Source organism: Curtobacterium sp. VKM Ac-1395, assembly GCF_015350975.1.
Lineage (GTDB): Bacteria > Actinomycetota > Actinomycetes > Actinomycetales > Microbacteriaceae > Curtobacterium.
The window spans coordinates 172,504-397,929 of record NZ_JADKRX010000005.1; the positions used below are offsets into that span (position 1 = coordinate 172,504).

Below are 225,426 nucleotides of genomic sequence, written 5' to 3' on the forward strand. Positions count from 1 at the left end.
GAAGAGTTCATCGCGGTGGCCGAAGCCCACAGCCTCGCGATCCAAACCGTCCAGGCGGGCTCGTACGACCTCGCTACCCCCGCTGGGCGCATGGTGGCTCGCATGCTCGGAGCCGCAGCCCAGCACGAGGTGGACCACAGCCGGGAGCGGGTGCAGCGAGCGAAGGAGCAGGCAGCCGCGAGCGGGAAGTACCGCGGCGGCATCCGCCCGTTCGGCTTCGAGAAGGACGGCGTGACGATCCGCGAGTCCGAGGCCAAGGTGATCCGCGACGCGACGAAGGCCGCGCTCGCAGGACGCACCCTCGCAGCCCTGACGCGCGAGCTCAACGAGCGCGGTGTCCAGACTTCTGGACGCTCCGAGACGTGGAAGTACGGCGCCCTGCGGGACATGCTGATCCGGCCTCGAAACGCCGGCTTGCTCGCACGGGGCCTCCCCGGGAAAAAGGGGCAATCCTACGAGTTCGAGGTGCTCGGACCGGCGTCTTGGCCTGCGATCGTGTCGGAGGACGAGTGGCGCGCCCTCGTGTCGCTCGTCACGGACCCCTCGCGCCGCCTGACGCCCTCCAACGAGACGAAGTGGCTCGGGTCAGGCATCTACCGTTGCGGAGTCCCCATCGTTGACGAGAACGGCCAGGCGCACCCCTGCGGTGGCACACTCCGAGCAACCCCTCACGGTGGCACCTACGCCCGCCAGTACGAGCGGCGCTACCTCTATAGGTGCACGGAGTCCGCGCACCTCACGATCGGCCAGAAGCAGACGGACGAGTACGTGCGAGGCGTGGTCGCTGAGCTTGTACGAGACCCCCGAATCGTCGCAGCGATGAGCCCTGGGACGCCTGACCTCGCGGCGGACCGCGAGCAGCGCAGTGCGCTCTCTGCCCGCCTGGAAGCGTTCGAGACGGACTATGCGCTTGGGAACGTCACCGGTCCGCAACTCGCGAAGGCGACCGCGACGGTCGAGGCGGAACTGGCGAAGGTGGACGCGAGGCTCGCCAAGGGCCTCAGCCGGTCGGCATCATCGTCGGTACTGCGTGCCCCTGATCCCGGACAGGCGTTCCTCGACGCGCCGATCGACGTGCAACGAGCCGTTCTCGCGTCCGTCCTCCGAGTCGAGGTCCTGCCAGCTCTGTCCCGCGGCTCGAAGTGGAGTGCAAAGCGGCTCCGATTCACGCACAGAGGCTAGACCCCAACTTGGGGGCAGCCGCCGCGGCGCGGTGCAGCGCGAAGCGAACCTAGGATGACTCACATGTCCGCACCCGTCTCACGGTGCTCGGAGCGCTCTCCCATCGAGTACGTGTGGGCAGCAGGACCGGGCTCGAAGTCTCACATCGAAGCTGCCGTTGACGCTCTGATGAACACTCTCCGCGGCGACGGACGCCAGTGGGGGCCCTACAACGAACCGCTCGCGCGTACCGAGTTCCGTCGACGCCTCGAAGCCGCCGAACGAGGAGAACTCGAGCCCGTCGACGAAGTGGACGACTTGAAGACCGGCACGGCCGGGTGGCTGTATGAGATCCGGTGGTCCGGCATCTCCGTGCGGTACTTGGACGAGGAGGGCAAGCCCGCGTACTACGACGCAGAAGTGCGAGCGATCCACGGAGAACCTCCTCGCCTCCCGATGCACGTCATCGGCGTCCACGTCCACGAGAAGGTCTGGTGGAACGACGATCCGGCTCGCACAGAAGCGGCGCAGAACGCAGAAATACAACTGGCCGTCGGCAAGTTCTGGGGTCTAGAGCCCTCGAACTGGGGCCTCGTCTAAGTTCACACACACACGAACGGATATAGAGTCCAGTCTATGAACGACAGCGACAGCGCTATCGAAGCTCGTGCGGAAGCTCTCGTCGAGGATCATGAGCGACTGCTGCGCGACCTGGTGAAGCATCGTAAGGGCCACGACCTCTCGCAAGAAGTTGTCGCCGAGCGGATGGGCGTCACTCAGCCGACGGTTGCAGCCTTCGAGCGGTATGACGCGAACCCGACCCTCGCAACGCTTCGGCGGTACGCGCTGGCGGTGGGTGTCCGCCTTCATACCGACGTCGATGACGATTGTGTGGTCCACGCGTCCAACTCCACGCGCGGAGTCGAGATCGTGAACGTCTCGTTCTCGCCCAAGCCGAAGTTCCTCTACTGGGTGACGGCGGGCCGTGAGGACCGACACGACGAGTGGGACATGCCCTCGTACGACCTGGCCGAGATTGCTGTGACGAGCAAGCTGCACAGCCGATGAGCACGCAAGACTTCTTCGTCGACAACCTGGACGTCGTTCGGTTCCGGGCATCCCAGGGCGATCAGACCGAAGAACACATCAAGTGGCGGGTCGGCTACGCGCCGGCATCCGAAGAGGGTGTGAACGGCCAGCACATCCGCGTCGTCATCGCCACGCTCCACGTCGGGGGCAACGGCGGCTGGGCCGAGATCGACGCGGGCGCGTTCCTGGTCAGCGACGACGAGGGACCCGACGACGACAATCTCGAAGCAGCTGTCCGGCAGTCGATTGCAGTCGAGGCAGTCTATGACTTCGCGCGCAGCCACCTCCGGGGCTTGCTAGCGACGATCGGCGTCTTCGTCGACATCCCCGTTGCCAGCCCAGATCCGGACATGTTCGTCCTCGTCCCTCACGATGACGTCGAGGAGCCCGACGACGAGGAAGATCCGCGCGCCACGCAGGAAAGCGAGTAGACCGCAGGGGCGAAATCCGTCGATTTGTGGCGCTGTGCGCCCCGCTGCCACGTCGAGAGCGTGAGTCTGTCTCCCCTGTCAGGCGGCGGGGCGTTCAGCGCCGCAAAACGGCGGATTTCGACACGTGAGCCGCAGGCCCAAACTGTTAGAATGTTGGTAGTGGGAAGCTCGAAGGCTCCCCGCTCACTTGCTCGGGCAGGCACCGTCTGACCCGCGGAAGAACGCAGGCGATCCAGCGCCTAGACCGTGTAAGACCACGCCGACAGGCCTGATGGTGACGGAACAGCGTTGGGGTACATCGACCGGACGGGCCGTTACGAAGAACCGCGGAACGCGGCGAGCAGTAGGTGCAACCTCCATCGAGGAGTTGCCCCATGTCCGATCAGGACACGAAGCAGCGCGCCAAGCGCTACAAGACCTATCCCTCCGCTGCCGACTACTTCCAGTGCGGTCCGCGCGCCGTCGAACGCTGGGTCCGAGAAGGTTGGGTCGCCGGGTACCGCGACACGACCGGAACCATTTTCGTCGACCTCGACGAGATCGAAGCCGCCTTCGCCGCCGGGAAGATGCGCGACCCGCGCAAGCGCTACGGCTCGAAGGCCCGCATCGTCCCGCTGCCGAGAATCCCCGAGCCTGCCGCTGAGGACGCCAAGTGACCGGCATCGCCGCGGCTCTCGACGCGCGCGACCGGCAGGACGCCGCTCGCGCTCACGCGCGCTCGCTCCCGCCGCTCACCGACGCGCAGGTCGCGCGCGTCGCCGCACTGCTCACGCTCGGCCGCACTCCGGAGCCGAAGCGATGAGCGACAGCCAGCAGCCGATCAAGAACCCGAACAGCCCTTCCCGGCACGGTTCCCCGAAGGACTGCGACGAGTGCGGACGCCGGTTCCGCCCCTGGGTCAAGGGCGGCCGGTTCTGCTCCGTGCAGTGCCGCTCCGCGTCCTGGTCACGACGCTTGCAGTCCGTCCGAGAACCGCGCCCCACGCCGATCGTGAGCCCTGAGCAGGCGAAGGCATTCCAGGACGAAGCTCGGGCGGCGCTCGACAACCTCAGGAAGCGACTGAACGGATGAACCGCGAGACCTACGAGCAGTACGCGACCTTCGAGTACCGGGGCAGGACAGCTACCCGCGTGCGCTACCTGCTGATCGAGCACGAGGGCATAGTGCACGATCCAGATGCGAGGCCTGACCGGACCGGCTGGGCTTACGAGTGGTCACAGCTCACCCCGGAGGCCGCGGACGAACGCCGCAAGATCCTCGCTGAGGGCACCTTCTGGCGCGACGCTGACCAACTGAGCCCGGCTCAGACGAACTACGAGCGCGCCAGTATCCTTCGCACGTACGAAGGCCTGCCCAGCGCCTTCGCGAGCCGTCCCAGCGGCGCCGTGCGGCCCTACATCCCGGGGCTCTGGCACCACCACTCCGTGCCGATGCTCGGTGGACCGCCGAAGGTCGGGAAGTCGCTGCTCGTCTGCGACCTCACCGCTTCCCTCGTGATCGCCGGCCGGAGGTTCCTCGACCACTTCGAGCCCGTGAACGTGACACCGGAAGAGCGGGCGCGCCCGATCGTGCTCGTGAACGCCGAGAACCCCGAGGCGGACATGCACGAGGCTCTGCTCGCGACCGGCCTCGAGTACGACGCCGAGGGCGACCCGTACCCGTTCTACCTCGACCCGGACGACGACGGGACGGGGTCGATGTTGTTCGTCGTGCACCTCGAAGCCGCAGGAGGTGCCGACACGTTCGACCTCACGAAGCGGGACGTCTACGACCGCTGGGAGTTCGAGCTGCTGGGGCTTGCACGAGTGGCGGGGCCTCCCCTGACGCTGATCGTGGATGGGGTGACGGCCATCCTCAACAGCGACACCACACGGTACGGCCGGTGGTACTCGGAGTTCCGCAGGCTGCTGAAGTCGGTGGACGTGCCGAACGGACTCCCGACGGGCCACACAGGGATGAAGAACGGCTACCTGATGAACGGCGTCGAGTCCATGGCCGGGCAGGACGGGCTGTGGACGTACGACGCGAACGAGCCCTACGTGAACCCCCGGGCGCTGCGCCGATTCCGGACGGTGCCACGGCTCCACGCGCCCGCAATCGGTCCCACGCCGGTCGTCGTGGGCGAGGACGGGCGGCTCCGGCTCGACCCCTCGGGAGTCGCGAGAGACCGGGCTCAGGAGGCTCAGCCGTCGCCTGACGACAAGCGCCGCTACCTGCGCGACCAGATCGCCGCACTGACAGCCGCGCGGCAGGACACATACACGCGGGCGGTGTGCGGGACTGGCGAGGCCTACACCGAGCACGCGGCGATCCTCAGGCGGATGGAGCAGGACGGGGAGGTGCGGAAGGATCGCAAAGGGCAGGGGTTCGTCTGGTCCCTGGTCGCCCCAGAATCCGCCTGAGTTCGGAGCAGCCGAGTTGCGGGTGTTCGGGTTCCTAGGGAGTGGAGTTCGGAGAACTCCCCTAGGAAACCCGAAACCCGAAACCCGCTACGGCTCAGCGTCCGGAGCCGCCGAACGCGGGGCCGAATCGGTCGAAGTGCTGGTTGACGGCCGCTCGGTGCGCGTCGGGATCGGTGACGCGCTGAACAGCGGTCCACGACCTCGTGGCGAGGGCGGTTCGGGACGGCTGGTACGAGAACGTCTGGGTCCGTGCCGTCATCGTCTGGGTGGTCTTCTGCTGCTCGCTCATGGATGCTCCTTCGTCGGAAAGTCGACGCCCGGTCAGGGAGCCCGACCCGAGCACTGTGGTCGTTCCCACTGCACAGCGCTTGCGGCCGCGTACCGCATGGAGTCGGGCACCCAGATCGAGCGTCGCCAATCGCTGCCTACTATAGGTCGAAACCGTGCCTACAACAGTAGTACGGTGTGGGCAGGGCGCTGAGCAGTTCAGCGCTGACGTACGCGGATGGCGCGCTTCGGCGCTTCGGTAGGGCCTCGCCTGAGATCGAAGGCCGATCCATGCCCCCTACCAAGACCGACGCGACTCGCGACCCGCTGGACATCGAGAACGAGCTCCGGACCCGACGCAGCCTGGCGCTCACACGACAGCGGGTCGAGAACGCCCTGTCCATCGCGTGCCCTCAATGCGCCGCACAGCCGAGCGTCTACTGCTTCCTCGAAGCACGTGGGTTCTGCCGATACCGCTTCGAGAAGGGCCTCAGCATCTCGATCCCGGCTCCCGGCCCGCGCGGGCTGCCGAGCCCGGCGCTCACGCTGCCTGAGTCGAAGACCGCCCCGGATCGACGCCACCCCAACCGCCACCCCGTCAGGGCTGCCCGATGAGCCCCGCACAGCCGCGCTTCGTGCGGGTGACGCACGCCGACGCGGTCCACTCGCAGCAGGCCCAGCAGGATGACGAGCAGGGTCGCGACGCCGAGACCAGGCGACTTCTGGGCGAACGTGCCCGCGAGCAGAAGTTGGCGGAAATTCAGCCTCTCGCTTCAGCTGAGAAGCGCTGGCAGGGTCGGATCCGGGTGGACCGGGATGGCGTCGTTCGACAGGAGTTCTCCTGCAACTGCGGCAAACACTCGCACGGCCACGGCACGCCGGATCACGCCGACCCGTTCGCCGCGATCACCGAACCGACTCGGTTCGAGGCGGAGCCGCCAGCGTGGGCCAAGCGGTTCAACGCCCGCGCCGAAGCCACACTGCAAGAGCAGGCAGCGGCTCTCGCAGCCCGCGTTCGCGCAACGCAGCCCCAGACCCCTCCCGCCGCCGCGGTCAGTCAAGTCACGAGTCTCCGCGCAGGCGGCGGGAGGCCCAAGAACACCGATCGGAAGCGTCGATGATGCCCGCACTGACCCCCACGCAGTGGGCGCACTTCCTGTCAAACGGAACGGTCACCGACGAGAGCGGCGAGGCGGGTCTCCCCTGCCGGGACTGCGGCATGCTCGTGAGCCCGCCGGACGGCCCTGTCGAAGTGCTGACGGCGACCGAGCGCGAGCGCGCCTTCCCGGTCAGCGGCGGCGCTCCGTACGTCCGCGTCGAGACGATCCAGCCCTTCGAGGTGCAGGTGACCCAGTGCGCGCGGTGCCGGACGCGGAACGCAGCAGCGGCAGACCTCGTCGATGATTACCCGTCGCTGGCTCGGTCACTCGGAGACCGCTGGTACGCGACCCTGGCCTTCGAGGCGATGTTGCTCGTGCCGGAGGTCGCCGGGATGGACTGGCGCTCGGTGGTGAAGGGTGGGCAGAAGAGCGTCCGGACCGCGATGCGTCACTTCCGCCCGCTCGGCGGCACGGCGCGGTGGTCCTCCGCGATCACGCCCACCATCCGGCACGACGCCCACAAGCCGACCGGCGCTCGCTGGCGGCACGTGTCGAACGACGTCATCGAGTCCTTCCGCAAGGCCTACGGCGAGATGCTCGCGGACCTCACGGACGGCCCTCGTCTCGTGGGACCACCCGAGGGAACCGAGTTCCGCACCGCGATGCGCGGATGCCTCCTGTGCGGCGTCGGAGCGGTGTCCGCGATGCGGAACCAGGTCGAGTACGTCTGGGGGCCGCTGCGGGCCGCTGACTCCGGTTTGCTTGGAGGTAGGCGCCGGCCGGACGACCTGTACGGATACCTCTGCCCGCGATGCTCGCACGCCGTCGCCTCGATCGGGCCAGGAATCGGGCCGACCGGGATGGAGAAGGCGCTGTTCGCGTTCCTCGAGGTGCAGCCGCCCGTCCTGCCTGCTGGTCACACACCGAAGTTTGGTCAGACGACGGTGCAGTTGGAGAACCTGCGGGCGTGGTGCACCCTTCCGACAGGCACCGGGCCGAACGTGACACCCTGGGCACACGTGCCCGACCTCGGGACCCTGGCCAGGGGCCTGCGGGAGGCCTCGGCGATCCGCTGACCCAGTTGCACCGCGGGAATTCGAGAAAAAGTGAAACTCCCAGGTCAGAAATCTGTCAAAAAGTTGGTTTCGACTCGTCGACGTGCCGGCCGCCGAGCGCGACGAGCCGGGTCGCGAGTTCCCGGGTCCGGGTCTCGTCGACCCGGAGCCCGGCGTCCACGAGTCCCGTGCCACGGTCGACCCACACCGACACGCCGCCCTGGACGAGGACGTCGGTCACGGTGTCGTCGAGCACGAACGGCGCGAGCTCCTCGAACTCCAGCGTGTCGGTCCCGCTGCGGACCCGGACGGGCGGGGTCGACCCAGGCAGGAACGGCGGGGCGTCGGCGCGGTGGCGGTGCATGCGGGCACGCTAGGCGGTCCCGATGCGGCCATGCCGGACCATGCAGGGCTCTGTGGAGGCCCTGTGGCTCTCCTGGCAACGAGACGTTTTGTACCCCGTTCAGTGCCGACGTACCCCGCTCGGCCTCGGGGCGGAGTCATGCTCCCTGCGGGCCCGAGAACCCGGGCACGCCCGCTTCCCGACGGAGTCGTTCCACCGATGTACCACCGGTCGGTCAGTGGTGGTGTATGCGTCGACATGTACCGGTCTGTCCACCGTTCCGCGTCACCGCGCGGATCGACCCGGACTCCTGGGCCGTGGCAGCCCCCGGAAGGCGTCGATCGCGTCCGGGAAAAAGAAGAGGCGGCACCGGTTGGGGGGAACAGGTGCCGCCAGGACACCGGAGGATTGGGGGGAATCCGATCCGATGCCGCCGGAAACGAGTCCGGCAAGCACCACTGTACCCCACGTCGGGGCATCCGGGGCAACCCATGTCGCGCATCCGGCGCGTGTCCGCCGAGGGCGTACGACGGACACGCGCACGAACCGCCCACACCGGCCGGACGGACACGAACGCGAACCGCCCACACCGGCCTGATCGACACGCGCACGAACCGCCCACGTCAACCAGCGCGGACCCCCGGCGCCACCCCCACCTCGCCCTGCAGAACCGCCCATTGCACGACGCACCTCCCCCTCCGGCCGAGCGGTAGTCTCCGTGTGCACACCGGACGCACCGACGCGAAAGGACATCGATGTCCACTCCGACCCAGGTCGACCCCCGAGGCGACGACGCACGCGACGCACGCGACGCACCCCATGCGGGCGACGACGCACGGCACGACGACTCGCCCACGTTCCCCCCGACACCGGAGTTCGTCGCCGACGCCGTCGCGCACGAGGACCTGCACACCGCTGCCGGCACGGACCGCGAGCAGTTCTGGGCGGACCAGTCGCGGGAGCTCCTCGAGTGGCGCACGCCGTTCACGCGGACGCTCGACTGGTCGGGCGCACCGTTCGCGACGTGGTTCGACGACGGCACCCTCAACGTCGCGGAGAACTGCCTGGACCGCCACGTCCGCGCGGGCAACGGCGACCGGGTCGCGATCCACTTCGAGGGCGCCCGCGGTGACACCCGCCGGATCACGTACGCCGAGCTGACCGCCGACGTGCAGCGCGCGGCGAACATGCTCACGGACCTCGGCGTCGGCCAGGGCGACCGTGTGGTCGTCTACCTCCCGCTCATCCCGGAGGCCGTCGTCACCATGCTCGCCGTCGCCCGCATCGGCGCCGTGCACTCGGTGGTCTTCGGCGGGTTCAGCGCGGAGAGCCTCCGCGCCCGTATCGAGGACGCCGGCGCGAAGCTCGTGGTCACGGCGGACGGCGGCTGGCGGCGCGGGGCCGTCGCGGCCCTCAAGCCCGCGGTGGACGAGGCGCTGCAGGGCGAGGGCACGGACAGCGTCGAGCACGTCCTGGTCGTCCGGCGCGGCGAGAACGCCATCGACTGGCACGACGACCGCGACCGGTGGTGGCACGACGAGCTGGCGGCGGCGGACGACCACCACGAACCGAAGGCCTTCCCGGCCGAGAACCCCCTCTTCATCCTGTACACCTCGGGCACGACCGGGAAGCCGAAGGGCATCGTGCACACCTCGGGCGGGTACCTCACCCAGGCCGCCTACACGCAGAAGAACGTCTTCGACATGCACCCGGAGAAGGACGTCTACTGGTGCACCGCCGACATCGGCTGGATCACCGGACACACGTACGTCGTCTACGGGCCCCTCGCCAACGGCGTGACCCAGGTCCTCTACGAGGGCACCCCGGACGAGCCGAAGCCCGGCCGCTGGTGGGACCTCGTCGACCGGTACGGCGTCACCGTCCTCTACACGGCCCCGACCGCGGTCCGCGCCGCGATGAAGGCCGGCCGACAGGTCCCCGACGCACACGACCTGTCGTCGCTGCGCCTGCTCGGCAGCGTCGGCGAACCGATCAACCCCGAGGCCTGGCACTGGTACCGGCAGGTCATCGGCCACGACCGCACCCCGATCGTCGACACCTGGTGGCAGACCGAGACCGGCGCGATCATGATCTCCGCGCTCCCCGGCGTCACGAAGCTCAAGCCGGGCGCAGCGCAGACGCCGCTGCCGGGCATCGTCGCCGAGATCGTGGACGAGGACGGCAACCGCGCCGACCCGGGCGAGAGCGGCTACCTCACCATCACCGAACCGTGGCCGTCGATGGCGCGCGGCATCTGGAGCGACCCGGACCGCTTCGTCGAGACGTACTGGGACCGCTTCCCCGGCCGCTACTTCGCCGGCGACGGCGCCCGGCTCGACGGCCAGGGCGACATCTGGGTGCAGGGCCGCGTCGACGACGTGATGAACGTGTCGGGCCACCGCCTCTCCACCGCGGAGATCGAGTCGGCACTCGTCGGCCATGAGGGCGTCGCCGAGGCGGCCGTCGTCGGGGCAGCCGACGAGACGACCGGCCAGGCCATCGTCGCGTTCGTGATCCTGACGACCGAGGCAGCGGAGGGCGCCGACCGCGAGGCCGTCGCCGCCGAGCTGCGTGCCTGGGTCGGGACCCGGATCGGCGCGATCGCCAAGCCCCGCCAGGTCGTGGTCGTGCCGGAGCTCCCGAAGACGCGGTCCGGCAAGATCATGCGCCGGCTGCTCCGCGACGCGGCCGAGGGCCGCCGCATCGGCGACACGACCACGTTGGCCGACCCGACGATCATGGCGACCATCGCTGATCTGATGTAGACCGCGGAACGCGAGCAGGGCCTCCAGTCAGTCCAGACGGGAGGCCCTGCTCGCGTTCGGTCCGCGGCTGACGGTCCGTCAGTCGGCCAGCTCGACGACCAGCTCGACCTCGACGGGCGCGTCGAGCGGGAGCACGGCGACGCCGACGGCACTGCGCGCGTGGACGCCTGCCTCCCCGAAGACGTCACCGATGAGGGTGGAGGCACCGTTCGCGACCCCGGGCTGGCCCGTGAAGGACGGGTGCGACGCCACGAAGACCGTGACCTTCACGACCCGGGCGACCCGGTCGAGCGACCCGGCGACCGAGGCGACGGCCGCGAGCCCGTTGAGCGCGGCCTGGCGGGCCTGCGCCGTGGCGGTCGCGGCGTCGACGTCCGAGCCGACCTTGCCGGTGACGGGCAGCGAGCCGTCGACGAACGGCAGCTGGCCCGCCGTCTGGACGTACCGGCCGGTGACGACCGCTGGGACGTAGGCGGCGACGGGCGCGGCGACCGCGGGGATCGTCAGCCCGAGCTCCGCGAGGCGGTCGGAGACGCTCACGCCTGGGCCTTCGGACGCTTCAGGTAGGCGACGAGCCCGCCCTCGGGACCGGTGACGATCTGGACCAGTTCCCAGCCCTCGTCCCCGTAGTTGTTGAGGATGGCGGTGGTGTTGTGGATCATCAAGGGCGTGGTGAAGTACTCCCATCGAGTCATGCGGTTCCTTGCCAGCCTTTCAGTCGTGGGTGTCGTTTAGGCTGCATCCTATGTCTGCCCAGAAGACGTCTGCATCGCGGACCAAGCCCGTCTCTGCAGTCGGCGCCTTCATCGGTTTCACCGGCTTCAGCGTGCTCGCCGGCCTCCTGGTCACCATCGGGGTCACCCCGGCGATCGCGGTCGCCGGTGTCACGACGACCTCGACGATCGGTGTGTTCGAGTCACTGCCCGAGTACATCGAGCTCGGTGACCTGCCGCAGCGCAACGAGGTCCTCGCCTACCAGGGCGGACAGCCCGTGCACCTGGCGACGGTCTACGACCAGAACCGCCAGGAGCTCAAGTTCGACCAGATCAGCGACCAGCTGAAGAACGCCGCGATCGACGGCGAGGACAAGCGCTTCTACGACCACGGTGGCGTCGACATGACCTCGCTCGTGCGTGCCGGTGTCGGGTCGCTCGCCGGCGGACTGGGTGAGTCCGGCGGTGGTTCCACGCTGACGATGCAGCTCGTCCGCAACATCAAGATGCAGCAGGCCCTCGAGCTCCCCACGCAAGAGGAACGCGACAAGGCCTACAACGAAGCCGTCAAGCAGACGATCTCCCGCAAGCTCGAGGAGATGAAGCTGGCGATCGGCCTCGCCAAGCGGTACTCGCACCAGCAGATCCTCACCGGGTACCTCAACATCGCCTACTTCGGCGACCAGACCTACGGCGTGCAGGCCGCGGCGCAGCACTACTACAACAAGAGCGCGACCGACCTCACCCCGGCAGAGGCAGCCTCGATCCTGGCGATCGTGCAGTCCCCGAACAGCCGCAACCTGTCCGACCCGAAGTTCTACGACGCCAACGTGGCTCGTCGCGACGTCATCCTCAAGAGCATGTACGCGCAGAAGCACCTCACGCGTGAGCAGCTCGACGAGGCCCTCGCGTCCAAGCCGGCGGACTACGTGCACCTCACGGCGCCGAACCAGGGCTGCAAGGCCGCTGCCGGCAACGGCTCGCAGTTCTTCTGCGACTACGCCGTGCAGGTCGTGCGTGAGATGTCGCAGCTCGGCTCGACGCAGAAGCAGCGGGACGCCGCCTGGCGCAACGGTGGCTACACGATCCAGACGACGCTGAGCCTCGACCTGAACTCGGCCCAGAAGGACCTGATCAACGCCTACGCGCCGAACACCGAGGCCCGCTTCAACTTCGGTGGCACGATCGACTCCGTCGAGGCCGACACCGGACGCATCGTGACCATGGTGCAGAACAAGAACTACAACCAGCTCATCAGCTGCGGCAAGCAGGGCGCCGACCCGAACGCCTGCGCCCCGGCGACGGACACCGGCATCAACTTCAACGTCGACTCCCAGTACGGCGGCGGTGAGGGCTTCCAGACCGGATCGACCTTCAAGGCCTTCACGCTCCTGAACTGGCTGCAGAACGGCCACGGCCTGAACGAGACCGTGAGCGGGACCCCCCGCGGGTTCACGTCGTACCGGGTCTGTGGTTCCACGTCCGGGATCTCGCCGATCTACCAGCCGAAGAACGACTCGGCCGGTGAAGGCGGCAACATGACCGTCGAGAGCGCCACCTACCGGTCCGTCAACGTCGCGTTCGTCAACATGGCGCAGAAGCTCGACTACTGCGACATCCGGAAGACCGCGGAGAGCCTCGGCGTGCACCTCGCGAAGCCGCGCACGCCCCTCGCGGGCTACGGCGACGACATGTCCAAGCCCACGACGAACGAGATCGAGCTGAACCCGTCGGCCGTCCTCGGGACGAACTACATCGCCCCGCTGACGATGGCCGCCGCGTACGCCGGCATCGCCAACAACGGCACGTTCTGCCGCCCGATCGCGATCGACAACATCACCAACGCCGACGGCAAGTCCCTCGGCGGGCAGCCGAAGGACTGCACGCAGGCCATCGACCCGACCGTCGCCAAGACCGCGATCTACGCGATGAAGAAGACGATGACCATCGGCACCGCCGGCGGCGCCCGCACCCCGGACGGCTTCGACGAGTTCGGCAAGACCGGCACGACGGACGACGCCGACCAGATCTGGCTCGTCGGGTCCAGCACGAAGATCGCCACGGCGACCTGGCTCGGCAACATCGAGGGCCGCGCTGACGGCACCAAGCAGAGCCTCCGTCGCGTCGCAGGTCCCCAGGGGCTGTACTCGCTGTCGCGCACCTCGCTGTGGCGTCAGGCCCAGAGCATCGTGAACTCGCAGTACCCGGGTGGCCAGTTCGAAGCCCCGACGCCCTCGGCCATCCGTGGCAACAGCATCACGCTGCCGAACGTCGTCGGCCAGAGCGGTGACCAGGCTCGCGCGACGCTCGCCGGTGCCGGCTTCACCTACGTGGACGGCGGCACGCAGCCGGGTGGCGGCGCTCCTGGTTCCGTCCTCTCGACCTCGCCCGGCGCTGGTTCGGCCCTCTCGAAGGGCTCGAGCGTGACGGTCTACACGTCCGACGGCTCGCAGGCCACGGTCCCCGACGTCGGCGGCAAGTCGGTCGGCGGCGCTCGCTCGACGCTCTCGAATGCCGGCTTCGGCAACGTCGGGGTGTCCGAGCAGTTCGCGAAGGGCGACGGCAAGAACGAGTGCCGCGTCGCGAGCTCGGACCCGGGCCCCGGCACCAACGCGTCGAAGGACACGGGCATCACCCTGCAGCTCTTCGGCAACAAGGACGGCAAGCCCGGGAAGGGCTGCAAGTGACGGCTGGCCGCGCCGGCCTGGGGGTCCTCGCGGCCGGCGCCGTCGTCGGTGCGGGCTCCGCGGCCTGGGGCGCGCTCGTCGAGCGTCGGCGGTTCGGCATCCGGTGGGAGACCGTCCCGGTCCTGCCGCCGGGTGCTCGTGACGTGGTCGTCCTGCACCTCTCGGACATCCACATGGCCCCGTGGCAGGCGGACAAGCAGCAGTGGCTGCGCGACCTCAGCCTGGTCGAGCCCGACTTCATCGTGAACACCGGCGACAACCTCGGACACGAGACCGCCAACACCGCGGTGGAGTATGCGCTCGAGCCCTTCCGCGGCGTGCCCGGGGCGTTCGTCTACGGGTCGAACGACTTCTACGGCCCCTCCCCGCGCAACCCGCTGAAGTACTTCGGTGGCCCGAGTGCGATGCACGCCAAGGCCCGCGCGGTCGACCTCGACATCGAGCGGCAGACGGCGTTCTTCGAGTCGCTCGGCTGGCTCGACCTCAACGACAAGGCGCGAGCGATCGAGGTCCGCGGCTCGCGCTTCGAGCTCTTCGGCACCTCCGACGCCCACCGCGACTGGGACCGCCTCGACGTCCTCCCGACGAACGTCGACGAGATGCGCGGCGAGGTCCCGTGGTCCGAGGACGAGGACGGCCCCGCGCCGGTCTCCATCGGCGTCACGCACGCGCCCTACCGCCGGGTCCTCGACGCCTTCGTCACGCAGGGTGCTGACGTCGTCTTCGCCGGGCACACCCACGGTGGACAGGTCGCGGTCCCCGGCGTCGGTGCGCTCGTCACGAACAGCGACCTCCCCCGCCGGTACGCCAGCGGTCTGCACCAGTGGCAGAACCGGACGCACTGGGCATGGCTGAACGTGTCCGCCGGCCTCGGGACGTCGATCTACGCACCCGTGCGCTTCGCCGTCCGCCCCGAGGCCGTCGTGGTCACCCTGACTGCCCGGACCGCCTGACCACGACGCGCCCGAGCGGTCGCCGCGTGGTCGTGAGCACGTCGATCATCCGCTAGACTTCATGGGTCGCTCCGCGGAGCGGCCAACACACCTCGGGGTGTGGCGCAGCTTGGTAGCGCGCCTCGTTCGGGACGAGGAGGTCGCAGGTTCAAATCCTGTCACCCCGACACGAGAAGGCCCGGGTCCATCAGGACCCGGGCCTTCGTGGTTCCGCACCCGGCACCGGCCGTGGCGACGGCCACGTAACTCGGTCTGCTCAGCGGAGCCGAGCCTCCCGGCCGACGAACGAGGGAGCAGGAACCGTCGAGTCGGTCCACCGGACCCGACGGTTCCTGCTCCCTCGACGTGCGCGGCGCGAGTGCCGCGCGTCCCCTACGCGACCGCGACCGAGCGCCGGACCAGGCGGCCGGCTGCGTGCAGCGACGCCACGACGTCGAGCGCCTGGTGCCGGTACCGCGCCTGGGCGGCACCCGGTGCCACGATGACGCCGTTCGCCCCGGTGGACTCCACCAGCGCGTTGATCTTGTCGGCGACCTGGTCAGCCGTGCCGTACGCCTGACGCTCGGTGCGGGCAGCGATGAACCGGCGCTCGAGGTCACTGAACTGGTAGGCGCGGGCCTCGTCCATCGAGACGGGCTCGGGCTTGATGCCCTGGCGCATCCGGATGAACGAGATCATGCCGGGGGCGGACTGCTCGTCGACGACGGCGGGGTCCTCGTCCGTGACGACCTGCACGCCGATGAGCGCGTTCGGCTCCGAGCGGAAGCGCGACGGCCGGAACGAGTCCCGGTAGAGCGCGAGCGCGGCCTCGGTGTTGTCGGAGGCGAAGTGGTGGGCGAACGCGAACGAGATGCCCAGCGCACCGGCGACCTGGGCGCTGTACCCGGAGGACCCGAGCAGCCAGAACTCCGGCACGTCGCCGTAGCCGGGCACCGCGCGGATGCGGGACAGGGGGTTCTCGGCGTCCATGCCGGTGAAGAAGCCGATGAGGTCGGCGAGGCGCTCGGGGAAGTCGTCCACGTCGAGCCGGTCCGTGCGGCGGAGCGCCATCGCGGTCGCGCCGTCCGTGCCCGGGGCACGCCCGAGGCCGAGGTCGACGCGGTCGCCGTAGAGCGCCCGGAGCGTGCCGAACTGCTCCGCGACGACGAGCGGCGCGTGGTTCGGCAGCATCACACCACCGGAGCCGATGCGGATCGTCTTCGTGGCGGCGCCCACGGCGCTCAGGAGGACGGCGGGGGCCGAGGAGGTGATCCCGGGCATGCCGTGGTGTTCGGCGACCCAGAAGCGCTCGTAGCCGAGGCCCTCGGCATGCACGGCCATGTCGATGGACCCCTGCAGGGCCTGGGTGTTGGACTGGCCGTACTCGCGGGTCGCCAGGTCGAGGACGGACAGGTGCAGGGAAGCGTCGCTCATGCAGGGTGGAACGCGCGCTGCGGCGCCGACATTCCGCGGCGGGCGCGCACGACGACGGACGGGAGGCCCGGCACCGGTCCGGCACCGAGCCTCCCGTCCGGGACGTGGAGTCGTGGCGCGACCGGTCAGCCGAGGTCGCCGTCGAGGCGACCGCCCGACTCCGTGAGGTAGCAGTTGGCGCAGAGGGACTCGTACTCGACGTCGACGCCGTCGATGGCGACCTGCGAGCCGTCGAACACGAAGGCGCCGTCGACCTTGCGGGCGTTGAAGACCGCCTTGCGGCCGCAGCGGCAGATGGTCTTGAGCTCCTCGAGCGAGTGCGCGAGCTCCAGCAGGCGTCGGCTGCCCGGGAAGGCCTCGGTGCGGAAGTCCGTGCGGATGCCGTAGGCGATCACGGGGACGTCGTCGAGCACCGCGATGCGCAGCAGGTCGTCGACCTGGTGCGGCGTGAGGAACTGGGCCTCGTCGACGAGCACGCAGCTCACCGGGCGGACCATGCCGTCGAGCTCGGCGGAGGCGGGATCGACGGCTCCGGCCGCGGCCACGGCGGTGCGGACGTCGTCCTCGGCGGCGAACACGACGTCGACCTGCCGCGTGACCCCGAGCCGGGAGACGATCTCACGGTCGCCCTTCGTGTCGACGCCGGGCTTGGCCAGGAGCACCCGCTGGCCGCGTTCCTCGTAGTTGTACGCAGCCTGCAGCAGGCCCGTGCTCTTGCCGCTGTTCATGGCCCCGTAGCGGAAGTAGAGCTTGGCCACTAGGAGAGGAAGCCGTCCTCCGCCGCACGACGGATCAGGTCGGACTTCTTCGACGCCGGACGACCGACCTTGGCGTACTTCTCGCGCACGCGGCGCAGGTAGGTCTTGGCGGTCTCGTACTGCACGTTCATCTGCGCGGCGACCTCGTTCGTGGAGTACCCGGACACGTAGAGCCGCAGGGCTTCTTCTTCGCCGTGGCTGAGCTTGGGTCGCTGGTGCGCCGTCGCACCGGTCGGCAGCGGACGCCACTCGCGCTGCGGCGGGGTCTCGCGGGCGACGCCCATGACGTCACGGGCGACGTCCATGACCTCGCGCATCGGCAGCGACTTCGACAGGAACGCCGAGGCGCCGGCGGCGAGGGCTCGGTCGCGGGACTCGCGGGTGTCGAGGCTCGAGAGCACGACGACCTTCGCGCCGGCGGCACGGCAGGTGCGCACGCGGGCTTCGATCGAGACGGGTTCCTTGAGCTGGAAGTCGAGGAACACCAGGTCGGTCGGGAAGCTGTCGCTGTGGACCATCTCGAGCCAGGTGTGCGCGGTGAGGGCCAGGTCGAAGTCGAAGGCGTTCACGGCGATCCAGCTGGAGAGGCTGTCGAGCAGGACCTCGTGGTCGTCGAGGATGGCCAGTCGTACACGGCGCGATCCGGGGTTCGGCAGGGCTGGCATGCCCTCCGAGAGCCTGTTCGGGTCAGTGCTGGTCATAGGAGAACCTTAATGCGAGGGCGGACGGACGGACGGCGACGTCGAGGTCCGGGAACGTCACGCGGAGGACGGCGAGGTAGGGGTCGAAGGCACGGTGGATGCCGACGTCGGAGTCGGCCACCACGGCCTCGAACGTGACGTCGACACGGTCGTCGGGTCGGCGCGCGACCGTGGCGTGGAAGCCGGCCGGATCGACGGTGGAGGCTCGGAGCACGGCACGCAGGAACGTCCGGACGACGGTGCGCTGGTCGGCGTCGAGCGCGGCGATGAGCCCGTCGGGGTCGTTGATCGTGGCCGCTGCCCCGCCCTCGGCGCGGACCGCCTGCTGCAGCCAGGTGCGGTCGGCGTCGGCGACCATCACGCGGCGGATGCCGTCGGCGATCGAGCGCGCTCGGGCCCGGTCGGCGTCGGTGATCGTCTCGCGGGTGCGGAGCTCGGCGAAGAACGGCGCGACGTCCTCGGCGAGGATCGAGGAGCGGTCCTGCTGGACGCTCTCCGCGATGCCGTCGCGCTCGGCACGCTCGACGGAGTACGACCCCGCGCGGATCTGCACGCGTTCGGCGAGGCCTGCGAACGTCCACGCGAAGACCACGGCGGCGACGGTCAGCACGAGGGTCGGGGCGGCGGCCAGGAACGCCGACACCGCGACGGGCACCGCGTGCGGGAAGACGGTCGCCGCGACACCCCAGGTCACGGCGTCGACGGCGGCGAGCACCACGCCGCCCACGACGAGGTCGAGCCACGGCCGGTACGGCGCGACCATCACGATCCCGGTGGCGGTCAGCAGGGACATGAAGTCGTTCAGCGCGTTGCGGTCGGGGCCCCACTGCGCGGCGACGCTCGCGACGACGGCGGTGCCGAGCAGCGCGACGTGTGCGACGAAGGCCCAGCGCGGGAACGGCGCGCGGAAGGGACTGGACGCGACGATCACGACGGCGGTGGACGCCGCGACCAGGAGCACCGCGACGGCGCTGAGGGTGGGACTGCCGAGGACGTCACGGTCGAAGACCGACACGACGATCGCCCAGAGCACCCCCACGGCACCGAGGACGACGGCGAGTGGCCGCGACCCCATCGCGCCGAGCGGGTCGTACTGCTGCGCGGTCCTGGTGCCCCTCACGCGGACTCCTGCAGGCCGTCGGTGTCGCCGTGGCCGATGACCCGCACGGGACTCGGGGCAGTGGCGTACGGCACGGACATCATCACGCTCGTGCCGCTGCCGGGCGACGTCCACACCTGGACGTCACCGCCGACACGACCGATGCGCTCGCGCACGGAGTTGCGCAGGCCCATCCGGTCGGCGCCGGTCTGCTGCTCGTCGAAGCCGCGGCCGTCGTCGACGACCATCACGGTGCAGGCGGCGCCGTCGTCGAACACGCTCACCTCAGCGGAGTCGGTGCCGGCGTGCTTCCGGACGTTCGCCAGGCAGGCACCGACCGCCCGGACGAGCGCGGTCAGGGACGGGGACTCGAGTCGGGCGAGCGCGGCGGGGTCCCCCGTGACCAGGACGTGCAGCCCCTCGGCCCGGTGTTCCTCGACCACGTGTTCGAAGGCGTCGACCGCGGCGCTGTCACCGGTGTCGTGCTGCTCGCTCGCCAACCAGGCCCTGCCGGTGAGCATCGCGAAGTCGGCGTCCACCGTCCGGGCCAGCTGCTCGTCCATCGGGCCGTCGGGCGCGAGGGCGATCGCCCCCAGGTGGTTCAGGACGGTGTCGTGCAGGATCGCGGAGGCCTCGGACTCGACGCCGGCGCGGTACGCGGACACGCGCTCCTCGCGCGCGGAACGCAGGAGCTCGGGCTGGACGCGCTGCGACCGGGCGGTGCTGCGTCCGCCGACCAGGACGATGCCGGCGACGAACGCCAGCGTCATCCACGCGAGCACGAGCGGGTGTCCGGGCCCGCCGGTCTGCGCGCTGGCGATGCCCGTCGCGATCCGCCCGACGGCGAACCCGCCGACGGACCACAGGACCACACGACCGGGGACCGCACCGGCGCCGCCGACCAACACGAGCGGCACGACCACGAGCGAGAGCAGGTACGACGTCACCCACGGCACCGCGATGTCCCGCTGCACGACGACCGAGAACCACCAGACGCAGACCCCGCCGACGAGCAGGAAGGCGATCGCGGAGCGCCACGTGCCGAACTGCACGTGGACGCCGATCATCCCGAGCATCGGCAGCAGGGCGACCAGTGCTCCCACCACCCGCACGTCGGTGTCGGTCAGGACGAAGAGCAGGAGCGTCACCGCGGCGGCCAGCAGCGACCCGACCGCGGCGGCGTGGAAGGCCCGCACGGTCGACCACGCGTTCACTCGCGGAGCGAGATGCGTGGGGATGCCGAGCACGGTGCGTCTCCTTCCGGGAGCCAGGGAGCGCCGCCCACGATCCAACCACCATCGACGCGGTCGTGTACCCCGGATCGGGTACCGGATGACGACTGCTTCGATGATAGCGGCAGGGGTCTGACGTTCGATGTCCCCCGAAGGTGTGCTGGACTGCGCTCCGGACCGGCGTCAGAACAGCGTCGGCACGCCGTTCGAGATCCCGGTGCGGCGGCGGTCCCACCCGGGGTCGGCACGCTTCAGCGGTGAGACGCCGGCCTCCCGGTCGCTGCCGGGGCCCTCGACGCCGAGCGCGACCGGTCGGACGTCCGTCGGGCCGTCGGAGAACCCCATGGAGCCCGTCGCCGGGTCCACCCGGCCGAGTCCGACGCCGTGTGCCCGCATGATCGGGGGGATGCGCTCGGCGAGCCACCGGCGGTAGTCCTTCGGCGCGTACGTGTTGTCGAGGTACATCGCGCGGTAGCGGGGCACGAGGTCCGGGTGCGTGCGCGCCAGCCACTCCATGTACCAGGGCTTGACGCCTGGCTTCAGGTGCAGGGCCGAGTACATCAGGCTCGTGGCACCGGCCGCCGCCGCGCGACCGATCGCGTCGTCGAGGTGGGCGATGGTGTCCGTGACGTACGGCAGCACGGGCATCAGGAACACCGAGCACGGCAGGCCGGCGTCGACCACTGCACGGACCGTCGCGAGGCGCGCCGAGGTCGTCGGGGTGCCCGGCTCGACGGACTGCTGCAGGTCGTCGTCGTACACGGCGATGGACATCGCCACGTCGACCGGCACGGTGCGCGCGGCCTCGACCAGGAGCGGGATGTCCCGACGGAGCAGCGTGCCCTTCGTCAGGATGCTGAACGGGGTGCCGGACTCGGCCAGGGCCTCGATGATGCCGGGCATCAAGCGGTACCGGCCCTCGGCCCGCTGGTAGGGGTCGGTGTTGGTGCCGAGCGCGACCGGGTGGCGGTCCCAGCTCGGCTTCGCCAGTTCACGACGCAGGACCTCGGCGACGTTGGTCTTCACGACGATCTGCTGGTCGAAGTCGGCGCCGGCGTCGAACTCCAGGTACGTGTGCGTGGGCCGGGCGAAGCAGTACACGCAGGCGTGGCTGCAGCCGCGGTAGGGGTTGATCGTCATCCCCCAGGTGTCCCCCTGCACCCCGTTGACCCGGTTCAGTGCGGACTTCGCCAGGACCTCGTGGAAGGTGACCCCCGCGAACTCCGGCGTCGTGACGCTCCGCACGAACCCGCTGTTCGACTCGAGCCCCGGCAGGGCGTCACTGAGCGACGCGTCGATCGCCTGCCCGTTCCATCGCATGGCGCCATTCGAACACACGTTCGAACGCGGCGCAACCCGAGGCGGGTCAGCGCAACCCGGAGCGGGTCAGGGCACGCCGGGACCCGTCAGTGGTGCAGGCCGAGCACCGCGGCCGTGCGGCCGAGGGTCTCGTCGGCGAGTGCCGCGTCCGCGCCGAGGTCCTTGCCGTACGTCGGGACCATCACGCGGACCGCGTCTTCCCAGCGGTCCCAGCGGTCGGGGAAGCACTTCCGCAGCAGTCCGAGCATGATCGGCACCGCGGTCGATGCCCCGGGCGACGCACCGAGCAGCCCGGCGATGGAGCCGTCCGCTGCCGTGATGACCTCGGTCCCGAACTGCAGGACGCCGCCCTTGTCCTTGTCCGGCTTGATGACCTGCACGCGCTGCCCGGCGATGATCTTGTGCCAGTGCTCCGGTTCGGCGCTCGGCATGAAGTCGCGCAGGGCGTCGAACTTCGTCGACTTCGACGCGAGCAGCTGTCCGATCAGGTAGCGCAGCAGGTCGAAGTTCGAGAACGCGACGCTGAGCATCGGGCGCAGGTTGTGCGGACGGATCGACCGGAACAGGTCGAGCACCGATCCCTGCTTGAGGAACTTGGGGCTGAAGCCGGCGTACGGGCCGAACATCAGCGAGGCCTTGCCGTCGACGATGCGGGTGTCGAGGTGCGGCACGGACATCGGCGGGGCGCCGACGCTGGCCTTGCCGTAGACCTTCGCCGCGTGCTTCTGGACGACCTCGGGGTCGTCGGTGCGGAGGAACTCCCCCGACACCGGGAACCCGCCGTAGCCGCGGATCTCCGGGATGCCGGACTTCTGCAGCAGCTGCAGTGCCCCACCGCCGGCGCCGACGAAGACGAACTTCGCCGCGATCTTCTGCGGGGACCGGCCGACCTCGTTCACGACGTCGAGCGCCCAGCCGTCGAACTCCTTGCCGCGGCTGATGTTCCGCACGCGGTGGCTCGGCTCGAACTCGACGCCGTCGACCTCGAGCTGGTCGAAGAGCTGCCGAGTGAGCGACCCGAAGTCGACGTCCGACCCGGCGGCCGAGTAGGTCGCAGCGATCGGCTGGTCCTTCTTGCGGCCGGGGATGAGCGCCGGGGCCCACTTGCGGATCTGCTCGGCGTCGTCGCTGAACTCGAGCCCGGCGAACAGGGGGTGGTCCTTCATGGCCTCGTACCGAGCGCGCATGTAGGCGACGTTGTCCGCACCCCAGACGAAGGAGATGTGCGGCGTCGGGTTGATGAAGTTGGACGGGTCCGGCAGCGTGCCGGTCTCGACGAGGAACGACCAGAACTGCCGCGAGACCTGGAACTGCTCGTTGACGTTGACGGCCTTCGTGATCTCCACGCGGCCGTCGGGCAGCTCCGGCGTGTAGTTCAGCTCACAGAGTGCGGAGTGCCCCGTGCCCGCGTTGTTCCACGGGTTCGAGCTCTCCTGCGCGACGCTGCCGAGGCGCTCGTACACCCGGATCTTCCACGACGGCTCCAGCCGGTGGATGAGGGCGCCCAACGTGGCGCTCATGATGCCGCCCCCGATGAGGACGACGTCGATCGGGTCCACCTGCTTCACTGCCACCAGACGATCCTAGCGTCGGGTGCTGACAGCGCGGCGGGTGACCGAGACGGTTCCGCGATGACGGACGGGAGGCCCGGTGCCAGCTGGCCCCGGGCCGCCCGTCCGTCAGGGGGGTGCGTCCGTCAGGCGGCGACCGCGCGTCGCGCGACCACGACCTCGGCGATCTGCACGGCGTTCAGCGCCGCGCCCTTCCGCAGGTTGTCGTTGCTGACGAACAGGACCAGGCCGTGGCCCTCCGGAGCGGACTGGTCGGCGCGGATGCGCCCGACGAACGTCGGGTCCTGCCCGGCGGCCTGCAGCGGGGTCGGCACGTCGGACAGCTCGACGCCCGGCGCCGCGGCGAGGAGCTCGGTGGCGCGCTCCGGCGACAGCGACCGGGCGAACTCGGCGTGCACGGAGATCGAGTGGCCGGTGAAGACCGGGACGCGGACGCAGGTGCCGGCGACGAGCAGGTCGGGGAGCTCGAGGATCTTCCGGCTCTCGTTGCGGAGCTTCTTCTCCTCGTCGGTCTCGCCGAGGCCGTCGTCGACGATGCTGCCGGCGAGCGGGATGACGTCGAAGGCGATCGGACGGACGTACTTGACCGGTTCGGGGAAGCGCACGGCGCTGCCGTCCTGGGTGAGCGCCGCGGTGTCCTGGTCGAGTGCGGCACGGGCCTGGCCGAGCAGCTCCTCGACGCCGGCGAGCCCGCTGCCGGAGACCGCCTGGTAGGTGGTGGCGACCAGGCGCTGCAGCCCGGCCTCGGTGTCGAGGACCTTGAGCACAGGCATGATCGCCATCGTCGTGCAGTTCGGGTTCGCGACGATGCCCTTGCCCGCGGCGTCGATGGCGTGCGGGTTGACCTCGCTGACGACGAGCGGCACGTCGGGGTCCATGCGCCAGGCGCTCGAGTTGTCGATCACCAGGGCGCCGGCGGCGGCGAACCGCGGCGCGAGCGCACGGGACGCGGTGGCGCCGGCCGAGAACAGTGCGATGTCGATGCCCGACGGGTCGGCGGTCTCGCTGTCCTCGACCACGATGTCCTGCCCGCGGAAGGACAGGGTCGTGCCGGCGGACCGGGCACTCGCGAAGAAGCGGACGGTGGTGGCCGGGAAGTCGCGCTCCTCGAGCAGGCGACGCATCACGGCGCCGACCTGGCCGGTGGCGCCGACGACGGCGACGGTGAGTTCTCGGGTCATGGGTGGCTCCTGGTGGTGCGGGTCAGCGGCCGGTGCCGGCGTAGACGACGGCCTCGCTGTCGGCGTCGAGGCCGAAGGCCTCGTGCACGACGCGCATGGCCTCGTTCAGGGTGTCGGCGCGGGTGACGACCGAGATGCGGATCTCCGACGTGGAGATCATCTCGATGTTGATCGACGCCTGGTGCAGCGCGCGGAAGAGTTCCGCGGACACGCCGGCGTTCGTGCGCATGCCAGCACCGACCAGGGCGAGCTTGCCGATCTGGTCGTCGTACTGGATGCTCTCGAAGCCGATGTCCGCCTTCGCGACGCCGAGCGCGGTCAGGACGTTCTGGCCCTGGTCCTTCGGCAGCGTGAAGGAGATGTCGGTGCGACCGGTCGAGGCCGCCGACACGTTCTGCACGATCATGTCGATGTTCGCGCCGGCACGGGCCACGATCGTGAAGATCTCCGCTGCCTTGCCGGGTTGGTCGGGCACGCCGACGACGGTGATCTTGCCCTCGGAGAGGTCTCCGGCGATGCCGGTGATGATCGGTTCTTCCACGGTTTCCCCCTTCGCAGGGTTGTAGACGATGGTGCCCTCGGCGTTGGAGAACGACGAACGGACGTGGAGGGTGACGCCGTGCCGCCTGGCGTACTCGACGGCTCGGATGTAGAGGACCTTGGCGCCGGACGCCGCGAGCTCGAGCATCTCCTCGCTCGTGATGCGGTCGATCTTGCGCGCCTTGGGCACGATGCGGGGGTCGGCGGAGAAGATGCCGTCGACGTCGGTGTAGATCTCGCAGATGTCGGCGTCGAGGGCGGCCGCGAGGGCGACGGCGGTCGTGTCCGATCCGCCACGGCCGAGCGTGGTGATCTCGCCCGTCGTGCGGTTGAAGCCCTGGAACCCGGCGACGATCGCCACGTGGCCGGCGTCGAGGGCCTCGCGCACGCGCTTCGGGGTGACGTCGACGATGCGGGCCTTGCCGTGCTGGGCGTCGGTGAGCATGCCCGCCTGGCTGCCGGTGTAGGACGAGGCCTCGACGCCCTGGCTCTTGATCGCCATCGCGAGCAGCGCCATCGAGATGCGCTCCCCCGCGGTCAGGAGCATGTCGAGCTCGCGGCCGGCCGGGATCGGCGTGACCTGGTGCGCGAGGTCGACGAGCTCGTCGGTGGTGTCGCCCATCGCCGAGACCGCCACGACGACGTCGTTGCCGGCCTTCTTCGTCTCGACGATCCGCTTCGCCACGCGCTTGATGCTCTCCGCGTCCGCGACGGAGGATCCACCGAACTTCTGCACGATCAAGGCCACGGGCGGCTACTCCTGGGACGAGGTGGTCCGCGACGGGCGCGGCTGACGACAATCGTAGACGGTGTTTCGGGGATGTTGCGTGCGAGCGGGTGTCTGCGCAACGATCGTGCGTGGCGGACACTGGCGGATCAGCCGCCGACGACGCGCCGGCCCTCGAACGCACGGCCGAGGGTGACCTCGTCCGCGTACTCCAGGTCGCCGCCGACGGGCAGGCCGGACGCCAGGCGGGTCGTCCTGATGCCCATCGGCACGAGGAGTCGGCTGAGGTAGGTCGCGGTGGCCTCTCCCTCGAGGTTGGGGTCGGTCGCGATGATGACCTCGTCCACGGTGCCGTCGGCCAGTCGCGTCATGAGCTGCTGGATCCGGAGGTCGTCCGGGCCGACGCCGTCGATCGGGCTGATCGCCCCGCCGAGCACGTGGTAGAGCCCGCGGAACTCGCGGGTGCGCTCGATCGCGGCGACGTCCTTCGCTTCCTCGACCACGCAGATGGTCTGGGGCTGGCGGCGGGGGTCGCGGCAGATGCTGCAGCGCACCGACTCGGTCACGTTGCCGCAGACCTCACAGAACCGGACCCGTTCCTTGACGTCGGCGAGCAGCTCGGCGAGCCGGGCGGGGTCGAACGACTCGTTCTGCAGGATGTGGAAGGCGATCCGCTGCGCCGACTTCGGGCCGATGCCGGGGAGACGACCGAACTCGTCGATGAGGTCCTGGACGATGCCGTCGTACATCAGTTGCCTTCGCTCAGGGTGGTCTCCTCGATGAACTGCGCGCCGAGGATCTCACGCACCACGGCCTCGCCGTAGCGTCCGGGGACGGGTGCTCGACGCGGCTGCTGGGCCGGAGCCTGCCGTGCCGGCGCCTGCTGCGTCGGGGCCTGCTGCGCGGGAGCCGATGCCGGCTGCGCGGGTGCCGATCGCGTGGGTGCCTGCTGCGTGGGTGCCGGTCCCGCTGTGCGCCCGCCGAAGCCGGGGTCGGGGAACGGGGCGCCGTCGTCGTAGGGGCCGTCGTCAATCGGGTAGTCGTCGACGGGGACGTCCGCCCCGGGCGCTGCGCCAGGGGAACCCGCCGAGGCCCGCTGTCCGCCGCGGGTGCCGGACGCGGACGAGCCGGACGTGGACGAGGTGGACGCGGTCGAGCCAGCCGCGGGCACCGCGTCCGCGGAGCTGGCGCGGGTCGGTGCCGCGGCGTCCGGAGCGGTGGTGGTCGTCGGGGCGACGGTGTCCGACGGCCCGGTCGACCCGAAGGGCGCTCCCCAGGCAGGCTCCACGCCCTCGGGCACGGCGCCGGTGCTCGGGTCGGTGGACGGGATCGTCGCGACCGCCCACTCGGTCACGGGGTCGTTCGACACCGGCGCCTGCTCGACGGCCGGGGTGGACTCGACCTGCGGCGGCGCGGAGGGCCGGGGCTCGGCCTGCTGCTCGCGGACGGCCTGCTGCTGCGCAGGCTGCTCGGGCGCGCTGCGCGGTGCCTCCTGCTGAGGCGGGGTCGCCGGTGCGGTGGTCGCCGGTGCGGACGGCGCCTGCTGGGCGGATGCCGGTCGCTCCGGTGTCTGTTCGACCGGAGCCTGCTCGACCGGGGCCCGCTGAGCCGAGGTCGTCGGTGCCGGCGCAGGAGCGGACGCTGCTGCGGGTGTCGGTGCCGGTGCCGCCTGGGCCGGCGCGGAACGCTGCGCTGCCGCGACGGGCTGGTCACGCGGGGGCTCGGCCGGACGCTGCTGTCCGGGGCCGCCGGCGCCGCCGGGTCCGCGTGCGACGAACTTCACCCGGAACCCGAGCACGTCGAGGATCGCCGCGCGGACGAGTTCGCTGACACTGGTGGCGGGGTCGGCCATCTCCTTGAACGAGGCGACGTCCTGCTGGCTCGGGAACGTCAGCGTCAGGACGTCGTCGCGCAGTGCGGTCACCTGTGCCGTGACGACGACGGTCCAGGCGGAGCGCTTGGCGTGCTGCACGTGGTCGAGGACCTGCGTCCAGGCGTCCCGCATCTGCTGGAGCCCGACCGGCGCGATCGGACGCACCGCCGGCTCGGAGCCGATGACGGTGCCCTGACCGGTTGACGACGACGAGGCGTGCTCGCTCGGCGCGGAACCGGCGGAGCCCGTGCGGCCGGTGGACTCGGCGGTCGGAGACGCGTCGGTGCCCGGTGTCGACGACGAGCCCGACGGCGCCGACGACCCAGATGACCCAGATGACCCAGACGACCCAGACGACTCAGACGACCCCGACGAGTCCGCGCTGCCCGGAGCAACAGCGGCCCACGAGGCGGCCGCGTCCTGCGCTGCCGATGCAGCTGCGGGAGCCGCGTCCGCAGCGTCACCAGTCGACGACGCAGCGGACGACACAGCAGACGACGGCGCACCTGACGAGGGACCGGCGGCGGACGAGGACCCGGACGGCACCCCGATCGTGTCGGGCGCGCTGCTGGTCGTCGTCGACACGGGCTCGGACTGCCGGACCGGCTGCATCGCGGACGAGGCCGGCACCGACGAGGCCGGCACGGACGAGGCCGGCACCGACGACCCCGCACCACGGACCGGCGCGGCAGCGGGCGGAGCGGACTCGAGCACCGCGGGACCACCGCTGTGGCCACCCGCGTCGCCGACCCCGACCCGGCGTTCGAGCCGCTCGACCCGCGCGAGCGCCCCGCGCTGGGAGTCGTCGGCTTCCGGCACGAGCAACCGCGCGACCATCAGCTCGAGGTGCAGCCGCGGGGACGTCGCCCCGGTCATGTCGGTGAGTGCCCGGTTCGCGATGTCCGCGCCACGGGACAGCCCGGTCGCGCCGAACACGCCGGCCTGCCGGGACATGGTGTCGAGCTCCTCGGGTGAGACCCCGCGCAGGACCGCCCCGGCGCTCTCGTTCGTCGCGGCGACGACGATGAGGTCACGGAGGCGCTCGAGCAGGTCCTCGACGAAGCGGCGGGGGTCCTGCCCGGTCTGGACGACCCGGTCGACGGCGGCGAACGCCGAGCCCGGGTCGGCGACGGCGAGCGCGTCGACGACGTCGTCGAGGAGCGCGCTGTCGGTGTACCCGAGCAGGGCCACGGCACGCTCGTAGCGGAGCGCTCCGTCCTCGCTGCCGGCGATGAGCTGGTCGAGCAGGGAGAGGGTGTCGCGGACGGACCCACCGCCGGCCCGGACGACGAGGGGCAGCACCCCGGGTGCCACGGTCACGGACTCCTGCGTGCAGAGCTGCTCGACGTACTCGAGCATCGCCGCGGGCGGGACGAGCCGGAACGGGTAGTGGTGGGTGCGCGACCGGATCGTCCCGATGACCTTCTCGGGTTCGGTGGTGGCGAAGATGAACTTGACGTGCTCCGGCGGTTCCTCGACCAGCTTGAGGAGCGCGTTGAAGCCCTGCGGCGTGACCATGTGGGCCTCGTCGAGGATGAAGATCTTGTAGCGGTCGCGCGCGGGGGCGAACACGGCGCGGTCGCGGAGGTCGCGGGCGTCGTCGACCCCGTTGTGGCTGGCGGCGTCGATCTCGATGACGTCGAGCGAGCCGCTGCCGCCGCGCGCCAGCTCGACGCAGCTCGGGCAGACACCGCAAGGGGTGTCGGTGGGGCCTTCGGCGCAGTTCAGGCAGCGCGCCAGGATGCGCGCCGACGTCGTCTTGCCGCAGCCGCGCGGTCCGCTGAACAGGTACGCGTGGTTGACGCGGTTGGTGCGGAGCGCCGTGCGGAGCGGGTCGGTGACCTGCGACTGCCCGATGAGCTCGGCGAAGTTCTCAGGCCGGTAACGGCGATACAGGGCGGTGACCACGCGACAAGGGTAGCCGGGACGGCCGACACCCGGAGGCCGCTCTCCACAGGCTGCCCAGGGCCCTGGAGCCGCCACCGGCGGAGGGTGACGGGACCCGGGAACGGCAGCGCGCCTCCCGGCCGTCATGACGACGGACGGGAGGCGCGCTGGAGGACGAGCGGTCAGCTCCGGCGGCGGCGGACACCGCGTGCCAGGCGCGACAGCCCGAGCAGCAGGAACCCGAGGACCACCAGGCCGCCGGCGGCCGCGGCGAGCGGGGCGACGTCCGCGCCGGTGAAGGCGAGGTCACCGCCTCGCGTGCCCTGGCCGGTGGTGCCGCCAGCGGTGCCGCCACCCACCCCGGAGCCCGGCAGACCGGTGCCTCCGGTGCCACCCGTGCCGGGGAACCCGGGCGTACCCGGCTGACCGGGCGTTCCCGGCTGACCCGGCGTGCCCGGCTGGCCGGGCGTTCCCGGCTGACCCGGCTCGGTCGGCTGGCCCCCGACCGCGGCGTCGACCATGACGGTCCGCACCTGCGGGGCAGACGTGACGCCACGGATCGTCTGCGTCGCGTTCAGCCGGTGCGTCCCCACGGGCAGCCGGAGCACGACCGACCAGGAGCCGTCCGCGTCGGCGGTCGTCGTGACCGGGGTCCCGTCGCCCGCCCAGACCGTGACGGTCGCGCCGGGCTCGGCGGTCCCGGTGACGGTCCAGTCGACCCAGCCCTCATCACCGGCGGTCTGGTGCTGTCCCGGCATCGGCGAGGTGACCGCGATCGGGTCCACCGCCTGGACCACGATCGTCACCGTCGGCGCCTGCGCGTCGACCCCGTTGACGGTCTGCGTCGCCCGGATGGTCCAGTCCCCCTCGGGGACCCGGTCGAAGGACACGCTCCAGTCGCCGTCGTCGTCCGCGGTGGTGGTGCGCACCTGACCGTCGGACAGCGTGACGGTGACCATGACGCCGGGCGTCGCGTGGCCGGTGACCCGGAACGACCCGGTGTCCTCCGGCCCGGTGGCCGCGATGAGCTGCCCGCTGGTGGGCGAGGTGATCACCACGTCGCCGGGCTGGGCCATCACGACCCGGACGTCGACGGTCACGGGGTCGGACGTGCGACCTCCGACCGTCTCCGTCACGGAGACCGTGTGGGTGCCGGGCGACACGTCGTCCAGGGTGACCGTCCACGAGCCGTCGGCGCCGGCGACGGTGGTGACCGTCCGTCCGTCGAGCTCGACCGTGACGCTCGCCTCGGGCTCGGCCGTGCCGCTCACCGGGACCGTCGCGGTGTCACCCGTGACCGGGAACACCTGGCCGTCGGTGGGGTTCGACACGGTCACCGGCGTCGCGGCGACCACGGAGAACCCGACCTCGGGGGCAGCGCTGTCCCGACCGTCGACGGTCTGCGTCGCGGCGATCGTGTGGGCTCCGGTCCCGATGCCCGGCACCGTGACGCGCCAGGCGCCGTCGGTGTCGGCCGTGGTCGTGACCGCCGTGCCGCCGTCGACCGTCACGGACACCGCGGCGCGTGCCGCTGCCGTGCCCGTCACGACCACGTCGGTCGGGCCGCCGAGCACGCGGTACACGGTGCCCGCTGCCGGCGAGGTCACGACGATGCTCTCCGCGTCGGCGACCACGACGGTGAAGCCGCGGCCGACCGGGTCGGAGGTCGTGCCGTTGACGACCTGCGTCACCGACAGCTGGTGCGCTCCGGCGTCGAGGCCCTCGAGGGTGGTCGTCCAGCGGCCGTCGGTCCCGACGGGCACTGCGACGGGGTCGCCCCCGTCGGCGACGACCATGACCGTGGCGCCGGGCTGCCCGGTGCCGTTGACGACCACGTCCGTCCCGGTGGTGCCGGCGGGGACGGTGATCGTCGAACCGGCCGCGGGGGCGTTGATCGCCAGGGTGGTGGCACCGGCGACGGTGAACCGCGAGGTGACCGGGCTCGACGTCGACCTGTCGACGGTCTGGGTGGCGCGCACGGTGTGGCGCCCCGTCCCGACCCGGGCGAAGTCGACCGACCACGTGCCGGCGTCCGTCGCGGTGGCGCTCCGCTCGGTGCCGTCGTCCAGACGGACCCGGACCGTGGCTCCGACAGCGGCAGCACCGCTCGCGGTGACCGTCGTGGTGGAGTCGTCCTGAGCGACGCGGATCGTCGACTGGTCCGCGGGGACCGCGATCGTGAGCGGGTCGGCGACGACGACGTGGACCGGCACCGTGACCGGAGCGGACCGTGTGTCGCCGATGCGCTGCGTCACCGACACCACCGGGTCCCCGGCTCCGACGTCCGTGACGTCGACGGTCCAGCGGCCGTCGCGGTCGACGGTCGTGGACTCGCTCCGGCCGCCACCGAGGTCCACGACGACGTTCGCGCCGGGCTCCGCGGTCCCGCTGACGCGGATCGTGGTGGTGGCGCCGGCGTCACCGACACGGAACTCCGCGTCGGCGGTCGGTGCGGTGACCCGGACGGGTGCACCGGCGACGACCTCGAAGGTCGAGGCGACGGGTGCCGTCGAGGTGGACCCGCCGACCGTCTGCGTGACGCTGACGTCGTGGTCGCCGACGCCGAGACGCGGGACCTCGACCGTCCAGGTGCCGTCCGTGCCCGCGGTGACCTGCACCGGGTCGCGGTCGTCCACCGTCACGGTCACGGTGGCGCCCGGCTGGGCGTCACCGGCGACGACGACCGTCGTGGTCTGGTCGCCGTCGGCGACCGTGACCGGCTCGTCGGCGTCGGGCTGGCGGATCGTCAGGTCGGCCGCGGCCACGACGTCCACGGGGCGTTCGACCGCCGCGCTCGTCGTGCCGTTCACCGACTGGGTCACCGAGGCGGTGTACGAGCCGGTCGGCACGTCCTGCACGGTCCTGTCCCACGAGCCGTCGCCCCGCACGGTGGCGGTCGCGGAGCCCCCGGCACCGAGGTCGACGGTCACGGTGGCGCCGGGCTGGCCGGCCCCCGCGAAGTCGACGTCGGTGGTGGCGTCGTCGTCGGCGACCGTGACGCGGGTCGCACCAGCCGGGTCGGTGACGGTCAGCCGCGCACCGGCGACCACGGAGACCGCGACGGGTCCCGCTGCCGAGGTCTGGCCGGCGAACCGCTCGGTCGCGGTGACCCGCAGGTCCCCGACGGGCCGGTCCTGGAACGTCCACGTCCAGGCACCGTCGTCGTCCGCGGTGACGGTGTGCGTGGACCCGTCGGAGAGGCGGACCGTGACGGATGCGCCCGGCTGCGCCGAGCCTCCCGTCCGCACGTCAGCCGTGCCGTTCGCGTCCGCGACGACGAGGCGGGTGCCGTCCTCCGGCGTCGTGATGGTGACGTCGTCGGCTGCCTGCACCGAGACCGTGCGGTCCGGACTGGAGGCCGTGGTGCCGGCCACCGTCTGGGTCGCGGTGACGGGCTGGTCGCCCACCGGCACGCCGGTGAAGGTGACCGTCCAGTCGCCGTCGGCGTCCGCGGTGGTGCGCAGCTCGTCGTCGCCGAGCCGCACCGTGACGGGGGCGCCGGCCGCGGCGGTGCCCGAGACGGTGACGTCGCGCGTGCCGTCGTCGCCGATGACGTACAGGACGTCGTCGGCTGCCGGGCTCGTGACCGTCACCGGGTCGGCGGCCGTGATCGTGACGGTGCGGGCGACGGCGGCCGAGGTGGCGCCGCCGAGGGCCTGCGTGACCGACACCCGGTGGTCACCGACGGCGAGGTCCGGGAACGTGACCGCCCACGTGCCGTCGTCGCCGACGGTCACGGTCTGGCGCGGGGCTCCCGGGGTGGTCGCCGTGACGGACGCGCCGGGCTGGGCGGTGCCGGAGACGGTGACGTCGGTGGTGACGTCCTCGCCCGCGACGGTGGTGGTGTCGTCGGCACCGGGCGTGGTGATCCGGACCGGGGCCGCCGTGACGACCTGGAACGTGATCGGCAGCGCGCTGATGTCGACGCCGTTGACCGTCTGGGTGGCGTTCACGGTGTACGTACCGGTGGGCGCGAGGTCCCGCGCGGTCACCGCCCAGTCGCCCGTGTCGGGGTCGGCCGTCGTCGTGAGACGGCTGCCGCCCACGGCGACCACGACGTCCGCACCGGGCTCCGCGGTGCCGGTGATCCGGACGGCCGTGGTGGCGTCCTCGTCGACCACCACGAACCGGAGGCCGGTCGGCGGGGTGTCGATCGTGATCGCCCGGCCGGGCACGACGGTGAAGTCGCGGCTGACGACGGGACCGTCCGTCGCGTTCACCGTCTGCGTCGCGGTGACGGTGTGTGCACCGATCGGGAGCGCGGTGCCACCGGTCGTCGGGGCCGTCCAGCGGCCGTCGGGGCCGGCGGTGACCACGATCGGGTCGCCGTCGTCGAAGCGCACCGTGACGGTGGCGCCGGACTCGGCCGAACCGCTCGCGATCACGGCGGCCGTGCGGTCGCCGCCCGCGGGGACGGCCTGCTGTGCCGTCGGGGTGTCGATCTCGAGCGCGGCGCCGGTCTCGACGGAGAAGTCGCGGTCGATCGCGGTGCTCGTGGCGCCGTCCACGGTCTGCGTGACCGAGGCGGTGTGATCGCCCGTGCGGACCGCCGGCAGCGTCACGCGCCAGGTGCCACCGTCGGTGGCCGTGGTGGTGACGGGGTCACGGTCGTCGAGGACGACGCTGATCGCCGCCCCGGGCTCGGCGGTGCCGGTGACCGGGACGTCGATGCGCGAGGAGTCCTGTGCGACCGTGGTCGTCGCTCCCTGGGTCGGGGCGGTCACGGCGAGCGGCGCGGCGGTGCGGACCGTCACGACCTGCTCGAGGACCGGCGAGGTCGTGCCGTTGACCGTCTGCGTCGCCGCGATGGTGTGCCGGCCGACGGGGACGTCGCGGACGGTGACCGTCCAGTCGCCGTCGTCGTCCGCCGTGGTCGTCGCCGTCAGGTCGCCGCCGAGGTCGACCGTGACGTCGGCACCCGCCTCCGCCGTGCCGGTGACCGGCAGGTCGGTGCGCTGGCCGAGCACGGTGACGACGTCGCCGTCGGCCGGGTCGGTGATGGCCAGCGGGTCGCCTGCCGTGACCGCGAAGGTCGAGGTGACCGGGCGGGACGTGGAGTCGCCGACCGTCTGCGTGGCCGTGACGGTCCGGGGACCGACGGGGACGCCGCGGAAGGTGGTGGTCCAGGCGCCGTCCTCGTCGGCGGTGACCGTGGCGACGAACGCGCCGCCGATCGTGACGTCGACGCGGGCCTCGGGCACTGCAGTGCCGCGGACCGTGACCGGCGTGGTCGACGACGCGTCGGCGACCACGATCGTGCTGTCGTCCGCCGGTGCCGTGATCGTCAGCGCCGGAGCAGCGGTCACCGTGAACGCGCGGGTGACCGCGGCGCTCGTGGAGGTGCCGACCGTCTGGGTGACCCGTGCGGTGTGGTCGCCGACGGGCACCCGCTGGAGCGTGGTCGACCAGGAGCCGTCGGCGTCCACGGTGGTGGTGGCCGTGCGACCGTCACCTGCGTCGACGGCGATCGTCGCACTGGGCTGACCGGCGCCCGAGACGCGGACGTCGCGCGTGGCTGCGGCGTCGGCGGCCGGGAACTCCTGCCCGGCGGTCGGGGTGGTGACGGTCAGCGCCGCTGCCTGGACCACGCGGAACGTCCGCGTGACCGGGGCGGACGTCATGTCCCCCACGGTCTGCGTGACGCTCGCCGTGTGGGTGCCGGCGGGGACGCCGGGAACGGTGACGGACCACGCGCCCGTGCCGTCGGCGGTGCCGGTGGCGGTGCGGCCGTCACCGAGGTCGACGGCGATCGTGGCGTTCGGCGTCGCCGAGCCCGTCAGGGTGACCGGGGCCGAGGCACCGGCGACGGTGAAGGTCTGCCCGGCGGTCGGCGTGGTGATGGTCAGTGCCCGCTGGGCGACGACCTCGAAGGTCTGGGTCGCGGTGCCGGCCGCGGTGCCACCGACGGTCTGGGTGGCCGTGGCCGTGTGGGTGCCCGTCGGGACCATCCCGACTGCGGTCGTCCAGGTGCCGTCCGCGGCGACCGTGGCCGTGGCGGTGCGGCCGTCGCCGAGGTCGACCGCGACCGCGGCGCCCGGGTCGCCGGTGCCGCTGACCGTGATCGACCGGGTGGCGGTCGCCGTCGGCACGCTGAAGGACTGGTCGGCCGTCGGGGCGGTGATCGTCACCGGTGCGATCGCTGCCGCCCGCACGGTGGAGGTGGCCAGGTCGACGGTCGCCACGTCTGCGCCGGGCAGGATCGACAGGCGGAGGGCGTGGACGCTGCGGGTGCCGGCGTCGGTCCCCCGGCGGTCACGGAACCCGGTCGTGGTGTCCTGCGCGTTCACGGTCAGGTCGATCACCTGGCGCAGCAGCAGCACGACGGGCGAGAGCAGGCGCGACACCGCGGTGGTCGTCGCGGTCAGCGTGGTCCCGAGTGCGGTGAGGGCGTCCCCGGTGAGGAGCGGCCCGGCGACGGCGCGGACGCCCGGGATGAGCGTGGTGGTCACGACCGGCGTGACGACGGGGACCAGCGCGGAGCCGAGGAGCCCGAGGCCGGAGGCGGTCACCACCGGGGTGCCGGTGGTCGTGCCGAGGACCTGCCCGAGCGTGGAGGTCACGTTGACGACGAGGGGTGCGACCGGCAGTCCGAGCAGCGTCGCGTTCGCCGTGACGCGGATCGAGATCGCCGTGGAGTTGATCGTGTTGACCACGGCGGTCTGCAGCGCCGTCGGCAGCTGGCGGCCGAGGATGTCCGCGATCGCCGTGTTGATCGACGTCACCGCCTGCTGCGTCAGCACCGGCGTGTTCGCGGGCTGGCCGTTCAGCGCGGTGAGCTGGTCGAGGTCGACCGTGACCGCGCCCGTCGACGGGGTGAGGGTGACCGCCCCGGAGGTGAGCGGCTGCGCGAGGACCTGCGTCAGCGTGTCGTCGAGGTTCAGGTCGACCGTCGCCCGCACGGTCGTCCCGTTGAGGGAGATGACCCCGAGGGACGACAGCGCCCCGGTGAGCCCGGTCGTCAGCTGCCCGGTGAGGCCGGAGAGCGCGCCGTTCGCCCCGAGGGTCGAGTTCACGCCGGAGGAGAACGTGCGGAGGTCGCTGCGGAGCGACGTGGTCAGCCCGGCGACCGCCGGGCTCTGCAGGCTGAGCTGCGCGTCCGCGATCCGGTAGTCGCTCGTGGTGGTGACCGTCGAGCCACGCGCGGCGGAGATCGTCGAGGCCAGTGCCCCGACGGTGAGCCGGCCGTCGGCGAGCACCGATGCGTCCGCCCCGACGCGGGAGAGCAGCGGGTTCAGGTTGACGGTCGCGCTCGACCCGTTCGTGCCGGAGCCGACGCCGATCGCCCCGTTGCCGGTGATGACCCCCGAGGACGCCGTGGCACCGGTGGCCGACGTCGTGGCGTACTGCCCAGCGGCCCCGAGCCGGAGGATCCCGTTCGGCCCGAGCAGGTCGATGTCGTTCCCGAGGTCGACGTTCAGCGCGTTCAGGGCCGTGACGTCGAGCGGCTGGCTCGTGGTGCCGCCACCGCTCGTCGCGCCCCGTGCCGAGTAGGCGCCCGCGAGCTGCGCCAGGGTGTCGACGTCGACGATGCCCGATCCCCCGAGCAGGACGCCTTCGCCCTCGGTGCGGTCCGTCTGGGCCGCCGCCGCTGGCTGGATCGCCACGGTCGCGGCGATGAGCGCGGTGACCGTGGCCACGACGCCGCTGCGGAGCAGCAGTCGTCGGTCGTCGGCGGAGGGCCGTCCTGTCCTGTCGCCGGTCCCGTGCGTTCGGGTACCACGAAGCGACACGTGCTTGCGCATGTGTGTTCCTCATCCTGACGGGCACGCCCGCCACCTGATCCTCGGATTCCCGCCGGTGGTGAGCCGGAGGGGCTGATCCTCCCGATGGTTCGTCGGGAGTGGTCGGAACCCTGGTTGGTGGTTCCTGGGATGATCTTCACACACGATCGGGACGTTGTCCCGCCCGGACATGAAAAAGACTCCTCACGCACCCGCCAGAGCCAGGTTGCCCTTGCTGCGTTTCCGCCCTGGGGGAGTTGGCCTGGATGGCGTCACGTGAGGAGCCGCCGAGAAGTCTACCGGATCACAGGGAGCAGGATTGACGCCATGAAGATCGCCATCGCCGGAGGACACGGCCAGATCGCCCTCCTCCTCGCCCGACAGCTCACCGACGCCGGACACCAGGCGCTCAGCATCGTCCGCAACCCCGCGCACGTCGCCGACGTGGAACAGGCCGGTGCGCGGGCGATCGTCGCCGACCTCGAGCAGCTGGACGACGACGACCTGGCGCTGCGCCTGCGCGGGGTCGACGCGGTGGTCTTCGCCGCAGGAGCGGGACCGGGCAGCGGGGCCGAGCGGAAGCTCTCCGTCGACCGCGACGGTGCCGTGCTGCTGGCCGACGCCGCCGTGCGGTCGGGCATCGAGCGCTACGTGATGATCTCCGCGATGGGCGCCGACACGTACGACGCCACCCGGGCCGTGGTGCCCGCGCAGGACGAGGACGCCGTGTTCCAGGTCTACCTGCGCGCCAAGGCCGAGGCCGACGCGAACCTCCGGGCGCGCCGCCTGCGCTGGACGATCGTGCGCCCCGGCGGGCTGCTCGACACCCCGCCGCAGGGCACCGTCACCGTGGGCCGCACCGTGCCCCGGGGGTCGATCCCCCGCGCCGACGTCGCCGCGGTCGTGGTGCACGCGCTGCTCGACGACACTGCGGTGGGCGTGCAGTTCGAGGTCACGAGTGGCAACACGCCGATCCCGGCGGCGCTCGCGGCGCTGGGCTGACGCGGGCGGCGCTCCCCCGCGAGACGCCGACGCCCCCGGTGCGCGACGTCGGCGCGAAGAGGGTGAGACGACAGCGCGACTACAGCGCGACGGCCGCCGACTGCCGGGCGATCTCGAGCTCCTCGTTCGTCGGGATGACCAGGACGGCGACCCGCGAGGAGTCCGTCGAGATGAGGCGGGCGTCCTTCGCGTGCAGCTCGTTCCGGTCGTTGTCGATCTCGATGCCGAGGTGCTCCAGCCCGGCGAGCACCCGACGACGCAGCAGCGCGTTGTTCTCCCCGACGCCCGCGGTGAAGACGACGGCGTCGAGCCCGCCGAGCTGCGCGGTGTACGCCCCCACGTAGCGGCGGATGCGGTGCCGGTAGACGGCGAGCGCTGCCTCGGCGGTCTCGTCGCCGTCGATCGCCGCGGCCTGCACGTCGCGCATGTCGCCGTTGCCGGTCAGACCGAGCAGCCCGGACTGCTTGTTCAGCATCGTGTCGAGGTCGTCGAACGACATCCCGGCCTCACGGTGCAGGTGGATCAGCACGGCCGGGTCGAGGTCCCCGGACCGGGTGCCCATGACGAGGCCCTCGAGCGGCGTCAGCCCCATCGAGGTCTCGATCGACCGGCCGCCGTCGATCGCCGCGGCCGACGCGCCGTTGCCGAGGTGCAGCACGATCGTCTTCAGCTCCGACAGCGGGCGGGCCAGGAAGACGGCCGCCTGCTCGGAGACGTACTTGTGGCTCGTGCCGTGCATGCCGTAGCGGCGGATCTGGTACTGCTCGGCGAGGTCGGCCGGGATCGCGTACGTGTACGCGTGCGGCGGCATCGTCTGGTGGAACGCGGTGTCGAACACGGCGACGTGCGGCACGTCGGAGAACACCTGCTTCGCGGCGCGGATGCCCTCGAGGTTCGCGGGGTTGTGCAGCGGCGCCAGGCTCGACAGGGCCTCGATCTGCTGCTCGACCTCGTCCGTGACGATGGTGGCGGCGTCGAAGGCCGTGCCACCGTGCACGACGCGGTGCCCCACGACCGACGGCGGGTGCTCGTCGAACGACGGCCCCACCTTCGCGAACGCGTCGATCATCGCCTGGAACCCGGCGGCGTGGTCGGGGACCGACGCCGAGTCGTTCGACGAGGACTCCCCCGTCAGCGCGTTCGTGTGCTTCCACGCACCCGTCGACTCGCCGATGCGCTCCACGAGTCCGGATGCGAGCTCGCGCTCGCCGTCGAGTTCGATGAGCTGGTACTTGAACGAACTCGATCCGGAGTTCACGACGAGGGCGGCGGTCACGATGGCTCGCTTTCTGTGCATGGCCCGGGGGCCGGTCTGGAGGCTCGGGTGGCGTCCGGCGCTCAGCGAGCGCCGGGTGCGGTGTCGGTGGGCACAGCGGGGTCGGTGGGCACGGCGGTGTCGGTGGGTGCGGCGGGGTCGACCGGCGTGCTGCCGTCCGTCCGCGCGGTGCCGGCCTGGATCGCCGTGATCGCGACGGTGTTCACGATGTCGCTGACGAGCGCCCCGCGGGACAGGTCGTTGATCGGCTTGCGGAGCCCCTGCAGCACCGGACCGATCGCGACCGCACCGGCGGACCGCTGCACTGCCTTGTAGGTGTTGTTGCCCGTGTTGAGGTCCGGGAAGATGAAGACCGTCGCGTGGCCGGCGACCGGCGAGTCCGGCATCTTCGTGCTCGCGACCGTCGGGTCGGCGGCGGCGTCGTACTGGATCGGCCCCTCCACGAGCAGGTCCGGTCGGCGCTCCCGCACGAAGGCGGTGCCGGCGCGGACCTTGTCGACGTCGGCTCCGGAGCCGCTGTCCCCGGTCGAGTAGCTCAGCATCGCCACGCGGGGTTCGATGCCGAACTGGGTGGCGGTCTCGGCGGAGGAGATCGCGATGTCCGCCAGCTGCTCGCTCGTCGGGTCGGGGATGACCGCGCAGTCGCCGTAGACGAGCACCCGGTCGGCGAGCGCCATCAGGAACACGCTCGACACGATGGACGTGTCCGGACGGGTCTTGATGATCTCGAAGGACGGCCGGATGGTGTGCGCCGTCGTGTGCTTCGCGCCGGACACCATGCCGTCGGCGAGCCCGAGCTGGACCATCATCGTGCCGAAGTACGAGACGTCTGTGACGGTGTCGCGGGCGAGCTCGATGCTCATGCCCTTGTGTGCGCGGAGCGTGGTGTACTCCTCCGCGAAGCGCTCGCGGAGCTCGGGGTCGAAGGGCGACACGAGCTGCGCTGCCTCGAGGTCGAGACCGAGCTCCGTCGCCCGCGCCCGGATCGCCGCCGGGTCGCCGAGGATCGTGAGCGTGCAGACCTGCCGCTGCAGCAGGGTCGAGGCCGCGCGCAGGATCCGGTCGTCGTCGCCCTCGGGCAGCACGATCCGCGTGCCGTACTCGCGCGCCCGGTCGAGCAGCCCGTGCTCGAACATCAGCGGCGTGACGACGCCCGACGGCGTGACCTGGAGGCGGGCGAGGAGCGCGTCGGCCTGCACGTGGCGCTCGAACAGCGACAGCGCCAGGTCGGCCTTCCGCGGGGAGTCGGCCGCCAGACGCCCACGGGTCTGCGTGATGCGCAGTGCCGTGTCGTACGTGCCGAGGTCGCTGCTCGCGATCGGCAGCGAGCTCGACAGGCCCTCGAGCAGCCGGGTGATCTGCGGCGCGGTCTCGAACCCGCCGTTGAGGATCACGCCGGCGAGGCTCGGGAACGTGTCCGACTGGTTCGCGAGGAGCGTGGCGATGAGGACGTCGTTGCGGTCCCCCGGCACCACGACGATGCCGCCCTCGATCAGCCGCGGGAGCACGTTCTCCATGCTCATGCCCGCGACGACCGTGCCGAGGGCTTCGCGGTCGAGCAGGGCGTCGTCGCCGCGGACCAGCGTGGCCTCCGTCGCGGCGAGCAGCGCGCGCACGGTCGGCGCGACGAGGACCGAGTCCTCGGGGATCGCCCACACGAGGGTGTCGGGGTGGTGGTCCTGCACGGCTGCGGAGACACCGTCGCAGATCGCGGCCAGCGCCTCCGGGTCGGCACGGTTGACCACGATGCCCAGCAGCTGCGCGTGCGCCGCGCGGAGTTCGCTCGTCGTGACGTCCGCGACCTGGCCCATGTCGGCAGGCGTCCTCGCAGCGCGTCCGGCCGAGTCCCGCCCACCGAGGACGAGGAGCACGGGGGCACCGAGGTTGGCCGCGACCTTGGCGTTGAAGGACAGCTCGGTGGGGCTGCCGACGTCGGTGTAGTCGGAGCCGAGGACCACGACGGCGTCGCACTGGCGCTCGACCTGGGCGAAGCGGCCGACGATCGTGGCGAGTGCCGCGTCGGGGTCGGCGTGGACGTCGTCGTACGTGACACCGACGGCGTCGTCGTAGGACTGCCCGGCGGCGGTGTGCTGGAGCAGGAGCTCGAGCACGTAGTCGGGTTCCTCCACCGAACGGGCGACGGGCCGGAACACGCCGACGCGTCCGACCGTGCGGGCGAGGGTCTCGAGGACACCGAGCGCCACCGTGCTCTTGCCCGTGTGTCCTTCTGCTGACGTGATGTAGATGCGGGTCGACACCGCTCCAGGCTAGCCGTGCCGCTGCCGTGCCCTCTGGGAACGGATCGACCTGTGGACGGCGGTGGTCGTCCACACCCCAGAAGACCTGTACCATGGGGTGTCGTCATCGCGAGACGGCACCAGGAGAATTCGCCTAGTGGCCTATGGCGCACGCTTGGAAAGCGTGTTGGGTGCAAGCCCTCGGGGGTTCGAATCCCCCATTCTCCGCCACGAAGAACCGCACGACCGAGAGCGCACGAGTCCACCAGGGCCCGTGCGCTCTCGGTCGTTCCGGAGCAGGTCCGGCGCTGATCCGGCGCTGATCCGGCGCTGATCCGCGACGATGACGTGTCACGGTCCCCCACCCGGTGGACCACGATGAACCCCGGTTCCCTGGTGCTCCCCCAGAAGGGTGGACAGACCTGTCGCAGCGGCCGCCCCCTCCCCTATGCTGCCGGTACGACGCACCCGAGGGACGGTTGCATCGTGCACACGCAGACGGCAGGGGCGCCGTCCCGGAGCGCTCCCGACGGCGCGCCTCGGGTGCACCCGAGGGGACGAGGAGACGGCCGTGGGGGAGACGACGGCGACGACGGCGGGTCCGGAACCGGTGACGTTCGACGTCCTGGTCCGTCCCCGGGTCGCACTCGTGCGGTCCACCGCGCTCAGCATCGTGTTCTCGGCCGTGCCGCTCGCGGTCGCCCTCGTCTGGGTCTCGTTCCCGCTGCGGCTCTGGGCGCTGGTCGCCACCGTGGTCGTGCTGCTGGCCGTCGCCGCCGGCGTCGTCTTCGTCCGGCTGCGGTCCGCGTTCGTCGGGATCAGCCACGACGGCGTCATGGTCCGCGGCGTGCTGTCGGCGAAGCGGTCCGTCGGTCGGTCCTGCGTCGAGCGGGTCGTCCTCGCCACCACCTTCGGCAGCTCGGTCGACCGGACCACCCGGGTCCTCGTGGCGTACGGCCCCGACGACCGGCACCTCTTCCGGATGCGCTCGGACGTGTGGGGTGACGCTGGGCTCGACCGGGTCGTCGACGCCCTCGGGGTGCAAGTCACGGAGCTGACGCGCCCGTTGCCCGCGCGGGACTTCGCCCGGCGCTACCTGCCGACGCGCTCAGCCGACCGCCGGAAGCCCTGCTGACCACAGCGGGCACGCGGCAGCCCTGCTGACCACGGCCGTCGACCCGACGCGGTGACCCTGCCGACAGCTCAGCGTCGGCGGCGCAGGGTCGAGAAGATGCCCTGCACGACCTCCTTGGCGATCGCCTGGCCCAGTCCCCCACCGAGCAGGTCGGACAACGAGTCGCCGGCCCTCCGGGACGACGAGGTCCGCGACCGCGACGTCGTGCGACCACGTCGCTGCGCGGCCGTCCGCTCGGCCCGTTCGAACTCGCGCTGCGTGCGCTCGTACTCCCGCTGCGCGGCGGTCTGTTCCCGGGCCTCCCGCTTCGCCTGCGCGGCGGCCTCCTTCGCCTCCGCGGCGGCGACCCGGGCGGCTTCCCTGGCCGCGTCGGCCTCGGCTGCTGCTGCCTGCTCCGCAGCGTCAGCGGCGGCCGACTGTGCCGCCGCCGCCTCCATCCGGCGCGCGAGGACCTCGCGCGCGGAGTCGGGGTCGACCGGGGTGCCGTACGTCGTGAGGAGCGGGGAGGCGGCGACCCGGGCCTCCATCTCGTCTGCCGGCATCGGCTCCATGGACCCCTGCGGTGCGCGCAGTCGGGTCCACGCCACCGGGGTCGGAGCACCCCGCTCGTCCATCACGGTGACGATCGCCTCACCGGTGGCCAGGGACGTCAGCACCTCGCCGAGGTCGTACTCGCTCGTGGGGTAGGTCGAGACCGTGGCGCGCAGGGCCTTGGCGTCGTCCGGGGTGTGCGCGCGGAGCTGGTGCTGCACGCGGGAGCCGAGCTGCGCCAGGACGTCGTTCGGCACGTCCTTCGGGGTCTGCGTGACGAAGACGATGCCGACGCCCTTCGACCGGATGAGCCGCACGGTCCGGACGATCTGTTCGAGGAAGTCCTTCGACGCGCCGGTGAACAGCAGGTGCGCCTCGTCGAAGAAGAACACGAGCTTGGGCTTGTCCTGGTCACCGACCTCCGGCAGCTCGTTGTACAGGTCCGCGAGCAGCCACATCAGGAAGGTCGAGAAGACCTCGGGCTGGTCCTGCACCCCCGGCACCTCGAGCAGGCTCACGATGCCGCGACCGTCCGCCGCCGTCCGGAGGAACACCTGCGTGTCGATCTCCGGTGCACCGAAGAACCGGTCGGCACCGCGGTCGGCGAACGTGACGAGCTCCCGCAGGATGACACCGGCCGTCTGCTTCGACAGTCCCCCGAGGTCCGCGAGTTCGGGCTTGCCGTCGTCGCTCACCAGGAAGGTCAGGACGCTCCGCAGGTCGGCGAGGTCGACGAGTGCCAGCCCGGCCTGTTCGGCGTAGTGGAAGACGAGCCCGAGCGAGGACTCCTGCGTGTCGTTCAGGCCGAGGACCTTCGCCAGCAGCAGCGGCCCGAACCCGGACACGGTCGCTCGGATCGGCACGCCGGTCCCCAGGCCGCCGAGCGAGTAGAACTCCGCCTGGCTGGCGGCCGGTGTCCAGTCCTGCCCGATGCCCGACGTCCGTGCCAGGAGCTTGTCGGAGCCCTGCCCGGCGACCGCGAGCCCGGACAGGTCGCCCTTCACGTCCGCGGCGAACACGGGGACGCCGTTCGCGGCGATCTGCTCGGCGAGGAGCTGCAGCGTGCGGGTCTTCCCGGTGCCCGTTGCGCCGGCGACCAGGCCGTGCCGGTTCAGCATGCCGAGCGGGATGCGGACCTGGACATCGGGCAGGGCGTCACCGTTGACCAGGGCGCCGAGTTCCAGCGCCGTCCCGGTGACCGCGTAGCCGTCCCGGATGGCCGCGACCGCGTCCGCTCCGAGCGGCCCGACGGGAGGCTCGGTGTCGGCCGTCGGCACTGCCTGCGGACCCGGTGTGGTTGCGTCAGGCGCCGTGGGGACCGCCTGGGCCAGTGCCGCGGCGAGTTCCTCGGCGCGAGCAGCTGCTTCGTCCGCGAGGCGTCGTGCCTGGTCCGCCGCTGCCCGCGCTGCCTCGGCCGCTGCCCGTGCCTGGTCCACCGCGTCGCTCATGCGCTCAGCCTAGGGACGCCGCCGACCCCGCGGTACGACCTGTGGAGAAGTCGCCCGACCGACCTCAGTGCGACAGCGCCGGCACCGTCCGCGGTCGCACGACGAACCACAGCAGCAGGATCGCGACCGCCGCTGTCGAGGCCATGACGCCCGCCATGGGTGCAGCATGGGTGATCCCGAGCCACCCGACGATCGGCGAGATGAGCCCGGCCACGCCGAAGTTCAGCGCACCGAGGACCGATGCGGCGGTCCCGGCCTCTTTCCCGTGGGAGGCGAGCCCGATGACCTGCACGAGCGGGAACGAGAACCCGCACGCGGCGATGAAGAACCAGAGCGGGACGAGGACCCCGACGAGCCCGGCGCCGAGCAGGTCGAGCACGATGATCGCCGTCGACGCCAGGAACAGCGTGGCCGTCGAGCACGCCAGGATCCACTGCGGACCGACCCGCTGTGCGAGCCGCGCGGAGATCTGCACGCCGAGGACGACCCCGACCGAGTTCACCGCGAAGAGCAGCCCGTACTGCTGGGCGTTGAGGCCGTACACGCCCTGGAACAGGAACGGCGAGGCACTGAGGTACGAGAACAACCCGCTGAAGACCATCGCCCCGATGAGCGCGACGCCGACGAAGATGCGGTCCGAGAAGAGCGCACGGTAGCGCTGCCCCATGGTCGAGTGGCCCGCCTCCTGACGACGGGCCGGCGGCAGCGTCTCGACGATGAGCAGGATCGACGCGATGACGACCGCCAGGCCGTAGCACGCGAGGAAGACGAAGATCCCGCGCCAGCTCGTGAACCGCAGCATCTGCGACCCGATGAGCGGAGCCAGGATCGGTGCGAGCCCGTTCACCATCGCCAGGCGCGACAGCATCCGGACCAGGGGCTTCCCACCGAACAGGTCGCGCACGGTGGCCATCGCGACGACACCACCGGCAGCGGCGCCCATGCCCTGCAGCACGCGGAACAGCCCGAGCACCTCGATGTTCGGCGCCGTCGCCGCCCCGATCGACGCCGCGATGTGCACCGTCGTGGCGATGATCAGCGGCAGTCGGCGGCCGACCTTGTCGCTCCAGGGCCCGACGAGCAGCTGCCCCGCCGCGAACCCGAGCGTGGTGGCGGTGAGGGTGAGCTGCACGGCGCCGTCGGTCACCCCGAACTGCTGCTTCAGCGCCGGGAACGCCGGCAGGTACAGGTCGATCGTGAACGGACCGAGCGCGGTGAGGGCGCCGAGGACGAACACGTAGACGAGACGTTGGGCGCGGGAGAGCGAGTCCCCCGGGTGCAGGATGACTCTCAGCGAGCCGGTGGTGGCGGGCGCGGTCACGACAGGTCCTTCGGCGATGAGGGGTGGTTGCGAGTGGTGATCGCGGCCACGCTCGAATCGATTCGGCCGCGGTACCATCCTACGCACCGAGGCCCGACCGCGACACCGTCACCCGACCTGCGGTAGCGTCGGCATGCTCGGGAGCCCGGGCGACCAGCACGGAAGAGGGGGTGGGCGTCATGGTGGACGCTCGGATCCTGCACACCACGGCTGCCCTGCGTGAAGCGATCCTGCGACTCGCGGCGAGCCGGCCGGTGTCCGAGATCACGGTGGCGGACGTCACCCGCGCGGCCGGGATCAACCGGGCCACGTTCTACTCGCACGCCGTCTCCCCCGGGTCGCTGCTCGCCGACGTGCTCACCCCCGAGCTCGACGACATCCGTGACGAGGACGCGACCGCCCGCCGCACCGCCGCGGAACAGGGCGCGGACGCCGAGGAGCTGGCGGCCATCACCCGCCGTGGCATCAACGCGGTCGTCGAGCACGTCGTCACGCACCGGGACATCTACACCCGGGCCCTGCCGGACCCGAACGACGGCTCGCTGCACCGGCTGCTCGTCGAGCACTTCACCGTCTCGAGCGTCCGGCACATCGAGGCGCTGGACGCCGCCGCGCGTCCGGAGATCCTCGACGACGTCGCCGCCGGCTTCGTGGCGCAGGGCTTCGTCGGTGCGATCGAGGCCTGGCTCGCCGGCCCCCGACGCTCCCGTCGGGCCCTCGTCGACACGATCACGCGGTCCTTCCCCGCGTGGTGGAGCTGACACCCCCGTCTCGGACGCCCGCTCCGACCACGCACGGTGCACGGTCACTCGCCCCGTGCGAGGTCGACCACCCCGTGCGACCCGCCAGGCCCGCACCGGGTGGCCGACCTCGCACCAGCGCGCACCAGCACCCACGCACCACGTGACGGACGGGAGGCTCGGTGCCAGCTGGCATTTGGGCCCACGCCGGCCGGTTCCGGACCGACGCGCCAGCGGCGGGCCGGTCGTGACCGGTGGGGAGCCTCCCGTCCGTCACGACCCGGCCCTGCGCCTACCGGCGCGCCACCGCCGACAGCCCACGGAACGAGACCGCCCCGAGACCGGTGACGTCGTCGTAGCCCGTCGCCGTGGTCAGCGACGTGTCGTGGTCGAGCGTCACGAGGAAGTCGTGCCCCGAGGTCGCGCTGGTGTACGCGAGCGCGATCGGCGACGCCGGCGGCGTGACGTCCGAGAACGACGCCGGGACGGCGCGGTACGTCGCGTACAGCGTCGGGTTCGCGAACCCGAGCCGGGTGTTCGTCGACTGCTGCACCAGCGCGGACAGCGCCGCCGTGATCGGCGAGGCGAGGGAGGTGCCGCCGTACGTCTCGTTCTCGAACGCTCCGGTGGTCAGCTTCGCGTCGTCGGTGATCGGACGGATCCCGATCGAGAAGCCGGTGTACGGGTCCGCGAGCGCCGCCAGGTCGGGCGACACGCGCTTGCCGTTCGCGAGCCCGGCCGGCACGACGCCGCGCTGGTACGCGGGCTGGTCGAAGAGCGTGCTCCGCCCGCCGCCGGCTCCGCCACCGACGATGCCACCGGGGAGCGGCGTCGTGTAGACGTTGCCGCGCGGGCTGGTGACGATCTGGTCGAGCAGGTCGCCCCACCCGGTCTCGTACGTCTTGTGGCCGTCCTTCGCCACGCCGAGGCTCGTGCCACCGACCGCGGTCACCCAGGGGCTCGACGCGGGGAAGTCGGGCTGGGCGCTGCCGAGCGAGGCGGACTCGTCGCCGTTGTCACCGCTGGAGAAGTACAGTCCGATGCCCTCGCCGGCGGCCTGGATGTGCAGGTTCTCCTGGCCGCGGATGCTCGCGAGCGGCAGGTTCTCGCCGACGTCGCCGTAGCTGTTGCTCACGAGGTCCGCGAGCCCCTGGTCGAGGATCCGGGACATCGCGACGTCGAGGCCACCACCGCAGTTCGTGCCGCCGACGTAGAGGATCTTCGCCGACGGGGCGACCGCGTGCACCGACTGGACGTCGAGGGTCTCCTCGCCCTGCCACCCGCTCGGCTGCTGGCACAGCGCCTGGTCGGTGAACTGCGACTGCGCGGGGATGCGCTGCTCGAAGGTCGCACTCGTCAGCGCGGGCTCCCCGTGCTGGGCGGAGTAGCTGTCCGTGTCGTGGATGATCGACGGCGAGGCGTACGCGTCGATGACCGCGACGGTCTGCCCCTGGCCCGAGACGCCCTGCTTGCCGAGTGCGTCGACGCCGTACGCCGACCGGATCTGGTTCGGCACGTAGCCGCAGGCGAAGGTCGGGACGCTGGTGCGGCCGTACGCGGCGGGCACGGTCGCGGTGTGCTGGCCGTCGTAGGCCGAGCACGTCGCGTTGATGCCGGTCGGTGCAGCCGCCTGCTGCCGCAGGTTCCGGGTCGGCGTGGAGGACGCCGGCGTCTCGCCCTGCTGCACGAGCTCCGGGTGGGTGAGCAGCCGACCCTGGTCGACGCTGACGCCGCTGACGAGTCCCGCGACGGACGCGGGCAGGCTCGGCGCGGTCGACGGGGCGACGAGGGTCTGCTGCGCGTGGCGGTAGGCGTGCAGGGTCGTGCCGAGGACCGAGTCCACGACCGAGGCCGACCCGCGGAACACGACGAACTCGTGGCTGGCGGGGACGCCGGTGATCGACAGCCCCTGGGCCCGCAGGAACCCGGTGACCTGGTCGACGTCGCTCTTCGTCGGGGCGTACGCCGCGATCCACGCCTTGGGACTGAGCGGCTTCCGGTAGCGGCTGGTCCCCGGGGTCGAGACCGCGGTCGCCAGGGCCTCGGCGCCCGCCTGGTCCTTCAGGGGCAGGTACACCTCGCCCTCGACGTCGGTCGACGCCGCGACGGTGCCGGTGTCGTCGGCCGCGGTGGCCCACGTGGGAACGGAGTCGGGCAGCACGTGGCGGGTCGCGGCGTCGGCGGGACCGGCGGCGAACAGCACGGCGCCGATGGTGCAGGCAGCGGTGGCGAGGGCGAACGCGGTGGTCCGGGGCCTCGTGGACAGGATGGTCGAGCGGGGAGTCGGTGGGCGTCGGTGCACGTCGGGGTCCTCTCGGGGGAGCCCGCCGCGGGAGGGCCGTCCGCGCGTGCGACCGGTCGTTCCCAGCGGCTTCGTGGGCTGCGGTGAGCTGACTGTAGTGAGCATGTGGAACCAGTTGACAGTCAGTGGTTCCACCGACGGACGACGTCACCCGGACGGGGGTCGGAAGCTGTCGCCCTGCTCAGCGTGGACTCCCGGCGTTCCGCGGCACGGCGGCGTGCCAGCTGGGTCCGCGCCGAGAACACGGGGCCCGGGCTTGCGCCGGTCGGCGCGACCAGACGACGGACGGGAGGCTCCCCAGCAGCGGGTGGGGAGCCTCCCGCCCGGTGCGTCCCGGCCACGCGACCCCGCGATGTGACGGGGTCGGCGTCAGTCGGTCGGTGGTTTCGTCCCGCGCTGCAGCGCCTCGATGACGGCGACGGCGCGTCCGACGAGCGCAGCGTCGGAGTCTCGGCCCTGGACGCGGTAGTCGGAGGAGATGCCGTCGCCCCCGGTGCCGGTGGCCGGCAGCGGGTCGCCGAGCGCGACGACGACGACACCGGCGTCGTGCGCCGTCTGCACCTCGTCGGTCAGCGCGTCCGGGTCGGCGGCCTCCACCAGGAGGGCCTTCGCGCCGTCCCGCACGAGTTCGCGGATGGCCGAGGCCTGCGACGACGCCGGGTCGGTGGCGCTGGCGACCCGGACGTCCGGACGGAAGCCCGCGGCCGTGAGGTCCTCGCGGAACCGGTCGGGCAGCGCCACGCCGCCGGAACTCGCCCCGGGCGTCGCGTCGGCGACCAGCAGGACCACGCCGACGACCGCGTGCTGGTCGAAACCGCCGTCGGAGCTCGTCAGGTCCGTGCTCTTCACCGGGGTCGGCGCCATCGAAGTCGTCCCCGTGCACCCGGCGAGCACGGCGACGGCGCTCAGCGCGATGGCGGCGGCCAGGATGCGGCGCACGGTTCCTCCTCGTCGTGGGTCCCCCACGCTACCCGGTCCCCGGTCCCCGGTCCCCGGTCCCCGTTACCGTCGGCGCTACCCGGTCACCGAGGACGGCGCCGGGACCGGACCGAGGCGCCGGACCGCGGCCAGCCCGACCAGGGTGATCACGATCATCGCCGCGAAGACCAGGGCGAAGGCGACGGGGTGGTCCCGACCGCCGGCAGAGGTGAAGAGCAGCCCGGCGACGGCGAGCCCCACCACGCTGCCGGCGGCGTCCGCGATCGTCAGGGCCGAGCTGGCGAAGCCGTCGTCGCCCTCGGTGGAGAACCGCAGCGTCAGCATCGAGGTCCTCGGGTAGGCGAAGCCCATCCCCGCACCGCCGACGAACCACCCCGCCACCAGCACCCACACGGGCAGGTCCCACGCGGCCACGGCGAGGGCGGCCACCAGGCTGACCAGCACGAGCGTCAACCCGATGCCGAACACGCGGGCGGCAGGCAGGCGCTGCTCCCCCAGCCGGCCGTTCAGCCAGCTCGCGCTCGCCCAGCTCAGCGCGGAGACGGTCAGCGCGAGCCCGGCGTCCGAGGCCGACAGGCCGTGCTGGGCCTGGAGCAGGAAGGGGACGTAGGCCTCGCTGCCGAAGAACCCGGCCGCGAGCACCCCGCGGAGCAGCACCACCGACGGCAGCCCCGGACCCGCGGTCAGCGTGCGGCGCGGCAGGAGCGGACGGAGGGCGAACCACGCGCCCACGATCCCGACGACGACCGCCAGCACGCGGAACACGACGGGCAGGTCCGGGGCGACGTTGAGCAGCAGCACCGCCACGGCAGCGGCGACGGACCACCCGATGCGGGCGCGCTGCCACGGCGGCCGGAGCTCGGGCGCCGGCGGGCGGAGGTGCCGGAGCGTGGGCACGAGCACGGCGAACGCGACGACCGCGATCGCGAGGGCACCGGCGAAGACCCAGTGCCAGCTCGCGAGCTCGGTGACGTACCCGGCGATGGCAGGGCCCACGAGCGCCGGGACCACCCACGCGGCGGCGAACCCGGCGAACACCGGGCCGTGCAGGTCCTCCGGGAAGACGCGGGCGACGAGCACGTAGAGGACGACGTCGATCGCACCGGCGCCGAAGCCCTCGACCAGGCGCCCGGCGAGGAACACGGGCATCGTCGGCGCGAGCATGACGACGGCCGTGCCGATGGCGAAGAGCATCGCCGACACCCACGCCACGACCCGGCCGCCCGCGCGGTCGGTCCAGTTGCCGGCGAGCACCATCCCCGGGACACCGGCGGCGAGCGGGGCGGCGAAGCTCAGCGAGTAGAGGGTCTCCCCGTGCAGATCGCGGCTGATCACGGGCATGATCGTCGTCATCGCCAGGTTCTGGAACGCGGCCACGCCGACGATGGCGACCATGCCGATCGTCGACAGCGCGTACCGCCGGCTGAACAGCGTGGTGCGCGTCGCCGTCGTCGCGCGTCCGTCGGTGGTCACCGGACCATCGTAGGAGTGGCCGGGGACACGGCCGCGCCAGCGGGCTCGGCTGGCGGGCTCCGCTGGCGGACTCGGTCAGCGGGCTCAGCCAGCGGGCGGGCTCGGCCAGCGGGGTCGGCCAGCGGGCTCGGCTGGCGGGCTCCGCTGGCGGACTCGGCCAGCGGGCTCGGCGGGCGGGCTCGGCTAGCGGGCGAGCGCTTGCTGCACGTCGGCGACCAGGTCGCCCGCGTCCTCGATGCCGACCGACAGGCGCACGACGTTCTCCGGCACGGCCAGCTCGGTGCCCTTCACCGACGCGTGGGTCATCTCGCTTGGGTAGCCGATGAGCGACTCGACGCCGCCGAGCGACTCCGCGAGCGCGAACAGCTCGGTCGACTCCGCGAAGCGCTTCGCCGCCTCGGGTCCCCCGGCGAGCGCCACGGACAACATCCCGCCGAACCCGCGCATCTGGCGGGACGCGACGTCGTGCCCGGGGTGGTCGGCGAGTCCCGGGTAGAAGACGCGCTCGACGGCCGGGTGCTGGACGAGGGCCTCGGCGACGGCCTGCGCGTTCTGCGAGTGGCGCTCCATCCGGACGGCCAGGGTCTTGATGCCGCGGATCGTCAGCCAGGCGTCGAACGGCGACGAGATCGCCCCGGCACCGAACTGCAGGAACTGCACCTTGTCCGCCAGCTCCTGGTCCTTGAGCACGATCGCCCCGCCGACGACGTCCGAGTGCCCGCCGAGGTACTTCGTGGTCGAGTACGCCACCACGTCGGCGCCGAGCGACAACGGCTGCTGCAGGTACGGCGACGCGAACGTGTTGTCGACGACGACGAGGGCTCCGGCTGCGTGCCCGACCTCGGCGAGCGCTGCGATGTCGGCGATCTTCATGAGCGGGTTCGTCGGCGTCTCGACCCACAGCACGGTCTTCTCGGGCGCGCCCTCGAGCGCACCGCGGACCAGGTCGAGGTCGCTCATGTCGACGACGACGAGCTCGACGCCCCACGGCACGTGCAGGCGGCTCACCAGGCGGTGGGTGCCGCCGTAGACGTCGTTCCCCATCACCACGCGGGCGCCGGGGGCGAGCGTGGCGCGGAGCAGGGCGTCCTCCCCGGCCAGGCCGGAGGCGAACGAGTACGCCGCCACGCCGCCGTCGAGGTCGGCGAGCAGGGTCTGCAGCGAGTCACGGGTCGGGTTCGCGGACCGCGAGTACTCGTACCCGTTCCGCATCTGCCCGATGCCGTCCTGCACGTAGGTGGAGGTCAGGTGCAGGGGCGGGATGACGGCGCCGGTGGTGGCGTCGGGGTCCTGGCCGGCGTGGACGGCGCGGGTGCTGAACTCGGTCATGGTGCTGTTCTCCAGGTCAGGAGCGGACGGGAGGCTCGGATCGCGTCGGGCGCGCACGGATCGGTGGGTGCGCTGCCGCGTGGTGCGCACCGCGAGGGTGGGTGCGCGGCCCCGCTCACTCCGAGAGGTAGGTGAGCAGGTCGTGTCGCGTCAGGACGGTGACGGGCTTGCCGTCCTCGACCACGAGCAACGCGTCCACGGTCTCGAGGGCACGGCGAGCCGACGACACCGACTCACCGACACCGATGAGCGGCAGGGGGTCGCCGACGGACTCGGCCAGACGGTCGGCCATCTTCGCCGCACCGGTGAAGACGTGCTCGAGCAGGTCCTTCTCGGCGACGGCGCCGATGACCTCGCCGATCACGACGGGCGGCTCGGCGCTGAGGACGGGCATCTGCGAGACGCCGTACTTCGACATGATGTCGACGACCTCGCGGACGGTGTCCCCCGGGTGCGCGTGGACGAGGTCCGGCAGGCGGCCGTCCTTGCCGGCGATGAGCGACCCGACCGTGCGGGCGTCGTCGGTCTCGGCGAAGCCGTACGAGCGCATCCAGCGGTCGTTGAAGATCTTGCCGAGGTAGCCGCGGCCACCGTCGGGCAGCAGCACGACCACGACGTCGTCCTCGGTCAGGTCACGGGCGGCCCGCAACGCGGCGACGACGGCCATGCCGCTGGAGCCGCCGACGAGCAGCCCTTCCTCGCGGGCCAGTCGACGGGTCATCGCGAACGACTCGGCGTCCGACACGGCGATGATCTCGTCCGCGATGTCGGGGTCGTACGCGCTCGGCCAGAAGTCCTCGCCGACGCCCTCGACGAGGTAGGGGCGACCGGTGCCACCCGAGTAGACGGAGCCCTCGGGGTCGGCGCCGATGATGCGCACGCGCCCGTCGGAGGCCTCCTTCAGGTACTTGCCGGTGCCGGAGATCGTGCCGCCGGTTCCGACGCCCGCCACGAAGTGGGTCAGCTGCGCCTCGGTGTCACGCCAGATCTCCGGACCCGTGGTCTCGTAGTGGCTGCGCGGGCCGTTCGGGTTCGCGTACTGGTTCGGCTTGTAGGCGCCGGGGATCTCCTGCACGAGCCGGTCGGACACCGAGTAGTACGACTCGGGGTGCTCGGGCGGGACCGCGGTCGGCGTGACGACGATCTCGGCGCCGTAGGCCGTGAGCACGTTCCGCTTGTCCTCGCCGACCTTGTCGGGCAGGACGAACACGCAGCGGTACCCGCGCTGCTGGGCGACGAGCGCCAGGCCGACGCCGGTGTTGCCCGAGGTCGGTTCGACGATCGTGCCGCCCGGGCGCAGGTCACCGGCGGCCTCGGCCGCGTCGATGATCCGCGTCGCGATGCGGTCCTTCGCGGACCCGCCGGGGTTGAAGTACTCCACCTTGACCAGGACCGTCGCTCGGACGCCCTCGGTGACCCGGTTCAGCTTGACGAGAGGGGTGTCGCCGACCAGGTCGACGACGGAGTTCGCGTAACGCACGCGTTGATCCTAGGCGGCGCACCTCCGCGCCACCCAGGCATGCGACGCCAGATGTCGGCCGGCCGTCGGGGCGGTCTGGATCGTCCGTGGCGGGGCCGCAGCGGGCCTCCCGTCATCCCCCGCTCGGCGACTCAGACCAGGTCGGCCGGCGCGTTCTGCTGCTGGTGCAGCAGCGCGTACGTCCCGCCGAGGGCGAGCAGTTCGTCGTGCGTGCCCTGCTCGACGATCTGCCCGTGGTCGAGCACGAAGACGACGTCGGCGTCACGGACGGTCGACAGGCGGTGCGCGATCGAGATCGTGGTGCGGCCGCGTGCGGCGTTGTCGAGCGCCGTCTGCACCACGCGTTCCGAGATCGAGTCGAGCGCGCTGGTGGCCTCGTCGAGGACCAGGACCGGCGGGTCCTTCAGCAGCACCCGTGCGATCGCGATGCGCTGCTTCTCGCCGCCGGACAGGCGGTAGCCGCGCTCCCCCACGACGGTGTCGTAGCCGTCCGGGAACGAGGCGATGGTCTCGTGGATGTTCGCCGCCCGTGCTGCGTGCTCGAGTTCCTCGGCCGTGGCCTCGGGCTTGGCGTAGCGGAGGTTGTCGCCGATCGTCGCGTGGAACAGGTAGGTCTCCTGGCTCACGATGCCGATGTGGCGCATGAGGTCCTCGTGCTCCAGGTCACGGACGTCGGACCCGGCGAACCGGACCGACCCCGTCGTGGCCTCGTACAACCGCGGCACCAGGTAGGACACGGTCGTCTTGCCCGCGCCCGACGGGCCGACGAACGCGGCGAACTGGCCGGGCTGGAGCTCGAAGGAGACGCCGCGCAGCGTCGGCTTGTCGGCCTCGCCGTCCGGGTAGGTGAACGTGACGTCGTCGAACGCGACGTGACCGACCCGCTGCTCGTCGACCTTGTGCGCCGTCGGTGCGTCGGTGATGGCGGGCTTCAGGTCGAGGTACTCGAAGATGCGGGCGAACAGCGCTCCCGACGTCTGCAGGTCCAGCACGACGCGGAGCAGCCCGACCGTCGGGAACAGCAGGCGCGACTGCACCGTCGTGAACGCCACGATCGTGCCGGCGGTGATCGGGACGCCGCCGAGGATCAGGTACGCCGCGACCAGGTAGATGATCGCCGGGATGATCGACAGGAAGATCTGGACGATCGCGAAGAACCACTGCCCGGACATCTGCTGGCGGACCTGCAGCGAGATCTGGTTGCGGTTCTCGTCGCCGTACCGGTGGGTCTCGCTGCGCTGCTGGTTGAAGCTCTTCGCGAGCAGGATGCCCGACACGCTCAGGGCCTCCTGCGTGATCGCGGTCATGTCCGACAGCGACTCCTGGGTCTGCCCGGCGATCTTCGCGCGGACCTGGCCCACGCGGCGCTGCGCGATGACGAGCAGCGGCAGCAGGACGACCGCGACGATGGTCATCTGCCAGCTGAGGAGCAGCATCGCGACCACCGCGGCGATCACCGTCACGGTGTTGCCGAGCACGGAGGAGATGGTGTTGTTCAGCACGCTGGCGACACCGCCGACGTCGTTCTGCAGCCGCGACTGGATCACGCCCGTCTTCGTCCGCGTGAAGAACGCGAGCTCCATCCGCTGCAGGTGCGCGAACAGCCGCATCCGCAGGGACCCCATGACCTTGTTGCCGACCGTCGCCGTCAGGTACGTCTGCCACACGCCGACGCCGGCGTTGGCGATCCAGAGGAGCACCATCGCCGTCACGAGCCAGGCGAGCACCGGCACGTCCGGGGTGCCCGACTTCGGGAACAGTCCCTCGTCGAAGGCCCGCTGGGTCAGCAGGGGCGGGATCACGGACAGGGCTGCGCCGAGCAGGACGAGCGCCACGGTGAACCCGATCGACCGGCGGTGCGGGCCGAAGAGCCCGGCGATGCGACCGAGGAGGTTCGGGATCCGCGGTGCCGCCGCGTTGGCGGCCCGCTGCGCGTCGAAGTCGCCGCTGGAGATCCGCCCGCCGCCGTGTCCACCACCACCGCGCATGCTCATGCGAGCTCCTTCCACCCGGCGCGACCGGACGGTGCGCACTCCCGAGTCAATGTAACCCCGCGGTCGGACATGGACGTGCCACCTGCGAGGTCCTGTGGAATTGACCCCCATCCGGGGCCGTGCGAGCATGACCCGTCCCGTTCCCTGCTCCACGAGGTCCCATGTCGTCCGCGCAGTCCCGCCCCGCCACGTCCCTCCGTCACCAACTGGCCCGGCGCAAGCCGATCGACCAGTTGCAGGCCGAGGCAGCAGCCGGGGTCGACGGCCAGCCGCTCCGCCGGACGCTCGGCGTGTGGCACCTGACGATGATCAGCGTCGGCGCCACGCTCGGCACCGGGATCCTCGTCGTGCTCGGCACCGCGGTCCCCCTCGCCGGGCCCGCCGTCTGGATCTCGTTCGTCGTGGCGGGCATCGCGGCGCTGCTCTCCGCCCTGTCGTACGCCGAGATGGCCGGCGCCGTCCCGACGTCCGGGTCGAGCTACTCCTACACGTACGCGACGATGGGCGAGGGCATCGCCTGGGTCTGCGGCTGGTGTCTCGTGCTCGAGTACGCCGTGTCCGTCGCCGCGGTCGCCGTGGGTGCGAGCGAGTACGTCGACGAGACCCTGAAGGTGTTCGGCACCCATCTTCCCGTGGCCCTGTCGGCCCCTCCTGGCGACGGCGGCGTGGTCAACCTGCCGGCGGCCGTGCTCGTCATGCTGGCGACGGCGGTGCTGCTGCCGGGGGCCCGCGAGAGCGCCTGGGTCAACACGCTGATGGTCATCGTGAAGATCGCCCTGCTGGTGTTCTTCGTCGTCGTGGCCTTCACCGCGTTCCGCGCACAGAACTTCGCGCCGCTCGCACCGATGGGCGCTGCCGGGGTCACCGCCGCCGCCTCGCGCCTGTTCTTCTCCTACATCGGGTTCGACGCGGCCTCGACCGCCGGAGAGGAGGCGAAGGACCCCCGCCGCGACCTCCCCCGCGCCATCATCGGGTCGATCGCCCTCATCACGACGCTGTACATCCTGGTGGCCATCGCGGCGATCGGCGCTCGGTCGTGGACGTCGTTCTCCTCCACTGAGGCCTCCCTCGTCCGCATCGTCGTCGACGTCACCGGACAGCCGGTCGTGGCACTCGTGTTCTCCGTCGGCGCGGTCATCGCCATCGCCAGTGTCGTGCTGACGGTCCTGTACGGCCAGACACGCATCCTGCTGACCATGGCGCGCGACGGCCTGGTGCCGAAGGCCTTCGGACGGGTGTCGAAGCGCACGGGCACCCCCGTCGTGAATACCCTGATCGTGGGCCTCGTGGTGACGGTCGTCGCGGCGCTGGTCCCCCTCGGGGAGCTCGCCGACGCGACGAGCATCGGCACCCTGGTGGCCTTCGCACTCGTGAACGTCTCCGTGATCATCCTCCGCCGGTCGCAGCCCGACCTCGAGCGCTCGTACCGGGTCCCGCTCTTCCCGGTCGTCCCGGTCCTCGGCACCCTGAGCTGCGCCCTGCTCGCGGTGTTCCTCGGCGCGGGCACCTGGATCGCGTTCGGCATCTGGATGGTCGCCGGCGCGGTGCTCTACGCGCTCTACGGTCGCCGCCACAGCACCCTCCGCTGACCCGCGACGCCCCGCCCCGCACTGCCGGGACGGCGCTGGTCACGGCACCAGCCCGAACTGCCGGAACAGCGCGCGGAGCCGGTCCGGATCGACGAGGTGCCACCACCGCACACGGATGAACCCGTTGACCTGCGGACGGATGCGGTCCTCCCGGATCTTCTCCTGCCACAGGACGTCCGCGGGTGCCCGCCCGCCTGTCATCGTCGGGTCGGTGTACTTCTGACGGCCGTCGAACTCCACGACGAACCCGACCGACGGCAGCCAGAAGTCGACCCGGTCGACCGAGCCGTCCTGACGCGGGAACTCCTGCTGCGCGACGACGTCGACGAACCCGAGTTCGGCCAGTCGTGCAGCGCAGAACGACTCCCCGACCGACTCGTGGCGGACGTCACTCGTGCGGAGTACCCGTTCGAGGTGGACGCGCCCCCGAGACCCGTGCTGCTCCACGAGTGGCTCGACCTCCGCGGGGCGCAGTCCCTTCCGGTACGCATCGTCGAGCAGCACCACTGCGCGCGAGAACGTCGCATCGAGCACAGCGCCGACTGCGGTCGCTGCGGCGCTGACGAGTTCGACGCCGGCGAAGGTGTCGGCCCCGGGTCGCTCTGCGTCGAACGGCGGCGATGACCGCACGGTCACACGGGAGATCTCGCTCCGGGCCCTGCCGGCCTGGGTGACCTGCACACGGTCGGGCCATCGGCCGATGTGCGCCCAGCCCCGGACCGCCGCCGCGGAGAGGTGTGAGATCGCGGCGTCACGAGGGAGACGCGGAGCAAGCGCCCGGATCAGGACGAGGTGCCGCGACCGAGCATCGAGCCCGTCCCAGTCGTCCGGTCGGAGGTAGACGCCCGGCACCAGCCGCTGCAGGGTCCCCGCCCGCGCCATCCGCTGGAAGCGGCGGGCAGTGGTGCGGCCCGTCGACGCACGCCAGAGACGTGGTTCGTGTGCGCTCTCGATCTCCATGCAACGAGCTTCGCTGCCGGCCCGGACACGGTGACGACGCCCGAGCGATCCGTGGAGAACTCCGGCCACCCGGTCGTCTGTGGAGGAACGGCTCCGCGACGGATGCGACACGACCTCCGGCGGAGCGACGCGCAACGGGCCGGAGGATGTCGCCCGATGCCCTCGCATGAGATGCAGGCGCATCGGGCGACATCGGGCTGCCGATTGCGCCGCGCGAACGCACCCACGATGTCGCTTTCGCCGGACAACCCCGAGCACGCCGACCAGCCGCGTCAGCCACCCTGCAGCGCCGCCGCGGCCCGCTGCCCGCCGCCGCGCCGCCGCCGGCCGGCCAACGCGCGCGGACCCCGCACACGACGAAGGCCGCCACCCCGAGGGGCAGCGGCCTTCGTGACCAGAAGGTCGGACTCAGACGAGCTCGACGGTGGCGCCGGCTGCCTCGAGGGAAGCCTTGGCCTTGTCGGCCGTCTCCTTGTTCGCGCCCTCGATCACCTTGGCGTCGGGGGTCTCGACGAGGGCCTTGGCCTCGCCCAGGCCGAGCGACGTGAGGCTGCGGACCTCCTTGATGACCTGGATCTTCTTGTCACCGGCCGACTTGAGCACGACGTCGAACTCGGTCTTCTCCTCGACCTCCTCGGCGGGGGCAGCAGCGCCACCGACCGCGGCAGCGGCGACGGGGGCAGCAGCGGTGACCTCGAAGACCTCTTCGAACTTCTTCACGAAGTCCGAGAGCTCGATGAGCGTGAGCTCCTTGAAGGCCTCGATGAGCTCGTCCTGCGAAAGCTTCGCCATGATTTTCTCCTACTACTAGCTAGTGCGTGTGGTTGATGAACGCGTGCCTGGTCAGGCCGCGGACTCCTGCTTCTCGCGGAGGGCGTCCACCGTGCGGACGGCCTGCGAGAGGGGTGCCTGGAACAGGTACGCAGCACCGAACAGCGAGGCCTTGAGTGCGCCGGCGAGCTTGCCGAGCAGCACTTCACGGGACTCGAGGTCGGCGAGCTTGTCCACCTCGGTCGCGGTGAGCGGGTTACCGTCGAAGTAACCGCCCTTCACCACGAGCTCGGGGTTCGCCTTGGCGAATGCACGCAGCGACTTCGCGACGGCGACGGTGTCACCGTGGACGAAGGCGAGAGCGGACGGACCGGCGAGTTCGTCGTCGAACGACGAGATGCCGGCGTTGTTCGCCGCGATCTTGGTCAGCGTGTTCTTCACCACGGCGTACGTGGCGTGCTCACGGATCGAGTTGCGGAGCTCCTTGAGCTGCGCGACCGTGAGACCGCGGTACTCGGTGAGCAGAACGGCGTTCGAGCTACGGAAGGACTCCGTGAGCTCGGCGACCGCAGCTTCCTTGTTCGCCATGGTTCTCCTTGGGGGTCTTGCCGGCAGCCCCAGGTCCCACTGCAACGAACACAGCACATGAAAAAAGCTCCGGCGCAGAGGCTCGGAGCTGCTCCCCCGCAAGCGGATGGAGTGGTTCGGAACACCTGCGCGGGCTGCCTCATGATGGAGGACCTTCGACTGCTGTGCGAGCACAGCAGCAAACCGGCGGTCTTTGGCTTCGAGAACTGTAGCAGATGCGGTGGACGCCACCAACCCCCGGACGGGAGGCTCGGTGCCGGCCCGCCACGAGCCTCCCGTCCGGTGAGTGCGGACCGTCCCGTCACGCGCGGTCCGGCACGCCGGACCACGCGTCCGCAGACGCAGGAGCGGCCGCAGCACCAGCAGCACCTGCACCCGCCCGCGCGGGCAGGTGCACCGTGAAGACCGTGTCGCCCGGACGGCTCTCGACCCCGACCCTGCCGCCGTGTGCCTGCACGACCGCGTCGACGATCGCCAGCCCGAGGCCCGTCGACCCCGCGGTCCGCGACCGCGAGCTGTCGGCGCGGGCGAACCGCTCGAACAGCTTCGGCAGGAACGCCGGGTCGATCCCCTGCCCGGTGTCCCGCACGGTCAGGTCGACACCGTCGCGGACCGTCTCGATGCCCACCGTGATGCGGGTGCCGTCGGGGGTGTGGGTCCTGGCGTTCGTGACGAGGTTGACGATGACCTGGTGCAGCCGGGCGGCGTCGCCCAGCACGACGACCGGGGTGGGCGGGACGTCGACCTCGATGACGTGCTCGGGCGAGGCCGCGTGGGCGTCGTTGACGGCGTCGAGCACCAGCCCGGTCAGGTCGACGTCGTCGAGCTGGACCTCGCGGCCCTCGTCGAGCCGGGCCAGGAGCAGCAGGTCCTCGACCATCGAGGTCATCCGCAGCGACTCCGACTCGATCCGGCTCATCGCGTAGACGACGTCCGGCGGCAGGTCACCGCCCATCCGGCGCGTGAGCTCGGCGTAGCCGCGGACCGAGGCCAGCGGCGTGCGGAGCTCGTGCGAGGCGTCCGCGACGAACTGCCGCACCTTCTGCTCGGAGCGTTCCCGGGCCTGCATCGCCCCGCCGATGTGACCGAGCATCCGGTTGAACGCGGTGCCCACCCGACCGACCTCGGTGCGCGGGTCGGTGTCCGGCACGCGGATGCCGTCGAGGGCGTCGCTGCGGTCGAGGGGCATGCCGGCGACCGTCGTGGCGGTCTCGGCGACGCGTTCGAGCGGTCGGAGGGAGCGTCGGACGGCGAGCGCCGCGGCGGCCGAGGCGACGACGAGCGCGAGCAGCATCACGACGAGCACGACGCCGAACAGCTTCCAGACGCTCTCGTACACGGGCGCCATGGGCAGGCCGACGACGAGCACGGCCGGACCGACCGGCGCGGCGGTCACCCGGTAGCGGCCGAGGTCCCCGCCGAGGTCCACGGTCCTCGGCTGCCCGTCGACGCGCACGCCGCCGAGCGGTTCGACGGCCGACGCAGCCAGGCTGTCGAGGTGGCCGTCGTCCTCGAGCACGCTGCCGATGACGGCGTTGCCGTTGAGGAAGTAGGCGGTGAGGGTGCCGGCGGCCTGCCCGGACGGGCGGCCGATGTCGAGCCCCGGCCCGCCGGACCCCTGCCCCTCGATCGACTTCTGGGCGCGGCTCGTGGCGTACTGCAGCTGTTGGTCGATCGCGGAGCGCTGGATCGAGAACAGCGCGACGATGCTGCCGGCGCCGATGACCGCGCTGACGGCGACGACGAGGGCGACGATGCTCAGGACGAGCCGGCGGCGCAGGGTCACGGGATCAGACGACGGGCTTGATGACGTACCCGACACCGCGCACGGTGTGGATCATCGGCTGCTCGCCGGCGTCGATCTTCTTGCGGAGGTAGGAGATGTAGATCTCGACGACGCTGGACTTGCCGCCGAAGTCGTACGACCACACGCGGTCGAGGATCTGCGCCTTCGACAGCACACGCCGGGGGTTGCGCATCAGGAAGCGCAGGAGCTCGAACTCGGTGGCGGTCAGCTCGATGGGCCGGCCGGCGCGGGACACCTCGTACGACTCCTCGTCGAGCACCAGGTCGCCGACGACGATGCGGGAGTCGCCGGCCTCGGAGATCGAGATCTGCGAGCGGCGGATGAGCCCGCGGAGGCGCGCGACGACCTCCTCGAGGGAGAACGGCTTCGTGACGTAGTCGTCCCCGCCGGCGGTGAGGCCGGTGACGCGGTCCTCGACGCTGTCCTTCGCGGTGAGGAACAGCACCGGGGTGTCGTCGTTGTTCTGGCGGAGCCGGCTGAGGACCTGCAGCCCGTCGAGGTCCGGCATCATCACGTCGAGCACCATGGCGTCCGGCTTGAACTCCCGCGCCTTCGTCAGGGCGTCCTGTCCGCCGTTCGCGCTCGTGACGTCCCAGCCCTCGTACCGCAGCGCCATGGAGAGCAGGTCGGTGAGGCTGGCTTCGTCGTCGACGACGAGGATGCGCAACGGCGAACCGTCGGCACGCGTGAGGCGTGGGGCTGCGGAGGGCTGGGAGATGGTCACGTCTTCGAGTATCGAGACGAGTCTATGAGTCGTCTGTGGAGCAGCCCACGGCGGTCTGTGGATGATCTGTCACGCACCATGTCCACATCCGTACGGTGGGGAACATGATCCGTTCTGCTGCCTGGCCCGTCGACGCAGCTGCCGTCGACGTCGCCGCGCTGACGGCGACCGCACTGACGGCGACAGCCGGGAGGCCCGGCTCGGCTCCGGCGGACCGGCTCACCGTCGCGCAGTCCGTCGCCGCCACCACCCCACCGCTCACCGCGGGCACGGCCGCCCGGTCCTTCGTCACCCTCGCCGCGGTCGCCGCGGTGGACGTCGGGCTGGCCCGGACGGTCGAGCCGCACCTGGACGCGCTCTCGATCCTGGCGCAGGCGGACGCCGAGGTCCCGGCGGGCTCGACCTGGGGCGTCTTCGCCGCGGAGGGTCCCGGGCTGCGGCTCGAGGCCTCCGGCGACGGTGCCGACGGGGTCGTGCTCGACGGCACGAAGCCCTGGTGCTCGCTCGCGTCCCAGCTCTCGCACGCCCTGGTGACCGCGCACCGCGGGGACGACCGGCAGCTGTTCGCCGTCGACCTGCGGCAGGACGGCGTCACCACGCACGACGATGCCTGGGTCGCGCGCGGCATGCCGGACGTGCCGAGCGGGCCGGTGGACTTCGACGGGGTCGTGGCCGTCCCGGTCGGCGACCCCGGCTGGTACCTGACCCGTCCCGGGTTCGCGTGGGGCGGCATCGGCGTCGCCGCGTGCTGGTGGGGCGGAGCCGTCGGGCTCGCCCGCGTCCTCCGCGACCACGCCGCGGCACGTCCGGACGCCGAGCTGCTCCGGGTCGCGCTCGGTGCCGTGGTCGCCGACCTCGCGGACGCCGAGGACGCCCTCGCCGACGCCGCCGCCCGCATCGACACCGACCAGGACTCCGACTGGCCCCTCGTCGCGCAGACCGTCCGCTCGCGGGTCCGCCGGGCCGTCGACGCCGTCCGCACCCGGGTGGTCTCCACGATCGGCCCCGGCCCGCTGACGTCCGAGGCCGCCGTGGCCGCGCGGGTCGCCGACCTCGAGCTCTACGTGCTGCAGGACCACGGCGACCGCGACCTCGCCCGCATCGGCCGGATGGTCCTCGAGCGTGGCGGTGTGGCGTGGTGAGCTTCGACCACCGGGAGCCGGGGACCGACCCCGAGGCCTGGACGACGTTGCTCGACACGCTCTCCCCCGACGCGGTCGACCTCGACGGCTACCAGGCCGTCGTCGTCGTCGCGCCGCACCCCGACGACGAGACGCTCGGCGCCGGTGGCCTCATCGCCGCGGCGGCGGACGCGGGCCTGCCCGTGCACGTCGTGCTCGTGACGCTCGGCGAGGGATCGCACCCCGACTCCCCCACGACCACCCCCGCCGAGCTCGCGGCCGTGCGTGCCACCGAGTTCCGGGACGCCCTCGAGCTGCTCCACCCCGAGGTCACCGCCGGGTCCCTCGGGGTGCCGGACGTCGGCCTCCGCGAGCAGCCGGACACGCTGCGGGACGCCCTGGTCGCCCGGCTCGACGCCACCCCCGGCCGCTCGCTCCTCGTGGCGCCCTGGCGCGGGGACGGACACCGCGACCACCGTGTCGCCGGCGAGGTGGCCGAGGCCGTCAGCGCCGAGCGGCCCGACGTCGACCTGCTGTCCTACCCGATCTGGGCCTGGCACTGGGACGACGCTGCCGAACCCGCCGCGCCGTGGCTCACCGCCCGCGCGCTCGCGCTGACCGACGACGTCCTCGACCGGAAGCGTGCCGCGCTCGCGGCCTACCGGTCGCAGGTGCTGCCGCTCTCCCCCGCGCCCGGCGACGAGCCCGTCGTCGACGACCGGCACGCCGCCCACCACCTCCGCCACACCGAGTGGTTCTTCGGCGGGCAACGCTCACGCTCCCGGGAGTCCTTCGACGCCCACTACGCCAGGAAGCCCGAGGGGTGGGACTTCGACGGCTCCTGGTACGAGCGTCGGAAGCGTGCCGTCACCCTGGCGGCGCTGCCCCGCGAGCGGTACCGGTCGGCGCTCGAGATCGGTTGCGCGACCGGTGTGCTGACCGCCGCACTGACCGACCGCGCCGACGACGTCCTCGGCACCGACATCGCCGCCGCACCGCTCGAGCGAGCCCGCTCCCGTGCGCCGCACGCCCGGTTCCTGCAGGCCGCGCTGCCGGACGACTGGCCCGAGGGCACCTGGGACCTCGTCGTGATGTCCGAGGTCGGCTACTACCTCTCCCCCGACGACCTCGACCGGACGATCGACCACGTCATCGCGTCACTCGCCGACGACGGCGTGCTCGTCGCCTGCCACTGGCGCCACCCCGACGACGAGGCCGTCTCGAGCGGGGACGTCGTCGACGCCCGCCTCACCGAGCGCTGGCCCCGGCCCGCGATCGTCCGGCACGTCGAGGACGACTTCGTGCTGAGCGTCCTGCCCGGCCCCGGCGTGGTCTCGGTCGCCCGGGACGAAGGACTCGTCCGGTGACGGACGCAGGGGCGGACGCACGGACCGGAGCAGGAACGGGGACGGGGTCGGGGACGCCCGGGGTCATGCACCGCATCGACGTCGTCGTGCCCGCACACGACGAGGAGGACCGGATCGGCGCCTGCCTCGACGCCCTCGACGCCGCCGTGGTCCGGCTGGCGGTGGAGCGCCCGGACGTCCGGGTCGGCATCACCGTGGTGCTCGACGGCTGCACCGACGACTCGGCGGTGATCGTCCGCGACCACGGCATCGACCACATCGAGACCGCGCACGTCGGGGTCGGACGTGCCCGCTCGCTCGGCGTCGCGCACGCGATCCGCGCCGCCGGCACCCCCGACCCGGTCCGGCAGTGGCTCGCCCACACCGACGCGGACTCGCGCGTCGACGAGTGGTGGCTCGTCCAGCAGGCCGACGCGCTCGTCGCCGGGTGGCATGTGCTGATCGGCGCCGTGGTGCCCGACCCGCGCGACCTCGACCCCGACGTCCTCGAGCGCTGGACGATCGCGCACCCGCCCGGAGCGGCACTCGGCCACGTGCACGGCGCGAACCTCGGGGTGCTCGCCGCGGCGTACACGGCCCTCGGCGGGTTCGACCCCGTCCCCGAGCACGAGGACGTCCGCCTGGTCGAGCGCGCCCACGCGCTGGGGCTGCGGGTCGAGGCGACGACCGACCTCCCGGTCGTCACGAGCGGCCGCTTCGCGGGGCGCACCCCGGGCGGCTACGCGGAGCACCTCCGGCAGACCTACGCCCCATAGGCGGTTCACCGGAAGGGCATGGGGCAGCCACTGGACGGCTGCCTAGCGTCTCCTCGGTCGGCCCCGCCGCGCATCCGGTGCGTGGACGGTGACCTGGTTGCCGGCCCCCACCGAGGAGAACCATGTTCCTGACCTACCTCAGGCGCGAACTCACGAACCGCAGGAAGCAGACGGTCATCATCGCGATCGGCATGGCGCTCGCCATCGCCCTCGTGGTGATCGTCTCCTCGATCTCCAGCGGCGTGAAGACCGCGCAGTCGAGCGTCCTGCAGTCCGTGTACGGCGTCGGCACGGACATCACCGTGACCAAGACCGAGACCCCGTCGTCGACGAGCGGCGGGCGCCCGTCCTTCGACTTCGGCGACCAGGGCTCGTCGGGCTCCTCCGGCAGCACGGACCTGTCCCAGTCCCGCCTCGCCGTGACCCGCGGCACGTCCACCCTGTCCGCCGCGAACCTCGCCGCGGTGACGGCGACCGACGGGGTCGAGGCCGCCACCGGCGTGCTGACCCTCGAGAACAGCACGTTCTCCGGCTCGGTCAAGCAGGGCAGCGACAGCAGCAGCAGCAGCAGCAGCGACGGTGCCGCCACCCGGCAGGCCCCGAGCGGTGACGCCGGGACGGGTGGCGGTGGCTTCGGTGGCGGCTCGTTCAGCGTCGACTCCTTCACGGTGACCGGCATCCCGGTGTCCGGCGACACCGTCGGTCCGCTGACGAGCACCGAGGTCACGACGGGCCGTGCGTTCCGGACGAGCGACGCCGGCAAGGACGTCGTCGTGCTCGACGCCGCCTACGCCAAGAGCGAGTCGAAGGCCGTCGGGGACACGCTCGAGATCGGCGGGACGAAGTTCACCGTCATCGGGATCGTCACCTCGACCGGATCGGCGAGCACCACCGGCTCGAACACCTACGTGCCCCTCGACACGGCCCAGGCGCTCGCGGACCTCGACGGCAAGGTGACGTCCGTGTACGTCGCCGCGACCTCGTCGTCCGAGGTCGCAGCGGTGAAGACCGCCCTGCAGACGAAGCTCTCGAGTGCCACCGTGTCCACCGAGGCCGACCTCGCCTCGAGCGTGTCCGGGTCGCTCGCCACGGCATCGAGCCTCGTCGCGAACCTCGGCCGGTGGCTGTCGCTCCTCGTCCTCGCCGCGGCGTTCCTCATCGCGATCCTCTTCACGATCTCCGGCGTCACCCGGCGCACCCGGGAGTTCGGCACCCTCAAGGCCATCGGCTGGTCGAACGGCCGCATCACCCGGCAGGTCGCCGGCGAGTCCCTCGTGCAGGGCCTCATCGGCGGCGTGATCGGCGCCGCGGCGGGGCTCATCGGCATCCTCGTCGTCAACGTCATCGCCCCGACGGTCTCCGCGACCGCCGCGTCCACCACCACACGCGGCCCCGGCTCCGGCGGCATGCCCGGCGCCGCCGCGACGGCCGCGGCAGGGAGCGGCACGACCGGCGGTGCCCCAGCAGGCGGGTTCGGCGGCGGCGCGAGCACCGCGGCGACCACGGACGTCGTCCTGCACGCCCCCGTCACCGTCGAGGTGTTCCTCCTCGCGATCGGCCTGGCGGTCCTCGGCGGACTGGTCGCCGGTGCGCTCGGCGGGTGGCGTGCCTCCCGGCTGCGCCCCGCCGAGGCGCTGCGGAGCGTCGCCTGATGCGCGCGAGCACCCCGACCACCGACCCGACCGATCCGAACGCCTCGACCGAAGCCACCGACACGACCCGAGGAGCCACCGTGACCACCACCGCGACCGCAGCCGACACGGACGACCGGGGCACGGCCTCCCGGCCCGTCTACCGCCTGACCGCCGTGAGCAAGAAGTACCAGCAGGGGAAACGGACCGTCACCGCGCTGTCGGACGTCGACCTGGTGATCCCCGCGGGACAGCTCGTGGCGATCCAGGGGCCGACCGGCGGCGGGAAGTCGACGCTGCTGCAGGTGCTCGGTGCGCTCGACCGGCCGAGCGCGGGATCGGTGGAGCTCGCCGGTCGTGACGTGGCGACGCTCGGGGACCGGGCGCTGACCGACCTGCGGGCCACCGAGATCGGCTTCGTCTTCCAGGGCTTCAACCTGATCCCGACGCTGACGGCGCTCGAGAACGTCGAGACGGCGTTCGCGGGTTCGCTGGCGAAGCAGTCCCGGCAGGAGGTACGCCGCCGCGCGACCGAGGCCCTGCGTGAGGTCGGCCTCGGCGAACGGCTGGACCACCTGCCCGCGGAGCTCTCCGGCGGGCAGCAGCAGCGCGTCGCGATCGCCCGCGCGCTCGTGAAGGACCCGCGGGTGCTCCTGGCGGACGAGCCGACCGGCGCCCTGGACGAGGGCACCCGCGACGAGATCATGGCGATCATCGAGCGGCAGTGGCGCGATCGCGGCCTGACCGTGGTGATCGTCACCCACGACTCGTGGGTCGCGGGGCGCGCCGAGCGCCGGCTGCTCCTGCAGCAGGGACAGGTGCGCGAGCTGACGACACGTCCCTGACGCGCGGGCGGTGCGCCCGTCACCGCCTGGAGGCCCGGTGCCGGTCTCGTGGACCGGCACCGGGCCTCCAGGCGGTCGCGTCCAGGCGCTCGGGCGGGACGATCAGCCGGCGACGGGGTAGTCGCAGTACGCGAACCACGTCGAGTCCGGGGCCCACGGCGGGACGTTGACCGTCCCCTGGCCGCCGTCGAGTGCGACGAGCGTCTCGGGCAGGACCGCGATCCGCGCTCCGCGCACCAGGCTGCCCGGCAGCAACCGGAGCTCCACGCGGTGGTCGGCCGGGTGGCCCTGCACGCCGGGCTCGTACGACAGGTAGAGCAGGTGCGCGCCGTCCGGCGACACGTGCGGGAACCAGTTCACGCGGTCGTCGGCCGTGATCTGCACGGGGTCGCTCGAACCTGCGCGCAGGGACACCAACTGCGCGGTTCCGGGGGTGAAGCGCTCCGAGTTGTACACGAGCACGTCGCCCGCGAACGAGCAGCCGTCCGTCGGGTGCTCGTCCCGCGTCACGAAGGTGGTCGCGCCCGAGGTCGGTTCGACGAGCGCGACGTCGGTCGTCCAGACGCCGTCCTCGGACAGGTCGCCGACGATGGCCGCGAGCGAGGACCCGTCCGGCGCGATGCCGTGCAGGTAGTACTTGCGGGCGACGGGCAGCGCCTGCGCGACGTCGGTGATCTGCTCGGTGGGTCCGCCGGCGGGCAGCGGCACGCGGTACAGCTCGCCGTTCCTGGCACTCACCACCACCGAGGCACCGGACGGGTCGAGCACGTGGTCGTTGTTGATCTCGTCGACGCCGTGCATCGGGACGGGCACGAGCGCGGTCTCGTCGAGCACGGTGTCGTCCCCGGGTGCCGGCAGCGGCAGCAGCCACAGGTCGCCGTTGCCGTTCAGCACGAGGGTGTGCTCGTCGAGCACGTTCGGGGCCTCGACGAGCACGGTGTCGGACGCGAACACGAGCCGCGCGGCCCTGGTGGCGACGTCGTACACGTGCACGCGGCTGGTCTGTCCGGGCAGCAGCTGCCGCCCCCTGGTGTCGCTCATGGGTCCATCCTCCTGGTTCGAGCGGGTCGCTGGTCCTTCTCCGCGAAACACCGGTGTCCAGGCACCGAACCGCGGAAAGTCGCGGCGCGGCACCTGGACACCGGTGTCTGGCGAGGTTTGGTCGGCCCTACTTCACCGCACCCGCGGTCAGGCCGGCGACGAACTGGCGCTGGACCACGAGGAAGGCGATGACGACGGGGATGCTCACCACGAGGCTCGCCGCCATGATCTGGTTCCAGTAGACGTTGGTCTGCGTCGAGTACTGCTGCAGACCGACCGCGAGCGTCTGCCCGTTGCCGTTCGTCATGACCGAGGCGAAGAGGACCTCACCCCACGCCGTCATGAACGAGTAGATGCCGACCGCCACCAGACCCGGGCGGGCCGACGGCAGGATGATCCGGAACAGTGCGCCCATCGGGCCCGAGCCGTCGACCATCGCGGCCTCGTCGAGCTCACGCGGGATCGTCTCGAAGTAGCCCGCGAGCATCCAGATCGAGAACGGCAGCGTGAAGGTCAGGTACGTGATGATCAGGCCGAGCCAGCTGCCGACGAGCTGGATGCCCAGCGTCTGGCCGAGGTTCGTGAAGATCAGGAACAGCGGGAGCAGGAACAGCACGCCGGGGAACATCTGCGTGGAGAGCACCGTCGTGGTGAAGGCGCTCTTGCCCTTGAAGTTCCAGCGCGACACGGCGTACGCGGCGAACGTGGCGATGATCAGCGAGAACACCGTCGCGACCGTGCAGACGACGAGCGAGTTGATGAAGTACTGCCCCAGCGGGACGGTCGACCACATGTCGATGAACGGCTGGAACGTGATCCGCGTGGGAATCCACGTGAAGTCGTTCTGCACGTCACCGAGCGGCTTGATGGCCGTGGTGATCATCACGTAGAGCGGGACGACCGTGAAGATCGTCAGGAGCGTCAGGACGACGACCTTGAAGGACTTGGCGCCGACTGTTTCACGCACGGACGGACCTCCGGTTGGTCACGGCGAGGTAGATGCCGGTCACGATGAGCAGGAATATGAGGAGCAGCACGCTCATCGCAGCGCCGGAGCCGAAGTTCCAGGTGATGAACGACGCGTTGTAGATGTGGAAGCTCAGCAGGTCGGCCGCCGGCGGCTGCGCGGTGGAACCGAAGAGCACGAACGGCGTGTTGAAGTCGTTGAACGTCCAGAGGAACATCACGAGCACGAGCGTCACGTTGACCGGGCGGACCATCGGCAGCGTGATCGAGCGCCACTGGCGGAAGGGCTTGGCGCCGTCGACCGATGCGGCCTCGTACACGTCGGCCGGCACGGACTGCAGGCCGGCCATCAGCATGAGGAACGCGAAGGGCCAGGTCTTCCAGATCGCCACGACGACCACGGCCACGAAGGCGTTGTTGCCGATGAGCCAGAACGGCGCCTGGGCGAACAGGTGCAGCTGGTCGACGAGCAGGTGGTTCAGCGCACCGGAGTCACGCTGGAACATGAACTTCCACGTGATGACGCCGGCGTACATGGGCAGCGCGTACGGCACCAGGAACAAGGTGCGGAACAGGCCGCGACCACGGAACTCCTTCTGCAGGGCGACCGCGGCCGCCATGCCGAAGCCCCACGAGAGCCCGACGACGAGCACGGTGAACGCGCAGGTGATCAGGAACGAGTTGAGGAGCCCACGGCCGATCGCCTGGTTGAAGTCGATCGCGACGGAGTAGTTGTGCAGCCCGGCGAAGGGCGCGGCACCCCAGTTCGCGATGAAGTACTTGGTGAGCTGCACGAAGCTGATCCAGATGCCGACGAGCATCGGCACGATGTGGATGAGCAGCTCGAAGAGGATGGCAGGACCGACGAGGGCGTACGGCAGCCACTGCAGGCGGCGCTTCCCCCTGGGCGGAGGACCCGACAGGGTCGGGGCCTTCGTGTGCGTCAGGTCGATGGCCTCGGAGTCAGGCAGGACCGTCGTGGACATGGGCAGGGCCTTTCGGCGTCAGGAGTTCGAGTCTGGTGATGCGGGGTGGAGGCCCGGGGCGGTCCTGCGGACGCGCCCCGGGCCTCCGGGCTGGGTGTGGATCAGCCGTTCGCCTGGGACACCTGGTCCTGGGCGGTCTGCAGTGCGGACTTGATGTCGCTGGCCGAGACGGTGCCGCCGGTCGCGATCTTGGCGAACATGTCGTTCATCGCCTTGCCGACCGTGGACTCGAACTGGTCCTCGGCGGGCACCAGCGGGAGCGGCTTCGCCTTGTTGTTGTAGATGTCGAGGAACGTCTTCGTCTGCTCGTCGGTGACCGAGTCGGCCGCGGCAGCGAGCACCGGGAGGGCCGAGTACGGCTTGTCGAGCGTGGTCTGCGTGTTCGCGCTCGTCATGTACTTGACGAACTTGAGCGCGCCGTCCTCGTTCTTCGTGTTCTTGAAGATCGAGAGGTTGATGCCGGCCGGGAAGCTGGCGATCTCCTTGCCGTCCGCCGGGGCGGGCAGCGCGACGACGCCGTACTCGTCCGACTTCATCCCGAGGGACTCGATCGTGTTGTTCGCGTTGTTCTGGTTCAGGATGAACGCGGCCTTCTTGTTCGCGAAGTCCGTGACCGACTGGGTCGCGTTGTCGTACTGGGCGTTCGACGGGTTCGCGACCTTGGCGTCCTGCATCAGGTCGAGGTAGCGCTTGATGCCGTCGACGTTGGCCTTCGAGGTGAAGGTCGGCTTGCCGCTCTTGTCGAACCACTCGCCGCCGTTCTGCGCCGAGTTGATGAACGCGAAGTGCGCGTTCTCGGTGTACGAACCACCCGCGAGGCTGAAGCCGTACTTGCCACCCGTGGTGAGCTTCTTGGCGTCGGTGACCAGGTCCTCCCACGTGGTGGGCGGGGTGATGCCGGCGTCCTGCAGCATCTGCTTGTTGTAGTACAGGCCGTAGGCGAGGCCGTACAGCGGGACGCTGGTGACGGTCTTGCCGGGGGCGCCACCGGTGGAGAGCGCGACCTTGCCGAACTTGTCGGACCCGCCGATCGCCTTCATCTCCGAGGCACCGAACTCCTTGAAGGCGCCGGTGGCCTGGAGCGAGGTCGCCCACGTGTTGCCGATGTTGACGACGTCCGGGCCCTGGCCCGAGGTGACGGCCGTCTGGATCTTCGTCTGCAGGTCGTTCCAGCCGATGACCTGGAGGTCGACCTTGATCCCGGTCTCCTTGGTGAACTTCTTGAGGACGGGGGTCAGCACCTCCTTGTCGTTCTGCAGGGAGGTGCCCTGGTTCGACGCCCAGTAGGTGAGCGTCTTGGAGTCGCCCGAGGAACCGGACCCTCCGGCGGAGCAGGCTGCGAGGCCGGTCACGGTGAGTGCCGCGGCCGCGGTGATGGCCAGTGCGCGGATGGCAGTGCGCATGACTCTCTACTTTCTCGTCGTTGAGATGGTGCAAGGGGGTGGTGCTGTGCTCCGGGAGGAGCGGTTCGGGTGCTGCTGTGTTCGGTGGTGCGGTGGTGCGGTGTTCGGTGCTGCGGTGTTCTGCGGGTCAGACCAGGGTCTGTTCCGCGGGGTCCCAGCCTTCGGTGAGGGTCTGGGACGGCGACACGGTGCTCGTCACGAGCACCGCCTCGCCACGTTCTGCTGCCTCGGCGATGGAGACCATCACGTCGAGGACGTGGAAGGCGAGCGCACCGGGGACCCGGTTCTCCTCGCCAGCACGGAGGGAGCGGGCCAGGTCGACCACACCGGTCCCCCGCGAGTAGGTGGACCCGACGGCCGGGATGGTCTCCGGCTCCTCGGAACCGAGCACGTACAGCTCGGTGTCGCCGTCGAAGTCGTTCGGGTCGGGGAAGACGACCGTGCCGGTCTCGCCCGCGATCTCGACGAAGCCGGTCCGGCCCCGGTCGGACTCGAACGAGAAGACGCTCTGCGCGCTCCCGCCGTCCTCGAACTCGATGAGCGCGGAGTGGTTCGTCGGGACGTCCACCGGGAACTCCGTGCCGGCCTTCGGGCCGGAGCCGATCGTGCGCGTGGCACGGGACTTCGACGCGGTGGCCGTGACCTTCTTCACCGGGCCGAAGGCCTGGACGAGCGTGGTGATGTAGTACGGGCCGATGTCGAACAGCGGGCCGGCGCCGTACGCGAAGAGGAACTCGGGGCTCGGGTGCCACGACTCCGGGCCGGGGCTCTGGAAGAGCGTCAGGCCGTTCAGCGGGGTGCCGATGCGGCCCTCGCGGATCGTCCGGAGTGCGGTCTGCAGGCCGGCACCGAGGAAGGTGTCCGGGGCGACGGAGACGGTCACACCCGCTGCGGCTGCTGCGTCACGGAGCTGCGCGGCGCTGTCGCGGTCGAGGGCGTAGGGCTTCTCGCCCCACACGTGCTTGCCGGCGGCGACGGCCTCGAGGGCGACCTCGACGTGGGCGGCCGGGATGGTCAGGTTGACGACGATCTCGATGTCGTCGTCCGCCAGGAGCTCGGCGACGGTACCCGAGGCGGGGACGCCCCACTTCTCGGCCTGGGCAGCAGCGCGCTCGAGGTCGATGTCGGCGATGAAGCGGACCTGCACGTCGGGGAAGACCGTGAGGTTGCCGAGGTACTGGTCCGAGATGACCCCGGCGCCGATGACGCCGACGCCGACGGGGCCGGTCTTCCGGGTGGTCGCGGCGGTGGTGGCCGACGTCGTGTCGGTCGTGGTGTCGGTCATGCGTGTGCTCCCTGCAGGAATGCGTACGAGTCGGTGACGGCCTGGAACACATCACCCTCGTGGTCGTCGAGCTCGATCACGTGCTGGGCGTCCGGTGCCGCGGCGATGATGTCGGCGATCGGCATGATGCCGTTGCCCACGGCGACCTGCTTCGTGTCGTCGTGCGAGCCGTCGCCGTCCTTGACGTGCAGGAACTGGACCTTGTCGCCGTACTTGCCGATGATCGCCACCGGGTCGTCACCGCCGACCGTGACCCAGTAGGTGTCGAGTTCGAGCACGACGTCGTCGGAGAGTGCGTCGGCGAACACCTCGTAGGCGCTGACGCCGTCGATGCGGTTCGAGAACTCGAACGCGTGGTTGTGGTAGCCGAGGGTCAGGCCGTGGTCGGCGGCGCGGGGCGCGAGGGCGCTCAGTTCGCGGGCGATCGCCTCGACGTCCTCGCGGGTGGTCCAGCGGGCCTCGTCGATGTGCGGGTCGATGAGCGTGCCCGTGCCGACCGTGGAGGTGGCGTGGAAGATCTGCTCGAGGTCCTGCTCGCCGGCGTCCAGCAGCCGGGCGTGACCGCTCGGTGCGACGAGGCCGGCGTTCCGCAGGGCGGTCGCGTACTCGTCGGCGCGGTCGACGTAGCCGAAGAGCTCCACGTTCGTGAAGCCGATGCCGGCGATGCGCTGCAGCGTGCCGGGCAGATCGGCCGAGAGCGCGTCACGGACCGTGTAGAGCTGGACCGAAAGCGGTTGGGTCACCGGTGTTCTCCTCGTCGAGTTGGTGCGGGTCGTCACTGACCGAGCGTCACACTACGAGTACTTCTGTCGGTCGTCAAGCAGAAGTCCGCAGACGTTCGACGCACTTCGTTGCGTGGCGCATTCGAAGTGTGTTTCACTCGCACCATGGTCGACTTGGCACGGACGGCAGCGTCGCCTCCGGTCGGGACGAGCGAGCTCTTCCAGATCCTCCGCGACGGTGTGCCGCGGACCCGGTCGGAACTCGCCGCCCTGACGGGAGCAGCACGCTCGACCATCGGCGTGCGCCTGGACGCCCTCATCGACGTCGGGCTGGTCGGCGCGGTCGAGACGGCCGCGTCCACCGGCGGACGTCCACCCGCCCAGGTCGCACTGCGGCCCACGTCCCGCCTGGTCATCGCCGCCGACCTCGGTGCCTCGCACGGCCGCGTCGCCGTGACGGACCTCGTCGCGCAGCCGCTCGCCACCCGCGAGGCCCAGATCGACATCGCCGCCGGCCCCGTCCCCACGCTCTCGTGGCTCGTGCAGGCCATCGACGACCTCCTCGACGAGGTCGGGCGCACCCGCGACGACGTGATCGCGATCGGCATCGGCGTTCCCGGTCCCGTCGAGTTCTCCACCGGACGCCCCGCGAACCCGCCGATCATGCCCGGGTGGGACGGCTTCGACGTCCCCGCGTGGCTCCGGCAGCACATCCAGGCCCACGTCCTGCTCGACAACGACGTCAACATCGCCGCACTCGGCGAACGGGAACACGGCTGGTCGGGCGTCGACCACCTGCTCTTCGTCAAGGTCGCGACGGGCATCGGGTCCGGCATCGTGTCCGAGGGCCGGCTCCAGCGCGGCGCTCAGGGCACCGCGGGTGACATCGGTCACGTGCGGGTGTCCAGCGCCGGCAGCGTCCCCTGCCACTGCGGCAACACCGGGTGCCTCGAGGCCGTCGCCTCCGGCCCGGCGATCGCACGCGCCCTCCGGGCCAAGGGACACGACGTGTACACGAGCGCGGACGTCATCGACCTGGTCACCCGGTCGGACCTCGACGCGATCGGCGCCGTCCGCCAGGCAGGCCGGGACATCGGCGAGGTCCTCGCCACGTGCGTGTCGTTGATGAACCCGTCGGTGATCGTCCTCGGTGGTTCGATCACGCAGGCCGGGGAGCACCTGCTCGCCGGCGTCCGGGAGGTCGTCTACTCCCGCTCGATGCCCCTCGCCACCGAGCACCTCGTCATCGCCCAGTCCCGCGCCGGCGGCATCGCCGCACTGCAGGGAGCAGCCGCCCTCGCCATCGGGTACGCCCTCTCCCCCGCCGGCGTCGACGAGCTCGTGACCTACGCCGAGGGCCGGGAGCTCGTGTCCTGACCGCGCGCCGGTTCCGGCACGTCGGTGCGCGGGTGGAGAATCATCAGGTGACGATCGTGCAGCCCACCCTGTGGGACAGTCTGGAGGCCCTGGCCGGCTCCGACGCGTCCCCGGCGGACGCGCACACCCCGCCGATCCGACGGGACAGCTTCACAGCGCTGCGCGGGCACACCGAGCGGATCGTCGCGCACTCCTCGGACCGCGTCGCCTGGCTGCGCGCCCGGGCCATGGGCATCACCGCCACGGACGTCGCCCGGCTGGCGTCGCTCCGCGCGGTGGAGGCCGTCGTCACCGACAAGCGGTACGGCTCACGGTTCTCTGGCAACGTCTACACCGAGCACGGCAAGGACCGCGAGCCCGTCCTCGCCGCCTGGGTCGCCGCCACCCACGGGATCCTGCCGTCGGCGCACCTGTTCCACGCCGCGGCCAACCGAGCGCACCTCGCCACCCCGGACGGCGTCGGGCACGACCGCGACGGCCGACTCCTGCTCGCCGAGATCAAGACCACGTCGAACGGCTGGAAGCGCATCCCCCGCCACTACCTCCGTCAGGTGTGGTGGCAGCAGTACGTCCTCGGCGCCGAGCGCACCCTGTTCGTCTGGGAGAAGCACGACGACTTCGTGCCCGTCGCCGACGAGCCCGAGTGCCGGTGGATCGACCGCGACGACGACCAGATCCGTGGGCTCGTCGGACTCGCGGACATGGTCCTCGACCGGCTCAGGGACGCCCGCTAGACCCGGATCAGGCGGAGTCGACTCATCCCGACCACCAGGATCCCCATCAACCCGATGAACACCGCGACGCCGAGGCAGTACAGCGCGACGACGCCGTACCCCTGCGCCGGGTCGAGGAACGGGTACGGCACCCACCCGTCGGTCGCACCACGGATCAGGACCACCACGAGCCAGACGGCCGGGTAGATCAGGAACAGCCAGACGTGCCGCAGCAGCAGGCGCGCCCGGTCCGAGAACAGCAGCCAGTCGAGGACGGCGTACACGGGGAGGACCCGGTGCAGGACGTCGTTCGACCACTGCACCGTGAACGACTGGTCGAGCGACGCGTGCACGAGCAGGGTGTTGTAGACGATGCCGGTCGTCGCGATGTAGACCGTCGACGCACCGCGGAACACCGATGCACCGAGCCCCTCGCGCTGCCGTTTCGCCGCCGACACCAGCGTGACGGCCAGCGCCACCGCGATGAACACGTTCGACTGGATCGTGAAGTACCCGAAGAAGTTGAACGGGTTGAAGGTCGGACTCGCGATGCTCCGCAGGAACTGCGCGACGATCGCGGCGACGACCAGGACCACGGCGACGAGCCGGAGGGTGTTGACGAACGTGCGCACGCTGCCACGTTAGTGGGCAGGACGCACGAACGCCCCGGACCGATGTCGGTCCGGGGCGTTCGTGGTGATCAGATCAGGACGATCAGATGCTGTTGACGTCGAGCGGGATGCCCGGCCCGAAGGTCGTCGAGACGGCGCCCTTCATGACGTAGCGGCCCTTCGAGGCGCTCGGCTTGAGGCGGTTGATCTCCTCGAGCGCGGTCGAGATGTTCTCGTCGAGCTGCTCCGGGGTGAACGAGGCCTTGCCGACGACGAAGTGCACGTTGGAGTGCTTGTCGACGCGGAACTCGATCTTGCCGCCCTTGATGTCGTTCACGGCCTGCGCGACGTTCGGGGTCACGGTGCCGGTCTTCGGGTTCGGCATGAGGCCACGCGGGCCCAGCACCTTGCCCAGACGACCGACCTTGCCCATGAGCTCGGGGGTCGAGACGGCGGAGTCGAACGAGGTGTAGCCCTCGGCGACCTTCGCGATGAGCTCGTCGCCACCGACCTCGTCGGCGCCGGCGGCGATCGCGGCCTCGGCCGCGGCGCCCGTCGCGAAGACGATGACGCGGGCGGTCTTGCCGGTGCCGTGGGGCAGGATGACGGTGCCGCGCACCATCTGGTCCGCCTTGCGGGGGTCGACGCCGAGCTTCAGCGCGACCTCGACCGTGGAGTCGGTCTTCGCAGAGCCGGTCTCCTTGGCCAGTGCGACGGCCTCGGTCGGGGTGTAGAACTTGTCGGCCTGGATCTTCGCGGCCGCGGCCTGGTAGGCCTTTGACTTCTTCGCCATGGTGGTCTCCTTGCGAGATACGTGGTTGGCGAGCCGGCGAGGCTCTCCCACGGAAGGGTGTCTGGGGTGTGTGCCTGAGGCGGTGAGGCCTAGGCCTCGACCGTGATGCCCATCGAGCGTGCGGTGCCGGCGATGATCTTCGCGGCCTGCTCGATGTCGTTGGCGTTCAGGTCGGCCTGCTTGGTCTCGGCGATCTGACGGACCTGGTCCATCGAGATCTTCGCGACCTTGACCGTGTGCGGGGTCGCGGACCCCTTCTGCACACCCGCAGCCTTCTTGATGAGCTCGGCGGCCGGCGGGGTCTTGAGGATGAACGTGAACGAACGGTCCTCGTAGACGGTGATCTCCACCGGGACGACGTTGCCGCGCTGCGACTCGGTCGCGGCGTTGTACGCCTTGCAGAACTCCATGATGTTCACGCCGTGCTGACCGAGCGCGGGACCGATCGGGGGTGCCGGGTTGGCGGCGCCCGCGTTGATCTGCAGCTTGATCAGGCCCGTGACCTTCTTCTTCGGTGCCATGTTCGCTTTCCTCCTGGGATCGAACGCACGGGGAATCCGTGCACTCTCCCGCGTGACCGGCGGATCCGGCTCGCGGTGACGAGCCTGCAGCGCGTGACGCCGCAGACCCAAACTCGATGAGTCTAGTGGATGTGTGACCGCTAGAGCTTGGTGACCTGGTCGAAGCTGAGCTCGACCGGGGTCTCGCGCTCGAACAGCGAGACGAGGACGGTGAGCTTGCCGCTCTCCGGCTTGATCTCGGAGATCGACCCGGGGAGACCCGCGAACGAGCCCTCCTTGATGGTGATCGTCTCGCCGACCTCGAAGTCGACCTCGGCGGCCGGCTGGGCCTGCGTGAGGCCGGAGCCCTTGCCGCCCTTCGACGGTGCGGTCTCGGCGACCTGCACCAGGGACTTCAGCATGCCGAAGGCCTCGTCGAAGCGGAGCGGGGTGGGGTTGTGCGCGTTGCCGACGAAGCCGGTGACACCCGGGGTGTGCCGGACGACGGACCACGAGTCCTCGTTGAGGTCGAGGCGGACGAGCACGTAGCCGGGGATCCGGACGCGCGTGACGAGCTTGCGCTGACCGTTCTTGATCTCGACGACGTCCTCCATCGGGACCTCGACCTGGTAGATGTAGTCCTCCATCGACATCGAGACCATGCGGTTCTCGATGTTCGACTTCACGCGGCGCTCGAAGCCCGCGTAGGAGTGGATGACGTACCACTTGCCCGGCTTCATCCGCAGCTCGGCCTTGAAGGCCTCGTACGGGTCGACCTCGGCGGGCTCGTCGTCCTCGGCGTCGACGTCGTCCTCGGCCACGATGGTGACCTCGGTGTCGGGGGCCAGGTCGACCTCGGACTCCGGGGCGATCGCACCGAGGGTGTCCGCGGACTCCTCGGCGGCGATGGTCTCGTTCGCCTCTGCGGCAGTCTCGTCCTCGAGCTCGGACTCTTCCTCGTCCTCGACGGCCTCGACGGCGGCCTCGGCCTCGTCGGGGGTGTCGATCTCGAGCGCGTCGTCCACGACGGCGTCGGCTTCGGGGTCGCGGGACTCGGCGAGGGCGGTCAGCGTCTCGTCGATGCCGTCGACGTCACCATCGTCCGGCTCGGCGCTGAGACCGAGCGACTCGTCGTCCTCGTCCTCGATGCCGATCGCGCGCTCCTCGGCGGACTCGGCCGAGCGGCCTTCGCCCGTCTCGACGTTGCCTTCCTGGTTCTCCTCCACCTCGGAGGACTGCTCTGCAGCGGTCGCGAGGTCGATGTCGTCGCGGGAGTAGTCAGACACTGTCGGTTCTTTCCGTTCGGTGGTTCGGATCGGGTTGCGGTCGGCCCGTTGTCCGTGCGGACGAGGTCCGTCGGCACGGTCTTCGATCTGCGCCGACGACGACCGCTGGCGGCCTGCCGGTGGGTCGGGACGGACGTCCGAGCGGGTCAGGCCGTGGGGCCGTTGCCGAAGACGTACCCGACGCCGAGGCCGAACACGAAGTCGAGGATCGACACGAGGACCATCATCACGACGACGAACACCAGCACGACGCCGGTGTAGCTGAAGAGCTCCTTGCGGGTCGGCGTCACGACCTTGCGGAGCTCGCCGATGACCTGGCGGATGAACAGCGCGATGGCAGCGAACGGCCCGCGGCGCGTGGCCCGGTCCTGCTTCGCCTGGGCGACGACGTCGTCCGCCGTCGTGTCCATGTCTTTGCTGGCCAACTCGTCACCTTTCCAGATGTGCAGGGCGGACAGGACTCGAACCTGCAACCTGCGGTTTTGGAGACCGCTGCTCTACCAATTGAGCCACCGCCCTTCAGGAGACTGTTCGTCTCCCGAGTGGACACGTCCGCCATCAGTCAGGCCGTGACCACCGCAGATGAGTGTACGGGAGTGCGTCACGCGGTGTCCACTTGGGCGGTGCTCCGGCGTGCCGCGCCGATAGGCTGGGCCGGTGAGCACCGCAGCCCCCGGCCCCGAGTCCACCGCCCACCAGCGACCGCGCATCGCCTCGCGCATCGCCGCGATCGCCGAGTCCGCGACGCTGAAGGTCGACGCCAAGGCGAAGGCGCTGAAGGCCGCCGGTCGCCCGGTGATCTCCTTCGCTGCCGGCGAGCCGGACTTCGCGACGCCGGACCACGTCGTCGACGCCGCGGTGGCCGCGGCGAAGGACCCGAAGAACCACCGCTACACCCCGGCGACGGGCCTCCCCGAGCTGAAGCAGGCCGTCGCCGACAAGACGGCGCGCAGCTCCGGCATCGCGGTCGACCCGTCTCGGGTCATCATCACGAACGGCGGCAAGCAGGCCGTCTACCAGGCCTTCGCCACGATCGTGGACGACGGCGACGAGGTCCTGCTCCCCGCGCCGTACTGGACGACCTACCCCGAGGCGATCCGGCTGGCCGGCGGCGAACCCGTCGAGGTCTTCGCCGGCAGCGACCAGGGCTACCTCGTCACGGTCGAGCAGCTGGAGGCAGCGCGCACGCTGAAGACCAAGGCGCTGCTGTTCTGCTCCCCGTCGAACCCGACCGGCGCCGTGTACTCCGCCGAGCAGACCCGCGCCATCGGCGAGTGGGCGCTCGAGCACGGCATCTGGGTGATCAGCGACGAGATCTACCAGGACCTCGTCTACGACGGCATCACCTTCACCGGCATCCTCGAGGCCGTGCCTGCCCTCGCCGACACCACGATCCTGGTGAACGGCGTCGCCAAGACCTACGCCATGACCGGCTGGCGCGTCGGGTGGTTCATCGGCCCGGCCGACGCCGTCAAGGCCGCGTCGAACCTGCAGTCGCACCTGTCGTCGAACGTGTCGAACGTCTCCCAGCGAGCGGCCATCGCGGCGCTCACCGGACCGCAGGAGCCCGTCGTGGCGATGCGCGAGGCCTTCGACCGCCGCCGGAAGGCCATCGTCGACGGGCTCAACGCGATCCCCGGCTTCGTCACGCCGACACCGGAGGGCGCCTTCTACGTCTACCCCGACGTCACGGCACTGCTCGGCCGCGAGTGGGCCGGCAGCACCCCGACCACCACGCTCGAGCTCGCCGACCTGGTCCTCGAGCACGCCGAGGTCGCGGTCGTCCCCGGCGAGGCCTTCGGCCCCTCCGGGTACCTGCGCCTGTCGTACGCCCTGGGCGACGAGGACATCGCCGAGGGCGTCGCCCGCCTGGCAGCGTTCTTCAGCTGACACGGCGGGGCCGCCAGGAGGCCCGGCGTGGGTCAGGCGAGCAGGTCGCCGACCACGACGGGCTCCGGCGCGAGCGTCACACCGAAGCGGTTGAGGACGCTCACCTGGACGTAGCGGGCGAGCTCGGCGACCTGGGCGGCGGACGCACCGCCGCGGTTGGTCAGCGCGAGCGTGTGCTTCGTCGAGATGCCTGCGCGGGAACCGGCGATGCCGTACCCGCGGTGCACCCCGGCGTGCTCGATGAGCCACGCGGCGCTGAGCTTGACCTCGTCGCCCGCCGGCCACCGCGGCGCGTCGTCCGGCAGGGTCTCGGCGAAGCCCGCTGACACGATCGGATTCGTGAAGAACGACCCCGCACTCCGGGTGTCCGGGTCGGCGGCGTCGAGGACCATGCCCTTCGACGCACGGAGCGCGAGCACGGTCGACCGCACCACGGCGGGGTCGACACGCGCACCGAGCTCGACCCCGAGGGACCCGGCCAGCTGGGCGTAGCGCACCGGGACACCGCCGTCGGTGTCGGTGCCGAGGGCGAACTCCACGGTGAGCACCACACCGCGGCGGCCGTGCTTGAGGGTGCTCGTGCGGTAGCCGAGCTCCAGCTCGGCGGCGTCGAGCCACGCGCGCTCCCCCGTGGCCGCATCGAGGAACTCGACGCGGGTGAGCACGTCGGAGAGCTCGACCCCGTACGCCCCGATGTTCTGCACGGGGGACGCTCCGACGGTGCCCGGGATGCCGCTCAGGGCCTCCATCCCGGTGAAGCCGAGCTCGACGGTCGACGCGACGAACGCGTCCCACGGTTCGCCGGCGGCGACGCGGACGGTGACGCCGTCGGCGGTGCGCTCGTGCTCGACGCCGCGCGTGCGGACGAGGACGACGGTGCCGTCGAAGCCGCTGTCGGCGACCAGGAGGTTGCTGCCGCCACCGACCACGAGCCAGTCGTCGTCGTCCCAGGCGTCCCGCGTGTGCGCGACGAGTTCGTCGGTGGTGTGCGCGACCAGCAGGCGCCCGGCGTCGCCGCCGACGCCGAGGGTGGTGAGGTCGGCGAGCGTCGTCGCTGGCACGGTCAGTGGAACGCCACCGTGACCTGCGCCTTGCCGAGCACGGTCTGCCCGGCGGCGGTCACGGTGAGGTCGATGCGGGCGGGACGGCCCTGGTCGTCGACGGTGCCGACCTTGGCGACGACGCCGACCGTGGCGCCCTGCTCGGGGTCGACGACGACGGGACGGGTGAAACGGACGCCGTACGAGGCGATCCACCCGCGGTCGCCGAGCCACTCGGACACCGGCTGGACGGCGAGGCCCATCGTGAGCATGCCGTGCGCGAGCACCCCGGGGAGCCCCACGGAGGCGGCGACGTCATCGCGGTAGTGGATCGGGTTGAAGTCACCCGAGGCCCCTGCGTAGCGCACCAGGGCGTCGCGGGTGAGGTGGACGTCGCGTTCGGCGACGACGGTGCCGACCTCGGCGGTGGTGGTGTCGGTGGTCATGCGTCGTCTCCTCGGACGACGAGGGTCGACGTCGCCGTGACGACGTGCTCCCCCGTGGCGTCGGTCATGGTGCTCTCCGCCGTGACCATCGCGTTGCCGCCGAGGGTCTTGACGCTCGTGACGGTCAGTGTGGCGGTGAGTTCGTCGCCGGCGACGATCGGTCGGGCGTACGTGAACTTCTGCTCGCCGTGGACCACGCGGGAGAAGTCGATGCCGGCGTCCGGCTCGGCCAGGAGCTGCGCGAGGGTGGCTTCCTGCACGACCACCGCGAAGGTGGCCGGCGCGACGACGTCGTCGTGGCCGGCGGCTCGGGCGGCGGCGGTCTCGTGGTGGATCGGGTTCGTGGCGAACGTGGCGCGGGCGAACTCGCGCACCTTCTCTCGACCGACCAGGTACGGCGGGGCCGGCGGGAACGTCCTGCCGACGAGCTCGGGGTTCACTGACACGACCGGCAGTCTACCGACGCCCCCGGACAGTGCTGGAGTCCATGAGCATGCATCGGTTACCCTGGGCGCGGTGACGTCGGGGGACGTCGCCAGGCCCGGCGCCGACCGGGTCGTCACGACTCTCGGGGGGAACCATGGAGGACACGATCGAGTTCGCCGTCCACACCGGCGATCGACGCACCGCGATGGAGGCCGCCGGCTCCGCGCTCCGCACCGCCGGACACCGGGTCGAGGCCCTGCCCGGCTCCATCACCGCCACGTCCGGCAACCGCGTGCTGACGACGCTGCTCGGGGCGATGGTCCACCCGTCGCGGGAGTACCGCCGCTACGAGGTCGTCGTCTCCACGACCGGCTGCCGGTCGTTCCTGACACTCCGGCACGCCGGACACGGCACCGCCGTCGCGGGCGGGTCGATCGGCGCGACGCGGCGACGGGCGCGCTGGCAGCAGGTGACGTCCTCGGTCGAGGGCGCCCTGCGGTCGGCGGGCGTGCTCGTCGGGCGGGTCGACCGGGCGCAGTAGCGCGGACGGGGCACCGCTGGTCGCGACGCCGGACAGGAGGCTCGACGACGGTCCGGCACCGGGCCTCCTGCCCGTCCGCGGCGCGAGCTGGCACCGCACCACGAACGCGGGCTCGCGCCGCGACGTCGGTGGCGCGAACCGACTTCGGTGGTGCCCGCCACGTCACGCTCGAGGCGGGCGGCGCGACGACGGGAACGACGCGGCCCCCGGAGACGACGAAAGCCCGGCGCGGACGCCGGGCTTGCGGTAGCGAGGGCGGGACTTGAACCCGCGACCCCACGATTATGAGTCGTGTGCTCTAACCAACTGAGCTACCCCGCCAGAGATCCGGCGCTGTGTTCACGCCGGGTCGGAGCCCCGAGTCAGGATTGAACTGACGACCCCTTCCTTACCATGGAAGTGCTCTACCACTGAGCTATCGGGGCGTGTACCGCGAGCGGCACCACACGAGGATAGCAGAACCCGGACGGTGGTCTGGAACCCACCGTGACGCCCGGGCGTGCCGTCCGCGGAGGTCAGTTCGCGTTGGCCCGGAGCCACACCAGCGGGTCCACCGGGACGCCGTCGAGGTGCACCTCGAGGTGCAGGTGCGGGCCGGTCGAGTTGCCGGTGCTGCCGACGAGACCGAGGACGTCCCCGACCTCCACCTGCTGGCCCTGCATGACCTGGAACGAGTTGTCCTGCATGTGGCCGTACACGCTGGTGAACTGCTTGCCGTCGACCTCGTGCTCGACCCAGACGTCGTTGCCGAAGCCACCGTCGTGGGCCTGCACCTTGACGACCGTGCCGGCGGCGATCACGTGGATCGGCGTGCCGGCGCCCGGGGCGAAGTCGACGCCCTGGTGGTTCGTCGAGCAGAAGGAGCAGCCCGCGACCTGACGTCCGCCGAACCCGGAGGTGATCGGGACGCCGGTGGGGAACGGCCACTGGATCGTGCCGGTCGGGTCGTTCGTGAAGGACGACGAGTCCGTGACCTTCGGCTGCGCGGCGGCGGCCGTCACCGTGTAGGCGTCGCGGTCGATCGACCCCGTGGTGGTGTCGCCGGAACGGAAGGACTGCGGGTCGCCGGCGGCTGCGGCGCGGGCGATCGGCGAACCGGGCTCCGCGGTGTACAGCGCCTGCGCGGGCAGCGAGGTCGAGACGACCAGACCGGCGGCGAAGAGCAGGGCCCCGACGGCGGTGACGCGCGAGGCGTTCCGGCGGAAGGCCGCTCCCCCGCGCTGGGTGGTCGCGGCGGCCGGGCGCTGGACGGCTCCGAGGTGGCGCGTCGCGCGGTCGACGCGGACGGTCGCGGCCTGCTTGGCGACGGGCGCCGGCTGCTTCGCGACGGGCGCGGGCTTCGGGGCGGCCGACGGGGTGCGACGGCGGGTGCTGGCACGCTTCGTGGTCGGTGCGACGACGGGCGAGCTCGGCGCCGGGGGCGTGACCGGGCCGAAGGCGGACTCAGGCAGGACCGGGGACGCGGGAGCCGGCGGCGTGACCGGCATCGCTGCGGCAGCGCCTGCGTCGACGGGTGAGACCGGAGCCGTGCCCATCGGTGCGGCGGCGACCGGCGCGGGCAGCACGTGGGAGTCCGATGCCGACATGCGCTGGACGCCCTGCTTCACGGCAGCGCGTTCCGCTTCGATGCGGGCTCGGCGGGTGAGGTGCACGACCGAGGTCGGTTGCGGGGACTGCGCCGTTGCGTCGGTGGTGGTTCGTCCGGAGACGACGGGCGAGAGCGGAGTCTGGGGCATACGTGCGGTGATGATCCTGATCGGGGCAGATGCGCTCATTGGTAACGAGCAGATAACGGGACTCGACGACGCTACCAGGGGTAACGGCGTCCCGCCAGTCGTGGGCATGCCCACAGTCGAGCCCAGAGCGAGGGGCAGCGCAGGACCAGTCCGAGGGGCATGCCGCCGCTCAGTCGGTCAGGACCTCGGCTTCCGCGCGCCGGACCAGGGCCTCGAGCTGCTCGGCGATCGCGGGTGCGGCGAACAGGAAGGACCGGGTGCCGCCGGCCTCCCACGTGCGGGAGACGGCCCCGGCGCACACCGCGACGATCGACCCGGCGGCCATGTCCCACGGGTTGATGCCCCGCTCGTAGTAGGCGTCGACCGTGCCGGCCCCGACGGCGCAGCAGTCGAGCGCGGCAGAGCCGCCGCGGCGGATGTCCCGCACGTCCCCGAGGAGTCCGGCGAGCACGGCGACCTGCTCCTTGCGGCGGTCGACGGTGTAGCCGAACCCGGTGGCCACGAGGGTCTCGGCGAGGGAGCCCGGCTCGGACACGCGCAGGCGGGTGCCGTTCAGCGTCGCAGGCTCCCCCGCGACGGCGCGGAAGACGTCACCCGTCGCGGGTGCGATGACGACGCCGGCGACGGGTTCCCAGCGGGCGGGGTCGGCTTCGCCGCGGACGACACCGATGCTGACGGCGTAGGCGGGGCTGCCGTAGAGGTAGTTGACGGTGCCGTCGATCGGGTCGACGACCCAGGTGAGGCCGGTGCTGCCGGTGCTCGCGCCGGTCTCCTCGCCGAAGAAGGCGTCGTCGGGGCGGGCGGCGGCGATGCGGGCGCGGATGAGGTCCTCGACCTCCTGGTCCGCGGCGGTGACGACGTCGGCGATGCTCGACTTCCGGTCGGCGACCTCGACGCCGTCGGCTCGGCGTCGGGCCGCGAGGGCCGCGGCTTCGGTGGCGATGGACTCGGCCAGGTCGGCGAGGTCGGTCGGGGTCGGCGCAGCACTCATGCGCTGATCCTCCCAGCACGGGCGGGTGGCGGTCCCAGGCGTGGGAGGTGGGATCGCGCGTTGTGCGTCGGTCCTCCCGGCCTCCGACGCGCGGTTCGGCTTCCCCTCGCGGGCGTGAGGGGAAGGAACGTGCGCGTCCGCACGCGGTGCGGGGTCCACGACTGACGGACTGGAGGCTCAGTGCCAGCTGGCACCGAGCCTCCAGTCCGGCACTCCCACGTCTCGCGCGCGGCAACGAGAAGGGGCCCGTGAGGAACAGGGCGAACCAGAGAGGTCGCCGTCCGGAACGAGGCGAAACGAGGAAGGGCCCCGTTGAGAACGGGGCCAACGAGAAAGGGCCCCGTGAGAAACGGGGCCCTGCTCTGGTTGCTCGGCCACTCGCAGAGCGTTCTTCAGCGAATGGACACGTGGCGAGTGAGGGATTCGAACCCCCGAAGGCTACGCCGGCTGATTTACAGTCAGATCCCTTTGGCCGCTTGGGTAACTCGCCATGTGCGCACCCAGCCCGTGTGATCACCAACCGGAGGCGCCAGAACAGCATACCGGATGGCTGAACGTGGTCGTGACCAACCGAGGTCGGCGTCGCCGGATAGGGTGGTCGGCATGGCAGACAGCTCCTTCGACGTGGTCAGCAAGGTCGACAAGATGGAGGCGGACAACGCCCTCAACCAGGCCGCCAAGGAGATCGAGCAGCGCTACGACTTCAAGGGTGTCGGCGCCTCGATCGCGTTCAGCGGTGAGGACGTCCTCATCAAGGCGAACACCGCCGAGCGTGCGACGGCCGTCCTCGACGTGTTCGAGTCCAAGGCGATCAAGCGCGGCATCAGCCTGAAGAGCATCGACGCCGGTGACCCGTACGCCTCGGGCAAGGAGTTCCGCATCGAGGTGAAGTTCAAGAACGGCATCGAGCAGGACGTCGCGAAGAAGATCGGCGCGTTCCTGCGGGCGCAGGCTCCGAAGACCGTGAAGAGCCAGATCCAGGGCGACGAGCTCCGGGTCTCCTCGAAGAGCCGCGACGACCTGCAGAACACCATCCAGCTGCTCAAGGGCGAAGAGTTCGACGTCCCGCTCCAGTTCATCAACTTCCGCTGACGCGCCCGCCCGCGCCGACCCGCTGACGACACGACGCCCCCGTGGAGCACTGGCTCACCGTCGCCCTCACCGTCCTGCTCGTCCTGCTGGACCTGGCGATCCGTGTGTTCGCGATCATCTACGTCCCGATCAACCGCAAGCCGCAGACGGCGACCGGGTGGTTGCTGGCGATCTTCCTCATCCCCTACATCGGGTTCATCGTCTTCCTCGTCATCGGGTCGACGAAGCTGCCGAAGGCACGGCGTGAGAAGCAGACCGAGATCAACGCGTACATCCTCGAGCAGACCGAGGGCATCGAGCGGGTACGCCGTGATCACCCGTGGCCGCCGTGGTTCGAGAGCATCACGGAGCTGAACCGGAAGCTCGGCGCGATGCCGCTGGTGGGTGGCAACTCCGCGGAGCTCTACCCCGACTCCGAGGACGCGATCCTCGAGATGGCACGCGCGATCGACGGCTCGCGACGCTTCGTGCACGTCGAGTTCTACATCGCGACGCTCGACGACACCACCCGTCCGTTCTTCGACGCCCTGGCTCGCGCCCAGGCACGTGGTGTCCGGGTCCGCTTCCTCATGGACCACTGGGCGAGCCGCGGGTACCCGGCGTTCAAGGACACCCTCGCGTTCCTCGACGACGCCGGCATCGAGTGGCACCTGATGCTCCCGCTGCAGCCGCTGCAGGGCAAGTTCCAGCGCCCGGACCTGCGGAACCACCGGAAGATCATGGTGATCGACGGCTCGATCGCGTTCACCGGGTCGCAGAACCTCATCGACAAGTCGTACGACCTCAAGGGCAACATCGCGCGGGGTCTGGCGTACAAGGACCTGTTCGCGCGCTTCGAGGGGCCGGTCGTCGCGGGGATCAACGCCCTGTTCGTCACCGACTGGTACAGCGAGACCGACGAGCTGCTGCTCCGCGAGAGCGACCCGGTCCACCGGGCCGACCGTGGCGACGCCCTCGACTGTCAGGTGGTCCCGTCGGGGCCGGGCTTCGACGGCGAGAACAACCTGCGTCTGTTCAACGCGCTGCTGTACTCGGCGCAGAAGCGGGTGTCGATCACCTCGCCCTACTTCGTTCCCGATGACTCGATGCTCTACGCCATCACGACGACGGCACAGCGCGGGGTCGAGGTCGAGCTCTTCGTGGGTGAGATCGGCGACCACGCCATGACGTGGCACGCGCAGCGGTCGTACTACGAGGGGCTCCTCCGCGCGGGCGTGAAGATCTGGCTGTACAAGGCCCCGACGGTCCTGCACGCCAAGCACTTCACGATCGACGACGACGTCGCGGTGATCGGGTCGAGCAACATGGACATGCGCTCGTTCAGCCTGAACCTGGAGATCTCGGTGCTCGTTCGCGGCGAGCGGTTCGTCGACGCCCTGCGCGGCGTGCAGGACGCCTACCGGGCGCAGAGCTCGGAGCTCGACCTGGACGAGTGGCTCGGTCGGACGCGTCGTTCCCAGGTGCTCGACAACGTCGCGCGGCTCACCGCCGCCCTGCAGTAGCCACCTGCCAGGAGGCTCCCCCGCCGCCCACAGGTCGGGTGCGGTTCGCCCCGTGCTGGGCTGCCTGCCGCGAGCGGGGTCAGCGCGGGACGGTGCTCGCGATGTGGGCGATCAGGCGTTCGAGCGGCCCCCGCCCGAGGAACCGCTGCCACAGCATCGCGAACAGCGCGGCACCGACGGCGAAGCCCCACCAGGTGGCGAGCCCGTCGGGCAGGCCGGGCACCGCGGCGATCACGACGAGGTGCAGCGCGTAGATCGAGAGCGGCATCGACCCGATCGCGACGAACGGGAAGGCGATGCGCTGGACGATCCGCGCGCGCCCGTCGACGAGGAGCGAGCTCAGCCCGATGACCGCGAGCGCCACACCGATCGTGCCCACGACGTCGACGATCGAGGACGAGTGGTCGCGCGGCGAGAGGAACACCTGCGCCGCGGCCTGCCCGGCGGTCGAGCCCTGGGGCACGTACGGCACCCCCGGGAACGCGTTCCCGTCGGCCGGGATCGGTGCGACCAGGGCACCGACGACGTAGGCGGTGGTGGCGACCACGACGCCGGACGCGAGGAGCGCGACCTGGGTGCTGCGAGCCTCCAGACCGCTCCGGGCGACACCGAGACCGACCAGGACGTACGTCAGGAAGGTGACCACGGGGTAGACCAGGCCGAGCTGCTGCTCGAAGGAGCTGGTGCCGGCGAACAGGGGCACGATCGCGATCGCGAACGGCGCCGACAGCAGCGCGCACGCCCCCGCCGCGGAGAAGACGGCCCACCGGGGCCAGCGGAGCGCGGGCAGGACGAGCAGGAAGAGCACGCCGTAGGTGGGCAGGATGACGTACACCGGCGTGCCGAGCAGCATCAGCGCCACCCCGATCATGACGATCAGGACCGCGCGGATCGCGAGCCGTGCCCGGACACGGGTGATCTCCGGCGGGCCGGGTGGGGTGGTGCGCCCGCTGACCAGGCCGACCGAGACGCCCGCGAGAACGGCGAACAGCGACGACGACCGGCCGTTCACGACCGCGGACCACGACGACGGGTCGACCCAGTCGAGGTGGTCGGTGATGCCGCCGACGTGCGCGGCCATCATCCCGAGCAGCGCGACCGCGCGGGCCACGTCGACCCCGGACAGGCGAGCGCCCCGCACCCGGGCGACGGGGGCGGGGCGCACGGACGTCATGCGTCAGACCTGGTCGGTGCTCGGCGCGCCGGTGCTCGGCGCGTCGACGCGACCGAGCGACGCGTCGACCATCTCCTCGCGCGGGACGACCTTGACCCGGGCGCGGCCGTGGGGCGCGCCGAGGGCGATCTCGTGCTCGTCCAGGCGGTGCCAGCCGTCGAGGTCGGTGTACTCGACCCCACGCTCGCGGAGCAGTGCCGGCACGGCCTCGTCGGAGGGGTCCTCCGGTGACCACCACTGGGCCTGGTCGTTGACGATGTGCTGGACGGTCTCCATCGCGTCGGACTTGGTGTGGCCGATCAGGCCGACCGGTCCGCGCTTGATCCACCCCGTGGCGTAGACGCCCGGCATCTGCTGGTTGTCGTCGTCGAGGACCTGGCCCTCGTGGTTCGGGATGACGCCGCGACGCTCGTCGAACGGCAGCCCGGGCAGCGGCGACCCGAAGTACCCGACGGCGCGGTAGGCGGCCTGGATCGGGATCTCGCGGACCTCGCCGGTGCCCTCGACGCCGCCCTGCCCGTTCGGCCGCGTGCGCTCGTACCGGATCGCCGCGACGCGGCCCTGGTCGTCGCCGACGAACTCGAGCGGCTTCGCGTAGAAGTGCAGGTGCAGACGACGGCTGGCCGTGCCGGGCTCGCGCTTCCGCCACTGCTGCAGGACACGGTCGATGACCATGACCTGCTTGTTCGTCTGGATCGCCGTGAGCGACGCCTCGTCGTGGTCGAAGTCCTCGTCGTACACGACGACGTCGACGTCGGGGACCTCGCCGAGCTCGCGGAGTTCGAGCGGGGTGAACTTCACCTGCGCCGGGCCACGACGGCCGAAGACGTGGACGTCGGTGACCGGCGAGGCCTTGAGCCCCTGGTAGACGTTGTCCGGCACCTCGGTCGGCAGCAGGTCGTCGGCGTGCTTCGCGAGGATGCGGGAGACGTCGAGTGCCACGTTGCCGTTGCCGATGACCGCGACGCTCTCGGCGGTGAGCGGCCACGTGCGCGGCACGTCGGGGTGCCCGTCGAACCAGCTGACGAACTCCGCGGCGCCGTAGGAGCCCTCGAGTTCGACGCCCGGCACGTCGAGGTCGGCGTCCTTCACCGCACCGGTCGAGAAGACGACCGCGTTGTAGTGCTTCTTGAGGTCGTCGAGGGTGATGTCCTTGCCGTACTCGACGTTGCCGAAGATGCGGATGTGCCCGCTGTCGAGCACGTCGCGGAGCGCGTTGATGATGCCCTTGATGCGGGGGTGGTCCGGGGCGACGCCGTAGCGGACCAGACCGTACGGCGCCGGGAGCTGCTCGAAGAGGTCGATCGACACGTCGTACGCGTGTGCTTCCCGCAGGAGGATGTCCGCGGCGTAGATGCCGGCGGGACCGGCGCCGACGATGGCGAGGCGGAGGGTGGGCACGTGGGTCTCCAGTTCGTTCGAGCGGTGTGCTCCGGGGACGGACGGCGGCGCCGTCGTCCGTGTGGCGGTGGTGCCGACGTCAGCGGCTGCGGTCCACCACGGACTCCGCGAAGCGGGTGAGGGCGCGCTTGACCACGCCGTCGGGCAGGGGTTCGAGGGCGACGACGGCCTCGCCGGCCCACTGCGCCGCGAGCGCGCGGGTCGCCGCGGTGGCCTCGTGGTCCCGCAGGGCGGCGACGGCGGAGAGGTACGCGTCGGTGGTGACGGCGTCGTCGGGAGCGCCGGTGACGTCCCGCTCGATGCGCTCCACCAGTGCTGCTGCGCCGGGTTCGGTCGCCGCACGCCGACGCAGCTGGAGCAGCGGCAGGGTGTCGACGCCCGCGCGCAGGTCGTTGCCGGCGATCTTGCCGGTCTTGTCCTTCGCCGGGGCGAGGTCGATGACGTCGTCGACGAGCTGGAAGGCGACGCCGACCTTCTCGCCGAAGGTGCCGACGGCGTCGAGGTACGCGCGGTCGGCCCCGGAGAAGAGCACCCCGGCGCGGGCCGCGGTCGCGATGAGGGAGCCGGTCTTGTCGCTGAGCACCTGGATGTAGTGCTCGACGGGGTCGTCATCGGGCTGCGGGCCCGTCGTCTCGTGCAGCTGCCCCATGCAGAGGCGCTGGAAGGTCTCGGCCTGCATCCGGATGCCCTCGGGCCCGAGGTCGGCGGTGATGAGGCTGGCGCGCGCGAAGAGCAGGTCCCCGGTGAGGATCGCGACGTTGTTGCCGTACGTCACGTGCGCGGCGGGGACCCCCCGGCGCACGGGCGCTTCGTCCATGACGTCGTCGTGGTAGAGCGACGCCAGGTGCGTCGTCTCGACGCTCACCGCGGCCTTGACCACGTGGTCGGTCACGCCGTTGCCGAGCTGCGCGATGAGCAGGGTCAGGGTCGGGCGGATCCGCTTGCCGCCCGCGGAGAGCAGGTACCGGCTCGTCGTGTCGGCCAGGGTGTCGGCGGAGCGCATGGCGTCCTCGAGCCCCTGCTCGACGAGCTCGAGTCCGTCGTCCACGGCGCTGATGAACCGGCGCTCAGCGGGGCTGGCGAACAACCGCTCGCCGATGCCGAGCGACGCTCGGAGACTCGGTGCGCGGCGTGCGACCGGGACGCTCGGGTTCAAGTGGTGCTCCGTGTTCGGGGGAAGTCCGTGTGCGGGGGGAAGGACCGGTCAGCTGTCGGTCGACTCGGCACCGGGCCGGTCAGCGGACTGCTCGACCGTCGGCTGCTCGCCGGTGGCGTGGTGGTCGCGACGCGCCTTGGCCCGGCGTGCTGCGGACTCACGGACGGTGCCGGCCACGGGCTTGCGGCCGCGGTGCAGCGCGACGATGCCCGCGGTCAGGTTGCGGTGGGCGACCATCGTGAAGCCGACGCCACGCAGCCACTGGCTGAGCACCTGCTGCTCGGGCCAGGCCTCGATCGACTCGGCCAGGTAGCGGTAGGCGGCGGGGTTGCTGCTCGAGACGCGGGCGATCCCCGGGAGGACGCGCTTGAGGTACGAGAAGTACCCGAACCGCAGGGCGGCGAGCGGGGGCGTGGAGAACTCGCAGATGACGACGCGGCCACCGGGCTTGAGCACCCGGAGCATCTCGCCGAGGGCCTGCATCGGGTCGTTCACGTTGCGCAGCCCGAAGGAGATCGTGACGGCGTCGAAGGTGTCGTCCTCGAAGGGCAGGTGCTCGGCGTCGCCCTCGACGAAGGTGATCTCGGGGTGACGCTGCCGGCCGACGGCGATCATGCCCGCGGAGAGGTCGAGTGCGGTGACCTCGGCACCCTTCTTGGCGAGCACCGCGGCGCTCGTCCCGGTGCCCGCGGCGATGTCGAGGACGCGCTCGCCCGGCTGGGGGTCGACGGCGCGTACGGTCGCGACCCGCCACAGCGGGGCGTTGCCGGCGGAGAGGATGTCGTTCGTCAGGTCGTACTTCTCCGCGACGTCGTCGAACATGGCCGCCACCTCGTCCGGCCGCTTCTGCATGTCCGCTCTGCTCACGGTCCAATCCTAGAGGGCCGTGCCGTGCGTTCCCGGGACGTGCGGCGAGTCGGTCCAGGGCCTGCCCGGCGCGTACGATCAGAGCGTGTCCCGATCCGCCACGGCGGCCCCGCCGCTCACGGTCTCGACCCGGATCCTCGACGACCCGGGCGCCGTGCTCCGCCACACGCTCCCCGACCAGCCGCTGGCGTTCGTGCGCAACGGCGACGGCATCGTCGGCATCGGCGAGGCCGTCCGGTACGAGTTCTCCGGTCCCGACCGGATGCGCGACGCCGCACGCGTGTGGCGCTCCATCGTCGCGACCGCGCAGGTGGACGACCCCGTGCAGCTCCGCGGCTCCGGACTCGTCGCGTTCGGCTCGTTCGCGTTCGCTGACGACTCCGCGGCCACGAGCGTGCTCATCGTCCCGCGGGTCGTCGTCGGTCGCCGCCGCGGGAAGGCCTGGCTGACCGCGGTCGACACCACCCTCGACCCGGAGCCCCTCGCCTTCACCCGGACGTCCGTCCCCGTCCCCCAGGTCGGCGGGCACCTCTCCGTCGCGCTCGGTCCCGGCCGCATCGACGAGGACGCGTACGCCGCCTCGGTCGCCGAGGCCGTCCGCCGCATCACCGCCGGCGACGCCCGCAAGGTCGTCCTGGCCCGTGACCTCGTCGGGACGCTGCCAGCCGGGGCCGATTGCCGCGCACTCCTGCTCGACCTCGCCGCGACCTACCCGCAGTGCGTGACGTTCGCCGTCGACGGGCTCGTCGGGGCGACCCCGGAGACGCTCGCCCGCACCGACGGCACCCGGCTCACCGCACGGGTGCTCGCCGGCAGCGCGGCACGGGGCAGCGACCCGGTGTCCGACCGGGCGGCGGCCGAGGCCCTGGCCGGGAGCGCGAAGGACGTCCAGGAACACACCTTCGCCATCGCGAGCCTCGTCGACGCGCTGCGCCCCCTCGCCACCGACCTCCGCGTCGACCCCGAGCCGTTCCGCCTGCAGCTGCCGAACCTCTGGCACCTGGCGAGCGACGTCCAGGCGACGCTGCCGGTGGGCACCACCTCGCTCGACGTCGCGGACGCCCTGCACCCGACCGCTGCCGTCGCCGGGACCCCCACGGACGTCGCGGTCCGCCTCGTCGCCGAGCTGGAGGGCGGTGACCGCGGGCGCTACGCCGGCCCGGTCGGCTGGTTCGGCGCGTCCGGGGACGGCGAGTGGATGCTCGCGCTCCGCAGTGCCCAGATCGACGAGGACGGCACCGTCACCGCGTGGGCGGGAGCCGGCATCGTCGCCGGGTCCGACCCGGCACGCGAGGTCGCCGAGACGGCACTGAAGTTCCGCCCCATCCGCGACGCGCTCGCGTAGCGGCGGGGCGCGCCAGCCGCCTCGCACCGTGCCCGGTTCCCCGGCTGGTGCGAGCTCGGTCACCCCGTGCGGGCCGCCAGGCGCGCACGGAGTGGGCACCCTCGCACCACGCGCGGACTCGCGGACCACCGGACGGGAGGCTCGGTTCCGGACCGGCACCGAGCCTCCCGTCCGCAGGGGTGCCCGCCGCCTCGCACCGTGCCCGGTCCCCCGCGCTGCTCAGTCGGCCAGCGGCACCTCGATGACCACGCGCTCGGCGGGGTCGGTCAGGACGCGCTCCAGGTCGCCCCAGGTAGCGGCCCGGCGGTACTCCCACCCGAGCCCGGTCACGACGCGCTCGACGTCGACGTGCTGCGGCGTGGTCATCATGCGGGCCATGTCCTCGGGCGGGGTCGTCTCGGCGACCTCGAGCCCGCGGAAGATCGCCCCGCCGTCGTCGTTGCCGACGATGACCTGGACGCGGTGGGTGGGCTCGTGCGTGCCGGTGACGAAGGCACCGACGTCGTGCAGCAGGGTCAGGTCACCGAGCAGGACGCGGGTGGTGCCGACCGCCGCCGAGGTCCGCTCGAGCGCCGCGGCGATGCCGAGCGCGGTCGAGACGGTGCCGTCGATGCCGGCGAGCCCACGGTTCGCGTGCACGCGGATCTTCTTGCCCAGCACGTGGGCGTCGGCGACCCGGATGATCTGCGATGCGCCGAGCACGAGCCGGTCGTGCGGCCAGGTGACGCCCCACACCGCCTCGGCGAGCATGGCGCGGTCGACGGGCCGACGGCGCAGCGCGACCTCGTCCTTGAGGAACCGGTTGCGCTCGGCGCGGTCCTCGGACCGCTTGGCGCCGAGGTCGGGGCCGGCGTCGCCGTCGCCGAGCGCGCTGCGGCTGGCGGCGACCCAGCGGCCGACCCACGCGCGGTGCGACGGCGCGGTCCGGCCGGTCACGCGGACGTCGGCGACCAGCCGGGAGGCCCGGCTCGGGTCGAATGGGTCGGCTCCCGCCCCGCGGACCGTCACCACCTCGACGTCGGCGCGCTGCAGGAGCGCAGGGACCTCTCTCGAGAGCGTCGGGTGACCGAGCACGACGGCGCGGCGGACGCGACCGCCGAACTCCGGGTCGCGGAGGAGCTCGCGGTAGGCGACGACGAGGTTCCGCCCGAAACGCGCCCCGCTCGACACCTCGGCCAGCAGCGGCGCACCGAGCTCCCACGCGATCCGTTCGGCGTCCTCGCCGGCGTCGTGCCCGGCGATCACCACGGTGGCGGGGTCGTCGTCCGGCGTGAGCTCCGCGACGGGCAGCCCGGTGTGGACACGGCGGCGGGCGAAGTCGAGGTCGATCGCGTCGTCGGGCACGCCCTCGACGTCGGTCAGCGTCGCGGAGAGCGGCTCGCGGAAGGCGACGTCGAGCTGCGCCGGACCCGGCTGTCCGGTGTGTCCGGCGGCGGCGGCGACGGTCTGGCGGACGAGTTCACGGAGAGTCTGCCGCGTGGAGGCGTCGACGCCGTGCGCGGTGGGGGCCTCGACCTCGCGGACGAAGGCGACCGCCGACGCGAAGATCCCCGGCTGCACGGTGGTCTGGTTGCTCCCGATGCCGCGGAGCTCCCCGGGGCGGTCGGCGGACAGGACGATCATCGGCACGCCGGAGTGGTGGGCCTCGAGGACGGCGGGGTGCAGGTTCGCGACCGCGGTGCCCGAGGTCGTCACGATCGCCGCGGGCCGTCCGCTCTCGACGGCGAGCCCGAGCGCGAAGAACCCGGCCGTCCGCTCGTCGAGCCGCACGTGCACGGTGATGCCGCCGGCGCGCTCGAGGGCGACCGCGGCGAGGGCGAGCGCCTGCGACCGGGAACCGGGGCTGACCACGACGTCGGTGACCCCGGCGGATGCGAACTCCTGCAGCATCGCCAGGGCGAAGTCCGAGGCCGGACTGCCCGACGCCGAGCCCGCTGTGGGCCCGGGTCCGTCAGCGATCGGTGCGGCCGTCGTCGTCGGTGTCGTGGAACTGGTCTTCGAGATCTCGGAGGGTGACGTCGTCCTGGTCCTTGTCCGTGCGGGGCCGCTCGGGAGCCTGCTCGCCGAGGAAGTCCGGGTCGTCTTCGGGACCACGGTACCGGGACACACGCTCGGGGGCGGCGGGCGCACGACCGAGCAGGAACCAGAGGACCGCGCCGAGGACCGGCAGGATGACGATCAGCACGATCCAGAGTCCGCGTCCCAGCGACCGGATCCGCGGCCGTGGCATGGTCGCGCAGTCGATGACCGCGTAGACCGTGAACGCCACGGCGGCGACGACGACGACGAGCCAGAGACGGACCATGCGGGGAGTCTAGGTCGGGATTCTGTGACCCGACTCATGGTCACGCGTCCGTAGACTCGACGCGTGAAAGTGTGGCTCGTGTACACCCTCGCCCGGCTCGGCATCTTCGCGGCGGCGCTCGTCGTCCTGTTCGTGGTGGGGCTGCCCTGGTACTGGGCGACCATCGGCGCGGCCCTCATCGGGCTGCTCGTGTCCTACATCGCGCTGCCCCGGCTCCGCGACCGGGTGACCACGAGCCTGGCCACCCGGCGGGTGCGACCGGACCACGACGCGGACTCGGACTTCGAGGACGACTTCGTCGACGCCGAGGACTCCGACGCCCCCACCGTGCGGCCCGTGTCGGACGCCGAACGCCACGCGGAGCGCCGGGAGCACCCGACGGCCGACTGAGCGCCGGGACCGGCTGCTCCGTCGCTGCGCTGGCTGCGGTCGCTACGGCTGGACGGCCAGCGTGACCGCGAGGACCACGCCGTACGCCAGTGCTGAGAACGACGACAGCTGCAGCGCGGTGATGAGCTCGCGCGGCTTCCGGGACGTGACGCCGATCACCAGGGCCGGCAGGGCGAGCAGCAGCGTGAAGTACGTGAAGCCGGACCGGAAGTACAGCAGCACGAACCAGAGCAGCGCGACGTAGGGCAGCATCAGGAAGACGCCGTACAGCGTGCGGGCGACCGGGCGACCGAGCAGGACGGCCAGGGTCCGCTTCCCCGCGAGCCGGTCCTCGTCGATGTCGCGGATGTTGTTCACCATGAGCACGGCGCAGGCGAAGAAGCCCGCCGCCACGGCGGCCACCCAGCCGCTCCCGGTGACCTCGCGGATCTGCACGTACTGCGTGCCGAGCACCGCGACCAGGCCGAAGAAGACGAACACGAAGACCTCGCCGAGGGCGTTGTACCCGTACGGCTTCTTGCCACCCGTGTAGAACCACGCGGCGACGATGGCGGCCGCGCCGACGAGCAGCAGCCACCAGAGCTGCGTGAGCACGACGATGACGATCCCGGCGACCGCGGCGAGCCCGAAGAACGTCAGCGCGACGGTGAGGACCGTCCGCGGGGCGGCGAGACCTGCCCCCGTGAGGCGTGCGGGTCCGACGCGGAACTCGTCGGTGCCACGGACGCCGTCCGAGTAGTCGTTGCTGTAGTTCACGCCGATCTGCAGGAACAGCGCGACGAGCAGCGCCAGGATCGCCAGCGCGAGGTGGCCGTCCTGCTGCAGGTAGGCGCCGAAGTCCCCGGTCGTGCCGCTGTCCACGAAGCCGACGGCGGTGCCGAGGACGACCGGGACGACACCGAGCGTCAGGGTGCGGAGGCGGGCGCCGCCGATCCAGTCGCTCGCGGTCGCGCGTCGCTTCGTCCGTGCCGGTCCCGCGGCCTTCGCCGGGTTGCCGGAGCGGCCCTTCTTCTGGGTCGTGTTCTTCGCTCGTGCCACGACCGTCAAGCGTACCGGCGTCAGGCGTCCGGATCGGCGACGGCGCGGACGGCCCGACGGTCGGGTTTGCCGGACGCGAGCATCGGCACGGTGTCCACGAGGACCACGGCCGCCGGACGTGCGGCTCGACCGAGGGCGGCTCCGACGTGGTCCCGGACCTGTTCGAGGTCGAGGGGCTCGGCCGTCACGACGACGGGGACATCGCCCCACTCCCCCGACGACCGCCGTGTCACGACGGCGCCCTCCTGGCCGGGGAGCTCGCGGACGAGTCGTTCGACGGCCCCCAGCGGGACCTTCTCCCCGCCGGAGATCACGACGTCGTCGAGCCGCCCGAGCACCCGGACGCGGCCGTCCTCGACCTCGGCGGCGTCGCCCGTGCGGTACCACCGCAGGCCGTCGCGCACGACGAAGGTCGACGCGGTCCGGTCGTCGTCGCCGAGGTACCCCTCGGCGAGCATCGGGCCGGCGAGCTGGAGTTCGCCGTCGACCAGCTCGGTCCGGACGGTCCCGAACGGCACGCCGTCGTAGACGCAGCCGCCACTCGTCTCGCTGGCACCGTACGTGGTGACGACCCGGACGCCTGCGGCGACCGCCCGGGCCCGGAGCGGCGCCGGGGTCGACTGCCCGCCGACGAGGACCGCGTCGAAGCCGGCGAGTGCGGTCGCGGCGCGCTCGTCGTCGAGCACGCGGGCGAGCTGCACGGGGACGAGCGAGGTGTACCGTCGCGGTGCCGCGGGCCCCGTGACGAGCCGCTCGGCCGCGTCCGCGAACGCCGCCGCCGTGAAGTGCCCCGGCGCGACGACGCTGGGGGCGGTGCCCGCGGTGACCGACCGCGTCAGGACGTTGAGGCCCGCGATGTAGTGCGTCGGCAGCGCGAGCACCCACCCGCCCGGTCCGCCGAGCGCCGCGTCGGCGGCGGCGGCCCCGGCGAGGAGCGCCTCCGACGACAGCGCCACCCGCTTGCCGGTGCCCGTGGACCCGCTCGTGGTGACGACGAGGGCGACCCGCTGCTGCACCGCGGCCGGTGGCGGCGTCGGCAGCGCCGGGGCGTCCTGGTCGACCGGCAGCAGTGCGGGGCCGCCGGCGAGTGCCGCCTCCAGGCCGCGCAGCACGGCCAGCGGGTCGGACGCGTCCAGCGCGACCAGTGGACGGGTCATCAGTAGTGCCAGGGGAAGGACGTCCACTCGGGGGCGCGCTTCTCGAGGAAGGAGTCGCGGCCCTCGACGGCTTCGTCCGTGCCGTACGCCAGGCGGGTGGCCTCGCCGGCGAAGACCTGCTGGCCGACCAGCCCGTCGTCGACCGCGTTGAAGGCGTACTTGAGCATCCGGATCGCGGTCGGGGACTTGCCGAGGATGGTCTGGCCCCAGCGGATCGCCTCGCGCTCGAGGTCCGCGTGCGGGACCACCTTGTTCACCGCACCCATCTCGTAGGCGCGCTGCGCGGAGTACTCCTCGGCGAGGAAGAAGACCTCCCGCGCGAGCTTCTGGCCGATCTGCTTGGCGTAGTAGGCGCTGCCGTACCCGCCGTCGAACGAGCCCACGTCGGCGTCGGTCTGCTTGAACTTCCCGTGCTCGGCGCTCGCGATCGTGAGGTCGCAGATCGCGTGCAGGGAGTGCCCGCCGCCGGCTGCCCAGCCCGGCACCACGGCGACGACGACCTTCGGCATCATCCGGATGAGGCGCTGGACCTCGAGGATGTGCAGGCGGCCCATCGAGGCCCGCGCGGCCGCGGGGTCGACACCCTCCGGCGGTGCACCCTCGTCGCCGACGTACTGGTAGCCGCTCCGACCCCGGATGCGCTGGTCGCCGCCGGAGCAGAACGCCCAGCCGCCGTCCTTCGGGCTCGGGCCGTTGCCCGTGAGCAGGACGACGCCGACGCGGGGGTCCTGCCGGGCGTCGTCCAGGGCCCGGTAGAGCTCGTCGACCGTGCGCGGACGGAAGGCATTGCGGACTTCGGGCCGGTCGAAGGCCACTCGGACGATGCCGTGGTCGACGTGCTTGTGGTAGGTGATGTCCGTGAAGGAGGCGGCCACGGGGGCCTCGGTCCAGACGTCGGGGTCGAACAGGTCGGAGACGGGAGCGGGCATGCTCCCACGGTACTGCCGCTCGGACTACGCGCTCATGTCGGTCAGGAGCTCCGGGGCCACCATGACGACGAGCACGATGAGGATCACCGGGTTGGCGAAGAACGCCAGGACGACACCGATGGCGCCGTACCAGCGGCCGAGTCCCCCGACGGCCGCGATGAACCCGAGGATGGCCGCGATCAGGGTCAGGAACACGACGACGAAGCAGATGCCGAACGCGAAGGTGGTGTCGCCGCCCATGTACACCGCGAAGGCACTGGCGTCGACGGCCGCGGAGACGACGGCGAGCCCGAGCGCCAGCTTGCCGGCGAGGGGGCTCTTGCGCTGCCGCCGGGCCGATCCCTGCTGCTGGCGCACGTCGACGGTGTTGTTCCGCATCAGCCGAGCGAAGTCGTCGGTCCCCGACGAGGACGTGGTTCGTGCCGACGAGGCTCGTGCGGCACGCGCCTTCGCGGCTGGCGACGTGGCTGCTGGGGCGTTCGCTGCTCGGGACGACGACGGGCTTCGTGACGACCGCTGGTGCGGATCTGGCGTCACGGAGCCTCCTTCTGTCGTCATGGCCGCGGGTCGACCTCGGCCGACCGATGCATGCTAATGCCCTGCGCTGGCGGTCCCCTCCGAGGAACCGTGAGGTCCGCTGGGCAGCAGTCGAGGGCCGAGGGACGGCGTCCGGACGGCACGGGGACGGACCGACGCTGGGAGGATGGGGACGTGGTCCCGTCACTCCCCGCCCTCACCGACCTGCTCGCCGACGCGCACGTGGTCGCCCTCCCGATGCGCGTCCGGTTCCGCGGGATCACCGTCCGCGAGGCCCTCGTCCTCCGCGGCCCGGCGGGCTGGACCGAGTTCTCCCCCTTCGTCGAGTACGACGACCAGGAGTCCGCCGCCTGGCTGCGTGCCGCGATCGACTTCGGCTGGACGGACCACGAACCCGCCGCTGACTCCGTGCCGGTCAACGCCACGGTGCCGGCGATCGCATCGTCGGCCGTCGCCGACCTGCTCGGGCGGTACCCCGGCTGCACGACGGCGAAGGTCAAGGTGGCCGAACCCGGCACCACGGTCGAGGACGACGTCGCCCGTGTCGCCGAGGTCCGGCGGGTGATGGGGCCGGACGCCGCCGTGCGCATCGACGCGAACGGGCTGTGGAGCGTGGACGAGGCCGTCGTCGCGCTGGAACGCCTGGCGCCCTTCGACCTGCAGTACGCCGAGCAGCCGTGCCGCACGGTCCCCGAACTCGCGGAACTGCGACGCCGGATCGACGGCCTCGGGGTGCGGATCGCTGCGGACGAAAGCGTCCGCAAGGCCTCGGACCCGCTCGCCGTCGCCCGGGCCGGCGCCGCGGACGTCCTCGTCGTCAAGGCGCAGCCCCTCGGCGGGATCACCGCGGCGCAGGCCGTCATCGCCGAGGCCGGGCTCCCCTGCGTGGTGTCCAGCGCACTGGACACGTCCGTCGGGCTCGGGATGGGGGCGTTCCTCGCGGCGTCGGCGATGTCCGCGGGCTACGCCGCGGGCCTCGGGACGGCCGTGATGTTCGAGGGGGACGTCACCTCGGCGCCGCTCCTGCCCACAGCCGGGAGGATCCCCGTCCGCCGCGTCGACGTGTCGCCTGAGCTCGTGGCGCGCTTCCGTGCCGCGCCCGAGCGGGCAGCGTGGTGGCGGGCGCGGCTGGAGCGCGTGCACGCGCTCCTCGCCGGCGCGTAGCGCGGCCGCCGCCCCCGGCACGCACCCGCGGCCGCGGCGCGGCCGCCGCCCCCGGCCCGCGCCCGCGCGGTCCCCGGCCCGCACCCGCGCGGTCCCCGGTGAGACGCGCTGCTCGCAGCGTCCTGCGCCGCGCGCCGCGCGCCCGCCGCCGCCGCCGCGGGCGCCGCCGCCGCGGGCCGCCGCGGGCCGCCGCGACCGGTCGCGACACCCCGCTCACGTCCGTCGAGCGGTCTGGTCTCGTCGGCCAGCGCCGGCGTTGACGACGTCCTGTGACCGCTGGGCGCACGTCCTGCGGGGTGTTGCGACCACTCGACAAGCCCCGGATGCCGCCCCCGCCCCCGTCGCCGCGCCTTCCCCGAACGCCGCACCGCGCACCGCGCGCCGCCGCGGGGCGCCGCGACCGGTCACGACACCCCGCTCACGTCCGTCGAACGGTCAGGTCTCGTCGGCCGGCGCGGGCGCCGACGACGACCTGTGACCGCTGGGCGCACGTCCTGCGGGGTGTTGCGACCACTCGACAAGCCCCGGATGCCGCCCCGGCCCCAGATGCTGCGCCGGCCCGGATGCCGCGCCGGCCCCGGATGCCGCCCCGGCCCCGGATGCCGCCCCGGCCCCGAACGCCGCGCCGGCCCCGGACGCCACACCACGGACCGGACCCGGACGCACCGGGGGCCCGGTGCGAGGCGGACCTGCACCGGGCCTCCTGGGAGGACGCGTCAGCGACGACTCACAGACCGGAGTAGCTGTGCAGCCCCTTGAAGAACACGTTGACGACCGAGAAGTTGAACATGACGGCGCCGAAGCCGATGAGCGCCAGCCACGACGACCGCGCTCCGCGCCAGCCCCGGGTCGCACGGGCGTGGATGTAGCCCGCGTAGATGACCCAGATGATGAACGTCCAGACTTCCTTGGTGTCCCAGCCCCAGTAGCGACCCCAGGCACGCTCGGCCCAGATGGCACCGGCGATGAGGGTGAAGGTCCACAGCACGAAGCCGACGAGCAGGACGCGGTAGGTCAGGACCTCGAGCCGGTCGGCGTCGGGCAGGGTCTCCATGAACCGGAGCTTCTTGGCCGCACCGCTGTGCCCGAGCCGGTAGGTCTGCACGAGCTGCGACACCGCGAGACCCGCGCCCAGCGCGAAGAACCCAGTGCCGGAGATGGCGACGAACACGTGCAGGACGAGCCAGTACGACTGCAGCGCAGGCTGCAGCGGGACGACGGGGACGTAGTAGTTCACCGTCGCGATGCCGAGCAGGATGATCGTCAGGCCGGTGATGAAGACGCCGAGGAACTTCAGGTTCTGCCAGAGCTGCACGAGCAGGAAGATCGCGATGATCAGCGCCGTGCCCGTGAGGGAGAACTCGAACATGTTGCCCCACGGCACGCGGTCAGCCGCGATGCCCCGGAGGACGACCGCGCCGACGTGCAGCACGAGCGCGAGGATCGTCATCGCCATGCCGACGCGTTCGAACCGCGAGCCGCCGCCACGACCGGAGCCGGACTTGACGGGGGCTTCGACGCGCTCGAGCACGACGGTGCCGCCCTGCACGGTGGCGACGGTCTTGGCCTGCCGCTTCGACGCGCTCGCAGCGACGTCCGCGCCGCGGTCGGCGCCCTCGGCGACGCGGACGTCACCGGAGCGTTTGGCCATGTCCAGCGCGAACGAGATGAACGCGATCACGTAGACGGCCATCGCCGAGTACGTGAGGACGACCGAGTAGGTCGCGAGGTTCGCAGTCATGTCATTCACGAGGGCATCCTAACTCCGAGGTCCGACAAGTGTCGGTTGGCGATCTCGGCGACGGCGCGCTCGAGGTTGGGGTCCTCGCCGCGGGCCAGGCCCGCGTACTCGAGGTCGTACTCGCCCTGGTCGGAACCGGTCCGGGGCACCGCCTTGACCCACACGCGTCGGCGCGGGACGAACAGCGAGGTCAGCAGCCCGAGGACGCTGAGGATCGCGAACCCGCCGACCCACAGCTGCGAGGGGTCGTGGTGGACGTCCAGCGACACGTACCGCTTGACGCCGTCGAACGTGATGGACCCGGCGCCGTCCGGCAGCGTCTTGGTCTGCCCCGGCTTCAGCTGGACGCTCGGGGACGCGGCCTTGGTGCCGGCGATCTGCGTCAGGCCCTTGGTGGAGAGCTGGTAGACGCTGCGCGGCACGCCGTCGTCGAGCCCGAGGTCACCCGTGTAGACCTGCAGGCTCAGCACCGGGTTCTCGGTGTCCGGGTAGGACGACGAGAACGCCCCGGTGGACTGCTTGACGGCCGTCGGGTAGAAGAAGCCGACCATGCCGAGCTGCGTCGGGGACGCGTCCGGCACCTTGATGACGCCGGTGGAGGTGTAGTTGGCGTCAGCGGGCAGGAACGGCACGACGTCCTTGAGTGCGACGTTGCCGTCGCCGTCCCGCACGGTGACCTGCATGGCGTAGCCGTTGCCGAGCAGGTAGACGTTGGTGCCGCCGATCGACAGCGGGTCGTTCACGCCGAGTCGCTCGGTGGACGCGTCGCCGCCCTTCTCGCGGCTGGTCACGGTCGCCGAGTAGTCCAGCGCCTGCCCGAGGGCGTTGAGGTTCCGCTCCTCGTACTTCGTGACGAACTTGTCGAGCGTCAGGTTGTAGCCCTTGAGGTCGGTCTGCTGGAACCAGCGCCCCGGGTTGAACGAGTCGTAGGACCCGAGGACGTTGGAGAACGTCTGGCCCTCCACCAGCAGGCGCTGTCCGGTGTACCCGAACCCGCCGCCGATGCCGACGGCCACCAGGACGCCCACCAGTGCCGCGTGGAACACCAGGTTGCCGGTCTCGCGGAGGTACCCGCGCTCCGCGCTCACCGAGTCGCCGAAGCGTTCGACCCGGTACCCGGACCGCTTCAGGACGGCGGCGGCGCGCGAGATCGCGTGGTCGACGGACGGGAGGCTCGTGGCCGCGTCCGTCGTGTCGCCGCCGTCCGTCAGGGTGTCGCGCTGCACGGCCGCGCTGCGGAAGCCGGCGAGCCGCGTCAGTCGCGCCGGGGTCCTCGGCGGGCGGGTGCGGAGCGCCTGCCAGTGGTGCCGCGTGCGAGGGATGATGCAGCCGATGAGGGAGACGAAGAGCAGCAGGTAGATCGCCGAGAACCACACGGACGTGTAGGTGTCGAAGACCTGGAGCTTGTCGAGGATCGGGTAGAGCGTGGTGTGGTCGGCCTTGTACTGCACGACGCCGTTCGGGTCCGCGGTGCGCTGTGGCACGAGCGAGCCCGGGATCGCCGCGAGGGCGAGCATCATCAGCAGGAACAGCGCCGTGCGCATGCTCGTGAGCTGGCGCCAGAAGTACCGGACGTAGCCGAGCACGCCGAGCTTCGGCTGGTTGACGCCGTCGGAGGGCGCCTGTGCGGTGCCGTCGACGTGGTCGGACGGCCGCTGCGGGTCGGAGGCGACGTCGGCGCCGGACTCGTCGGGGGTCTCGTTCGTGGGGTCAGACCGCGGGGACAAAGCTCTGGATCACCGCCCCGGCGCTCGACATGACGGCCGACCAGATGCCGGTGACCATGAGCAGGCCGATGACGATCAGGATGGATCCTCCGATGATGTTGACGGTGCGCATGTGGCGCTTCACGGCGCGGATCGCTCCGGCCGCCCACCCGGCGCCGAGGGCGACGAGCAGGAACGGGATGCCGAGCCCGAGGCAGTAGGCGACGCCGAGCCACATGCCCTGCCAGGCGCTGCCGGACTGCACGCTGAGCAGGTTGATGGCGGCGAGCGTCGGGCCGAGGCAGGGGGTCCAACCGAGGCCGAACACGATGCCCAGCAGCGGGGCGCCGACGAGCCCGGTCGCCGGGGTCCACGAGGGCTTCAGCGAGCGCTGCAGGAAGGTGAACCGGCCGATGAACACCAGCCCCATCAGGATCACCACGACGCCGAGGACCTGCGTGATGACGTCGCGCCAGCGCACCAGCCAGAAGCCGAGCGCGCCGAAGACGGTCGTGTAGGCCACGAACACGACGGTGAAGCCGAGGACGAAGAGCAGCACCCCGAGGACGACGCGCCCGCGACCCCGACGACCGGCGTCGGCGATGCCGCTGACGTACCCGAGGTACCCGGGGACGAGCGGCAGGACACACGGCGACAGGAACGACACGAGCCCCGCCAGCAGCGCCACCGGGAGGGCGACGAGCATCTGCCCGCTGAGGATCGCGTCGGAGAAGGGGTTGCCGCTCATGGGGTCAGGACGCCTTGAGCTCGTCGCTGACCAGGGTGTCGAGGATGCTCGTGCCGTCGACGGCGCCGAGGACGCGAGCCGCGACCCGGCCCTTCGTGTCGAGGACGATCGTCGCGGGGACGGCGTTCGGTGCGATCTGGCCGGACAGGGCGAGCTGCATGGTGCCCGTGTCGGCGTCGAGCACCGTCGGGTAGTCGACCTTGAAGGTGCGCTCGAAGGCGGCGGCGGTGGCGGCCTGGTCACGGACGTTGACGCCGATGAACTGGACGTCCTTGTCGGCGTACTCCGCCTGGACCTTGCTGAGGTACTTGGCCTCGGCCCGGCAGGGCGGGCAGCTGGCGTACCAGAAGTTCAGCACCACGACCTTGCCGCGCAGGGCCTTCGACGAGACGCGCTCGCCGTCGGAGTCCTTGGTGGAGAAGTCGACGGTGTCCTTGCGGTCCTTGGCGGAGACCTCGGTCACCGCACCGTCGCCGGAGATGTAGTTCTGCGTGGTGCCGTTGCCGTACTGCTTCGCCAGGGTGTCGCCCCCGCCGGAACACCCGGTCAGGGCGAGGGCGGAGACGAGGGCCGTCGCACCGACCACGACAAGACGCTTCCTGATGCTGCTGACGGTCACACTGCTCCTTCGTCGATCGCGGACGCGCGCAGTTCCAGCGCGGGGTCCGCGTACCCGACCTCGGTGAACCGACCGTTCGGCGTGGCGGGCACACGCTCGAGGGTGGTGATGCTCGACAGGTCGCAGCGGCGCTTGCGCGGGTCGTGCCACAGGGGCTCCCCCGCGAGTCGCCGGTGGACCATCCAGATCGGGAGCTGGTGGCTGACGAGGACGACGTCGCCGTCCTCGACGCTCTCCCACGCGGTGGTGATCGCAGCGACCATGCGGTTCGCGATCGACTCGTAGGCCTCACCCCAGCTGGGACGCCAGGGGTTCGCGATCCAGGGCCACTCGGCCGGGCGACGGACCGAGCGCTTCGTGAACCCGGGAGGCTGGCCCTCGTACCGGTTCGTCGGTTCGATGAGCCGTTCGTCGAGGGAGACGTCGAGCCCGTACAGCTCGGACCACGGAGCCGCGGACTCCTGCGTGCGCTGGAGCGGTGAGGCCACGATGCGGCGGACGTCCACCCCGGCGGTCTTCCACGCGGTCGCCGACGCGGTGGCCATGCGGGCGCCGAGCTCGCTCAGTCCGAAGCCCGGGAGCCGTCCGTAGAGCACACGGTCCGGGTTGTGTACCTCGCCGTGTCGCACGAGGTGGATTCGGGTCGCGGGCATGGGTTCCAGTCTAGGTCGATCCACCGACCCCACTGCCCGCCCAGCGGATCCACGGCTTCGGGACCGTTCAGCCGAGGTGCCCGGAGAGCCTGCCGTGCAGGGCGATGGACCCCGTGTTCAAGTTGACCACCTCGACGCTCGAGCCGTGCTTGGCGAACCGCTGCTCGATGCCGTCGAGGGCGGCCACCGTGCTGGCGTCGAAGACGTGGGCCTCGGACATGTCGATCACGACGCGCTCCGGGTCGTCCGCGTAGGAGAAGCGCGTCACGAGGTCGTTCGACGACGCGAAGAACAGCGCACCGCGCACCCGGTACCGCACGGTGCGCTCGTCGACGGGCTCGCGCACGACCTCGACCACGTGCGCGACCCGCCGGGCGAACACGAGGGCGGCGACGACCACGCCCACGAGCACCCCGGTCGCGAGGTTGTCCGTCGCGACGACCACGAGCACGGTGATCACCATGACGGCGGTCTCGCCGAGGGGCATCCGACCGAGCGTGCGCGGGCGGATGCTGTGCCAGTCGAACGTCGCCACGCAGACCATCAGCATCACCGCGGTGAGCGCCGCCATCGGGATCTGCGCGACGACGTCGTGCAGCACGATCGTCAGGACCAGCACGGAGGCCCCGGCCGCGAAGGTGGAGATCCGGGTGCGGGCGCCGGCGGTCTTCACGTTGATGACGGTCTGCCCGATCATCGCGCAGCCTCCGGTCCCGCCGAAGAACGCGGAGGCGATGTTCGCGACGCCCTGCCCCCACGACTCCCGCCACTTGCTCGACCCCGTGTCGGTGATCGCGTCGACGAGCTGCGCGGTGAGCAGCGTCTCGATGAGGCCGACGATCGCCATGCCGAACGCGTACGGCGCGATCGTCGTCAGGGTCTCGAAGGTGAAGGGCACGGTGATGCCGTTGAACCCGGGCAGTGCCGTGGGCAGCGCACCCTCGTCGCCGACCGTCGGCACCGCGATGCTGAAGACGACCGTGATGAGCGTGATCACGACGACCGCGATGAGCGGCGCCGGCACGGCCTTGGTGAGGAAGGGGAAGGCGACGATGATGCCGACGCCGAGGGCGGTGAGCGGCCACACGACGAAGGGGACGTCCGGCCCGAGCAGGTTCGGCAACTGGGCCGTGAAGATCAGGATCGCCAGGGCGTTCACGAACGCGACGTTCACGCTGCGCGGGATGAACCGCATCAGCCGGGCGACCCCGAGGAACCCGAGCACGAGCTGCGTCAGGCCGCCGAGCACGATCGTCGGGACGAGGTAGTCGATGCCGTGGTCGCGGACGAGCGGGGCGATCACGAGCGCCACCGAACCAGCGGCGGCGGAGACCATCGCCGGGCGACCGCCCACGATCGAGATCACCACGGCGATCACGACGCTGGAGAACAGCCCGACGGCCGGGTCGACACCGGCGACGACGGAGAACGAGATCGCCTCGGGGATGAGCGCGAGCGCGGTGACGATCCCCGCGAGGACCTCGCGCGAGAGCAGCCGCGGCGAGCGGAGGGCCGAGAGGACGGTCGGGGCGTGCATGGTGGTCGACATCACCGCCGACTCTACCGTCACGTGAGGGTAGAGTCCCACCAGCACCCACCCGAGGAGGTCTGCCACCATGTCCGACGTGACCCAGACCATGCACATCGGCGAACTCGCCGAGCGCGCCGACATGTCGCTCCGTACGATCCGGCACTACGACGAGGTCGGCCTGCTGGTGCCGAGCGGCCGCACCACCGGCGGCTTCCGCGTCTACACGGACGGCGACCTCGAGCGGCTGCTGGTGATCCGTCGGATGAAGCCCCTCGGGTTCTCACTCGAGGAGATGGGCGACCTCCTCAGCATCGTCGACGGGCTGCCGGGCGCCGACGCGGACGACACGGCCGCACGGGCAGCGCGCCTCGACGCCTTCCTCGAGGACGCCCGAGCCCGTCACGCGAAGCTCGTCGAGCGGGCGGGCATGGCCGAGGAGTTCATCGGCACGCTCGGCACCCTGCGCGCCGCCCTCCCCTGACTCCCCGGCCCCGGGCGTCCGCAGTGACTGCTGCCAGCGCGGTCGCCGCTGCTCCCACCGCTCCTGCACGCGGTCGTACTCAGCGATCAGGCGCAGTGCCTTCTTCCGTGGGAACTGCGCGAGGAGATCTCGGTTGAACTGCTCACGGATCTGCTGACGTTCGTCCGTCGTTCGACGGATCGGGTACATGATCGTCTCCCTCCACCAGGAACTTCACCACGACCCTGGCGATCGGGTCGTCGATCTGCCCAGGTATCTGCATCTCGTACATCGCATCGACGGCTCGGGCGCCGATCTCGCTCCGCGCCACGTCTCCGGCACAGATCATCTCGATCGCCCACGTCACCTGAGCCCACCGGTGCGCGCGTTCGTTCCGGTCACGTTCCTGCCGCCACCGGACGGTCGACCAGACGACGCCGATGCCGGTACCAGCGAGCGCCAGCAGCGAGCCGACGACCGTCGCGACCGCCGCGGGCGGCCAGGCCGCGAGCACCTCGGTCCCCGCCGTCATGAGGACCTCCTCCCCTGCTCGCGACCCGGCCACGTCGAGAACGCTACGGAGCACCCGAGCCGAGCCGAGCCTCCCGTCCGCCTCCGTGGAGAACGCCCGACGTGAGCCGCGCTGTGGAGGAGCAAGATCCCGCGCACCTGGACCGCCGCGCCCGTCCCGGTAGACTCGACGACCGTGATCGAACGCACCCGCATCAGCGACCTCGCAGCACTCCCCGACGGTCCCGTCTCCGTGGCCGGATGGGTCGAGACCGTCCGCGACCAGAAGAAGGTGCAGTTCGTCGTGCTCCGCGACGAGACCGGCGCCGTCCAGCTCGTCAACCCCGCGACGCGTGAGGCCGTGGAGGGCGACGACGCCTCGGCGACCGCGCTCGCCACGACGGAGTCGATCTCCGGTCTGGCGCACGGCTCCTTCATCCACGTGACCGGCACGCTCAAGCACGACGAGCGCGTGAAGCTCGGTGGCCTCGAGGTCAAGGTCGGCGACCTGACCGTCGTCAGCGCCGCCATCCCGGAGACGCCGATCGCGGACGACTCCTCGCTCGACAAGCGCCTCGACTGGCGCTTCCTCGACCTGCGCAACCGCAAGCAGAACCTGATCTTCCGCATCCAGACGACGCTGGAGCACGCCTTCCGCACCTACTGGGTCGAGCGCGACTACATCGAGATCCACACCCCGAAGCTGATGGCGTCGGCATCCGAGTCGCGCGCCGAGCTCTTCCAGCTCGAGTACTTCGAGACGACCGCCTACCTGGCGCAGTCGCCGCAGAACTTCAAGCAGATGGCCCAGCCCGCGGGCTTCGGTGCCGTGTTCGAGATCGCCGACGCCTTCCGCGCCGACCCCTCGTTCACCTCGCGCCACGCCACCGAGTTCACGAGCGTCGACGCCGAGTTCTCGTGGATCGAGTCGCACGAGGACGTCATGGCGATGCACGAGGAGGTCCTCGTCGCCGGCATCACGGCCGTCAAGGAGAAGTACGGTGACGCGATCCAGGAGGTCTTCGGCTTCGAGCTGCAGGTCCCGTCGACGCCGTTCCCCCGCGTGACCCTGGCCGAGGCCCGTCAGATCGTCGCCGACAGCGGCCACGACGTCGTCCGCGCCGACGGTGACCTCGACCCCGAGGGCGAGCGCCGCGTGTCGGCCTGGGCCAAGGAGCACCACGGCTCCGAGTTCGTCTTCGTCACCGACTACGACGCCTCGATCCGGCCGTACTACCACATGCGCCACGCCGACGACCCGACGCTCACGAACAGCTACGACCTGCTGTTCAACGGTGCGGAGATCTCCACGGGCGCGCAGCGCGAGCACCGCGTCGACGTCCTCACCGCGCAGGCGGAGGAGAAGGGCCTCGACCCGGCCGAGCTCGGTTGGTACCTCGACTTCTTCCGGTACGGCGTGCCGCCGCACGGTGGGTTCGGCATGGGCCTGGCGCGCGTGCTGATGCTCATGCTCGGCGAGCCGTCCATCCGCGAGGTCACCTACCTGTTCCGCGGCCCGACGCGCCTCACCCCGTAGGCACTGCGGCGGCGCTGACCGCCGGCGCACGTCGCACAACCGAGACCGGCTCGAACCGCGGATGTCCGTGGTTCGGGCCGGTTTCCGTTGTGCGCCGCCACGGCGAACCGGCGGCGGCGGCGACGACGGCGGGCGCAGGCGAAGGGCGCAGGCGCAGACCGACGCAGCCGCGCCGCGGACCCGCGCGGCAGGCCCGCGCGCGTCAGGCCCGCGCGGCCGCCCGCTCGAGCGCCGCGGCCAGCCGAACGGCATCGACGCGCCAGTTGCTGTGCACCCGGCCGTCGATGAGCACGACGGGGATGTCCTCCGCGTACTCGTGCCGGAGCGCCTCGTCGTCGAGGATCGACCGCTCGGTCAGCGTCACGCCCGGGTGGGCGGAGACGACGGCCTCGACGACCGGTCGGGCGTCGTCACAGAGGTGGCATCCGGGCTTGGTGAGGAGCGTCACGGCTGGCATGGAACCAGGGTAGACCGCCCGGGAAATGCGAAAGCCCCGGCGAACCGGGGCTTCTGCGGCAAGTCCTTCGACTTACTTCTTGTTGCGACGCTGGTGGCGCGTCTTGCGAAGGAGCTTGCGGTGCTTCTTCTTCGCCATGCGCTTGCGACGCTTCTTGATGACAGAACCCATGTGGACCTCGCTCGGACTGATGGTGATGTACGGACACCGGGCCGATGAAGCCGCGGAAAATCAACCTGCCCGATGCTACCGGAGCGCGACTGTGATGTCGAACGCGCCGGCTCGCCGGGGCTGGTCAGCGCTAGCCGACGTCGGCGATCCCGCCGCGCAGGACCTCGGCGACGGCGGACTCCGGCACGCGGAAGGACCGGCCGAAGCGGATCGCGGGGAGCTCCCCCGCGTGGACCATCCGGTACACCGTCATCTTCGAGACGCGCATCATCTCGGCGACCTCCGCGACGGTGAGGAAGCGCACGTCGTCGAAACTGCCGGCCATGGTCCGCCTTCGGTCGCTCACGCTCGGACCCGAACGCGGGAGATTGGTGTGACCTGAGTGGTCACTGGCAACTGTAGGGGCGCGTGCGGCCTCGTGTCCAGACTCGCGGGTCAGTCCTGATCGGGCCGTTTGGTGAAGCGGCGCCGCGAGGTCTCGACGACCTTCCCCCACCCCTGCTGCGCGCCCGAGAACGCCGCGGTGGCGCGGTGCGACGCCTCGGCCATGACGCGCCCGAGCTCGATGCCGACCTCCACCGTGGCCTTGCCCGCGACGCCGTTCCGCCGCACCGACACCGGCTGCCCGTCGGGCGTCCACGCGGTGGTCGCCAGCGTGCCGTCGGCGTCGACTGCGCCGGTGAACGGCAGGACCCACTCCTCGATGTGCAGCAGCGGCTCCGGGTCGAGCCGGTAGTAGCGGTGCTGCCCTTCTTCCCGGGAGGTGACGAGGCCGATGTCCCGGAGCACGCGGAGGTGCTTCGAGACCGTGGGCTGGCTGACCCCGAGCTTCTCGACGAGCTGACCGACGCTGAGCTCCCCCGCTGTGGCGTCGGAGCCGTACGCCGCGAGCAGCGTCCCGAGGAGCTCCCGCCGCGTCGGGTCCGCGACCACGCTGAAGATGTCGGCCATGGGGAGAGGCTAACCGGCCGACCGCGGATGTACCATGCGATGCGTCCCGCCCATGTCCTCGGAGGCATACGATGCTCGATCGCACGGAGCCCCCGAAGGTCCTGCCGACCCCGAGTCGCAAGCGACCCTCGCGCATCGGCACGGTGCTCCGCTCGTCACCGTCCCGTCTGGCGATCGTGGTGTTCGTCGCGCTGATCTTCGTCTTCACGGCGCTGTTCATGACCCCGCTCGCGGCGGCCGACGGGGAGTCGACGCACTTCGCGGACGCGCTGTTCACCGCCGCGTCCGTCGTCTGCGTCACCGGGCTCGCCACCGTCGACATGGCCACGCACTGGTCGGTCTTCGGCAAGACGCTCGTCGTCATCGGCACGCAGATCGGTGCGGTCGGCGTGCTGACCTTCGCGTCGATCCTCGGCCTGTTCGTCACGCGGAAGCTCGGGCTGCGCGCCAAGCTCATGGCCGCCGGGGACTCCAACCCGCTCCGGACGCACCACGGCGCCGTGCCCGAGGGCCAGGCCGTCCGGCTCGGCGAGGTCGGCACCCTGCTCGCCACGGTCGCGGTGAGCACCCTGTCGATCGAGATCGTGCTCGGGCTGCTGCTCCTGCCGTCGGTGCTCCTCGCCGGGATGCCGTTCTGGACGGCGGTCGGCGACTCCTTCTACTACGCGGCGATGGCGTTCACGAACACCGGCTTCGCGCCGAACGCCAGCGGGCTCGACCCGTTCGCCCACGACTACTGGTTCCTGACGCTGCTGATGATCGGCGTCGTCGCGGGCTCGATCGGCTTCCCGGTCATCCGCGCCCTGACGAAGCAGCTCCGGACGCCCCGTCGGTGGCCGATCCACGTCAAGCTCACGCTCGCGACCAGCGCGGTCCTGCTCGTCGGCGGTGCGGTGGTCTACATCGCGCTCGAGGCCTCGAACCCGGCGACCTTCGGCCGCGAGGGCGCCGGTCGCACCGCGTTCCAGGCCCTGTTCCTGTCGACGATGACCCGCTCTGGCGGCTTCTCCCTCGTCGACTTCGACCAGCTGAACGGGTCGAGCCTGCTCGTCACGGACATGCTCATGTTCATCGGCGGCGGCTCCGCGTCGACCGCCGGCGGCATCAAGGTCACGACCCTCGCGGTGCTCTTCCTGGCCGCGGTGGCCGAGGCCCGTGGGCGCCAGAGCATGGAGGCCTTCGGCCGCCGGATCCCGAGCGACGTGCTCCGCGTCGCGGTCGCCGTCGTGCTGTGGGGAGCGACCATCGTCGCCGTCGCCACGGTCGTCCTGCTGCAGATCACCCACGATTCGCTCGACCGCGTGCTGTTCGAGGTCATCTCGGCCTTCGCCACGTGCGGGCTGTCCTCCGGCGTCTCCGCCGACCTGCCGGAATCCGGCAAGTACGTGCTCGCGGCCACGATGTTCCTGGGCCGTGTCGGTACAGTGACCATCGCCGCAGCACTGGCTGCCAGCCAGAGCCGGCAACTGTTCCGCCGTCCCGAGGAGAGGCCGATCGTTGGCTGACCGAACCCGCCCGCCGCACCCGCTCGGCGCCGTCAGCCACGACGCACCCGTGCTGGTGATCGGCCTCGGCCGCTTCGGCGCCGCCACCGCCGGCCAGCTCGAACGACAGGACCGCGAGGTCCTGGTCGTCGACACCGACGCCGGTCTGGTCCAGAAGTGGTCGGACCGCGTCACGCACGCCGTGCAGGCGGACGCCACCGACATCGACGCCCTGCGGCAGATCGGTGCGGGCGACTTCCCGATCGCCGTGGTCGGCACGGGCAGCGACCTCGAGTCGAGCGTGCTCATCACCGCGAACCTGGTCGACCTCGGCATCCCGCAGATCTGGGCGAAGGCGATCAGCCGCTCGCACGGCACGATCCTGTCGCGCATCGGCGCCAACCACGTCGTCTACCCCGAGCGCGAAGCCGGCGAGCGCACCGCCCACCTGGTGTCCGGCCGGATGCTCGACTTCATCGAGTTCGACGACGACTTCGCCGTGGTCAAGATGTTCCCGCCGCGCACGGTGCGCGGGAAGGACCTGGCCACGACCGTCATCCGCACGCGCTTCGGCCTGACGGTCCTCGGCATCAAGCCGCCGGGAGAGCCGTTCGTGCCCGCCACGCCGGAGAGCGTGATCGGCGAGCACGACGTGATCATCGTCTCCGGGTCCACCACCGCGCTGGAGCGCTTCGCAGCCCTGGAGTGACCACAGGACAGACTGGGCCCACGCCGCCGGTCCCTGGCTGACGCGCCAGCGGCAGACAGGCCGTGCCGGTGGCGGGAGGCTCGTTGCGGCGCCGCCACGAGCCTCCCGTCTGTCGACTGGTTGCGTCTAGAGCTTCGACAGCTCCTCGGCCCGTGCGATGGCCGCGTCCGCGGCCCGGCGGAGCGTCGCGGCGAGGTCGGCGTCCTGCAGGACCGCGACCGCGCGCTCGGTGGTGCCCTTCGGGCTCGTGACCGCACGGCGGAGGTCGGCGGGTTCGCGACCGGAGCGCTCGAGCAGCTCGACCGCGCCGCGCATCGTGCCCTGCACCATCGTCTCGGCCTGCTCCGGGGTGAAGCCGAGCGACTCGGCGGCCTGCTGCCACTGCTCGATGAGCAGGAAGACGTACGCGGGGCCGGACCCGGACACGGCGGACAGGGCGTCGAGCCGGTCCTCGGGGACCTCGATCACGGAGCCGGAGACGTCGAACAAGCTCGATGCCAGCGCGACGGCCGCGGCGTCGGCGGACGCGCCCCCGCTGATGCCCGTGACGCCGTGGCCGACGCCGATCGGCGTGTTCGGCAGTGCCCGGACGACACGGACGGAGTCGGGGACACGGGCCTCCATCGCTGCGGTGGTGACGCCGACCGCGACGGACACCACGACGGCACCGGGCTCGAGGTCACCGGCCACCTCGTCGAGGAGGTCACCGATCACGAAGGGCTTCACGCCGAGCACCACGACGCCCGCCCCCCGGACGGCGGCACGGTTCGCGTCCGGGTCGGTGTCGGTCGCGTGCGCGTCGAGCCCGCGTTCGCGGTGCGCCGCCGCTGACGCCTCGGACTTCGTCGTCAGGACCACCGTCTCCGGGGCCAGGCCGGCGGCGAGCAGGCCGTCGAGGACCGCGCCGGACATGGAACCGACGCCGAGGAGGGCGGTGCGGGGCAGTTCGATCGTCATGGCCCGACCCTACCGAGCAGGCTGCCCGTAGGATCGAGCAGCAGGTTCGAGACAGGGGTCACAGTGAGCGCTTCCGGAGGCAACCGGGCCATCTTCGCCGCACTCGGTGCGAACGTCGGCATCGCGGTCGTGAAGTTCATCGCCGCCGCGATCAGCGGGTCCGCGTCGATGCTCGCGGAGGGCGTGCACTCGCTCGCCGACTCCGCGAACCAGCTCCTGCTGCTGCTCGGCGGCCGACGCGCCCGACGCGCCGCGGACGAGGAGCACCCGTTCGGCTACGGCCGCGAGCGCTACGTCTACGCCTTCGTCGTCTCGATCGTGCTGTTCTCCGTCGGCGGTGTGTTCTCGCTCTACGAGGGCATCGAGAAGTTCGCCGACCCGCACCCGCTCGACAACTGGTGGTTGCCGATGGTGGTGCTCCTCATCGCGATCGGGCTCGAGGGCTTCTCGCTCCGCACCGCACTGAAGGAGGCGAAGCCGAACAAGGGCTCGCTCTCGTGGGTGCAGTACGTGCGCCGGGCGAAGGCACCGGAGCTGCCCGTCGTGATGCTCGAGGACACCGCAGCCCTGGTCGGGCTCGTCTTCGCGTTCTTCGGCGTCGGCCTCACCGCGCTCACCGGCAACGGGGTGTTCGACGCGATCGGCACCGTGCTCATCGCCGTGCTGCTCATCGCCGTGGCCCTGGTGCTCGGCATCGAGACGAAGAGCCTGCTCGTCGGCGAGGGTGCCAGCGCCGCGGACGTGACGGCGATCAAGGCGGCCGTGCTCGACGGCCCCGAGGTCGAGTCGATCATCCACATCAAGACCCTGTACCTCGGCCCGGACGAGCTCATGGTGGGCGTGAAGGTGGCGGTCGACGGGGACCGACGGCTCGGGGACGTCGCGGCGGGCATCGACACCGTCGAGCAGCGGGTCCGCGCGGCCGTCCCGATCGCCCGGGTCATCTACGTCGAACCCGACGTGCTCCGCACCGGGCCGCGTCCGCCGACCGAGGCGATCGTGATCCGCGCGGTCGACTAGCGCTCAGCGGCGTCAGCGTCAGCGGCGCTCGCGGAAGAAGTCGTCCAGGAGTGCCGCGCACTGCTCCTCCAGCACGCCCGCCACGACCTCGGTCCGGTGCGGCAGCCGGCGGTCCCGGGCGATGTCGTAGACGCTGCCCGACGCCCCGGCCTTCGGGTCCCAGGCGCCGAACACGACCCGGGGCACGCGGGCCGCGAGGACCGCACCGGCGCACATCGGGCAGGGCTCGAGCGTGACGACGAGCGTGTGCCGGTCGAGGTGCCAGTCCCCCGTCGCGGCCGCGGCTGCCCGGAGCGCGATGACCTCGGCGTGCGCGGTCGGGTCCTGTGTCGCCTCGCGTTCGTTGCGTCCGGTCGCGACCACGGCACCGTGTTCGTCGAGCACCACGGCGCCGACGGGCACGTCCCCGGTGGCGAGGCACGCCCGGGCCTCGTCGAGCGCCCGTTCCATCGCCGCCACGTACGGACGGGCGGCGGGGTGCTCCACGGGTCCTCCTGGGGGTTCCTCGGTGACGCCCGCGACCGCTGGTCGGCACGGGGCACGCTACGCTCGACCCTATGCGAGTCCACGTCGCCGACCACCCGCTCATCACGCACAAGCTCTCGGTGCTCCGCGACCGGACCACGCCATCGCCCACCTTCCGGGCGCTGACCGAGGAGCTCGTCACGCTCCTGGCGTACGAAGCCACCCGGAACGTCCGCGTCACGGCCACGCCGATCTCGACCCCGGTCGCCCAGACCATGGGCGTCGCCATCGCGAAGCCGCGGCCTCTCGTCGTGCCGATCCTCCGTGCAGGCCTCGGCATGCTCGAGGGCATGGTCAAGCTCGTCCCGACCGCCGAGGTCGGCTTCCTCGGCATGGCGCGCAACGAGGAGACCCTCGAGCCGCAGACCTACGCCGAGCGCCTCCCCGACGACCTGTCGAACCGCCAGTGCTTCGTGCTCGACCCGATGCTGGCCACGGGCGGCACCCTCGCAGCGGCGATCGACTTCCTGTTCGCACGCGGAGCCGAGGACGTCACGTGCGTGTGCATCCTCGGCGCACCCGAGGGACTCAAGGCCGTCGAGGAAGCCGTCGGCGACCGCGACGTCACGATCGTGCTCGGCGCGCTCGACGAGCGGCTCGACGAGAACGGGTACATCGTCCCCGGTCTCGGCGACGCCGGCGACCGCCTCTACGGCCTGGCCGAGTAGCCGGTCCGACACGACCGCACCGTCCGGTCGGACGGTTGACAGCGGCTTGGTATACCGCTGATACTCGTGTCCATGACTGCACTCGTGTCCACCCGCGTCCTCTCCGAGGCGTGCTCCTCCGCAGGGGCAGTGGGGACGACCGGCATGATGATGCCGACGACGGCAGTCATGCGTTGTCGAATGTGTGCCTGACCGGTACCCGTTCCAGCCGGATCCCCCGCGACACCACCCCCGTCGCGAGCGCGTGATCCTCGGGTGACGACCACCGACGACGCGACACGTCCCGTCTCGAGGTCGTCTCCCCGCATCCCCGGGCAGCCCCGGTCCGCAGCAGGACCGTTGGTCGCCGCTGCCTCCCGCCGTCAGGCGGACGCCACCCGGGACGACGCATTCGACACCGGACGCACTGCGGGAGCAGTCGCGGCCACACCGCACGGAGAACCACCATGTCGCTCACCATCCCCCAGCCCCAGACCGCCCTCCGCGCCGCAGCACCGGCCCCGACCGACCTCGGCACGGTGACGCCGATCCGGCCCCGTCGCGCGGCGGTCCAGCCGGAGCGCACGACCATCCCGACCAGCCCCGTGGTCGCTCCGCAGCGGAACCGCGCCCTGCCCGAGGGAACCGAGGCGCGTGGCTTCGCGCTCTACGTCGGGATCGACGAGGAGAAGGCCGCCGCGGCCGGCACCACGCTCGCTGCGGTCGTCGAGCAGCTCAAGGCGCTCACCGCGCAGCTGGTCCCCACTGCGGAGACCTACGCTGCCGTGGCCGTCGCCGCCGAGCACTCCGGTGGACGTGACGTCGACGTCGTCCGACTCGCCCTGCAGGACCGGTCGGCCGTCGCCGCACGGAAGCAGGCCGAGAAGCCCGAGCCCGAGGAGACCGGCGTCGTCATCGACATCTCCCGCAAGCGCGTCACCCTCGACGGCGACGCGGCTCCCCTGACGTTCAAGGAGTTCGAGCTGCTGCAGTTCCTCGTGCTCCGCGAGGGCCGCACGGTGGACCGCTCGGCGATCATCGAGGGCCTGTGGTCCGACGGTGAGGACGAGACCCCGAACGAGCGGACCATCGACGTGCACGTCCGTCGTCTCCGCTCCAAGCTCGGCGCGTTCGAGGAGATCGTGCGCACGGTCCGCGGCGTCGGGTACCGTTTCGACCGCCACGCCGACGTCGCCGTCCGCTACGCCTCCACCCCGTCGCCCGACCTCTTCTGAGCACGGGGCGGTCCGGCGCGGCCGCCTGCCCTCGCTCGCGCGGCTCCGAGGGAACTCGCAGGCAACGAAGCAGGATTGCCGCTGGCGCCCGTTACCCCTTCGTTATACAGTCAGTTCTGCAGTCGTTGTTTGCTGTGGCAGCGGCTGTGGAATGTGATTGCAGGACACTCTTGGTGCAAGGGAGAGGGCCGGTCGTCCCCAGGACGACCGGCCCTCGTGCGTTCCCCCGCCCGCGCCGTCGACGGACGGGCGGCGGCGTGGCCGACCAGTGTCCGATGCCGTCGGTAGTGTGGTGAGCCACCCGACCGAGAGGACCGCGACCGTGGACGACGAGGCGCTCGTGGACGAGCCGACACTCCTGGACGCCAGGACGCTCGGGCACGACAAGACCGTCGTCCCGGACCCCACCCGCAGTGAGAAGGCCGTCGCCGTCGCCGCGTGGGAAGCCCTCTTCCGGGCGCAGGTGTCCGTGATGCGGAACCTCAACAGCGAGTTCCCCGGGGACGAGATCTCCTTCAACGAGTACGACGTCTGCTTCAACCTCTCCACGCAGCCGGGCCGCCGCTGCCGGATGCGCGACCTCACCGGCCACCTCCTGCTGACGCAGCCGAGCGTCAGCCGCCTGGTCGACCGGCTCGCCACCCGCGGCGTCGTCGAGAAGCAGCCGGACCCGACCGACGCCCGCGGGGTCATCGTCGCGCTGACGCCGCACGGGTTCGACGTCTACCGGGCCGTCGCCGTCCAGCACGCCACCAGCATCGCCGAGCAGCTCAGCGCCGGCCTCGACGACGCCGAGCTCCGGACGCTCACCGACCTCTGCACGAAGCTCCGCGTGGCCACCGGGGAACTCCCGGCCGCGCGACGCGGTGCCACGACCGACACCGTCTCCGCATGACGGGCGCGCTGGTCTGGCTGCGGGACGACCTGCGGCTCGCCGACAACCCGGCCCTCCGTGCGGGGATGGAGCACGGCGGCGACCTGACCGTCGTCTACGTGCTCGACGACGAGAGCGCCGGCATCCGGCCGCTCGGCGCCGCGGCACGCTGGTGGCTGCACCACTCGCTGGCCTCGCTCGACGCCGACCTGCGTCAGCACGGGTCGCGGCTCGTCCTGCGTCGGGGCGCCGCTGCGGACGTCATCGACCAGCTCGTCGCGGACACCGGCGCGGACGGGGTCTTCTGGAACCGTCGCTACGGGCCGGTCGAGCGCGACGTCGACGCCGGCATCAAGGCGTCCCTGACCGACCGCGGCATCGAGGCCCACAGCTTCGCGGCCGCGCTGCTCTGGGAACCGTGGACGGTCCGCACCGGGCAGGGCGAGCCGTACAAGGTGTTCACGCCGTTCTGGCGTGCGGCACAGGCGATGCCGGAGCCCCGGCACCCGCTCCCGAAGCCGCGCGAGCTGCCGTCCCCGTCAGACGCCGCGGGCGACGACCTCGCCGACTGGGCCCTGCTGCCGACCGCCCCGGACTGGGCCGGCGGACTCCGCGACGCCTGGACCCCGGGTGAGCAGGGCGCGGCGAAGCTCCTCGAGGACTTCGTCGACAACGCGCTCGAGGACTACGACCAGCGCGACGAACCCGCGATGGCGGCCACGAGCGACCTCTCGCCGCACCTGCGCTGGGGCGAGATCAGCCCGTACCAGGTGTGGCACCGCCTGCACGGGCGACTCGAACCGCACCAGCGGCAGCAGGCACCGGCGTTCCTCCGACAGCTCGCCTGGCGCGAGTTCAACTGGAACGAGTACTTCCACTGCGAACAGCTCGCCACCGTCAACGTCCGTCGGGAGTTCGACGCGTTCCCGTGGCGCGAGGCCTCCGAGGACGAACTGCAGCGCTGGTACCAGGGCCGCACGGGCTTCGACCTGGTCGACGCCGGCATGCGGGAGCTCTGGAGCTCCGGCGCCATGCACAACCGGGTCCGCCTGGCCACGGCGAGCTTCCTCGTGAAGAACCTGCTCGTGGACTGGCGCATCGGCGAACAGTGGTTCTGGGACACCCTCGTCGACGCCGACCCGGCGAACAACGCCGGGAACTGGCAGTGGGTCGCCGGGTCCGGGTTCGACGCGGCGCCGTACTTCCGGGTGTTCAACCCGGACCGGCAGCTCGAGCGGTTCGACAAGCACCGCGAGTACGTCCGGCGCTGGGTGCCGTCCGACGAGGACCGCCCGAAGCCGATGGTCGACCTCAAGGCGACCCGGCAACGCGCCCTCGACGCCTACGACCAGATGCGGCGATCGTGACGTCGTCGTCCGCGGCGGCAGCGGGCGCACCCGCCGACGGCTCCGCTCCGCTCGACCCCGCCGTGCTCCGGCAGGTCGACGACCTGTTCCGCGAGCGGGTCGAACGCGGCACCACCCCGAGCTCGGTGTGGGGTGTGTTCGACGCCGACGGCCTCGTCGCCTCGGGCGGGCACGGCGACCGTGGCGACGGCAGGGCTCCCGATGCACACACGGTGTACCGCATCGCGTCCTGCACGAAGAGCGTCACCGCGGCCACGCTGCTCTCCCTCGTCGCCGACGGCCGGGTGTCGCTCGACGCCCCGGTCAACGAGTTCGTCCCGGCGTTCGCCGAGGTCACCCTGCCGACGCCGGACTCCCCCGTGCCGACGCTGCGGATGCTCCTGACGATGTCGGCCGGGTTCCCGACCGACGACCCGTGGGGCGACCGCCAGGAGGCCATCTCCGACGCCGACCTCGACGACGTCCTGCGCGCCGGGCTCCTCTTCGACTCCGTGCCCGGAACGGGCTTCGCGTACTCGAACCTGGGCTACGCACTGCTCGGACGGGCGGTGTCCGTCGTCGCCGGCCGTCCGTTCACCGACGTCGCCACCGACGTCGTGCTCCGGCCGCTCGGTCTCGACGACACCGTCTTCACCGAGCAGGACGCCCGCGGGTACGTCGTGACCGGTGTCCGCCCGTACCGCGGCACCTTCGAGCCGCTGCCGCTGACCGGCCCGGGAGCCTTCTCCCCGATCGGCGGCCTGTACTCCACCGTGGCGGACCTGTCGCGGTGGGCACGGCACCTGTCGTCGGCCTTCGCGCCGATGCGTCGGCCGGGCACTGATGCTGAGGACGGCCCGGTCTCCGCGGCCGACCGCCGGCACATGCAGCAGGCCATGCGGCACATCCCGGGCGCAGCCGTCCCGGGTGCGCGACGACCGGTCGGGTACGGCTTCGGGCTGTTCGTCGAGCAGGACGACCACCACGGCGCGATCGTGTCGCACTCGGGCGGCTACCCGGGCTTCTCGGCCCACATGCGGTGGTCCGTCCGGAACGGCCTCGGTGTCGTCGCCTTCGAGAACGCCACCCAGGCGAAGGTCTCGGTCGCGGCCGAGACCGCCCACGACCTGCTGCTGGCCGCCACGAGCCCGACGACGCCCCCGACGCCCGAGGTCCTCCCGGAGACCCGCGCCGCGCAGGCTGCCGTGTCCCGGCTCCTCGCGGACTGGGACGACGACCTGGCGGACACCATCTGCACGCCGAACGTCGCGATGGACGTGCCGTACGACCGCCGTCGGCAGACCCTGGAGGCCGCGGTCGCCCAGGTGGGTGCCGACCGCTCGGCTCCCCCGGTGCAGGAGCTGTCGAACACGCCGACACACCTCCGCTGGTGGCTGCCCGGCACCGCGGGTCGGCTGCGCGTGGAGATCCGCCTGGCGCCGCTCGCTGCCGGGCGCGTCCAGACGCTCACCGTCACCGCCGAACCCGTCGAACGCACGGCCTGACGAGCACGTCGCACGATGAGCTGGCAGCAGGACGCGCTGGCCGCCCGGCGAGGACACCGCCCGCCGAGCTGACCGCCTGACGACCTGACGACGACCGGCGGCTCAGACGGGCGGCCGCCCACCCACGAACCCGAGCGCGCGAGCCGCGACCCGGGTCCCCTCGCGCGTGGCCGCCCCGACCCGGACGGCGTCGGTCGCCCAGGCGCGGAGGAAGCCAGCAGCGAAGGCGTCCCCCGCCCCGATCGTGTCGACCACCGTGGCCGGCGTCGCGGGCACCGGCTGCGGTGTCCGCCCGGGCCGCGCGACGAGCACGCCCTCGTGGCCGAGCGTGACGAGGACGAGCGGCACGTGGCGCGCGAGTTCGGCGGCGGCGCCGACCACGTCGGACGCCCCGGTGAGCGCGAGGGCCTCGTCCTGCCCGGGCATCAGCACGTCGACGCCCGTGATCGCGGCGAGGAAGGCCGCACCCCCGATCGACCGCACCACGGCGACCGACGACGGGTCGAGCGAGACACGGGCACCCCCGACCCGGGCCCGGGCGACGAGCGCGGCGATGCGCTCCGTGCCGCCCGACCCGAGCATCGCGGCTCCGGTCAGGTGGACGACGTCGGCGCGCTGGACCAGGTCGAGCGGGACGTCGTCGGCGCCGAGGAGCGCGCTGGCGCCCCCGTCCGACATGGACGTCCGGCCGACGGTGCTCCGCACGGACACGTCGAGGACGTCGCCGACGACCAGGAAGCGTTTCCCGGCACCGCGGCGTCGGCCCCCGACCGACCGTCCGTGACCGGGTGCTGCGGCGCTGAGGGGCGGCACGGGGCGTTCGGGAGACGGGGTCATCATCTCCACGATACGTGAATCCGAGAATTACTCCACTTCTGTTCGTACAGACTCGGGCCGGGATGCCCAGCCGGGACACAGTCCCAGCGGCATCTGGCCGGACAACTGGTACATCACCGCTACCATGTGTGATGGTCGTACACCGGCGACCCGCCATCCATTGCTCCCGCGGAGACGCCCATGCCTCGCAAGCCCGACCCGACCCTGAAGCCGGCGATCATCAGCAAGGTCGCGCAGCACCTGCAGGACACCAAGCTCGAGGACGTTTCGGTCCGCAGCCTCGGCCGCGTCCTCGGCACCAGCGCCTACCCGATCGTCTACCACTTCGGATCCCGCGACGCCCTGGTGGACGCCGTCGTCGAGCACCTGGCCGAGGCCACCGCGGGTCTCACGCTCGACCCCGCCACCGACCAGGACGGCCTCGCCACCTACCTGGTGGCCGTCTTCGGCGGCCTCGACGACCCGGAACGCGCCCTCGCCGCCCGGATGACCTTCGAGCTCGGCTCCGTGGAGTCCCTCTGCGATCGAGACCGCGAACGGTCCGTGCACCGCGCCGAGATCGACGCCGTCGCCGCCTGGTGCCGAGCACACGACCGCTGTGATGCCGAGGCGGCACGCACGGCACAGGGCGCGGTCCTGGCGGCCCGCGGCATCCAGTGGGGAGCGGTCGTCGACCCGGAGCGGACCGATGCGGACGCGGCGCTCCGCGCCCTCGCCGCCGGCCTGGTGGCCCGCACGGCGTTCGTGACGACCTGACCCTCGGACCGCACGGCAGACGGACGGGAGGCCCGGTGCCAGCAGGCCCCGGGCCTCCCGTCCGTCGTCAGGTCACCACCGTGACCCGCCGTCGGTGTGTCAGAGCGTGACGAAGCTCTGCGACTTCGCGTTCGCGAAGCGCGCGGCGACGTTCTCCCAGTCGACGATGTTCCACACGGCCTTGACGTAGTCCGCCTTGACGTTGAGGTAGTCGAGGTAGAAGGCGTGCTCCCACATGTCGAGCATGAAGATCGGGACGAGACCGAACGGGATGTTGCCCTGCTGGTCGAAGAGCTGGAACGTCGTCAGCTTCTGGCCGACGGTGTCCCAGGCCAGGACGGACCAACCGGAGCCCTGGATGCCGTTCGCGACGGCGGCGAACTGCGCCTTGAACGTGTCGAAGGAGCCGAAGAACTCGTCGATCGCCGCGGCGAGCTCGCCCTCGGGGACCTTGGTGTCCGGGCCGAGGTTGGTCCAGAAGATCGAGTGGTTGACGTGCCCACCGAGGTGGAAGGCGAGGTCCTTCTCGAGCTTGTTGATCGCACCGAAGTTGCCGGACTCGCGGGCCTCGCCGAGCTGCTGCAGGGCGGTGTTCGCACCGGTGACGTAGGCCTGGTGGTGCTTGTCGTGGTGCAGCTGCATGATCTTGCCGCTGATGTGCGGCTCGAGTGCGGCGTAGTCGTACGGCAGCTCCGGCAGGGTGTACTCAGCCATGTGAGTTCCTTTCGATCAGTGGTTGGCGGATGGTGCTCCGCAGCTCACGAGAGCCGGGAACGATCGGTGAGGGAGTGGAATTCCCGGTTGTGGTAGACCAGCGGCTCGCCGCGCTCGGAGCCGAGCACGATGTCGAGCACCTCGGCGACGACGACGGTCGAGCTGCCGATGGGCGTGGTCGAGAGCGGGCGGCACCGGAGCGCCGACGCCGCAGAGGGGAGGTAGCGGTCGCCGGAGGGCAGCGTCCCCCAGATCGGGTCGTCGGCCGCGGGGCTGCCGGTCGACGCGAACCGCCGGGCGAGGGCGACGCCGTGCGAGTCCATGAGGTGCACGACGAACAGCGGGGCGCCGAGGATCGTGCCGGCTGACCCCGAGTTCGTGGAGAGGGAGAACACCAGGACGGGCGGGTCGATCGCGACGCTCGCGACGCTGGAGGCGGTCAGGCCGGTCGGGCCGTCCGGTCCCTCGGCGGTGATCACGGCGACGCCGGCGGGGTGGCCACGGAACGCGGACTTGTAGGCGTCGGCGATGGTGGTCGGGACGGCGTCCGCGGGGATGGCTTCGGGCATGGGAGTCGTCGTTCGTTCCTCGTTCGGGTGCGGTGTGGCCGTGGTCCTCGTGGCCAGGTCCCAACGTATGACCTGAACCCTGGTTGAGGTCAACGATTCCCAGGTTCGGGGCATCCCGGGCGCGCCGACCGGACCGCGCGGTGACGGCCCACCGCCCGGGCCCGGCAGGGGGTCAGCCACGACGGAGCATCACGACCGCGCCCGCGGCGGCGACGACCATGAGCACCGCGGCGACGCCGGCCGTGATCGTCACGCCGGAGTCGAACGCCGCCCGGGCCGACTCGAGGAGCACCTGCCCCGCGGTGCCGCCGAGCTCGTTCGCCGCCGACACCGCGCCGCCGAGGGTCTCCTGCGCCGCGGTGTGCGACGTCGACGACAGCCCGCCCGGCACCACGACGTGCGCGCGGTAGGCCGTGGCCAGGATCGTGCCGAGGATCGCGGTCCCCAGTACGGCACCGATCTCGTACGCGGTCTCGGACACCGCCGACGCCGCGCCGGCCTTGTCCGCCGGGGCCGTGGAGATGATGAGGTCGTTCGTGATCGTCTCGGACGCGCCGATCCCGATGCCGAGCAGCACGAAGGCGAACGCCAGTGCGGCGATCGACGCATGGTGCCCGAGCACCGCGACCAGGCCGTACGCGGCGGCGGAGAACAGCAGGGCGACGCTGACGACCCACCGCGGCGCGACACGGGCCACGATCGGCACGGCGACGATGCCCGCGACGATGGTCAGCACGGACCCGGGGATCAGGACGATGCCGGACGCGAAGGGGTCGAGCCCGGCCACGAGCTGCAGGTGCTGGGCGATGAAGAACAGGAACCCGGTCAGCGAGAACATCGCCGCCATGTTCATCAGCACGCTGCCCGTGAACGCCGTGCTGCGGAACAGCCGGAGGTCGAGCATCGGGGTGCGCGTGCGGAGCTGCCGACGGACGAAGGTGATGCCGCAGATGACACCGACGGCGACCATGGCGATGGCGAGGCCGCGCTCCTCGGGGTGCACGATCGACTTGATCGCCCACGCGACCGGCGCCAGCGTGCCGAGCGAGAGCAGCATGCTCACGACGTCGACCGGACCGGGGTTGCGGTCGCGGGACTCCGGCACGCAGAACGGCACGGCCGCCAGCATCACGACGAGGATCGGCACCGCGACCAGGAACACGCTGCCCCAGTGGAAGTGCGCCAGGAGCGCGCCGCCGACGAGCGGGCCGAGGGCGTTCCCCGCGGCGAACATCGTCGACCAGACGGCGAGGGCCATGCGACGCTCCCCCGCGTCCGGGAACACGTTGCGGATGATCGAGAGCGTCGCCGGCATGAGCATCGCGCCGAACACGCCCATCGCCACGCGGGCGGCGACGAGCATCCAGGCGTCGGTGGCGAAGGCGGCCGCGACCGACATCGCGGCGAACCCGGTCGCACCGACCACCAGGATCCGGCGGCGTCCGATCCGGTCACCGATGCTGCCCATCACCACGAGCAGCCCGGCCAGCACGAGCGGGTAGGCGTCGACGATCCAGAGCTGCGTGGTGGCGTCCGGGTTCAGCGCGCGGGCGATGGACGGCAGCGCGAAGCTGAGGATCGTGTTGTCCACCGAGATGAGCAGGACGGGCAGCATCAGGACCGCGAGCGCCAGGAACCGTCGCGCACGGCTCGCGGTGACACGCGTGGCGACGGGACTGGTGAGGAGTGCGGACATGGTGGTGCTCCGAGGACTTCGAGGGATGTTCCACGGGCGCGGAAGTCGTCACGCGGCCCGGCAGGACTCCGTCTACTGTACCGTCCGGACGGTTGTGGTTGCAAATGCAACCAACGTCGGGAAGGAGGCTCGGTGCCGGACTTGCGCCGAGCCTCCCGTCCGGCGGTGGTCGTGCCCACTGCCCCGGCCGAGCGGTCAGGCCGACTCGCGCACCAGCAGGCGGTGGCGCACGGTGCGCTGCACCGTCGGTCCCTGGCGCGGGAGGTCCCCCGCGAGCATGCCGAGCGCGAGGTCGAGCGCCTGCTGCGCGACCGTCTCGAGGTCGACGGCGAGCGTGGTGAGGGTCGGCGCGACGAGACCGCCGAGCGGCAGGCCGTCCACGCCGACCACGCGGACGTCACCTGGCACGTCGACGCCCGCACGGCGGCAGGCCGACAGCACGCCGAGGGCGGTCACGTCGTTGAAGGCGAGCACGGCGTCGAGCCGTCGGCGGTCGGCGAGCAGTCGTTCGGTGGCCGCGGCGCCTGCCGCAGCGGTCGGTTCCCCGCCGTGGACGAGTTCTGGCAGGTAGCCGCGTCGGCGCAGCGCGTCGGCCATCAGTCCACCGCGGTGGCTGGGCGCTCCGTCGGTCGACGCGTCGAGGACCACGGGGTGCTTGACGCCCGTGGCGACGAGGTGGTCGGCGAGTGCGTCGATGGCCTCGGTCGGGTCGATGCGCACGGCCGCCCGGGTGACCGTGCCGGCGGGGTCGAGCTCGACGACCGGCACCGAGCCGAGCTGTTCGATCCACTCGGGAGCGCGCAGCCCGAGGTACCCGATGACGACGTCGGTCTGGACGCCGAGGGCCTGCACCATGCGGGACGGGTCGCTCGCGAGCCCGACGTCGGCGAGCATCACGTTCCACCCGCGGTCCGCGGCCAACCCGAGCACCGCGGCGGCGAGCTCCGGTGAGTACGGATTGCGGAGGTCGTCGACGACCAGGCCGAGCTGGTGGTCGCCGCCGGTGACCAGGCCACGGCCGAAGCGGGACGGGCGGTAGTCGAGGGCCTCGGCCGCCAGGAGGACCCGCTCCTTGGTCGCCGCGCTGATGCCGGTCATGCCGTTCATCGCCCGGGTGACCGTCTGCCGGGACACCCCGGCGGCCGCGGCGACGTCGATGATCGTCGCGCGGCCGGCGGGGGTCGGCGGCTGCTTGCCCGCGGTCGGCTCGCCCGGCGGCGGCTCGCCCGGTGTCGTCGCGCCCGGCGTCATCGCGCCCGGCGTCGTCTCGCTCAGGCGCGGAGGTCCAGCCACGCGACCTGCTCCGGGGTGAGCTCGACGGAGAGGCCGGTCATCGAGGAGCGGGCCTCGGCGATGGTGCGCGGTCCGAAGAGCGGGAACGTCGGGAACGGCTGGTTGAGGACGTACGCCAGGGCGATCGCCGTGGCGGGGACGCCGAACTGCTCGCCGAGTTCGCTCGCACGTCGGAGCCGCTCGAAGTTGTCGTCGCTGTAGTAGCAGCGGACGAGCTCGGCGTCGCTGGTGTCCTCCGGCGTCGCACGACCGGTGAAGAAGCCGCGCGCCTGGGACGACCAGGGCAGCAGCGGGACCTGGCGCTCCTCGAGCCAGGCCTTCGACGCGGCGTCGGTGACGTGGCGGCACCCCTCCCACGGCACGTCGTACGCCTCGGCGAGCCCGAAGTGGTTGCTGAGGACGTCGAACCCGTGCTTGCCGTTCGCCTTCGCGTAGGCGTTCGCCTCGTCGAAGCGCGCCAGGCTCCAGTTCGACCCGCCGTACACGCGGATGCGGCCGGCGCGGCGGTGCTCGTCGAGCACGTCGACGAACTCCCCCACCGGCACGTCCTCGTTGTCGCGGTGCATCATGTAGATGTCCGCGTGGTCGGTGCCCTGGCGCTCGAGGCTCTCGAGCAGCTGACGGCTGAGGGACTCCGGGTCGCAGTACGGGGTGTGGGCACCCTTCGTGATCACGACGACGTCGTCCCGGATGCCGCGGTTCTGGATCCACTTGCCGAGGCGGCCCTCGAGCACGCCGCCGCCGTAGATGTACCCGGTGTCGAAGACGTTGCCGCCCCGCTCCACGAACAGGTCGAAGACCGCGCTGGCGTGGGCCAGGTCGGGCTGGTTGTCGACGCCCATCACCAGGCGCGACATCCGCTTGCCGACGCCGGGCACCTCGCCGTACAGCATCGTGGTGTCGGACGCGACGGTGAGCGGTCGGCCACTGACGGTGGGGATGTCGGCGGTCTCGGCCTCGAACGGGTAGCGCAGGTCGATCGCGGCGCGCCAGCGGTCGAGCGTGCGGGCGGCGGCGAGTGACTCGTCGAGGGTCATCTGCGCGGCCTCGCCCTGGCCGGCGGCGAGTGCGGCGGTGGTGGCGTCGGCTTCACGGGCGTAGGGGTGCTCGCCGGCGAAGGACAGCGTGCGGGGGTCGTCGTCGACGGTGCTGACGACGATCGTGGGGTCGTCGCCGAGGGTCCACGGGTCCGCCAGCGTGATGCGTCCGCGGGTGCCGTACACGGTGACGGCGTTGTCGTCCTGCACGCGGACACCGGTGCGGACGTTCGCGGTGATCGTGCGACCGGCGCGGCCGCGGTAGGTCAGGTCGGCGGTGGTCCACTCGTCGACGCCGGTCGGGCCGAGGGTGCCGGTGGCGGTCAGGTCCGTCGGCTCCGCGACGGCCGTGCCCGTGGCGGCCTGCACGATCGCCGCGGTCATCGTCACGGGGTAGCCGCCGACGTCGAGGATGCCGCCCCCGGCGGTGTCGACGTCGAACAGCCGCCCGGTGCGCTCGCCCACCCGGAACGCGAAGGAGGCGTCGACGTGGGTGACGTCGCCGATCGCGCCCTGGCGGACGAGGTCGAGCAGTGCCGCGGTCTGCGGGTGGAAGCGGTACATGTAGGCCTCGACCAGGGGCAGGCCGGCGACCCGGGCGGCGTCGACCAGGGCCATCGCGGTGCCGTGGTTCGGCGCGAGGGGCTTCTCGCACAGCACGGCCTTGCCCGCCTGCAGCGCTGCCAACACCAGGTGCGCGTGACCGGTGTGCACGGTCGAGACGTAGACGGCGTCGACGCGTGGGTCGGCGAGCACCTCGTCGTAGGTCGTCGCCGTGACGTCGGCGAACCCGTGGCCGGCGGCGTCCTCGGCGAAGGAGCGTGCGCGTTCGACGGACGAGCTGCCCGCGGCGACGAGCGTGGCGCCTGCCGTGCTCGCCGGCAGCTGGGAGAGGAACCGGCGGGCGATGCTGCCCGGGCCGAGGACGGCCCAGCCGGGGGTGTCGCCGGACGGGGTCGAGGTGGTGCCGGTGGTGGTCGCGGTCTGCGCTGACATGCGGATCCTGTTCGTCTCGTGAACCTTCACGGTCACGACGACCCTAGGGCAGTTCCCTCCGCTCGATCAAGGGTCGTGAGCGTTCACGAGGCGGCCGTGGGACCAGCGCGAGCCCGTGGTTCCCTAGACTTCCCCCATGGCCAGTGCCCGCGACCGCGTCCTCGACAGCTTCGTCGCCATCGTGTGCGAGGAGGGCGAGCGTCCCGCCACGCTCGACGCCGTCGCCGCTCGTGCCGGGGTGTCGAAGGGCGGACTGCTCTACCACTTCGGCTCGAAGGCCGCCCTCGTCGAGGGCCTCTGCGACCGCCTCGTCGACCTGTCCACGGCCGACGTCGAACGGATGCGCGACGCCGAGGACGGGCCCGCCCGCTACTTCGTCCGCAACTGCCAGTTCGTCGGCAGCGAGCTCGACCTGGCGCTCCTCGCCGCCAGCCGCCTGCAGCAGGCCGGGTACGCCGAGGCCGGCCGCACGCTCGACGAGACCGAGAACGCCTGGCTCGCCACCCTGGTCGAGGCCCTCGGCGACGCACCCACCGCGCAGGCGATCAAGCTGATGGGCGACGGGCTGTACCACGCGGCGTCACTGGGTGCCGCGAGCGACGTCCGGCCCGACCGCGCGACGGTCGACATGGAGTCGTTGCTCGGCGTCGTCGACCGACTCGTGTCCACCAAGCCCGCTGCGTGAACCAGCGCGGGCGCCCCTGGGGATAGACTTGGGGTGATCCACCCGTCTGACCTCCGGAGGTACCCTGTGGGCCGCGTCATCGCCGCTTTCTTCTCGATCCTGCTGCTGCTGGTGTCGATGTACCTGTTCGGGTTCGCGTTCCAGGTGGACTCGGGTCAGGCCTTCGTCTTCATGGCGGGCGTCCTCCTGATGTCGCTCTCCTTCTTCCTGCCGATCCACGTCTTCGGCAAGAAGTAGCCACAACGTCGAGAACGGCCCCGCACCTCACCGGTGCGGGGCCGTTCTGCGTCGCGGGCCGATCCGCGCCGTGACCGGGCTCAGGCGGGGACGCGCAGGCTCCGCAGGGCGACGGCCGTCGCGATGGCGGCGTGTGCGGCCTCGGCGCCCTTGTCCTCCTTCGACCCGGGCAGGCCGGCCCGGTCGATCCCCTGCTGCTCGTCGTCCAGGGTGAGCACCCCGAAGCCGACGGGCTTGCCGGTGTCGATCGCCACGCGCGTGAGGCCGCTCGTGGCCGCGTCGGAGACGTACTCGAAGTGCGGGGTGCCGCCGCGGATGATCACGCCGAGCGCGACCGCGGCGTCGAAGCCGGACTCGAGGGCGACCTTGGCCACGACGGGCAGCTCGAAGCTGCCCGGGACGGGGATGACGGTGGCCTCGGCGCCGAGCCGCTCGACCTCGCGCTGGGCCCCGGCGAGGAGCCCGGCCGCGATGGTGTCGTGCCACTGTCCGGCGACGATCGCCACCCGGATGCCGCTGCCGTCGACCTGGTCGCGGTCCGCCGCGCCTGCTCCGCTCATCGTGTGGTTCCTTCCGTGGGCGCGACGATCGTCGTCGCCCGGTCAGCTGCGTCGAGCCACTCGGCCAGCGCAGCGATGGTGATGACGGGCACGCCCTCGCGCGCCCCCAGTTCGACCAGCCGCGGCAGCCGCATCATGCTGCCGTCCTCGTCGACGATCTCGCAGATCGCCGCCGCCGGTCGCAGCCCGGCTGCGGTGACGAGGTCGATCGCTGCTTCGGTGTGCCCGGAGCGCTCGCGGACGCCGCCGGGTCGGGCTCGCAGGGGCACGACGTGTCCGGGGCGGTGCAGGTCGTCGCGCACCGAGGTGGGGTCGGCGAGGACCCGCAGCGTCCGGGCGCGGTCGTGGGCGCTGATGCCGGTCGTGACCCCGACGGCGGCGTCGACGGTCACCGTGTAGGCGGTGCCGCGGACGTCCTCGTTGTGCTCGACCATCGGCGGCAGGTCGAGGGCGTCGGCGATCTCGGTGCTCACCGGGGCACAGATGAACCCCGACGAGTGCGCCACGGTCCAGGCGATCCACTCGGGTGTCGCGAGCTCGGCGGAGAGGATGACGTCACCCTCGTTCTCACGGGACTCGTCGTCGGCGACGATCACCGGGCGGCCGGCCGCGATCGCGGCGACGGCGTCGTCCACGGTGGACAGACCGGGCACACGTGCGGGCGAGACCACCGACGAGGAGCCGGCCACGTGCCCTGGTGTCGCCACGTCGGGGTGCTGCGATGCGTCGACGACCATCACCGGGCCTCCAGGCTGGAGAAGTCGGGGGCGAGCTCCGACGGGTCGGCGGGGGTCTGCTCGCGCGCCGCCGCGTCGAGCCGCAGCATGCGGCGGACGTGCCGCGCGAGGACGTCGGTCTCGACGTTGACGCGGTCGCCGGGGACGCGGTCGCCGAGGGTGGTGGCGCTGAGGGTCTCGGGGATGAGGCTCACCTCGAACCAGGCTGCGGCGGGGTCGGTGGACTCCGGCGAGACGGCGCTGACGGTGAGCGAGACGCCGTCGAGCGCGACCGAGCCCTTGTCGACGACGAGCGGGCTGAGCTCCGGCGTCAGGGCGAAGCGGACGCGGCGCCAGCCGTCCCCGTCGGCGGTCTCGAGCACGGTGGCGGTGCCGTCGACGTGGCCCTGGACGATGTGTCCACCGAGTCGGTCGCCGACGGACGCCGCACGCTCGAGGTTGACCGGGTCACCGACGCGGAGCGAGCCGTGTGCGCTCATGTCGAGCGTCTGCTTCATGACGAAGGTGGTGAAGGTGTCGGACGTCTGGTCGACGACGGTCAGGCAGACGCCGCTCGTCGCGATCGAGTCGCCGTGCCGGGCGTCCGAGACCACGAGCGGGCCGCGGATGGTGAGCGCGACGGAGTCGCCGTGGGCGTCGACGGCGGTGACGGTGCCGAGTTCCTCGATGATGCCGGTGAACACTGGTGTCCTCTCAACGGGACTCCGGGTGTGCACGACGATCGTCGGCAGAGCGGAGGTCGCGTCCACGCCGCGTGGTGGGCATGGCCGTGTCCTCCGCCAGCGCGCCTACCATCCGGACTCTCACCGTCGGTCCCGGAATCCCACCGGGTCAGCATCGGTCGGGAGTTCACCCGTCGTCAGCTCGTGGACTGTCACCACCGGTTCGGACTTGCACCGACCCCGGAGCGCTTGCGTACCCCGAACGATACCCCAGCCCCCTGACGCGCGCGGCGTGCGGGTCACACGCGGTCATCCACGCCCCCGCGCCAGCGCCACCGCCTGGCGGAGCGACAGGTCCGGCAGGTACGCGCGGACCACGGCGATGCCGATCGACGGCAGCGCCACGGGGTCCGGGTACGCCAGGACGAGCGGGTGCAGCTCCGGCCCGAACTTGAGCTTGAACTTCAGCAGCGACCGGAACCCGTAGACCGGCTCGAGCACCCCGCCGACGAGTTCGAGGAGGTTCTGCACGCCCTCCCCGGGCGACGACGACGCCGCCGACGGGGCCGACGCCGCCGACGGGTCCGACGGGTCCGACCCCCGCGCCGACGCGGTCGACGGCGCCTGGGCCAACGGGGCGGCGGACAGGCTCAGGCGCGCGACACCGTCCTCACGCATCCGGTCCGCGGCGCTCGCGACGAGGAACTCCATCACGCCGTTCGGTGCCGCGCTCGTCCGACGCATCACGTCCAGCGTCCACCCGACGACGCGGCCCTGGTCGTACGAGGGCAGCCAGCTCGTCACGGCGAGCACGGTGCCCTCGGCGTCCTGCGCGACGAGCGTCCGGACGGCCGGGTCCCGCATCTCGTCGACGCCGCCGAGCGTGAAGCCCATCTCCGGCAGCTCACGCTCCGAGACCCACTCCTCGGAGATCGCCTCGATCTGGCGGACGGTGGCGGTGGGCAGGTCCTGCCAGCTCGACCACGTCGCCGTGATGCCCTCGCGCGCCGCCTTGTTCACGGAGGTGCGGACGTCCTGCTTCTTCTTGCCGCTCGTCGTCCAGTCCCGCGGGTCGAAGTCCGCGTCCTCGGCGACCGGGAGCGTGCCCCAGCCGAGCGCGCGGAGGGGCGCGGCGACGGTCTCGTCGACGCCGTAGAGCACCGGGGTCCAGCCGTTGTCGTCGCAGAACCGGGCGAAGGCCGTGAGGGCGTCGTCGCGTGCGTCCTGGTGTCCGAACGGCCCGCCGAGCGTCACCGCGACGCCACCGTTCCGCCGGTACGCGATGCCGGCTCGACCGTCGGCCGTGAACCAGTAGGCGTTGCCCTGCCACGTCGTCATCCAGCCGAAGGTGTCTCCCCCGCCGGCCACGAGCAGTGCCCGGGCCTGCTCCCGCGCGGCCCGGCTGCCGTCGAGGTCGGTGTCGGTCGGTGCGGCACCCGTCGGGCGGACGGCGGCGACGGCCACCACGAGCCACAGGATCGGACCGGCGAGACCGAGGGTCAGCCGGAGTCCGGGGTCGAGCCGCGGCAGGTGCTCCCAGAACGTCGTCGGGGCGAGCGGGCCGAGCGCGGAGACGACGATGCGCCAGGGCTCGTCGATGCGGACCGGGGAGGCGTCGGCGACGACGAGCATCACGACGACGAGCACGACGGCGGCGCCGAGCACGGCGATCCCGAACCCGGCGAGACGACGGCGGGTGGGCAGCACGGTGAACGACCGACGCAGCAGCACCAGGACGACGGCCGTGGCGAGCGGGACCGCGATCGACGCGATGATCGACAGCGTCACGATGAGCCGGTCCTCGGTCCCGTGCAGCCGTTCGACCCGGCCGGGCACCAGGCCGTACGTGACCGCGGCGGCGATCGCCGTCACCAGGTCCACGACCACGACCAGCCACACCGCGAACCGACTGCCTCGGAACAGCCCGAGCCCGCCCACGACCAGGACGAGGAGCGGCGGGACCGCGAGGAGCAGCGTCCACGGGTCCGTTGCCCGGTACGCCAGCAGTCCGCGGAGGCACTGCCCGGCGACCCCGTCGGCCCGGCATCCGGCGACCGGGGTGACCGGGCCCGCACCGACGACGGCGGCGATCGGCGCGAGGATCCCGACCCGGGCGCGGGACACGAGCGCGATGACCGGGCCGACTGCCGACACCAGCACCGCGGTGCCGAGGAGCACCCGGGTCTCCCGGTGCGAGCTGCGGGTCCAGCCGACACGCTTCGGGGCGTTGCGGAGGGTCTCGCCGAGCACCCAGCCGGCCGCGGCGGCGAGCACCGCGTAGAGGTCGGACGCGTGTCCGGCGTAGAGGAACAGGGCGGCCACCACGGCCAGGGTGCCCACACGGATGCGGCGACGCCAGAGCGGACCGGCGAAGGCGCTCGCCGTGGCGATCGTGCCGACGATGGCCGTCCACGGGTCGAAGGCCGTCGCCCGTCCGGCGATGAGCGCCCCGGCGTTCCGTCCGTCGAGGTCGACGAAGGCGCTGAGCGCTCCGATCCCCGTCCCGACCACGGTCGTCACGACGAAGGCGACCGCCGTGCGCCACGAGCCCATCAGGCGCTCCGCTGCGCCGACCAGCACGACGACGCCCGCGAGGGTGAGCAGGAGCGCGACGACGCCGGTCGAGACGACGAACACGCGGAGCGGACCGAACGACGCCGGACCGAACGCGTCGCCGAGCGCAGCAGCGTGGCCGTGGTGCCCGGCTGCGACGCCGTGGGTCAGGCGCATCACGACCCCGATGACCGACGTCGCGAGGACCAGCACGACGATCGCGGCCGTCACCGGCGACCGCCGGACCGCGCGGAGCGGAGAGCGGCCGACGTCGCGGAGGGACGGACGACGTCGGGACGCGGTGGCGGTCGCGTTCGCGGTGCTCACAGCGCACCGGCCTGTGCCGGGAGACCGAGGTGCGCGACGACCTGCGGCAGCCCGTGCGTCAGCACGTACCGCACCGTGTTCCAGTCGTGGGCGGAGCCCGGCGAGACGATCAGGGACGTCTGCATCCCAGCGCGCCCCGCTGCGGCGCGGAGCGCGGTGGTCGAGGCCCGGTAGGGGGCGTCGTCCTGCCCGAAGCCGAACACCGTGAGGTGCTGTCGGTACGGTGCGTGCCGGCGCATCGTCGCGATGGGGGCCGCGGCCTCGTACGCCGAGCGGGAGCCGTCGAACCCGACCTTGACCGTGTGCGCCTCCGAGCCGTTCTTCACCGTGAGCTCGCTCGAGATCGCGAGCGCCGACCCGAACACGTCGGGGTGCTCGGTGGAGAACTGCATCGCGCAGGTCGCCCCCTGCGAGAAACCGGCGATGCCCCAGCCGCTCGGGGCCGCGGCCACGTCGAGGTGCTGCCGGATCCAGTCGACGGTGTCGGTCATGACGTAGGTCGCGCTCCGTCCGAGCCGTCGGGAGTCCACGCACATCGGGTTCCGGTTCGGCGCCCCGAGCTGGTCCGGGCTGACGACGATCGGGGCGAGACCGTGGTGCGCCCGCGCGTAGGTGTCGAGGTCCTCGCCGAGCTCACCCGCCTGGAACATGTCGGACGGCTGGCCGGGCTGCCCGGACAGCGCGACCAGGACCGGCAGCGTCGGTGGGTGGGCGGTGAGGGCCGCCGGTGGCAGCCACACGACCGCGCGGCGCGCGTGGAAGTGGGACACCGTGCCCGGGATCTGCACCGAGATCGTGCGGCCGTGGTCCGGCATCGACGCCGGTGCCGCCCAGGTGGCCGCGTCCACCACCATCGCGTCCGCCGGGGCCGCGTGCTGGTGCCCGAGCGACCCCGCCGGGTAGGGGTCGGTGGTGATCGCCTGTTCGATGGTCCGGTAGGCACCGAAGTCGACGTTGATGCCGAGTCCGGTGGCCAGCGCCACGCCGGCGAGCGCGGCGATCGCCACGGACCGACGCCCCCAGCCGCCCTGCACGAGGACGGTGATGCACAGCGCCACGGTCGCGCCGAGGAAGGCGACCCACATCCGCGTGACCGGCGTGAATGCCACGCCGAAGTCGTCCTGCACGTCACCGAACCACCAGACGGCCAGGAGGCCCACCCCGGCCCCGACGAGCAGCGCACCTCCGCGCACGGCGAGTCGACCCCGACCGCTGACGATGGTCCGGCCCACGCCCCGCCGGGAGCGTCGGCCGAGGGGGCCGACGACGGCCCAGAGGGCCAGCAGCCCGGCGACGACGTCGACGGGGACCAGGACCCCCGGGGTCACGATCGGGATTCGGAGCAGTTCGGTGAACACGGGTCCATCGTCCAGCCCTGCGGCTCCCGAGCGGCTGCTGCACCGCTTCCACTGTTCACAGCATCGACATCAGCGGCCCACAGTCGCCGATCAGATCGCTCCCAGGCGCGCCACCGAGGGACACCGGCGTACCGGTGCCCCTCGGTCCTGGTCCTGCTAGTGCTGGCGACGGAGGACGAGCGTCCCGACCCCGAGCAGCAGGAGCAGCAGTGCGAGACCCGCGGGCACGAGGGGCGAGGACGCCCCGGTGTAGGCGAGTCCGGCCGGCGTGGCGCCGGTGCCCGTGCCAGTCGCGGCTGCGGGTGCCGTCGCTGCCGTCCCGACCGGGGTGGTCGTGGCGGTGGTGCGAGCGGCCTCGGCGGTGGTGCCGGCGGCGGTCACGGTCGGCGTGGTGCCGGTCGTCGTCATGGCCGCGGGGACCGTCGTGACGTCACCGGGGGTGGTGCCGTCGCCGTCGTCGCCGGTCGGGACGGTCGTCCCACCAGGGGTGGTCGTGCCGCCCGGCGTCGTCGTGCCACCCGGGGTGGTCGTGCCACCAGGGTTGGTCGTGCCACCAGGGGTGGTCGTGCCACCGGGGGTGGTGACGGGCGTCGTGCCGGTGCCCGGGGTGGTGACGGGCGTCGTGCCGTCGCTCGGGGTCGTCCCGGTGCTGGTGCCGTCACCGACGACACCGATGCCGTTCCCACCGACCGTGACCGGCAGGCTGACCACGGGCACGACCTGCGTACCCGAACCGATGCCACCGTTCCCGGAGGTCGTGCCCCCGGTGCCCGTGCCCGTGCCGACCGGCGTGGTCGACCCGGCTCCCGTGCCCGGGTTCGTGTTGGTGCTGGTGCCGTCACCGACGACACCGATGCCGTTCCCACCGACCGTGACCGGCAGGCTGACCACGGGCACGACCTGCGTGCCCGAACCGATGCCACCGTTCCCGGAGGTCGTGCCCCCGGTGCCCGTGCTGACCGGCGTGGTCGACCCGGTGTTCGTGCCCGTGCCCGTGTTGGTGCTGGTGCCGTCACCGACGACACCGATGCCGTTCCCACCGACCGTGACCGGCAGGCTGACCACGGGCACGACCTGCGTGCCCGAACCGATCCCGTCCTCGCCCGAGGTGACGGGCGCGGTGCCCGATCCCGTGGCGGGAGCGGTCGGCTGCGACGACGCCGGCGACGAGCCCGAGCCCGTCGCAGCCCCGTCGCCGAGCAGCCCGATCCCGTTGCCCGAGATCGTCACCGGCACCGAGACGACCGGCGACACCTGCGTGCCGGACAGCGTCCCGTCAGCACCGGAGGTCGTCCCTCCTGGACCAGCGGTCCCGGTACCAGCGGCGCCGGACCCCGCCGTGGGCGTCGAGCCCGACGCCGTGCCCTCGCCGAGGACGCCGAGGCCGTTGCCACCGATGGTCACCGGGACCTGGACGGCGGGCACGACCTGGGTGCCCGAGGCGATCCCGTCCGACCCGGACGTGGCGGGAGCCGCAGCGGGTGCGGGTGCAGCAGGTGCAGCCGGAGCCGCCGCAGGTGCAGCAGGTGCAGCAGGTGCAGCCGGTGCAGCCGGTGCAGCCGACGCAGCAGCGTCACCGAGCACGGCCACCGCGTTGCCGGTCACGTCGACCGGCACGCTGACGGCCCCGGCGACCTGGGTGCCGGAGGCGATGCCGTCCGACCCCGAGGTGGTGGGAGCGGCAGCAGCCGGGGCGGGGACGGCAGCCGGCGACGGTGCAGCAGCCGGAGCTGCCACGGCCGACGACACCGCGTCGCCGAGGACGCCGAGCGCGTTCCCGCCGACGGAGACGGGGGCGCCGATCGACGGCGCCACCTGGGTTCCTGACACGATGCCGTCCGTGCCGGAGGTCGTCGCCGCGTTCGCCGCGGCCGTTCCCCCGAGCGTCAGTCCACCGAGGAAGAGGGCGAACCACAGCCCTCTCGAGACGTGCTTGTTCATGGTCATCACTCCTGCGTTGAGGTCTTGTGTGCCGACCGCGTGGGCGGTCGGATGGCGCGTCCTGCCGAACGGGCAGGTGCGCCGACCTCAGTCAGGTGCGACGTCGTGGTCGCCGGTGAGCGACGTGGGGACCACGTCGTCGGCGATCGAGCCGCGCGTCCCCGCGGCGAGGGGGTCCTGGTCGGCGGAGGCGCCGACCGTCCCGACGACACCCGCACCGGCGGAACCGCCGGTCGTGGTGCCGCCGGTGAGTCCGAGTCCGGAGTCGCCGAGCGGCGCCTCTCCGGGAGTCCCCTGCGGGACGAACAGCGCCGTGCCGCCGAGCGTCGCCGAGTCCGGCGCGCTCGTGGTCACGGTCGGCGCCAGCAGTGGGACGGCCGTCCGGATGTCCGCTGCCGACCGGACCGACACCGACGCACTGCGCTCGGCGACCGGAGCGGTCGACGCGCGCACACCGGTCATCATGGCTGCACCGGCGGTTCGTGTCCCCGCTGTGGGTCGCGGGACAACGGGTCCGCCGCTGGCTGATCCGCCCGGGTGTCCCACCGTTCCGGAGCCGCCACCCACCGGGGGTGCGGGGAGCTGTGGGAGGGGGGTCGAGCCTCCAGGCAGGGTGCCGAGGACCGGCGGGAGCGGGTCGGCCACGACGTCCGGGACCTCGCCGACGACCGTGCCGACGTCGCCGAGGACGTCGTCGACGTCCCCGGTGACCGGTCCGGTGACGGTGCCGAGCGTGTCGTCACCGACGACGCTGCCGACGACCGGCAGTGCTCCGACGACGCCGTCCAGCGTGTCGACGAGCGACGCGACCGGGCGTGCGCCGGTGAGTCCCTGCACGGTCCCGGTGACGGGACGGAGCAGGGCGGCCACGGTGCCGGTGACCGGACGGGAGGCCGGAGTGGCGTCCGTCGGGTCGGCCGCGGTCGTCGGGGTGGTCGGCACCACTGCCGGGGCCGGCTGGGCGGGCTGCGCGGGAGCGGGCGTCGGGAGGGTCGGCGTGGGGGCGGTCGCCGGCGCGGTCGTGGCGGGGGCGGTGGCCGAGGGCTGCTGGTGCACCGGGGCGGGTGCCGCTGCGACGGGAGCGGGTGCGGCGGGTGCGGGGCGGACCGGTGCTGGTGCCGTCGGGACCGGCGCGGGGGCCGGAGCTGCGGGCACGACGACCGGTGCCGGCGCCGGGGCAGCCGGTGCGGGTGCCGGTGCGACGACCTGGCGGACCGGGGCGACCACGGCGTCGACGGCCTGGCCGGCGGTGTCCGTGACGCCGCCGACGACCCCGCCGAGCAGTCCGGAGGTGGACGACGCGGTGGTGCGGAGGCTCGGAGCGTGCTCGGCGGCGGACGCGGTCTGCGCGCCGAGTGTCAGCGAGAGCAGCACGGCGGCCGCGCTGACACCGGTGCCCACGAGGGCGTACCGGATCGCAGCGCGCCAGGGTGCGCGCAACGGGTTGTCCATGCGCTCACCTCCTGGTCTGGCTGCGCACGTAGAGTGGTTGACCGGCACGGTACGCCCAGTTCGTCGCCGCGCACCCGATTTCCCAAGAAAACGTCAGGAACGAAGTTGCCCTCGACCTTCAGCGCCCCCACCCGCAACCTCGACGTCGTCACGTTGCACGAGATCCTCCGCCTCCGTCAGGACGTCTTCGTCGTCGAGCAGGAGTGCGCGTACGGGGACATCGACGGCCGCGACCTCGAGCCCGGCACCATCCAGTTCTGGGCCGGCGAGGGCTCGGTCGACTCGACGCTGCGACTGCTGCGCGAGGACGACGGCACCGAGCGCATCGGCCGCGTCGCCACCGCCGCACACGCCCGCGGCGCCGGCCTCGGGGCAGCGCTCATGCAGGCCGCGATCGCCGAGACCCGCTCCCCCGTCGTGACGCTCAACGCCCAGGCACACCTCGAGCAGTGGTACGGCCGCTTCGGCTTCGTGCGCTCGGGTGAGGACTTCGTCGAGGACGCCATCCCACACGTCCCCATGACCCGCACGCGCTGACCCGGGGCCGCAGGAAGCCGCTCAGGCCTGCCAGCGCCGGAGCTCGTCGTACGACCGCGCCTGCCGCTCCCGGTCCGCGACGAGCCGTTCGAACACGATGTTCGTCTGGGTCGTGGCGACCGAGGGGTCCCCGCTGAGCTCGTCGGCGACGAAGTCCCGCAGCTGCTCGGTCGACGTGCAGGCGATGTGCACGAGGAAGTCCTTGTCGCCCGCCAGGAACGACACGTCGAGCACGACGGGCACCCGCAGCAGGCGCTTGGCGAAGTCGCGGAGCTCGTGCCGCGCGGCCGCGTGGACCCGGACCGACACCATGGCCTCGATCGAGAACCCGAGCCGCGCGACGTCGACGTCCGCGCGGTAGCCACGGATCACGCCGGCGTCCTCGAGCGCACGCACCCGCGTCAGGCACGTCGACGGGGCGATGCCCACCGCGGCCGCCAACCGGTTGTTCGGGATCCGGGCGTCGGCGGCCAGGGTCCAGAGGATGCGCTCGTCGACCTCGTCGAGGCGCGGCGCCGGGTCGGGGCGGCGGGCAGGGCGGTCGGACACGCGACCACCGTAGCGCGGGGTCGGCGTGTCCCCCGAGGGGAGACGACGGACGCGCGGGGTCCCTACATCGCGAGCGTCATGCCGATCACGGCGACCGTCATCGCGAAGACCTCGCCGCTGCGCACGGACCGACGGTCCTCGCGCCCCCACTCGTACCGCAGCAGCCAGCCGCTGAAGGCGCAGTACCCGATCACGCCGCCGCCGAGCACCGCCGACAGTGCGATGCCGTGTCCGGCGTGCGGGTCGGCGAGCCCGGAGGCGTGCCCCATCAGGAGCATCCCCGCCATCACGACCGAGGACAGCGCCCGGTGCACGTCCATCGGCTCAGCACGACGCCCGTCGGCACGGCGGCGGCGCATGACCGGCAGCGGCGCCAGGAGCAGCAGCACCGTCGCGGCGAGCAGCGTCCACGAGGACCCCGCGTGCACGACGGGCATGAGCATGGCCACGAGCATCACGGCCGCGGGCACGATCACCCCGGGGCGCGGGCGGTACCGGTCCCCGACGATGCAGCACACGGACGCGAACTGCGGCACGACGAGCATGGCGTCGGCGACGGTCTCGTGCACGGGCGGTCCTGGGTCGGTCCGGACGGGTCAGTTCGGGGTGGAGGGTGTCAGGCCTCGGTGCGGGCGGCGGCCTTGGCGGCGCGCTCGTGCTTCACGCGGGCGTTCTCCTCGTGCACGGCGGCCTGGGTCGCGCGCTCCTGGACGAGCCACTCGGGCTTCTCCACGAGCAGCTGCTTGATCTCGGCCGTGGTGAGCGCGTCCTCGATGCCGGAGCGGGCGAGGCCGGAGATCGACACCCCGAGCTTCTGCGCGACGACGGGTCGCGGGTGCGGGCCGTCGCGGCGGAGCTCCTCGAGCCACGCCGGCGGCTCGGTGCGGAGCTCGTCGAAGGCGGTCCGCGTGACGGGCGCGTCGCGGAAGGACTCCGGAGCGGCCGACAGCAGGATGCCGAGCTTCTTCGCAGCCGTCTCGGGCTTCATCGTCTGTTCCTGCGCCATGGGGTCAAGGGTACGGCCCCTATGCTCGGTTGCATGACCGTGGCACTCACCATCGCGTTCGTGCCGGGCGTCTCACCCGCCAAGTGGGCCAGGGTCTGGCGCGACCGCTTCCCCTCCGTCGAGCTCCGGCTCCGCCCCGTCGGGCAGGGCGACCTCGTCGCGGCGCTCTCCGCCGAGGACGACGTCGTCGACATGGTCTTCGCCAGGATGCCCGTCCCCGAAGACCTCCGCGCCATCCCCCTCTGGACCGAGACCGCCGTCGTCGCCACCCCGAAGGACTCGGACCTCGCGAAGGCCACCGAGGTCACGGCTGCGCACCTGGAGACCGTCCACATGATCGACGCCGGGCCCGTCCCGGCCGACGTCGACGCTGCGCTCGACCTCGTCGAGGCGAACGTCGGCGTGGTCGTCCTCCCGCAGTCGCTCTTCCGCAAGGCCAGCCGCAAGGACCTCGTCGCCCGCCCGCTCGCCGACGCCGAGGGCACGCGCGTCGCGCTGGTCTGGCGCGACGAGGACTCCTCCGAACTGACCGAGGAGTTCATCGGCGTCGTCCGTGGGCGGACCGCCAACAGCTCCCGGAGCCAGCCGGACCAGCCAGGAGGCTCGGAGCGCTCCGCCGATGAGCCCTCGCGTCTGGCGCGTGGTGCGGCCAGGAGCGGATCGGCCGGCAGTTCCCGTTCCGGTGAGGCCCCCGGCGGCAAGGCGAAGGCGAAGTCACCCGGCGGCGGCAAGTCCGGCGCCGGCAAGAAGTCGAACACCGGCAAGGGCCCCACCCCGGGTCGCGGGAAGATGCGCGGCAAGCCGAGCCGGGGTTCCAAGGGCAACCGATGACCGACACGCGCCTGCGCGTGATGGCGGCCACGAGCCTCCCGGCCTGGCTCGAGACGAGCATGGCCGAGTACGTGGCGTCCCGGATCCGGTCCGGCGAGACCGAGGCCCAGGCCGAGGTCGCCATGCGGAAGTCCGTCGACACGTGGTTCCCGGGTGGCACTCCCGCTCCGGGCCACCACGTGTGGGACGTCGTCGACGGCCACGAGACCGTGGTCGGCTCCCTGTGGATCGGGCCGTTCGAGCCGGCGGGCCGTGACTGGTGGGTCTTCGACATCGAGATCGCGGCGGCACACCGGCGTCGTGGGCATGCCCGGCGCGCGCTCGAACAGGCGCACGTCGTCGCGAAGGACGCGGGCGCGGCCTCGATCGGCCTGAACGTGTTCGGCTACAACACGGGTGCTGCAGAGCTCTACGAGCAGCTCGGGTACGGCGTGACCTCCGTGCAGATGAAGCTTCCGCTGGACTGACCCGTCACGGGTCGGTCAGAGCAGCACGGCCGCTGCGGCTCGCCCGACGCGGTCGCCGCGTGCTGACTCGGCTGCCGTCCGGGCCCCGGTGACGACCCGGGCGTCGGCACGCTCCGCCGAACCGGCGTCGAACGGCGGGTGCGGGTCGTACTCGATCTGCAGCTGGATGCGCTCCGCGGCGGCCTGCCCGGCGAGCTCGGCAGCGAGCCAGAGCGCCATGTCGATGCCCGCGCTGACACCGGCCGCGGTGACGACGGCACCGTCGACGACGTACCGCTCGTCCACCGGCGTCGCCCCGAACGCGGCGAGCATCGGCTTCGAGGCCCAGTGCGTCGTCGCCCTCTTGCCGGCGAGCAACCCGGCGGCACCGAGGACGAACGCCCCCGTGCACACCGAGGTGACCCAGGTGGCGTGCTCGGCCTGACGGCGGACGAACGCGACGACCGCGGGGTCGAGCATGGCGTCGAAGGCGCCGTCGCCGCCGGGGACGACCAGGACGTCCGCCGGTGCGGCGTCGGCGAGGGTGACGGTCGGCACGAGCGCGAGCCCGCAGTCGCTCGGCACCGGGTCGAGCGTCGCGGCGACGTACTCCACGCTGGCGCCCGGCACACGGGTGAGCACCTGCGCTGGGCCGGTCAGGTCGAGCTGTGTCAGGTCCGGGAACAACAGGAACGCGATCCGGACGGTGCTCTCGGTCGTCATGCCCGCGACCCTAGCCCCGGTCGCTCGCTGGCGGTCCGGCCGCCGGCGGTCTGGCCGCCGGCGGTCTGGCCGCCGGCGGTCTGGCCGCCGGCAGTGTGGCCGCTGGTGGTCTGGTCAGTTCCAGACGCCCGAGCTGCCGCGGCGGTGACTGCCGACGAGGTGCGTGTCGACGATCCCGAGGGCCTCCATGAGCGCGTGCATGGTCGTCGGGCCGACGAAGGCGAACCCGCGCTTCCGCAGGGCCTTCGACAGGGCGACGGACTCCTCGCTCGTCGTCGGGACCTCGGCGAAGCTGGACGGCTCGGGGGTCGTCGACGGCCGGAAGGACCACACGAAGTCGGCGAGCCCGCCGTCAGCGCGCAGGTCCACCGTGGCGTTCGCGTTGGTGATCGTCGCCAGGATCTTCGCCCGGTTGCGCACGATGCCGGCGTCGGCCAGCAGCCGCTCGACGTCCTGCTCTCCGAAGGCCGCGACCGCGTCCGGGTCGAAGTCGGCGAAGGCAGCGCGGAACGCCGGGCGCTTGGCGAGGATGGTGCGCCACGACAGCCCGGACTGGAAGGCCTCGAGCGAGAGCCGCTCGAACACGCCCCGCTCGTCGTGGACGGGCATGCCCCACTCGGTGTCGTAGTAGTCCCGCAGCAGGGGGTCCGTCGACGCCCACACCGGCCGGGCCAGTCCGTCGTCACCGATCACCAGGTCGCTCACGCCACCATCCTGCCCGACCGACCGGCCACCGGGACCGCGCGTGGTCGTCGGTAGGCTCGCCGCATGACCGAGCAGCCGCGCATCCTCGTCCTCAACGGCCCGAACCTCGACATCCTCGGGCGCCGCGACCCGGAGCAGTACGGCACGGTCACGCTCGCGGACGTCGAGGGCATCGTCCGTGCGGAGGCCGAGGTCCATGGGCTCGGCGTCGACTTCCGCCAGACCAACCGCGAGGGCGAGCTCGTCGAGTGGCTGCACGAGGCGCTCGACGACTTCGACGGCGTCGTGATCAACCCCGCCGCCTACGCCCACACCTCGGTCGCGCTGCACGACGCCGTCGAGGCGCTGTCCGTCCCCGTGGTCGAGGTCCACCTCTCGAACACCTGGAAGCGGGAGCCCTTCCGGCACGTCGACCACGTGGCCACGGCCGCGACCGCGGTCATCGCCGGGGCCGGCGCGGACGGGTACCGCCTGGCCGTGGCACACCTGGCGTCCCTGCTGCGCTGACCCGCACGCCGCCGGCGGCGTCTCGACGTCGGCGTCGTGGCTGCGTCGGCGGTCGCCGTGCGCCAGACACCGGTGTTGCGGTGCCGCGCCGCGGATTCCCCCGGCGTCTTCACCAGACACCGGTGTTCCGCACAGGGGGTTCCGCGAGACACCGGAGTCTTGCGGGGCACGGGCGGGGGCGGGGGCGGGCGTCGCGGGCGGGGCGGGTCAGAAGTCGGCGGGACGGCGCACGTCGGCGGTGGCGGCCGTCGCGAAGCCGCCGCGGATGATCGGGAGCGCGCGCCGCACGGCCTGGTCGATGCGGAGCTCCAGGTCGAGGCTCGTGATGTCGTAGCCGCCCTCGTGCTTGGTGAAGTCGCGCTCGTTGCCGAACACCCCGAGCGGCAGCGTCGTGGACTGGAAGAAGCCGAACAGCGGACGCATCTGGTGCTCGACGAGCAGCGCGTGCCGGTCGCTGCCGCCCGTCGCGGTCAGGAGCACCGGGGTGTCGACGAGGTCGTACTGTCCGACCCAGTCGAAGAAGAGCTTGAACGCGCCGGAGTAGGCCGCCCGGAACGCGGGACTGCCGACGACGAGGACGTCCGCGGACTCGACGGCCTCGAGCGCAGCGATCGTCGCCGGTGCCATCGAGGCCCGGTCGGACGCTGCCCCGAGGTCGGCCAGCAGCGGGCCGATCTCGACCGTCCGGGTCTCGGCGCCGTCGAGCTCCTCGCCGAGCCGGGCGACCGTGGCCGCGACCAGCGTCGACGTGCGGGACGGGTCGGACGGGCTGCCGCTGACGCCGACGACGTGTGCTCCACTCATGCCTCCGATGCTCACACGAGCGTCGGGCGGCTGCTCGCGTGTGACGGCATGTGTCACCCCAGCCGGGCCGCGTACCGTTCGCGGCATGCAGACGTTCCTGCCCTTCGCCGACTTCCGTGCCTCTGCCGAGGTCCTCGACGACAAGCGGCTCGGCAAGCAGCGCGTCGAGACGCTGCAGGTGATGCGCGCGCTGACGCTGCCCGACTACGGCTGGCAGCACCACCCGGTCACGGCGATGTGGCGCGGGTACCGGCCGGCGCTGATGGCCTACCAGGACGCCACCTGCTCGGTGTGGCTGGAACGCGGGTACGCCGACACCTGCCTGGCCAAGACGCTCGAGGACCTGGCCCGCGTCCCCGAGGACCTGGCCGCCTACGAGCGCGGCGACTACCCGCGGCCGGCGTGGAACGACGACGAAGCCGTGCACGTGTCGCACCGCTCGAAGCTCGTGCAGAAGGACCGGGAGCACTACCTCCCGCTGTTCCCCGACGTGCCGGACGACCTGGACTACGTCTGGCCGGTGCCGTCCGCGAGCGCGCTCAAGCGATCGGCGTCCACCGCGCCCCGTCGCGCCGGGTGACCCGGTCCGACCGGATCTCGACCGTGTCGCGCAGACCGTGCACCGCGTGGCGGGCGATCGCGACGGCGTCACTGTCCTCGCCGGCCTCGTAGCGGACGACCGCGCAGGGCACGCCGCGCAGCAGTCGGACGTCCTGGGCCTCGACGACGGTCCGTTCGGCGACGAGTCGGGCGGCCTCGGGCAGCACGGCGTCCGGGGCAACCCCGGGGGCGAGGGCACCGACGGCGAGGGTCACGCGGTAGGAGGGCACGCGGCCACGCTAGCGGCGCGCACCGTGCAGTCCCGCACCGGGCGCGGGCGCGGAAGTGCACCCGGGCCCGCCGTGGGGAGCGATGTGGACGTCGTTCAGGGGGATTGACGTCCCGCATGCCCACGGCAGGCCTCGGGTGCAGCGGACGGCGGCGACAGGGGTTCGCCTCGCCCGCTCCGGACGCGGTTTCAGGGTCGCGTCCGGTCTGGTCGCGCCACTTCGGTTCCCATGGGGGTGTCGGAACCGAGGGCGCGGGTCCTCAGAGGTGTTCGGTGTCCTCTCGGTACCGCTCCGACTCGGTCGGAGCAGGCATGGACCGGCAGAGCATCGGGAGCAGGGCACTCCCGATCGTGGCGAGCGCACCCACGACGGCGATCAGACCGAGTGGGGCGGAGCCGACGTCGTGTCCGGCTGCCACGGCGAGCGCGACGATGGTCGCCGGTGCCGGGAGGAGCTGCACCGCCCGGAAGCGGTCCTCCCGGGGTGTCCGGGTCATCGTCGCGTTTGCCATGTGGACACTCTGTCGCAGATTGCTTGTCCGCAGAAGGGGGGACAGGACCCCAGAGATGGAGTAGAACGTCTAGTACACCCTGCGACAGCTCAGCCGAGCGCCCGTACGGACCCCACCGCCGAGGCCACCGCGTCGACGACGAGGGGCACGTCGGCCTCCGTCAGGCCGGCGTCGAAGGTCAGGCGGACGGCGCTCCTGGCGACGTCCTCGGACAGACCGAGCGCGGTGAGCACGTGCGACGCCTCGGTGCTGCCGGCCGCGCACGCGCTCCCCGAGGACGACACGACGTCCCGCTGCTCGAGCTCGAGCAGCACCGTCTCGCCGTTGACCCCCGGGAGCTCCGCCGTCGCGGGGAAGCAGAAGGACGCGTGCCCGGGCAGCCGAGCCGACGGCGACCCGGTCAGCACCGCACCCGGCACCCGGGCCAGCACCCCCGCGATCACCGCGTCCCGCGTCGCCGACGCCGTCCGGGCCGCGGTCTCCCGAGCAGCGTCGGACAGGGTCAGCGCCGTGGCCACCGCGACCGCGCCGGCGACGTCCTCGGTGCCCGAGCGTCGGCCTCGCTCCTGTCCCCCACCGTGCACGAGCGGCTCCATCGGCACACCGGCGCGCAGCACGAGCACACCAGTGCCCTTCGGCGCGCCGAGCTTGTGGCCGGAGAACGTCAGGGCGTCCACGCCGAGCCGGTCGAGCCCGATCGGCAGCCACGGCGCGGACTGGACGGCGTCTGTGTGGAACCGGGCACCGACCGCGTGCGTGACCGCGGCGAGCGCGGGGACGTCCTGCACGGTGCCGATCTCGTTGTCGGCGTGGGCGATCGACACGAGCGTGGTGTCGGGCCGGAGGGCTGCGGCCAGCACCGCGGGCGTGACCAGGCCGTCCCGGTCGACGGGGAGCACCGTGACGGTGACGTCGTGGAACCGGGCGAGGTGGTCGCAGCTGGCGAGCACCGCCTCGTGTTCGATCGCACTCGTGACCACGTGCCGTCCCCGGGGTGCGGCGAGCACCAGGCCCTTCACCGCGGTGTTCGCGCCCTCGGTCCCCCCGGCGGTGAAGACGACCTCGGCCGGGCGGCACCCCAACACGGCGGCCACCCGGGCCCGCGCGTCGGCGAGGCCCCTGGCCGCCTGGTCCCCGATGCCGTGGGACGAGGACGGGTTGCCGAAGCCGCCGGTGAGCCAGGGCCACATCGCCTCGAGGACCTCGCGGCGGACGGGCGTCGTGGCCGCCCGGTCCAGGTAGAACACGCCGGTCAGGCCGACGTTGCAGCGACGGCCGACGTTGCAGCGACGGCCGACGGACCAGCGACGGCCGGCGGAGCGGCAGCCGGCACCGCCACGGCGATGTCCAGCCCGAGGTCGAGCGCCCGCGCCGAGTGCGTCAAGGCCCCGACCGAGATGACGTCGACGCCCGTGGCCGCGATCGCCGCGACGGTCTCGAGGGACACCCCACCCGAGGCCTCGACGAGCGCCCGCCCGGCGACGATGCCGACGCCGGTGACGAGGTCCGCCGGGGTGAAGTTGTCGAGCATGATCGTGTCCACGCCCGCGGCGACGACGGGTTCGACCTGGTCGAGCCGGTCCACCTCGACCTCCAGGTGCACGGTGTGCCCGAGTCGTGCTCGTGCACCACGGATCGCGTCGCCGCTGCCGATCCCGCTCGCGAGCAGCACCGCCAGGTGGTTGTCCTTCGCGAGCACCGCGTCCGACAGCGACGTGCGGTGGTTGTGGCCGCCGCCGCACCGCACCGCGTACCGCTCGAGCGCGCGGAGCCCCGGCGTGGTCTTGCGGGTGTCGACGATCCGCGCGCTCGTGCCGGACACCGCGTCGACGTACCGCGTGGTGGCCGTCGCGATGCCGGACATCCGCTGCACCAGGTTGAGCGCGACCCGCTCGGCGCGGAGCACGGACCGCGCTGGACCGGACACGGTCGCCAGGACGTCCCCGGGCGCGAAGGGAGCGCCGTCGGCGTGGTGCAGCGACACCGTGATCGTCGGGTCGACCGCGTGCATGACCGCGACGACGACCGCGCCGCCGCTCAGCACGCCGGCCTCGCGGGCACCGAGCGTCGCGGTGGCCGTCGCGTCCGCGGGGATGAGCGTCTCGCTGGTGACGTCCCCCCAGGGCGCGTCCTCCTCGAGCGCCGTGTCGATGACGCGTCGGAGCACGTGCTGCGGGACGGTGCCGGGGTCGACGGTCGGCGTGGCGGTGCTGGTCATGCGATGGCCTCTTCGGTGACGGGAGCGGGAACGGGAGCGGGGGCGGGGGCGGCAGCGGACGTGACGGCACGCGACCACGCGAGCGAGGCGGGAGCACCGGGGTCGGTGTCGGGGTGGTCGGTCCTGGCGTGGGCGCCGCGGGACTCGGTGCGGGCCTCGGCAGCGCGCGCGACCAGCCGGGCGAGGTCGAGGAGCGCGCGGTCCTCGTGCCCGCGGACCGTCGTCGGTCCGTCGACGGTGAGCGCGGCCAGGTCGCACCGCGCGGACGCCAGCCCGGCCGCGTCCCGGAGCAGCCCGACCCGCTCGGTCATGACGGACTGCAGCACGCGCCGGACGTCCGCCGGCTCGGGGAGGCGATCGGGGCCTCCCGTCCGTCCTTGGTCACCACCCACCGGACGGGAGGCTCGCACCGGCTCCGGCAGGTCCGTCGCCCAGGTGACGGGCAGCGTCGCGTCACCACGGAGCCGGAGCCGCCCCGGTCGTGGAGCACCGAGCGCGTCCGCAGCGCGGACCGCGAAGACGAGGCCTTCGAGCAGGGAGTTGGAGGCGAGGCGGTTGGCGCCGTGGACGCCGGTGCACGCGACCTCGCCGACGGCGGACAGGCCGGGCAGGCTCGTGCGTCCCTCGGCGTCGGTGGCGACGCCGCCCATGGAGTAGTGCGCGGCGGGGGCGACCGGGACGCCCTCGCGGGTCCAGTCGAAGCCCGCGGCACGGGTGGCGCGGGTGAGGCCGGGGAAACGTCCGACGAGGAACGCTGCGTCGAGGCCGCTGGCGTCGAGGAACACCGCGCCGTGGTCACGGATGGCGGCGGCGATCCCCCGGGCGACCACGTCGCGGGGGGCGAGTTCGGCGTCCGGGTGCAGTGCCCCCATGAAGCGGTGGCCTCGGGCGTCACGGAGGACGGCGCCCTCGCCGCGGACGGCCTCGGAGACCAGGCCGCCGCCGGGGACCGCGAGCCGGGTCGGGTGGAACTGCACGTACTCCAGGTCGGCGAGGACGGCTCCGGCACGCCAGGCCGCCGCGGCTCCGTCGCCCGTCGCGACGAGCGGGTTCGTCGTCTCGCGGTACAGGTGTCCAGCTCCCCCGGAGGCGAGCACGACCGCGTCGGCGTCGATCCGTCGGGGTTCGCCGAGCAGGTCGAGCACGTCGATGCCGACGACTGCGCCGTCCCGCAGGACGAGGTCGGTCAGGCAGGTGCGCTCGAGGATCGTGACGTGTCGGCGGTGGAGCGCCGCGATGAGGGTCCGTTCGATCGCGGCGCCGGTCGCGTCCCCGGCGGCGTGGACGACGCGCCAGCGACCGTGCGCTGCCTCGCGCCCGCGGGCCAGGTCGTCGCCGTGGCGGTCGAGGCTGCCCGGGTCGTCGGTGCGGTCGAACGGCACCCCGAGGGCGCGCAGGTCCTGGACGCGGGCGGGGCCGTCGGTGCAGAGCACGTCGACCGCGCGGGCGTCCGCGCTGCCAGCCGCGGCGACATGCGTGTCGGCCGCGTGCAGGCTCGCCGAGTCGTCGGCGCCGAGCGCGACGGCGATGCCGCCCTGGGCGTGGCTCGTCGCGGCGTCGGCGAGGGACCCCTTCGTCACCAGGGTGACGTCGTGGCTGGCACTGGCGCGGATCGCGGCGGTGAGGCCGGCGATGCCGGAGCCGACGATGACGACGTGCACGGTCAGGCCCTCGGCTTCGCTGCCAGCATCCGCTCGAGCGCGACCTTGGCGTCCGCCTTGACCGCGTCCGGGACGACGATCTCGTTGAGGACCTCACCGCGCACGAGCGCCTCGAGCACCCACGCCAGGTAGCCCGGGTGGATCCGGTACATCGTCGAGCACGGGCAGACGACCGGGTCGAGGCAGAAGACCGTGTGCTGCGGGTACTCCGCCGCCAGCCGGTTGACCATGTTGATCTCGGTGCCGATCGCGAAGGTCGTCGGTTCCGTGGCCGCCGCGACGGTCTTCCGGATCAGGTCCGTGCTGCCGGCCACGTCCGCGGCGTCCACGACGGCCATCGGGCACTCCGGGTGGACGATCACCGTCACGCCCGGGTGGTCACGACGTGCCTGCTCGATCTGGTCGACGGTGAAGCGCCGGTGGACCGAGCAGAAGCCGTGCCACAGGACGACCTTGGCCGCGAGCAGGTCCGCCGCGGTGTTGCCGCCACCCGGCAGCCGGGGGTTCCACATCGGCATCAGGTCGGTGCTGATGCCCATCGCCTTCGCGGTGTTCCGGCCGAGGTGCTGGTCGGGGAAGAACAGGACGCGCTGGCCCCGCTCGAACGCCCACTCGAGCACGGTCGCCGCGTTCGAGGAGGTGCACACGATGCCGCCGTGCCGACCGCAGAACGCCTTGAGGTCGGCGGCCGAGTTCATGTACGTGACGGGGATGACCGGCACGCGGCCGTCGGCGTCGGGCTCGGTGCCGTAGACGGCCTCGAGCTCGGCCCACGCGGCCTCGACGCTGTCGATGTCGGCCATGTCCGCCATCGAGCACCCGGCGGCCAGGTTCGGCAGGATGACCCGCTGGTCGTCACGGGCCAGGATGTCGGCGGTCTCGGCCATGAAGTGGACGCCGCAGAAGACGATCGCCTCGGCGTCGGGCTTGGTGAGCGCCGCGTTGGCGAGCTGGAACGAGTCGCCGAGGAAGTCCGCGTGCCGGACCACCTCGTCGCGCTGGTAGAAGTGCCCGAGGACGACGACCCGGTCGCCGAGCGTCGCCTTCGCCCGCTCGATGCGCGCGTGCAGCTCCTCGACCGGCGCCTGCTTGTACTCCTCCGGCAGCACCCCCTGGCGCGGGGCGGTGGTCGGGATGACGTCGGACATCGACGAGCCCGGGCCGTAGCCGGGGCGGGCGTCGAAGTCCCACGTCGGCATCGCCAGGTCGGGCGTGCAGGTGCTGCCCTCGGCGCGGCCGTTGGAGATCAGTTCGATGGTGGTGGCGATGGACACGGTGGTTCCCGTCAGGTCGTGCGGGTGGTGGGGCCGGACTGCAGCGGGCCGTTGTCCGCGTAGGCCAGGTCGGGGTTCGAGCGGTACAGGCGGGCCGGACGGTGCCGGTCCCCGCTCGTGGTCTCGTCGGTGGCGATCACCGCGTCGGACTGCGCGACCTGCCGCCGGAAGTTGGCGGGGTCGAGCGTGCGACCGAGCACGGCCTCGTACACGCCCCGGAGCTCGGCGAGGGTGAAGCGGTCGCCGAGGAACGCCTGCGCGATGCGGGAGTAGGACATCTTCGTGCGGAGCCGCCACAGGGCGTACTCGGCGATGCGGTCGTGGTCGAACGCGAGCGGCGGGTGCTCGTCCGCCAGGAACCAGCGCACGTTCCAGTCGTCGGGCACCGAGCTGGCCTCGGCCGGACGGACGAGGGCCCAGTACACGATCGACACGACCCGGCTCGGGGACCGGCCGACGTCACCGAACGCGTAGAGCTGCTCCAGGTAGCGCGGCTGGACGTTCGTCGTCTCACGGAGCCGGGCGGCTGCGGAGTCCTCGAGCCCCTCGTCCGCACCGACCCACCCGCCGGGCAGTGCCCACGACCCCTCGTGCGGCTCGGCCGTGCGCCGGACCAACGGCATCCACAGCGCCGGCGCCCCGGTGTCGGGATGGGGGCGCAGCGCGACGATCACGGTGGATACCGCGAGGCGGATGCCGGTGTCGTCCATGCTTCAGGTCATCCTGACTGTAAGTGTTGGGGTTGACAGGACACTATCACCGTCCACGACACGCGGCGACACCTGGTCGAAACACTCCGACATCCATCGGAAGCACGGCGGTGACCGGCGGGAAACCCAGGCCGCCTACATTGGCGACATGACAACGGTGACCAGGGTGCACGTCGTCGTCGCGGGGACGGTCCAGGGGGTCGGTTTCCGCTGGTGGACGGCACGCAAGGCGGACGGGCTCGAACTCGCGGGGTACGCCCGGAACCTCTTCGACGGCACGGTGGAGGTCGAGGCCGAGGGGCCGTCGGCCGCCGTCGACGCCCTGGTCGAGATGCTCCGCACCGGTCCGCCGGCCGCCACCGTGACGGACGTGTCGACGCGACCGGTCGTCCCGCACGGGGACACCGAGCGGTTCGACATCCTGCGCTGAGCGGCCAGACCGAGATCGATCGGCGCGTCGCGGAATGATCGAGAACGCTCAGGTGCTGCAACGGTGGCACTGCCCATCGACTCTCGTTCGGAGCCACACATGACCGACCACGCCATCGACACCGCTCAGCGGACCGGGTCGCAGCCCGCTCCGGTGCGGTCCGCGGCCGACGACCGACTCGTGATCGGGCTGCTCCTGGTCTCGGCGTTCGTCGTGATCCTCAACGAGACGATCATGGGCGTGGCCCTGCCGCGGCTCATGGACGACCTCGACATCAGCGCCGCGACCGGGCAGTGGCTGACGACCGGCTTCCTGCTGACGATGGCCGTCGTCATCCCGATCACCGGGTTCCTGATCCAGCGCTTCAACACCCGGCCGGTGTTCGTCTGGGCGATGAGCCTGTTCTCCGCCGGCACCCTCATCGCGTTGCTCGCCCCCGGGTTCTCCGTGCTGCTCATCGGCCGCATCGTGCAGGCCAGCGGCACCGCGATCATGATGCCGCTGCTCATGACCACCGTCCTGACCCTCATCGACCCCGCGCACCGCGGCCGCGTGATGGGCAACATCTCGATCGTCATCTCGGTCGCCCCCGCCGTCGGCCCGACGATCTCCGGCCTGATCCTCAACGCGTTCTCGTGGCGGTGGCTGTTCGGGTTCGTGCTGCCGATCGCCGTCGCCGCGCTGATCCTCGGCATGGTGAAGGTCCGCAACGTCGGCACCCCGCGCAAGGCGCCGCTCGACGTGGTCTCCGTCATCCTGTCGGCGTTCGCGTTCGGCGGGATCGTCTACGGCCTGTCCAGCATCGGTGAGATCGCGACGACCGGCCCGGTCATGCCGGTCACCGCCCTGGTCGTCGGCGCCGTCGGCCTGGCGCTGTTCATCGTCCGGCAGACGCGCCTGCAGCGCACCGACAGCGCCCTGCTCGACCTGCGCACGTTCCAGACGAAGGGCTTCACCGTCCCGATCGTCGGGATGGGCCTGAGCTTCCTGGTGATGCTCGGCACGCTGATCCTGCTGCCGATCTACCTCGAGCGCGTCCTCGGGCTCGAGGTCCTGAACGTCGGACTGCTCCTGCTCTCCGGTGGCCTGCTGATGGGGCTGCTGTCCCCGATCGTCGGCCGCATCTACGACCGACGTGGTCCCCGGGTGCTCCTGATCCCCGGCGCGGTCATCATCAGCGTCGTGCTCTTCGCGCTGTCGACCGTCGGCACGGACACGGACGTGTGGTTCGTCCTCGCCGCACACGTCGTCCTGAGCATCGGCCTCGCGCTGAGCTTCACGCCGCTGTTCACCGCGGCGCTCGGCGGCCTGCCCCCGAAGCTCTACTCGCACGGCAGCGCGGTGCTCGGCACGGCGCAGCAGCTCGCCGGGGCTGCCGGCACCGCCCTGTTCATCACGCTCCTGACGATCGGCGCCGCGACGGCGACTGCGGGTTCCGGCGCGGACGGCCTGGCCGAGGCGACGTCCTCGGGCGTCCGCACCGCGTTCTTCGTCGGTGGGATCATCTCGCTGTTCACGATCCTGGCGGCCTGCTTCGTGCGGAAGCCCGTCGTCCCCGAGGGCGCCCCGACGCCCCCGATGGCGCACTAGCGCGCGGCGGCGGCTGCGGCTGCTGCGGCTGCGGCTGCGGCTGCGGCGCAGATCGGCGTCGCACCACCCGAACCGGCTCGAACCACGGACATCCGCGGATCGAGCCGGTTTCCGTTGTGCGGCGCCAGCCGACGCCGCATGCGCCTCCCCGCCGCACACCGGCAGGTGGCATCGTGGGCGCATGCACTCGATGACGAGCGAGCTCAACTGGTCCGGCACCGTCACCTACACCGCGGAGCGCGTCGTCCGTCCGACCTCCCTCGACGAGGTCGCCGGCGTCGTCGCCCGGGCACCGCGCGTCCACGGGCTCGGCACACGCCACTCGTTCAACGACGTCGCTGACACCCCCGGCGTGCTGCTCGACCTGACCGGCGTCCCCACCGACCTGGTGATCGGTGACGACGGCACCACCGTCACCCTCGGCGCCGGCACCCGCTACGGCCGGGTCGCCCCCGAGCTCGACGCCGCCGGCCTCGCCCTGCACAACATGGGGTCGCTCCCCCACATCTCCGTCGGCGGTGCGATCGCCACCGGCACGCACGGCTCCGGCACGACCCTCGGCTCGCTGTCCACCGCGGTCCGGGCACTCGAGGTCGTCGGCCCCGACGGCAGCACCCGCACGCTCCGCCGCGGCGACGCCGACTTCGCCGGCAGCGTCCTGCACCTCGGGCTGTTCGGCATCGTCACCCGGGTCACGCTCGACGTCGAACCCGCGTACCGGATGCGCCAGGACACCTACGGCCCGTTCCCCTGGCGCACGTTCCTCGACCACGCCGCCGAGATCCACGCCGCCGGCTACTCCGTCTGCGCCTACACCCGGTTCGGCGACGAGGTCAGCGAGGTCCTCGTGAAGTCCCGCGTCGACACGACCGAGGACGTCCCCGACACCCTGTTCGGCGTCCCGCGACTGCCCGGATCCCCCGGCGACGACCACCACACCGCACGCGACGGCTCCGTCGGCCCGTGGTGGGACCGCCTGCCGCACTTCCCCATCGACTCCGTCCCCTCGCACGGCTCCGAGGTGCAGAGCGAGCACTTCGTCCCGCTCCGCCACGCGGCGGCGGCGCTCGACGCCCTCCGCGGCCTGGCCGACCGCATCCAGCCGCACCTGCACGTCGCCGAGCTCCGCACGATGGCCACCGACGACCTGTGGCTCAGCCCGTCCCAGGGCGAGGACACCTTCTGCATCGCCTTCACCTGGCAGAAGCACCCCGAGGAGGTCGCCGCCCTGCTCCCCGACCTCGAGGCCCGGCTCGCTCCCCTCGGCGGCCGCCCGCACTGGGGCAAGATGAGCTCCCTCGACGGCGACGCGGTCGAGGCCCTCTACCCGCGTCTGCCGGACGTCCGCGCGCTCATCGCGCGGGCCGACCCGCACCGGACGTTCGCGTCGGCGTTCGGTGAGCGGGTCCTGCGGGCCTGATCCGAGCCTCCAGACCGGCCGGGAGGCCCGCCACCGGTCCGCCACGCGGCTCACGGCAGCGGGGTGACCACCTTCGCGTCGCCGTCCCAGTGGCGGAGGCCGCCGACGGTGAGCACCTCGGGCAGGGGCGCGTCGGCGGTGAGCACCCGGAGCGCCGCGGGCAGGTCGACGTCGCGGATGCGGCGGGCGAGGGTGACGTGCGGGGCCCAGCGGCCGGGGAGCGACGAGTCGAGGGACCCGGGAGCGGCGGTGTGGACCGCGCGGTGGAAACGGGCGAGCGGCTCGTCGACGACCACGCCGAGGCCGAGCACGTGGCGCCCGGGGCCGGCGGGGAAGAGCAGGACACCGGCCACGCGCAGGGCCTCGGGCAGGGCGGCGTCGACCTCGGTCGGGACGGGCAGCGTCTCCCCCGCGGCGAGTGTGACGTGCGGGTCGTTCGTGCCGGAGTGGCCGAGGCTCGGGAGCTCCGCGGCGACGAGGGTCTGCCACAGCGCGCGCACCGCCGCGTCCGAGGGGCCGTCGAGGACGAGTTCGATGCTGCGCACCCGTCCGAGTCTGCCCGCGTCGGCTGCGCGGGCTCCGCGTGGAGCTGCCGCGTCGGCTGCGCGGGCTCCGCGTGGAGCTGCCGCGTCGGCTGCGCGGGCTCCGCGTGGGCTGCCGTGCGCCGCGTCGGCTGCGCGTAACACGACGGAACGCAAGTCGACCGTGCTCCCGTCGGCGGCCACACTCGTGGTCAGTCCACGAGCGTGTGACCCCGCCGACCCACGAGGAGCACCCCATGACCGCACCCGCACTGCCCGCCAAGCCGAAGCGCAAGCGCCCGATCGGCTGGATCGTCGCCGCCGCGGTCGTCGTCGTCGCGATCATCGTCGCGATCGTCGTGGTCGCCGTCCGGAACGGTGGCGACGACACCGCCGGGTCCGCGTCGAGCGCAGCGCCGAAGACCGTGTCGATCGGTGTCTCGGACAAGTCCCTGCCGTACTGGAAGACGTACGTGGACCTGGCGAAGAAGGACCTGAACGTCACCGTGCAGCTCAAGAACTTCTCGGACTACTCGCTGCCGAACCCCGCGCTCAAGGACGAGCAGGTCGACCTCAACCAGTTCCAGCACATCCAGTACCTGGCGAACTACAACGTCACCTCGGACGACGACCTGCAGCCGATCGGCGCGACGGCCGTCTACCCGCTGCCGCTGTACTCGACCAAGGTCTCGGACGTCAAGGACTTCGCCGAGGGCGCGAAGATCGCGATCCCGAACGACGCCATCAACGAGGCCCGTGCGCTCCTGGTGCTGCAGTCGGCCGAGCTGCTCGAGCTCAAGGACGGCGGCAACGCGTTCTCCACGGTCGCCGACATCACCTCGCACAAGGTCGACGTCCAGCCGCTCGACGCCTCGCAGACCGCGAACGCGCTGCAGCAGGGCTCGGTCGAGGGCTCGATCGTCAACGTGAACTTCGCCACGTCCGCCGGGCTCGACACCAAGGACGCGATCTTCCAGGACGACCCGAAGAGCGCCTCGGCTGCCCCGTACGTGAACGTGTTCGCCGCGCGGAACGCCGACAAGGACAACCCGACCTACCTCGCGCTCGCGAAGCTGTTCCAGGACGACGCCGTGCAGGAGGTGTTCGCGAAGGACTACCCCGACGCGGTGCCGAGCGACGAGAGCCCCGCTGCCCTGCAGCAGGAGCTCTCGGCGGTCGAGAAGGACGCGAAGGCGGCAACGAAGTAGTGGCTGCCCTCGTCGAACTCCGCGGTGTCTCCAAGAGCTACCGCCGCGCCGACACCGGCGAGACCGTCGCCGCCGTCGAGGACGTCACCCTCGACGTCGAACAGGGTGAGGTCCTCGGCGTCATCGGGTACTCCGGCGCCGGCAAGTCCACCCTGGTCCGCCTGGTCAACGCACTCGAACTGCCCACGGCGGGCACGGTCACGGTCGCCGGCCAGGAGCTGACGGCGATCCCCGAGCGGGACCGCCGTCTGGCCCGGCGCCGGATCGGGATGATCTTCCAGCAGTTCAACCTGTTCCGCTCCCGCACCATCGCCGGCAACGTGGCGTACCCGCTCAAGGTCGCCGGTGTCGCCAAGGACGAGCGGGACCGACGCGTGGCCGAACTGCTCGACTTCGTGGGGCTGCTCGACCGCGCCCACGCCTACCCCGAGCAGCTCTCCGGCGGGCAGAAGCAGCGCGTCGGCATCGCCCGGGCGCTGGCGTCCAATCCCGAGCTGCTGCTGGCGGACGAGGCCACGAGCGCGCTCGACCCGGAGACCACCTCGGAGGTGCTCGCGCTCCTCCGCCGGGTGAACCGGGAGCTCGGCGTCACGATCATCGTCATCACGCACGAGATGGACGCCGTCCGGCAGATCGCCGACCGGGTCGCCGTCATGGAGCAGGGCCGCGTGGTCGAGGTCGGCGACGTCTACGACGTGTTCTCCACGCCGCAGACCCAGGCCGCGCAGCGCTTCGTCCGCACCGCCCTGCACGACCGGCCCTCCGCGGAGACGCTGGTGCGGCTGCGGGAACGGCACCCGGGGCGCCTCGTCACGGTGCAGATCACCGACGAGGCCGGGCTGCAGAACCGCATCGACCAGGCGTTCCGCACCGCGGGCGTCACGGCGGAGCTGGTCTACGGCGGCGTGGGCGAGATCCGGGAGCGCCGGATCGGGTCGCTCACGTACGAGCTGGCCGACGCCGGGGCCGGCGCTGGGCCGGGGTCCGGCGCGGTCGACGCCGCGGTCTCCGCACTCCGCGCCGCGGGTGTCACCACCGATGAGGAGGACGGACGATGAACAACTCCTTCCAGAGCGTGATCGACACGTTCGACGTGTTCCTGTCGTCGGTGCGCGACACCATCGTCATGTCGATCGTCTCGCTGGTGATCGCCGGGCTCATCGGCCTGGCGCTCGGCCTCGCCCTGTACGCCACCCGGCCGGGCAACCTGCTCGGCAGCCGCACCGCGTACACGGTGATCAACCTGCTCGTGAACCTGGTGCGACCCATCCCGTTCGTGATCTTCCTCGCCGCGATCGCACCACTGTCCCGCGTCGTCGTGCAGACCACGATCGGCGTGCCCGCGGTCACGTTCGCGATCTCCCTCGCGGCGTCGTTCGCCGTCGCCCGCATCGTGGAGCAGAACCTGCTGTCGGTCGACCCCGGCGTGGTCGAGGCCGCACGGGCCTCCGGCGCGCACCCGGTGTCGATCCTGCTGACCGTGCTCATCCCCGAGGGCCTCGGGCCGCTCATCCTCGGGTACACGTTCATCTTCATCGGCATCGTGGACATGACCGCGCAGGGTGCGCTCATCGGCGGCGGCGGCCTGGGCGAGTACGCGATCACCTACGGCTCGCAGCGCTACGACTGGTGGATCGTCTACGTCTCGGTGGCCGCGATCGTCGTCATCGTGCAGCTCGGCCAGTTCGTCGGCAACCGCCTGGCGCGCGCGACGCTCCGTCGCTGACGCGGGCGCAGACTGCGCCGAGATCGCACTTCGTGTCGCCTCCCCCGATCCGGAGGCGACACGGACTGCGATCTCACCCGGCGGTTTGGCGCGGTCGGGCGACGGGCGACGGGCGGGCAGTCGGGCGGTCGGGCGGTCGGGCGGTCGGGCGGTCGGGCGAGGCGGGGCCACGCCGAGCCTCCCGACCGGTCACGACACCCCGCTCACGTCCGGCGAGCGGTCGCTCGTCGTCGGCCGCGAGGCCGCCGACCGACGGGCTGCGCCCACTCGGCGCCCACCCGACGGGGTGTCGAGCCCACTCGCGCTGGTGCGGCGGGGCCGCACCGAGCCTCCCGGCTGCGGAGCGACGAGCGGCGCCCACTCGCGCTGGTGAGGTCGCAGTTCGTGCCGCCTCCCCCGCACCCCCGGCGACACGAAGTGCGATCTCACTGACGCGATCCGGACGGGAGGCTCGACGCACGCTCGTCCCGCCCCCTGCGGCCCGCCGACCGGTCACGACACCCCGCTCACGTCCGCCGAGCGGTCAGCGGACGTCGGGCGGAGCGTCGCCGAGCGACGGGCTGCGCCCGCTCGGCGACCACCCGACGGGGTGTCGCGCCCACTCGCGCCGGTGCGGCGGGGCCGCACCGAGCCTCCCGGCTGTGGAGCGACGAGCAGCGCCCACTCGCGCTGGTGAGGACGGGAGGCTCGGTGCGCGCCCGAACCGCACCCTGCGGCCCGCCGACCGGTCACGACGCCCCGCTCAGGTCCGCCGAGCGGTCAGGGGACGTCGGGCGGAGCGTCGCCGAGCGACGGGCTGCGCCCGCTCGGCGACCACCCAGCGGGGTGTCCTGACCACTCGAACCGGGCGGGCGAGAGGGGCAGGGCGGGCGGCGTGGGTCAGGCGGCGGGGTCGGCCGCGACGGCGCCCGTGGCGGACGAGCCCGCGCCGGCAGCCGCCGAGGTCTCGTAGTGCGCCCGCACCAGGATCGGCCGGTGGTCGGAGATGCCGGCGGGCAGGGTCTCCACGCCGGCGATGTGCAGTCCGACGCTCGTGGCGAAGTCGAAGTGCCCGGTGAACTTGCGGTAGCGCAGGTACGTCGGCTGGTCCGACAGCGACAGCGCGAAGCCGTGCGACTCGATCTTCCGGCGCAGGTTCGTCTGGAACCAGGGGTAGTTGAAGTCGCCGACCATGATCGCCGGGGCCTCGCTCGAGAGGTCGCGGACGAACTGGTGCGCGGCCTCGATCTGCTTGCGGCGCAGCGAGTTCGTGGCGGTGAGCGGCGAGGCGTGGAACGAGGCGACGATGACGTCGGTGTCGGCCTCGGCGTCGCGGAGGTGCATGGCGATGAGCCGCTCGTGCGCGGGTGCGAGGACCCGGTCGTGCAGGGACTTCTGCAGCGAGTGCACGCGGAAGTCCCGGAGCTCGAAGCGGTCGTCGCGCTTGTAGATGGCGAGGCCGAGGCGGTTCGCCTTGGTCGACGCAGCGAGGGTCAGGCCGCCGATCGACGGCGCCAGGTCGTTGCTGTCGCACTCCTGCACGCAGAGCACGTCGGCCTGGGACGACTCGGCGAGGGCGGCGAGCTCGCTGTTCGCCGTGTGCTCCCGCAGGTTGTAGCTGACGACGCGGATGGCGGTGGGTTGGACGTCGGTGTCCATCGGGATGGTCCCCTCGTGGTCTGGCACGGGCATGCTGCCTTCCTTCCGGAGCCGGGTCCCTGCGTCCCGCTCAGTCTGCCGGCGCAACGGTACTCGGCGTCGGCAAGCAGTTGCTGTGACTGTATCGGCTGGCGGTTTCGTCCGCGTGACGAGCGCGCGAACAGGCGCCCGCACACGCCCGCGCCCGCGCCGGCGTCCGCGTGACGAGCGCGCGGACAGGCGCCCGTCTGCACGACCGGTGCGGGAACGGTCAGGCCCGCACCCGCTGCCGACGGGCAGGACGGATGGCCTCGCCGGCGGAGCGGCTCATCAGCACGCCCTCGACCAGGGCCACGACGAGCAGCGCGGCGATGACCCAGAAGGCGACGGCGTAGGCCCCGGAGCCCTGGAGCCCGGCGCCCGCCCGGATGACCACGGCCGCGACGGCCACCCCGAACCCGGCCGCGGTCTGCTGCAGCGTCGAGGACAGCGTGTTCGCCGGGGTCATGTCGGCCTGCTCGACGTCGGCGAAGGCGATCGTGTTGTACGCGGTGAAGCCGACGGACCGCGCGGCTCCGCTCACCACGAGGAGCACGGCGAGCAGCCAGAACGGGGTGTCCGGCGTCAGGAAGGCCATCGCCACGACGGTCAGCGCGGCGACCCCGGCGGACACGATGACCACGGGCCGGTACCCGAACCAGCGCAGCAGCGGGGTGGTCGCGGGCTTGATGCCGAGGTTGCCGACGAAGACGAACAGCACGGCGCTGCCGGCCTCGAGCGCCGACCACCCCCAGGCGTCCTGGAACAGCAGCGGCAGCACGAACGGCACCGCGGAGACGGCCAGACGGAACAGGCTGCCGCCGGCGTGCGACACCCGGAAGGTCTCGAGCCGGAACGCGTCGAGCCCCATGATCGGGTGCGGCGCGCGGCGGAAGTGCCGGATGGCGAGCCACGTGCAGACCGCTCCGACGACACCGGACACGACCACGGCCACCACCGGCACGGTGTCGAGCGCCAGCAGCGAGGCCATCACCACGAGGGCGCCGAGACCGAAACACGCGAGCAGCGACCCGAGCCAGTCGAACGGCACGCGCTGGGCGGCCCGCTCCTGCGGCACGAGCACGAGCGCGGCGACGAACGCGATCGCCCCGAGCGGCAGGTTGACGAGGAAGATCCAGTGCCAGGTGAGGGTGTCGACGAGCACCCCGCCGATGAACGGCGCGATGATCGGTGCCGCCAGGGCCGGCCAGGTCAGGATCGCGATGGCCGTGACGAGCTGGTCCTTGCCGGCGCTCCGGAGCACGACGAGCCGCCCGACGGGCACCATCAGCGCGCCGCCGACGCCCTGCAGGACCCGCCAGAGCGTGAGGTCGACGAGGCCGGTGGACAGCGCGCACAGCCCCGAGGCGACGGTGAACACCGCGATCGCCGCCGCGAACACCGTCCGCGAGCCGATCCGGTCCGTCAGCCACCCGCTCACCGGGATGAGCACGGCGAGGGTCACGAGGTAGGCGGTGATCGCGATGCCGATCGCCGCCGAGTCGACCCCGAGGTCCCGCCCCATCGCCGGGGCCGCGGTGGCGAGGATCGTGCCGTCGAGGAGCTCCATGAAGAACGTCCCGGCGACGAGCACCGCCACCGCCGTGCTGCCCGTGCGTCGTCTGGCCGATGTCGTCGTCGTCATGTCCCAGGAATGCTATGCCTGGGTCCGCCACGGTGACGCCAGGCGCCGCCAGGCGCCGCCAGCGCCGCCAGGCGCTGCCCCTGGCGCTGCCCCTGGCGCGAGGTTCTGCAGCGTGGAACGCTGGGCCGGACGACGTTGTCCGGCGCCCCGTGCCTGCACGAACGTGGACCCCGTCGACCGACCGGACGCGACAGGAGGATCGATGCCGACCACCCCCGCCACCGTGACCACGAAGGGCGCACCGGAACCGGGCAGCAGCACCACGCACCGGCACGTCCTCGACGACGCGCATCTGCCCGTGATGACGCTCCGCGAGACCGCCCTGGCGTCGAACACGGCCGTCATGCAGGCCTGGGTCGAGCGCCACGACATGCTCTTCGCGCCGCACATGAAGACGCACATGGCCCCGGCCCTCGCCCACCGCCAGGTCGACGCCGGCGCGTGGGGCGTCACGGTCGCCTCGGTGCAGCAGGCCATGGTCGCGTGGGAGCACGGGCTGCGCCACCTCCTCGTCGCGAACGAGGTGCTCGACCCCGCCGGACTCCGCTGGCTCGCCTCCCGCCGGGCCGTTGACCCGGCATCGGACGTCCTCTGCTGGGTCGACTCGTCCGCCGGTGTCCGTGCCGCGGCCGACGCCGCCCGGGCCGTCGACGGAGCGGCGCAGGTCGTCGTCGAGGTCGGCTTCGTGGGCGGCCGCACCGGGGTCCGTTCCCCCGAGGCGGCGATCGAGGTCGCCGAGGCAGCAGCCGGAGCAGGGCCCGGCGTCGTCCTCCGCGGCGTCGCCGGCTACGAGGGCGGCCTGCCCGACGTCGACGCCGCACGCGCCTACGTCTCGGGCGTCCTCGCCGTCGCGGCCGCCGTCCGCCACCTGGTCCCCGGCGAGCGCGCGCTGCTGAGCATGGGCGGCAGCGCATGGTTCGACGCCGTGCGCGACGCAGTCGCAGACCGACCGGCCGACCTCGACGTCGTGCTCCGCTCCGGCGCGTCCCTGACCCACGACGACGGCTTCTACGCCGCCCGCACACCCTTCGGCCGGCACCCCGCCGAGGGCTCGTTGCGCCCCGCGATCGAGGTCTGGGGCCGGGTCACCTCGTGCCCGGAACCCGGCCTGGCACTCGTCGCGGTCGGCAAGCGCGACATCTCGTTCGACGAGGGCCTGCCCGTCGTGCGGCAGATCCGGCCAGGAGGCTCGGAGCGGCTCCCCGGGACCGCGCCGGCTCCCGGGGCGGTCACCGTCACCCGCCTCGACGACCAGCACTGCTACCTCGCGCTGGCACCGGAGGTCGTGGTGACGCCCGGCGACGTCGTCGTGTTCGGGATCTCGCACCCATGCACGGTGTTCGACAAGTGGCGGGCCGTCCAGGTGGTCGACGACGACGACACCGTGCTCGAGACGATCACGACGTGGTTCTGATGCGCGCCGTGGAGCCGAACGCCGCCGATGCCGAGGCCCCCGTCCGGAACGCCGCGCTCTCGCTGCGCCGGGGCCTGCGCATCCTCGACCTCGTCGCGGACCGGACCCGGAACGGTGCGCCGTCGGTCAGCCTCACCACGCTGAGCGGGGAGCTCGGCACGTCGAAGTCCACCGTCCTGCGGCTGACGGCCCCGATGCTCGAGAACGACCTGCTCCGGCGGACCGCGGACGCGGGCTTCACGCTCGGGCTCGGGTCGCTGCTCCTCGGGCAGAGCTACCTCGAGGGCATCGACCTGCGTGCGGCCGCGGCCCCGTTCCTCCGGCGCACCGCCGAGCAGACCGGGCTGACGTGCCACCTCGTCGTGCCGGACGGCACCGACATCGTCTACGTCGACAAGGTCGAGACCCGCGGGACCGTCCGGATGGGCTCCCGGATCGGGAACCGCCTGCCGATGCGCAACACGGCATCGGGCAAGGCGATGGTGGCGTTCGGCGACCCGGACCTGCTCGGCCGGGTCCTCGCGACGCCCGCCACCGCGGTGACCGAGCACTCGATCACCGACGACGACCGCTGGCGCCAGGAGATCGGACGGACGCGGGACCGCGGCTACGGCATCGACGACCGGGAGAACGAGCCGGACATCCGGTGCGTCGCGGCACCGGTGCTCGACCACGCGAACCAGGTGGTCGGTGCCATGAGCATCTCGGGCCTGGCCTCCGGGTTCCGCGCCTCGGCCGTCCGCGAGCTCGGCGACGGCGTGGTCCGCACCGCGCTGGAGATCTCGGTCGCGCTCGGGTCGTCCTCCGCCCAGCTCGCACTCGCCAGGAGCCCACGGTGACCGGGGCGACCGGGGCGACCGGGGTGCTGACCTTCGGCGAGACGATGCTGCTGCTCGGCGGCCACGGCGCCCTGGTCGAGCTCGACACGATGCGCGTCGACACCGGCGGCGCCGAGAGCAACGTCGCGATCGGCCTGGCGCATGCCGGTGTCCCCGTGACGTGGGTCGGTCGGGTCGGGGTGGACCCCGCCGGGGACCGTGTGCTGGCGGACGTGGCGGCCCAGGGCGTCGAGGTCGTCGGCGTGCGGGACCCGGAGCGGTCGACCGGCATCATGATGAAGGAGCGGCTGCCGGACGGCCGCACGCGGGTGACCTACCACCGCCGGGGCTCGGCGGCGTCGGCGTTCGCGCCCGGCGACCTGCCGTCCGGACTCGTCGAACGGGCCGCGCTGCTCCACCTCACCGGCATCACCCTCGCGCTCTCCGACACCGCCCGCGAGACCGTGCACGCGGCGGTCGTGCGTGCCACCGACGCCGGTGTCCCCGTGTCGTTCGACGTCAACCACCGACCGAAGCTCGTCGACGACGTGACCGGGCGGGGGTGGTACCGCGCCGTCGCTGCCCGGGCCGCGGTCGTCTTCGCCGGTGACGACGAGGCCCGGCTCGTCCTCGGGCGGGACGAACGCCCCGGGGACGACGAGGCCCTGGCGCACGAGCTCGCCGCGCTCGCGAACGGCACCGCCGTCGTGAAGCTCGGCTCGCGCGGCGCGGTGGCGTCCGTCGCGGGCACGATCCACCGTCGCGCGGCCAGCCCGGTCGCCGTGGTGGACCCGGTCGGCGCCGGGGACGCCTTCGTCGCCGCGTGGCTCGCCGCCGACCTCGCGGGGCGCTCCCCGGCCGAGGCCCTCGACGCGGCTGCCGACGCCGGAGCCCTCGCCTGCACGGTGCACGGCGACTGGCGACGACCGGACCCCGGCGCGCTCGGGCTCGTCGCCCCCGGAGACGTCGACCACGCCGTCCACGCCGTCCACGCCGTCCACGACCGCGTCGACCGCTGACCGACCCCCCGCCCACCCACGAGCACGAGGACGCGCACGATGACCGACCCCGCACCCAGCACCACGACCGCCGGCGCCCGCGGGCGCCACCGGCACCAGGCGGGACCCGCGATCGCGATCCTGCGCGGCGGGACCGGCGAGCACGTCGAGGACGTCGTCCGCACCCTGGTCGAGGCCGGTGTCCTGGCGATCGAGATCACGACGAACACCCCGCGCTGGCGCGAGGGCATCGCCTGGGCCGTCGACCGGTACGGCAGCGAGGCGTCGGTCGGTGTCGGGACGGTCATGGACACCCGCCAGCTCGACGACGCAGCCGCGGCGGGTGCGGTGTTCGCCGTGAGTCCGCACACCGACCCGGTCATCGGCGAGCGCGCCCACGAGCGCGGCCTCGGTTGGTACCCGGGCGCTGCGACGCCGACGGAGATCGTGCGTGCCTGGCAGCTCGGTGCCCGGGCGGTCAAGGTGTTCCCGGCCGCACAGCTCGGTGGTCCGGCGTTCCTGCGGCAGGTCCTCGCCCCGCTCGACTTCGTGGACGTCATCCCGACCGGTGGCATCGGGCTGGACGACGCGGCCGACTACCTCGCCGCCGGGGCCGTCGCCGTCGGGCTGGGGTCGCCGCTCGTCGGGGACGCCCTGCACACCGGTGACCTCGACGCGCTCCGGGTCCGAGCCGGGCAGCTCCTGCGTGGACTGCCCCGATGACGACGGTCCTGCTCCGCGGCGGCTCCGTGGTCGACGACGACGGGGTGCGGCTCGCCGACGTCCTGGTCGAGGACGACCGCATCACCCGCATCGCACCCGCTGTCCCTGAGCCATCCGGTGCCGTCGTCGTCGAGTGCGGCGAGCGCCTCGTGCTGCCCGGGTTCGTCGACGCGCACTCGCATGCCGGTGCCCTCGTGTTCGAGCCCGAGGTACAGCTCGCGCTCCTCCGGCAGGGCGTCACGACGATCGTCACCGGGCAGGACGGCGTCGGTCCCGCCCCGGGCGACGGGGTCTGGGCCCGGACCTCCTTCGGCGCGATCGACGGCGAGCACCAGCACCACGACGGCGGTGGCGTCGGGGACCTGCTCGCGACGTACGACGGCACGACCCCGCTCAACGTGGCGACGCTCGTGCCCGCCGGCACGGTCCGGCACCTGGTGCGCGGGGACGGTCCGGGCGCCGCGGCCCCGGACGAGCTCCGCGCGATGCGCACCCTCGTCCGCAACGGCCTCGACGAGGGCGCGGTCGGGCTGTCCACCGGGCTCGACTACGTGCCGGGGCTGTACGCGGACACGGCGGAGCTGACGGCGCTGTGCGTCGAGGTGGCCGACGCCGACGGGCTGTACGTGTCGCACATGCGCGGCGGGTACGAGGCGAACGCCCGGGTCGGCCTCGAGGAGATCGCGTCGGTCGTCCGCGCCACCGGGGTCCGTGCGCACGTGTCGCACCTGCACGCGCCCGTCGACCTGGTGCTCGGGGTCCTCGACGACCTGGAGCGGTCGGGCGCGCCGATGTCCTTCGACGCGTACCCGTACTCCCGCGGGTGCACGATCCTGTCGATGTTGCTGCTGCCGGCCGAGCTGGCGCGACCGGGCACGAGCGACCTGGCGGCGGCGACAGGGGACCCCGCCGGGCGTGCCCGTGTCCGCGCGGCCGTGCTCGACCGGGTGCTCGGACGTGCTGACCTCGGTGCCGGGTGGGCCGACCAGGTGACGCTGTCGCACGTGCCCGCGTCGGCGTTCCACGCGCTGCAGGGCCGGACGCTCACCGAGGCGGCCGCCGTGACGGGCACGGACCCCGTGGACCTCGCCCTCGACGTGCTGGTGGCGTCGTCGTCGCAGGTGACCGTCGTGATGCGGGTCCCCGCGCCGAGGAGCGCCGACGACCTCGCGCCGTTGTTCCGCCGACCGGGACACACCGCCGGGTCCGACGGCATCTTCGTCGGCACGCACCCGCATCCCCGGGCGTACGGCACCTTCGCGCGGTACCTCGAGGAGTACGCGGTGCCCGGGCGGCTCAGCTGGGCCGAGGCGGCACGCCACCTCGCGACGACCGCCGCGGAACGTCACCGCCTGGGCGACCGCGGCACGGTCGCGGTCGGGGCGGTCGCGGACCTCGTCGTCGTGGACCCGGCCCGGGTGGCAGCCCGTTCGACCTACGCGCTCCCGATGCTCCTGGCCGAGGGCATCGACGACGTCCTGGTCGCCGGCGTCCCGGTGCTCCGCGACGGCGCCCTGACGCACGCGACCCCCGGCCAGGGACTCCGCAGAGCCGGCTGACCGGGGGTCGATGCGTGTGACGGCGTCAGGACGCGCTGGGCAGCACCGCCACGACGTCGATCTCCACGAGGATGCCGGCGAGGTGCGACTGCACCGTGGTGCGCACGGGGTACGGCGCCGTGAAGTGCTTGGCGTACTCCTCGTTGAAGGCCGGGAAGTCGCGGTCGGAGTGCTCGAGGTGCACGGTCGACTTCACGACGTCGTCGAGGGTGGCTCCGTGCTCGGCGAGGACGGCCGCCACGTTCGCGAGCACCTGCGCGGTCTGCCCGGCGACGTCCTCGGCCATCGCCCCGGTGGCCGGGTCCTGCGGGCCGAACCCGGCGGTGTACAGGAAGCCGTTGGCGACGATGCCCTGGCTGTAGGGGCCGGCAGGCTTCGGGGCGTTGTCGGTCACGATGGCGGTCTTCGGCACGGTGGGTCCTCCTGGATTCGAACGGACGGGGTCGAACGGACGGGGTCGAACGAACGGGGTCGAACGAACGGGGTCGAACGAACGGGGTCGAACGGACGGCGCCTCCAGGCTAGGGCCGCCACCGCTGCCGCGGCCGGCCACGGGACACGCGCTTTCCGGCCTGCACAACGCGTCGGCGAGCCTCCCGTCCGGTCCCCGCCGCGTGTCGGCCGAGGCCGACGGCGACCGTCCAGCGTTCCCTCGCTACCCTGCTGTGGTGCCGTCTGCTCTGCCCGAACGACGTGGGACACACACGTGACCCGTCTCGAGGGGACCCTGCCGCAGTCGATCGCGACCGGTCGACGCCGTGCGATCGACGCGGTGGCGAGCCTCCCCGCGTGGGCCGCCGTGCTGCTGGTCTGGACCGGCGGTCGTCTCGTGTCGACGCTCTGGCTGGCGTTGGCGTACCCGCTGATGGCGCGCTCGCAACCGGAGAACGCGATCTGGGGGAACGAGCACGGGTTCCTGCGGTTCCTCACGTCCTGGGACGGCCAGTACTACGAGCAGATCTCGCTGCACGGCTACCCGACCACGCTGCCGCTCGACGCCGCCGGGCACGTCGCGCAGAACGCCTGGGCGTTCCTGCCCGCGTTCCCGTTCACCATCCGGCTGCTGACCGTGTCGACCGGGCTGCCGTTCGACGTCGGCGCACCGGCGGTGGCCGTGATCGCCGGGTTCGTCGCCGCGCTGCTCCTGCACCGACTCGTCCGCGAACGTGCCGGTGACGCAGCCGCCATGTGGGCGGTCTTCTTCTTCACGTGTGGACCGCTGTCCTTCCTGTTGCAGGTCGGGTACGCGGAGAGCACGTTCCTCGCGCTGACGTTCGGCGCGCTCCTGGCGCTGGAGCACCGGCGGTACGGGCTGCTGACGCTGCTCGGGGTCGCCGCCGCCTTCACCCGCCCGGGGGCCCTGGCGCTGCCGCTGACACTCGGCGTGGTCGCCCTGATCCGACTGGTCCAGCTGCGCCGCGGGTCCGTCCGCGTGCTCGACGGGTTCCCGCTCGGCGAACTGCTGCGGGTCGTCGGGGCCGGCGTGGCGATGGTGGCGGCCGGGCTGGCGTGGCCGTTCGTGGCGGCGCACGTGACCGGGCAGCCGGACGCCTACCTGGCGACGGAGATGTCCTGGTGGGTGAACTTCATCGGGCGCGTCGACTTCATGCCGCTGACGCCGTGGTTCCTCACGACGGCGAAGTGGCTCGGCGTCGGCGGGGTCATGATCGTGATCGGGCTGCTCGTCGGGTACCCGGTGTGGCTGCTGCGACGGTCGACCCGCAGGCTGGGGACCACCACGCTGGTGTTCTCGGGGGCCTACGCGCTGTACGTCTTCGCGGTGTCGCTGCCGATGGCCTCCACGCCGCGGCTGCTCATGCCGCTCGCGCCGCTGCTCGGGTCGCCGGAGCTCGTCGCGAAGCCGTGGATGCGGTGGACGCTGGTGACGTGCGCGGTGCTCGGGCAGCCGGTGCTCGTCGCGGTGCTGTGGCTGCTCGGCCCCCCGTGACAGCGCGTCCGCTCGCACCGCTGCACGGAGTGAGGGACCTCGCACCGGCTGCGTGATCGCGCGCCGTGCGAGGCCCCTCGCCCGCTAGAGCTCGACCGTGCCGTGGCTGCCGACGTCGGGCTGGGACTCCCGCCCGAGCGCGGCCTTCATCGTCTGCACGAGGGTGCCGACCTTGCCGGAGTCCTGCGTCCAGTACTCGACCGAGTCGCCCTCGACGGTGAGGAGCCGGATCGAGGGGTCGTCCCGCCCGTCCGGGAACCAGGCCTCGGCGAACGGCGACCACAGCTCGTCGATGACCGAGTCGTCCTGGGTGACCGTGGCCGTCCCCGCGATGGAGAGGTAGCCGCCCTGGGACTCGATCGCGACGTTGACGTGCGGGTTCCTGGCGATGTCGGCGACCTTCTCGCTGCCGTCCTGCACCAGGAAGCGCAGGGTGCGGTGGAAGGTCTTGTCCTGCACCGCGAGCGGTCGTGCGTGCAGGGACCCGTCCTCGCTGACCGTGGTCAGGAGGGCGGTTCGGGCTCCGTGGACGATGTCCGAGATGGCGGCGAGTTGGTCCGCCTGCGTGTCGGTCATGGTGCTCCTTCGCATCGAGTGCCCCGTTGCACCGACCTGGCCGGGCAACCCGGGGGCGTACCGTTCGGGTCAGTCTGCCCCTCGACCCTGGACACGTCCAGCACGTCGGTCAACGGCTCCCGACCGGCCAGGAGGCTCGGCGCGACTCCGCCCCGCCGGCTGCGGGGCGCGCGGTGCGGGTCCGTCAGGCGGGCTCGTGGATGGTCGTCTCGACGTCGACGACCTGTGGGATGCGCGGCATCGACGCGAAGCCGAAGCGCACGGGCGGGTCGAGCGGCGCCAGGTCCCCGAGGGGCTCCCCCGCCCAGGTCCCGCGCACGCCGGTGACGTCGTGCGCCCCGGTCACGCCGTAGTACTCGCGGCGGCCGTTGCCCGCCGAGCCCGCGGTGCCGGCACCCGGCGCGACGAGCCGCGCGATCGGGTTGATCGTCCGGAGCCACCTCGGGTCGCGGGCGATCGGCTTCGGCACGACCCGCAGCAGCCGACCGAGCGGCGAGATCGTGCCGACGTCGATCGTCGCGCGGAGCTGGCCGGCGTCGAGCTCCAGGCCGGACGCCGTGCGCCGAGCGTTGACCGGCAGGACGTCGACCGCGTCGAAACGGTAGGTGCCGGAGACGTAGGCGGCGACGATCTCGTCCGGGGCCAGCAGCACGCTGGACCCGTCGGGCAGCTCCACGAAGACGTCCGTGAACGCACCGAACGGGGACTGCTCCCACATGCCGATGACGAGCCGGACGCCCGAGGTCGTGCCGACGCCCATGATCCGCCCACGGAAGCGACGTTCGATCGTGCTGGAGTGCTGTGGCATGCGGTGGACGCTACCCGGCGCTCCCGTGAGGCGGTGCGGCGGACGCGCACCGGGCCTCCCGGCAGGTCGGTCAGGGGACGGGGACGGGCTCCGCCAGCAGCTCGCGGACCCGCGGCGCGACCGCGGTGCCGTAGAGCTCGATGGAGCGCATCATGTCCTCGTGCGGCAGACGCCCGGTGGCGTAGCGCATGTCGAAGCGGGAGACGCCGAGGATCCGCATGTTGCGGGCGATCTTGCGGGCGACGGTCTCCGGCGAACCGACGTAGAGCGAGCCGCCGGCGGAGAGCCCGGCCTGGTACTGGGCGACGTCGAGGGGCGGCCAGCCGCGCTCGCGCCCCAGCCGGTCGGTGACGTCCTTGTGGTAGGGCCAGTAGCGCTCGGCGGCTTCCTCGTCGGTCGCGGCGACGAACCCGGGCGAGTGCATCGCGATCGGCTGCTGCGGGATCTCGAGCTGGTCGAGGGCCTGGCGGTACAGGCGCGAGAACGGGGCGAACTGCGCGGGCTGCCCACCGATGATCGCGAGGAACAGCGGCATGCCGTAGGACGCGGCGCGGATGACCGACTGGGGCGACCCGCCGACGCCGATCCACGTCGGGATGGGGCCGTGCTCGAGCTTCGGGAAGACGTCCTGCTCGGTCAGCGGGGCGCGCTTGGTGCCGCTCCACGTGACGGTGTCGCCGCCACGGAGGGCCGCCCAGAGCTGCAGCTTCTCCTCGAACAGGACCTCGTAGTCGGACAGGTCGAAGCCGAACAGCGGGAAGGACTCGGTGAAGGACCCGCGGCCGAGGATGACCTCGGCGCGGCCGTTCGAGAGCGCGTCGACGGTGGCGAAGCGCTCGTACACGCGGACCGGGTCATCGGAGGACAGCACGGTGACGGCTGAGCCCATCCGGATGCGCTCGGTGCGGGCGGCGATGGCGGCGAGGACGACCTCGGGGGCGCTGACGGAGTAGTCGGCGCGGTGGTGCTCCCCCACGCCGATGAAGTCGATGCCCACCTGGTCGGCGAGGACGGCCTCGTCGACGAGGTCGCGGAGGCTCTGCGCGTGGGTGCGGGTGGTGCCGTCGAGGCGGTCGGTGACGTCGCCGAACGTGTCGAGGCCGAGCTGCACGGGACCGACGCGGTCCGGTGCGGGCGGCGGGACGTCCGAGGGACGACCGGTGCCGAATGCGTTGCTCATGCGATGCCTCCTGATTGATGCGTACGCATGAATCTAGCACAGGGGGACGTCGGACGCGAGGGGTCGGCAGGGCCCGCGTGTACCGTCGCGCCCATGCCGCAGATCCCCGACCAGACCGGCCGACGCATCATCGTCACCGGGTCCAACAGCGGCACCGGCAAGGAGACCGCCACCCGCCTGGCCGCCGCCGGTGCCGACGTCGTCATCGCCGTGCGCACGACGTCGAAGGGCGAGACCGCAGCGGACGAGATCCGCGCCGCGCACCCCGGCGCCTCGGTCGAGGTGCGCGAGCTCGACCTCGCCGACCTGGCGAGCGTCCGCCGCTTCGCCGCGGGCGTGCTCGACGACGACCGCCCCCTCGACGTGCTCGTGAACAACGCGGGCGTGATGGCGCCGCGCGAACGGTTCGAGACCGTCGACGGCTTCGAGCTGCAGTTCGGCACGAACTTCCTCGCCCCCTTCGCGCTGACGAACCTGCTGATGCCGGCACTGCTGCGTGCCGAGGCACCGCGCGTGGCGACGATGTCGAGCCTCGCGGCGGTGCCCGGGCGCATCCGGTTCGAGGACCTGCAGTGGCAGCGCGGCTACAGCCCGTTCCGCGCCTACGCCCAGTCGAAGCTCGCCGACCTGCTGTTCGCGCTGCACCTGCACACGCTGTCCGTCGAGCTCGACTGGCCGCTCCTCAGCACCGCCGCGCACCCCGGCTACACGCGCACGAACCTGCAGTCCGCCGGGCGGTCACTCGGGCGGTCGGCACCGGTGTCCTCGGACCAGCGGGCGTGGCCGTGGACGCAGGGCGTGGAGCAGGGCAGTGAGCCACTGCTGTTCGCCGCGGTCGGGCGTGCCGCCACGGGTGGGGCGTACTACGGACCCGCCGGGGCGTTCGGCATCACGGGCCCGACGTCCGTCGCGTCGATCCCCCGCTCGGCCCGGAGCACCGACCTGGCACGCAGCCTGTGGGCCGTGGCTGAGGACCTGACGGGGACGCACCTGCCGGCCTGAGCACCGGGGCGCAGACCCGTCAGGCGCGGTGGAGCTCCACGGAGCCGCTGACATCGCCCGGGTCGGCGAGCCGCGCGTGCTGCAGCACCGTGCGCCCGGGTCCGACGGCCGCCGCCACGATCGAGAGCGTCGCGAAGTGCCCCTCGGGCTCGACGGTGTCGCGGAGGATCGCGTCGGGGTCGTCCGGCGACAGCGCGGCCGAGGCGGCGAGGACCCCGAACCACGGTCCCCAGCCGTCGCCAGCGTCCGAGCCGTCACCGGCCTCTGACCGGGCCTCGGCGGCGCGGAGCTCGTCGAAGGGCGCGAGTTCGGGCGGTCCGTCCGGCGCGGCGACCTGCCGGAAGGCCTCGAGCCACCGGCCGATCCGCGGCGCCGCGGGGTCGTCGGGCTCACCGTGCGTGACCATGTGCACGCCCGGCCCGAGCTCCGTCGTCCGGACACGGACGCCGTCCCACGACAGCACCTCGGCCCCGGACGCGGTGGCCCGCACGAGGTTGAACGCCCGGGTCGTCGGCACCGAGCCGTCGTGTCCCGGCAGCTCCCCGTCGGCGACGGCGTCGAGGGGCAGCACCCCGCGGGTGGTCCAGGTGCCGTCGGCGGAGGGGACGTCCTCCCACCGGTTCAGCACGACGGCGAGCCCCCGTTCGTCGGACGCGGCGAGCCAGGCCCCGCCGGCCTCGCGGTCGCGGACACCGCGGACGGCCGGGTCGCGGTCGGGCCACCAGGCGGCGGGCGGGTCCCACGGGCGGGACGGGGACTCGTCACGCATGGCGAGCATGGTGACGGGCCACGCCGATCGGGGATCGACGCGGACGACGACGGTGCACATGCGACCGATCCTGCCACCCGCTCGCCGACCGCCGGGCCGGGCCGTCCGGGTAGCGTGAGCGCTGTGAACGAGGCACCGGAGCAGCGCAGGACCATCGTCGTCGGCATCACCGGGGGGATCGCGGCGTACAAGGCCGTGCAGGTGATCCGCGAGTTCGTCAAGGCGGGCCACGACGTCCACGTGGTCCCGACCGAGGGCGCGCTGCGCTTCGTCGGACTGCCGACGCTCGAGGCCCTGAGCCGGAACCCGGTCACGACGAGCGTGTTCGAGGACGTCGCCGAGGTGCGCCACGTGTCGCTCGGGCGTCGCGCGGACCTCGTGGTCGTCGCCCCCGCCACCGCTGACTCCCTCGCGCGGATGGCCGCTGGCCTCGCCGGGGACCTGCTCGGCACGACCCTGCTGGCGACCGAGGCGCCCGTCGTCGTCGCCCCCGCGATGCACCCGCAGATGTGGGAGCACCCCGCCACCCGGGCGAACCTCGCCACGCTCCGCGACCGCGGCGTGCACGTCGTCGGGCCGGTCGTCGGCGCGCTCACCGGCGACGACGCCGGCATCGGACGGATGTCGGAACCGGAGGACATCGCGGCCGCCGCCCTGGCGGTGCTCGCGCAGACGACGGACGCGAGCCGGACCACCGGGGCCGAGCCGAGCCTCCCGGCCGGCACCGACTCCCCGGCCGGCACCGGCTCCCCCGCCGGCACCGGCGCCCGCGGCGAGCAGGGCGACCTGGCCGGCGTTCACGTCGTCGTCAGCGCCGGCGGCACCCGCGAGCCCTTCGACCCGGTGCGCTTCGTCGGCAACCGCTCCAGCGGCCGACAGGGCGTGGCGATCGCCGCGGCCGCTGCGTCCCGGGGCGCGACCGTCACCCTGGTGTCCGCGAACGTCGACGCGGGTCTGACCGCCGGCCTCGACGCCCGGATCGTCCCCGTCGGCTCCGCCCTCGAGCTCGCCGAAGCCGTGCACGCCGCAGCCGCCGAGGCCGACGTCGTCGTGATGACCGCAGCGGTCGCCGACTACCGCCCCGCCGAGGTGCTCCAGGAGAAGCTCAAGAAGGACGCGCAGGGCGAGCGGATGACGCTGGAGCTGGTGCGGAACCCGGACGTGCTCGCCGACCTCGTGGCGAACCGCCGTGCCGGGCAGGTGATCGTGGGGTTCGCCGCCGAGACCGAGCCCGACCGGGACGCCCGCATCGAGCTCGGCCGCGCCAAGATCGCCCGGAAGCCGGCGGACCTGCTCGTGGTGAACCACGTCGGCTGGTCGGCGGGCTTCGAGCGCGAGGAGAACAAGGTCGAGGTCCTGGTGCCCGGCGGCGCGGTGGTGCGGGAGGCCGCCGGCACGAAGGCCGAGGTCGCCACGGTCCTGCTGGACCTGGTCGCGACCGCCCTGACCTGAGCTGACCTCTTCCTGTGGTCGCTCTGGGAGCATCCCGGGGTCCCAGGGCCACGATGGGCGCCATGGGACGACGCTCCGACCGCGCCAGACGCGCCTCCAGGACGGCGGCCGTGCTCGCGGTCGTCCTGGGCGGCGCCGGTGCCACGCACTTCCTCCGCCCGCGCGGCTACGACCGGATCGTGCCGGCCGGTCTGCCTCCGCGCACCACGACCCTGGCGTCCGGGATCGCCGAGCTCGGCATCGCCGCCGGCCTCGCGGTGCCCGCCACCCGCCGCGCCGCCGGGCTCGCCGCCGCGGCGCTGTTCGTCGCGGTCTTCCCCGCCAACGTGAAGATGGCACGCGACCTGCTGGACAGCCCCCGTTCGACCAGGGCCTCGCGGCTCGTCGCGGTCGTCCGGCTGCCCCTGCAGGCACCGCTCGTCGCCTGGGCCCTGCGCGTCAGCCGGCACGCGCCCCGCCGGTGAGCGTGTCCCCGCGGGACCGGGCCTCGGTCCCGCTGCTGCACCGCCCGGTGACCGTGCACGCGTGGGACGACGTCGTCTTCGCGCACTGGCGGCACGACCCGGAGGCCCTGGCACCGCTGCTCCCCCGCGGGGTCCGGCCCGACGTCGTGGACGGCAGCGCCTGGGCCGGGCTGTCCTCCTACGTGTTCCGCGAGACCGCGGTCCCGCCGTTCCCGCCGTCGCGTCGGCTCGGGTCGATGACCGAGGTGACGATCGAGGTCCTCACTGTCGACGACCGCGGCCGCCACGGGGTCGTCTACCGGACGGTCGACACGAACAACGTCCCGGCGATCGTCGCCGCGCACGCCCTGCTCGGCGTGCCGTACACGTTCTCCCGCGCCGGCGGTCGGCGCCGCGGGGACACGCTGGAGTACCGCTCGGTGCGGCACCCGGACCGGTGGGCAGGTCGGCTCCGGTCGGTGCCGTCGCTCCGGGTCGGAGGCCCGGCACGGCCCCGTCTCGCCACCACCGTCCGCGTCGTGGCCGGTGAGGTCGACGACTCCGCCCTCGCCGCCGAGCTCACGACCCGGGCGGGCATCCACGCGAAGCTCCTCGCGCAGACGGTGTTCTGGCAGCGGCAGCACCCACCACTCGTCCTGCGTCGGGGCCGGCTCGACCGGCTCGAGGGCGACCTGCCCGCTGCCGTCGGCCTGCCGGGGCTGTTCGACCGCGCACCGGACTCGGTGCTCGTGCTCGACGGCACGACGGTTCGGTACGGCTGGGGAGACGTGGTCCGGTGAGCGCCGCAGCCGGGCGCGACCCGTTCGACCTCGACCGCTTCGTGCGGGCGCAGGACGGCGTGCACGGCGTCGCGCTGGCGGAGCTCCGGCGCGGCCGCAAGTCCTCGCACTGGATGTGGTTCGTGTTCCCGCAGCTCGCCGGGCTCGGGCGCAGCGCCACCGCCGAGCGGTTCGCGGTCACCGGCCCCGACGAAGCCAGGGCGTACCTCGCGCACCCCGTGCTCGGCAGCCGACTGGCCGAGGTCACCGACGCGGCCGCCACCGTGCCGGCGTCGAGCGTGGACGCGCTCATGGGCGGCATCGACGCCCTGAAGCTGCGCTCCTCGATGACGCTGTTCGCCGCCGTCGCACCGGACCCCGCGCCCTTCCGCCGGGTGCTCGACCGCTGGTGGGACGGCGCCGAGGACGACCGCACGCTGGCCCTGCTGCGCACCGCGACCTGACACTCCCGATCCGAGCGCAACGCCGTTCGCATATCAGGTATCGTGACCGATGCGTCCGCACAGATCCCTGGTCGAACCGGACGAACCCGACCCGAAGGAAACGACATGCCGGTCCCCACCAGCGCCCCGACCGAGCACCAGCTGCTCCGCGACACCGTCCGTCAGAAGATCCACGAGGCGATCATGGACGGCACGCTCGAGCCGGGTGAGCGACTCAACGACGACGAGCTCATCTCCTGGCTCGGTGTCTCCCGCACCCCCATCCGCGAAGCCCTCAGCCAGCTCGCCCGCGCCGGCCTGATCGAGATGGCGCCGAACCGCTACACGCGCGTGACGACGCCCGACCCGGCCGAGGTGATCGAGGCCATGCAGACCCTCGGCGTGCTCTTCGGCGGCGTCGTGCGGCTCGCGGTGCCCCGGCTCACCACGGCGTCCCGCAAGAAGATCCTGACCGCGCTCGACCGCACCATCACCGAGCTCGAGGCCCACGACGTCGCCGCGGTGAACACCGACGCCCTCGGGGTCTTCGCGCTCTACGTCGCCGAGTGCGGCAACCCGAACCTGCAGCGCGTGTGCATCGACACGATGGACGGCCTGGCGTTCCGGCTGCGCCTGCCGAACCTCGACCAGCTCGTCGACTGGGACCGGATCACCGAGGACTTCCGCGTGCTCCGCGCCGCCACCGAGAGCGGGGACAACGTCGCCGCCGAACTCGCGACCGAGGCCATCCACCAGCTGCCCGGTCAGAAGCGCTGAGGACCCCCGTTCCTGCGAACGCCTGAGCATCCACACAGGAACCGCCCGTCTCGACCCGCGAGACGGGCGGTTCCTCGTTCCGCGGCGGCCAGCCGACACCCCGCCGAGGACTCCCAGCAGCGCGCCGCAGCCAGCCGGTAGCATCGCGGGAACCCACCCGACGAGCACTCCCGGAGCAGCAGATGAGCACTCGGCAGACGGACCGCACCGAGGTCGCCGCACGCCTCGCCGGAGCGGTCGGACGGATCAACCGCCGCGCCCGCACCGACTCCGCCTCGCTCGGGTACGGGATCATCTCCGCGCTCGCCACGATCCAGGCCCACGGACCCCTGCGCCCCGGCGACCTGTCGCGGATCGAGGTCGTCACGAAGCCCACGATGACCCGCATCCTGACGGAGCTCGAACAGCGCGGCTTCATCGCCCGCGAAGCCGACCCGACCGACGGCCGCGCGTTCATGGTGAGCGCCACCGAGGCCGGCATCGCCGCGGTCGAGGAAGCCCGTTCCCGACGCACCGGACTGGTCGCCGAGCTCATCGAGGAACTGCCCGCTGACGACGTCGCCGCGATCGCCCAGGCCCTCGACGCCCTCGAGCGTGTGGCGCAGGGTCGGACCGCTCAGGAGAATGCCAGCTCGGACCGCTGAACCAGCCGTTACCGAACCGTTACCGGCCGTTCAGGAGGGCTGGATCGGGCCGGGATGGACCGTCCGTTCAGGGTGACGAGTCATCGTTGCCGCTTCGCCATCGCGGCGGCCGCCCCACACGGTCGCGCACCGGCGGACGGACGGGCCCCACACCACCGTCCGGTCTCCCCCGGCTCCCCGTGCCCGCGCGACGACGCAGCGCGCACGATCGGAGTCGCCTGACCACCGGAAACGATGACAGGACAGCACCCCCTCCCCCCGAGCACGACCACCACCCCCACCACCCGCCGACAGGCGCTGGACTCCCCGAGCCGCCGGTTCCGCCGGGCCCTGCGTCGCCGCGGTGTCCTCGCCGTCAGCGGCGCCGCGGTCCTCGCGGTCGCGGGCGGTGCGCTCGCCGTCGGCACCCAGCCCGCCCTCGGTGAGGCGCTCGGGGTCCCGACCGCCAGCGCCTCCGCGACGCCGGCGCTCCACGGCACCGACCTCGACCGGGCCCAGGCGGCGGCGACCATCGTCACCGCCCGCACGGTCCTCGCGGACGCCAACGACAAGACCGACACCTCGACGCTCGAGCGCCACATCTCGGCGCTGTCCGACTACCCGACGCTCTCGGGCGGCGCGCTCAGCGACCGGATCGAGACGACCGTCGACACCGTGCAGGACGTCGCCCAGGCAAGCGCCGACCAGGACAAGCGCGACGCCGACGCCCGGGCCGCCGAAGCGAAGGCCCGGGCGGACGCCGCAGCCGCGAAGGCCGCCGCCGACGCAGCAGCAGCAGCCGCCGCGAAGGCCGCAGCAGCACAGGCGGCCGCGAACACCCCGGCCGGAGCCAAGGCCACCGCGAGCGCCCTCGCCGCGTCGCGGTTCGGCTGGGGAGCCGACCAGTTCCAGTGCCTCGACAACCTGTGGACCAAGGAGTCGGGCTGGAACTACCGGGCGTACAACGCGAACGGTGGCGCCACCGGCATCCCGCAGGCCCTGCCCGGGTCGAAGATGGGGACGGTCGCGGCCGACTGGCAGACCAATGCCACCACCCAGGTCACCTGGGGGCTGCAGTACATCTCGGCCGCGTACGGCACCCCGTGCGCCGCGTGGGGCCACTCGCAGGCGAACAACTTCTACTGAGCGACCACCCGCTCCTCAGCAGACGACACGCACGGCGACGGGTCCCGGGTTCCCCTCGGGGCCCGTCGCCGTGTAAGCAGAACCCGTGCCCCCGCTGACCGGACTCCGCCGCATGGCGCCCCGCGACCCTGCCGAGGACCACCGAGCCGCGAGCCCGCTCGAGCTGCTGTTCGACCTGGTGTTCGTCGTCGCGGTGGGCTTCGCCGCGACGAACCTGCACGAGATCGAGGCCGAGGGCCACGTCACGGCCGCGGTCCTCGCCTACGCGCTGGTCTTCTTCTCGATCTGGTGGGCGTGGATCAACTTCACGTGGTTCGCCACCTCGTTCGACACCGACGACTGGCTGTACCGCGTCACGACCTTCGTGCAGATGGCCGGTGTGCTCGTGCTCGCCGCCGGGGTCGGTCCGGCGATGCAGGACGGCGACTTCACCGTCGTCGTCATCGGGTACGTCGTGATGCGCCTGGCCCTCGTCGCACAGTGGATCCGTGCGGCCGTGTCCAGCCCGGCGTACCGGGCGAACGCGGTGCGCTACGCCGTGGGCATCGTCGTCGTGCAGGCGCTGTGGGTCGCCATGCTGTTCCTGCCAGCCGGCTCCATGCCGTTCGTGGCGCCGGTGCTCGTGCTGCTCGAGATGGCCGTCCCGGTGTGGGCGGAGTCCGGCACAGCGACGACGCCCTGGCACCGACGCCACATCGCCGAGCGGTACTCGCTGTTCACGCTGATCGTCCTCGGCGAGGGGCTCGTCGCCTCCGCGAGCGCGGTCATCGACGGCCTGCACGACGCGGAACACCTGGCGCCGCTGCTGGTCCTCGCCGCCGGTGGGCTCGTGATCGTCGCCGGACTGTGGTGGATCTACTTCTCCCGCGAGCAGCACGAGCACATCCGCGGTCTGCCGAGCGCGCTGCTGTTCGGCTACGGGCACTACGTCGTGTTCGCCGCCGCTGCCGCCCTGCCCGCCGGGATCGAGGTCGCGGTGAGCGCCGACGCGGGCCACGCGGACCTGTCGCACGCCTCGGTCGCCGCGACCGTCGCGGTCCCCGTGGCGGTCTTCGTCTCCGCCGTCTGGGCGCTGGCCCTGCGCCCGTCGCTCACCCTCCGGGCGAACGCGACCGTCGTCGTCCTCACCCTCGCGATCGTCGCGAGCACCGCCGTGCCGGCAGCCTCGCTCGTCGCGACGGCGCTGCTGGTGGCCGCGATCGTCGTGGTGCTCGAAGTCGCCGCCGTCCCCCTCCCAGGAAGCAGGACCCCATGACCACCTTCCCCCACGTCACCGTCGTCGGCGCCGGCGTCCTCGGCGCGCAGATCGCGTTCCAGGGAGCCGTCCACGGCCTCCCGGTCGTCGCGTACGACGTCGACGAGCAGGCGCTCGAGGCTGCGCGTACCCGGCTGCAGACGATCCACACGCAGTACCTGGCCGACCTCGGCGAGGAGCACCGCGATGCGGCTGACGCCGGCATCGCCCGCATCACCCTCACCAGCGACCTCGCCACGTGCGCGGCGGAGGCGGACCTCGTCATCGAGGCCGTCCCCGAGGTCCTCACGCTCAAGGAACGCGTGTACGCCGAACTCGCACGGACGGCTCCGGAGTCGACCGTGTTCGCGACGAACTCCTCGACCTTGCTGCCGAGCCAGCTCGCCGAGGCCACCGGCCGGCCGGACCGGTTCCTCGCGCTGCACTTCGCGAACCACATCTGGCGGCAGAACACCGCCGAGGTGATGGGCGGCCCGGAGACCGACCCGGCCGTGTTCGACCGGGTCCTCGCGTTCGCGGCCGAGATCGGCATGGTCCCGATCCCCGTCCGCAAAGAGCAGCCCGGGTACGTCCTCAACTCCCTGCTCGTCCCGCTCCTCGGCGCTGCCGCCCAGCTCGTCCTGCGCGGCGTGGCCGAACCCGAGACGGTCGACGCGACCTGGCGCATCGGGACCGGAGCCCCGATGGGGCCGTTCCAGATCATCGACGTGGTCGGTCTCCGGACGGTCCACGCCATCTCGTCGGCCAGCGACGACGAGGGTGCGCGGCTCTGGGCCGCGTACCTGCAGGAGCACTACCTCGACCAGGGGAAGTTCGGCGTGGAGTCCGGGGAGGGCTTCTACAGGTACTCCTGACCGGGCCTCCCGTCCGTCTGTGGTCGCGTCAGCCGATGCGGGCGATGCGGACGTCGACGCGCGAGAGCACGAGACGGTGTCGGGCGGCCTCGTCGAGAGCGGCGTCGTGCACGGCGCGGGCGACGGCCGGTGCCGGCGCGAAGCCGTCGGTGCCGATCACGATGCGGAGCACGGCGCCGTCGAGCACCAGGCGGCTGACCGTCGGGGTGACGCCGACGCGGATCGCGGTGACGGCGCTCTGCACCGTCGGGCGGGCGCGGAAGAGGTCGGCGACGCCGGGGACCTCGAGGACGACGGCCTCGATCGCGGCGAGGGCAGCGGCCGACCACGTGGGCGGCTCGGACGGGACCGCGGCAGGGAGCTGCGTGCCGGTCTCACGGGTGTCGTCGGTGTCGCTCATGCGTCGGCCTCCCCTGCAGTGCTGTCGGTGGTGTCGGTCGGGTCGACCGTGCGGGTCCGTCCGGAGGCGGCCTCGGATACGGCTGCCGGCTCGACCAGGAGGTCGCGGACCAGGACGTCGACGGCCTCGACGACCAGGTCGGTCTGCTCGGCCAGCGCGGTGGACACACCGGCGCGGACCAGCTCCGCCGTCGCGTGGATCGCGGGGCCGGCGATGATCGCGACCTCGACCGTGACACGCACGGGTGCGGCGAAGACGGTGACGTCGCCCTCGATGGAGCAGCGTGAGACGACGATGCCGGGGACGGCGTCGCCGGCACGACGGACGAGGGAGCGGATCGCGCCCTCGGTCATCACGGGACGCTCGGTCTCGGACTCGGCGCGCAGCGGGACATCGCGGCCGGCACGGGCCTCGAGCGAGATGTTCGCCAGCACCCCACCGATCCAGGACTCGTCCGCGGGGGCCTCGAGCTGGGCTGCCGTCTCGAGGGCGCTGAGCGAGGCGTTCCGCAGCCGGATGATGGCGGCGAGGGCGTTCTGGCACGCGGGCGAATCATCGATGCTCGGGTCCGCCGGCTGCATGCCGGCGTCGAGGTAGTCGGCGAGCTCGTCGATCGAGTGTCCGTCGAGGTCCTCGGGTTCGAGGGCGGCGAGGACGCTGGGGTCGCTCTCGCGGGGGTCGGGTCCGGCGGTCATCGCCATCCCTCCATCAGACTGATCATGTTCTTCCGGGCTCGGGACAGCAGCCCCCGGACGGTCGAGAGCGGCACGTCGAGCTCCTCGGCGATCTCCTCGTACCGGTAGCCGAGGAGTTCCTTCATCACCCAGCACCGACGCTGCGCCTCGGGCAGGGACGCCAGTGCGAGCTCGGCCGCGTGCTCCCGGTCCCGCGCCTCGGCGACCCGCTCGGGGGCACCGTCGGTGGGAGCGGCGACCTCGAGCTCGGTGACGTCGTCGTGGTCGCGGCGGGCACGGATGCGGTCGAGGCACTTGCGCGAGAGGATCCGCATCATCCACGCCCGGACGTGCGCGCGGTCCTCGAGGGCGTCGAGCTTGTCCCACGCGGTGATGAAGGTCTCCTGCACGACGTCGTCGAGCTCGTCGGTGGAGCCGAGCGTGCGACGCGCGTAGGCCCGGAGCAACGGCGTGTGCCGCCGGATCAGGACCTCGAACGCCCGGACGTCCCCGTCGGCCGAGCGGCCGACGAGGACGCCGTCGTCCAGGTCGACGAGGGCCGTCCCGGGAGGTTGGTGCTGCACGCTTACCTTCTACTGGTCAGTGATGGGGGAACGCCGTGCGCCGTCTCAGGCGACGCGAGCCGGCTGCGCGTCCTCGGCGTCGTCGTCCTCGCCCGGGATGAAGACGTCCTGCACCGTGACGTTGACCTCGGTGACGTCGAGGCCCACGAGCTGCTCGATCGCACGGGTGACCGACGAGCGGACGGCCTCGGCGAGGTCCTGCAGCGCGACGGGGTACTCGGCGACGATGACGACGTCGGCGGCGACCTGGTGCTCACCGACCTCGACCTTGACGCCCTGGCTGTGGTCGCGCTGGCCGATGGCGTCGCGGAGGGCGCCGATGGCACGGGCTGCGCCGCCGCCGAGGCCGTGGACGCCGGGGACCTCGCGCACGGCGATGCCGGCGACCTTCGAGACGACGGCGTCGTCGATGACGGTCTTGCCGGAGGCGGTGGGGGTCGTGCTCGTGGCGCGGGTGATGTCGGTCATGGTCGTGCTCCTTCTGTCGCGGGTCGTGGTGTTCGTCGTTCGAGGTGTTCGTCGTTCACGGATGGGACGGCAGGCCCGGGTGGATCGTCACGGGGTCCAGGCAACTGCCAGCTTCCGGTCCGGACCCCGGATGCGGCAGGGTTGTCCCATGTCGACCGTGATCGCCGTCTGCCGTGTGGACCGCCTGCTGCCCGACTCCGGCGTCATCGGGGTCACGGCCATCGACAAACGCCCCGTCGAGGGGCCCGTCCGTGTCCGGCCGCTCGGGTTGCACGCCGACGTGCAGGCCGACCGGAAGCACCACGGCGGCGAGGACCAGGCCGTGTACGCCTACGCCGACGAGGACGCCGAGCACTTCGCCGCGATGCTCGACCGCCCCGTCCCCGCCGGGCTGTTCGGCGAGAACCTCCGCACGTCCGGGGTCGAGGTCACCGGAGCGGTCATCGGGGAGCGCTGGCGCGTCGGTGAGACCCTGCTGCTCGAGGTCACGATCCCCCGCATCCCCTGTGGCACCTTCGCCAGGCGGATGGGCATCGCGAAGTGGGTGAAGCGGTTCGCGGACGAGGGCCGACCCGGCGCGTACCTCCGCGTGCTGAAGTCGGGACCGGTCGCTGCGGGCGACTCCGTCACGGTCGTCGACCGGCCGGCGCACGGCGTCACCATCGGCGACATGTTCGCCGGGCTCACGCCGGAACAGGCGCAGGCCGTGCTCGACGTCGACCGGCCGGTCGCGCCGAAGGTGGAGCGCGAGGCGCGCAAGGCGCTGGCGCCCGGGCGGGTCCGCGCGGTTTCGACGGACTGAGTCATGACGTTGGTGGTGCTCGAGCTGCGGGCCTGAGCCCGTGGCTTGCGTGGATCCGGCGAGTGTTGGCGCGTTCGATCCAAGGCGCGAACGCGTCGGCTCGGTCATGGTGGTTGGTGAAGGGCCACCGGTAGGCCCACGGAGATCCCCCGAACCAACCGGTGCGGGGGGGGTTCTCCCGTGTGGGCTCTGTGTGTTCGATGGGTCCGATCAGAACTTGCTGCGGCAGTCCCAGAGGCCGGCGACGATGCTGCCGACCATCCCGACTGCACCGCCGGTCACCGCGCCCTCGATGCAGCCGATCGCGATGGTGGTCGCGCAACCGGCCACGGCGCCAGCGATCGCCCCGCTGATGCCGTGTGAGGACATGCAGTCGAGCCACTTCTTGTTCAGCCCGGACGTTGACGCAGCGTGGTCGATGCTCGCCTGCGACAGGGTGACGGTGGCGTGGTGGTCGTCGGAGACGTCCCAAGCAGAGATGGCGGTGTCCTCGGAGGCGACGAGCGCCGGGAGGTCGAGCCGGTCGCGCAACGCGCCTGCGGAATCGATGATCTCCAGCGCACCGGCCGCGTCGGTTGCCAGCGTGAGATCCGCCCCGACCAGGAGGTCGATGTCGACCGATCGCGATGCAGCGTCCGTGGCGTACTTGAGCAGGTAGTCGTTTGCGGTCACGGTCTCTGTGTTCGTCGGCACGGTGTGCGCGGCGGAGACCTCTGGGGCCGACAGCGTGATGGCGCTGGCAGGTGCGGTCAGGCCGACGGAGGCGACCAAGACGGCTGTCGCTGCAACGACGGTGCCGAGGGGACGAATGCGCAAGAGGATCTCCTTTGATCAGTGCCTTGTATCCAGTGTTCCAGCGGATGTATAACAACTACCAGGGACGGAAGTCACCGTGCAACTCGAAGGAGACGCTCATGCTGCACAAGGTCCACGCGCCGGTTGGGGTTGCTACCGGCATCATCGGGATCGGGGTCCTCATCGCTGCTGTGGTGCTGCCGGATGGGCCCTCGAAGTACCTCGCCCTCGGCGCCTGGGTCGTCCTGAACGCCATCGCTCTGGTGGTCTTCGGACGCGCGCGTCGAGCGGTGACGAACACGGCGAAGTCGCGATGGATGCGCGACACCCACCTCGTGATCATCGGCGCGGCGGCATTGGTCGTCGCGATCGCGTTCGGGTCAGCGTTCAGTGGAGCTGTCAGCTCAGGGGCGATCTTCGTTCTCGCGGCGACTCTGACGAGCTGGATCTACCTTCCTCGGATCCGAGCACGTGAGGCGGCTGGTCGCCTCTAGCCGGAGACATCTCCGTCGAGCCAGGAAGCCTCGTCACCTCACACGGCCCTCTGTGTCACCACGTCCTGGCGGGGTAGACCGAGCCGAGCCGGTCAGACGCCGCGCATCGGGTCGAGCGGCCGCCGCGCCCGCGGGAGACCTGCCACGACGAGGTCCCATGCATTGGCGACGAGGTCCTCCACCAGGACCTCGTCGATGGCCGGCCCCGGCGACAGCGTGATCCAGTGGCGCTTGTCCATGTGCCACCCCGGCGTGACCTCGGCGAGGTCGCGCACCAGCGCAGCGCCGTGGGGCGGTGCGCACTTGAGGTTCACGATCGGGACGCCCCGCAGCTCGGTCGTCATCACGAACATCTTCCCGACGACCTTGACGACGATCGCGCCCTCGCCGAAGGGCTGCGTCTCCTCGGTTGCGGGCAGCGCCAGGGCCGTCCGCAGTGCGACCTCGTGCAGGGCTTGCCCGTCCATCACGCCAGCATGCCGCACGATCGGGACATCACCCCCACAGCAGCTGAGGAATCCATATGATCAGCGTGCCGCGTACCCGACGCGACATCGACCTCCCGGGGGAACCCATGCGCACCAACCGTGTCATCCGCACCATCGGCCTGTCCGCTGCCGCAGCCGTCCTGGCGACCACCGTGTCGCTCGGTGGAGCAGCGTCGGCCCAGGCCGCTCCGACCGTCTACAAGAACTGCACCGCGATCAACAAGGTCTACTCCGGCGGCATCGCGAAGAAGTCGGTGACCAGGAACAAGGTCACGACCGGCGGGAAGGTCACCTATCGGGCGCTCAAGGGCACCGTGAAGAAGGACGACGCCCTCTACAAGGCGAACGCGAAGTCCGACCGCGACGGCGACGGCATCGCCTGCGAGAAGAGCTGATCCCGGCGCCCCGGACCAGCCGGGGCAGCGTGCCGGTCAGAGCGCCGGCACGCCCTCGCCGCCGGACCGCGGTCGGGCGGTGCCGGCGACACCGGTGACGACCGACCCCGCGGGGACGTCCTTCGTGACGACCGTGCCCGCGCCGACGACCGAGTCGTCCCCGACCGTGATCGCGCCGATCAGGGACGACCCGGCGCCGAGCACCACGCGGTCCCCCACGGTCGGGTGCCGTTTGGCGCCCGGGCCGTGGGCACCGCCGCGTCCGCCGAGTGTCACGCCGTGGAACATCAGGACGTCGTGCCCGACGACGGCCGTCTCGCCGATGACGACGCCCATGCCGTGGTCGATGAAGAACCGCTCGCCGATGCGGGCACCGGGGTGGATCTCGATGCCGGTGAGCATGCGGGCCGTCTGCGCGACGATCCGGGCGGCGAACCGGGAGCCGGGCAGCCCCTGCGCCAGCCACAGCCGGTGCGACAGGCGGTACGCCCAGATCGCGTGCAACCCGGAGTAGACCACGGCGTTCTCGAGGTCCCCGCGCGCTGCCGGGTCACCTCGGCGTGCTGCGGCGAGGTCCTCTCGGATGGTCCACAGCACGCCTCGTCGAGCTCGGGTCACGCAGTGAGCCCCTCGAACAGCACGGTCGACAGGTAGCGCTCGCCGGTGTCGCAGACGATCGCGACGATGCGCTTGCCGGCGTTCTCGGGCCGCGCCGCGATGACGAGGGCGGCATGGATGATCGCACCGGAGGAGATGCCCGCGAGGATGCCCTCGTCGGTGGCCAGGGCACGGGCCACCCGCAGGGCGTCGTCGAGCTCGACGTCGAAGACCTCGTCGATGACGGAGCGGTCGAGCACCTCGGGGACGAAGTTCGCGCCGATGCCGGCGATCTTGTGCGGCCCGGCCTTGCCCTGCGTCAGGAGCGGCGAGTCCGCGGGTTCGACGGCGACGATCTGCACGCCGGGCACGCGTTCCTTGAGCACCTGGCCGACACCCGTGATGGTGCCGCCGGTCCCGACGCCCGCGATGAACACGTCCACGTGCTCCTCGGTGTCGCGGAGGATCTCCTCCGCCGTGGTCCGACGGTGGATTGCGGCGTTCGCGGCCGTCTCGAACTGGTGGGCCAGGATCGCGCCGGGCGTCTCGTCGACGATGGCCGCGGCCCGGGCAACGGCGCCCTGCATGCCCTCAGCGCCCGGGGTCAGGACGATCTCGGCGCCGTACGCGCGCATCACGGCCCGACGCTCGACGCTCATGGTCTCGGGCATCGTCACGATCACGTTGTACCCACGCGCAGCGCCGACCAGGGCGAGCGCGATGCCGGTGTTGCCCGACGAGCCCTCCACGATCGTGCCGCCCGGCTTGAGCTCGCCGGACTCCTCGGCAGCGTCGATGATCGCGACGCCGAGGCGGTCCTTCACGCTGGCGCCCGGGTTGTAGAACTCGAGCTTCGCGAGGACCTCAGCCCCGCCCTCGGCCGGCAGCCGGTTCAGCCGCACGAGCGGGGTGTTCCCGAAGGCCTGCGAGATGTTGTCGTAGATGGTGCCGCTCATCGGTTCCGTCCTCACGTCGGTCGCGTCCGCGACCCATCCTGGAGGCGCGGTGTGCGCCTGTGATCCTAGCCACCGGACCCGACGTGGCCGTGTCTGTGACGCGCCCCGACCGCGGGGCGCACCACGGGCCTCCCGTCCGTCGCTCGTACCCCGCGGTCGCCGCATCGAGGGAGCAGAAGACGTCGTGTGGGCCCGCGCGACCCGACGACTCCTGCTCCCTCGATGGAGGGGAGGACGGGCGCTGCGGGCTCAGCGCAAGAAGGCCGCGCGGGCGAAGCGGTCGTCGGTGGCCTCGAGCAGGCGGAGCACGTTGCCGCTCGCGAGCGCCCCGAGGTCCGCGGCACCCCACCCGCGGCGCTCGAGCTCGGCGGCGAGCACCGGGTACCGCGACACGTCGCGCAGGTCCGGCGGCAGCACCGGGGTGCCGTCGTAGTCCCCGCCGAGGCCGATGTGTGCGGCGCCGGCGACCTCCCGCGCGTGCTCGACGTGGTCCGCGACGTCTGACACCGTGACGAGCGGACCTTCCCCCTCGGAGCCGGCCTCCTCCCAGTCCGCCCAGGCACGCGAGACGAACTTCGGCACGAACGTCAGCATCACGACGCCGCCGTTGTCGGCCAGGCGGGCGAGCACGTCGTCGGGGACGTTCCGCGGGTGGTCGTCGATCGCGACGGTGGACGAGTGGCTGAAGAGGACCGGGCGGGTGGCGACGTCGAGGGTGTTGCGCATCGTCGCCGGGGCGGTGTGGGACAGGTCGACGAGCATGCCGATGCGCTCCATCTCCGCGACGACCTCCCGCCCGCGGTCCGTCAGGCCACCGTGCGCCCGGGCTCCCGTGGCCGAGTCGGCCCAGGGCGTGTCGTCGTTGTGCGTCAGGGTCATGTAGCGCACGCCGAGCCGTGCGAGGACGCGGAGCACGGCGAGGTCGTCGCCGATCGAGTGTCCGCCCTCGGCGCCGAGCAACGACGCGATGCGCCCGGAGTCGACGGCGGCGCGGACCTCGGCGGCGGTCCTGGCGAGGGCGAGGTCGTCCGGGTACCGCTCGACCATCCGGTGCACGAGGTCGACCTGCTGCAGGGTCGTCCGCACGGGGTCGGGGTCGTCCGCGGGCACGAAGACCGACCAGAACTGCCCGACCACACCGCCGGCGCGGAGCTTCGGCAGGTCGGTGTGCAGGGAGTCCTGCTCGGTGTCGATGCCGTCGAGCCCGGAGTCGTGCGACTCGCGGCGCTCCCACGGCAGGTCGTTGTGGCCGTCGATCACCGGGAAGGGAGAGGTCATGCCCCCGACGCTACCGGGCGGCACGGACGACGTCAGAACGAGCCGGTCACGGCCATCAGCCCGAGGCTCGACAGCGACACGACGACCCACAGCACGAGCCCGAGCACGAGCGGCCGGAACCCGGCGCGACGGAAGCCGGCGACGTCGGTGGACAGCCCGATCGCGCTGAGCGCCACGGTGATGAGGAACGCGGCGACCGCGGAGATCGCCGGGTGCACCGGCCCCGGGAGGACCCCGGTGGAGTTGACCGCCGCGGCGACGACGAAGCCGATGAGGAACCACGGGACCAGGCGGAACACCCGGCGTGGGGTCCAGCGGACGGCGGGTGTCGGCTCGGCGCCCGCCTCCGACGCGGCGACCGCGGCAGCGGCCTGCTCCCGACGACCGACGATCCACGCGAGCCCGAGCACGATCGGGATGATCATGAGCGTCCGGACGAGCTTCACGACGACCGCGAAGTTCGCGGCCTGCGTGCCGTAGGTGCTCGCGGCTGCCACCACCGACGAGGTGTCGTTCACGGCGGTGCCGGCGAACAGCCCGAACGCGTGCTGGCTCATCCCGAGGGCGTGCCCGACGACCGGGAAGACGATCACCGCGGCGACGTTGAACAGGAAGATCGTGGAGACGGCGTACGCGACCTCGACCGAGAGCGCCCCGATGACCGGCGTGACCGCGGCGATCGCGGACGCCCCGCAGATGCCCGTCCCGACCCCGATGAGCGTGCGCAGGTTGCCGACCACGCCGAGCGCCCGTCCGACCAGCCACGCGGCGACCAGGCAGATCACGAGTGTGCCGAGCATCACGGGCAGCGACTCGACGCCGACGCGCGCGACCTCGAGGAGCGACAGCTGCGCACCGAGCAGCACCACGGCGAGCTGGAGCACGAACTTGCTCGCGGTCGTGATGCCGGGCTTCACCGCGTCGGACGGTCGCCGCACGAGCCCGATCGCGGCGCCGAGCACCACCCCGCTCACCGGTGCGCCGACCACGGGCAGGAACCGACCGATCACGGTGGCGACCACGGCGATCCCGGTGGCGAGTGCGAGACCCGGGGCGAGCCTCCTGGCGGTCGTGATGGCGGACATGCCCCCATCCTGCCGCCTGCTCGGCCAGGATCGGACCATGACTGTCACGTTCCGCATCGAGACCGAGCTCGCTGCGTCGCCGGAGCGCGCCTTCGCGGTGTCGCTCGACATCGGCGCGCACGAGCGCTCGATGGCCGCCACCGGCGAGCGGGCCGTCGCCGGCACGACCACCGGATCCATCGGCCTCGGCGAGTCCGTCACGTGGCGTGCCCGCCACCTCGGCGTCGTCTGGCGGATGACGAGCCAGATCACGAGCCTGGAGGCTCCTCACCGGTTCGTCGACGAACAGGTCCGTGGTCCGTTCGCCCGGTTCCGGCACGAGCACCGGTTCGAGCCGTCGGCGCGCGGGACGCGGATGGTCGACACCGTCACGTTCCGCGCGCCGCTCGGCCCGCTCGGCCGGCTCGCCGAGGTCCTGGTGCTCCGGCGCCACCTGGTGCGGCTGATCGCGGAGCGGAACCGCTCGCTCGCCGCGGAGCTCAGCCCACGTAGCTGAAGGTGCGCACGTAGTCGATGTACAGGTGCCCCGCCGCGCCCCAGTTGCCCACCTGGAACATGTAGCGGTGCGCCGTCCTCGGCACGTTCTTCGTGACCGTCGACACCACCGCGCCGTCGACGAGGTAGCGCACGGACTTCCCCGGGATCCACTCGACCGAGTACGTGTGCCACGTGCGCCACGAGACGCCCGTCGAGACACTCGTCGCGCTGGACTCCTGCCCGGCGACCATCGAGTGCTGGTGGAGCATCGGGGTGGCCTCGAAGTTGCTCTCCGGGAAGTCGATCTCACCCTCGGACCACACGTTCGACGTCGGCCACAGGATGAAGGCCGCGCCGTTCGCCGTGCCGCCGGTGGCCTTCGCCCGGACCTCGAACTTGCCGCCCTTGTGGCCCCAGGCGCCGGTCGGTGTGCCGAAGGTGCCGGCAGCGCCCTTCGCCCCGCCGAGCTTGACGTCCATGACGCCGTTCGCGGCGCTGATCTGCGACCCGGACCAGTACATGCCGCCCGTCCCGTCGGGGTAGGGCTGCCACGAGTTGGCGTAGGTCCTGGCGAACGGTCCGTTGGCGGCGGCGTTCGTCCGGAAGCTCTCCGCGAAGGTCTGCTTGAACGTCGCGGAGGTTGCGGCGGTGGCCGTCGCGCCGGACCCGACCGGCACGGCGACGAGGGCCGCGGAGAGCACTGCGGCGGCCAGCACGGACCGCATGGTGGTGCGTTTCTGCATGAGCTGTCACTCCCTGATGTGACCACGAGACCCCTGTCCCGAGGGGTGTCCGAGCGGCCGCCTCTCAGCCGCTCGCGAGGATGTTACGTGGCACGATCGGCCGGCGGAACGGGGTTGACAGGGCTTCCGTGCCCCCAGTAGAGGGTGCTTGTACCACCACGGATCCCATGGCATGCACAGGTCATCCGGATCACGCCGACAGGTCCGGGTCACGCCGGGGTCCGGGGCGCTGGTCAGGGCACTGATCGGTCCTGGGTCGGGACCTGACCGGCACGGAGCATGGCCTGCTGCAGGAGTTCGACGTCGATCCCGACGTGCTTCCGCGCGATGACGCCGGCGTCCGCGGCGCGTCCGTCACACACGGCGTCGACGAGGGCCTCGTGGTCGTGGAGCGCCCGCTCCTCCATGACGGCCATCCCGTCGGAGGTGCCCCAGAGGTGCGCGGGAGCGGCGATGGAGATCTGGGCCTCGAGGCCGGCGAGCGCCGCGCGCAGGGCCTCGTTGCGGGCGGCCTCGATGATCGTGCGGTGCAGCACCGCGTCGGCCTGCTGCTTCTCGGCGCCGGACGCGGCGGCGCGGAAGGCCTCGAGGCACTGCCGGATGGCCGTGGCCTCAGTCGGCGTGACGCGCTCGGCGGCGGCGGTCGCGAGGGCCCCGTGGAGCAGCGCGATGGCGTCCGCGCTGTCCTGGATGCCGGCCCAGCGGGCGAGCAGCACGCGGCCGACGGCCTCGGACGAGGAGTCCGGCCACTGCGTCCGGACGAAGGTGCCACCGCCACGACCGCGTCGGGTCTCGAGCAGCCCGCGGTCGACCAGCCGGGCGATCGCGCCACGCACGGTGACCCGCGCGACGCCCAGCAGCGCGGCGAGCTCGCGCTCCGGCGGCAGCCCCGTGCCGGGCAGGTACTCCCCCACGGCGACGGCGGTGACCAGGCGGTCCTCGACCTCGTCGACGCGGGTCTCCGGCGCACGAACCGTCACGAGACCCCTCTCCGCCGCGTTGCCCTGTTACGACCACGTTAAACGAGGAGAAAAGGTCTTGCCTGGGACCTTTCGCCCGTCCATGCTGACCGTCATGTCCCGCGTCAGCGAATCCACGATGCCGTTCCAGGACGGCGAGACCTGGTACCGGATCACCACTCCGGACGAACCCCTCCTCGGTGTCCTGCCCCTCGTCGTGCTGCACGGCGGCCCCGGCATGGCCCACGACTACCTCCGCAACCTCGCCGCCCTGGCGGACGAGACCGGGCGCACCGTCGTGCACCACGACCAGTTCGGCTGCGGTCGCAGCTCCCACCGGCCGGACGCCCCGGTCGACTCCTGGCAGCCCCAGCTGTTCGTCGACGAGTACACCGCGCTCGTCGAGCACCTGGGCCTCGGGGAGCACCACGTGCTCGGGCAGTCCTGGGGCGGGATGCTCGGCGCCGAGATCGCGGTGCGCCAGCCCGAGGGGCTCCGGTCGCTCATGATCTGCAACTCCCCCGCCTCGATGCAGCTCTGGGTCGAGGGCGCCGCCGAGCTCCGCGCGCAGCTGCCCGCCGACGTGCAGGAGACCCTGACCCGGCACGAGGAGGCCGGCACCACGGACGCCGCGGAGTACGTCGCCGCGACGCAGGTGTTCTACGAGCGCCACGTCTGCCGCGTCGTCCCGAACCACCCGGACTTCGTCGACTCCGAGGCCCAGATGGAGGCCGAACCGACCGTCTACCACACCATGAACGGCCCGAACGAGTTCCACGTCATCGGCACCCTGCGCGACTGGACCGTCATCGACCGGCTCGACCGCGTCACCGTCCCGACGCTCGTCGTCGCCGGCGAGCACGACGAGGCGACCCCCGCCACGTGGGCCCCCTTCGTGGACCGGATCGCCGACGTCCGCCAGCACGTCTTCCCCGGCGCCAGCCACTGCAGCCACCTCGAACAGCCGGAGGAGTTCCGCCGCGTCGTCGCGGCCTTCATGGCCGCACACGACGACGCCGGCCGCGACGCCGCCTGACCCGGCCACCACCGGACGGGAGGCTCCCAGCAGCCCGCCACGCGCCTCCCGTCCGCCGCTCCACCGCACAGCCGCTCCACGCACCGCCCCCGCACCGTCCCTCAACCCGAAACGGAACCGTCATGTCGCAGCAGCACACCGAGCTCTCCGCGCAGCAACAGCTCGAGGCCTACGGCTACAAGCAGGAGCTGAAACGCTCCGTCTCCACCACCGACCTGCTCATCTACGGGCTCGTCTTCATGGTGCCGATCGCCCCGTGGGCGATCTTCGGCACCGTCTACAACGCCTCGTCCGGCATGGTGCCGCTCGTCTACGTCGTCGGACTCGTGGCGATGATCTTCACCGCCCTCGCGTACGCCCAGATGGCGAAGTCGATCCCGCTCGCCGGCAGCGTGTTCTCCTACGTCGGCCGCGGCATCCACCCCACCGCCGGGTTCTTCGCCGGGTGGGCGATCCTGCTCGACTACCTGCTCGTCCCGACGCTGCTCTACGTCTTCGCGGCGGAGAGCATGGTCGGCATCTTCCCCGGCACCCCGCGGTGGCTGTGGGCGCTCGTCTTCGTGGCGGTCAACACCGTGATCAACCTCGCCGGGGTGTCGTCGCTCAAACTCGCGAACCGCGTCTTCCTGCTCATCGAGCTCGTCTTCGTGGTCATCTTCGTCATCATCGCCGTGACCGCACTCACAGGCGGCACCGTCCCGGACGCGTCGTTCAGCACCGACCAGATCTGGGACCCGGCCAAGGTGTCGGCCCCCCTGATCGCGTCGGCGCTGTCGATCGCCGTGCTGAGCTTCCTCGGCTTCGACGGCATCTCGACCCTGTCCGAGGAGTCGACCGGACGCCGCGGCGGAGCAGGCACGGCGATGATCCTGGCGCTCCTCATCGTCGCGTTCCTGTTCGTGCTGCAGACCTGGCTCGCCAGCGCCCTCGCCGGGGGCCGTGAGGCCTTCTCGGACAGCGAGGCGGGCAACGCCTTCTTCACGATCGTCGAGCAGGCGTCGTCGAGCGGCTGGGCGACCGCGTTCTTCGCCGTGAACGTGCTCGCCGTGGGCATCGCGAACGCCATGGCCGCGCAGGCCGCCACCAGCCGCCTGCTCTTCTCGATGAGCCGCGACCGGCAGCTGCCCGCGTTCCTGCACACGCTCAACGGCCGGAAGGTCCCGCAGAACGCGATCATCGTCGTCTCGGTGCTCTCCGCGATCCTGGTGCTGTTCTTCGTCGGGCAGATCGACACGATCTCGTCCCTGGTCAACTTCGGCGCCCTGTTCGGCTTCATGCTCCTGCACGTGTCGGTGTTCGTGCACCACATCGTGAAGGGGAAGTCACGCAACTGGCTGCTGCACCTCGTCGTACCGCTCATCGGCTTCCTGATCATCGGCTACGTGCTGCTGAACGCCGCCGTCGAGGCCAAGGTCGGCGGCGTCATCTGGCTCGCCGTCGGCGCCCTCGTGTTCCTGTACTACCGCTTCACCGGCCGGTCCACCGAGGTCGGCGCCGAAGGAGAGATCCGATGACCCCCGACCACCTCCTGCCGAACACGCTCGGCCGCCCGGGCTTCGCCGCTGACCGGGAGCCCGTCCTGACGGTCCGGCCCGGCACCGGCGAGACGATCGGCTTCGAGACGACGGACGCCGTCTACGCCGAGCTCGACGACCACCACGACATGGCGCAGCTGCAGGCGCCGATCAACCCCGTCACCGGGCCGGTCTTCGTCGAGGGTGCTGAGCCCGGCGACACCCTCGCCGTGACCATCCACGCGATCGAGCTGACCACGCACGGCTGGTCGGTCTCGCTGCCGGGCTCGGGTGCACTGCAGCACGTGATGGGCGACCGCGTCTTCGCGCGCCGCTGCCCGATCGAGGACGGGATGGTGCAGGTGTCCGACCGGCACCGGTTCCCCGTCCGCCCGATGATCGGCTGCATCGGCACGGCCCCGGCCGAGGGCGAGAACTCGACGATCATGCCGGCCTTCCCCGAGGGCGGGAACATGGACGTCACCGAGGCCCGCCCCGGCTCCACCGTGTACCTGCCCGTCCGCGTGCCCGGGGCGCTGCTGTCCATCGGGGACATCCACGCGCTCATGGCCGAGGGCGAGTCGTCCTTCGTCGCCATCGAGGCCCAGGGCACCGCCGTCGTGTCCGTCGACCTCGTCAAGGGCGGCCCCACGCTGCGGGCGCCGCGCATCGAGACGTCGGAGGACTGGCTGTTCGTCGGCCTCGGCGAGCCGGTGCAGGAGAGCGTCCGCCGCGGGTACGAGGACGCCTTCGCGTTCCTCGTCGACGAGCACGGCTGGGACGCCGACGACGCCTACGCCGTCCTCAGCGCCGTCGGTGACTCCAAGCTCGGCGGCCCGACGGGCTCCGGCACGCCGGACCCGCTCCACCCGTTCGCCGCGGTCGGGGCGGTGACGCTGCACCGGGTCCCGAAGTCGGTGCTCTGAGCAGGTGACCGCCTGGAGGCCCGGTGCCGGTCCGTCGGACCGGTGCCGGGCCTCCAGACGGTCCGGTCCACGTCGGCACCACCGGAACGTGCACAGGCGTGTGCAGGAAGATGGGGCCATGGACCAGACCATCCGCTACGTGGCGATCGGCGACAGCTTCTCCGAGGGCATCGGCGACACCGGCCCCGTGCCCCTCCCCGGGTGGACGGGGCGCCTCGCGAGCGGACTCGCCGCCCAGACCGGCGCCGAGGTCCAGTACGCCAACCTCGCGGTCCGCGGGCGCCTGCTCGCGGGGGTCCTCGACGGGCAGCTCGACGCGGCACTGGCCCTCGACCCGGCGCCGACGCTCGTCACCTTCTGCGCCGGCGGGAACGACCTGCTCCGGCCACGGTTCGACCCCGCCGCGCTGGCCGCGCGACTCGGGCGGGAGATCGAGCGCGTCCTGTCCCGCGGCATCCGGTTCGCCCTGCTGAGCCCGGCCGACCCGAGCGCGCGGATGCCGCTCGGCAGCCTGATCAACCACCGCGGGGACGCCTGGGCCGACGCGCTGGGCAGCCTCGCGGAGCGCCTCGACCTGCCGTTCGTCGACGTGTCCCGCGACGCCCACCTCGGGCGTGCGGAGTTCTGGTCGGACGACCGCCTGCACATGAACGCGACCGGGCACCAGCGGGTCGCGGACCTGGCGCTGCACGCGGTCGCCGACGGCCCCGCACCCGTCGTCCCGACACCGCCCGGTGCCGCACGCACCCGGGTGTCCGAGGAGCTCCGGTACTACCGCCAGCACGTCCTGCCCTGGGTGGGACGACGGGTGACCCGGCGGTCCTCCGGCGACGGCCGCTCCGCGACGTTCCCCACGTGGACACCCGTGCCGCCGACCCGGTGACCCGACCCCCGGAACTGGGTGTCGGACGACGATGGGGGACCACGATGCTGTGCGTCCTGGCAGTCTCATGCGGGTTGCCGCAGCGATGACGCATCGCTCCCGTCCAGCCGGACGGGAGCGTCCCCTCCGCTGCTAGAAATCACGAATGACCAGGGGAATCAGGATCGACCACGTGGGCGTCACGGTGCCGTGCATCGACGCAGCCACGATGTTCTTCATGGCGGCGCTCGACGCCGTCGTCCTGTACGACATCAGGCTCCGCGACGACGCACCGAACGGCACGCCCGAAGCGCATCGGTACCTCGGCATGCCGTCGTCCATGGCGCAGGGGGCGATCCGCATGCTGGCGCTGCCCGAGGGTCCTGGGCTCGAGCTGTTCGAGTACCTGGGCCCGGACCAGCGCGACCCTGCGCACCCGTCCGACCTCGGCTGGCAGCACCTCGCCGTGTACGCGGACGACCTCGACGCGACCCTCGCGAAGGTCGAGGCCGCCGGTGGGCGACGCAACTCCGACCCGCGCGACCTGCGCGGTCCCGAGGCGGGCGCCGGCAACCGGTTCGTGTACACCCGCACCCCGTGGGGCTCGACCCTCGAGATCGTGAGCTACCCGACCCCGCAGCCGTACCTCGCGCACGCGCCGCGGGCCAAGTGGGCCCCGGTGTCGGAGACGGACACGATCGCCTTCGCGATCTGACACGACCTGATCCGACCCGCCGGTCCGGGCTGGTCCGGAGGGGGGTCGGTCTGGTCGCCGCGGCTCGTCAGGGAGCCGTGATCGTGACCGTCCGGGACGCCTCCGCGCCGTCGCCCATGTCCGACGTCACGGCGAGCGTCGCGTCACCCAGGGGGAGGTCGGCCGGCAGAGTGAACCGCCCACGGACGGTGTACCGCTCGCCGACCGCCCGGTCCACGGTCGCCAGCACGTACTCGTGCCCCGTGGACGCCGGAGTGACGGACACCGCGACGTCCTCGGCCGTCCGGTTCACGCCGCCCGTGTCCTCGCACGTCGCGGTCATCCAGTCGACGCTGAGCTCGACGGCACCACCGGGGTGCAGAGCCGAGTCCCCGAGCTCGATCTCCTTGACGGCACACGAGCCCGAGGCGCCCGACGAGACCACCCCGCAGCCCGACAACGCGAGGACGAGCACCAGAGCCGGGACGCCGATCGCCGGCGTCGCCGCCCGCCACCGTGCCCCTGCCCGCCGTCGGCGTGTGCTCGCCCGTGCGCCCGTCGTCCACCTCACAGTCGCAGTGAACCATCCTCAGACGCGGAGTGGGATCACGATCGGACGACGGTCAGCTCCGGCAGGGGACGGTCGGTGTCGGCCACGTGGGTGAGCTTCGCCGTGACCGGGGCGAACAGCTTCGACATCAGGACCTTGTCCGCGACCCGTCGGGCAGCCAGGCCGAGCCGTGTCTGCGGGTAGGCGAAGTGCACGATGCCCTTCGGGATGCCCTGGATCTGGTCGACCAACGGCCGGAGCCAGGAGTCGAAGGACCCGAACGCCCGGTCGAGGTCGGCCTGCGTGAGCGCGTCGTCCCCGCGGTCCACCGCCTGCAGCGACGCGGCGAGCACGTAGCCGCTCGTGAGCGCGAGCGACGCACCTCCCCCGCCCATCGGCGTGACGCACCAGGCAGCGTCCCCGATCACGCAGACGCGGCCACGCTGCCAGTGCGGCATCCGGATCTGGGTCAGTTCGTCGAGGTACACGTCGTCCGAGTCCGCGAAGCCGTCGAGCACGCGGTCGGTCTGCCACCCGGCGTCGGCGTACCGCTCCCGCAGCTTCGCGAGCACCGCCGCCCGGTCGAGACCGACCAGGTCGTCCACACCGGCGTGCGCCAGGATCGCCCGGGTCGTGCCGTACGGGTCGGGGCGCAGGTGCACCTGACGCCCGCCGACCGCGGTGTACCAGCGCCAGCGGTCGTCGTCGGACGGGATGCGCGGGATCGTCCCGAACACCATCGTGACGCCGAGGTCGCGTTCGTCCACGTCGCCGTCGTCCGCGAAGACCTTGTCGCGCGTCCGGGAGCGCACGCCCTCGGCGACCACCAGCAGGTCGGCGTGCAGGACACGGCCGGCACTGGTCGTGACCGTCACACGGTCCGGCACGACGCTCGCGGCGCCGTCCTCGACGTCCTCGACGTCCTCGATCGTCTCGCCGTAGACGAACTGCACACCGTCGGGGAGGTCGTCGAGGACCACCCGGGCGAAGTCCCCGCGGAGCACCTCGAGCTCGGCGGTGGCCCCGTCCGGACCGTCCGACGGCAGCTCGGTGGTGACACGACCGTCGCGGTCGACGAGCACCGTGCCCGTCTCCGTCGTGTTCACCGCCCGGATCGCGTCGACGAGGCCCATCCGGTCGAGCACCTCGCGGGCGACACCGCGGACGTCCACGTTCTGGCCGCCGTCGCGGAAGGCCGGGGCTCGTTCGACGACGGTGACGTCCCAGCCCGTGTGACGGAGCCACCAGGCGGCCGAGAGGCCTGCGATGCTGGCTCCGGAGATCAATGCGTGTCGTGCGGTCATGTGCTGCTCCTCTGTGCGGGACGGGACTCACGGTTCGCGTCACCCGTCATGCTTTACAGTAAAGACACTACACAGCAAAGGAACCTGGATGCCCGGACTCGATCCCCTGGCCGTCGACTGGGATGACGACCAGGTCACGGTGATGCACCGACTCCGCGACTGGGCGGTGACCTTCGACGAGCTGAACCGGCATCTGTCGACGTGGATGGACCTGCCCGTCTCGGACGCGAACGCGCTCGGGCAGATCGTCTGGGCGGAGCAGGGCGGCGATCCCCTGTCGCCGGCACGGCTCGCCCGGCTGATCGGCATGACCTCGGGAGCGACCTCGATCCTGATCGACCGGCTCGAGGCCGCCGGGCACGTCGCCCGTCACCGGGAGAGCACCGACCGACGCCGGGTCGCCCTCCGCCCCACGGACGCGGCACGAGCCGAGAGCGCCCGCTTCCTCGGCTTCGCCGGGTCCGAGATCGCGGAGACCGTGCAGGGCACCGACCCCGAGGAGACCCGTGTCGTGATCGCGTTCCTCGGGCGCATGACCGCCGCGGCCGTAGCCGCGAACGCCCGTCTCACGGCGCAGCCGCGGCCGTCGGCGGCGGACGCCGACCCGGGTCGGGCGACGACGTCAGGGACGGCGGCGCGGGGCGCTGCTCACGCGCCCGGCGCCCACGGCATGCCGACGACGTAGGTCGCGGTGCGCCTCCCGGTCAGGGCATGCGGGAAGGTGACACCGGTGGGACGGAAGCCGGCCGCCTCGTAGAGCCGCAGGGCCGGCAGGTTGTCGTCGAGGGCGTGCAGGACGACCGCGGGGTGCCCGGCGGCGCCCGCCGCCTCGACGGCGGCGACGAGGAGCGCGCGGCCGACCCCGCGGGCCTGCAGGTCGGGCCGGACGGCCAGGAGCGAGAGGTAGGCGGCGTCGGGCGGGTCCGTCGGGCGTCCCGTGCCGGGCGCGGTGACGAGCACGAACCCGTCCAGCAGTGCAGTCGGGTCCGCTGACGCCACCAGGCACGCCACCCGCGGGACCGCGAACTTCGCCTCGGCCCGGACCCGCACCGCGGAGTCCTCGGGCACGCCGTCCCGAGCTGCGACGGCCGCGGTCCAGACGTCGACGCAGGCGGGGTCCTCGTCCGGGGTGGCTGCACGCACGACCACGGACGACTCGATCACCCGGTCAGCCTACGGCCGCCCCGCTGCGCACCCGGAACCCCGCGCCGCGGTGCTCGTCGGGCAGCCGGTCACCGCGCCCGTGCAGCTTGTGGCGCAGCGAGCCCTCGACGTAGGCCTCCGGGTAGGCACCCCGGGCCCGCAGCTCGGGCACGACGAAGTCGATGACGTCCTCCCACGTGCCCGGCGTCACGGCGTAGGCGAGGTTGAAGCCGTCGACGTCGGTCTGTTCCTGGATCTCCTGCAGCTGCGTGGCGATCGTGGCCCCGCCGCCGACGGCCACCGGGCCGAGGCCACCGATCGCCGTGTGCCGGGCGAGGTCGCGGATGGTCCACGTCGCACCGTCGGAGCCCGTCGCCGCGGAGATGTTCGCCGCCGCGGACTGGATCGCGTTCGAGTCGACCTGGCCGAGGGGCTCGTCGAGGTCCCACTGCGACAGGTCGACGCCCATCCAGCCCGAGTTCAGCACGAGTGCGCCGAGCTCGGACGCGTACGACAGGTAGTCCTCGTACTTCGCCTGCGCGAGCTCGTCGGTGGCGTCCGTGATGACCGTCAGCAGCGTGTAGACCTTCGCCGCGTACCGGTCCCGCCCGGCGGCTTCGAGGGCGTCCCGGATCTTCGTCACCGTCGCGGTGAGCTGGCGCAGGGTCGGCGCACCGACGAAGACCGCCTCGGCGTTCTCGGCCGCGAACGCGATCCCCCGCGGTGAGGCCCCGGCCTGGTAGATCACCGGCGTGCGCTGGACCGACGGCTCGGACAGGTGGATCCCCGGCACGTCGAAGTGCTCACCGTGGTGCTCGATCGGGTGCACCTTCGACGGGTCGGTGAACACGCCGGACTCGCGGTCCTCGACGACGGCGTCGTCCTCCCACGAGCCCTCCCACAGCTTGTAGAGCACCTCGAGGTACTCGTCCGCCACGTCGTACCGGTCGTCGTGGCTCAGCTGGTCGGTCTGGCCCATGTTCCGCGCGGCGCTCGGCAGGTACCCGGTGACGACGTTCCAGCCGACGCGGCCCTTCGTCAGGTGGTCGAGCGTCGAGACCCGCCGCGCGAAGGGGTAGGGGTGCTCGTAGGCCGTCCCGGCGGTGATGCCGAACCCGAGGTGCTCGGTCACCGACGCCATCGCGGACACGAGCAGGATCGGGTCATTGACCGGCACCTGCGACCCGGTGCGGAGCGCGGCCTCGTTCGACCCGCCGTAGACGTCGTACGTGCCGAGCACGTCGGCGATGAAGATGCCGTCGAACGCCCCGCGCTCCAGCGTCCTCGCCAGGTCCGTCCAGTACGTCAGGTCGCGGTAGTCCCTGGACCGGTCGCGCGGGTGGCGCCACAGCCCGGAGGACTGGTGGGCGACGCAGTTCATGTCGAACGCGTTGAAGCGGATCTGCCGGGTGGGTTTCGTCGTGTCCGTCACGAGCGCGACGCTACGACCGCGCACCGCGTCCGGCGCCCAAGGTGACGAAGGATGACGGGAGGCTCGGCTCGCCTCCGCCGCGAATTCGTCGTGACGAATCCTCCTGACCAGGCATTTTCCGGTCGGAGGCTCGTCAGCGGGATGGCATGATCGTTCCGTCCCGAGACGCCGGAGTCTTGCAACCCCCACCTCGGAAGGCGCTCCCCCATGTCGTTCTGGGCCCTGTTCCTCATCGCGCTCGGCGTCTCCGCCGACGCCTTCGCCGTCGCGCTCGGCAAGGGCCTGCACATGCGGCGGTTCGACGTCCGGCACGCGGTCGTGATCGCCGTCGCGTTCGGTGTCTTCCAGGCGGGCATGCCGCTCGTCGGGTGGCTGCTCGGCACCACGTTCGCCAAGTCGATCGCCGGCGTGGACCACTGGGTGGCCTTCGGGCTGCTCACGCTCGTCGGCGGCAAGATGCTCTGGGAGGCCGTCCGCGGCGGTCAGGACGACGCGGAGGACACCGACCGCCTGCCCGTCCGCGAGCTCCTCGTGCTGTCCCTCGCCACGAGCATCGACGCCCTCGCGGTCGGGGTGACCCTGGCGTTCCTGCCGGTGTCCATCGGTTGGGCGGTGCTGCTCATCGGTGTCACGACCGCGGTGCTGTCCTTCGTCGGCGTGGTCGTCGGGCGTCGGGTCGGCGCGCGGTTCGGGCGTCCCGCGGAGGTCGTCGGCGGGGTGGTCCTCATCCTCATCGGCGTGCAGATCGTGCTGGAACACACCGGCGTGCTCGGTGCCCTCGGGGCGGTCGGGGCCGCCGGCTGACCGGCCGCGCCCCGCGGGTCCGGGGTCAGACGGTCTCGGCGATCAGCACCCGGACACGGTCCCGGATGTCGTCGCGGATCGGACGGACCGCGTCGAGGTCGAGCCCCGCCGGGTCGGTCAGCTCCCAGTCCTCGTAGCGCTTCCCGGGGAACACCGGGCAGGCGTCGCCGCACCCCATCGTCACCACGACGTCGGCGGCGGCGACCGCGTCGGTGCTGAGCAGCGCCGGCTGTTCGTGGCGGATGTCGATGCCCTCCTCGAGCATGGCCTGCACCACGACGGGGTTCAGCTGGTCGGCCGGCTCGGACCCGGCGCTCCGCACGGCGATCCGGTCGCCGGCGAGGTGCTGCAGGTACGCGGCGGCCATCTGGGAGCGTCCGGCGTTGTGGACGCAGACGAACAGGACGGTGGGGACGGGCTCGGTCGACACGACAGCATGATCGCACCGATCCGATGCGGCCGCCGGACGGGAGGCTCGTGGCGGGCCCGCCACGAGCCTCCCGTCCGCTGCTCACCGGGTGGGGAACCGGACCTCCGCCTCCGCGCCGCCGGTCGGTCGGTTCGTCAGCCGGACGGATCCGCCGCCCCGCTCCGCCGTCGCCCGGACCAGGGCCAGACCCAGACCGCTGCCGCCGAGCCCGGACCGCCGGGCGGGGTCGGCGCGGGTGAACCGGTCGAAGGCCCGCGGGAGGAACGCCTCCGCGATGCCGGGGCCGTCGTCGACGACCCGCAGCACCAGGTCGTGCGCGTCGTCCTGCAGGAGCGTGATCCGCACGACGACACCGGTGTCAGCCGCGGCGACCGCGTTGGCGACGAGGTTGTCGACGACCCGGGCGAACGCCGACGGTCCGACCGGGTACCGCTCCCCGAGTGCCGGGACCTCGACCTCGAAGTCGATGTCCGCGCCGGTGCCGGCGAGGGTGCGCATCCGGTCGACGGACCCCATCAGCTCCGTGACCAGGTCGGCGGCGGCCGTCTCCGGGGGTGGTCCCTGCTCGTCGAGCCGGCTGAGTTCGAGCATCGTGTTCGCCAGCGCGACGAGCCGTCCGGCGTCGACCTCCGCCGCGTCGAGTTCGCGTTCCAGGGCGTCGGCGTCCCCGGCTGCCCGGTGCGCGAGTTCGAGCCGCGCGGTGAGGGCAGCGAGGGGCGTCCGGAGTTCGTGGCTCGCGTCGGCGATCATCCGGTGCTCACGCTCGGTGTTCTCGCGCTGCCGGTCGATGAAGGCGTTCAGGGTGCGCGCGAGCTCGGCCACCTCGTCCTGCGACGACCCGATCGGCAGGTGACCGCCGACGGCCCCGGTGCTCAGCAGCTCGGCGGTGCGGCGCATCCGCGACACCGGCCGGAGTGCGAGCGTCGTCAGCAGCCAGGCCGTCCCCGCGAAGGCCGCGAGCGCCAACAGCGTGCCGATGACAAGCGACCGGTCGACGCTGGCGACCGTCTCCTCGCCGGCCCGACCGTCATGGGCCGCCCAGACCACGTACGTCCCGCGGTCGTTCGTCACCGGGGTGCCGATGACCGTCGCCGCTCGGCGGTCCGTGTGCAGCCGCAGGGTGACCGTGCGGTCGGGGATGCCCGGCGGCAGCACGAGCCGGAGGTCCTCGGGCAGGGAGTCGGCGACCCAGCGACCGCCCTCGGTCCGGATCGCGACCAGGACGTCCGCAGCGGGGATGTCCGGCGGCTCCTCCGGGTCCTGGTGCAGGTCGGCGACGAAGGCCGCGGCGTCCCCGGCGGCGAGCGACCGGTCCGCCTCGAGCGTCGCGTGCTCGATCTGCTCGTGCAGGACGAAGGCGACGCCGCTCAGGACGACGGCGCCGATCACGACGCTGCCGAGCGTGATCCGAGCCCGGATCGACAGCCACCGGAACGGCGTCACGGGGTGGCCTCGACGTCGAGCGCGTAGCCGACGCCCCGGACGGTGCGGATGACGAGGTCCGCTCCGGACGCCTGGAGCTTCTTGCGCACGTAGCTGACGTACTGGTCGACGATCGTCGGGTCGAAGTGCTCGGCACTGCCCCAGACCTCCTCGAGGACCTCGGCGCGTGACCGGGGCAGCGGCGAGCCCTGGATGAGGAAGCGCAGCAGGGAGAACTCCTTCACGCTGAGCGGCAGGTCACGACCGCGGACGGAGGCCCGGACCGCGACGACGTCGAGCCGCACGACGCCGGCCTGCACGATCGTGGCCGACCCGGCAGCACGCCGCCGGAGCTGCGCCCGGATCCGCGCGTTCAGCTCCGCGATGGCGAAGGGCTTCGTCAGGTAGTCGTCCGCGCCGGAGTCGAGACGGAACACGCGGTCGTCGACGGCGTCCCTCGCGGTCACGAGGATCACGGGCAGGTCCTGTCCCGCCTCGCGGAGCCGCCGACAGACCTCGAAGCCGGTCATGTCCGGCAGCATGACGTCGATCGCGGCGGCGTCGAAGGACCCCGTCCCGCCGTGCCGGAGCGCCGCGGCGCCGTCGGACACGAGCGTCACCGTGTGGCCCTCGATCGTCAGGCCACGCTCGACCAGGGCGCCCATCGCCGGGTCGTCCTCGACCACCAGGATCGCCGCCACGGTCAGACCCCGCCGCCGGCCCCCGACGGACGCCGCCCGCCGCACTCGGGTGCAACGCGGGACGCTTCGGGTCGGGGCATCCGCTCAGCCAACCAGCATCGCGCCCCGGCGTTCGTGTGAACCTTCGAACGATGCCACCCCGGCCGACCGTGTCCGGCGGGGTTACCGTCTGCCCCATGACCGTTCCCTCCACCCGGGCCGCCGTGCGCGACGTCAGCGCCGCCGCCGGACCTCGCCGCCTCTTCGCGGCCCTCGTGGGGCTCACCGTCCTGTTCGTCTTCCTGCAGTCGCTCACCGCCGGGGAGTTCATCTCCGACGGGCTGTCGCAGGGGGCGAAGGAGGTCTGGACGGACGCGCACGGACTCATCGCCTACCCGGTGATGGTGTTCGCACTCGCCGCCGCGGTCGTCGGTGCCCTCCGCCTGCGTGCGGCCCGGGGTGCCGTCGTCGGTGCGGCGGTGCTGTTCGTCCTCGCCGTGGTCCAGTGGCTGCTCGGCCACTGCATCACCACGCTCGGCTGGGACTGGGTCACCCCGTGGCACGTCGTGCTCGCGTTCGTCGTCTACGGACTCTCGATCTGGCTCTCGGTGCGCTCGGCAGCGCTCCGACGAGGCCGCTAGAACCCGCGGTGCCCGAGCGCGTTCCCCCCTCTCGCTCGGGCACCGTGTGGTCCGCACCCGCTCTGACCTAGCAGGACGGTGTGCGCGAGCCGGTGGGGCGGCGGACCCGACCCCGCTCCACCGGCACAGCACGGAAGCCGTCCGCCCCGGAAGCGGGACGAGCACTGCCCGTCGGGCCGAGGACCGCCGTGCACGCACACCGCTTCCGTGACGCCCGGTGACACGCGCCGCGACGGGCGCTCGACCGCGTGCCTAGGCTCCCGTTCATCGGCGGCCCGCGCCGATCCCGAACCCAGGAGGACCGGCATGCCAGGACCGTCCATCGCCGACCAGGTCGACACCTTCAACGACGGCTTCACCGCACAGATCGGTCCCGACCTGTCCGCGGTGTTCGACGCCGAGCAGTCCGCGCTCCGGTCGGCGGGCGTGCCGGCGAGCGTCGTCGGCGTGGGCGACCAGGTCCCCGACGCCGACCTCCTGACGCCGACCGGCGCGGCCACCACCCTCGTCGGTGAACTGGGCGGCGCTCCGGCCGTCGTGGTCTTCTACCGGGGCGCCTGGTGCCCGTACTGCAACCTCACGCTCCGCACGTACCAGCAGGAGCTGCTCCCCGAGCTGCAGGAGCGCGGGACGCGACTCATCGCCGTCTCGCCGCAGACGCCCGAGGGCTCGGAACAGGCCGTCGCGAACGGAGCGCTCGAGTTCCCCGTGCTGTCCGACCCCGAGAACGCCCTGGCGGGACGCCTCGGGATCGTGACCGCGCCGAGCGCCGAGGCACGAGCGGCGCACACCGAACTCGGCTTCGACGTCGCGGACAGCAACGCGGACCACACGGCGCAGATCCCGTTCCCCTCGGTCGTCGTGGTCGACGCCGCTGGGGTCGTGCGGTTCGTCGACGTCAAGGTCGACTACACCGAACGCACCGAGGTGGCGACGGTCCTGGCCGCGGTCGACCGGGCCGCGCTCAGCTGACCGGGAAGCGCTCGGCGCCCGCCTGCGCCGACGTCACCAGGTCGTCACCGGCGAGGGCCTGGTCCGTCCCGAGCACGGCGACCCAGCGGTCGGTCGTCGCGACGGAGGCGAAGTTGGACTGCAGCACCGCCATCAGCGTGCGGTGGACGGTCTCCGCGTCGGCCTGACCCGCGGCGTTCGCGATGCTGATCGCACCCGTGGCGTCGGAGAGCACCTCGACCGCGATGGCGTGCGTCTCTGCCTCGGCCGCGCTCGCGATGATGCAGTTGTTCGTCATGTAGCCGACCAGCGTGATCGTGTCGACGTCCTGCTCGCGCAGCCACGCGAGCAGGTCGGTGCCGGCGAACACCGATCCGAACTGCTTCGTGATCCGCTTCCAGTCGTCCTGCCGGCGGGACTGCACCTCGGGGTGCAGCGCGTACTCGGGGGTCGTGGGGTTGAACACCGGCGCGCTGGCGCCGCCGGAGTGCTGCACGACGACGACGGGGACGCCGGCCTCGGTCGCGGCGTCGATGGCAGCCGTGATCCGGGGCAGGGACTCGGTGTGGGCGGGGTACTGGATCTCCAGGGGGCCGGAGAAGTACTGCTGCTGGACGTCGACGAGGACGAGGGCACGGTTCGGGGTGGTCATGCCACCAGCCTGCACCCCGGACGGGAGGCGCGTGGCGGCGCCGCCATGAGCCTCCTGTCCGGCACCGGGTCGCGTCAACGGGCCGCGCTCGCCTCGCGGACGGCGGCTTCCGCCGCCACCCAGGCGAGCATCCCGCACTTCACGCGCATGACGAACTTCGAGACGCCGTGGAAGGCGACGAGGTCCTCGAGGACGTCCTCGTCGGGCTCGCCGACACCGCGGGACCGCATCATCGTGCGGAACGCCTCGGTCAGCGTGAGCAGCTCGGGCACCGTCCGGCCGACGGCCATGTCGGTGAGCACGGACGCCGAGGCCATCGAGATCGAGCAGCCGTCGCCCTGCCAGGCGAGCCCGACGACGCGGTCGGTGCCGGGGTCGAGGCGGACGCTGACCGTGATCTCGTCGCCGCAGGTCGGGTTCCGCTCGAAGTGCGACGCATCGGCGCCGGGCAGGTCGCCGTCGCCGTGCCGGGCCTTGGCGTGGTCGAGGATGACCTGCTGGTACAGGCTGTCGAGGCTGTTCACGCGGTGGCTCCGAAGTAGGCGCGGATCTCGCTGACCGCCTGCACGAAGCGGTCGACGTCCTGGTCGGTCGTGTAGACGTAGGTGCTCGCCCGGCTGGTCGCGGTCAGACCGAGCCGGCGGTGCAGCGGCTGGGCGCAGTGGTGACCGGAGCGGACGGCGATGCCCTGCGCGTCGAGGTACTGCGCCACGTCGTGCGCGTGCACCCCGTCGACGTCGAACGACACCAGGCCGGAACGCGGCACCCCGGCGGCGGGACCGACGACGTGGATGCCGGGCACGCCGGCCAGGCCCGTGAGCATGCGCTCGGCGAGGTGTTCCTCGTGCACGCGGACCCGCTCCATCCCGATGCCCTGCAGGTAGCGGACGGCCTCGGCGAGCGCCACGGCCTGGGACACGGGCTGCGTGCCGGCCTCGAAGCGCTCCGGCGCCGGCATGAACTCGGTGTGCTCCATCGTGACCGTGGTGATCATCGAGCCGCCGGTGCGGAACGGGGGCAGGGCGTCGAGGAGCTCCTGGCGTCCCCAGAGCACGCCGATGCCGTTCGGCCCGAGCATCTTGTGCCCGGAGAACGCAGCGAAGTCCACGCCGAGCTGCTGCACGTCGACGGGTCGGTGCGGTGCCGACTGGCAGGCGTCGAGGACGACGAGGGCACCGTGGGCGTGTGCGGCTGCCACGATCTCGGCGACGGGCGCGATCATGCCGGTGACGTTCGACACGTGGGCGAACGCGACGACGGCGGTCCGGTCGGAGATCAGCGCCAGGGCGTCGGCGGCGCTCCAGCAGCCGTCGTCGTCGACGGGCACGAAGCGGAGGGTCGCACCGGTGGCGGCGGCGAGCTCCTGCCACGGCACGAGGTTCGCGTGGTGCTCGGCCTCGGTGACCAGCACCTCGTCGCCGGCACCGAGGCGGAAGCGCTCGGCGGCGGCTCCCCCGCGCCCGCGGCTGGCGTTCGCGATGCCGTACGACACCAGGTTGAGCGCGTCCGTGGCGTTCGCGGTCCAGACGACCTCGCTCGGGCTCGACGCGTTGACGAAGCCGGCGACGGTGGCGCGGGCGTCCTCGTACGCGTCGGTGCTCAGCGCGGCGAGGGTGTGCGCTCCCCGGTGCACGGCGGCGTTGTCGTGCTCGAGGAAGCGGCGCTCGGCGTCGAGCACCTGCCGCGGGCGTTCGGCCGTGGCGCCGGAGTCGAGGTACGCGAGCGGGTGGCCGTTCACCTCCTGCTGCAGGATCGGGAAGTCGGCCTTGATCCGCTCGACCTCGTCGGTGGTGAGCTGTCTCTCTGGTGCCTCGATCGTCACGGCGCTGGTTCCTCCTGCTGTCGTCGGGGACAACCGACCCATCGTCCCCGTTGTTCCAGCAGGAGTCCAGTCGGACGCACGGCAGCGCCTGCTCGGGGTCCAGGACGCAGGACGGCCCCGGTCCGCGCCTGCGGTCCGGGGCCGTCGGTCACGACGAGTGGTGTCACTCGTTCCCGAGGTGCTTGTCCGCGGTGTCGCGTGCGCCCTCGATCTTGTCGTCGTACTTGCCGCCGGTGGCCTTCTTCACGGCGTCGGCGACGCCGTCGAGCACCTTGTCGCTGACGCCCTCGGCCTTCTCGCTCTTCAGGGCGTCCTGGACCTTGCCGTCCTTGAGGAACGCCTGGGCCTTCTTGGTGATGTCGTCGAACCCCGCCATGTCGGTGCCTCTCGTGTCAGGCGGGCCCGAGCGCCCGCCGCGTGCAGCCGATGGTAGGCCAGCGCTCCGGATCGTGTACCGGCCCCTCGGACGGCGAGCGGGACGGGACCGGGTCGCGGCCGTCAGACCATCTGGGCGCTGCGCCGGCGGGCCAGGACGTAGCTGACCGCGACCGACCCGCTGACCGCGAGCAGCGACGGGATGAGGATGTCCGTGCCCTGCTGGGTGAACTCGACGACGAGCACGAGCGCGGTGAAGGGCGCCCGCATCGTGGTCGCCAGGAACGCCGCCGCCCCGATGAACGCGAACGACACCAGGCTCGGGCCGTCCGCGGGCCACATCATCGCCCACGCCCCGCCGAGGAACCCACCGAACGCGGCACCGATGGCGATCGACGGCGTCAGGGTGCCACCGACCGCGCCGGCACCGATCGTCGCCGCCGTGGTGATGGTCCGGACGATGCCGAGGACGAGCAGCAGCACGATGGGGACCATGCCGATGACGGTGCCGTCGTCGAGTGCGGTGTTCATCGCCGTGACCGCGAGGGCCCGGCCGTTGCCGAGGACCTCGGGGAAGGGCACGGCGATCAGCCCGACCATCGCGAACACGAGCGGCAGCAGCACGAGCAGGTGCCAGCCCTTCGGCGCGATGCCCTGCAGCCGGTTCGTCAGCTTCACGAACCCCACCCCCGCGAACCCGAGCACGGGACCGACCACCACCGCCCAGACGAGCAGCGACGGCGAGAGGTGCGTGGCGGGCACGTGGTAGAGCACCTCGTCCGGGATCACCAGGCGTGCCACCCCGGCCGCGACGGCGCTCGTGACGAAGGCCGGCAGGGCGGTGGCGAAGGTGAGCTCCCCGAGCAGGACCTCGACGGCGAACAGCGCGCCCCCGAGCGGGACGTCGTAGACCGCGGCCAGGCCGGCGGCGGCACCGCAGGCGACGAGGATCTTCGTCTCGCGCGCGGACACCCCGGCGCGGGCCGTCACGAGCTGGGCGAGCCAGGCGCCGACCTCACGCGGCGCCACCTCTTTCCCGATCGAGGCACCGAGCCCGACGGCGAGGATCTGGACGCCGGCGTTCGCCAGCGTCGCGAGCGCGGGCATCCGCTTGCCGCCCACCGCCGCTGGCACCGACACGATCGGGCGCCCCCACCGGCGGAGCGCCCACCAGGCGAACGCCGTGAGCAGGCCGGCCGCGGTGATCGCGACGAACCGGGTCAGCGGCGAGGGGGCGTCGGCGGCCTCGAGGTGCCCACCGAAGGCGTACCCGAAGGCGACGAACTGGATCAGCTGCAGGGCGAGCCACACGGCGATCCCGGCGACCCCGCCGCCGAGGCCGACGAGTGCGGTGACGACCCCGAGCTTGAGTGCCCAGCCGGACGTCGTGCGAGCGGTGTTCGGCATGGCAACGACCCTATCGGCCGCCACGAACGCCCCCGGGTCGGCGGAGCGACGGGTCCCGCCGCGCCTAGGCTGACCGCGTGAGCGAGACACCCGACCCCGCCCCGGTCCCGACGGCCGTGCAGCACGGCTGGGAGCCCCTCGCGGGCAGTGCGCAGTCGGTCGTGCTCGAGGTCCTCCGCGCCGGACCGCGCCCCCGCACCGAGCTCGCCGAGCGCCTCGGCCTGTCCGGCCCGAGCCTGTCGCGCATCACACGCCCGCTGCTCGAGGCCGGGATCCTCGTCGAGCGTGACGTCGTGCAGCCCACCACCACCGGGCGCCCGTCGATCCCGCTCGACATCGACCCGGACGCCCACCACTTCGTCGGCGTGAAGCTCACCGGCGACGGGCTCTTCGCCGTGGCGACCGACCACCGCGGCCGGGTCCTCACCGAGCGCGAGGAGCCCCTGTCCGCCACCGACGTCCCCGCCGTCGTCGCCCGGATCGCCGAGGTCGTCCGCGCACTGACCGCCGAGGACGACCGCGTCCGCGGGGTCTGCGTGGCGCTCGGCGGTGCCACGGTCGGTCGCCGCGAGGTCCGCCGCGCCCCGTTCCTCGGCTGGGAGGACGTCCCCCTCGCCGCCCTGCTCACCGACGCCACCGGCCTGCCGTGCTCGGTGGAGAACGACGTCCGGGCGCTCACCCACGCCGAGCACTGGTTCGGCGAGGGCCGCGACCACCGCTCGTTCGCCCTGCTGACCATCGGCGCCGGCATCGGGCTGGGCCTGGTCCTCGGCGGGACCGTCGTCGCCGGCGCGCACTCCACCGCGGGCAGCATCGGCCACCAGCGACTCGGCGGCGCGGTCGCCGAGTCCGACGTGCGCTGCGAGTTCGGGCACCGCGGGTGCGCCCGCGCCGTCCTCAGCGAACGGGCCGTCAGCCTGGCCGGCAGCGCCGCGCTCGGCCGCGAGGTCACCGCCGCCGAGCTGCTCGACGCCGCCCGCGACGGCGACACCGCCGCCCGCGCCGTCGTCGACCACGCGGCCGAGGCTCTCGGGCTCCTCGTCGCGGACGTCGTCAACGTCGTCGACCCCGAGGTCGTCCTGCTCTCCGGCGAACTCGTCGGCCTCGCCGAGACCGGCCGGGCAGCGCTCGACCGCTCGATCGAGGCCGCACGGCACTGGTCGACCCCCGCCCCGACCGTGGTCGTCCAGCCGTTCCGCTTCAACGAGTGGGCACGCGGCGCCGCGGCGGTCGCCATCCAGATGCACGCGCTCGGCGCCTGAGCGCGCTGCCTCGGCACGCACCACGCACCGGACGGGAGGCTCCCCACCGGTCTGGTGGGGAGCCTCCCGTCCGGCCCTGGTCGCGACCCGCGGCGCTACGTGAGCTGCAGGAGCGTGTTCACCTGGTCGTTCATCCCGGTCAGCGTGCTGACCGGCTTGCCGTTCGCGTAGATGTCGTCGAACGCGGGCTGGACCAGCGCCTGCACGTCCCCCGGGTTCCGCGTCACCGGGAACAGGAACGTGGTCTTCTCCGCGACCTGGCCGGTGAACGCCGACACGTCGAAGCCCTTCTCGCGGAACGCCGCGACGGCGGCCTCGGTGCCCTCCGGACGCGCCGGGAACACGATGCCGGCGCGGCCGACGATCTGCTGCGCGGTCGCTCCCCCGAGGAACGCGACCCACTTCGCGGCGGCCTCCGGGTTCCGCGCCTGCTTCGTGATCGAGTCGCCGAGCCCGTTGAACATCGACGCGCGGTGTCCCACCGGGCCGATCGGCGTCGGCGCGATGCCGACCTGCATGTCCGGCAGGTTGCCGTACGCGCCGATCATCCACGAGCCGTTGAACGACAGCGCGACCTTCTTCGCGCCGAGCTGCACGTCCGGCCCGGTGGTCGTCGAGAAGACGCCGTACTTCGGCATGTAGCCCTTGTCCGCCAGGCCGAAGTACCACGAGATCGTCTTCTGGAACCCGGCGTCGTCGTACCGGAACCTGTTCCCCCACGGGTTGGCGTTCGTGTAGAACCAGTCCGTCGAGCCGGTGAACGGCGACCACTGCGTCTGGCCGAAGCCGTCGCCGCCGCTGCCGTTCGAGCTCATCCCGTAGACGGCCACGTCGGTCTTGTCGAAGCCCGGTTCGTCCCCGCGGCGGCCCTTGCCGTCGATGGTGAGGTGGGCGAGCATCCGCTCGAACGTGCCGCCGTCCTCGGGGTTCCACTCCAGGGCGGCGAGCTGCTCCGGGGTGACGCCGGCCTTCTCCATGACCGCCTCGTCGTAGAACATCGCGATGGTGTCCCAGTCCTTCGGGGACCCGTAGCGGTGCCCGTTGCGGCCCTTCCACAGCTCGGCGAGCCCGGACTGGTAGTCGGCGTCACGGATGCCGGCGGTGGCCTCGAGCTCGTCGAGTTCGTACAGCACGTCGAGGTCGGCGTACTGCGGGAACTTCGTCAGGTGGTCGGTGAAGACGTCGGGCGCGGTGCCGGCGATGAACCCGGCGGTGAGCTTCGTCCAGTAGTCGTTCCAGCCGAGCTGGGTGATCTTGATCCGGATGTCGGGGTTCTCCCGCTCGAAGGCCTTCGCGACGGCCTGGTACGCGGGCAGCTGGTTGGAGTCCCAGAGCCAGTACGACACGGTGCCGGTCGCACCGCCCGTCGAGCTGCTGCGTCCCGGCGAGGAGCACGCGGCGAGGGCACCGAGGGCCAGGGCGGAGGCGCCGCCGGCGAACAGTGCGCGGCGGGTGATGGAGTTCGTCATGGGAGCGTCCCTACTTGATGCCGGAGAAGCCGATGGAGTTGACGATGCGCTTGGCGAAGAGGCCGAACAGCACGATCATCGGGAGCGCCGCCACGAGCGTCGCGGCCATCAGGCCCGACCAGTCGGTGCCGGACTGCGGCGCCTGCGACTTGAAGACGCCGAGGGCCACGGTGAGCACGCGCGAGCTGTCGGTGTACGACACCATGAGCGGCCAGAAGTAGTCGTTCCAGGCGGTGATGTACGTCAGCACGGCGAGCGTCGCGATCGGTGCCGAGGCCATCGGCAGGATGAGCCGGAAGAACACGCGGACCTTGCCGGCGCCGTCGATGAGCGCCGCCTCCTCGACCTCCTTCGAGATGCCGAGGAAGAACTGCCGCAGGAAGAACACCGCGAACGGCGTCATCAGCATCGACGGCAGCGAGATCCCGAGCAGGGTGTCGACGAGCCCGAGCGACTTGATGAGCGCGAAGTTCGGCAGCAGCGTGAAGATCGTCGGGACCATCAGGCCGGCGAGGAACACCCCGAAGACCTTGTCGCGTCCGGGCCAGCGGAGCCGGGCGAAGGCGTAGGCGGCCGCGGCGGAGAAGAACACCTGCCCGACGGTGATCATCGTGGCGGTCAGGACGGAGTTGAGCAGGTACTGCCAGAAGTTCAGCGTCGCGCCGGAACCGCCCTGTGACAGCGCCTCCTTCGTCGTCTGCAGGCCGAACACCCGCTCGAACCCGCCGAGGCTGAACCCGGTCGGCAGCAGCGAGGTGGGGTCGGCGGAGATCGCGCCGTTCGAGGACAGTGCCGTGCGGAGGATCCAGTAGAAGGGGAACAGGGTCACGACGATCACGGCGATCATCGCGATCCAGGCGGCGACCCGGCCGACGGAGGGACGTGGACGGGCGGGCTTGCTGCCGGCGGTGGTGACGGCGCGGGTGGTGACGGGGTCGACCACGGGCGGGAGGGTGCTGGTCATCTTCGACTCGCTTCCGGGAGTGCTGGTTGGCCGCGTCAGTCCAGGTCGCTCTCGCCGGAACGCGAGAGTCGGTACTGGATGAACGTGATGACGCTGAGGACGATGAGGAGGGCCACCGAGACGGCGGACGCGTAGCCGAACTGGAACCGGCCGAAGGCCAGGTTGTAGATGTAGTTCTGCACGACGTTCGTGGCGTTCGCCGGACCACCCTGGGTGGTGACGGCGACGGTGTCGAACACCTGGAACGAGCCGATGATCGTGATGATGAGCACGAGCGACAGGATCGGGCGGAGCAGCGGGACCGTGATCCCCCAGAACATCTTCCACTCGCTCGCGCCGTCGATCCGGCCGGCCTCGTACACCTGCTCGGGCAGCGCCTGCAGGCCCGCGAAGATGAGCAGCGCCGTGTAGCCGACGTTCCGCCAGACGTTGATGAACGCGATCGTCGGGATGCCCCAGACGTCGCTCTGCAGGAACGGGATGCGGCCGACGCCGATGGCGGAGAGCACCTCGTTGCCGATGCCGAGCTGCGTGTCGAGGATCCACAGCCAGATGAGCGCGGCCACGACGTTCGACACCAGGTACGGCGCCAGGACGATCCCGCGGACGAACGTCGACTTCGTCAGCCGGTGCATCATCACGGCGATGAACAGCGCCAGCACGGTCTGGAACCCGATGTTCAGCAGGACGTACTCGACCGTGACGAGCATCGAGTGCCAGAAGATCGAGTCCTGCACGAGGCGCTCGTAGTTCTGCAGGCCGGTGAACACCGGCGGCGTGAGCAGGTTGTACGACGTGAAGGACAGGTAGATCCCGCGGACGGTCGGCCACAGCAGGAACAGCGCGAACCCGATCGCGGCCGGGGCGATGAACACGAGCGCGAGCCGCAGGTCGTTCGGCGGGCGACGTCGCCGTGGTGCCGGGGTCCCGGTGCCGGCACGCTCCTCCACCGGGCGGCTCCGCCGGTCGGCGGTCACCGTCAGGGGTGACGGCAGTGGTGTTTCGGTGGCCATCGTGACTCCTTCGTCGCGTCGGTTCCGTCCGGCAACGCTGCCGGTCGGGTTTAGTGTCGCTGCAAAAGAAACGGCTTGTCAAGACATCCGCCGGGACTGCTCGAGTCACGCCCCCAGACGACGGACGGGAGGCTCGGTGCCAGCTGGCCACGAGCCTCCCGTCCGTCTCGTGGTGGCGTCAGATCGCGGTGAGGCGGAACGGCACCACGCGCTCGGCGTACGTCGACGGGGCCTCGAGCCCCACCGTCTCCAGGACACGGCCGGTGAAGACCCGCTCCCCCGACCACCAGACCGGCGCGCGCACGCCGTCGCTCCCGCTGCCGATGAGCACCGGGTCCACGCGGTAGCGCGCCTCGGGGTCGAGGTCGCGGAAGGTGATGCGGCCGCGCAGGCTGACCTCGGGTGCCGCGAGCGACGCGAGGAAGAACATCGCCTCGCGCCGGTCGGAGGACACCGCGCCGTACACGTTGAGCGTCTCGTCGACCTGGTCCACGCGGACCAGGTCCCCGCCGTGCAGCAGCCCGCGGACGTCCTTGTACAGGGCGATCCACTCGGCGAGGTCGCGCTCCTCGGCCTCGGTCGCCGTGGCCAGGTCCCACTCGATGCCGAGGTGCCCGAACAGGGCCGTGCCCGCGCGGAAGGACAGGTCGTGCCAGCGCCCGGTCGTGTGGTTCACCCCGCTGGCGATGTGCGAGCCGAGCAGCTCCGGCGGCAGGAGCTGCATGGTCCACCGGTTCATCTGCTGGCGTTCGAGCGGGTCGATGCAGTCGGACACCCAGACGCGGTCGGTGTGCTCGATGACGCCGAGGTCGACGCGGGAGCCACCCGACGAGCACGACTCGATCTCGAACCCGGGGAAGCGGTCCTTGAGCGCTGCCATCAGCCGGTAGGCCGCCAGGGTCTGCTCGTGCACGGCCGCGCCGCCGTCCCGGTGCCCGGCCTCGACCAGGTCGCGGTTGTGGTCCCACTTGACGTAGTCGATCCGGTACTCGTCGATGATCGCGACCATGCGGTCGAGGACGTACTCGTACGCCTCTGGGATCGCGAGGTTGAGGACCTGCTGGTGGCGGGAGCGGACCGGCAGCCGCCCGTCGGCCTGCATGATCCAGTCCGGGTGCGCCCGCGCCAGGTCGCTGTCCTCGTTCACCATCTCCGGCTCGAACCACAGGCCGAACTGCATGCCGGCGGCTCGGACGTGGTCGACGAGCGGACCCAGGCCGTCGGGCCAGACCGTCTCGTCGACGAACCAGTCGCCGAGGCCCGCGAAGTCGTTGCGGCGGTGACGGAACCAGCCGTCGTCGAGGACGAAGCGCTCCACGCCGAGGCGGGCGGACCGGTCGGCGAGGTCCTTCAGGCGGTCGAGGTCGTGGTCGAAGTAGACCGCCTCCCAGACGTTGATCGTCATCGGGCGGACGCTCGTCGGGTGCTGTGGACGGCTGCGCAGGTGACGGTGGAACCGGCGCGCCTGGTCGTCGAGGCCGGTGGCGTAGGCGCCGTAGAGCCACGGCCCCTCGTACGACTCCCCCGTGCCGAGCCGGACCTCGCCGGGCAGCAGGAGCTCTCCGCCGCCGAGGACCTGACGGCCGTTGAACAGGCGTTCGGCGTGGTGGCGGTGGTTGCCGCTCCACGCGGTGTGGACGCCCCAGACCTCACCGTGTGCGAAGCCGAAGCCCGGCTCGCCGACGCTCAGGACCGTGGCGGCGTCGGCGCCCGTGCGGCCCTTGCGCCCCTCGCGCTCGTGGATGCCGACGACGAGTTCGCGGCGCTGCGGGGTGCGCTCCTTGCCCCAGCGTCCGGCGAAGTCGAGGATCTCCCGCGCGCGGGTCGGGATCGGCAGGGCGACCGTGAGCTCGTCGACCGTGTACGTCCCCGCGCCCGTGTTCGTGACGGCGGCACGCGTGCGGACCAGGCCGGCGGGGAGCAGCTCGATCTCGAGACGGACGGCGAGCTGGGCGGTGTCGTCGGTGGCCTCGACGACGAGGCGTGCGGCTCCGGTGTCGATGAGGACGGGAGCGGCTTCCGTCTCGTCCGGCCCGGGCGCGGTTTCGTGGGCTTCGCCGATCACGTCGAGGCTGGTCACGATGAACCGGGGCGACCAGTCGTGCCCGTCGCGGTGTCCGGACAGGCCCGGCTTGCCCGACCACCCGGCGTGCTGCTCCGGCAGGACGGCCAGGCGGATCGGCTCGTCGATCGCGTTCGAGACGACCGGTTCGAGACCGGCCTCGACGAGCGCGAGCAGGTCGCTGGCCGACTGCTCGCCCAGCGCTGCGCCCCAGTGCACGACGGCCGGCAACCGACCCCGCGTGCAGTCGAGGACCAGGGAGACCCCGGCGGTGGACAGGTGGACGAGGGCGTGCGGGAGGTGCGTCATCGGATCTCCTGGGTTATTTCTTCCGCCGTGCAACTAAGTGGGCGGCCAGTATGTCAGAACCAGCGCTTGACCTTGAAGACGACGAACAGCGCCGCGGCGAAGACGACCATCGCCAGGACCGCCAGCGGGTACCCCCACGTCCAGGTGAGCTCGGGCATGTGGGTGAAGTTCATGCCGTAGATCGCGGCGATGAGCGTCGGCGCGAACAGGATCGCCGCCCAGCCGGAGATCTTCTTCGTGTCGTCGTTCTGCTTCTGCGCCGCCAGCGTCGCGTCGACCGTCAGGGCGTTCTGCAGCAGTTGGCGGAAGGTGTCCACCCGCTCCACCGTGCGGATCGCGTGGTCGAGCACGTCGCGGTAGCGCCGCTGCATCTCCACGGGCAGGTGGTACTTCTCCGCGCCGCGGTGGATGTTCTCGATCATGTGGATGAGCGGCCGTGCTGCCCGCTGGAAGTCGACGACCTCGCCGAACAGCTCGTAGATGCGGCGGGACACCCCGGGGACCCCGGCGAAGAGCTGGTCCTCGATCTGGTTGATGTCCTCCTCGAGCCCCTCGGTGACCGGACGGTAGTCGTCGACGATCGTGTCCATGAGCGCCCAGAGCTGCGCCTGCGAGCCCGCCGTCACCAGGCCCGGCTTGCCGCTCATCCGCTGCAGGGCCCGCGGGACGACGTTCCGACCGCGCGGGTCGGCCTGCACGACGGCGAGGAAGAAGTCGTCGCCGACGAAGGCGTGCACCTCGCCGAACTCGACCTCCTCGCGCCGGTCGTTGTACAGCGCCGGCTTGAGGACCGCGAAGAGCGTCGACCCGTAGCGCTCGAGCTTCGGCCGCTGGTGCCCCTCGGCGGAGTCCTCGACCGCGAGCTCGTGGAGCCCCAGGGCGACGGCGACGTCCCCGAGCTCGACCGGGTCGGGCTGGTACAGGACGATGCAGACGGTGGCCCCCTGCTCCCGCATCATCCGGAAGCTGTCGTCGAGCGAGGGACTCGCGATCGGGGCGATGCGGTCGATGTACACGGTGTTGAGCTCGACGGTCACGTGCCCAACCTACGCACCCGTGGAGCGGTCGACGACCGTATCTGGGTGCGCGCTGCGCGTCGGGCCCCGACCGCCGCCTACCGTGCAGATCGACAGCATGCTGACGAAAGGGAAGACGCCATGCGATGGTTCCGGAAGATCGTGATCGCGGCCAGTGCCGTCATCGCCGTGGTGGGCTCGTTCATCGGGTCGGGCGCTGCCGGTGGCACGCCCATCCAGGACGCCGCCGGTGGGGCGCTGTCCGCGTCCTCGACGGCGATCGCACCAGGCGGCCCGGCGTTCGGCATCTGGAGTGTCATCTACGTCGGGCTCATCGCGTTCGCGGTGTGGCAGTTCCTGCCCCGCCGTACCGACCAGGCCCGCCACGACCGGCTCGCCGTGCCCGCGACGCTGTCCCTGCTGCTCAACGCGGCATGGATCCTGTCCGTGCAGTTCGGCTTCCTCTGGGCCAGCGAGCCGATCATCGTCGCGCTGCTCGGGGTGCTCGTGTGGGCGTTCGTGGTCCTGCGGCGGACGACGCCGTCCGGCACCGTCGAGGCGGTCATCACCGACGGCACGTTCGGCCTCTACCTCGGGTGGGTGTGCGTGGCGACGGCGGCGAACACGGCCGCGGTGCTGACGGCGGCGGGCTTCCGCGGGTTCGGCCTCGGGCAGGACGTCTGGGGCGTCGCCGTGGCAGCGGTCGCCGGGCTCGTCGGGGTCCTCGTGGCGATCGGTGGCCGGGGCCGGCTCTCCCCGGTCGTCTCCCTCGGCTGGGGTCTGGCGTGGGTCGCGGTCGCGCGGCTCGACGGGCCCCTCGTCTCGGTGCCGACCGCCGTCGCGGCGATCGTGGCCGCGGCAGCCGCGGTGGTCGTCACGCTCGTCGTGCGGGCCCGCGCGGGCTGGTCCGCCGCGCGCTCGGCCAGTGCCGCCCGCGTGAGCTGACGCGGGGGCGGGCTGGCCGCGCGCGGTCGCCCGCGCGCGGCTGCCCGCGCGCGGCTGCCCGCGTGCGGGCTGCCCGCGGGCGGCTGCTCGCGTGCGGGCTGCCCGCGCGCGGCCGCCTGTGCACGCCGAGACTCGGCCCCGCGGACACTCTGCGGGGCCATCGGCGCGCAGGGTGTCCGGCCGCGCGAGACTCGGCAGCGCACCCGTGCCCGCCCGCGCCGCACCCCCGTGCCGGCCACACCGGCCGGCGGTCCCGCACGTCCGGCGGAAGCGACACCGGGCGTGCAGAAGCGCGACGCGATCGCACCGACGGCGTCGCTCGATGCGCGGGCATGGAGCCGCCCGCGACGAACGCGACACCGGGCGTGCGCAAGCGCCGCGCTCGCACCGACGGTGTCGCTTCCGCCGGTACGTCGTGCGTGCCCGAGCGCCCCGGTGGTCCCGCGGCCCCGAGACTCGGCGCCGCGGACACCGTGCGGGGCGTTCGGCGCGCAGGGTGCCCGTCCGAGCG

Annotated in this window: 219 protein-coding genes, 6 tRNA genes, 1 other RNA gene and 1 riboswitch (1 of these 227 only partly in view); of the genes, 88 read left to right on the top strand and 138 right to left on the bottom strand. The window is 72.1% G+C overall.

The window, feature by feature from the left end; translation table 11 throughout:
* The 7 genes from ITJ68_RS14330 to ITJ68_RS14360 all read left to right on the top strand — a co-directional run.
* Positions 1 to 1,182, top strand: partial view of a recombinase family protein gene (locus tag ITJ68_RS14330; RefSeq protein WP_228505717.1) — the 3' portion only. The gene continues 306 nt to the left of window position 1, outside the view; the window shows 1,182 of its 1,488 coding nt (coding positions 307–1,488); the start codon falls outside the window, past its left edge; the stop codon is at positions 1,180 to 1,182.
* A gap of 63 nt (positions 1,183 to 1,245) precedes the next feature.
* Positions 1,246 to 1,761, top strand: coding sequence for a hypothetical protein (locus tag ITJ68_RS14335; RefSeq protein ID WP_194662131.1), 516 nt, complete (start codon positions 1,246 to 1,248; stop codon positions 1,759 to 1,761).
* 36 nt (positions 1,762 to 1,797) lie between these two features.
* Positions 1,798 to 2,229 carry a helix-turn-helix domain-containing protein gene (locus tag ITJ68_RS14340; RefSeq protein WP_194662133.1) on the top strand — a complete coding sequence of 144 codons (432 nt, stop codon included), beginning with the start codon at positions 1,798 to 1,800 and terminating at the stop codon, positions 2,227 to 2,229.
* Complete coding sequence (locus ITJ68_RS14345; RefSeq protein ID WP_194662135.1) at positions 2,226 to 2,681, top strand: hypothetical protein; 456 nt, start codon at positions 2,226 to 2,228, stop codon at positions 2,679 to 2,681. Before ITJ68_RS14340 ends, ITJ68_RS14345 begins: the two co-directional genes overlap by 4 nt.
* Before the next feature lie 374 nt (positions 2,682 to 3,055).
* A complete protein-coding gene (locus ITJ68_RS14350) occupies positions 3,056 to 3,337 on the top strand; it encodes a hypothetical protein (RefSeq protein WP_194662137.1) in 282 nt (93 codons plus the stop codon).
* Positions 3,334 to 3,483: a hypothetical protein gene (locus tag ITJ68_RS14355; RefSeq protein ID WP_194662139.1), complete on the top strand. Its 150-nt coding sequence runs from the start codon at positions 3,334 to 3,336 to the stop codon at positions 3,481 to 3,483. The genes ITJ68_RS14350 and ITJ68_RS14355 overlap by 4 nt, the downstream gene beginning before the upstream one ends.
* Before the next feature lie 265 nt (positions 3,484 to 3,748).
* Positions 3,749 to 5,083, top strand: a complete 1,335-nt coding sequence (locus ITJ68_RS14360; RefSeq protein ID WP_194662140.1) for an AAA family ATPase — start codon at positions 3,749 to 3,751, stop codon at positions 5,081 to 5,083.
* Between the two features lie 94 nt (positions 5,084 to 5,177).
* Here the strand turns inward: ITJ68_RS14360 and ITJ68_RS14365 are convergent, their stop codons facing one another.
* Positions 5,178 to 5,372 (bottom strand): hypothetical protein, encoded by a 195-nt coding sequence (locus ITJ68_RS14365; protein ID WP_194662141.1) that lies wholly within the window; start codon positions 5,370 to 5,372, stop codon positions 5,178 to 5,180.
* Between the two features lie 269 nt (positions 5,373 to 5,641).
* Here ITJ68_RS14365 and ITJ68_RS14370 point away from each other — a divergent pair, with 269 nt between their 5' ends.
* Genes ITJ68_RS14370 through ITJ68_RS14380 form a run of 3 tightly spaced genes read left to right on the top strand, consistent with a single transcriptional unit; the run spans position 5,642 to position 7,526 of the window.
* Positions 5,642 to 5,965, top strand: coding sequence for a hypothetical protein (locus ITJ68_RS14370; RefSeq protein ID WP_194662142.1), 324 nt, complete (start codon positions 5,642 to 5,644; stop codon positions 5,963 to 5,965).
* Positions 5,962 to 6,471, top strand: coding sequence for a hypothetical protein (locus ITJ68_RS14375; RefSeq protein ID WP_194662143.1), 510 nt, complete (start codon positions 5,962 to 5,964; stop codon positions 6,469 to 6,471). The genes ITJ68_RS14370 and ITJ68_RS14375 overlap by 4 nt, the downstream gene beginning before the upstream one ends.
* Positions 6,468 to 7,526: a hypothetical protein gene (locus tag ITJ68_RS14380; RefSeq protein ID WP_194662144.1), complete on the top strand. Its 1,059-nt coding sequence runs from the start codon at positions 6,468 to 6,470 to the stop codon at positions 7,524 to 7,526. Before ITJ68_RS14375 ends, ITJ68_RS14380 begins: the two co-directional genes overlap by 4 nt.
* A 55-nt stretch (positions 7,527 to 7,581) precedes the next feature.
* Here ITJ68_RS14380 and ITJ68_RS14385 read toward each other — a convergent pair whose 3' ends face one another.
* A complete protein-coding gene (locus ITJ68_RS14385; protein ID WP_194662145.1) occupies positions 7,582 to 7,869 on the bottom strand; it encodes a hypothetical protein in 288 nt (95 codons plus the stop codon).
* A 734-nt stretch (positions 7,870 to 8,603) separates the two neighbouring features.
* Here ITJ68_RS14385 and acs point away from each other — a divergent pair.
* A complete protein-coding gene (gene acs / locus ITJ68_RS14390; RefSeq protein ID WP_194662146.1) occupies positions 8,604 to 10,613 on the top strand; it encodes an acetate--CoA ligase in 2,010 nt (669 codons plus the stop codon).
* Positions 10,614 to 10,691: 78 nt separating this feature from the next.
* On the opposite strand, the gene ITJ68_RS14395 is transcribed toward acs, so the two are convergent.
* Together ITJ68_RS14395 and ITJ68_RS14400 are read right to left on the bottom strand one after the other, a co-directional pair.
* Positions 10,692 to 11,153 (bottom strand): RidA family protein, encoded by a 462-nt coding sequence (locus ITJ68_RS14395; protein ID WP_194662147.1) that lies wholly within the window; start codon positions 11,151 to 11,153, stop codon positions 10,692 to 10,694.
* Positions 11,150 to 11,308, bottom strand: a complete 159-nt coding sequence (locus ITJ68_RS14400) for a DUF4177 domain-containing protein (protein ID WP_111106559.1) — start codon at positions 11,306 to 11,308, stop codon at positions 11,150 to 11,152. Before ITJ68_RS14400 ends, ITJ68_RS14395 begins: the two co-directional genes overlap by 4 nt.
* Positions 11,309 to 11,358: 50 nt before the next feature.
* Between ITJ68_RS14400 and ITJ68_RS14405 the strand changes: the two genes are divergently transcribed.
* The 3 genes from ITJ68_RS14405 (at position 11,359) to ITJ68_RS14415 (ending at position 15,133) form a co-directional block, all read left to right on the top strand.
* Positions 11,359 to 14,013 carry a transglycosylase domain-containing protein gene (locus ITJ68_RS14405; RefSeq protein ID WP_194662155.1) on the top strand — a complete coding sequence of 885 codons (2,655 nt, stop codon included), beginning with the start codon at positions 11,359 to 11,361 and terminating at the stop codon, positions 14,011 to 14,013.
* A complete protein-coding gene (locus ITJ68_RS14410) occupies positions 14,010 to 14,966 on the top strand; it encodes a metallophosphoesterase (RefSeq protein WP_194662157.1) in 957 nt (318 codons plus the stop codon). Before ITJ68_RS14405 ends, ITJ68_RS14410 begins: the two co-directional genes overlap by 4 nt.
* Positions 14,967 to 15,059: 93 nt before the next feature.
* Positions 15,060 to 15,133: transfer RNA gene (locus tag ITJ68_RS14415), tRNA-Pro, on the top strand.
* Between the two features lie 205 nt (positions 15,134 to 15,338).
* On the opposite strand, the gene ITJ68_RS14420 is transcribed toward ITJ68_RS14415, so the two are convergent.
* The 13 genes from ITJ68_RS14420 to ffs form a co-directional block, all read right to left on the bottom strand.
* Positions 15,339 to 16,379 (bottom strand): LLM class flavin-dependent oxidoreductase, encoded by a 1,041-nt coding sequence (locus ITJ68_RS14420; protein ID WP_194662159.1) that lies wholly within the window; start codon positions 16,377 to 16,379, stop codon positions 15,339 to 15,341.
* 125 nt (positions 16,380 to 16,504) lie between these two features.
* Entirely contained in the window at positions 16,505 to 17,137 is a 633-nt protein-coding gene (locus ITJ68_RS14425; protein ID WP_194662161.1) for a thymidine kinase, read from the bottom strand.
* Positions 17,137 to 17,838 carry a DNA-binding response regulator gene (locus ITJ68_RS14430; RefSeq protein ID WP_071270285.1) on the bottom strand — a complete coding sequence of 234 codons (702 nt, stop codon included), beginning with the start codon at positions 17,836 to 17,838 and terminating at the stop codon, positions 17,137 to 17,139. Before ITJ68_RS14430 ends, ITJ68_RS14425 begins: the two co-directional genes overlap by 1 nt.
* Positions 17,825 to 18,958, bottom strand: a complete 1,134-nt coding sequence (locus ITJ68_RS14435; protein WP_194662162.1) for a hypothetical protein — start codon at positions 18,956 to 18,958, stop codon at positions 17,825 to 17,827. The genes ITJ68_RS14430 and ITJ68_RS14435 overlap by 14 nt, the downstream gene beginning before the upstream one ends.
* Positions 18,955 to 20,184 (bottom strand): sensor histidine kinase, encoded by a 1,230-nt coding sequence (locus ITJ68_RS14440; protein ID WP_194662163.1) that lies wholly within the window; start codon positions 20,182 to 20,184, stop codon positions 18,955 to 18,957. The genes ITJ68_RS14435 and ITJ68_RS14440 overlap by 4 nt, the downstream gene beginning before the upstream one ends.
* Positions 20,185 to 20,352: 168 nt before the next feature.
* Positions 20,353 to 21,489, bottom strand: coding sequence for an Rv2578c family radical SAM protein (locus tag ITJ68_RS14445; RefSeq protein WP_194662164.1), 1,137 nt, complete (start codon positions 21,487 to 21,489; stop codon positions 20,353 to 20,355).
* An 86-nt stretch (positions 21,490 to 21,575) separates the two neighbouring features.
* Positions 21,576 to 23,063 (bottom strand): malate:quinone oxidoreductase, encoded by a 1,488-nt coding sequence (locus ITJ68_RS14450; RefSeq protein WP_194662165.1) that lies wholly within the window; start codon positions 23,061 to 23,063, stop codon positions 21,576 to 21,578.
* 122 nt (positions 23,064 to 23,185) lie between these two features.
* Positions 23,186 to 24,241 (bottom strand): aspartate-semialdehyde dehydrogenase, encoded by a 1,056-nt coding sequence (locus tag ITJ68_RS14455; protein ID WP_194662168.1) that lies wholly within the window; start codon positions 24,239 to 24,241, stop codon positions 23,186 to 23,188.
* A gap of 22 nt (positions 24,242 to 24,263) precedes the next feature.
* On the bottom strand, positions 24,264 to 25,529 hold the full coding sequence (locus ITJ68_RS14460; RefSeq protein WP_071270270.1) for an aspartate kinase: 1,266 nt from the start codon (positions 25,527 to 25,529) through the stop codon (positions 24,264 to 24,266).
* 128 nt (positions 25,530 to 25,657) lie between these two features.
* Entirely contained in the window at positions 25,658 to 26,257 is a 600-nt protein-coding gene (gene recR, locus ITJ68_RS14465; protein ID WP_194629917.1) for a recombination mediator RecR, read from the bottom strand.
* Positions 26,257 to 29,289, bottom strand: a complete 3,033-nt coding sequence (locus ITJ68_RS19135) for a DNA polymerase III subunit gamma and tau (RefSeq protein ID WP_323743328.1) — start codon at positions 29,287 to 29,289, stop codon at positions 26,257 to 26,259. Before ITJ68_RS19135 ends, recR begins: the two co-directional genes overlap by 1 nt.
* Positions 29,290 to 29,450: 161 nt before the next feature.
* Entirely contained in the window at positions 29,451 to 37,010 is a 7,560-nt protein-coding gene (locus tag ITJ68_RS14475) for a choice-of-anchor G family protein (RefSeq protein WP_194662170.1), read from the bottom strand.
* A gap of 171 nt (positions 37,011 to 37,181) precedes the next feature.
* Positions 37,182 to 37,278: signal recognition particle sRNA small type (ffs, locus tag ITJ68_RS14480), an RNA gene on the bottom strand.
* Between the two features lie 38 nt (positions 37,279 to 37,316).
* Between ffs and ITJ68_RS14485 the strand changes: the two genes are divergently transcribed.
* Positions 37,317 to 37,991 (top strand): NAD(P)H-binding protein, encoded by a 675-nt coding sequence (locus tag ITJ68_RS14485; RefSeq protein WP_194662172.1) that lies wholly within the window; start codon positions 37,317 to 37,319, stop codon positions 37,989 to 37,991.
* 79 nt (positions 37,992 to 38,070) lie between these two features.
* Here the strand turns inward: ITJ68_RS14485 and ITJ68_RS14490 are convergent, their stop codons facing one another.
* The gene (locus ITJ68_RS14490; protein ID WP_194662174.1) at positions 38,071 to 39,267 is read right to left on the bottom strand and encodes an acetate/propionate family kinase; all 1,197 of its coding nucleotides are present in this window, start codon (positions 39,265 to 39,267) and stop codon (positions 38,071 to 38,073) included.
* A 62-nt stretch (positions 39,268 to 39,329) separates the two neighbouring features.
* Positions 39,330 to 41,525: a phosphate acetyltransferase gene (gene pta, locus ITJ68_RS14495; protein ID WP_194662175.1), complete on the bottom strand. Its 2,196-nt coding sequence runs from the start codon at positions 41,523 to 41,525 to the stop codon at positions 39,330 to 39,332.
* A gap of 122 nt (positions 41,526 to 41,647) precedes the next feature.
* Between pta and ITJ68_RS14500 the strand changes: the two genes are divergently transcribed.
* A tRNA-Ser gene (locus ITJ68_RS14500) sits at positions 41,648 to 41,735 on the top strand.
* Between the two features lie 340 nt (positions 41,736 to 42,075).
* Positions 42,076 to 42,639: a hypothetical protein gene (locus tag ITJ68_RS14505; RefSeq protein ID WP_194662176.1), complete on the top strand. Its 564-nt coding sequence runs from the start codon at positions 42,076 to 42,078 to the stop codon at positions 42,637 to 42,639.
* Between the two features lie 68 nt (positions 42,640 to 42,707).
* On the opposite strand, the gene ITJ68_RS14510 is transcribed toward ITJ68_RS14505, so the two are convergent.
* Both ITJ68_RS14510 and ITJ68_RS14515 read right to left on the bottom strand, forming a co-directional pair.
* Positions 42,708 to 44,618, bottom strand: a complete 1,911-nt coding sequence (locus ITJ68_RS14510; protein WP_194662177.1) for a helicase HerA-like domain-containing protein — start codon at positions 44,616 to 44,618, stop codon at positions 42,708 to 42,710.
* A gap of 64 nt (positions 44,619 to 44,682) precedes the next feature.
* Positions 44,683 to 45,939 (bottom strand): multidrug effflux MFS transporter, encoded by a 1,257-nt coding sequence (locus ITJ68_RS14515; protein ID WP_323743329.1) that lies wholly within the window; start codon positions 45,937 to 45,939, stop codon positions 44,683 to 44,685.
* Between the two features lie 179 nt (positions 45,940 to 46,118).
* Between ITJ68_RS14515 and ITJ68_RS14520 the strand changes: the two genes are divergently transcribed.
* Positions 46,119 to 46,700: a TetR/AcrR family transcriptional regulator gene (locus ITJ68_RS14520; RefSeq protein WP_194662178.1), complete on the top strand. Its 582-nt coding sequence runs from the start codon at positions 46,119 to 46,121 to the stop codon at positions 46,698 to 46,700.
* A 271-nt stretch (positions 46,701 to 46,971) separates the two neighbouring features.
* Here the strand turns inward: ITJ68_RS14520 and ITJ68_RS14525 are convergent, their stop codons facing one another.
* From ITJ68_RS14525 to ITJ68_RS14550, 6 genes are all read right to left on the bottom strand, one after another.
* Positions 46,972 to 48,981 (bottom strand): S53 family peptidase, encoded by a 2,010-nt coding sequence (locus ITJ68_RS14525; protein WP_323743330.1) that lies wholly within the window; start codon positions 48,979 to 48,981, stop codon positions 46,972 to 46,974.
* 369 nt (positions 48,982 to 49,350) lie between these two features.
* Positions 49,351 to 49,920 carry a substrate-binding domain-containing protein gene (locus ITJ68_RS14530; RefSeq protein ID WP_194662180.1) on the bottom strand — a complete coding sequence of 190 codons (570 nt, stop codon included), beginning with the start codon at positions 49,918 to 49,920 and terminating at the stop codon, positions 49,351 to 49,353.
* A gap of 75 nt (positions 49,921 to 49,995) precedes the next feature.
* Complete coding sequence (locus ITJ68_RS14535) at positions 49,996 to 51,393, bottom strand: MFS transporter (protein WP_194662181.1); 1,398 nt, start codon at positions 51,391 to 51,393, stop codon at positions 49,996 to 49,998.
* 183 nt (positions 51,394 to 51,576) lie between these two features.
* Complete coding sequence (locus tag ITJ68_RS14540) at positions 51,577 to 52,722, bottom strand: cystathionine gamma-synthase (RefSeq protein WP_194662183.1); 1,146 nt, start codon at positions 52,720 to 52,722, stop codon at positions 51,577 to 51,579.
* 115 nt (positions 52,723 to 52,837) lie between these two features.
* On the bottom strand, positions 52,838 to 54,202 hold the full coding sequence (locus ITJ68_RS14545; protein WP_194662185.1) for a cystathionine beta-synthase: 1,365 nt from the start codon (positions 54,200 to 54,202) through the stop codon (positions 52,838 to 52,840).
* A gap of 131 nt (positions 54,203 to 54,333) precedes the next feature.
* Entirely contained in the window at positions 54,334 to 56,196 is a 1,863-nt protein-coding gene (locus tag ITJ68_RS14550) for an ABC transporter ATP-binding protein (RefSeq protein WP_194662187.1), read from the bottom strand.
* Between the two features lie 161 nt (positions 56,197 to 56,357).
* Here ITJ68_RS14550 and ITJ68_RS14555 point away from each other — a divergent pair, with 161 nt between their 5' ends.
* Positions 56,358 to 57,785, top strand: coding sequence for an APC family permease (locus ITJ68_RS14555; protein ID WP_194662189.1), 1,428 nt, complete (start codon positions 56,358 to 56,360; stop codon positions 57,783 to 57,785).
* A gap of 39 nt (positions 57,786 to 57,824) precedes the next feature.
* Here ITJ68_RS14555 and ITJ68_RS14560 read toward each other — a convergent pair whose 3' ends face one another.
* From ITJ68_RS14560 to ITJ68_RS14580, 5 genes are all read right to left on the bottom strand, one after another.
* Complete coding sequence (locus ITJ68_RS14560) at positions 57,825 to 58,745, bottom strand: hypothetical protein (RefSeq protein ID WP_194662191.1); 921 nt, start codon at positions 58,743 to 58,745, stop codon at positions 57,825 to 57,827.
* A gap of 408 nt (positions 58,746 to 59,153) precedes the next feature.
* Positions 59,154 to 59,537, bottom strand: a complete 384-nt coding sequence (gene rplL, locus ITJ68_RS14565; protein ID WP_071270222.1) for a 50S ribosomal protein L7/L12 — start codon at positions 59,535 to 59,537, stop codon at positions 59,154 to 59,156.
* 51 nt (positions 59,538 to 59,588) lie between these two features.
* On the bottom strand, positions 59,589 to 60,104 hold the full coding sequence (rplJ, locus tag ITJ68_RS14570) for a 50S ribosomal protein L10 (protein WP_017888663.1): 516 nt from the start codon (positions 60,102 to 60,104) through the stop codon (positions 59,589 to 59,591).
* A gap of 301 nt (positions 60,105 to 60,405) precedes the next feature.
* Positions 60,406 to 61,890 carry a sensor histidine kinase gene (locus ITJ68_RS14575; protein ID WP_323743331.1) on the bottom strand — a complete coding sequence of 495 codons (1,485 nt, stop codon included), beginning with the start codon at positions 61,888 to 61,890 and terminating at the stop codon, positions 60,406 to 60,408.
* 4 nt (positions 61,891 to 61,894) lie between these two features.
* Positions 61,895 to 62,635 (bottom strand): response regulator transcription factor, encoded by a 741-nt coding sequence (locus ITJ68_RS14580; RefSeq protein WP_194627066.1) that lies wholly within the window; start codon positions 62,633 to 62,635, stop codon positions 61,895 to 61,897.
* A 104-nt stretch (positions 62,636 to 62,739) separates the two neighbouring features.
* Here ITJ68_RS14580 and ITJ68_RS14585 point away from each other — a divergent pair, with 104 nt between their 5' ends.
* The 5 genes from ITJ68_RS14585 (at position 62,740) to ITJ68_RS14605 (ending at position 68,354) form a co-directional block, all read left to right on the top strand.
* Positions 62,740 to 63,777 carry an acyl-CoA dehydrogenase gene (locus ITJ68_RS14585; RefSeq protein WP_194662195.1) on the top strand — a complete coding sequence of 346 codons (1,038 nt, stop codon included), beginning with the start codon at positions 62,740 to 62,742 and terminating at the stop codon, positions 63,775 to 63,777.
* A complete protein-coding gene (locus ITJ68_RS14590) occupies positions 63,774 to 65,123 on the top strand; it encodes a PIG-L family deacetylase (protein WP_323743332.1) in 1,350 nt (449 codons plus the stop codon). Before ITJ68_RS14585 ends, ITJ68_RS14590 begins: the two co-directional genes overlap by 4 nt.
* On the top strand, positions 65,120 to 65,878 hold the full coding sequence (locus tag ITJ68_RS14595) for a glycosyltransferase (protein WP_194662199.1): 759 nt from the start codon (positions 65,120 to 65,122) through the stop codon (positions 65,876 to 65,878). The genes ITJ68_RS14590 and ITJ68_RS14595 overlap by 4 nt, the downstream gene beginning before the upstream one ends.
* Before the next feature lie 122 nt (positions 65,879 to 66,000).
* A complete protein-coding gene (locus ITJ68_RS14600; RefSeq protein ID WP_194662201.1) occupies positions 66,001 to 67,530 on the top strand; it encodes an ABC transporter permease in 1,530 nt (509 codons plus the stop codon).
* A complete protein-coding gene (locus ITJ68_RS14605) occupies positions 67,530 to 68,354 on the top strand; it encodes an ABC transporter ATP-binding protein (protein WP_194662203.1) in 825 nt (274 codons plus the stop codon). The genes ITJ68_RS14600 and ITJ68_RS14605 overlap by 1 nt, the downstream gene beginning before the upstream one ends.
* A gap of 102 nt (positions 68,355 to 68,456) precedes the next feature.
* Here the strand turns inward: ITJ68_RS14605 and ITJ68_RS14610 are convergent, their stop codons facing one another.
* From ITJ68_RS14610 to ITJ68_RS14635, 6 genes are all read right to left on the bottom strand, one after another.
* Positions 68,457 to 69,395, bottom strand: coding sequence for a TolB family protein (locus ITJ68_RS14610; protein WP_194662204.1), 939 nt, complete (start codon positions 69,393 to 69,395; stop codon positions 68,457 to 68,459).
* Between the two features lie 127 nt (positions 69,396 to 69,522).
* Positions 69,523 to 70,362 (bottom strand): carbohydrate ABC transporter permease, encoded by an 840-nt coding sequence (locus tag ITJ68_RS14615; RefSeq protein WP_071270201.1) that lies wholly within the window; start codon positions 70,360 to 70,362, stop codon positions 69,523 to 69,525.
* Positions 70,355 to 71,347 (bottom strand): carbohydrate ABC transporter permease, encoded by a 993-nt coding sequence (locus tag ITJ68_RS14620; protein WP_194662205.1) that lies wholly within the window; start codon positions 71,345 to 71,347, stop codon positions 70,355 to 70,357. Before ITJ68_RS14620 ends, ITJ68_RS14615 begins: the two co-directional genes overlap by 8 nt.
* Before the next feature lie 101 nt (positions 71,348 to 71,448).
* A complete protein-coding gene (locus ITJ68_RS14625; RefSeq protein ID WP_194662206.1) occupies positions 71,449 to 72,750 on the bottom strand; it encodes an ABC transporter substrate-binding protein in 1,302 nt (433 codons plus the stop codon).
* Between the two features lie 127 nt (positions 72,751 to 72,877).
* The gene (locus ITJ68_RS14630) at positions 72,878 to 74,035 is read right to left on the bottom strand and encodes a Gfo/Idh/MocA family protein (protein ID WP_194662207.1); all 1,158 of its coding nucleotides are present in this window, start codon (positions 74,033 to 74,035) and stop codon (positions 72,878 to 72,880) included.
* The gene (locus ITJ68_RS14635; RefSeq protein ID WP_194662208.1) at positions 74,032 to 74,778 is read right to left on the bottom strand and encodes a sugar phosphate isomerase/epimerase family protein; all 747 of its coding nucleotides are present in this window, start codon (positions 74,776 to 74,778) and stop codon (positions 74,032 to 74,034) included. The genes ITJ68_RS14630 and ITJ68_RS14635 overlap by 4 nt, the downstream gene beginning before the upstream one ends.
* Before the next feature lie 144 nt (positions 74,779 to 74,922).
* On the opposite strand from ITJ68_RS14635, the gene ITJ68_RS14640 reads away from it, so the two are divergent.
* Both ITJ68_RS14640 and ITJ68_RS14645 read left to right on the top strand, forming a co-directional pair.
* Positions 74,923 to 76,134 (top strand): ROK family protein, encoded by a 1,212-nt coding sequence (locus ITJ68_RS14640; protein WP_194662209.1) that lies wholly within the window; start codon positions 74,923 to 74,925, stop codon positions 76,132 to 76,134.
* 47 nt (positions 76,135 to 76,181) lie between these two features.
* Positions 76,182 to 76,868 (top strand): YqaJ viral recombinase family protein, encoded by a 687-nt coding sequence (locus ITJ68_RS14645; protein WP_194662210.1) that lies wholly within the window; start codon positions 76,182 to 76,184, stop codon positions 76,866 to 76,868.
* Here the strand turns inward: ITJ68_RS14645 and ITJ68_RS14650 are convergent.
* From ITJ68_RS14650 to ITJ68_RS14675, 6 genes are all read right to left on the bottom strand, one after another.
* Positions 76,865 to 77,479, bottom strand: a complete 615-nt coding sequence (locus tag ITJ68_RS14650; protein ID WP_194662212.1) for a Pr6Pr family membrane protein — start codon at positions 77,477 to 77,479, stop codon at positions 76,865 to 76,867. The genes ITJ68_RS14645 and ITJ68_RS14650 overlap by 4 nt on opposite strands.
* Positions 77,480 to 77,561: 82 nt before the next feature.
* The gene (rplA, locus tag ITJ68_RS14655) at positions 77,562 to 78,251 is read right to left on the bottom strand and encodes a 50S ribosomal protein L1 (RefSeq protein ID WP_071270183.1); all 690 of its coding nucleotides are present in this window, start codon (positions 78,249 to 78,251) and stop codon (positions 77,562 to 77,564) included.
* 89 nt (positions 78,252 to 78,340) lie between these two features.
* Positions 78,341 to 78,772, bottom strand: a complete 432-nt coding sequence (gene rplK / locus ITJ68_RS14660) for a 50S ribosomal protein L11 (RefSeq protein WP_071270180.1) — start codon at positions 78,770 to 78,772, stop codon at positions 78,341 to 78,343.
* A 140-nt stretch (positions 78,773 to 78,912) separates the two neighbouring features.
* Positions 78,913 to 80,037 (bottom strand): transcription termination/antitermination protein NusG, encoded by a 1,125-nt coding sequence (nusG, locus tag ITJ68_RS14665; protein WP_194662214.1) that lies wholly within the window; start codon positions 80,035 to 80,037, stop codon positions 78,913 to 78,915.
* Between the two features lie 146 nt (positions 80,038 to 80,183).
* Positions 80,184 to 80,447: a preprotein translocase subunit SecE gene (gene secE, locus ITJ68_RS14670; RefSeq protein ID WP_175481264.1), complete on the bottom strand. Its 264-nt coding sequence runs from the start codon at positions 80,445 to 80,447 to the stop codon at positions 80,184 to 80,186.
* 36 nt (positions 80,448 to 80,483) lie between these two features.
* A tRNA-Trp gene (locus tag ITJ68_RS14675) sits at positions 80,484 to 80,556 on the bottom strand.
* Positions 80,557 to 80,694: 138 nt separating this feature from the next.
* Here ITJ68_RS14675 and ITJ68_RS14680 point away from each other — a divergent pair.
* Positions 80,695 to 81,927 carry a pyridoxal phosphate-dependent aminotransferase gene (locus ITJ68_RS14680; RefSeq protein WP_194662216.1) on the top strand — a complete coding sequence of 411 codons (1,233 nt, stop codon included), beginning with the start codon at positions 80,695 to 80,697 and terminating at the stop codon, positions 81,925 to 81,927.
* Positions 81,928 to 81,959: 32 nt separating this feature from the next.
* Here ITJ68_RS14680 and ITJ68_RS14685 read toward each other — a convergent pair whose 3' ends face one another.
* The 3 genes from ITJ68_RS14685 to ITJ68_RS14695 are packed head-to-tail and all read right to left on the bottom strand — an operon-like array spanning position 81,960 to position 83,859.
* Entirely contained in the window at positions 81,960 to 82,994 is a 1,035-nt protein-coding gene (locus ITJ68_RS14685; protein ID WP_194662495.1) for a UDP-N-acetylmuramate dehydrogenase, read from the bottom strand.
* Positions 82,991 to 83,413: a MaoC/PaaZ C-terminal domain-containing protein gene (locus ITJ68_RS14690; RefSeq protein WP_194662218.1), complete on the bottom strand. Its 423-nt coding sequence runs from the start codon at positions 83,411 to 83,413 to the stop codon at positions 82,991 to 82,993. The genes ITJ68_RS14685 and ITJ68_RS14690 overlap by 4 nt, the downstream gene beginning before the upstream one ends.
* The gene (locus ITJ68_RS14695; RefSeq protein WP_194662221.1) at positions 83,410 to 83,859 is read right to left on the bottom strand and encodes an FAS1-like dehydratase domain-containing protein; all 450 of its coding nucleotides are present in this window, start codon (positions 83,857 to 83,859) and stop codon (positions 83,410 to 83,412) included. The genes ITJ68_RS14690 and ITJ68_RS14695 overlap by 4 nt, the downstream gene beginning before the upstream one ends.
* A gap of 134 nt (positions 83,860 to 83,993) precedes the next feature.
* Here ITJ68_RS14695 and ITJ68_RS14700 point away from each other — a divergent pair, with 134 nt between their 5' ends.
* The gene (locus tag ITJ68_RS14700; RefSeq protein WP_194662222.1) at positions 83,994 to 84,380 is read left to right on the top strand and encodes a hypothetical protein; all 387 of its coding nucleotides are present in this window, start codon (positions 83,994 to 83,996) and stop codon (positions 84,378 to 84,380) included.
* Positions 84,381 to 84,627: 247 nt separating this feature from the next.
* Here ITJ68_RS14700 and ITJ68_RS14705 read toward each other — a convergent pair.
* The 5 genes from ITJ68_RS14705 to ITJ68_RS14725 all read right to left on the bottom strand — a co-directional run bounded on the left by ITJ68_RS14705 (position 84,628) and on the right by ITJ68_RS14725 (position 87,597).
* Positions 84,628 to 84,701: transfer RNA gene (locus tag ITJ68_RS14705), tRNA-Met, on the bottom strand.
* A 32-nt stretch (positions 84,702 to 84,733) separates the two neighbouring features.
* Positions 84,734 to 84,805, bottom strand: a tRNA-Thr gene (locus ITJ68_RS14710).
* A 90-nt stretch (positions 84,806 to 84,895) separates the two neighbouring features.
* Positions 84,896 to 86,116, bottom strand: a complete 1,221-nt coding sequence (locus ITJ68_RS14715) for a M23 family metallopeptidase (RefSeq protein ID WP_194662224.1) — start codon at positions 86,114 to 86,116, stop codon at positions 84,896 to 84,898.
* A 169-nt stretch (positions 86,117 to 86,285) separates the two neighbouring features.
* Positions 86,286 to 87,107 (bottom strand): inositol monophosphatase family protein, encoded by an 822-nt coding sequence (locus tag ITJ68_RS14720; RefSeq protein WP_194662226.1) that lies wholly within the window; start codon positions 87,105 to 87,107, stop codon positions 86,286 to 86,288.
* A 408-nt stretch (positions 87,108 to 87,515) separates the two neighbouring features.
* Positions 87,516 to 87,597: transfer RNA gene (locus ITJ68_RS14725), tRNA-Tyr, on the bottom strand.
* Positions 87,598 to 87,710: 113 nt separating this feature from the next.
* Here ITJ68_RS14725 and ITJ68_RS14730 point away from each other — a divergent pair.
* Together ITJ68_RS14730 and cls are read left to right on the top strand one after the other, a co-directional pair.
* The gene (locus tag ITJ68_RS14730; protein ID WP_194662228.1) at positions 87,711 to 88,199 is read left to right on the top strand and encodes a YajQ family cyclic di-GMP-binding protein; all 489 of its coding nucleotides are present in this window, start codon (positions 87,711 to 87,713) and stop codon (positions 88,197 to 88,199) included.
* A 41-nt stretch (positions 88,200 to 88,240) separates the two neighbouring features.
* Positions 88,241 to 89,701, top strand: a complete 1,461-nt coding sequence (cls, locus tag ITJ68_RS14735) for a cardiolipin synthase (RefSeq protein WP_194662230.1) — start codon at positions 88,241 to 88,243, stop codon at positions 89,699 to 89,701.
* 79 nt (positions 89,702 to 89,780) lie between these two features.
* Here cls and ITJ68_RS14740 read toward each other — a convergent pair whose 3' ends face one another.
* From ITJ68_RS14740 to ITJ68_RS14755, 4 genes are all read right to left on the bottom strand, one after another.
* The gene (locus ITJ68_RS14740) at positions 89,781 to 90,875 is read right to left on the bottom strand and encodes a heparan-alpha-glucosaminide N-acetyltransferase domain-containing protein (RefSeq protein WP_194662232.1); all 1,095 of its coding nucleotides are present in this window, start codon (positions 90,873 to 90,875) and stop codon (positions 89,781 to 89,783) included.
* Between the two features lie 3 nt (positions 90,876 to 90,878).
* Entirely contained in the window at positions 90,879 to 92,276 is a 1,398-nt protein-coding gene (locus ITJ68_RS14745; protein ID WP_194662233.1) for an FAD-dependent oxidoreductase, read from the bottom strand.
* A 79-nt stretch (positions 92,277 to 92,355) separates the two neighbouring features.
* Positions 92,356 to 93,432, bottom strand: coding sequence for a polyprenyl synthetase family protein (locus tag ITJ68_RS14750; RefSeq protein WP_194662235.1), 1,077 nt, complete (start codon positions 93,430 to 93,432; stop codon positions 92,356 to 92,358).
* Between the two features lie 48 nt (positions 93,433 to 93,480).
* Positions 93,481 to 94,299: a demethylmenaquinone methyltransferase gene (locus ITJ68_RS14755; RefSeq protein WP_268097738.1), complete on the bottom strand. Its 819-nt coding sequence runs from the start codon at positions 94,297 to 94,299 to the stop codon at positions 93,481 to 93,483.
* Between the two features lie 85 nt (positions 94,300 to 94,384).
* Here ITJ68_RS14755 and ITJ68_RS14760 point away from each other — a divergent pair, with 85 nt between their 5' ends.
* Positions 94,385 to 95,644, top strand: coding sequence for an isochorismate synthase (locus tag ITJ68_RS14760; protein ID WP_194662238.1), 1,260 nt, complete (start codon positions 94,385 to 94,387; stop codon positions 95,642 to 95,644).
* Between the two features lie 219 nt (positions 95,645 to 95,863).
* Here ITJ68_RS14760 and menD read toward each other — a convergent pair whose 3' ends face one another.
* Both menD and ITJ68_RS14770 read right to left on the bottom strand, forming a co-directional pair.
* Positions 95,864 to 97,534 (bottom strand): 2-succinyl-5-enolpyruvyl-6-hydroxy-3-cyclohexene-1-carboxylic-acid synthase, encoded by a 1,671-nt coding sequence (menD, locus tag ITJ68_RS14765; protein WP_194662240.1) that lies wholly within the window; start codon positions 97,532 to 97,534, stop codon positions 95,864 to 95,866.
* Between the two features lie 61 nt (positions 97,535 to 97,595).
* A complete protein-coding gene (locus ITJ68_RS14770) occupies positions 97,596 to 97,949 on the bottom strand; it encodes a PLD nuclease N-terminal domain-containing protein (protein ID WP_194662242.1) in 354 nt (117 codons plus the stop codon).
* Positions 97,950 to 98,012: 63 nt separating this feature from the next.
* Between ITJ68_RS14770 and ITJ68_RS14775 the strand changes: the two genes are divergently transcribed.
* Positions 98,013 to 98,339: a DUF4229 domain-containing protein gene (locus ITJ68_RS14775; RefSeq protein WP_194662244.1), complete on the top strand. Its 327-nt coding sequence runs from the start codon at positions 98,013 to 98,015 to the stop codon at positions 98,337 to 98,339.
* Between the two features lie 42 nt (positions 98,340 to 98,381).
* Here ITJ68_RS14775 and ITJ68_RS14780 read toward each other — a convergent pair whose 3' ends face one another.
* From ITJ68_RS14780 to ITJ68_RS14795, 4 genes are read right to left on the bottom strand one after another with little or no spacing between them, the layout of a single operon-like run.
* Entirely contained in the window at positions 98,382 to 99,386 is a 1,005-nt protein-coding gene (locus ITJ68_RS14780) for a 1,4-dihydroxy-2-naphthoate polyprenyltransferase (protein ID WP_194662246.1), read from the bottom strand.
* Between the two features lie 11 nt (positions 99,387 to 99,397).
* Positions 99,398 to 100,534, bottom strand: coding sequence for an AMP-binding protein (locus ITJ68_RS14785; protein WP_194662248.1), 1,137 nt, complete (start codon positions 100,532 to 100,534; stop codon positions 99,398 to 99,400).
* The gene (locus tag ITJ68_RS14790) at positions 100,534 to 101,463 is read right to left on the bottom strand and encodes a 1,4-dihydroxy-2-naphthoyl-CoA synthase (RefSeq protein WP_194662250.1); all 930 of its coding nucleotides are present in this window, start codon (positions 101,461 to 101,463) and stop codon (positions 100,534 to 100,536) included. The genes ITJ68_RS14785 and ITJ68_RS14790 overlap by 1 nt, the downstream gene beginning before the upstream one ends.
* A 24-nt stretch (positions 101,464 to 101,487) precedes the next feature.
* Positions 101,488 to 101,841, bottom strand: a complete 354-nt coding sequence (locus ITJ68_RS14795) for a hypothetical protein (protein ID WP_194662252.1) — start codon at positions 101,839 to 101,841, stop codon at positions 101,488 to 101,490.
* A 333-nt stretch (positions 101,842 to 102,174) separates the two neighbouring features.
* Here ITJ68_RS14795 and ITJ68_RS14800 point away from each other — a divergent pair, with 333 nt between their 5' ends.
* Positions 102,175 to 103,164: an o-succinylbenzoate synthase gene (locus ITJ68_RS14800; protein ID WP_323743334.1), complete on the top strand. Its 990-nt coding sequence runs from the start codon at positions 102,175 to 102,177 to the stop codon at positions 103,162 to 103,164.
* 727 nt (positions 103,165 to 103,891) lie between these two features.
* On the opposite strand, the gene ccsB is transcribed toward ITJ68_RS14800, so the two are convergent.
* From ccsB to ITJ68_RS14830, 6 genes are all read right to left on the bottom strand, one after another.
* Positions 103,892 to 104,905 (bottom strand): c-type cytochrome biogenesis protein CcsB, encoded by a 1,014-nt coding sequence (gene ccsB / locus ITJ68_RS14805; protein WP_194662501.1) that lies wholly within the window; start codon positions 104,903 to 104,905, stop codon positions 103,892 to 103,894.
* A 5-nt stretch (positions 104,906 to 104,910) separates the two neighbouring features.
* Positions 104,911 to 106,632: a cytochrome c biogenesis protein ResB gene (gene resB / locus ITJ68_RS14810; protein WP_194662255.1), complete on the bottom strand. Its 1,722-nt coding sequence runs from the start codon at positions 106,630 to 106,632 to the stop codon at positions 104,911 to 104,913.
* Complete coding sequence (locus ITJ68_RS14815) at positions 106,616 to 107,359, bottom strand: cytochrome c biogenesis CcdA family protein (protein WP_194662263.1); 744 nt, start codon at positions 107,357 to 107,359, stop codon at positions 106,616 to 106,618. The genes resB and ITJ68_RS14815 overlap by 17 nt, the downstream gene beginning before the upstream one ends.
* Before the next feature lie 4 nt (positions 107,360 to 107,363).
* On the bottom strand, positions 107,364 to 107,978 hold the full coding sequence (locus ITJ68_RS14820; RefSeq protein ID WP_194662264.1) for a TlpA family protein disulfide reductase: 615 nt from the start codon (positions 107,976 to 107,978) through the stop codon (positions 107,364 to 107,366).
* Positions 107,975 to 108,631, bottom strand: a complete 657-nt coding sequence (locus tag ITJ68_RS14825; RefSeq protein ID WP_194662265.1) for a histidine phosphatase family protein — start codon at positions 108,629 to 108,631, stop codon at positions 107,975 to 107,977. Before ITJ68_RS14825 ends, ITJ68_RS14820 begins: the two co-directional genes overlap by 4 nt.
* A gap of 67 nt (positions 108,632 to 108,698) precedes the next feature.
* Positions 108,699 to 110,180, bottom strand: a complete 1,482-nt coding sequence (locus tag ITJ68_RS14830) for a SulP family inorganic anion transporter (protein ID WP_194662266.1) — start codon at positions 110,178 to 110,180, stop codon at positions 108,699 to 108,701.
* Between the two features lie 67 nt (positions 110,181 to 110,247).
* On the opposite strand from ITJ68_RS14830, the gene ITJ68_RS14835 reads away from it, so the two are divergent.
* Positions 110,248 to 110,643, top strand: a complete 396-nt coding sequence (locus ITJ68_RS14835; RefSeq protein ID WP_194662267.1) for a MerR family transcriptional regulator — start codon at positions 110,248 to 110,250, stop codon at positions 110,641 to 110,643.
* Positions 110,644 to 110,785: 142 nt separating this feature from the next.
* On the opposite strand, the gene ITJ68_RS14840 is transcribed toward ITJ68_RS14835, so the two are convergent.
* On the bottom strand, positions 110,786 to 111,154 hold the full coding sequence (locus tag ITJ68_RS14840; protein ID WP_194662268.1) for a hypothetical protein: 369 nt from the start codon (positions 111,152 to 111,154) through the stop codon (positions 110,786 to 110,788).
* Positions 111,155 to 111,328: 174 nt separating this feature from the next.
* Between ITJ68_RS14840 and aspS the strand changes: the two genes are divergently transcribed.
* A complete protein-coding gene (aspS, locus tag ITJ68_RS14845; RefSeq protein WP_194662269.1) occupies positions 111,329 to 112,669 on the top strand; it encodes an aspartate--tRNA(Asn) ligase in 1,341 nt (446 codons plus the stop codon).
* 202 nt (positions 112,670 to 112,871) lie between these two features.
* Here the strand turns inward: aspS and ITJ68_RS14850 are convergent, their stop codons facing one another.
* The 4 genes from ITJ68_RS14850 to ITJ68_RS14865 all read right to left on the bottom strand — a co-directional run bounded on the left by ITJ68_RS14850 (position 112,872) and on the right by ITJ68_RS14865 (position 114,248).
* Positions 112,872 to 113,126, bottom strand: coding sequence for a glutaredoxin family protein (locus ITJ68_RS14850; RefSeq protein WP_194662270.1), 255 nt, complete (start codon positions 113,124 to 113,126; stop codon positions 112,872 to 112,874).
* Between the two features lie 72 nt (positions 113,127 to 113,198).
* Positions 113,199 to 113,297 carry a 30S ribosomal protein bS22 gene (locus ITJ68_RS14855; RefSeq protein WP_003792170.1) on the bottom strand — a complete coding sequence of 33 codons (99 nt, stop codon included), beginning with the start codon at positions 113,295 to 113,297 and terminating at the stop codon, positions 113,199 to 113,201.
* A gap of 130 nt (positions 113,298 to 113,427) precedes the next feature.
* Positions 113,428 to 113,622: a helix-turn-helix domain-containing protein gene (locus tag ITJ68_RS14860; RefSeq protein WP_071270101.1), complete on the bottom strand. Its 195-nt coding sequence runs from the start codon at positions 113,620 to 113,622 to the stop codon at positions 113,428 to 113,430.
* Between the two features lie 110 nt (positions 113,623 to 113,732).
* Entirely contained in the window at positions 113,733 to 114,248 is a 516-nt protein-coding gene (locus ITJ68_RS14865) for an ArsR/SmtB family transcription factor (RefSeq protein WP_194662271.1), read from the bottom strand.
* Positions 114,249 to 114,319: 71 nt separating this feature from the next.
* On the opposite strand from ITJ68_RS14865, the gene ITJ68_RS14870 reads away from it, so the two are divergent.
* On the top strand, positions 114,320 to 115,753 hold the full coding sequence (locus ITJ68_RS14870) for a TrkH family potassium uptake protein (protein WP_194662273.1): 1,434 nt from the start codon (positions 114,320 to 114,322) through the stop codon (positions 115,751 to 115,753).
* Positions 115,746 to 116,441 carry a potassium channel family protein gene (locus tag ITJ68_RS14875; protein ID WP_071270072.1) on the top strand — a complete coding sequence of 232 codons (696 nt, stop codon included), beginning with the start codon at positions 115,746 to 115,748 and terminating at the stop codon, positions 116,439 to 116,441. Before ITJ68_RS14870 ends, ITJ68_RS14875 begins: the two co-directional genes overlap by 8 nt.
* Before the next feature lie 126 nt (positions 116,442 to 116,567).
* Here ITJ68_RS14875 and proC read toward each other — a convergent pair whose 3' ends face one another.
* A complete protein-coding gene (gene proC / locus ITJ68_RS14880; RefSeq protein ID WP_194662276.1) occupies positions 116,568 to 117,398 on the bottom strand; it encodes a pyrroline-5-carboxylate reductase in 831 nt (276 codons plus the stop codon).
* A gap of 63 nt (positions 117,399 to 117,461) precedes the next feature.
* Here proC and ITJ68_RS14885 point away from each other — a divergent pair, with 63 nt between their 5' ends.
* Positions 117,462 to 118,418 carry a cation diffusion facilitator family transporter gene (locus ITJ68_RS14885; protein WP_194662277.1) on the top strand — a complete coding sequence of 319 codons (957 nt, stop codon included), beginning with the start codon at positions 117,462 to 117,464 and terminating at the stop codon, positions 118,416 to 118,418.
* Positions 118,419 to 118,436: 18 nt separating this feature from the next.
* On the opposite strand, the gene ITJ68_RS14890 is transcribed toward ITJ68_RS14885, so the two are convergent.
* On the bottom strand, positions 118,437 to 118,868 hold the full coding sequence (locus tag ITJ68_RS14890) for a nucleoside deaminase (RefSeq protein WP_194662502.1): 432 nt from the start codon (positions 118,866 to 118,868) through the stop codon (positions 118,437 to 118,439).
* Between the two features lie 107 nt (positions 118,869 to 118,975).
* Here ITJ68_RS14890 and upp point away from each other — a divergent pair, with 107 nt between their 5' ends.
* The 5 genes from upp (at position 118,976) to ITJ68_RS14915 (ending at position 124,550) form a co-directional block, all read left to right on the top strand.
* Entirely contained in the window at positions 118,976 to 119,611 is a 636-nt protein-coding gene (gene upp, locus ITJ68_RS14895) for a uracil phosphoribosyltransferase (protein WP_194662279.1), read from the top strand.
* Positions 119,612 to 120,057: 446 nt separating this feature from the next.
* Complete coding sequence (locus tag ITJ68_RS14900) at positions 120,058 to 120,825, top strand: winged helix-turn-helix domain-containing protein (protein ID WP_194662281.1); 768 nt, start codon at positions 120,058 to 120,060, stop codon at positions 120,823 to 120,825.
* Positions 120,826 to 121,147: 322 nt separating this feature from the next.
* Positions 121,148 to 121,720 carry a MarR family winged helix-turn-helix transcriptional regulator gene (locus ITJ68_RS14905; RefSeq protein ID WP_323743335.1) on the top strand — a complete coding sequence of 191 codons (573 nt, stop codon included), beginning with the start codon at positions 121,148 to 121,150 and terminating at the stop codon, positions 121,718 to 121,720.
* Positions 121,717 to 123,066, top strand: a complete 1,350-nt coding sequence (locus ITJ68_RS14910) for a cryptochrome/photolyase family protein (RefSeq protein WP_194662283.1) — start codon at positions 121,717 to 121,719, stop codon at positions 123,064 to 123,066. Before ITJ68_RS14905 ends, ITJ68_RS14910 begins: the two co-directional genes overlap by 4 nt.
* On the top strand, positions 123,063 to 124,550 hold the full coding sequence (locus tag ITJ68_RS14915; RefSeq protein ID WP_194662285.1) for a serine hydrolase domain-containing protein: 1,488 nt from the start codon (positions 123,063 to 123,065) through the stop codon (positions 124,548 to 124,550). Before ITJ68_RS14910 ends, ITJ68_RS14915 begins: the two co-directional genes overlap by 4 nt.
* A 102-nt stretch (positions 124,551 to 124,652) precedes the next feature.
* Here the strand turns inward: ITJ68_RS14915 and ITJ68_RS14920 are convergent, their stop codons facing one another.
* Complete coding sequence (locus ITJ68_RS14920; protein ID WP_194662287.1) at positions 124,653 to 125,387, bottom strand: carbohydrate kinase family protein; 735 nt, start codon at positions 125,385 to 125,387, stop codon at positions 124,653 to 124,655.
* Between the two features lie 180 nt (positions 125,388 to 125,567).
* On the opposite strand from ITJ68_RS14920, the gene ITJ68_RS14925 reads away from it, so the two are divergent.
* Complete coding sequence (locus tag ITJ68_RS14925; RefSeq protein ID WP_194662289.1) at positions 125,568 to 126,143, top strand: TetR/AcrR family transcriptional regulator; 576 nt, start codon at positions 125,568 to 125,570, stop codon at positions 126,141 to 126,143.
* A gap of 99 nt (positions 126,144 to 126,242) precedes the next feature.
* On the opposite strand, the gene ITJ68_RS14930 is transcribed toward ITJ68_RS14925, so the two are convergent.
* The 5 genes from ITJ68_RS14930 to ITJ68_RS14950 form a co-directional block, all read right to left on the bottom strand.
* Positions 126,243 to 126,857 (bottom strand): superoxide dismutase, encoded by a 615-nt coding sequence (locus ITJ68_RS14930; protein WP_194662291.1) that lies wholly within the window; start codon positions 126,855 to 126,857, stop codon positions 126,243 to 126,245.
* A gap of 44 nt (positions 126,858 to 126,901) precedes the next feature.
* Positions 126,902 to 127,426 carry a flavin reductase family protein gene (locus tag ITJ68_RS14935; protein ID WP_194662292.1) on the bottom strand — a complete coding sequence of 175 codons (525 nt, stop codon included), beginning with the start codon at positions 127,424 to 127,426 and terminating at the stop codon, positions 126,902 to 126,904.
* A gap of 172 nt (positions 127,427 to 127,598) precedes the next feature.
* Entirely contained in the window at positions 127,599 to 129,122 is a 1,524-nt protein-coding gene (locus ITJ68_RS14940; protein ID WP_194662294.1) for an MFS transporter, read from the bottom strand.
* Between the two features lie 195 nt (positions 129,123 to 129,317).
* On the bottom strand, positions 129,318 to 130,415 hold the full coding sequence (locus ITJ68_RS14945; RefSeq protein WP_323743336.1) for a LacI family DNA-binding transcriptional regulator: 1,098 nt from the start codon (positions 130,413 to 130,415) through the stop codon (positions 129,318 to 129,320).
* Positions 130,394 to 132,448, bottom strand: a complete 2,055-nt coding sequence (locus ITJ68_RS14950) for an aldo/keto reductase (RefSeq protein WP_194662297.1) — start codon at positions 132,446 to 132,448, stop codon at positions 130,394 to 130,396. Before ITJ68_RS14950 ends, ITJ68_RS14945 begins: the two co-directional genes overlap by 22 nt.
* A 136-nt stretch (positions 132,449 to 132,584) precedes the next feature.
* Here ITJ68_RS14950 and ITJ68_RS14955 point away from each other — a divergent pair, with 136 nt between their 5' ends.
* Both ITJ68_RS14955 and ITJ68_RS14960 read left to right on the top strand, forming a co-directional pair.
* Positions 132,585 to 133,133, top strand: coding sequence for a TetR/AcrR family transcriptional regulator (locus tag ITJ68_RS14955; protein ID WP_194662298.1), 549 nt, complete (start codon positions 132,585 to 132,587; stop codon positions 133,131 to 133,133).
* A 66-nt stretch (positions 133,134 to 133,199) separates the two neighbouring features.
* Positions 133,200 to 133,370: a hypothetical protein gene (locus tag ITJ68_RS14960; protein ID WP_194662300.1), complete on the top strand. Its 171-nt coding sequence runs from the start codon at positions 133,200 to 133,202 to the stop codon at positions 133,368 to 133,370.
* A gap of 80 nt (positions 133,371 to 133,450) precedes the next feature.
* Here ITJ68_RS14960 and ribH read toward each other — a convergent pair whose 3' ends face one another.
* From ribH to ITJ68_RS14995, 7 genes are all read right to left on the bottom strand, one after another.
* Positions 133,451 to 133,930 (bottom strand): 6,7-dimethyl-8-ribityllumazine synthase, encoded by a 480-nt coding sequence (ribH, locus tag ITJ68_RS14965; protein WP_071269986.1) that lies wholly within the window; start codon positions 133,928 to 133,930, stop codon positions 133,451 to 133,453.
* A complete protein-coding gene (gene ribB, locus ITJ68_RS14970; protein WP_416354654.1) occupies positions 133,927 to 134,667 on the bottom strand; it encodes a 3,4-dihydroxy-2-butanone-4-phosphate synthase in 741 nt (246 codons plus the stop codon). The genes ribH and ribB overlap by 4 nt, the downstream gene beginning before the upstream one ends.
* A complete protein-coding gene (locus ITJ68_RS14975) occupies positions 134,667 to 135,350 on the bottom strand; it encodes a riboflavin synthase (protein WP_194662302.1) in 684 nt (227 codons plus the stop codon). The genes ribB and ITJ68_RS14975 overlap by 1 nt, the downstream gene beginning before the upstream one ends.
* Before the next feature lie 96 nt (positions 135,351 to 135,446).
* A riboswitch (FMN riboswitch) is annotated at positions 135,447 to 135,581 on the bottom strand.
* A 57-nt stretch (positions 135,582 to 135,638) separates the two neighbouring features.
* Positions 135,639 to 138,209, bottom strand: a complete 2,571-nt coding sequence (locus ITJ68_RS19630) for a bifunctional lysylphosphatidylglycerol flippase/synthetase MprF (RefSeq protein WP_194662304.1) — start codon at positions 138,207 to 138,209, stop codon at positions 135,639 to 135,641.
* Complete coding sequence (locus ITJ68_RS14985) at positions 138,206 to 139,567, bottom strand: alpha/beta hydrolase (RefSeq protein WP_323743337.1); 1,362 nt, start codon at positions 139,565 to 139,567, stop codon at positions 138,206 to 138,208. The genes ITJ68_RS19630 and ITJ68_RS14985 overlap by 4 nt, the downstream gene beginning before the upstream one ends.
* Positions 139,568 to 139,723: 156 nt before the next feature.
* Entirely contained in the window at positions 139,724 to 141,508 is a 1,785-nt protein-coding gene (locus ITJ68_RS19145) for a chaplin family protein (RefSeq protein ID WP_228505643.1), read from the bottom strand.
* Positions 141,509 to 141,595: 87 nt separating this feature from the next.
* Complete coding sequence (locus tag ITJ68_RS14995; protein WP_194662307.1) at positions 141,596 to 142,960, bottom strand: hypothetical protein; 1,365 nt, start codon at positions 142,958 to 142,960, stop codon at positions 141,596 to 141,598.
* A 105-nt stretch (positions 142,961 to 143,065) separates the two neighbouring features.
* Here ITJ68_RS14995 and ITJ68_RS15000 point away from each other — a divergent pair, with 105 nt between their 5' ends.
* Positions 143,066 to 143,497, top strand: a complete 432-nt coding sequence (locus tag ITJ68_RS15000; protein WP_194662309.1) for a GNAT family N-acetyltransferase — start codon at positions 143,066 to 143,068, stop codon at positions 143,495 to 143,497.
* A 21-nt stretch (positions 143,498 to 143,518) separates the two neighbouring features.
* Here ITJ68_RS15000 and ITJ68_RS15005 read toward each other — a convergent pair whose 3' ends face one another.
* From ITJ68_RS15005 to ITJ68_RS15015, 3 genes are all read right to left on the bottom strand, one after another.
* The gene (locus ITJ68_RS15005; RefSeq protein WP_194662311.1) at positions 143,519 to 144,046 is read right to left on the bottom strand and encodes an Lrp/AsnC family transcriptional regulator; all 528 of its coding nucleotides are present in this window, start codon (positions 144,044 to 144,046) and stop codon (positions 143,519 to 143,521) included.
* Between the two features lie 62 nt (positions 144,047 to 144,108).
* On the bottom strand, positions 144,109 to 144,615 hold the full coding sequence (locus tag ITJ68_RS15010; protein WP_194662313.1) for a hypothetical protein: 507 nt from the start codon (positions 144,613 to 144,615) through the stop codon (positions 144,109 to 144,111).
* A 47-nt stretch (positions 144,616 to 144,662) separates the two neighbouring features.
* On the bottom strand, positions 144,663 to 145,052 hold the full coding sequence (locus ITJ68_RS15015) for a DUF5997 family protein (RefSeq protein WP_194662315.1): 390 nt from the start codon (positions 145,050 to 145,052) through the stop codon (positions 144,663 to 144,665).
* Between the two features lie 33 nt (positions 145,053 to 145,085).
* On the opposite strand from ITJ68_RS15015, the gene ITJ68_RS15020 reads away from it, so the two are divergent.
* Positions 145,086 to 145,883 (top strand): LysR family transcriptional regulator substrate-binding protein, encoded by a 798-nt coding sequence (locus ITJ68_RS15020; protein WP_194662317.1) that lies wholly within the window; start codon positions 145,086 to 145,088, stop codon positions 145,881 to 145,883.
* On the top strand, positions 145,880 to 146,350 hold the full coding sequence (locus ITJ68_RS15025) for a GNAT family N-acetyltransferase (protein ID WP_194662318.1): 471 nt from the start codon (positions 145,880 to 145,882) through the stop codon (positions 146,348 to 146,350). Before ITJ68_RS15020 ends, ITJ68_RS15025 begins: the two co-directional genes overlap by 4 nt.
* Positions 146,351 to 146,365: 15 nt before the next feature.
* Here the strand turns inward: ITJ68_RS15025 and ITJ68_RS15030 are convergent, their stop codons facing one another.
* Positions 146,366 to 147,052, bottom strand: coding sequence for a DJ-1/PfpI family protein (locus ITJ68_RS15030; protein WP_194662319.1), 687 nt, complete (start codon positions 147,050 to 147,052; stop codon positions 146,366 to 146,368).
* A 114-nt stretch (positions 147,053 to 147,166) separates the two neighbouring features.
* Positions 147,167 to 147,757 (bottom strand): DNA-3-methyladenine glycosylase I, encoded by a 591-nt coding sequence (locus ITJ68_RS15035; RefSeq protein ID WP_194662320.1) that lies wholly within the window; start codon positions 147,755 to 147,757, stop codon positions 147,167 to 147,169.
* Positions 147,758 to 147,820: 63 nt separating this feature from the next.
* Here ITJ68_RS15035 and aroQ point away from each other — a divergent pair, with 63 nt between their 5' ends.
* Positions 147,821 to 148,264 (top strand): type II 3-dehydroquinate dehydratase, encoded by a 444-nt coding sequence (aroQ, locus tag ITJ68_RS15040; RefSeq protein WP_194662321.1) that lies wholly within the window; start codon positions 147,821 to 147,823, stop codon positions 148,262 to 148,264.
* Between the two features lie 207 nt (positions 148,265 to 148,471).
* Here aroQ and ITJ68_RS15045 read toward each other — a convergent pair whose 3' ends face one another.
* Entirely contained in the window at positions 148,472 to 149,068 is a 597-nt protein-coding gene (locus tag ITJ68_RS15045) for an NAD(P)H-dependent oxidoreductase (protein WP_194662322.1), read from the bottom strand.
* A gap of 85 nt (positions 149,069 to 149,153) precedes the next feature.
* Between ITJ68_RS15045 and ITJ68_RS15050 the strand changes: the two genes are divergently transcribed.
* The gene (locus tag ITJ68_RS15050) at positions 149,154 to 149,648 is read left to right on the top strand and encodes an MSMEG_6728 family protein (protein WP_194662323.1); all 495 of its coding nucleotides are present in this window, start codon (positions 149,154 to 149,156) and stop codon (positions 149,646 to 149,648) included.
* On the opposite strand, the gene ITJ68_RS15055 is transcribed toward ITJ68_RS15050, so the two are convergent.
* From ITJ68_RS15055 to ITJ68_RS15085, 7 genes are all read right to left on the bottom strand, one after another.
* Positions 149,608 to 149,898 carry a hypothetical protein gene (locus ITJ68_RS15055; RefSeq protein ID WP_194662324.1) on the bottom strand — a complete coding sequence of 97 codons (291 nt, stop codon included), beginning with the start codon at positions 149,896 to 149,898 and terminating at the stop codon, positions 149,608 to 149,610. The two genes, ITJ68_RS15050 and ITJ68_RS15055, sit on opposite strands and share 41 nt — an antisense overlap.
* A 259-nt stretch (positions 149,899 to 150,157) precedes the next feature.
* On the bottom strand, positions 150,158 to 150,409 hold the full coding sequence (locus tag ITJ68_RS15060; protein ID WP_194662325.1) for a hypothetical protein: 252 nt from the start codon (positions 150,407 to 150,409) through the stop codon (positions 150,158 to 150,160).
* Positions 150,410 to 150,498: 89 nt separating this feature from the next.
* A complete protein-coding gene (locus tag ITJ68_RS15065) occupies positions 150,499 to 151,656 on the bottom strand; it encodes a cysteine desulfurase family protein (RefSeq protein WP_194662327.1) in 1,158 nt (385 codons plus the stop codon).
* A 5-nt stretch (positions 151,657 to 151,661) separates the two neighbouring features.
* Positions 151,662 to 152,627 (bottom strand): carboxylating nicotinate-nucleotide diphosphorylase, encoded by a 966-nt coding sequence (gene nadC, locus ITJ68_RS15070; RefSeq protein WP_194662329.1) that lies wholly within the window; start codon positions 152,625 to 152,627, stop codon positions 151,662 to 151,664.
* Positions 152,624 to 154,288 carry an L-aspartate oxidase gene (locus ITJ68_RS15075; protein WP_194662331.1) on the bottom strand — a complete coding sequence of 555 codons (1,665 nt, stop codon included), beginning with the start codon at positions 154,286 to 154,288 and terminating at the stop codon, positions 152,624 to 152,626. The genes nadC and ITJ68_RS15075 overlap by 4 nt, the downstream gene beginning before the upstream one ends.
* A 2-nt stretch (positions 154,289 to 154,290) precedes the next feature.
* Entirely contained in the window at positions 154,291 to 155,562 is a 1,272-nt protein-coding gene (gene nadA / locus ITJ68_RS15080) for a quinolinate synthase NadA (protein WP_194662333.1), read from the bottom strand.
* Between the two features lie 11 nt (positions 155,563 to 155,573).
* On the bottom strand, positions 155,574 to 156,272 hold the full coding sequence (locus tag ITJ68_RS15085) for an NUDIX hydrolase (protein WP_194662335.1): 699 nt from the start codon (positions 156,270 to 156,272) through the stop codon (positions 155,574 to 155,576).
* A gap of 148 nt (positions 156,273 to 156,420) precedes the next feature.
* Here ITJ68_RS15085 and ITJ68_RS15090 point away from each other — a divergent pair, with 148 nt between their 5' ends.
* From ITJ68_RS15090 to ITJ68_RS15100, 3 genes are all read left to right on the top strand, one after another.
* Positions 156,421 to 156,702: an acylphosphatase gene (locus ITJ68_RS15090; RefSeq protein WP_194662337.1), complete on the top strand. Its 282-nt coding sequence runs from the start codon at positions 156,421 to 156,423 to the stop codon at positions 156,700 to 156,702.
* 99 nt (positions 156,703 to 156,801) lie between these two features.
* Complete coding sequence (locus ITJ68_RS15095) at positions 156,802 to 158,292, top strand: MDR family MFS transporter (protein ID WP_194662339.1); 1,491 nt, start codon at positions 156,802 to 156,804, stop codon at positions 158,290 to 158,292.
* 181 nt (positions 158,293 to 158,473) lie between these two features.
* Positions 158,474 to 159,712 (top strand): FAD-binding protein, encoded by a 1,239-nt coding sequence (locus ITJ68_RS15100; RefSeq protein ID WP_194662341.1) that lies wholly within the window; start codon positions 158,474 to 158,476, stop codon positions 159,710 to 159,712.
* Between the two features lie 50 nt (positions 159,713 to 159,762).
* On the opposite strand, the gene ITJ68_RS15105 is transcribed toward ITJ68_RS15100, so the two are convergent.
* Positions 159,763 to 160,257, bottom strand: a complete 495-nt coding sequence (locus tag ITJ68_RS15105) for a 2'-5' RNA ligase family protein (RefSeq protein ID WP_194662343.1) — start codon at positions 160,255 to 160,257, stop codon at positions 159,763 to 159,765.
* Between the two features lie 233 nt (positions 160,258 to 160,490).
* On the opposite strand from ITJ68_RS15105, the gene ITJ68_RS15110 reads away from it, so the two are divergent.
* Genes ITJ68_RS15110 through ITJ68_RS15120 form a run of 3 tightly spaced genes read left to right on the top strand, consistent with a single transcriptional unit; the run spans position 160,491 to position 163,167 of the window.
* A complete protein-coding gene (locus ITJ68_RS15110; protein WP_194662345.1) occupies positions 160,491 to 161,441 on the top strand; it encodes a MetQ/NlpA family ABC transporter substrate-binding protein in 951 nt (316 codons plus the stop codon).
* Entirely contained in the window at positions 161,441 to 162,499 is a 1,059-nt protein-coding gene (locus ITJ68_RS15115; RefSeq protein ID WP_194662347.1) for a methionine ABC transporter ATP-binding protein, read from the top strand. Before ITJ68_RS15110 ends, ITJ68_RS15115 begins: the two co-directional genes overlap by 1 nt.
* Complete coding sequence (locus ITJ68_RS15120; protein ID WP_194662349.1) at positions 162,496 to 163,167, top strand: methionine ABC transporter permease; 672 nt, start codon at positions 162,496 to 162,498, stop codon at positions 163,165 to 163,167. The genes ITJ68_RS15115 and ITJ68_RS15120 overlap by 4 nt, the downstream gene beginning before the upstream one ends.
* Positions 163,168 to 164,046: 879 nt before the next feature.
* Here ITJ68_RS15120 and ITJ68_RS15125 read toward each other — a convergent pair.
* Together ITJ68_RS15125 and ITJ68_RS15130 are read right to left on the bottom strand one after the other, a co-directional pair.
* Positions 164,047 to 164,838, bottom strand: a complete 792-nt coding sequence (locus ITJ68_RS15125) for an endonuclease/exonuclease/phosphatase family protein (protein ID WP_228505645.1) — start codon at positions 164,836 to 164,838, stop codon at positions 164,047 to 164,049.
* Between the two features lie 217 nt (positions 164,839 to 165,055).
* Positions 165,056 to 166,468 carry an MFS transporter gene (locus ITJ68_RS15130; RefSeq protein WP_194662351.1) on the bottom strand — a complete coding sequence of 471 codons (1,413 nt, stop codon included), beginning with the start codon at positions 166,466 to 166,468 and terminating at the stop codon, positions 165,056 to 165,058.
* Positions 166,469 to 166,670: 202 nt separating this feature from the next.
* Here ITJ68_RS15130 and ITJ68_RS15135 point away from each other — a divergent pair, with 202 nt between their 5' ends.
* Genes ITJ68_RS15135 through ITJ68_RS15155 form a run of 5 tightly spaced genes read left to right on the top strand, consistent with a single transcriptional unit; the run spans position 166,671 to position 171,980 of the window.
* The gene (locus ITJ68_RS15135) at positions 166,671 to 167,882 is read left to right on the top strand and encodes an alanine racemase (protein ID WP_194662353.1); all 1,212 of its coding nucleotides are present in this window, start codon (positions 166,671 to 166,673) and stop codon (positions 167,880 to 167,882) included.
* Positions 167,882 to 168,721 carry an IclR family transcriptional regulator gene (locus tag ITJ68_RS15140; protein WP_228505795.1) on the top strand — a complete coding sequence of 280 codons (840 nt, stop codon included), beginning with the start codon at positions 167,882 to 167,884 and terminating at the stop codon, positions 168,719 to 168,721. Before ITJ68_RS15135 ends, ITJ68_RS15140 begins: the two co-directional genes overlap by 1 nt.
* The gene (locus ITJ68_RS15145; RefSeq protein WP_194662357.1) at positions 168,718 to 169,719 is read left to right on the top strand and encodes a sugar kinase; all 1,002 of its coding nucleotides are present in this window, start codon (positions 168,718 to 168,720) and stop codon (positions 169,717 to 169,719) included. Before ITJ68_RS15140 ends, ITJ68_RS15145 begins: the two co-directional genes overlap by 4 nt.
* Before the next feature lie 39 nt (positions 169,720 to 169,758).
* On the top strand, positions 169,759 to 170,421 hold the full coding sequence (locus tag ITJ68_RS15150; protein ID WP_194662359.1) for a bifunctional 4-hydroxy-2-oxoglutarate aldolase/2-dehydro-3-deoxy-phosphogluconate aldolase: 663 nt from the start codon (positions 169,759 to 169,761) through the stop codon (positions 170,419 to 170,421).
* Positions 170,418 to 171,980: an N-acyl-D-amino-acid deacylase family protein gene (locus ITJ68_RS15155; RefSeq protein WP_194662361.1), complete on the top strand. Its 1,563-nt coding sequence runs from the start codon at positions 170,418 to 170,420 to the stop codon at positions 171,978 to 171,980. The genes ITJ68_RS15150 and ITJ68_RS15155 overlap by 4 nt, the downstream gene beginning before the upstream one ends.
* Positions 171,981 to 172,005: 25 nt before the next feature.
* On the opposite strand, the gene ITJ68_RS15160 is transcribed toward ITJ68_RS15155, so the two are convergent.
* On the bottom strand, positions 172,006 to 172,392 hold the full coding sequence (locus ITJ68_RS15160) for a RidA family protein (protein WP_194662363.1): 387 nt from the start codon (positions 172,390 to 172,392) through the stop codon (positions 172,006 to 172,008).
* A 294-nt stretch (positions 172,393 to 172,686) separates the two neighbouring features.
* Between ITJ68_RS15160 and ITJ68_RS15165 the strand changes: the two genes are divergently transcribed.
* Complete coding sequence (locus tag ITJ68_RS15165) at positions 172,687 to 173,928, top strand: hypothetical protein (RefSeq protein ID WP_194662365.1); 1,242 nt, start codon at positions 172,687 to 172,689, stop codon at positions 173,926 to 173,928.
* An 84-nt stretch (positions 173,929 to 174,012) separates the two neighbouring features.
* Here the strand turns inward: ITJ68_RS15165 and ITJ68_RS15170 are convergent, their stop codons facing one another.
* The 3 genes from ITJ68_RS15170 to ITJ68_RS15180 form a co-directional block, all read right to left on the bottom strand.
* On the bottom strand, positions 174,013 to 174,504 hold the full coding sequence (locus ITJ68_RS15170; RefSeq protein ID WP_194662367.1) for a pyridoxamine 5'-phosphate oxidase family protein: 492 nt from the start codon (positions 174,502 to 174,504) through the stop codon (positions 174,013 to 174,015).
* Positions 174,505 to 174,688: 184 nt separating this feature from the next.
* Positions 174,689 to 175,312, bottom strand: coding sequence for a hypothetical protein (locus tag ITJ68_RS15175; RefSeq protein WP_194662369.1), 624 nt, complete (start codon positions 175,310 to 175,312; stop codon positions 174,689 to 174,691).
* 70 nt (positions 175,313 to 175,382) lie between these two features.
* Complete coding sequence (locus ITJ68_RS15180) at positions 175,383 to 176,492, bottom strand: LLM class flavin-dependent oxidoreductase (protein ID WP_194662371.1); 1,110 nt, start codon at positions 176,490 to 176,492, stop codon at positions 175,383 to 175,385.
* Positions 176,493 to 176,585: 93 nt separating this feature from the next.
* Between ITJ68_RS15180 and ITJ68_RS15185 the strand changes: the two genes are divergently transcribed.
* The gene (locus ITJ68_RS15185; protein ID WP_194662373.1) at positions 176,586 to 177,494 is read left to right on the top strand and encodes an SDR family oxidoreductase; all 909 of its coding nucleotides are present in this window, start codon (positions 176,586 to 176,588) and stop codon (positions 177,492 to 177,494) included.
* Between the two features lie 19 nt (positions 177,495 to 177,513).
* On the opposite strand, the gene ITJ68_RS15190 is transcribed toward ITJ68_RS15185, so the two are convergent.
* On the bottom strand, positions 177,514 to 178,323 hold the full coding sequence (locus tag ITJ68_RS15190; RefSeq protein ID WP_194662377.1) for an NRDE family protein: 810 nt from the start codon (positions 178,321 to 178,323) through the stop codon (positions 177,514 to 177,516).
* Between the two features lie 63 nt (positions 178,324 to 178,386).
* Between ITJ68_RS15190 and ITJ68_RS15195 the strand changes: the two genes are divergently transcribed.
* From ITJ68_RS15195 to ITJ68_RS15235, 9 genes are all read left to right on the top strand, one after another.
* Positions 178,387 to 179,715, top strand: coding sequence for a bifunctional phosphopantothenoylcysteine decarboxylase/phosphopantothenate synthase (locus tag ITJ68_RS15195; RefSeq protein ID WP_323743338.1), 1,329 nt, complete (start codon positions 178,387 to 178,389; stop codon positions 179,713 to 179,715).
* A 62-nt stretch (positions 179,716 to 179,777) separates the two neighbouring features.
* Positions 179,778 to 180,179 carry a hypothetical protein gene (locus ITJ68_RS15200; protein ID WP_228505649.1) on the top strand — a complete coding sequence of 134 codons (402 nt, stop codon included), beginning with the start codon at positions 179,778 to 179,780 and terminating at the stop codon, positions 180,177 to 180,179.
* On the top strand, positions 180,176 to 180,958 hold the full coding sequence (locus ITJ68_RS15205; protein ID WP_194662379.1) for a DUF2071 domain-containing protein: 783 nt from the start codon (positions 180,176 to 180,178) through the stop codon (positions 180,956 to 180,958). Before ITJ68_RS15200 ends, ITJ68_RS15205 begins: the two co-directional genes overlap by 4 nt.
* A complete protein-coding gene (locus ITJ68_RS15210; RefSeq protein ID WP_194662381.1) occupies positions 180,955 to 181,401 on the top strand; it encodes a DUF1810 domain-containing protein in 447 nt (148 codons plus the stop codon). Before ITJ68_RS15205 ends, ITJ68_RS15210 begins: the two co-directional genes overlap by 4 nt.
* Before the next feature lie 105 nt (positions 181,402 to 181,506).
* Positions 181,507 to 182,157, top strand: a complete 651-nt coding sequence (locus ITJ68_RS15215) for a GntR family transcriptional regulator (protein ID WP_194662383.1) — start codon at positions 181,507 to 181,509, stop codon at positions 182,155 to 182,157.
* A gap of 182 nt (positions 182,158 to 182,339) precedes the next feature.
* Positions 182,340 to 182,801: a MarR family winged helix-turn-helix transcriptional regulator gene (locus tag ITJ68_RS15220; RefSeq protein WP_194662385.1), complete on the top strand. Its 462-nt coding sequence runs from the start codon at positions 182,340 to 182,342 to the stop codon at positions 182,799 to 182,801.
* Between the two features lie 234 nt (positions 182,802 to 183,035).
* Positions 183,036 to 183,926: a phospholipase gene (locus ITJ68_RS19150; RefSeq protein ID WP_228505651.1), complete on the top strand. Its 891-nt coding sequence runs from the start codon at positions 183,036 to 183,038 to the stop codon at positions 183,924 to 183,926.
* Between the two features lie 85 nt (positions 183,927 to 184,011).
* A complete protein-coding gene (locus ITJ68_RS15230) occupies positions 184,012 to 185,181 on the top strand; it encodes a low temperature requirement protein A (RefSeq protein ID WP_323743339.1) in 1,170 nt (389 codons plus the stop codon).
* The gene (locus ITJ68_RS15235; protein WP_194662388.1) at positions 185,178 to 186,035 is read left to right on the top strand and encodes a 3-hydroxyacyl-CoA dehydrogenase; all 858 of its coding nucleotides are present in this window, start codon (positions 185,178 to 185,180) and stop codon (positions 186,033 to 186,035) included. Before ITJ68_RS15230 ends, ITJ68_RS15235 begins: the two co-directional genes overlap by 4 nt.
* A 28-nt stretch (positions 186,036 to 186,063) precedes the next feature.
* Here the strand turns inward: ITJ68_RS15235 and ITJ68_RS15240 are convergent, their stop codons facing one another.
* Genes ITJ68_RS15240 through ITJ68_RS15255 form a run of 4 tightly spaced genes read right to left on the bottom strand, consistent with a single transcriptional unit; the run spans position 186,064 to position 188,161 of the window.
* Positions 186,064 to 186,435: a hypothetical protein gene (locus ITJ68_RS15240; RefSeq protein ID WP_194662390.1), complete on the bottom strand. Its 372-nt coding sequence runs from the start codon at positions 186,433 to 186,435 to the stop codon at positions 186,064 to 186,066.
* Positions 186,432 to 187,130: a hypothetical protein gene (locus ITJ68_RS15245; RefSeq protein WP_194662392.1), complete on the bottom strand. Its 699-nt coding sequence runs from the start codon at positions 187,128 to 187,130 to the stop codon at positions 186,432 to 186,434. Before ITJ68_RS15245 ends, ITJ68_RS15240 begins: the two co-directional genes overlap by 4 nt.
* The gene (locus ITJ68_RS15250; protein ID WP_194662394.1) at positions 187,127 to 187,693 is read right to left on the bottom strand and encodes an RNA polymerase sigma factor; all 567 of its coding nucleotides are present in this window, start codon (positions 187,691 to 187,693) and stop codon (positions 187,127 to 187,129) included. Before ITJ68_RS15250 ends, ITJ68_RS15245 begins: the two co-directional genes overlap by 4 nt.
* Positions 187,694 to 187,738: 45 nt before the next feature.
* On the bottom strand, positions 187,739 to 188,161 hold the full coding sequence (locus tag ITJ68_RS15255; protein WP_194662396.1) for an Asp23/Gls24 family envelope stress response protein: 423 nt from the start codon (positions 188,159 to 188,161) through the stop codon (positions 187,739 to 187,741).
* Between the two features lie 148 nt (positions 188,162 to 188,309).
* Between ITJ68_RS15255 and ITJ68_RS15260 the strand changes: the two genes are divergently transcribed.
* Positions 188,310 to 188,963 (top strand): MOSC domain-containing protein, encoded by a 654-nt coding sequence (locus tag ITJ68_RS15260; protein ID WP_194662399.1) that lies wholly within the window; start codon positions 188,310 to 188,312, stop codon positions 188,961 to 188,963.
* Between the two features lie 210 nt (positions 188,964 to 189,173).
* On the opposite strand, the gene ITJ68_RS15265 is transcribed toward ITJ68_RS15260, so the two are convergent.
* Positions 189,174 to 189,779 carry a hypothetical protein gene (locus ITJ68_RS15265; RefSeq protein WP_194662400.1) on the bottom strand — a complete coding sequence of 202 codons (606 nt, stop codon included), beginning with the start codon at positions 189,777 to 189,779 and terminating at the stop codon, positions 189,174 to 189,176.
* A gap of 98 nt (positions 189,780 to 189,877) precedes the next feature.
* Here ITJ68_RS15265 and ITJ68_RS15270 point away from each other — a divergent pair, with 98 nt between their 5' ends.
* The gene (locus ITJ68_RS15270) at positions 189,878 to 190,252 is read left to right on the top strand and encodes a hypothetical protein (RefSeq protein ID WP_194662401.1); all 375 of its coding nucleotides are present in this window, start codon (positions 189,878 to 189,880) and stop codon (positions 190,250 to 190,252) included.
* A 92-nt stretch (positions 190,253 to 190,344) separates the two neighbouring features.
* On the opposite strand, the gene ITJ68_RS15275 is transcribed toward ITJ68_RS15270, so the two are convergent.
* Entirely contained in the window at positions 190,345 to 190,719 is a 375-nt protein-coding gene (locus tag ITJ68_RS15275; protein ID WP_194662402.1) for an MmcQ/YjbR family DNA-binding protein, read from the bottom strand.
* Between the two features lie 107 nt (positions 190,720 to 190,826).
* On the opposite strand from ITJ68_RS15275, the gene ITJ68_RS15280 reads away from it, so the two are divergent.
* Entirely contained in the window at positions 190,827 to 191,135 is a 309-nt protein-coding gene (locus tag ITJ68_RS15280) for an excalibur calcium-binding domain-containing protein (RefSeq protein WP_194662403.1), read from the top strand.
* A gap of 36 nt (positions 191,136 to 191,171) precedes the next feature.
* Here the strand turns inward: ITJ68_RS15280 and epsC are convergent, their stop codons facing one another.
* From epsC to ITJ68_RS15300, 4 genes are all read right to left on the bottom strand, one after another.
* Positions 191,172 to 191,753 carry a serine O-acetyltransferase EpsC gene (gene epsC / locus ITJ68_RS15285; RefSeq protein ID WP_323743340.1) on the bottom strand — a complete coding sequence of 194 codons (582 nt, stop codon included), beginning with the start codon at positions 191,751 to 191,753 and terminating at the stop codon, positions 191,172 to 191,174.
* Entirely contained in the window at positions 191,750 to 192,688 is a 939-nt protein-coding gene (cysK, locus tag ITJ68_RS15290) for a cysteine synthase A (RefSeq protein WP_194662404.1), read from the bottom strand. The genes epsC and cysK overlap by 4 nt, the downstream gene beginning before the upstream one ends.
* 249 nt (positions 192,689 to 192,937) lie before the next feature.
* Positions 192,938 to 193,966: a dipeptidase gene (locus ITJ68_RS15295; protein ID WP_194662405.1), complete on the bottom strand. Its 1,029-nt coding sequence runs from the start codon at positions 193,964 to 193,966 to the stop codon at positions 192,938 to 192,940.
* A gap of 32 nt (positions 193,967 to 193,998) precedes the next feature.
* The gene (locus tag ITJ68_RS15300) at positions 193,999 to 195,051 is read right to left on the bottom strand and encodes a YeiH family protein (protein WP_228505653.1); all 1,053 of its coding nucleotides are present in this window, start codon (positions 195,049 to 195,051) and stop codon (positions 193,999 to 194,001) included.
* A 37-nt stretch (positions 195,052 to 195,088) separates the two neighbouring features.
* Between ITJ68_RS15300 and ITJ68_RS15305 the strand changes: the two genes are divergently transcribed.
* Positions 195,089 to 195,547: an SRPBCC family protein gene (locus tag ITJ68_RS15305; protein WP_194662408.1), complete on the top strand. Its 459-nt coding sequence runs from the start codon at positions 195,089 to 195,091 to the stop codon at positions 195,545 to 195,547.
* On the opposite strand, the gene ITJ68_RS15310 is transcribed toward ITJ68_RS15305, so the two are convergent.
* Positions 195,531 to 196,271, bottom strand: a complete 741-nt coding sequence (locus tag ITJ68_RS15310) for a glycoside hydrolase family 16 protein (protein WP_194662409.1) — start codon at positions 196,269 to 196,271, stop codon at positions 195,531 to 195,533. The two genes, ITJ68_RS15305 and ITJ68_RS15310, sit on opposite strands and share 17 nt — an antisense overlap.
* A 233-nt stretch (positions 196,272 to 196,504) precedes the next feature.
* On the bottom strand, positions 196,505 to 197,251 hold the full coding sequence (locus tag ITJ68_RS19635) for a FadR/GntR family transcriptional regulator (protein WP_194662410.1): 747 nt from the start codon (positions 197,249 to 197,251) through the stop codon (positions 196,505 to 196,507).
* Between the two features lie 94 nt (positions 197,252 to 197,345).
* On the opposite strand from ITJ68_RS19635, the gene ITJ68_RS15320 reads away from it, so the two are divergent.
* The 5 genes from ITJ68_RS15320 to ITJ68_RS15340 all read left to right on the top strand — a co-directional run bounded on the left by ITJ68_RS15320 (position 197,346) and on the right by ITJ68_RS15340 (position 202,283).
* Positions 197,346 to 198,266, top strand: a complete 921-nt coding sequence (locus ITJ68_RS15320; protein ID WP_228505654.1) for a proline iminopeptidase-family hydrolase — start codon at positions 197,346 to 197,348, stop codon at positions 198,264 to 198,266.
* A gap of 122 nt (positions 198,267 to 198,388) precedes the next feature.
* Positions 198,389 to 199,780, top strand: a complete 1,392-nt coding sequence (locus tag ITJ68_RS15325; protein WP_194662412.1) for an APC family permease — start codon at positions 198,389 to 198,391, stop codon at positions 199,778 to 199,780.
* Entirely contained in the window at positions 199,777 to 200,706 is a 930-nt protein-coding gene (locus tag ITJ68_RS15330; RefSeq protein WP_194662413.1) for an acetamidase/formamidase family protein, read from the top strand. The genes ITJ68_RS15325 and ITJ68_RS15330 overlap by 4 nt, the downstream gene beginning before the upstream one ends.
* Positions 200,707 to 200,824: 118 nt before the next feature.
* Entirely contained in the window at positions 200,825 to 201,589 is a 765-nt protein-coding gene (locus ITJ68_RS15335) for an SGNH/GDSL hydrolase family protein (protein WP_194662414.1), read from the top strand.
* 145 nt (positions 201,590 to 201,734) lie between these two features.
* A complete protein-coding gene (locus ITJ68_RS15340) occupies positions 201,735 to 202,283 on the top strand; it encodes a VOC family protein (protein WP_194662415.1) in 549 nt (182 codons plus the stop codon).
* Between the two features lie 67 nt (positions 202,284 to 202,350).
* Here the strand turns inward: ITJ68_RS15340 and ITJ68_RS15345 are convergent, their stop codons facing one another.
* Positions 202,351 to 202,833 (bottom strand): hypothetical protein, encoded by a 483-nt coding sequence (locus ITJ68_RS15345; RefSeq protein ID WP_194662417.1) that lies wholly within the window; start codon positions 202,831 to 202,833, stop codon positions 202,351 to 202,353.
* A 35-nt stretch (positions 202,834 to 202,868) separates the two neighbouring features.
* Positions 202,869 to 204,116 (bottom strand): FAD-dependent monooxygenase, encoded by a 1,248-nt coding sequence (locus tag ITJ68_RS15350; RefSeq protein ID WP_194662419.1) that lies wholly within the window; start codon positions 204,114 to 204,116, stop codon positions 202,869 to 202,871.
* Positions 204,117 to 204,204: 88 nt separating this feature from the next.
* On the opposite strand from ITJ68_RS15350, the gene ITJ68_RS15355 reads away from it, so the two are divergent.
* Entirely contained in the window at positions 204,205 to 204,801 is a 597-nt protein-coding gene (locus tag ITJ68_RS15355) for a MarR family winged helix-turn-helix transcriptional regulator (RefSeq protein ID WP_194662421.1), read from the top strand.
* Here the strand turns inward: ITJ68_RS15355 and ITJ68_RS15360 are convergent.
* Positions 204,765 to 205,280 carry a GNAT family N-acetyltransferase gene (locus ITJ68_RS15360; protein WP_194662423.1) on the bottom strand — a complete coding sequence of 172 codons (516 nt, stop codon included), beginning with the start codon at positions 205,278 to 205,280 and terminating at the stop codon, positions 204,765 to 204,767. The genes ITJ68_RS15355 and ITJ68_RS15360 overlap by 37 nt on opposite strands.
* A 4-nt stretch (positions 205,281 to 205,284) precedes the next feature.
* On the bottom strand, positions 205,285 to 206,691 hold the full coding sequence (locus tag ITJ68_RS15365; protein ID WP_323743341.1) for an LLM class flavin-dependent oxidoreductase: 1,407 nt from the start codon (positions 206,689 to 206,691) through the stop codon (positions 205,285 to 205,287).
* 207 nt (positions 206,692 to 206,898) lie between these two features.
* On the opposite strand from ITJ68_RS15365, the gene ITJ68_RS15370 reads away from it, so the two are divergent.
* Positions 206,899 to 207,495, top strand: a complete 597-nt coding sequence (locus tag ITJ68_RS15370) for a manganese efflux pump MntP family protein (protein WP_194662425.1) — start codon at positions 206,899 to 206,901, stop codon at positions 207,493 to 207,495.
* Positions 207,496 to 207,520: 25 nt separating this feature from the next.
* Here ITJ68_RS15370 and ITJ68_RS15375 read toward each other — a convergent pair whose 3' ends face one another.
* The 3 genes from ITJ68_RS15375 to ITJ68_RS15385 form a co-directional block, all read right to left on the bottom strand.
* Positions 207,521 to 207,925: an arsenate reductase ArsC gene (locus tag ITJ68_RS15375; RefSeq protein ID WP_194662427.1), complete on the bottom strand. Its 405-nt coding sequence runs from the start codon at positions 207,923 to 207,925 to the stop codon at positions 207,521 to 207,523.
* 81 nt (positions 207,926 to 208,006) lie between these two features.
* Entirely contained in the window at positions 208,007 to 209,368 is a 1,362-nt protein-coding gene (locus tag ITJ68_RS19640; protein WP_194662428.1) for a sensor histidine kinase, read from the bottom strand.
* Positions 209,365 to 210,048 carry a response regulator transcription factor gene (locus ITJ68_RS15385; RefSeq protein WP_194662430.1) on the bottom strand — a complete coding sequence of 228 codons (684 nt, stop codon included), beginning with the start codon at positions 210,046 to 210,048 and terminating at the stop codon, positions 209,365 to 209,367. Before ITJ68_RS15385 ends, ITJ68_RS19640 begins: the two co-directional genes overlap by 4 nt.
* 176 nt (positions 210,049 to 210,224) lie before the next feature.
* Between ITJ68_RS15385 and ITJ68_RS15390 the strand changes: the two genes are divergently transcribed.
* Together ITJ68_RS15390 and ITJ68_RS15395 are read left to right on the top strand one after the other, a co-directional pair.
* Positions 210,225 to 210,668 carry a hypothetical protein gene (locus tag ITJ68_RS15390; RefSeq protein WP_194662433.1) on the top strand — a complete coding sequence of 148 codons (444 nt, stop codon included), beginning with the start codon at positions 210,225 to 210,227 and terminating at the stop codon, positions 210,666 to 210,668.
* 306 nt (positions 210,669 to 210,974) lie between these two features.
* The gene (locus ITJ68_RS15395; RefSeq protein WP_194662435.1) at positions 210,975 to 211,640 is read left to right on the top strand and encodes a peroxiredoxin-like family protein; all 666 of its coding nucleotides are present in this window, start codon (positions 210,975 to 210,977) and stop codon (positions 211,638 to 211,640) included.
* Here ITJ68_RS15395 and ITJ68_RS15400 read toward each other — a convergent pair.
* From ITJ68_RS15400 to ITJ68_RS15420, 5 genes are all read right to left on the bottom strand, one after another.
* Positions 211,633 to 212,271 (bottom strand): isochorismatase family protein, encoded by a 639-nt coding sequence (locus ITJ68_RS15400; protein WP_194662437.1) that lies wholly within the window; start codon positions 212,269 to 212,271, stop codon positions 211,633 to 211,635. The two genes, ITJ68_RS15395 and ITJ68_RS15400, sit on opposite strands and share 8 nt — an antisense overlap.
* 74 nt (positions 212,272 to 212,345) lie before the next feature.
* A complete protein-coding gene (gene sufU, locus ITJ68_RS15405) occupies positions 212,346 to 212,795 on the bottom strand; it encodes a Fe-S cluster assembly sulfur transfer protein SufU (protein WP_194662439.1) in 450 nt (149 codons plus the stop codon).
* Complete coding sequence (locus tag ITJ68_RS15410) at positions 212,792 to 214,135, bottom strand: SufS family cysteine desulfurase (RefSeq protein ID WP_194662442.1); 1,344 nt, start codon at positions 214,133 to 214,135, stop codon at positions 212,792 to 212,794. The genes sufU and ITJ68_RS15410 overlap by 4 nt, the downstream gene beginning before the upstream one ends.
* A gap of 121 nt (positions 214,136 to 214,256) precedes the next feature.
* Positions 214,257 to 214,469 carry an Rv0909 family putative TA system antitoxin gene (locus ITJ68_RS15415; RefSeq protein WP_071269705.1) on the bottom strand — a complete coding sequence of 71 codons (213 nt, stop codon included), beginning with the start codon at positions 214,467 to 214,469 and terminating at the stop codon, positions 214,257 to 214,259.
* Positions 214,470 to 214,591: 122 nt separating this feature from the next.
* Complete coding sequence (locus tag ITJ68_RS15420; protein ID WP_194662444.1) at positions 214,592 to 215,875, bottom strand: chloride channel protein; 1,284 nt, start codon at positions 215,873 to 215,875, stop codon at positions 214,592 to 214,594.
* Positions 215,876 to 215,952: 77 nt separating this feature from the next.
* Here ITJ68_RS15420 and ITJ68_RS15425 point away from each other — a divergent pair, with 77 nt between their 5' ends.
* Positions 215,953 to 217,137 carry an ROK family protein gene (locus ITJ68_RS15425; RefSeq protein WP_194662446.1) on the top strand — a complete coding sequence of 395 codons (1,185 nt, stop codon included), beginning with the start codon at positions 215,953 to 215,955 and terminating at the stop codon, positions 217,135 to 217,137.
* A gap of 95 nt (positions 217,138 to 217,232) precedes the next feature.
* On the opposite strand, the gene ITJ68_RS15430 is transcribed toward ITJ68_RS15425, so the two are convergent.
* From ITJ68_RS15430 to ITJ68_RS15450, 5 genes are all read right to left on the bottom strand, one after another.
* Complete coding sequence (locus ITJ68_RS15430) at positions 217,233 to 218,606, bottom strand: ABC transporter substrate-binding protein (protein WP_194662448.1); 1,374 nt, start codon at positions 218,604 to 218,606, stop codon at positions 217,233 to 217,235.
* Between the two features lie 10 nt (positions 218,607 to 218,616).
* Entirely contained in the window at positions 218,617 to 219,570 is a 954-nt protein-coding gene (locus tag ITJ68_RS15435) for a carbohydrate ABC transporter permease (RefSeq protein ID WP_194662450.1), read from the bottom strand.
* A gap of 35 nt (positions 219,571 to 219,605) precedes the next feature.
* Positions 219,606 to 220,583 (bottom strand): carbohydrate ABC transporter permease, encoded by a 978-nt coding sequence (locus ITJ68_RS15440; protein ID WP_194662452.1) that lies wholly within the window; start codon positions 220,581 to 220,583, stop codon positions 219,606 to 219,608.
* A gap of 178 nt (positions 220,584 to 220,761) precedes the next feature.
* Positions 220,762 to 222,954, bottom strand: coding sequence for an alpha-galactosidase (locus ITJ68_RS15445; protein WP_194662453.1), 2,193 nt, complete (start codon positions 222,952 to 222,954; stop codon positions 220,762 to 220,764).
* Between the two features lie 53 nt (positions 222,955 to 223,007).
* Positions 223,008 to 223,991, bottom strand: coding sequence for a magnesium and cobalt transport protein CorA (locus tag ITJ68_RS15450; protein WP_071269702.1), 984 nt, complete (start codon positions 223,989 to 223,991; stop codon positions 223,008 to 223,010).
* Positions 223,992 to 224,111: 120 nt separating this feature from the next.
* On the opposite strand from ITJ68_RS15450, the gene ITJ68_RS15455 reads away from it, so the two are divergent.
* On the top strand, positions 224,112 to 224,915 hold the full coding sequence (locus ITJ68_RS15455; protein ID WP_194662454.1) for a tryptophan-rich sensory protein: 804 nt from the start codon (positions 224,112 to 224,114) through the stop codon (positions 224,913 to 224,915).
* Positions 224,916 to 225,426: the final 511 nt, after the last annotated feature.

Coding starts and splice junctions, on each gene's coding strand:
- ITJ68_RS14335 (WP_194662131.1), top strand. CDS start 1,246: ATGTCCGCACCCGTCTCACGGTGCTCGGAGCGCTCTCCCATCGAGTAC.
- ITJ68_RS14340 (WP_194662133.1), top strand. CDS start 1,798: ATGAACGACAGCGACAGCGCTATCGAAGCTCGTGCGGAAGCTCTCGTC.
- ITJ68_RS14345 (WP_194662135.1), top strand. CDS start 2,226: ATGAGCACGCAAGACTTCTTCGTCGACAACCTGGACGTCGTTCGGTTC.
- ITJ68_RS14350 (WP_194662137.1), top strand. CDS start 3,056: ATGTCCGATCAGGACACGAAGCAGCGCGCCAAGCGCTACAAGACCTAT.
- ITJ68_RS14360 (WP_194662140.1), top strand. CDS start 3,749: ATGAACCGCGAGACCTACGAGCAGTACGCGACCTTCGAGTACCGGGGC.
- ITJ68_RS14365 (WP_194662141.1), bottom strand. CDS start 5,372: ATGAGCGAGCAGCAGAAGACCACCCAGACGATGACGGCACGGACCCAG.
- ITJ68_RS14370 (WP_194662142.1), top strand. CDS start 5,642: ATGCCCCCTACCAAGACCGACGCGACTCGCGACCCGCTGGACATCGAG.
- ITJ68_RS14375 (WP_194662143.1), top strand. CDS start 5,962: ATGAGCCCCGCACAGCCGCGCTTCGTGCGGGTGACGCACGCCGACGCG.
- ITJ68_RS14380 (WP_194662144.1), top strand. CDS start 6,468: ATGATGCCCGCACTGACCCCCACGCAGTGGGCGCACTTCCTGTCAAAC.
- ITJ68_RS14385 (WP_194662145.1), bottom strand. CDS start 7,869: ATGCACCGCCACCGCGCCGACGCCCCGCCGTTCCTGCCTGGGTCGACC.
- acs (WP_194662146.1), top strand. CDS start 8,604: ATGTCCACTCCGACCCAGGTCGACCCCCGAGGCGACGACGCACGCGAC.
- ITJ68_RS14400 (WP_111106559.1), bottom strand. CDS start 11,308: ATGACTCGATGGGAGTACTTCACCACGCCCTTGATGATCCACAACACC.
- ITJ68_RS14405 (WP_194662155.1), top strand. CDS start 11,359: ATGTCTGCCCAGAAGACGTCTGCATCGCGGACCAAGCCCGTCTCTGCA.
- ITJ68_RS14420 (WP_194662159.1), bottom strand. CDS start 16,379: ATGAGCGACGCTTCCCTGCACCTGTCCGTCCTCGACCTGGCGACCCGC.
- ITJ68_RS14430 (WP_071270285.1), bottom strand. CDS start 17,838: ATGACCAGCACTGACCCGAACAGGCTCTCGGAGGGCATGCCAGCCCTG.
- ITJ68_RS14445 (WP_194662164.1), bottom strand. CDS start 21,489: ATGCGATGGAACGGGCAGGCGATCGACGCGTCGCTCAGTGACGCCCTG.
- ITJ68_RS14455 (WP_194662168.1), bottom strand. CDS start 24,241: ATGACCCGAGAACTCACCGTCGCCGTCGTCGGCGCCACCGGCCAGGTC.
- recR (WP_194629917.1), bottom strand. CDS start 26,257: ATGTACGACGGCATCGTCCAGGACCTCATCGACGAGTTCGGTCGTCTC.
- ITJ68_RS14475 (WP_194662170.1), bottom strand. CDS start 37,010: ATGCGCAAGCACGTGTCGCTTCGTGGTACCCGAACGCACGGGACCGGC.
- ITJ68_RS14485 (WP_194662172.1), top strand. CDS start 37,317: ATGAAGATCGCCATCGCCGGAGGACACGGCCAGATCGCCCTCCTCCTC.
- ITJ68_RS14510 (WP_194662177.1), bottom strand. CDS start 44,618: ATGAGCGACGCGGTGGACCAGGCACGGGCAGCGGCCGAGGCAGCGCGG.
- ITJ68_RS14520 (WP_194662178.1), top strand. CDS start 46,119: ATGGTGGACGCTCGGATCCTGCACACCACGGCTGCCCTGCGTGAAGCG.
- ITJ68_RS14540 (WP_194662183.1), bottom strand. CDS start 52,722: ATGACCGAGTTCAGCACCCGCGCCGTCCACGCCGGCCAGGACCCCGAC.
- ITJ68_RS14550 (WP_194662187.1), bottom strand. CDS start 56,196: ATGAGCATGCGCGGTGGTGGTGGACACGGCGGCGGGCGGATCTCCAGC.
- ITJ68_RS14555 (WP_194662189.1), top strand. CDS start 56,358: ATGTCGTCCGCGCAGTCCCGCCCCGCCACGTCCCTCCGTCACCAACTG.
- ITJ68_RS14560 (WP_194662191.1), bottom strand. CDS start 58,745: ATGGAGATCGAGAGCGCACACGAACCACGTCTCTGGCGTGCGTCGACG.
- rplL (WP_071270222.1), bottom strand. CDS start 59,537: ATGGCGAAGCTTTCGCAGGACGAGCTCATCGAGGCCTTCAAGGAGCTC.
- rplJ (WP_017888663.1), bottom strand. CDS start 60,104: ATGGCGAACAAGGAAGCTGCGGTCGCCGAGCTCACGGAGTCCTTCCGT.
- ITJ68_RS14585 (WP_194662195.1), top strand. CDS start 62,740: ATGATCCGTTCTGCTGCCTGGCCCGTCGACGCAGCTGCCGTCGACGTC.
- ITJ68_RS14600 (WP_194662201.1), top strand. CDS start 66,001: ATGTTCCTGACCTACCTCAGGCGCGAACTCACGAACCGCAGGAAGCAG.
- ITJ68_RS14605 (WP_194662203.1), top strand. CDS start 67,530: ATGCGCGCGAGCACCCCGACCACCGACCCGACCGATCCGAACGCCTCG.
- ITJ68_RS14610 (WP_194662204.1), bottom strand. CDS start 69,395: ATGAGCGACACCAGGGGGCGGCAGCTGCTGCCCGGACAGACCAGCCGC.
- ITJ68_RS14620 (WP_194662205.1), bottom strand. CDS start 71,347: ATGTCCACGACGGTCCTGCCTGACTCCGAGGCCATCGACCTGACGCAC.
- ITJ68_RS14625 (WP_194662206.1), bottom strand. CDS start 72,750: ATGCGCACTGCCATCCGCGCACTGGCCATCACCGCGGCCGCGGCACTC.
- ITJ68_RS14630 (WP_194662207.1), bottom strand. CDS start 74,035: ATGACCGACACCACGACCGACACGACGTCGGCCACCACCGCCGCGACC.
- ITJ68_RS14640 (WP_194662209.1), top strand. CDS start 74,923: ATGGTCGACTTGGCACGGACGGCAGCGTCGCCTCCGGTCGGGACGAGC.
- rplA (WP_071270183.1), bottom strand. CDS start 78,251: ATGGCGAAGAAGTCAAAGGCCTACCAGGCCGCGGCCGCGAAGATCCAG.
- rplK (WP_071270180.1), bottom strand. CDS start 78,772: ATGGCACCGAAGAAGAAGGTCACGGGCCTGATCAAGCTGCAGATCAAC.
- secE (WP_175481264.1), bottom strand. CDS start 80,447: ATGGACACGACGGCGGACGACGTCGTCGCCCAGGCGAAGCAGGACCGG.
- ITJ68_RS14690 (WP_194662218.1), bottom strand. CDS start 83,413: ATGACCACCGACACCACCACCGCCGAGGTCGGCACCGTCGTCGCCGAA.
- ITJ68_RS14700 (WP_194662222.1), top strand. CDS start 83,994: ATGGAGGACACGATCGAGTTCGCCGTCCACACCGGCGATCGACGCACC.
- ITJ68_RS14715 (WP_194662224.1), bottom strand. CDS start 86,116: ATGCCCCAGACTCCGCTCTCGCCCGTCGTCTCCGGACGAACCACCACC.
- ITJ68_RS14720 (WP_194662226.1), bottom strand. CDS start 87,107: ATGAGTGCTGCGCCGACCCCGACCGACCTCGCCGACCTGGCCGAGTCC.
- ITJ68_RS14730 (WP_194662228.1), top strand. CDS start 87,711: ATGGCAGACAGCTCCTTCGACGTGGTCAGCAAGGTCGACAAGATGGAG.
- ITJ68_RS14740 (WP_194662232.1), bottom strand. CDS start 90,875: ATGACGTCCGTGCGCCCCGCCCCCGTCGCCCGGGTGCGGGGCGCTCGC.
- menD (WP_194662240.1), bottom strand. CDS start 97,534: ATGCTGCAGGAGTTCGCATCCGCCGGGGTCACCGACGTCGTGGTCAGC.
- ITJ68_RS14770 (WP_194662242.1), bottom strand. CDS start 97,949: ATGGTCCGTCTCTGGCTCGTCGTCGTCGTCGCCGCCGTGGCGTTCACG.
- ITJ68_RS14785 (WP_194662248.1), bottom strand. CDS start 100,534: ATGACCCGTCCACTGGTCGCGCTGGACGCGTCCGACCCGCTGGCCGTG.
- ITJ68_RS14790 (WP_194662250.1), bottom strand. CDS start 101,463: ATGCCCGCTCCCGTCTCCGACCTGTTCGACCCCGACGTCTGGACCGAG.
- ITJ68_RS14795 (WP_194662252.1), bottom strand. CDS start 101,841: ATGCGGAACAACACCGTCGACGTGCGCCAGCAGCAGGGATCGGCCCGG.
- ccsB (WP_194662501.1), bottom strand. CDS start 104,905: ATGACTGCGAACCTCGCGACCTACTCGGTCGTCCTCACGTACTCGGCG.
- ITJ68_RS14815 (WP_194662263.1), bottom strand. CDS start 107,359: ATGAGCGGCAACCCCTTCTCCGACGCGATCCTCAGCGGGCAGATGCTC.
- ITJ68_RS14825 (WP_194662265.1), bottom strand. CDS start 108,631: ATGCCCGCGACCCGAATCCACCTCGTGCGACACGGCGAGGTACACAAC.
- ITJ68_RS14830 (WP_194662266.1), bottom strand. CDS start 110,180: ATGTCGACCACCATGCACGCCCCGACCGTCCTCTCGGCCCTCCGCTCG.
- ITJ68_RS14835 (WP_194662267.1), top strand. CDS start 110,248: ATGTCCGACGTGACCCAGACCATGCACATCGGCGAACTCGCCGAGCGC.
- ITJ68_RS14840 (WP_194662268.1), bottom strand. CDS start 111,154: ATGACGGCGGGGACCGAGGTGCTCGCGGCCTGGCCGCCCGCGGCGGTC.
- ITJ68_RS14850 (WP_194662270.1), bottom strand. CDS start 113,126: ATGCCAGCCGTGACGCTCCTCACCAAGCCCGGATGCCACCTCTGTGAC.
- ITJ68_RS14855 (WP_003792170.1), bottom strand. CDS start 113,297: ATGGGTTCTGTCATCAAGAAGCGTCGCAAGCGCATGGCGAAGAAGAAG.
- ITJ68_RS14860 (WP_071270101.1), bottom strand. CDS start 113,622: ATGGCCGGCAGTTTCGACGACGTGCGCTTCCTCACCGTCGCGGAGGTC.
- ITJ68_RS14865 (WP_194662271.1), bottom strand. CDS start 114,248: ATGGCCGACATCTTCAGCGTGGTCGCGGACCCGACGCGGCGGGAGCTC.
- ITJ68_RS14870 (WP_194662273.1), top strand. CDS start 114,320: ATGCTCGATCGCACGGAGCCCCCGAAGGTCCTGCCGACCCCGAGTCGC.
- proC (WP_194662276.1), bottom strand. CDS start 117,398: ATGACGATCGAACTGCCCCGCACCGCCCTCCTCGGCGTCGGTTCCATG.
- ITJ68_RS14890 (WP_194662502.1), bottom strand. CDS start 118,868: ATGGAACGGGCGCTCGACGAGGCCCGGGCGTGCCTCGCCACCGGGGAC.
- upp (WP_194662279.1), top strand. CDS start 118,976: ATGCGAGTCCACGTCGCCGACCACCCGCTCATCACGCACAAGCTCTCG.
- ITJ68_RS14900 (WP_194662281.1), top strand. CDS start 120,058: ATGTCGCTCACCATCCCCCAGCCCCAGACCGCCCTCCGCGCCGCAGCA.
- ITJ68_RS14910 (WP_194662283.1), top strand. CDS start 121,717: ATGACGGGCGCGCTGGTCTGGCTGCGGGACGACCTGCGGCTCGCCGAC.
- ITJ68_RS14920 (WP_194662287.1), bottom strand. CDS start 125,387: ATGACCCCGTCTCCCGAACGCCCCGTGCCGCCCCTCAGCGCCGCAGCA.
- ITJ68_RS14925 (WP_194662289.1), top strand. CDS start 125,568: ATGCCTCGCAAGCCCGACCCGACCCTGAAGCCGGCGATCATCAGCAAG.
- ITJ68_RS14930 (WP_194662291.1), bottom strand. CDS start 126,857: ATGGCTGAGTACACCCTGCCGGAGCTGCCGTACGACTACGCCGCACTC.
- ITJ68_RS14935 (WP_194662292.1), bottom strand. CDS start 127,426: ATGCCCGAAGCCATCCCCGCGGACGCCGTCCCGACCACCATCGCCGAC.
- ITJ68_RS14940 (WP_194662294.1), bottom strand. CDS start 129,122: ATGTCCGCACTCCTCACCAGTCCCGTCGCCACGCGTGTCACCGCGAGC.
- ITJ68_RS14950 (WP_194662297.1), bottom strand. CDS start 132,448: ATGTCAGCGCAGACCGCGACCACCACCGGCACCACCTCGACCCCGTCC.
- ITJ68_RS14955 (WP_194662298.1), top strand. CDS start 132,585: ATGGCCAGTGCCCGCGACCGCGTCCTCGACAGCTTCGTCGCCATCGTG.
- ribH (WP_071269986.1), bottom strand. CDS start 133,930: ATGAGCGGAGCAGGCGCGGCGGACCGCGACCAGGTCGACGGCAGCGGC.
- ribB (WP_416354654.1), bottom strand. CDS start 134,667: ATGGTCGTCGACGCATCGCAGCACCCCGACGTGGCGACACCAGGGCAC.
- ITJ68_RS19145 (WP_228505643.1), bottom strand. CDS start 141,508: ATGAACAAGCACGTCTCGAGAGGGCTGTGGTTCGCCCTCTTCCTCGGT.
- ITJ68_RS14995 (WP_194662307.1), bottom strand. CDS start 142,960: ATGGACAACCCGTTGCGCGCACCCTGGCGCGCTGCGATCCGGTACGCC.
- ITJ68_RS15015 (WP_194662315.1), bottom strand. CDS start 145,052: ATGGCGCAGGAACAGACGATGAAGCCCGAGACGGCTGCGAAGAAGCTC.
- ITJ68_RS15020 (WP_194662317.1), top strand. CDS start 145,086: ATGACCGTGGCACTCACCATCGCGTTCGTGCCGGGCGTCTCACCCGCC.
- ITJ68_RS15025 (WP_194662318.1), top strand. CDS start 145,880: ATGACCGACACGCGCCTGCGCGTGATGGCGGCCACGAGCCTCCCGGCC.
- ITJ68_RS15030 (WP_194662319.1), bottom strand. CDS start 147,052: ATGACGACCGAGAGCACCGTCCGGATCGCGTTCCTGTTGTTCCCGGAC.
- aroQ (WP_194662321.1), top strand. CDS start 147,821: ATGACCGAGCAGCCGCGCATCCTCGTCCTCAACGGCCCGAACCTCGAC.
- ITJ68_RS15045 (WP_194662322.1), bottom strand. CDS start 149,068: ATGAGTGGAGCACACGTCGTCGGCGTCAGCGGCAGCCCGTCCGACCCG.
- ITJ68_RS15050 (WP_194662323.1), top strand. CDS start 149,154: ATGCAGACGTTCCTGCCCTTCGCCGACTTCCGTGCCTCTGCCGAGGTC.
- ITJ68_RS15060 (WP_194662325.1), bottom strand. CDS start 150,409: ATGGCAAACGCGACGATGACCCGGACACCCCGGGAGGACCGCTTCCGG.
- nadC (WP_194662329.1), bottom strand. CDS start 152,627: ATGACCAGCACCGCCACGCCGACCGTCGACCCCGGCACCGTCCCGCAG.
- ITJ68_RS15085 (WP_194662335.1), bottom strand. CDS start 156,272: ATGGACGACACCGGCATCCGCCTCGCGGTATCCACCGTGATCGTCGCG.
- ITJ68_RS15090 (WP_194662337.1), top strand. CDS start 156,421: ATGACAACGGTGACCAGGGTGCACGTCGTCGTCGCGGGGACGGTCCAG.
- ITJ68_RS15095 (WP_194662339.1), top strand. CDS start 156,802: ATGACCGACCACGCCATCGACACCGCTCAGCGGACCGGGTCGCAGCCC.
- ITJ68_RS15100 (WP_194662341.1), top strand. CDS start 158,474: ATGCACTCGATGACGAGCGAGCTCAACTGGTCCGGCACCGTCACCTAC.
- ITJ68_RS15110 (WP_194662345.1), top strand. CDS start 160,491: ATGACCGCACCCGCACTGCCCGCCAAGCCGAAGCGCAAGCGCCCGATC.
- ITJ68_RS15120 (WP_194662349.1), top strand. CDS start 162,496: ATGAACAACTCCTTCCAGAGCGTGATCGACACGTTCGACGTGTTCCTG.
- ITJ68_RS15125 (WP_228505645.1), bottom strand. CDS start 164,838: ATGCCCGTGCCAGACCACGAGGGGACCATCCCGATGGACACCGACGTC.
- ITJ68_RS15130 (WP_194662351.1), bottom strand. CDS start 166,468: ATGACGACGACGACATCGGCCAGACGACGCACGGGCAGCACGGCGGTG.
- ITJ68_RS15135 (WP_194662353.1), top strand. CDS start 166,671: ATGCCGACCACCCCCGCCACCGTGACCACGAAGGGCGCACCGGAACCG.
- ITJ68_RS15140 (WP_228505795.1), top strand. CDS start 167,882: ATGCGCGCCGTGGAGCCGAACGCCGCCGATGCCGAGGCCCCCGTCCGG.
- ITJ68_RS15150 (WP_194662359.1), top strand. CDS start 169,759: ATGACCGACCCCGCACCCAGCACCACGACCGCCGGCGCCCGCGGGCGC.
- ITJ68_RS15155 (WP_194662361.1), top strand. CDS start 170,418: ATGACGACGGTCCTGCTCCGCGGCGGCTCCGTGGTCGACGACGACGGG.
- ITJ68_RS15170 (WP_194662367.1), bottom strand. CDS start 174,504: ATGACCGACACGCAGGCGGACCAACTCGCCGCCATCTCGGACATCGTC.
- ITJ68_RS15175 (WP_194662369.1), bottom strand. CDS start 175,312: ATGCCACAGCACTCCAGCACGATCGAACGTCGCTTCCGTGGGCGGATC.
- ITJ68_RS15180 (WP_194662371.1), bottom strand. CDS start 176,492: ATGAGCAACGCATTCGGCACCGGTCGTCCCTCGGACGTCCCGCCGCCC.
- ITJ68_RS15185 (WP_194662373.1), top strand. CDS start 176,586: ATGCCGCAGATCCCCGACCAGACCGGCCGACGCATCATCGTCACCGGG.
- ITJ68_RS15190 (WP_194662377.1), bottom strand. CDS start 178,323: ATGTGCACCGTCGTCGTCCGCGTCGATCCCCGATCGGCGTGGCCCGTC.
- ITJ68_RS15200 (WP_228505649.1), top strand. CDS start 179,778: ATGGGACGACGCTCCGACCGCGCCAGACGCGCCTCCAGGACGGCGGCC.
- ITJ68_RS15215 (WP_194662383.1), top strand. CDS start 181,507: ATGCCGGTCCCCACCAGCGCCCCGACCGAGCACCAGCTGCTCCGCGAC.
- ITJ68_RS15220 (WP_194662385.1), top strand. CDS start 182,340: ATGAGCACTCGGCAGACGGACCGCACCGAGGTCGCCGCACGCCTCGCC.
- ITJ68_RS19150 (WP_228505651.1), top strand. CDS start 183,036: ATGACAGGACAGCACCCCCTCCCCCCGAGCACGACCACCACCCCCACC.
- ITJ68_RS15235 (WP_194662388.1), top strand. CDS start 185,178: ATGACCACCTTCCCCCACGTCACCGTCGTCGGCGCCGGCGTCCTCGGC.
- ITJ68_RS15240 (WP_194662390.1), bottom strand. CDS start 186,435: ATGAGCGACACCGACGACACCCGTGAGACCGGCACGCAGCTCCCTGCC.
- ITJ68_RS15245 (WP_194662392.1), bottom strand. CDS start 187,130: ATGACCGCCGGACCCGACCCCCGCGAGAGCGACCCCAGCGTCCTCGCC.
- ITJ68_RS15255 (WP_194662396.1), bottom strand. CDS start 188,161: ATGACCGACATCACCCGCGCCACGAGCACGACCCCCACCGCCTCCGGC.
- ITJ68_RS15260 (WP_194662399.1), top strand. CDS start 188,310: ATGTCGACCGTGATCGCCGTCTGCCGTGTGGACCGCCTGCTGCCCGAC.
- ITJ68_RS15270 (WP_194662401.1), top strand. CDS start 189,878: ATGCTGCACAAGGTCCACGCGCCGGTTGGGGTTGCTACCGGCATCATC.
- ITJ68_RS15275 (WP_194662402.1), bottom strand. CDS start 190,719: ATGGACGGGCAAGCCCTGCACGAGGTCGCACTGCGGACGGCCCTGGCG.
- ITJ68_RS15280 (WP_194662403.1), top strand. CDS start 190,827: ATGCGCACCAACCGTGTCATCCGCACCATCGGCCTGTCCGCTGCCGCA.
- cysK (WP_194662404.1), bottom strand. CDS start 192,688: ATGAGCGGCACCATCTACGACAACATCTCGCAGGCCTTCGGGAACACC.
- ITJ68_RS15295 (WP_194662405.1), bottom strand. CDS start 193,966: ATGACCTCTCCCTTCCCGGTGATCGACGGCCACAACGACCTGCCGTGG.
- ITJ68_RS15300 (WP_228505653.1), bottom strand. CDS start 195,051: ATGTCCGCCATCACGACCGCCAGGAGGCTCGCCCCGGGTCTCGCACTC.
- ITJ68_RS15305 (WP_194662408.1), top strand. CDS start 195,089: ATGACTGTCACGTTCCGCATCGAGACCGAGCTCGCTGCGTCGCCGGAG.
- ITJ68_RS15310 (WP_194662409.1), bottom strand. CDS start 196,271: ATGCAGAAACGCACCACCATGCGGTCCGTGCTGGCCGCCGCAGTGCTC.
- ITJ68_RS15320 (WP_228505654.1), top strand. CDS start 197,346: ATGTCCCGCGTCAGCGAATCCACGATGCCGTTCCAGGACGGCGAGACC.
- ITJ68_RS15325 (WP_194662412.1), top strand. CDS start 198,389: ATGTCGCAGCAGCACACCGAGCTCTCCGCGCAGCAACAGCTCGAGGCC.
- ITJ68_RS15330 (WP_194662413.1), top strand. CDS start 199,777: ATGACCCCCGACCACCTCCTGCCGAACACGCTCGGCCGCCCGGGCTTC.
- ITJ68_RS15335 (WP_194662414.1), top strand. CDS start 200,825: ATGGACCAGACCATCCGCTACGTGGCGATCGGCGACAGCTTCTCCGAG.
- ITJ68_RS15340 (WP_194662415.1), top strand. CDS start 201,735: ATGACCAGGGGAATCAGGATCGACCACGTGGGCGTCACGGTGCCGTGC.
- ITJ68_RS15350 (WP_194662419.1), bottom strand. CDS start 204,116: ATGACCGCACGACACGCATTGATCTCCGGAGCCAGCATCGCAGGCCTC.
- ITJ68_RS15355 (WP_194662421.1), top strand. CDS start 204,205: ATGCCCGGACTCGATCCCCTGGCCGTCGACTGGGATGACGACCAGGTC.
- ITJ68_RS15370 (WP_194662425.1), top strand. CDS start 206,899: ATGTCGTTCTGGGCCCTGTTCCTCATCGCGCTCGGCGTCTCCGCCGAC.
- ITJ68_RS15390 (WP_194662433.1), top strand. CDS start 210,225: ATGACCGTTCCCTCCACCCGGGCCGCCGTGCGCGACGTCAGCGCCGCC.
- ITJ68_RS15395 (WP_194662435.1), top strand. CDS start 210,975: ATGCCAGGACCGTCCATCGCCGACCAGGTCGACACCTTCAACGACGGC.
- ITJ68_RS15400 (WP_194662437.1), bottom strand. CDS start 212,271: ATGACCACCCCGAACCGTGCCCTCGTCCTCGTCGACGTCCAGCAGCAG.
- ITJ68_RS15410 (WP_194662442.1), bottom strand. CDS start 214,135: ATGGGTCGGTTGTCCCCGACGACAGCAGGAGGAACCAGCGCCGTGACG.
- ITJ68_RS15415 (WP_071269705.1), bottom strand. CDS start 214,469: ATGGCGGGGTTCGACGACATCACCAAGAAGGCCCAGGCGTTCCTCAAG.
- ITJ68_RS15420 (WP_194662444.1), bottom strand. CDS start 215,875: ATGCCGAACACCGCTCGCACGACGTCCGGCTGGGCACTCAAGCTCGGG.
- ITJ68_RS15430 (WP_194662448.1), bottom strand. CDS start 218,606: ATGACGAACTCCATCACCCGCCGCGCACTGTTCGCCGGCGGCGCCTCC.
- ITJ68_RS15435 (WP_194662450.1), bottom strand. CDS start 219,570: ATGACCAGCACCCTCCCGCCCGTGGTCGACCCCGTCACCACCCGCGCC.
- ITJ68_RS15440 (WP_194662452.1), bottom strand. CDS start 220,583: ATGGCCACCGAAACACCACTGCCGTCACCCCTGACGGTGACCGCCGAC.
- ITJ68_RS15445 (WP_194662453.1), bottom strand. CDS start 222,954: ATGACGCACCTCCCGCACGCCCTCGTCCACCTGTCCACCGCCGGGGTC.
- ITJ68_RS15455 (WP_194662454.1), top strand. CDS start 224,112: ATGCGATGGTTCCGGAAGATCGTGATCGCGGCCAGTGCCGTCATCGCC.